This window comes from Rathayibacter sp. AC451 (assembly GCF_979253095.1).
The window spans coordinates 1,418,037-1,648,722 of sequence record NZ_CEEDBD010000001.1 but is presented as its reverse complement, the minus strand read 5'-3'; the positions used below and the strand labels follow the sequence as shown (position 1 = coordinate 1,648,722).

Sequence of the window (230,686 nt, the reverse complement as noted above, 5' to 3'; positions counted from 1 at the left end):
CGCGAGCGGAGGCAGGCCGAGCGCTCCGAGACGTCTCGCGAGCGCCTGCTCCGCACCGCTCGGAACCGGCGAGCCCGAGGGCAGGAGCGCCGGCAGCAGGTGCTCCCAGACGCGCGCCAGCAGCCCCTCGGTGTCGGTCGTCTGCCCGGTGATCGCGAGGACCGCGTCGTGCTCGGGCAGCACGAGGCCGAACTGCCCGTAGGCGCCGTCGGCCCGGTACCCGTGGCTCGAGCGCCAGAACTGGAAGCCGTAGCCCTGCCTCCAGTCGGCGTTCCCCTCGGCGGGCGTCGGCACCTGCGCCGTCGAGGCTTCCGCCACCCACGCGGGGTCGAGGAGCTGCTCCGATCCCCAGCGCCCCTCCTGCAGGTAGAGGAGGCCGAGCGCCGCGGCGGCCTCGGTCGTGGCGTGCAGCCCGCTGTAGCCGATCTCGCGGCCGGAGGCGTCGCGCGTCCAGGCGACCTCGCCGATGCCGAGCGGATCGAGCAGCCGCGGGCGGAGGAAGTCGACGAGCGACCCGCCGCTCACCCGCTGCACGATCGCGGCGGCCGCGAAGGTGCACGGCTGGTTGTAGGCGAAGACGCTACCGGGCTCCTCCTCGGGCGGCAGGAGCAGGAAGCCCCGGACCATGTCGACCGGATCGATCGCGCGCGCTCGGTCGATCGTCTCCTCGCGGTGCCCGCTGGCCATCGCGAGCACGTGACGGACGCGGATCGAGCGCGAGCGCGGATCCGTCACCTCGTCGTCGAGCTCGGAGAAGTACGAGAGCACGGTGGCGTCGAGGTCGACGAGGCCCTCGGCGACGGCCAGTGCGACGGCGGTCGCGGTGAAGCTCTTCGAGTAGGAGTAGAGGAGGTGCAGCCGCTCGGCGGTGTACGGCGCCCACCAGCCCTCGGCCACCACGCTGCCGCCGCGCACGAGGACGAAGCCGTGCGGCTCGATCTCCGGTGCCGCGTCGAGGGAGTCGATGAGGGCGAGGACGCCGGCGGCATCGACTCCGCGGGACGACGGTGAGCTTCTCGGCAGCGAGCGGTGCATCCCTCGATGCTACGGGCGCGATACGACGTCCTGCTCACCCGGACGTGCCGAGGTCGGCGGTGTGCGAGACCGGAGTGGCTGGTGCACGATCCGCAGGGGATCCGAGCCGGCACGCGGATTCCTCCGCCGGACTCACCCCCGCGGGGCCGCATCTCCTGCGGATCGCACACCGCCCTGCAGATCGCACTCGGCCCTGCATTTCGTGCGGGGCCTCCGCGGGGAGTGGGCGACCCGGCCCTACGCCTCGGGACCCGGCGCCTCCGGGAACGGCCCGAGGCCCAGGAGGAAGCGCAGCAGCACCTCGGCCGGCGCGCGGACCGCGGGGCCCAGGCCCAGCTCCCAGCCCGCGTCGGTGGCGGCGAGCGAGCGGCCCCGGATCGCCGCGCGGATCGGGAGCGGTGCACGCTGCATCCGCTCCATGGCGATCGCGCCCGAGACGCGGGGCGGCAGGTCGACGCCGGTGACGAGGCTCAGCTCGACGCGGACCACGTCGACCAGGTCGGCGATGCCACGGGATCCGGAGCCGGAGCGGCGGGCCGCGGCGAGGGCCGCGAGGGTGCCGGGGATCTCGGACGACAGGGGAGGGGTGCTCGCCTCGCGGGCGCCGACGCGGGTGGCGAAGCGCTGCCCGGTGCTGCTCGAGAGCCGGACGACGAGCTCGCCGAGCACCGCGGAGGCGGGGACGGGAGAGGCGGAGGGGGCGGAGACGGCACCGGCCGCCTCGCCCTCCAGGAAGGAGGGGAGGCGGCCAGTGCTGCCAGGCGGTCGAGCCGATCGGCGACGAGCGGGCGCCAGTCGTTGCTGACCCCCGACTCGTCGACGTCGGGCCGAGCGCTCAGCGGGAGGAACCGCGACCAGTCGGGCACGGGACTCCGATCAGCGTCCGCCGGCGCGGCGCTTGTTGTAGACGTCGAAGGCGACCGCGAGCAGGAGCACGAGGCCCTTGACCGCCTGCTGCCACTCGATGCCGATGCCCATGATCGACATGCCGTTGTTCAGGACGCCGATGATCAGACCGCCGAGGATCGCGCCGCCGATGGTGCCGACGCCGCCCTGGACCGCCGCGCCGCCGATGAAGGCGGCCGAGATGGCCTCGAGCTCGAAGCCGTCTCCGGCCTTCGGGCCCGCGAGGTTCAGGCGGGCGGTGAAGACGAGTCCGGCCAGCGCCGCGAGGACGCCCATGTTGACGAACAGCCAGAAGGTGACGTTGCGCGTCTTGATGCCCGAGAGCTCCGCGGCGTGCAGGTTGCCGCCGATGGCGTAGACGTGGCGGCCGAAGACCGAGCGGTTCATCACGACGCCGTAGACCAGCACCAGCACGGCCAGCACGATCAGGGTCACCGGGATGCCCTTGAAGGTGGAGAGCGCGAAGGCGAAGGCGCCGATGACGAGCGCGACGAGGACGAGCTTGGTGACGAACCAGGCGCCCGGCTCGACGCTCTGGTTGTACTTCTGGCGGCCGCGGCGGGTGCGCAGCGACTGCACGGCGAAGGCGATGATGGCCAGCGCGCCGACTCCGAGCGACAGCGGGTCGAGTGCGGTCTCGCCGAACAGGTCGGTGAGGAAGCCGTTGCCCAGCGCGCGGTACTCGATCGGGAACGAGCCGATGTTCGCGTTGCCGAGGACGACGAGCGCGAGACCGCGGAAGATCAGCATGCCCGCCAAGGTCACGATGAACGCGGGTATCCCCACGTACGCGATCCAGAAGCCCTGCCAGGCTCCGACCAGGGCGCCGATCGCCAGCGACAGCACGATCGAGAGCCACCACGGGAGGCCCATGGTCACGGCGAAGACTCCGGAGACGGCTCCGACGAACGCGGCGACCGAGCCGACCGAGAGGTCGATGTGGCCGGCCACGATGACCATCACCATGCCGATGGCGAGGATCAGGATGTAGCCGTTCTGGACGATCAGGTTCGAGATGTTCTGCGGGCGCAGGAGGATCCCGTTGGTCATGATCTGGAACAGCAGCACCACCACGATGAGGGCGATGAAGATGCCGTTCTTGCCGAGGTCGCCCAGCACGTGGCTGAGGCGCTTCGTGAACGCGTTCTCGGTGGGGTTCACCTGCGCACCCGCCGCAGTGGGCGGGGTGTTCTGCAGATCGGTCATCGTTGCTTCTCCTGGGTCATGAGGGTGAGGACCGCCTCGGGGGTCGCCTCGGCGATGGGCAGCTCGCCCGTGATGCGGCCTTCCGACAGCGCGTACACGCGGTCGCAGATGCCGAGGAGCTCAGGGAGCTCGGAGGAGATGACGATGATCCCCTTACCCGCGGCCGCGAGCTTGTTGATGATGGTGTAGATCTCGTACTTCGCTCCCACGTCGATGCCGCGGGTGGGCTCGTCGAGGATCAGGACGTCGGGGTCGGAGTAGATCCACTTCGACAGGACGACCTTCTGCTGGTTGCCGCCCGAGAGCTTGCCGGTCTTGGCGAGCACGGTCGGCGACTTGATGTTCATGCTGCCGCGGTACTCGTTGGCGACCTCGAACTCGCGGTTGTCGTCGACGAGTCCGCCCTTCGACACCTTCTCGAGCGAGGCCAGCGAGATGTTCCGCTTGATGTCGTCGATGAGGTTGAGGCCGTAGTGCTTGCGGTCCTCCGTGGCGTAGGCGAGCCCGTGGGCGATCGCCTCCGACACGTTGCGCATCTTGATCTCCTTGCCGGCCTTGAAGACCTGGCCCGAGATGCGGCTGCCGTAGGAGCGGCCGAAGAGGCTCATCGCGAACTCGGTGCGCCCGGCGCCCATGAGGCCGGCGATGCCGACGATCTCGCCGCGGTGCACCGTGAGGTTCACCTTGTCGACCATGACGCGCGTCGGGTCCTGCGGGTGGTGGGCCGTCCAGTCCACGACGCGGAGGATCTCCTCGCCGATGTGCGGGGTGTGGTCCGGGTACCGGTGGTCGAGGTCGCGGCCGACCATGTCCTTGATGATCCGGTCCTCGGTCACGTCGTCGTGCGCGATCGTCTCGATCGTCTTGCCGTCGCGGATGACCGTGACGGTGTCCGCGATCTTCTTGATCTCGTTCAGCTTGTGGCTGATGATCAGCGACGTGATGCCCTGCTCCTTGAGGTGCAGGATCAGGTCGAGCAGGTGGTCCGAGTCCTCGTCGTTGAGCGCCGCGGTGGGCTCGTCGAGGATGAGCAGCTTGACCCGCTTGGAGAGCGCCTTGGCGATCTCGACGAGCTGCTGCTTGCCGACTCCGATCTCCTGGATCTTCGTCGTCGGGTTCTCCTTCAGACCCACCCGGGCGAGCAGCGCGGCCGCCTCCTGGTTGGTCTTGTTCCAGTCGATCAGCCCCGCGAAGCCGCGGACCTCGTTGCCGAGGAAGATGTTCTCGGCGATCGAGAGGTAGGGGCTGAGGGCCAGCTCCTGGTGGATGATGACGATGCCCTTGGCCTCCGAGTCGCGGATGCTGCCGAACTGCATCACGTCGCCCTCGAAGACGATGTCGCCCTCGTACGTCCCGTGCGGGTAGACCCCGGACAGGACCTTCATCAGCGTCGACTTGCCGGCGCCGTTCTCGCCGCAGATCGCGTGCACCTCGCCGCGCGCGGCGTTCAGGGTCACGTCCTGCAGCGCTTTGACGCCCGGGAACGTCTTGGTGATCCCGCGCATCTCGAGAATGTTGGTGCTCACTACGCCTCACTCCTTCAGGGAGCCGGGCCCCCTCTCGGGGACCCGGCTCGGATCTCTCAGTACCGACCCGCGCCCTCGGGCGCCGATCCGGTCACGGCCCCTCGGAGGAGGCCCGGCTCGCTTCCACCCCTCTTATAAGAGGAGTGACGCGTCAGCTCCTCCCACCGAGGGGAGCTCGTCCGGTTCCTCCGTCTGGAGGGCGTCCGGTGAGCTCCTCCTCTGGAGGGCTTTCGCGGTTCTCGGTGGGGTGAGCTGCAAGGCGGAGGAGGGCGCGATACCGGAGGTATCGCAACCGACGACAACGCCGCAGATCACCCCACCGAGGTTCGCGACTTAACCGTTGATTTCGGCGTCGGTGTAGTAGCCGCCGTCGACCAGGACCGACTCGATGTCGTCCTTGGTCACGATGACCGGCTCGAGCAGGTACGACGGGACGATCTTCTCGCCGTTGTCGTAGGTCTCGGTGTCGTTGACCTCGGGCTCGGAGCCCTCGAGGACGGCCTGCGCCATGAGCACGGCCTCCTTGGCGAGCTCGCGGGTGTCCTTGTAGATCGTGGCGTACTGCTCGCCCGAGATGATCGCCTTGACGGAGTCGAGCTCGGCGTCCTGACCGGTGATGACCGGGAAGTCGGTGCCCACGGTGTAGCCGGCGTCGGTGAGGGCCGAGATGATGCCGCGGCTCAGGCCGTCGTAGGGCGAGAGGACGCCCTGGACCTTGGATCCGTCGGAGTACGTCTTGGTCAGGATGTCCTCCATGCGGCTCTGGGCGACCTCGGGGTCCCAGCGCAGCGTGGCGACGGTGTTGAACTCGGTCTCGTCGCTCGCGACGACGAGGGTTCCGTCATCGAGGAAGGGCTTGAGGGTCTCCATCGCGCCGTTGAAGAAGAACGTGGCGTTGTTGTCGTCGGGGCTTCCGGCGAACAGCTCGATGTTGAACGGGCCGGCGGGCGCGTCGGCCACGGGGGCTCCGGTCAGGTCGGTGAGGCCCAGGCCCGCGAGGAGCGAGGTGGCCTGCTGCACGCCGACCTTGAAGTTGTCGAAGGTCGCGTAGTAGTCGACGTTCTCCGAGTCGCGGATCAGGCGGTCGTAGGCGATGACCGGGATGTCGTTCGCGGCCGCCTCCTCGAGCACGCTCGTGAGGGTGGTGCCGTCGATCGAGGCGACGATCAGGGCCTTGGCGCCCTTGGTGATCATGTTCTCGAGCTGCGAGACCTGGGTGGGGATGTCGTCCTCTGCGTACTGCAGGTCGACCTCGTAGCCGGCCTCCTCGAGCTGCGACTTGACGTTGTCGCCGTCGGCGATCCAGCGCTCGGAGGACTTCGTCGGCATCGCGACGCCGACGAGTCCGCCTTCGCCACCGCCTTCGCCGCTGCCCGAGTCGCCGCCGCTGGAGCAGGCCGCGAGGGAGAGGATCATCGCTCCGCCGGCGAGGCCGGCGAGGAGGGAGCGCTTCATAGTGGTCACTGTGATTCCTTCGTCATTGAATGCAGTGGGAGTGGCCGCTCCCGGGTGCGGGGCGGGATGTGAGCGCTCATGTGAGCGATCACATGGAGTGATGCTAGACCCGCGGATCGCTTTCGTGTAACCGGGTTTGTTGCGACTCGGTAACGGCGCGCCCGGAGGGACGCTCCGCGACGGTCACTCGTCGCAGGGTGCGGGGCGGTGAGGTCGACCCGCGGACGACCAGCTGCGGGGCGATCGGAGGTGCCGACTCCGGCCGCTCGCCCTCGATCAGGCTCAGCAGCGTCGCCATGCAGCGGCGGCCGAGCTCCGCGAAGTCCTGGCGCACGCTGGTCAGCGGCGGCCAGTAGAACGCGGCCTCGGGGATGTCGTCGTAGCCGATGACGCTGACGTCCTCCGGCACGCGGATGCCGCGCTCGTGGAACGCGCTCAGCAGACCCAGCGCCATCTGGTCGTTCGCCGCGAAGACGGCCGTGAAGTCGAGGAAGCGCGAGAGCTCGAGTCCGACGCGGTGGCCGCGCTCGGCGCTCCAGTCGCCCAGCAGCGGCGGCCTCATCGCCACGTTCCGGTCGTCGAGCTCGGCGAGGAACCCGCGCATCCGCGCCTCCGCCTCGATCCAGTCCTGGGGGCCGGCGAGGTGCACGATCTCGGTGTGGCCGAGGTCGATCAGGTGCGCGGTCGCCAGGCGGGCCCCCGCCATCTGGTCGACGTAGAGCGCGTCGTCGCGCGAATCGTCCGAGGTCTGCAGGGTCACGTGCGGGATGCGCAGGGCGGCTCCGGACAGGATGTCGAAGACCCGGATCTGCGGCGCGATGACCACGAGACCCTCGACGGCCTGGTTCAGCAGGTGGCGGATCCCGGCCTGGATCGACTCGCCGTCGGTGCCGTCGACGTTGGCCGTGACGACGAGGTAGCCGGCGTCCCGGGCGGCCACCTCGATCGCCTGGATGCTCGAGGCGGGCCCGTACTGCAGGCTCTGCGAGGAGAGCACCCCGATGGTCCTGGTGCGGCTGGTGACCAGTGCCCGCGCGGCGAGGTTGGGGCGGTAGTCGAGCTCGGCCATCACCTCGAGGACGCGCCGCTTGGTCTCGGCGCGCAGGCTCGGGTGGTCGTTCAGGACGCGCGAGACGGTCTGGTGCGACACCCCGGCGGCGCGCGCGACGTCGTAGATGCTGGGAGCCCGGGGCGCGGGCTTGTCTTCCGGCATCGGGGCACCGTGGCTCTCTGTGATCGGGCGGCGCCCTCTCGCAGGGACCGTCCGAGCCCGCGTCAGCGCGGGACCCGCCCGTCCGCGGGCGCGTGTGAGCACACCTTACGTCGCTCGGGGCCCCGGAGTGCTCGCCCGCAGGACCACGGAGGTCGCCACGGGGTCGGCGGGGGCGTCGTCGTCGCCCAGCGCGACGGCCAGCGAGCGCTCGCCGAGCTCGCGCAGCGGGACGGCCACGGTGGTGAGCGCGGGATGCACGTCGCGCACCGTCGGGATGTCGTCGAACCCGGCGACCCCGACGTCGACTCCGGGTTCCAGGCCCGCTTCGCGCAGGGCGGAGGAGACCCCCATCGCCATCACGTCGCTGACGGCGAAGACGAGGTCGATCTCGTCGCGGTGCGCGGCGAGGAGCGCCCGCGCGCCGTCGAAGCCGCCGTCGCGCGAGAACGGCGCCTCGACGACGAGCTCGTCGGCGAGCGAGAGGCCGTGGGCCTCGAGGCCCTCGCGGAACCCCTGGACGCGGTCGTGGGAGGTGAGGATCGCGGGGCTGCCCGAGACCACTCCGAAGCGCCGGTAGCCCTGCTCGACGAGCGCCTCGGCCAGCGCTCGCGCGCCCGCGCGGTTGTCGAGCACCACGGTGGGGAAGGGCAGGCCGCCCTGGCTGATCAGCACGACGCGGCCGCCCGCGTCCTCGAAGGAGCGCAGCTCGGCGACGAGGGCCTCGCGCTCGTCCTCGCCGGCGAAGCGGCTGCCGGCCAGGATCATGACGCGAGGCCTCGCACCACGCAGCGCGCGCACGACGGCGAGCTCGCGGGCCGGGTCGCGGCCGGTGACGGCCATCGTGACGACGAGCCCGAGCTCCTCCGCCGCGCCGGCGACCCCCGAGGCGATGGTCGAGAAGTACGGGTCGGCGATGTCGCTGACGATGAGGGCGACCGTGCTGGTCGAGCCCTTCGCGACGGCCTGGGCCGAGAGGTTGGGGGAGTAGCCGAGCCGCTGCGCCGCCGCGAGGACGCGGACGCGGTACTCCTCGGCGACCTTGCGCTGACTGCCGTTGAGCGATCGGGAGGCGGTGGCGAGCGAGACGCCGGCCTCGCGCGCGACGTCGTGGAGGGTCACTCCGGAGCTGCGTCCTGATCGTGCCGGCACGGGCGCGTCCCTTCGGTCCCGGACATTCTGGCACAGGGGGTGCGCGCGGGACCGGAGCGGTGGCCGTGCGCCGAGGGAACCCCGGACCGTCGAGACCGCCCGGTGCGGCGGGCTCCCTCGACGGTCCGGGGTTCCCCGGATGCGCGGCGGGTAGCGTGGACGGATGCGCCTGATCCTCATCCGCCACGGCCAGACGCCCTCGAACGTCGCCGGGCTCCTCGACACCCGCATCCCCGGCCCCGGGCTCACGGAGCTCGGGCGCACGCAGGCCGAGCTGCTCCCCGAGACGCTCGCGGGCGAGGGGATCGGCGCGATCTACGTCTCGACGATGCGCCGCACGCACGAGACGGCGGCTCCGCTCGCGGCCGCCCTCGGGCTCGAGCCGATCGAGCGCGACGGGATCCGCGAGATCGCGGCGGCCGGTCTCGAGATGCGCGGCGACGAGGCGGCGGTGACCGAGTACATGGACACCGTGTTCCGCTGGGCGGGCGGCGAGACGGGGCTGCAGCTGGCGGGCGGCGAGACGGGCGAGGAGTTCGCGGCGCGGTACGACTCCGTCGTCGCCGAGGCCGAGGCCTCGGGCCTTCGAACGGTCGCGCTGGTCAGCCACGGCGCCGCGATCCGCGGCTGGGCCGGGCTGCGGGCGAAGGACCTCGACGCCCGGTTCATCGCCGATCATCTGCTCGACAACACGGGCGTCGTGGTGCTCGAGGGAGGCGGCTCGAACTGGGTGCTCGAGTCGTGGCAGGGCGAGCCCGTGAGCGGAGTCGGAGCGGCTGCCCCGTCCGGTCCGGCGGGGGACACGACGGCCTGATACGGAGTGACGGTCGGTTTTCCGGAGATGGTCGCGTAACGATCGTGCAACGACAGGGAATGCCTGTTGATCAGGAGTTCTCCGCGCTCGGCGTCCCTGCTGAGGGATGCCGCGACCCCCTCTCGAATAGTCGGACATTTGCCGGATCGGGGCTCCGCGGCTACCGTGGACGGCGGTCTTCGAGACCCCGATGAACCGGTCCGCGCCCGTGCCCCGTCCCCCGTGACGGCGAGCCGCGAGCGTACGGTCAGCGGGAGCGGAGGCGGCCCCGAGGCCGCCTCGGACTCACCCCGATCGCCTCCGTCCCCCGGCCGCTCCCCGCGGCGGGCAGCACGCGGAGGCCCGCGTCGGGCGGTCCCACGCGCCCCGACCCGGCACCACGAGATGACAGAGCGCGGGATCCGTCCTGCGCCCCGACGGAGCGTACGTGCAGCAGAACCAGAACGACATCAGCGAGCCCGCGGGCGGAGGGGTCCTGGAGGACCTCGCCGTTCCCGTCCTCGAAGCGAGAGGCCTCTTCAAGGTCTTCGGCAGGCGTCCCGCGGAGGTGGTCGAGCGGCTGCGGGCGGGTGCCGATCGCGGCGACCTCGCCTCCTCCGGGACCGCGGCCGTGATCGACGCCTCGTTCGCGGTGCGCCGCGGCGAGATCTTCGTCGTGATGGGCCTCTCGGGCTCGGGCAAGTCCACGCTCATCCGCATGCTGAACGGCCTCCAGGAGCCGTCGGCGGGCGAGGTCCTGATCGACGGATCGAGCATCACGGGGGTGTCCGACGCCGAGCTGCGGCGCGTCCGCCGCGCCTCCGTCTCGATGGTGTTCCAGCACTTCGCGCTGCTGCCGCACCGCACGGTGCTCGAGAACGTCGCCTACCCGCTCGAGATCCAGGGCGTGCCGGCGGCCGAGCGGCGCGAGCGCGCACTGCTCGCCGTCGAGCGCGCCGGACTCGCCGGCTGGCACGAGAAGACGCCCGGCGAGCTCTCCGGAGGCATGCGCCAGCGCGTCGGACTCGCCCGCGCCCTGGCCGCCGATACCGGCATCGTCCTGATGGACGAGGCGTTCTCGGCGCTCGACCCGCTCATCCGGCGCGAGATGCAGGAGCAGCTGATCGAGCTGCAGCAGGAGCTCGGGAAGACGATCGTCTTCATCACGCACGACCTCAACGAGGCGATGCTCCTCGGCGACCGGATCGCGGTCATGCGCGACGGCCGCATCGTGCAGATCGGCACTCCGGAGGAGATCCTCACCGATCCGGCGACCGACTACGTCGCGCAGTTCGTGCAGGACGTCGACCGCGCCCGCGTGCTGACCGCGGCCGCCGTGATGGAGCCGCCCCGCTCCGTCGTCACCCTCGCCGCCGGACCGCGTGCGGCGCTGCGCGGAATGCGCGACCTGCAGACCTCGGCGGCCTTCGTCGTCGGGACCGGCCGCCGACTCCTGGGCACCGTGCGCGACCGCGACGTGATGGAGCAGGTGCGCCGCAGCGACTCCGACCTCGCGGCCGTCGTCACCTCGGACGTGGTCACCGTGTCGCCGGACACCCCGCTCAGCGAGATCATCGAGCCCGCCGTCGAGTCGGAGCTGCCCGTCGCGGTGGTCGACGGGAGCGGACGCCTGCTCGGCGCGATCCCGCGCGTCACGCTCCTGGCCGCGCTGGGCGACGTCGACCCGCGCACCGGCGAGCAGCCGGTGATCGAGCCGCCCGCGACGATCCCGACCGAGATCGTCACGGCGACGCTGCGCGCCACGGGCGGCCCCGTCGACGACGCGGTCCTCGCGAGCGATGGAGGCGTCCGATGATCCGCCTGCCTCTGGGCGACGCCGTCGAGAGCGGCATCGACGCCCTGACGAGCACCTTCCAGCCCGTCTTCGACGTGATCAGGACCGTCTTCGGAGCACTCTACGACGGCGTGGACGTCGTGCTCGCCACTCCGCCGTTCTGGGTGATCATCGCGTTCCTCGCGGTGCTCGCCTACGCCGCGCGCGGCTGGGGCCTCGCGATCGGCACCGCGGTGGGGCTGCTGGTCGTCGTGAGCGTGGACCAGTGGGAGAACGCGATGGACTCGCTCGCGCTGGTGCTCGTCGCCTCCGTGATCGCCATCGCCCTGAGCGTGCCGCTGGGCGTGCTCGCCGCGCGCAACCGGACGGCGTCGACGATCATCCGCCCGGTCCTCGATCTGATGCAGACGATGCCGGCGTTCGTGTACCTGATCCCGGCGCTGATCTTCTTCCGCGTCGGAGTCGTGCCGGGCATCGTCGCGACCATCGTGTTCGCGATGGCGCCGGGAGTGCGCCTGACCGAGCTGGGGATCCGGGGCGTCGACCCCGAGCTCGTCGAGGCGGGCGAGGCGTTCGGCTCGTCCAAGTGGCGGATCCTGCGCCAGATCCAGCTGCCGCTGGCGCTGCCCTCGATCCTCGCCGGGCTGAACCAGGTGATCATGCTCGCGCTCTCGATGGTCGTCATCGCGGGCATCGTCGGCGCGGGCGGCCTGGGCGGCGACGTCGTCGCGAGCCTCAACCGGATCGACGTGGCGCTGGGCTTCGAGGCGGGCATCTCGGTGGTGATCCTCGCGATCGTGCTGGACCGGATGACGGGGGCGCTGGGGAAGCCCTCGCCCGCGCGAGCCGCCCGGGCCGGGAACCGCCGCGCCGTCGTGCTCACCCGCTCCGCCGTCGCCGCGGTGTCGGTCGCGGTCGTCGCCTCCCTCGGCGCGTCGGCCGTCGCCGGGCCGGCGAGCACCGCCTCCGTCGACAACGGCGACCGCACCGACGTGAGCCTGGCCGTCTTCCAGGGCTGGGACGAGGGCATCGCCGTGTCGGCGCTCTGGGGCGCGGTGCTCGAGGAGCAGGGCTACGACGTCGAGCTCTCGGACATCGACGTGGCGCCGGGCTTCGCAGGGCTCGCCGCCGGGAGCTTCGACCTGGCGCTGGACACCTGGCTGCCGACGACCCACGGCAGCTACCTCGAGCGCTACGGCGACGACCTCGTCGACCTGGGCGCGTGGAACGACGAGGCGAAGCTGACCATCGCGGTGAACGAGGACGCTCCGATCGACACGCTCGAGGAGCTCGCCGCGAATCCGGACGTCGTCGGGAACCGCCTCGTCGGCATCGAGCCGGGGTCGGGGCTGAACGCCGTCACGACCGAGGAGGTCATCCCCGGGTACGGCCTCGAGGGGATGGAGTACCTGACGTCGTCGACGCCGGCGATGCTGCAGGAGCTCGAGACCGCGACGGCGAACGGCGAGGACATCGCCGTGACGCTCTGGCGCCCGCACTGGGCGTACGACGCGTTCCCGGTGAAGGACCTCGAGGACCCGGAGGGGCTGCTCGGCGAGGCGGAGGACATCCACTCGTTCGGCTCGAGCTCGTTCGAGAGCGACTTCCCGACGCTGAGCAGCTGGATGCGCGACTTCCGGATGGACTCCGAGACGCTCTACTCGCTCGAGAACGCGCTGTTCAACGACGGCGCCGACGACCGCGACGCGGCGCTCGCGGCCTGGATGGACGAGAACCGCGGGTACGTCGATTCGATGACGAGCTGACCTCGACTGCTCCCGCGAGATGCCGCTCCGGTACGCGACACGCCGTCGAAGGCGTACCGGAACGGCATCTCGCGGACGGCGTCAGGCGCGGGCCGCCGCGTACTGCGCGCGGATCGCGGGGCGGTGGTCGGCCGCCGGCTCGGCGACCGAGGTGACCTCCCACTCCGGGCGCGAACCCGTGAGTGCCCACGCGGCCTGCGCGGCGGCGCCGTCAGCCACGTACTCGCCGGGGGTCGGCACCACGACGGGAACGTCGAACACCTGCGAGGCGGCCAGCTGCACGGCGCGGTTCTGCGCCGCTCCGCCGATCAGGAGGATGCGGTGCGCGACCACTCCGAGTCCGCGCACCGCGTCGAGGCCGTCGGCCAGTCCGCAGAGCATGCCCTCGATCGCCGCGCGGGCGAGGTTCGGCCGCGTGGTCGAGGCGATGGTCATGCCGTGCAGGCTCGCGGTCGCGTCGGGCAGGTTCGGGGTGCGCTCGCCCTCGAAGTAGGGAACGAGGACGAGTCCGTCGGCACCCGGCTCCGCCTGCAGCGCGAGGTCGGCGAACTCGTCGAAGCCGGCGCCGAGCAGGGCGGCGGTCGAGGACAGCACGCGGGCGGCGTTGAGCGTCGCGACGAGCGGCAGGAATCGGCCGCTCGCGTCGGCGAAGCCGGCGACGGTCCCGGAGGGGTCGCGCACCGGGTCCTCGGTCACCGCGAAGACGGTGCCGCTGGTGCCGATGCTGACCACGACGTCGCCGGGCCCTGCGCCGAGCCCGAGCGCGGCGCCCGCATTGTCGCCGGCGCCGGGACCGACGACGAGGCCCTGGGCCGTCCGGCCCGCCTCCTCCGACGGCCCGAGCACGCGGGGGAGTGCCGGGCGGTGGCCGAGCGCGTGCTCGAGCAGCTCGAGGTCGTAGCCGTCGGCGCCCCAGTAGGAGGTGCCGGAGGCGTCCGAGCGGTCGGTCGTCAGCGCGTCGAGATCGACTCCGCGGGGCGATCCCGGGCCGAAGCCGAGCAGGCGCCAGGTCAGCCAGTCGTGGGGGAGGGCCACTGCTGCGACGCGCGCCGCGTTCTCCGGTTCGGCCTCGCGGAGCCAGCGGAGCTTCGTGGCGGTGAAGGAGGCGACGGGCACGGTGCCGGTGCGGCGCGCCCACTCCTCGGCGCCGAGCTCGGCGACCAGCGCCTCGGCGGCACCGGCGCTGCGGGTGTCGTTCCAGAGCAGTGCGGGGCGGATCACCTCACCGTCGGCGTCGAGCACGACCATGCCGTGCTGCTGCCCGCCGATGGAGATGGCGGCGACGTCGGCGAGTCCACCGGCGTCCGTGATCGCCTCGGTCAGAGCGTCCCACCAGGCCGAGGGGTGCACCTCGGTGCCGTCGGGGTGGCTCGCGCGGCCGGTGCGGACGACCGCTCCGCTCTCGAGGTCGCGCACGACCACCTTGCAGCTCTGGGTCGACGAGTCGACTCCTGCGACCAGCGTCATCGCCGTGTCCGTTCCTCCCGCAGCAGCGGGATGCGTCTTCGTGGGGGGTACGAGGGAACGGACGAGACCCCGTGCCGCAGGGCCGGGGTCTCGTCCGTCAGGGAGTGCCGGGCGGGTCAGCGGGCGCCGAGCAGGTGCTCGGTCGCGAGCTGCTGCAGGCGCACGAAGCCGAAGCCCTTGCCGCCGAGGTAGGCGTCGGCGTCGAACGACTCGTACGACGCGGTGTCGGCGAGCAGGTCGTCGTACGACTCGCCCTCGTTCAGCGTCGGGGTCTGCAGCTCGGCGACCTTGGCGGCGGCCAGCGCCTCCTGCACCTCGGGGTCGGCGCGGAAGGCCGCGGCGCGCTCCTTCAGCAGCAGGTAGGTGCGCATGTTCGCGGCGGCCGAGTCCCAGACTCCGGTCTCGTCCTCGGTGCGCGAGGGCTTGTAGTCGAAGTGGCGCGGGCCGTCGTAGGAGGGGACTCCGCCGGGGCCGCCGTTCTCGAGGAGGTCGACGAGCGAGAACGCGTTGTGCAGGTCGCCGTGACCGAAGACGAGGTCCTGGTCGTACTTGATGCCGCGCTGGCCGTTGAGGTCGATGTGGAAGAGCTTGCCGTGGTACAGCGCCTGGGCGATGCCGGCGGTGAAGTTCAGGCCCGCCATCTGCTCGTGGCCGACCTCGGGGTTCACGCCGACGAGCTCGGGGCGCTCGAGCGAGTCGATGAACGCGATCGCGTGTCCGAGCGTCGGCAGGAGGATGTCGCCGCGGGGCTCGTTCGGCTTGGGCTCGATGGCGAAGCGGATGTCGTAGCCCTTGTCGGTGACGTAGTCGCCGAGCAGGTTGACGGCCTCGCGGTAGCGCTCGAGAGCGGCGCGGATGTCCTTCGCGGAGTCGTACTCGGCGCCCTCGCGGCCGCCCCACATGACGAAGGTCTGCGCGCCCAGCTCGGCGGCGAGGTCGATGTTGCGGAGGACCTTGCGCAGCGCGAAGCGGCGCACGTCGCGGTCGTTGGAGGTGAATCCGCCGTCCTTGAAGACCGGGGCGCTGAAGAGATTGGTGGTGACCATCGGCACGACGAGACCGGTCGACTCGAGCGCGCCCTTGAGGCGGTCGATCTGGGTCTGGCGCTCGGCGTCGGTCGAGCCGAACGCGAAGAGGTCGTCGTCGTGGAAGGTGAGGCCGTAGGCGCCCAGCTCGTCCAGCTTCTCGACGGCGTGCACCACATCGAGGGGCTCGCGGGTCGGGCCGCCGAAGGGGTCCGTGCCGTTGTAGCCGATGGTCCAGAGGCCGAACGAGAACTTGTCGGCGCGGGTGGGGGTCAGGGACATGGATCCGATCCTTTCCGGCGACGTCGCCGAATTGTTGTTGAGGCCAACATATCGGGGGCGGCGGCTGCGCGCAATGCGGATCGAGTGTCTCCGCGTCGACATCCGCCGGATATGTCGCGGGTCGCGACAAACCTGTTGCGGAAGCGCTTCGACTCTGCGTACAGTGCTCAGCAGCACAGCCCCGTCGAAGCGTTTCGAGCATCGGAGGGGTCCGACGACGAGGTCCGGCAGGAGGAACGATGGCGACCATCCACGACGTCGCCCGCGCTGCCGGGGTCTCGATCAGCACGGTGTCCTACGCCCTCTCGGGCAAGCGCTCCATCGCCGCCACGACCCGTCAGCGGGTCGACGAGGCCGTGCGCGAGCTCGGCTACCGGCCGCACGCCGGAGCCCGGATGCTGGCCGGGGCCCGCACGCACATCCTGGCCCTCTCGGCGCCGATGCGCGGCGAGCTGCACCTGCCCACCCACATGCGCTTCGTGACCGAGGTGCTCGAGCGGGCCCGCGAGTCCGACTACGACGTGCTGCTGCTCGTCACCGACGAAGCGTCCAGCGGCATCGGCCGCGTCTCCTCCTCCTCCCTCGTCGACGGCATCGTGCTCATGGGCGTCGACGACGACGACGACCGCGCCGCGCTCATCCGCGATGCCGGGGTGCCGGCGACCTTCATCGGCGTCCCCTCCGACGCCCACGACCTGGCCTGCGTCGACCTCGACTTCGCGGAGGCGGCGCGGAGGAGCGTCCGCACGCTCGCCGAGCAGGGCCACCGCTCTCTCGGGCTCATCGAGCACCCGCAGTCGTACACCGACCGCAACGCCGGCTTCGTGCGCCGCTTCGACGACGCGTTCCGAGCGGAGTGCGACGCGCTCGGCCTCGAGGTCGTCGTCGAGCGCCCGCACCTCGGCCGAGCCAGCGCCGCGTCCGCCGTCGACGCGATCCTCGGATCCCCCCTCGCCCCGACCGCGCTCGTCCTGCACTGCAACGAGCCCGTCGCGGAGGCCGCCGTCGAGCGCGTGCTCGAGCGCGGCCTCTCCGTCCCCGGGGACCTCTCGGTCCTCGCCGCCTGCGCGAGCTACGACGGGGCGGCGCTGCCGGTCCCGGTCAGCTCGTTCCCCCTGCCGTTCGACGCGATGTGCCGTGCGGCCGTCGGTCGCACTCTGCAGCAGATCGAGTCCGGACGCACCGTCGGAGTCGATCTCCTCCCGCCCCACTACGTCGACCGCGGCTCCATCGCGCTCGCGGCGATCCGCGCCCCTGCGCCGATCGCCTCCTGACGCCCCTCCCTCCACTTCCTGCTCCTGCTCCTCGTCGGCCGATCGTCGAAACGCTTCGACGCTCGTCCGATCGGAGAGCGCTCCACCACCCATCCACGCAGTCACAGCCCAGCGGCACCGTCCGAAGGAGAACACCCGCTATGTCGCCTCGTCCCCGCACCGCCTTCCACCGCCCCACCGCCGCCGCGGTCGGCTCGCTCAGCCGCCGCGGCCTGATCGCCGGAGGCGTCGGCATCGGCGCGATCTTCGCGCTCGCCGCCTGCTCCGGAGGAGGATCCGACGCCGGATCCGACGCCCTCGCCACCGAGGTCGACGGCGCCGGCCGCACCCTCACCATGTGGGACTTCGAGACCCCCGACAGCGACCGCGGCATCGCCTGGCTCGCCGCCCGCGACATCTTCACGAAGGAGACGGGAGCCCAGATCGCCTACGAGTTCAAGGCGTTCGAGCAGCTGCGCACCGGCGCCAGCCAGATCTTCAACTCCAACTCGGCCCCCGACGTCGTCGAGTACAACAAGGGCAACGCGACCAGCGGACTGCTCTCGAGCCAGGGGCTGCTCACGAACCTCGACGAGGCCGTCGAGTTCTACGGCTGGGACAAGCTCGTCCCGGGAGCCCTCCAGACGACCGCCAAGTACGACGAGGACGGCATCATGGGCTCCGGCTCCTGGTACGGCATCCCGAACTACGGCGAGTTCACCTTCGTCTACTACAACCAGGACGTCTTCGCGGCGAACGGCATCGAGGTGCCGACGACGTACGACGAGTTCATCGCGGTGCTCGACGCCTTCGTGGCCAAGGGCATCACCCCGCTCGCCGAGGCCGGGGCCGAGTACCCGCTGCAGCAGCTCTTCTACCAGCTCGCGCTGCTGAAGGCCGACCGCCAGTGGATCACCGACTACCAGACCTACACGGGCGAGGTCGACTTCTCGGACGCCGCGTGGTCCTACGCCGCCGACCAGCTCCAGGAGTACGTCGACAAGGGCTACATCTCGCCGGACGCCTCCGGGCTCAAGGCCGAGGACGCGGGCACCGCCTTCATCTCGGGCGAGTACCCGATCTTCTTCTCGGGCTCGTGGTGGTTCGGCCGCTTCAAGACCGAGATCACCGGCTTCGAGTGGAACACCTTCCTCTTCCCGGGCGCCGAGTTCACGATGGGCTCCGCCGGCAACCACTGGGTCATCCCCGAGACGGCGAAGAACAAGGACCTCGCCTACAAGTGGATCGACATCACGATGCGTCCCGAGATCCAGAACCTGATCGGGAACAACGGAGGCATCCCGCTGGTCGTCGACGAGTCGGCGATCACGGACGAGAAGAGCAAGGAGCTGCTGTCGCAGTGGAAGACGGTCGTCGACGGCGACCAGCTCTCCTTCTACCCCGACTGGCCCACCGCGACCTTCTACGACGACCTCGTGGCCGCGACGCAGGAGCTGCTCAACAAGTCGACGTCGACCGACGAGATGCTGTCGCAGCTCCAGGAGAAGTACGACGACGGCGTCGACGACATCAAGTGACGCGCAGCGTCACCTGAAGGCGGCCAGCCCCGCGCCCACAGGCGCGGAATGACCGCGGAAGCCTCGACAACGCGACGGCGACCCCTCAATGGGGTCGCATGAAGCTCCGCTGAGCTTCCGCCTCCCCTCCCGCGAGACGCCACTCCGGTACACGACACGCCGTCGGACCCGTACCGGAGTGGCATCTCGCGGCCCCCTCCCGCACGCCGCCCCGCACACCCCTCTAGGAGTACCCATGACGACGACCGCACCGCGTCGCGCGGAGAGCGCGCCACCGCCTCCGGCCGCGAAGCCCCCGCGCGAGAAGCGCTCGAGCGGCTACTGGCTCTACCTGATCCCGGGCTTCGTGCTCTTCGCGTTCATCGTGCTGATCCCGCTCGTCTGGAACGTCTACATCAGCTTCACCTCGTGGCGCGGCATCAAGCCGCCGATCTTCATCGGCCTCGAGAACTGGGTCGAGCTGATGGGCGACGACCAGTTCTGGACGTCGTTCCTCAACTCCGTCTACATGATCATCGCCATGGTGATCGTGCCCACGATCCTCGGCCTCCTGCTCGCCGCGATCCTGTTCGACCTGGTCGGCAAGAAGTTCGGCGGCAAGCTCGCGAGCTTCCTCCGCGCCACCTACTACCTCCCGCAGATCCTCCCCACGGTGATCGCGGCCATCGTCATCGGCTGGATCCTCCGCCCCGACAACGGCGCGCTCAACTCGATCCTCGAGGCCGTCGGACTCGGCTCGCTCTCGCACGACTGGCTGGGCAAGCCGGACACCGCGATGCTCTCGATCATGGTCGTGATGATCTGGGTCCAGCTGGGCTACCCGGTCGTCATCTTCATGGCGGCGCTGCAGCGCGTGGATCCCGAGCTCTACGAGGCGGCGGAGCTCGACGGCGCGAACTGGTTCCAGCGCTTCCGCTGGATCACCGTGTCGATCATCCGCCCCGAGATCTTCGTGGTCACCCTCACCTGCACGATCGCCGCGCTGAAGGTCTTCGGACCGATCTACGCGCTGACCCGCGGCGGTCCCGGCGACTCGACGATCGTGCCGAGCTACTACTCCTACACCGAGTTCTTCCAGAAGCAGCAGGTGGGCTACGGCGCCACCATCGCGACCGCGCTCACGATCGTCATCGTGATCCTGGCCGTGCTGTTCATCCGCGCCCAGGAGCGCGTCGAGCGCAGCGAAGGAGCCCGCTGATGTCGGCCATCGAGACCCTGCCCCTCACCCAGGCGGGCACCGCGGACAGCGACCTGACCACGTCGCGCCGCGCGCCCAAGCCCGCCAAGGGCACGACCAAGCGCACGATCGGCGACTGGGCGATCCTCGTGGTCGCGATCGTCATCGGCCTCGTGATCATCAGCCCGGTGCTGCTGATCCTGCTCAACTCGTTCAAGACGCCGGCCGAGTACTCCGCCGGCGGCCCGCTCGCGTTCCCGACCGGCCTCTCCTTCGACGGCCTGTCGACCTTCTGGGAGCGGGTGAACTTCCCCGAGAAGCTCGGCAACTCGATCCTCATCTCGGGATCGGTCGCGATCCTCGCAGTCGCGCTCTCGGTCCTGAACGCCTACGCGATCGGCATCGGCCGCGTGAAGGGCCGCAGCTGGATCATCGTGCTGTTCCTGCTGGCGAACATGCTGCCGCAGGAGGCCCTGCTCTACCCGCTGTACTACATGTTCAAGGCGGTCGGGATCTACGACAGCCAGCTGTCCGTGATCATCATCTTCACGGTCATCCAGTCGGCCTTCGGCACGTACCTGCTCTCGAGCGTCTACGGCACGTTCCCGAAGGAGATCCTCGAGGCCGCGGCGCTGGACGGCGCGTCGAAGTGGCAGGTGCTCACCCGGGTGATCGTGCCGATCTCGCGGCCGACCCTCTCGGTGCTGATGATCTTCTTCTTCATCTGGACCTGGAACGAGTTCCTCATCCCCCTGGTGTTCCTCGTGAGCGACGCGACGCAGACCGTCCCGATCGCGATCTCGAGCCTCCAGGGCGACAAGATCATGGACGTCACGACGACCAGTGCGAGCGCCCTGCTGGGCCTGCTCCCGACGCTGATCTTCTTCCTGATCTTCCAGCGCACGCTGACCCGCGGCATCACCGCCGGCGCGGTCAAGTAGCACCACCTCCGCGAGCGGGGGCCTCTCCGGCCCCTGCTCCGCGGCGCCCGCACTCCGCACGACGCACGACCACCAGAGAGGCACACGCATGAAGTTCACCGACGGGTTCTGGCAGACGAGGGCCGGATTCACCGCCCTGTTCGCGCAGGAGGCGTACGACATCCGCGCCACCGGCTCCGCGCTGGAGGTGATCGCGCCGACGAAGGTCATCCAGGGTCGGGGCGACGTGCTCAACCGCCCGGCCCTCACCGTCACGGTCTCCTCGCCCGCCGAGGGCGTGGCGAAGGTGCGCATCGAGCACTGGCGCGGCACCGCCACCCGTCCGGGCTTCGCGCTGGCCGAGGGATCGGTGGGCGAGGCGAGCGTCACGGAGGCGGGCGGAGTGCTCCGCACGGGCGACCTCGAGGTCCGCGTCGCGCAGGGCGCACCCTGGTCGCTGGAGTTCTGGGACACCGCGACCGGCACCCGTCTCACCGGCTCCGGCCACAAGTCCCAGGGCTATCTGACGGGGCCCGACGGCGACCCGTACGTGCACGAGCAGCTCGACCTCGGCGTCGGCGAGCTCGTCTACGGTCTCGGCGAGCGCTTCGGACCGTTCGTGAAGAACGGCCAGACCGTCGACGTCTGGAACGCCGACGGCGGCACCTCCTCGGAGCAGGCCTACAAGAACGTCCCCTTCTACCTCTCCAACCGCGGCTACGGCGTGCTCGTCAACGACCCCGGGCTCGTCTCGTTCGAGATCGGCTCGGAGTCGGTCGAGCGCGTGCAGTTCTCGGTCGGCGGCGAGGCGTTGGAGTACCTGGTGATCCAGGGCCCGACGAAGAAGGACGTGCTGCGCCGCTACACGGGGCTCGCCGGCCGCCCCTCCGTCGTGCCCGCGTGGAGCTACGGCCTCTGGCTGACCACGAGCTTCACGACGAGCTACGACGAGGACACCGTCAACTCCTTCATCGACGGCTTCGCCGAGCGCGAGCTGCCGCTGTCGGCCTTCCACTTCGACTGCTTCTGGATGCGCGAGTTCCAGTGGACCGACCTCGAGTGGGACTCCCGGACCTTCCCCGATCCCGAGGGCATGCTCGCCCGCCTGCACGACCGGGGCCTGAAGACCTGCGTCTGGATCAACCCCTACATCGCCCAGGCCTCGCCGCTCTTCGCGGAGGGCCGCGAGAAGGGCTACCTGCTGAAGACGACGTCGGGTGACGTCTGGCAGTGGGACCTCTGGGTGGCCGGCATGGCGCTGGTCGACTTCACGAACCCGGAGGCGACGCGCTGGTTCCAGGACAAGCTGCGCGTCCTCGTGCGCCAGGGCGTCGACTCCTTCAAGACCGACTTCGGCGAGCGGATCCCGGCCGAGGGCGTGGTCTGGGCCGACGGCACCGACCCGGAGGCGATGCACAACTGGTACACCCAGCTCTACAACCTCGCGGTGCACCAGGTGCTCGTCGAGGAGCTGGGGGAGGGACGCGCGACTCTCTTCGCCCGCAGCGCCACGGTCGGCGGGCAGGCCCTCCCGGTCCACTGGGGTGGCGACAACACGTCGTCCTACGTGTCGATGGCCGAGACCCTCCGCGGCGGCCTGTCGCTCGCGCTCGGCGGGTTCGGCTTCTGGGCCCACGACATCGGCGGCTTCGAGGGCACGCCCGACCCGGGCGTCTTCAAGCGCTGGTTGGCCTTCGGACTGCTCTCCTCGCACTCCCGACTGCACGGCTCGACCTCGGTGCGCGTGCCCTGGGAGTTCGGCGACGAGGCCGTCGACATCACCCGTCGCTTCACCGAGCTCAAGCTCTCGCTGATGCCGTACCTGTACGCGGCGGGGGCGGAGGCGGCCCGCGAGGGGATCCCGGTGATGCGGCCGATGACGCTCGAGTTCGAGGACGACCGGAACGCCTCTCACCTGGACACGCAGTACATGCTCGGCCACGACCTGCTGGTCGCCCCGGTGTTCACCGCCGACGGCTCGGTCGAGTTCTACCTGCCCCGCGGCCGCTGGACCAGCTGGTGGACCGGCGAGACCACCGACTCGACGGGGGAGTGGCGCCGCGAGGTGCACGGCTTCGACACCCTGCCGCTCTACGTGCGCGAGGGGGCGGTGGTGCCGGTGGGCTCCCGGACCGACGTGGCCGAGTACGACTACCTCGACGGGCTGGAGCTCCGGGTGTTCCCGGGAGGCGACGGCGTGCGCGAGGTGCGCGTCGTGGCGCACGACTCCGGCGACGAGACGGTCTTCACCGTCAGCCGCTCGGGCGCCGACGTGAGCGTCGACGGGCCAGAGGGCAGCTGGACCTGGAGCCGCGCGGGGGCGTGAGCCTGCGGACTGTCGGCTGAGAGGAGGGGATATCGCCTGACAGCGGTCATCCCCTCCTCTCAGCTGACGATGCGCGCGGCCGACGGCTGCGATGCGCGCGGCGGGGGTGCCGAGAGCCGCCGATAGGCTGATGCGAGACCAGAGGAGACCGCGGAATGCCCGATCACGCGACGCGCGGCAACACTCTCGACCGGGTCCGACGCCACAACCTGGCCGCGATCCTGCGCCTCGTGCACCGCGGCGGCCCCCGCTCGCGCTCGCAGCTGACGCGGGCCACCGGGCTCAACCGGTCCACGATCGCCGCGCTCGTGGGCGAGCTGGTGGAGCTGGGCATCGTGCGCGAGCGCGATCCCGACACGCTCAATCAAGTGGGGCGGCCGAGCCCGATCGTCGAGGCCGACCCGCGGGTGGTCGCTTTCGCCGTGAACCCAGAGATCGACGCCGTGACGGTCGCCGTGGTCGGCTTCGACGCCGAGGTGCGCCGCCGCCTCCGCCGCACCGCGATCGTGCCGACCGCCGAGGCGGCGGCCGCGCTCGCCGCGGACGCGATCGCCGAGCTGCGCGCCGAGCTGCCCGCCGACGCCCGGACGGTCGGCATCGGAGTTGCGGTTCCCGGCCTCGTCCGCGACGCCGACGGTCTCGTCCGCACCGGCCCGCACCTGGGCTGGAGCGACGAGCCGTTCTCGCGGATGCTCGCCGACGCGACCGGACTGCCCGTCCTCTCGGCCAACGACGCCAACCTCGGTGCGCTGGCCGAGAGCGTGCTCGGCGCCGGCCGCGACGTCTCGCACCTGATCTACCTCAACGGCGGCGCGAGCGGCGTCGGCGCCGGCGTGATCGTCGGAGGCGCCCCGCTGCACGGCATCGACGGCTACGCGGGCGAGATCGGCCACACCCTCGTCAACAGCGCGGGGGTCGACTGCCACTGCGGCGCCGTCGGCTGCCTCGAGACCGAGGTCGGCCGCGCCGAGCTGCTGCGCGTGCTGGGCCTGGAGGAGAGCGAGCGGCTGGAGGAGGCGCTCGCCGCCTCCGACGACCCGGCCGTCCGCGCCGAGGTCGAGCGCCAGCTCGGCCACCTCGCGGTGGCGCTGCGCAACGTCGTCAACATCTTCAACCCGCAGCTGGTCGTGCTCGGCGGGTTCCTCGGCGCCCTCGTCGGCGTGGCGCCGGGGTTCCTCGAGGAGCGCCTGACGCACGGCGGGCCGTTCCGGGTGGCGCTGGACTCCGTCCGCATCGCGCGCACCGAGCTCGGCGGCGACCTGCTGATGATCGGAGCGGCCGAGCTGGCGTTCGAGCACCTGCTCGCCAATCCGCTGGCCGCGCCGCTGCATCCGCTCGGCCCGTGACGGCCGGGGCTTGGGCAGGGTGGCGGTAAGCGTTTACCCTGCTGGAGAACCACCGGGACCGGGCACCACCGTCGGCGCCCCGGCCCGCACCACCGCTGCGGCGGTCGAAGGAGAGAGCACATGCCCGTTCGCTACGGAGGCGACTACAACCCCGAGCAGTGGCCGAAGGAGGTGTGGCCCGAGGACGTGACACTGATGAACCGCGCCGGCGTGAATCTCGCGACGGTGGGCGTCTTCTCGTGGGCGCACCTGGAGCCGCGCGACGGCGAGTTCGACTTCGCCTGGCTCGACGAGGTCCTCGACGGCCTGCACACCGGCGGCGTGCGCGTCGACCTCGCCACCGCCACCGCGTCCCCGCCGCCGTGGCTGAGCCACGAGCACCCCGAGATGCTGCCCGTCACCGCCGACGGAGTGGTCCTCGGAGTCGGCTCGCGCCAGCAGTACGCGCCGTCCTCGCCCGTCTACCGCCGCTACGCCGCGCGCCTGGTGCGCAAGCTGGCCGAGCGCTACGCCGGCCACCCCGCGCTCGAGATGTGGCACATCGGCAACGAGTACGGCTGCCACGTCTCGCACGACTACTCCGAGTCGGCGGTCCTCGCGTTCCGCGAGTGGCTGAGCGCGAAGTACGGCAGCATCGAGGCGCTCAACGAGGCCTGGGGCACCGCCTTCTGGTCGCAGCGCTACTCGAGCTTCGAGGAGGTGCGGCCTCCCGCGGCGATGCCGACGCTGCCCAACCCGACCCAGCGCCTGGACTTCGACCGCTTCTCCTCCCGCCAGCTGCTCGAGTGCTACCTGGCCGAGAAGGAGATCCTGCGCGAGTACTCGCCCGAGACTCCGATCACCACGAACTTCATGGGGCTCTTCAAGCCCGTCGACTACTGGGCCTGGGCCCCGCACGTCGACGTCGTGTCCGACGACCTCTACCCCGATCCCGCCGACCCGGAGGCGCCCTTCACCGCCGCGGTCGCGCGAGACCTCATGCGCTCGCTCGGCGAGGGCCGCCCGTGGCTGCTGATGGAGCAGGCCACCAGCGCCGTCAACTGGCGCCGCAGCAACGCGCCGAAGAAGCCCGGGCAGATGCGCGCCTGGAGCTACCAGGTGCTGGGCCGCGGAGCCGACGGCATCCTCTTCTTCCAGTGGCGGCAGTCGCGCGCCGGCGCCGAGAAGTTCCACTCGGGGCTCGTGCCGCACGGCGGCCCCGAGACCCGCGTGTTCCGCGAGGTCGAGGAGCTGGGCGCCGAGCTCGGCCGCCTCGACGAGATCCTCGGGACCGAGGTGGAGTCCCGCGTCGCGATCGTCTTCGACTGGGACAGCTGGTGGTCGATCGAGCAGGACGCGACTCCGGGAGCGATCGACTACGCCGCGCACGTCACCGCGTGGCACCGCGAGTTCACCCGCCGTCACGTCACGGTCGACTTCGTGCGCGCCTCCGGGCCGTTCGACGGCTACGACCTCGTCGTCGCGCCCGCACTCTTCGCGGCCCGGGCCGAGGATCTGGCCGGCCTCGCCGCGTACGCGGAGGGCGGCGGGCACCTCGTCACGACGTTCCAGAGCGGCATCACCGACGAGGACGCGCACATCACCGAGGGCGGCTACCTCGGCGCGCTGCAGTCGACGCTCGGCGTGCGCGTCGAGGAGTTCGCTCCGCTCGCCTCCGCCGACGCCTTCTCGGACGAGCTGCCCGACTCGACGGTCACCGGTTCGCTGGAGGGCGTCGTCACCCGCTGGCGCGAGTACCTGCACGCCGAGGGCGCCGAGGTGCTCGCGCGCTTCACCGACGACCTCGACGGCTGGCCGGCGATCACGCGGCGCGAGACGACCGGCGGCGGATCCGCCTGGTACGTCGCCACCTGGCCCGCGCCCGAGCTCCTGGGCACCGTCGTCGAGCGCGCGCTCGCCGACGCGGGCGTGGAGGGCGTCGTCGCCGAGCCGATCGAGGGAGTGGAGCTCGTGCGCCGCGGCGCGCTCGTCTTCGCGATCAACCACGGCCGCTCCGACGCCGTCGTGCCGATCGCAGGAGTCGACGTGCTGTCCGGCGAGCGCGCCGACTCCGTCACGCTGGCACCCCAGGGGGTCGCACTGCTGCGGGTCGGATGAGAGCGCTCACGGCGTCGAGCCCCGTCGATCACGTCCCCGGATGAACTGATAGTCGAATCAATTCGATCGAGGGTGAGTGCAGGAGCGCCCGCGGCGGTTAGCGTGAGGAGCGGTGCAGGGATGCGAGCATCCCGCGCCGCTCCTCGCGGCCGTTCCGGCGCCGCTCCCGCACGATTCCGCCCCGCTCCCCGCGCCTCGCGCAGGAAGGCCTCCGTGACCACCGTCGCCCCGACGCCCACCGGCTCCGTCCCCGTCCACCGCCACCCCGGCGACGCTCTGACCACCCGTCAGCGCCTCGTCTACGTCATCGTCCTGGGAGCGCTCACCGCGCTCGGGCCGTTCACGATCGACCTCTACCTCCCCGCCTTCCCGGTGCTGCAGGACGAGCTGAACGTGTCGGAGGCGGCGGTGCAGCTGACGCTGACGGGCACGACGCTCGGCTTCGCCCTCGGCCAGCTGATCGTCGGCCCGTGGAGCGACGCGGTCGGCCGGCGCCTGCCGCTGATCCTCGCCACCGCGGTGCACGTGCTCACCTGCATCGGCGCCGCGTTCGCCCCCGACATCGTCTGGCTCGGCGTGTTCCGCGTGCTGATGGGCGCGGGAGCAGCGGCCGGCGGTGTCGTGGCGATGGCGATGGTCCGCGACCTCTTCGGCGGGCGTCCGCTGGTCCTGATGCTCTCCCGCCTGGCGCTGGTCTCGGGCCTGGCGCCCGTGCTCGCCCCGGTGATCGGCTCGCAGCTGCTGCTGGTCATGGACTGGCGCGGCGTGTTCGTGTTCCTCGCCGCCTACGGCCTCGTCGTGATGATCGCCGTCGCCCTCCTCATCGTCGAGACCCGCCCCCGCACCGCCCGGGGCGACCGCGACCGCCGCTCGCTGCTGCAGCGCTACCGCTCCGTGCTCGGCGACCGCCAGTTCGTGGGAGTGGCGCTCATCGGCGGCATGACCTTCGCCGGCCTCTTCACCTACCTCTCCAGCTCGGCCTTCCTGTTCCAGGGCCTCTACGGCTTCGATCCGCAGCAGTACGGCCTGCTCTTCGCCGTCAACTCGCTCGGAGTGGTCGTGGGCGTCCAGGCGTCCTCGCGGCTCAGCCGCCGCGTCGGCCCGCAGTGGATCCTCGCGATCACCACGATCTCGCTGTTCACCACCGCCGGGCTCATCGCGCTCTTCGACGCGCTCGGCTTCGGACTCTGGGGCACGCTGGTGCCGCTGTGGCTCTTCATCGCGTCGTGCGGCTTCAGCTTCCCGTGCGTGCAGGTGCTCGGACTCGTGAACCACGGCAAGGAGGCGGGCACCGCGGCGTCGCTGCTGGGCGCCGTGAACTTCGGCATGGCGGGGATCCTCTCGCCGATCTCGGGGATCTTCGGTGCCTCCTCCGCGATCCCGATGGCGCTGGTGATGATGACGACCGCGGGGATCTCGATCCTGGCGCTCTGGCTGATCGTGCGGCCGCGCACCGTGGCGGCGCTGCAGGACTGACGCGGCGGCTCCGCGCCCCGCGCGCAAGCCCCTGCACGTGAACGTCCGGCGGGGGAGGATGTCGGGATGGTGAACCGCGAGAACCGATCGACGACCGAGCCCGCCTCCGCGAGCCCCGATGCGGTGCAGCGCGAGCGGATGGGGACGTCCGCCCCGTCCGCCGATCCCGCGGCGACCAAGGTCCTCACGCAGGAGGTCGCGCACCGCGTCTCGCGTCGCTGGCCGCTCATCTCGGCGTCGATCGCCCTGCTCCTCACGGTGATCCTGGCGATCATGATCGCCTACCGCCCGACCACCGCCTTCGGCTTCGACGTCGAGTGGATGGACGAGATCGTCGAGCACCGCTCGAACGTCTGGGACATCCCGGCCCTCGTCATGAACACGGTCGGCGCGGGCATCACCGGCACGGCGATCATCCCGCTGGCCATCGTCGCCGTCCTGCTCGTGTTCCGCAGGCGCTGGGCCGCGCTGTACTACGCCGTCGCCGCCCTGGTCAGCGTCGGCCTGACGCAGCTCGTCAAGGAGCTCGTCGGCCGCGCCCGCCCCGAGGACATGCTGGTCACGAGCGACTACGGCTCGTTCCCCTCCGGCCACACGGCGAACGCGGCGACGACCGCGATGGTGCTCGCGCTGGTCTTCCCGCTGGTCTGGGTCTGGATCGCGGGCTTCCTCTACTCCGTCGCCATGATGGCCAGCCGCACGTACCTCGGCGCGCACTGGCTGAGCGACACCATCGGCGGCCTGCTCCTGGGCGTCGGAGTCGCGCTCGTCGTCTGGGCCCCGCTCGCCGGGCGCCTGCGCAGCGAGAGCGAGCTGCCGCATCCGCCGATCTGGGTCAAGCGCTCGGACGTGCGCTAGGGCCTGTTGAACACGAGATCGCCGTCGCGAGCACGGCCTGGTCGTGCGAGCTGCAAGGAGGAAGCCGAAGGTCGATGCGGGCATCGACCGAGGGTTCCGACGCCGCAGATCGTGCGATCAGGCCGAGCGGAGCTCGCGAGATCGTGTTCAACAGGTCCTGGTCAGGAGCCGAGCGGCGCGAGCCCGTCGAGCTCGTTGAACGTGTAGACGTGCAGCCCGTGGAGCCGGTCGCCCGCGGCCTCCTCGAGTCAGGAGACGAAGGCGGTGGGATCGAACCGCCGGCCGCGCAGCAGGCCGCCCGCCACCGAGGTGCTCCGCTTCAGGAACCCCAGCGAGGAGCCCACGCCGATCCTTGCGCCCAGGCTCAGCAGCTTCGCCCGCTCGACCGGTCCCGGCACCCCGGCCCACAGCTCCGCCTCGATGCCCTCCGCCCGGAGAAGCTCGGCGTAGCGCACCACGGCGTCGACGTCGAAGCACATCTGCGTGACGATCGAGCGGAGGAAGGGCGCCCGCTCGCGCAGGTGCGTCAGGATGCTCTCGTCCGAGAGGTGCGGGTGCCCCTCCGGGTACCCGGCGATGCCGACGGCCAGGTCAGGCGTGATCTCGACGGCGTCGCGGAGGAGCTCCAGGCTCGTCGAGTAGGTCCCGCTCGCCTTCTTCGCGTCACCCGACACGACGAACACCTCGTCGATGCCGCTGTCGCCGAGCCGGCCGAGCGCCCGCTCGAGGGCCGGGCGCCCTTCGACGTTGCGCGCGGCGAGATGCGGAACCACCCGGAAGCCGAGTGCGGCGAGCTCGACGGCCGCGTCCAGCGTCCGCTCGGTGCCGTGCTGCGGGAGGCTCGTGACGGTCAGGGTGATCGCGGGCGGCTCGGCGAACGCGCGGCGGGCCCGCTCGGCGATGTCGTCGGACGGGATGATCTCGAAGCGCGTCCTGGTCACCCGTCCACCCTCCCACGACCCGGTGTCGGAGGGTCGCCCTAGCCTGGAGGCGTCCGCCGCCCGGCGGCACGGAGGGAGTCGCATGTACCTGGAGGCCGGCCGCGTGGTCACGAGCCCCACCGACCTCTCGAACTGGGCGGCCTGCGAGTGGGCGGTGCTCCGGCGCTTCGACGCGATGCTGGGCCGGTCGCCGCGGCTGGACCCCGTGGTCGACGCGATGCTCGACCGCACCGCCGTCCTCGGCGACGAGCACGAGCACCGCTTCCTGGCCGAGCTGAAGCGGACCCACGACGTCCTCGAGTTCGAGCGGCCCGAGCCCGCGGGGTACACGGCCGCGGCCGACGCCGCCGTCGAGGCGATGCGCGCCGGGGTCGACGTCCTGTTCCAGGCCACGTTCTTCGACGGCGCGTTCATCGGCTTCTCCGACTTCCTCCTCCGCACCGCCGACGGCGCGTACGAGGTCTACGACACCAAGCTCGCCCGGCACGCCAAGATCCCGGCGCTGCTTCAGCTGGCCGCCTACGCCGAGCAGATGAGCGCCCGCGGGATCCGCGTCGGCGAGCAGGTGCACCTCGTGCTCGGGGACGGCACGGTCACCAGCCACGAGCTGGCGTCCATCGCGCCGGTCCAGCGCGTGCAGCGGGCGCGCCTGCGCGCGGTGCTGGACGAGCGCCTGGCTGCCGACGAGCCGCTCGCCTGGGGCGACCCGCGCTACGCGGCCTGCGGGCGCTGCCCCGTCTGCGCTCCCGAGGTGCAGGCGCACCGCGATCCGATCCTCGTCGCCGGGATGCGGCTCGACCAGCGGGCGAAGCTGGTGGCGGCCGGGGTCTCGACCCTCGACGCGCTCGCCGAGCACGACAGCCCGGTCCCGGGGATGGGGGCCGGCACCCTCGACGCCCTCCGGGCGCAGGCGCGCCTCCAGGTGCTGTCCGAGTCCTCGCCGGTGCCCGCCGTCGAGGTCGTCGACGCCTCCGTGCTCGCCGCCCTGCCCGCTCCCGACCCGGGTGACCTCTTCTTCGACTTCGAGGGCGACCCGCTGCACACCGAGGACAACCGCGAGTGGGGCCTCGACTACCTGTTCGGCATGGTCGACGACCAGGAGGGGTTCACGGCCTTCTGGGCGCACGACCTCGGCGCCGAGCGGCGGGCGCTCGTCGACTTCCTCGCGTTCCTGCGCGAGCGCCGCTCCCGCTACCCCCGGATGCACGTCTACCACTACGCGTCCTACGAGCGCACGCACCTGCTCTCGCTCGCCCTGCGCCACGGCGTCGGCGAGGAGGAGGTCGACCAGCTGCTGCGCGACGGCGTGCTCGTCGACCTCTACCCGGTGGTGCGGCGGGGGCTCCGGGTGGGCTCGCGCAGCTACTCCATCAAGAAGCTCGAGCCTCTCTACATGGGGTCCGAGCAGCGCGACGCGTCCGGAGTGACGAACGCGGCCGACAGCATCGACGTCTACGTGAAGGCGCGCGCCGCGTTCGCCGACGACCCCGTGAAGGGTCAGCGCGAGCTCGATCTCGTCGCCGAGTACAACGCCTACGACTGCCGCTCCACCCTGCGCCTGCGCGACTGGCTGCTGTCGCTCGCGCCGCCCCGCGACGAGCCCCTGCCGCTCGTCGAGGTCGACCTCCCGGTTCCGCGCGAGCCCGATCCGACGGCCGTCGCCCTGCTCGAGCAGGTGGCGGGCGTCGAGCCGTGGGAGCGGACGGCCGACCAGACCGCCCTGGCCCTCGCGGGCGCGGCGATCGACTACCACCGCCGCGAGGCCAAGACCTTCTGGCAGGAGCACTTCGACCGCCTCCGCCAGCCCCTCGACGAATGGGCCGACGTCCGCGACGTCGTGATGATCGACCGGGTCGAGGTCGTCCGCGACTGGTCGAAGCTCCCGAAGGCGCGCACGCAGTCGCGCGAGCTGCGGATCCTCGGCCGACTCGCGCCGGGGAGCAGGCTCGGCACCGGATCCTCGCCCTACCTCGTCTACGACGCCCCGCCGCCGCCCGGAGCGCCGTCGCCCGGACCCGGGCTGCGCGGCGCGTCCGACCGGTCCGAGATCCTCGCGGTCGACGACGACGGCGAGCGCATCGTCCTCCTGCTCAAGGAGGGGCTGAGGGCGGGGGAGGACCCGCACGACGACACCCCCGTCGCGCTGGCGCCCGCGCCGCCGCCTCGGGCGGCCCCGCAGCCCGAGGCGATCGCGGAGTGGGGCCGCGAGGTGCTCGACGCGCTGCCTGAGCTCCTGCCCGATCCCGCGCTCGACGTGCTGCGTCGGAGGCCGCCCGCCGCGGTCGCCCCGGTCGACGGCGACGACGTGATCGGTGCCGTCGTCGAGACCCTGCTCGGGCTCGACCGGGCCACCCTCGCGGTGCAGGGCCCGCCCGGCACCGGCAAGACCTACGTCGGCTCGCACGTCATCGCCCACCTCGTGCGCGAGCACGGCTGGCGCGTCGGCGTCGTGGGTCAGTCCCACTCCGTCGTCGAGAACGTGCTCACGGCGGTCGTGGGCCGAGGAGTCGATCCGTCGCGCGTCGCCAAGGTGCCCAAGAACGGCACCTCGGCCGAGGCGCTCGAGGCGGTCGCCTGGGCGCCCGTGAAGAACGGAGCGGCGCTCGCCGCGGTGCTCGCCGAGGGTGGCGGCTGCGTCGTCGGCGGCACCGCGTGGACCTTCGCGAACGCGGGCACGGTGCCCCGCCGCTCCTCGACCTGCTCGTCGTCGACGAGGCGGGCCAGTTCTCGCTCGCGCCCACGATCGCGAGCGCGCTCGCGGCCGAGCGCCTCCTGCTCCTCGGCGATCCGCAGCAGCTGCCCCAGGTCAGCCAGGGCTCGCACCCGGAGCCGGTGGACGAGTCGGCGCTCGGCTGGCTGGCCGACGGCCACGACGTGCTGCCCGCCGAGTACGGCTACTTCCTCGCGCAGACCTACCGGATGCACCCCGAGCTCGCCGCCGCCGTGTCCGAGCTGTCCTACGAGGGCGCCCTGACGTCGCGGGCGCCGGAGGAGCGCCGCCTCGAGGGCGTCAGGCCGGGCCTGCACTCCGTCCCGGTCGTGCACGCCGGCGACACCACGTCCTCGCCCGACGAGGCCCGTCGCGTCGTCGAGATCGCCCGGTCGATGATCGGCCGCACCTGGGTCGACGAGCACGGCGAGCGGAGCCTCACCGCGGCCGATGTGATCGTGGTCGCGCCCTACAACGCGCAGGGCGGTCTGCTGCGCGCCGCCCTCGACGCGGCGGGGCTCGACGAGACGGCCGTGGGCACCGTCGATCTCTTCCAGGGACGCGAGGCGGTGGTCGCGATCGTCTCCCTCGCGGCGTCCTCGGGCGCCGACGTCCCGCGCGGGCTCGAGTTCCTCCTCCTGTCCAATCGGCTGAACGTGGCGATCTCCCGCGCGAAGTGGGCGGCCTACCTCGTGCACTCGCCGGCGCTCGCCGCCTCGCTGCCCACCTCGCTCGTCGGGCTCGAGCGGCTGTCGCGCTTCATCCGCCTGCTCGAGCGGGGTGCGGGGGCGCCGGAGTGACGGAATCGGTGGCCCACGGGCCGCCTCAGCGATGTTCTCAGCGGCCATCGACGTGGTGGACGACGCGATCCGTCGCTACGGTGGGGGCATGAGAATCCTCCTAGTCGGCGCCGGCGGCGTCGGCGACGCCTTCGCCCGGATCGCCGCCCGTCGCACCTTCTTCGAGCAGGTCATCGTCTGCGACTACGAGCTCGCCCGGGCCGAGCGCACCGTCGCCTGGATCGCCGAGCGCCACGGCGTCGAGGGAGTCGAGGACCGCTTCGTCGCCGCCCGCATCGACGCCTCCGACGCCGAGAGCGTCGAGACCGTGGCGCGCGCTCACGGCGCCACCCACGTGATGAACGCCGTCGAGCCCAAATTCGTGCCGACGATCTTCGCCGGAGCGCTCGCCGCCGGAGCGGACTACGTCGACATGGCCATGAGCCTGTCGCGCCCGCACCCCGACGAGCCGCACGCGCAGACGGGGGTCAAGCTCGGCGACGAGCAGTTCGAGGCGGCGGGGGAGTGGGAGTCGCGCGGGCGGCTCGCCCTCGTCGGCATGGGCGTCGAGCCCGGCCTCTCGGACGTCTTCGCCCGCTACGCCTCCGACCACCTCTTCGACGAGATCGACGAGCTGGGCGTGCGCGACGGGGCGAACCTCGTGGTGCGCGACGAGAGCGGGGCCGAGGTCTTCGCTCCCTCCTTCTCGATCTGGACGACGATCGAGGAGTGCCTGAACCCGCCGGTGGTCTACGAGGAGGGACGGGGCTGGTTCACCACGCCGCCCTTCTCCGAGCCCGAGGTGTTCGAGTTCCCCGAGGGCATCGGCCCCGTCGAGTGCGTCAACGTCGAGCACGAGGAGGTGCTCCTCATGCCGCGCTGGCTCGAGGCGAAGCGGGTCACCTTCAAGTACGGGCTCGGCGAGCAGTTCATCGGCGTCCTGCGCACTCTGCACCTGCTGGGCCTGGACGGCGTCGAGCCGATTCGGGTGCGCTCCTCGGAGGGCCCCGTGATGGTCGCTCCGCGCGACGTGGTCGCGGCCGCACTGCCCGACCCCGCGGGCATCGGCCCCCGCATGACCGGCAAGACCTGCGCGGGCCTGTGGGTCAGCGGCACGAAGGACGGCGCCCACCGCGAGGTGTACCTCTACCACGTGAGCGACAACGAGTGGACGATGGCCGAGTACGGCGCCCAGTGCGTGGTCTGGCAGACGGCGCTGAACCCCGTCGTGGCCCTCGAGATGCTCGCCACCGGCGCCTGGTCGGGCGCGGGGGTGCTCGGTCCCGAGGCGTTCGACGCGGCTCCGTTCCTCGAGCTGATGGCGCGCCCGATCGAGGAGGGCGGGTACGGCCAGGCCTGGCACGTCCGCGAGGACACGCGACCCTAGGCTGAGCGCATGACCAACGACGACGGGCTCGCCTCGGCGAGGGACGAGGCGCGAGCGGCACTCGAGGCCGCCCGCGCACTGCAGGCCGAGGCGGCTCGGGCCCTCGAGCGCGCCGAGGCGGCCGCCGCGGCTCTGGGCGCCGTCTCGGGTCCGGAGGAGGCGAGCGCGGTCGTCGACGACGTCCGGCTCGTCGAGGCGGTGCAGGGCGACGCGGCTCCCGAGGCGGCTCCGGCGGCCCCGGGCCCCCTCGCCGAATCGTCCGTCGACGCCGTCCGCGCCGGCTACGCCTTCGCCGGCCCGGTCCTCGAGCTCGGCGCCCTCGTCAACGGCGAGGCCCGTCCCGACGTCCCCGTCCGCCTGCCGCTCGGCATGCTCAACCGCCACGGTCTCGTCGTGGGCGCGACCGGCACCGGCAAGACCAAGACGCTGCAGGTCCTCGCCGAGCAGCTCTCGGCCGCCGGAGTCCCGGTGTTCGCCGCCGACATCAAGGGCGACCTCTCGGGTCTCGCGACCCCCGGCACCGCCGACGAGAAGCTCCTCGCCCGCACCCGAACCATCGGCCAGGAGTGGCGGGCGGACGCGTCTCCCGCCGAGTTCTTCGCCCTGGGCGGCATCGGCACGGGCATCCCCGTGCGCGCGACCGTCACCGGCTTCGGCCCGCTGCTGCTGTCGAAGGTCCTGGGTCTGAACGCGACCCAGGAGTCGAGCCTCGGCCTCGTCTTCCACTACGCCGAGGGCGAGGGCCTCCCGCTCGTCGACCTCTCGGACCTGCGCGCCGTGCTCACCTACCTCGTCGGCGACGAGGGCAAGGGAGCTCGCCGAGCTGGGCGGTCTGTCCAAGGCCACCGCGGGCGTCATCCTCCGCGAGCTCATCGCGTTCGCCGACCAGGGCGCCGACGTGTTCTTCGGCGAGCCCGAGATCGACACCGCCGAGTTCCTCCGCACCACCGCCGACGGCCGCGGCGTCGTGAGCCTGCTCGAGGTCCCCGGAGTCGCGGACCGGCCCGCGCTCTTCTCGACGTTCCTGATGTGGCTGCTCGCCGACCTCTTCAACGACCTGCCCGAGGTGGGCGACCTCGACCGCCCGAAGCTCGTCTTCTTCTTCGACGAGGCGCACCTGCTCTTCCGCGACGCGTCGAAGGACTTCCTCGCGGCGATCACCCAGACCGTGCGCCTCATCCGCTCGAAGGGGGTCGGCATCGTCTTCGTCACGCAGACGCCCAAGGACGTCCCGGGCGACGTCCTCGCGCAGCTCGGCTCGCGCATCCAGCACCAGCTGCGCTCCCACACCCCCGACGACGCGAAGGCGCTGAGAGCCACCGTGTCCACGTACCCGGAGTCGGACTACGACCTCGGCGAGACGCTCCAGGCCCTGCCGATCGGCGAGGCGATCGTGACGGTCATGAACGAGCGCGGAGCCCCCACCCCGGTAGCCTGGACGCGTCTGCGCGCTCCGCAGGGCTCGATGTCGCCGACCCCGGAGTCGGAGCGGGAGGCGAGCGTGCAGCGCTCCCCGCTGCTCGCGCGCTACGGCACCGCGCTCGACCGCGACTCCGCCCGCGAGATCCTCACCCGTCGGCTCGACGCCGCCGCCGACGCGGAGGAGGAGCGCCTCGCCGCCGAGGAGCGCGCCGAGGAGGAGGCCCGCCTCGCGAAGGAGCAGGCCCGCCGCGAGAAGGAGCGCGAGGCCGCCGAGCGCCGCGCCGACGCCGCTGCCGAGCGCACCCGCCGCCGCACCGCGCCGACGACCCGCAGCCGCACCTCCCGCGCCGACAAGGGCGTCGTCGAACAGGTCCTCGAGTCCTCGGTCGGCAAGACCCTGCTCCGCGAGGTCGTCCGAGGCATCTTCGGCACCGCCCGCCGCCGCCGCTGACGGGGCCGCCGCCGCCGCTGACGGGGCCGTCTGCGGCGTTGTCCTCGGTCGCGATACCGCCGGTATCGCTTCCTCGTCCGCCTTGCAGCCGACCCCGTCAGCGGCGGCGGCCCTGTGGGCGCCTCGACGAGGGCGGGCGGCGGCCCTGCGGGCGCCCCTCCAGGGGGTGGCGGCCCTGCGGGCACCACCTGCTGATCGAGGAGCGCGCGCAGCGCGCGTATCGAGATCGACCCGCGCCGGAGGACCCCGCTAACGCCCGCGTGTTAGCGTCACTCCTCGTGACCGAGAGCCTCAGCACCCGAGACCGCATCCTCCGGGCGACCGCCGAGCTGCTGGCCGAGGGGGGCCGCGACGCCGTCTCGACCCGCGCGATCAGCTCGGCGGCCGGCGTCCAGGCGCCCACCATCTACCGCACCTTCGGCGACCTCCGCGGACTGCTCGACTCCGTCGTCGCCGCGGGCGTCGCCGACGCCCTGGCCGAGTTCGAGCGCGGCGACGCCCCGGAGGATCCCGTCGACGCACTCCGCGCCGCCTGGGACCAGCACGTCGCCTTCGGACTCGCGCAGCCGCACGTCTACGCCCTGATGTTCACCGCCCGGCCGGGGGAGGAGTCGGAGGCGGCGCGCCTGTCCCGCGGTGCGCTGCTCGCGCACGTCCGCGCCGTCGCGGAGGCCGGACGGCTCACCGTCGATGTCGAGCACGCCGCCCGGCTGCTCCAGTCGGCGGCCCTCGGCTGCACTCTGACGCTCACCGCCGGCCACGACGGCGACGACGACCTGTCCTCGCGTTCCCGCGATGCGGTCCTCGCGGCCATCACGACGTCGGAGGCGGGACCGACCGATCCCGCGGCCCGCGCCCTCGTCGCCCACGCGGTCGCCCTGCGCGCGGCGCTGGGCACGGTCGACGTGCTGAGCGACGCCGAGCGGATGCTGCTCGAGGAGTGGCTCGTCCGCATCGCCCGCTGATCCGCGTCGCCCGTTGACGCGTATCGACCGCCGACGCGGTTCCGACCCTCGCCACCGGTCCCCGCGGGAAAAGGAGAACGGTGCCCGTGCTGGCGAGAGCGACGGACACCGTTCGGCGGAGGATGGGGGATTCGAACCCCCGAGGGCTTTCACCCAACACGCTTTCCAAGCGTGCGCCATAGGCCACTAGGCGAATCCTCCAGGCGCGACCGTGATCGCGACCTCATGCACACTACACGGAACCGAGGCCCGCTGCAGACCACGGGGCGCTCGTCACCTCCCGCGGATCGGGTTAGACTGTCTCCCGGCTCCCCGCGTGGCGCCATCCAGGCCAACTCCCCCAGGGCGGAAACGCAGCAAGGGTAACCGGGCTCTGGCGGGTGCGCGGGGGGTCTTCCTCCGTTAACGGGACCGCACGGCTCCTCCCCAGCCCGCCCCGCGTGCACGCTCTCCCATCCTGGAGCGACTGCCCAGTCTCGCCGCGGGCCCCGTCGGTAGGGTGGCTCCGATGGTCCAGAGCATCTACATCTCGTCCGCTGAAGGTCACTCCGGCAAGTCCACGGTCGCCCTCGGCGTCCTCGACATGCTCAGCAGCCAGGTGCAGCGGGTGGGCGTCTTCCGCCCCATCGCCCGCTCCACCTCCGAGCCCGACTACGTGCTCGAGATGCTGCTCGGCCACTCCGACTCAGGTCTCGCCTACGACGACTGCATCGGCGTCACCTACGAGGACGTGCACGCCGACGGCGAGGCCGCCCTCTCGCGCATCGTCGAGCGCTACAAGGGCGTCGAGGCGCAGTGCGACGCCGTCGTGATCCTCGGCTCCGACTACACCGACGTCGGCAGCCCCACCGAGCTGGGCTACAACGCCCGCATCGCCGCCAACCTCGGGGCCCCCGTCCTGCTGGTCCTCACCGGGCGCGACGTGTCCCGGAGCGAGCAGCTGGGCCAGGCGCCCGCGCGCACCCCGGAGGAGATGCGGCAGATCACCGAGCTCGCCGCGGTCGAACTGCGCACCGCGCACGCCACGCTCATCGGAGTCATCGCCAACCGCGCCGATCCCGCCACCGCCCCCGCCGCCGTCGAGGCGATCCGCGGGGGACTGCCCGCGGGCGTCCCCGTCTGGGCCATCCGCGAGGATCCGTTCCTCGTCGCCCCCAGCGTGTCCCGGCTCGTCGAGGCGGTCGACGGGGTCGTCGTCGCCGGCGACCCCGAGCTGCTCGGCCGCGAGGCGCTCGGCGTCGTCGTCGCCGGCATGTCGATGGTCAACGTGCTCCCGCGCCTCATGGAGGGCGGCGTCGTCATCGTCCCGGGCGACCGGCCCGAGGTCGTGCTCGCGGTGATCATGGCGCACGCCTCCGGCAACTTCCCGACCGTCTCGGCGATCATCCTCAACGGCGGCTTCGAGCTGCCCGAGCCGATCGTCCGCCTGATCGAGGGCGTCGACACCCCGCTGCCGATCATCATGACCGAGCTCGGCACGTACGACACCGCCGTGCGCGTCACGGCCGCCCGCGGGCGCCTCGCCGCCGACTCGCCGCGCAAGCGCGACACCTCCCTCGCGCTCGTCGAGGAGGCGATCGACGCGGTCGAGCTGCTGACCCTCCTCGACGTGGGCCGGTCCGACGTCGTCACGCCGCTCATGTTCGAGTACGGGCTCATCGAGCGCGCCCGCATCGCCGACCGCCACATCGTGCTGCCCGAGGGCGGCGACGACCGCATCCTGCGCGCCGCGGCCACCGTGCTCAAGCGCGGCATCGCGCGCCTGACGATCCTGGGGGAGGAGTCGGAGGTGCGCGGCCGGGCCGCGGGCCTCGGCGTCGACATCGACGGCGCACGCGTGCTCAGCGTCCTCGACCCCGAGCACCGCGCGCGGTTCGCCGAGGAGTACGCCCGCATCCGCGCGCACAAGGGCATCACCTACGACCACGCCTTCGACACCGTCACCGACGTCTCGTACTTCGGCACGATGATGGTGCAGCTCGGCCTCGCCGACGGCATGGTCTCGGGCGCCGCGCACACGACGGCGCACACCATCCGCCCCGGTTTCGAGATCATCAAGACCAGCCCCGGCGTCTCGGTGGTCTCGAGCGTGTTCCTGATGGCGCTCGCCGACCGCGTGCTCGTCTACGGCGACTGCGCGGTGAACCCCGATCCCACCGAGGCGCAGCTGGCCGACATCGCGATCTCCTCGGCCGAGACCGCGCAGCAGTTCGGCATCGATCCGCGCATCGCGATGCTCTCGTACTCCACCGGCGAGAGCGGGGCCGGGGCCGACGTCGAGAAGGTGCGCGCCGCGACGGCGCTGGTGCGCGAGCGCCGTCCCGACCTGCTGGTCGAGGGTCCGATCCAGTACGACGCGGCAGCCGACGCCGCCGTCGCCGCCTCGAAGATGCCCGGCTCGCAGGTCGCCGGCCGCGCCACCGTGTTCATCTTCCCGGACCTCAACACGGGCAACAACACCTACAAGGCGGTCCAGCGCTCGGCCGGAGCCGTCGCGATCGGCCCCGTCCTGCAGGGCCTCCGCAAGCCCGTCAACGACCTCAGCCGCGGCGCCCTCGTCCAGGACATCGTCAACACCGTCGCGATCACGGCCATCCAGGCCGCGACGCAGGCGATCGTGCCGCCCACCTCCGCCATCCCCGTCGTGCGCTGACGCCACCCGCGTCGCCGCCCCTCCGACCCCGACCCCCAGGAGTCCCCTCATGTCCGTCGTCCTCGTCGTCAACAGCGGTTCGTCGTCGTTCAAGTACCAGCTCATCGAGATGACGACGGAGGAGACGCTCGCGAGCGGCCTCGTCGAGCGGATCGGCGAGGAGACGGGTCGCACGAAGCACACCCGCGACGGCGAGAGCATCGAGATCGAGGGTCCGATCCCGGACCACACGGCCGGCTTCGACGCCATGATCCGCGCCTTCGACGAGAACGGGCCGAGCCTGTCGGAGTTCCCGCCCGTCGCGGTCGGGCACCGCGTCGTGCACGGCGGCAAGCGCTTCTACGAGGCGACGGTCGTCACCGACCTCGTCAAGATCAACATCGAGGACCTCTCCGACCTCGCCCCCCTGCACAACCCGGCGAACCTCGAGGGCATCGAGGCCGCGCAGAAGGCGTTCCCCGACGTGCCGCACGTCGCCGTCTTCGACACCGCGTTCCACCACACCCTGCCGCCCGAGGCCTCGACGTACGCGATCCCGGCCGAGCTCGCCGACAAGCACCGCATCCGCCGCTACGGCTTCCACGGCACGTCGCACAAGTTCGTGTCCGAGGCCGCCGCCGCCTACCTCGGCCGCCGCCGCTCCGATCTCAGGACGATCGTCCTCCACCTCGGGAACGGCGCGTCGGTCTGCGCGGTCGACGGCGGAGCCTCGGTCGAGACCTCCATGGGCATGACCCCGCTCGAGGGGCTCGTCATGGGCACTCGCTCCGGTGACCTCGACCCGGCGGTCGTCTTCCACCTCGCCCGCAAGGCGGGCCTCTCGATCGACGAGCTCGACGCGGTCCTCAACCGCCGCAGCGGCCTCCTGGGCCTCTCCGGCCGCGGAGACATGCGCGACGTGCAGGAGGCGTCGGAGGCCGGCGACGAGAAGGCCGCCGCCGCCCTCGAGGTCTACTACCACCGCCTCCGCCACTACATCGGCGCGTACTACGCCCAGCTCGGCCGCGTCGACGCGATCGTCTTCACCGCCGGAGTCGGCGAGAACGTCCCCGCGGTCCGCGCCGGCGCCCTCCGCGGCCTCGAGGGCCTCGGCATCGAGCTCGACCCCGAGCGCAACGCGGCCCGCGACCGCGGAGCCCGCCGCATCTCGACCGACGACTCCCGCGTCGCCGTCCTCGTCATCCCCACCAACGAGGAACTCGAGATCGCCCGGCAGTCCTTATCGGTCGTCTAGCGGGCCGCTAGACGACCCGCGGTCGGCTTCCGAAGTGGTCGCGTTCCCAGGAGCGGGGTGCGTCGGGCTGCCCTGAATCGCTGGCACGCGATTCCGGGTCGCGGCCCTCTGCGCGTGGCGGCTGGTCGGTGGGGGACGGGGCTTCGCCCGTCCGCTTCCTGATGTCGGTCGCCTCGCCCCCTCGCTGGTCGAGTAGCCCCGTGGGGCGTATCGAGACCCCCGTGTCCGAGAGTGCCGTCATCCGCGTTACCAGCTCTTGTCCGCAGGCCCGACCTCGGTTCCAGCTGCTGGTCGCGGAGCCCTGAAGGGGCGTATCGAGACCCGCCCACGCCCGGGGTGCTCCGCCCTGCTCGCGGCCCGCGTCGACGAGGGACCGCGTCCGTCCCACCTCCGCGTCAGGGCGCTCCGACCCGTTCTCCCTCGCCCCGGCCCGGCACCACGACGGCGATCTGGCGGCGGAGGTGCGCGAGGAGGGTCGGCAGCGGATCGCCGAGGTGGAGGGTCGCCGTCGTCGTCACGTGGATGACGGACGTGATCACGCGGGCGCGGATCGCCGCATCGAGCCGGTCGATCCTGCTGTCCAGGCGCAGGATGCCGCCCACCCCCTCCTCGAGCCGCTGCGACAGGGCCAGGCCTTCGCGGCGGTGCTCCTCCTCCGGGTCGCCGGACACGAGCTCGTGCAGATAGATCCGCCCGTTCTCCGGATGCTCGCGGACGCAGGCGACGACGGGCGTGATCAGGGCGAGGACCCTCTCGAGGGCGTCACTCGCCGGCGCCCGGGCGGCGGCGAGCCCGTCGTCGATGGCCGCTCCGAACTTCCGGTTCTGCACCATGACCAGCAGCTCGGCCTTCGTCGCGGCGTAGAGGTAGAGCGTGCCGATCGCCACGTCGGCGCGGTCGGCGATCTGCTGGGTGGTCACTCCGCCCACTCCCCGCTCGGCGAAGAGCGCGCGCGCCGCCTGCTCGATGCGGCGCTGCTTGTCCTCCTTCGCCCGCTCACGACGGCCCGGCGGCTTCTCCTCCGAACCCATGCGACTCCTCGTTGACAAAATTACTGAGTGTGCTCATGCTTGAGTCTACTCGGATGAGCGGGGAGGAGCACCTCCCGCCGCCGGATCGGACAGGAGACCGGATCGACATGGCAGGGTCATCGAACGCGGAGGCGGGACGGGCGTCCTTCCTCGGTGCACCGACGCGCCGACTGCGCGTGCGCGGCGAGGACGTCGTGTACCGCGACCTCGGCACCGCCCGCGACGGAGTGCCTCCGCTCGTCGCCCTCACCCGCCTCGGCGCCGATCTCGACAGCTGGGACCCGGAGGTCGTCGACCCGCTGGCCGCCGAGCGCCGGGTCCTGCTGATCGGGTACCGCGGGGTCGGCGGCTCGGGCGGCGGGGTGCGACGGTCCTTCGAGGAGGCGGCCGACGACCTCATCGCCGCGGTCGGGGCGCTGGGGCTCGAGCGGATCGACCTCTTCGGCCAGTCGATGGGCGGGATGGTCGCCCAGGCGGTCCTCGAGCGGGCACCGGCCCTCGTCGACCGCGTGGTCCTCGCGTCGACCGGCCCGGAGGGCGGGCCGGGCCTCACCCGGATGACCGGCGTGATGGTCCGCACCATCCTGCGAGGGGCGCTGACCGCCACCGACCCCACGGCTCTGCTCTTCTTCACCCGCACTCCGGTCGGCCGCCGGGCGGCGGTCGAGCACGACGCGCGGCTGAAGCGCCGTCGGGCCGACCGCGACCGTCCGGTCCCGCTCGGTGTCCTCCGCGCCCAGCTGCAGGCGGTGAAGCGCTGGGGCGGGCAGCCGGCACCCGGACGCACGTTCCCCCAGCCCGCGCTGATCCTGCACGGCGATGCCGACCGCATGGTCCCGCCCGAGAACACCGAACCGCTGCGCCGCCGCTTCGACGACGCTCTCGTGATCGTCTTCTCCGACTCCGGCCACGGAGCGGTGCCCCAGAACCGGCTCGCCGTCCTCGACGCCGTCCGGACCTTCCTCCGCCGCTGATCCGCGACCCGCACACCTCACCAGGAGACACCCCCCATGCGAGCATTCGTCCTCGACGCCTACAAGCAGCCCCTCCACGAGACCGACGTCGCCGAGCCCGTGGTCGGCCCCCGCGACGTCCTCGTGCAGGTCGCGGCCGCCGGCCTCAACCAGCTCGACGAGAAGATCCGGGCGGGGGAGTTCACGACGCTCCTCCCGTACAAGACGCCGTTCGTCCTCGGGCACGACGTCGCCGGCACGGTCCTGCGCGTGGGTGCCGAGGTGCGCCGGGTGCAGGTCGGCGACAACGTCTACGCCCGCCCCCGCGACCACCGCATCGGCACCTTCGCCGAGCGGATCGCGATCGACGAGGCCGACGTGGCCCGCGCCCCGTCCTCGATCAGCGCCGTCGACGCCGCCTCCCTGCCCCTGGTCGCGCTGACCGCCTGGCAGGCGCTCGTCGAGAGGGGGCGGGTCCAGCCCGGTCAGAAGGTGCTGATCCACGCCGGCTCCGGAGGCCTGGGCAGCATCGCGATCCAGCTCGCGAAGCACCTCGGCGCGCATGTCGCGACGACGGCCTCCGCCGCCAACGCCGACTTCGTCCGGGAGCTGGGTGCCGACGTCGTCCTCGACTACCGCTCGCAGGACTTCGAGCAGGAGCTCTCCGGGTACGACCTCGTGCTCGACAGTCTCGGCGGCGAGAATCTCGGAGAAGTCGCTCCGGGTCCTCCGGCGCGGGGGGAGGGGCCGTCGGCGTCTCCGGCCCGCCCGACCCCGCCTTCGCGAAGGCGAGCGGCATGAACCCGGTGCTGCGCCTCGCGGTCGCCGCTCTCAGCCGCAAGATCCGCGGGCAGGCGAAGAACCTGGGGGTGGGCTACGAGTTCCTCTTCATGCGCGCCAGCGGCGAGCAGCTGGACCGGATCACCGAGCTCGTCGACGCCGGGGCCCTGCGCCCGGTCGTCGGAGCGACGTTCCCCTTCCACGAGACGCCCGCCGCGATGGAGTCGCTGCACTCGTCCCGCGCCCGCGGCAAGACCGTCGTCCTCGGCCTCTGACCCCCACCCCTCCCCGCGCGACCGTTCCAGAAGGAGCACCCACCATGAGCGCCGCAGACCCCGTCATCACGTCCTACGCACTCGCCCCCGCGAAGAGCATCACCACGCACGGCAAGACCTTCGCGTACCGCGAGCTCGGCCCGGAGGAGACGGTCCCCGTCGTCTTCTTCGTGCACCTGGCCGCGACCCTCGACAACTGGGACCCGCGCATCGTCGATGCGATCGCCCAGAACCGCCGCGTGATCACCTTCGACCAGCAGGGCGTCGGCGCGTCCGGCGGCACCGTTCCGGGCACGATCGAGGAGGCGGCCGACGATGCGTACGCCTTCATCCGCGGCCTCGGCTACGACACGATCGACATCTTCTCGTTCTCGATGGGCGGCATGATCGCCCAGGACGTCGTCGTGAAGCACCCCGAGCTGGTGCGCAGGCTGGTGCTCACCGGCACCGGCCCGCGCGGCGGGAAGGACATGGACAAGGTCGTGGGAGTCACCTACTACGACCTCGTCCGCTCGGTCCTCGCCCGCTCCGACATCAAGGAGTTCCTCTTCTTCAACCGCGACGCCGCCGGCAAGAAGGCGGCGAAGGAGTTCGTCGGACGCCTGAAGGAGCGCACGGTGGATCGCGACGAGAAGATCAGCAACAAGGCCTTCACCACCCAGCTCAAGGCGATCCAGCGGTTCGGCCGCTCCGCCCCGTCGGACCTCTCGATCATCACCCAGCCGACCCTCATCGCCAACGGCGACAACGACCGCATGGTGCCGTCGGTGCTGTCCCGCGATCTGCACAGGCGCATCGCCGGGTCCGAGCTCGTCATCTACCCGAACTCCGGCCACGGCGGGATCTTCCAGTACTGGGAGACGTTCGCCCCGGTCGCCGTGAAGTTCCTGTCCGCCTGAGCCGGGAGACGTCGTACTTCGGCGCACCGTCTCCCGTGCTGGACGAGTAGCCCCGCACGACTCCTGCTGGTCGAGCAGCCCCGCAGGGGCGTATCGAGACCCCCGTCCGCCAGCAGCCCCGCGCTGAGGTCAGGTCCTCTGCTGATGGTGGATCTCGATACGCCCGCTGCGCGGCCTCCTCGATCAGCAGGCTGCAGCCACCCGTGCGGTGACTTCTCCTCAGAGACCCGCCGCCGCCGGACGGCGGTCGCCGCTCACCCCTCCCGCACCCGCTCCTCGCCCGAGTAGACGTTGAAGCCGGATCCGCGGCTGAAGCCGATCAGCGTGAGACCCGCCCGCCGCGCCAGGTCCACCGCCAGCGACGACGGCGCCCCGACCGCCGCGAGCAGCGGGATCCCCGCCATCACGGCCTTCTGCACCAGCTCGAACGACGCGCGCCCCGACACCTGCAGCAGCGTCCCGCGCAGCGGGAGCCGCCCCTCGCGCAGCCCCCAGCCCACCACCTTGTCGACCGCGTTGTGCCGACCCACGTCCTCGCGGAGGCAGAGCAGCGTGCCGTCGGCCTCGAACAGCCCCGCCGCGTGCACCCCGCCGGTCCGCTCGAAGAGGGCTTGCGCCTCGCGCAGCCGATCCGGGAGCGATGCGATCAGCTCCGACGAGGCCGCCACCCCGTCCTCGTCGACGGTCCACGCCGACTCCGTCGTCACCGCGTCCAGCGACGCGAGCCCGCAGACTCCGCACGAGCTGCTCGTGTACACCGATCGCTCCCGCTCCAGGAGCACCGCCGCGCGCCCGCCGCGCACGGTCGCATCGACGACGTTGTACGTGTTCTCGCCCGGACCCGAGCCGCTGGCGCAGTAGCGCAGCGCCGCGAGCTGGTCGGTCGCGGTGAGCACCCCCTCCGAGACCAGGAAGCCCGCGACCAGATCGAAGTCCTCGCCCGGGGTGCGCATCGTCACGCTGAACCGGCGGCCCCCCACGCGGATCTCGAGCGGCTCCTCGACCGCGAGCACGTCCTCTCGGCGGCGGTCCGGCTCCGCGAGTCGGACGGCGGTCAGTCGGGTCCTCGTGCTCGCGCGGCTCATGTCGGTCTCCTCTTCGAGCGGTGCTGTCCATCCTCGCACCGGCCGCGCGACACCGGGGCGCCCCTCCGATCCCCGGCTGCGCGACGTAGCATGCAGGGATGGTCGATGACGCCGCACCCCGAGAGACTCCGATCGACGAGCGAGGCCTCACGGTCGGCGCCCGCAAGCACCGTGCGGTCGGCATCCCCGGAGTCGCGCACGCCCTGCAGATCTCGATGAAGCAGATGGGTCCGCTGCGCAGCGCCGAGACGTTGCTCCGCGTGAACCAGAAGACCGGCTTCGACTGCCCCGGGTGCGCCTGGCCCGAGGCCGACAAGCGCCACGTCGCCGAGTTCTGCGAGAACGGGGCGAAGGCGGTGGCCGAGGAGGCGACCCTCCGCACCGTCACCCCGGCCTTCTTCGCGCAGCACTCGCTCGCCGAGCTCGAGACCTGGGACGACTTCGCCCTCGGCCAGCAGGGCCGCCTCACCGAGCCGATGCTGCTCGAGGAGGGCGCGACCCACTACCGCCCGATCGGCTGGGACCAGGCGCTCGACCTCGTCGCCGAGGAGCTGCGCGCCTGCGCGAGCCCGGACGAGGCGATCTTCTACACCTCCGGCCGCACCTCCAACGAGGCCGCTTTCGTCTACCAGCTGCTGGTGCGCGGCTTCGGCACCAACAACCTCCCCGACTGCTCGAACATGTGCCACGAGTCCAGCGGGTCCGCGCTGACCGAGACGATCGGCATCGGCAAGGGGTCGGTCAGCCTCCGCGACATCGAGCGCGCGCCGCTGATCATCGTCGCCGGGCAGAACCCGGGCACGAACCACCCGCGCATGCTCACCTCGCTCGAGCGCGCGAAGCGGGCCGGTAGCACGATCGTGGCGATCAACCCGCTGCCCGAGGCGGGACTGCTCCGCTTCGACAACCCGCAGACCGTGCGCGGCACGATCGGCGGAGGCACCGCCCTCGCCGACCACTTCCTGCAGGTCCGGCTCGGCGGTGACCAGGCCCTGTTCCAGGGCTTCGGCAAGGCGCTGCTCGACCTCGAGGAGTTGCGCGGCGGGGTGTTCGACCGCGCGTTCATCGAGCAGAGCACCGACGGGCTCGAGGCCTACCTCGACGAGCTGCGCGGCGCCGAGTGGTCCGAGATCGAGGTCGGCAGCGGGATCGACGAGGCGCGGATCCGCGCGATCGCCGAGCTGATCGCCGCGTCCGAGGGCACGATCGTCTGCTGGGCGATGGGACTCACCCAGCACCGCCACTCCGTCGCCACGCTCAAGGACGTCGTGAACGTGCTGCTGCTCACCGGCAGCATCGGCAAGCCCGGCGCGGGCGTCTGCCCCGTCCGCGGCCACTCCAACGTGCAGGGCGACCGCACGATGGGCATCTTCGAGCGGATGCCGGACGTCTTCCACGACCGGCTCGACGCGGAGTTCTCGTTCTCGTCGCCGCGGAAGCACGGCACCGACACCGTCGCGGCGATCCGCGCCATGCGCGACGGAGCGGCGCGGGTCTTCATGGGACTCGGCGGCAACTTCGCGCGCGCCACCCCCGACACCGCCGTGACCGAGGCGGCGATGCGCTCGCTCGCGCTCACCGTGCACGTGTCGACCAAGCTGAACCGCTCGCACGTCGTCACCGGGCGCCGGGCACTGATCCTGCCGACGCTCGGCCGCACCGACGCGGACGTCCGTGCCACGGGGGAGCAGCGGGTCACGGTCGAGGACTCGATGAGCGCCGTGCACGCCTCGCGCGGTCGCCTCGCTCCGCCGAGCGAGCACCTGCGCTCCGAGGTGGCGATCCTCACCGGGATCGCGGAGCGGCTGCTCGCGGGTCGCGAGAACGCCCCGGTCGTCGACTGGGCGGCACTGCGCGAGGACTACCGCCTCATCCGCGGGCACATCGCGAACGTCGTCCCCGGATTCGAGGACTTCGAAGCGCGGGTGAGCGCCCCCGGCGGCTTCGTCCTCCCGCATCCGCCGCGCGACGAGCGCCGCTTCGAGACGGCGACCGGCCGGGCGCGCTTCACCGCGAACCCGCTCGAGTACCCCCGCGTGCCCGAGGGACGGCTGCTGCTGCAGACCCTGCGCTCGCACGACCAGTTCAACACCACGATCTACGGCCGCGACGACCGCTACCGCGGCATCCACGGCGGGCGGCGCGTGGTCTTCGTGAACGCCTCGGATCTCGCCGCGCTCGGCATCGCCGACGGCGCGATGGTCGACCTCGTGTCGGAGTGGGAGGACGGCGTCGAGCGCCGCGCACCGGAGTTCCGGACCGTCGCCTACGACACCCCGCGCGGCTGCGCGGCCGCCTACTACCCCGAGACCAATGTGCTGGTGCCGCTCGACTCGACCGCCAGGATCAGCGGCACGCCCACGTCGAAGTCGGTCGTCGTCCGGCTCGAGCCCGTCGCCTGACCGCTACCAGGGCAGCGGCAGGAGGCGGACCGGGTCGCCGGCCTGCGCGCCGCCGGCCGGCACCACCGCGACGGCCTCCGAGGCCGCGAGCCCCGTGAGCATGTGCGAGCGGATGCCCGCCGCGGCCCGCCAGCCGCCCTCGCCGCGCGAGACGGGGACGAGCACCGTCGTCGACGGCCTGCCGAGCGGCTCGCCCAGTGTTCCGGTGCCGGGGACGCGCGGCGTCGCTCCGGCCGCGGCGTCGAGCGCCGGGGGCAGGAACGACAGCGCGGCGAGCAGCGCCGCGAGGGGGTTGCCCGGCAGCGCGATCACGAGCGCGCCTCCTGGCAGCACCGCGAGCATCGTCGGGTGACCGGGACGCATGTCGACGCCGTCGACCAGCACCGTGGCTCCTGCGAGGGTCAGTGCTCGCCGCACGGCGTCCGCCCGCGAGCGCCCGGTCCCGCCGGTCGTCAGACGGATCGGCGCCGTCCCCGCCGAGAGCCGCGCGGCGATCGCGTGGTCGTCGTCGCGCAGCCGGTCGACCTCGCCCACCGCTCCGCCGACGCCCTCGACGAACGAGGGGAGGAGCGGGGTGAACGCGTCGCGGACCCGCCCGGCCGCGGGCGCCCCCTCGGTGTCGATCTCGTCGCCGGTGAGGAGGAGGTCGACGAGGCACGGACGACGCACGCCGATGCGGTCGACGCCCGCGACCGCGAGCAGCGCGAGGTGGGCAGGAGTGAGGCGGGTGCCGGCTCCGACCAGCACCGTCCCGGGCGCGGCCTCGTCCCCGGCGCGGCGCACGTGGCGCCCGTGCGGCAGGACCGCCGAGCTCGAGAGCAGGCCGTCGTCGACGCGGCCCTGCTCGGTGGGCACGACCGCGTCGCACCAGTCCGGCACGACGCCGCCGGTGACGATCGGAGCGGCGACCCCGTCCTCGAGCCGCCACGGTCCCGCGCCGCGCACCGCCCAGCCGTCCATCGCCGACGAGTCGTAGTGCGGGAGCGGACGGGTCGTCGCGACGGGTCCGGCGAGCACCGCTCCGCGTGCGGCGAGGAGCGGGACCTCGACGACCGGTCCCATCGCGACCGCCTCGGCGGCGCGCCGCCGGGCGTCGTCCCAGTCGGTCGCCTCGTGCCGGTGCGCGCTCATCCCCTCATTCTGGCCGGGAGCAGGGCGGGGCCCGCATCGCGCGGACCCCGCCGATCGCTCAGCCGAGGTACCCGTTGGGGTTCAGCACGAACTTCTTCGCCGCGCCCTTGTCGAAGTCCGCGTAGCCGCGCGGAGCCTCGTCGAGCGTGATCGCGGTGGCCTGCACCGCGTCCGCGATGTGCACCCGGTCGTGCAGGATCGCCATCATCAGCTGGCGGTTGTACTTCATCACCGGGCACTGGCCCGTGGTGAACGACAGCGACTTCGCCCAGCCCAGACCCAGCCGGATCGAGAGCGAGCCCTCCTTCGCCGCGTCGTCCACTCCGCCCGGGTCGCCCGTGACGTAGAGGCCCGGGATGCCGAGGGCGCCACCCGCCGCCGTGATCGACATCAGCGAGTTCAGCACCGTCGCCGGAGCCTCCTGATGCGAATCGGGTCCGTTGCCGTGCGCTTCGAAGCCGACGGCGTCGACTCCGCAGTCGACCTCCGGCACGCCGAGGATCTGCTCGATCTGCCCGGCCGGGTCGCCCTTGGAGACGTCGACGGTCTCGCAGCCGAAGGAGCGCGCCTGGGCGAGCCGCTCCTCGTTGAGGTCCGCGACGATGACGACGGCGGCTCCCAGCAGCTGCGCGCCGACGGCCGCGGCGAGGCCCACCGGACCGGCGCCTGCGACGTAGACGGTGGAGCCGACGCCGACGCCCGCGGTGACCGCGCCGTGGAAGCCGGTCGGGAAGATGTCCGAGAGCATCGTGAGATCGAGGATCTTCTCGAGCGCCTGGTCGCGGTCCGGGAACACGAGCAGGTTCCAGTCCGCGTAGGGCACCATCACGTACTCGGCCTGCCCGCCGACCCAGCCGCCCATGTCGACGTAGCCGTAGGCGCTGCCCGGGCGGTCCGGGTTCACGTTCAGGCAGATGCCGGTCTTGCGCTCCTTGCAGTTGCGGCAGCGGCCGCAGGCGATGTTGAACGGCACCGAGACGATGTCGCCGACCTTCACGAACTCGACGTCGGGCCCGACCTCGACGACCTCGCCGGTGATCTCGTGCCCGAGCACGAGGTCGGACGGGGCGGTCGTGCGACCGCGGACCATGTGCTGGTCCGATCCGCAGATGTTGGTGGACACGGTGCGCAGGATCGCGCCGTGCGGCAGCTTCCGGCCGATGTTGGCCGGATTGACGCCCGGACCGTCCTTCAGCTCGAAGGTCGGGTAGTCGATGTCGATGACCTCGACGACTCCGGGGGACTTGTAGGCGACGGCTCTGTTGCCCGACATGGGTGCTCCTTCAGCGCAGCGACCGCGGAGCGCTCGCCCCGCGGGAGTCCCTGGCGCCGCGCGGTGGTCCGGCCGCGGCGTCGGGGCCCGATCGCACCGTACGCCCGGAGTCTGGAGCGGGATCGAGCCTCGGGGAGTACGGTGTCAGGAGTCGTGCGCGCGGTCCCGGATCGCGCCGCTCGCGGTGGCCAGCGCGGTGGCGAGCGCCTCCGCCCCGCCGCCCTGCAGGCCCGCCGCGTACCCCGCGAGGAACGTCGTCAGCGGAGCCGCCGGACGCACGATCCCGTGCGCGGCGTCGCCCGCCAGCGCGAGCAGCGCGTCGCGCCCGATCGGCACCTCGTCCAGTCCCAGCGCGGTGCACAGCTCGTCCCACCACTCGCGGAGCACGTCGTCGGTGGGCCGGTCGTCCGTCGTCTCGTTCATCCGCTCAGTCTGACGGGACGGACGGCGGCACGTCGATGCCGTGCCGCCGGGCGTCGTCCGGGCCGTCGACGTCGGCGGTGGCCTCGGCGGGGACGGCGACGAGTGCGACCGCGAGATGGCGCAGGAGCGCGCGCACCGAGGCTCCGTCCGGGGTGCCGAGCGCGTCGAGCGCCCGGACGAGCGACCGCGTCCTGTGCACGCCCAGCAGCTGCTGGGCCCGGCCCTCGGCGTCGACGGCGAGGACGGAGTCGGAGTCGGCGCTCGCGGCCTCCGCGAGCAGCCGCTGGACGGCGGCGGCGGGCGCGACCAGGTCCGCGGCGAGAACGAGCACCCACTCCGGGGCGGCGGGCCGCAGGAGCCGGGGGAGTGCGGCGGCGAGCCCCGCGACCGGCCCGCCGAACGGGGGATCCTCCTGGACCAGCAGCGCCGTCCCGGCCTCCGGAGCCAGCTGCGCCGGCCCGGCGACGACGGTCCGCTCGGCGCCCTCGACGGCCGCCAGCACCGTGGCGAGCAGGGTCGCCCCGCTGTGCACCAGGAGCGGCTTGGTCGCACCGCCGAGGCGGCGCGCGCGCCCGCCGGCGAGCACGACGGCGTCGAAGCGGGGGAGGGGCGCGGGGTCCGTCACGCTCCGAGGCTACGCGGGGCCCCGCCTCGGCCGACCCCGCTCCGGTGTCGGAGGTCGCGGCTACTCTGTACGGGTGGTAGCAGCCCTGTATCGCCGGTACCGGCCCGAGACGTTCGCCGAGATGATCGGCCAGTCGCAGGTGACCGATCCGCTCATGACGGCCCTGCGCACCAACCGCGTCAATCACGCCTATCTCTTCAGTGGTCCGCGCGGCTGCGGCAAGACCACGTCGGCCCGCATCCTCGCCCGCTGCCTGAACTGCGCGCAGGGTCCGACCGACACGCCCTGCGGCGTCTGCGACAGCTGCGTCGAGCTCAGCCGCGAGGGCCAGGGCTCGCTCGACGTCGTCGAGATCGACGCCGCGAGCCACAACGGAGTCGACGACGCGCGCGACATCCGCGAGCGCGCGGTGTTCGCCCCGGCCCGCGACCGCTTCAAGATCTTCATCCTCGACGAGGCCCACATGGTCACGCCGCAGGGCTTCAACGCGCTGCTCAAGATCGTCGAGGAGCCGCCGGAGCACGTGAAGTTCATCTTCGCGACGACCGAGCCCGACAAGGTGATCGGCACCATCCGCTCGCGCACCCACCACTACCCGTTCCGCCTCGTCCCGCCCGCGCAGATGCTCGACTACACGCAGGAGCTCTGCGAACGCGAGGGCGTCGGAGTCGCGGCGGGCGTCCTGCCCCTCGTGGTCCGCGCGGGCGGCGGCTCGGTCCGCGACACGCTGTCCCTGCTCGATCAGCTGATGGCCGGGTCCGAGGACAGCACCGTCGAGTACGAGCGCGCCGTGGCGCTGCTCGGCTACACCCACGGCGCCCTCCTCGACGAGGTGATCGACGCGCTCGCCGAGCACGACTCCGCCGAGGCGTTCGGAGCGGTCGACCGGGTCATCCAGACCGGTCAGGACCCGCGGCGCTTCGTCGACGACCTCCTCGAGCGGCTCCGAGACCTCATCGTCGTCGCCGCCACCGGAGCGGCGGCCGCCGCGGTGCTGCGCGGCGTCTCGCAGGACGAGCTCGACCGCATGGCGGGCCAGGCCCGGGCGCTCGGCCTCGCCGAGCTCTCCCGCGTCGCCGACCTCGTCAACGACGCCCTCACCGAGATGACCGGCGCCACCTCGCCGCGCCTGCACCTCGAGCTGATGATCGCGCGCGCCCTGGTGCTGGGTGGCGCCCCGTCGGCGGGCGAGCGCCCGCAGGAGGCCGCCCGCCCGCAGGAGGCCGTGCGCCCGCAGGCGCCGCGGGCCGCCGATGAGCCGCGCGACCGGGCCCCCGCCGCTCCGGCCCCGATCGCTCCCGCCCACCGCATCGAGCGTCCGGCCGCCGTCATCGCGACGGCCGTCCCGGTCGAGCCGGCGGGGCCCGTGGTGCCCGTCGAGCAGGTTCCGGCGCAGTCCGCCCCCGAGCCCGCCTCCGTTCCCACTCCGCCGGCCGACGCCGCTCCCTCCGCCCCGGTCGTGCCGGCCGCCGCCGAGGAGGGTCCGATCACCCTGCAGCGGATGAAGGACAGCTGGCCCGAGATCCTCGAGGTCGTGCAGAAGGCCAGGATGACCGCCTGGCTCGTCGCGTACACCGCCCAGGTCCGCGCGCTGAAGGACGACGTCCTCACGCTGTCCTTCCCGAGCCAGAACGACGTCGACTCCTTCAAGATGGCGGGCACCGCCGGTCAGCCCGGCGTCAGCGAGCACCTCCGGCAGGCGATCCAGCAGGTCCTGGGCCTGCGGGTGAAGTACATCGCCCGCGTCGAGCCGTCGGCGGCCGCTCCCGAGGCCGAGCGCGCCGCGTCCCGCGCGGCTCCGGCGCCCGCCGCCCCGACGGCCTCGGCGGCCCCCGCCCCGGCCCCGGCCGCGACGGACTCCGACGGCTGGGCGACCGTGGCCATCCCCGCGGACCCCGATCCGGCGCCCGCGCCCGCCGAGGCTGCTGCCGCCGCTCCCGCCCCGGCCGCCGCTCCCGCCCCCACGGCCTCAGCGGCTCCCGCCCCGCCGCGCGCGCCCGTCCCGGCTCCCGAGCCCTCCGACGAGGCGCCCCCGTTCGACGAGGAGCCGCCGGAGGAGGACATGCCGCCGGTCGAGCCGCCGATGCCCGACTCCTGGGCCACCGTCGCGCCTCCGGGGGAGCCGACCGCGGCGCCCGCGCCCGAGCCCGTCCGCGGTCCCGCCGCGGCTCCCCCTCGCCGCGAGGCGCCCGCCCGCCCGGTCACGAGGACCACCCGCTCCGCCACCGCTGACGGCCGCCAGCGCTACGGCGAGGCCGTCGTGCGCGAGATCCTCGGCGCCCAGTTCATCGAGGAGCAGCCGCACGTCCCGCGCGGTCCGCGCGTGAGCGGCGCGTGATGCTCCCGTCCCTCCACCCCGTCCGCCCCCACCGAGAGGAGGCGACCGCATGTACGAAGGCATCGTCCAGGAGCTGATCGACGAGCTCGGCCGGCTCCCCGGCATCGGACCCAAGTCCGCGCAGCGCATCGCGTTCCACATCCTGCAGACCGAGACGTTCGACGTGACCCGTCTGGCCGAGATCCTGCTCGAGCTGCGGGGCCGCGTGCACTTCTGCGACATCTGCGGCAACGTGGCCGAGGAGGCGACGTGCGGAATCTGCCGTGATCCGCGCCGCAGCCGCGCCGTCATCTGCGTCGTGGAGGAGGCGAAGGACGTCCCCGCCATCGAGCGCACCCGCGAGTTCCGCGGGCTGTACCACGTGCTCGGCGGCGCGATCAGCCCCATCGACGGCATCGGCCCGGATCAGCTGCGCATCCGCCAGCTCCTGCAGCGACTCGCCGACGGCGAGGTGCAGGAGGTCATCATCGCGACCGATCCCAACCTCGAGGGCGAGGCGACCGCCACCTACCTCTCGCGCATGCTCAGCACCCTCGGCATCCGCATCACCCGCCTCGCCTCGGGCCTGCCCGTCGGCGGCGACCTCGAGTACGCCGACGAGATCACCCTCGGCCGCGCCTTCGAGGGCCGCCGCCTCGTCGAGAACTGACCCAGGAGGAGGCGAGCGTCCCGCCCGACACATGGCCCCTCGCGCATGCGCCCGCCGGTAGACTCCCTCGTCGGGTCGCGACGGCCCCCAGCCACCGACCCGGGAGCAGCACGTGAGCCTGATCGTCCAGAAGTTCGGCGGGTCCTCCGTCGCCGACGCGGAGAGCATCAAGCGCGTCGCGAAGCGGATCGTCGCCACCAAGCAGGCCGGCAACGACGTCGTCGTCGCCGTCTCGGCCATGGGCGACACCACCGACGACCTCCTCGAGCTCGCCCACCAGGTGACCCCCATCCCGGCCCCCCGCGAGCTCGACATGCTCCTCTCCTCGGGCGAGCGCATCTCGATGGCGCTGCTCGCCATGGCCATCAAGAGCATGGGGTACGAGGCCCGCTCGTTCACCGGCAGCCAGGCCGGCATGATCACCGATGCCCAGCACGGCGCCGCGCGCATCGTCGACATCACGCCGGTGCGCCTGCGCGAGGCCCTCGACGAGAACGCGGTCGTCATCGTCGCCGGCTTCCAGGGCTTCAACCGCGACACCAAGGACATCACCACGCTCGGCCGCGGCGGCTCCGACACCACCGCCGTCGCCCTCGCCGCCGGCCTCGGCGCGGACACCTGCGAGATCTACACCGACGTCGACGGCGTCTTCACCGCCGACCCCCGCGTGGTGAAGCGCGCGCGCAAGCTCGACCGCATCTCCAGCGAGGAGATGCTCGAGCTCGCCGCCGCCGGAGCGAAGGTCCTGCACATCCGCGCCGTCGAGTTCGCGCGGAGGCACGGGGTCACGCTCCACGTGCGCTCCTCGTTCAGCCCCAACGAGGGCACCATCGTCTACAACGCCGGAGCAGCCGGCACCGAGAAGGGACAGACCGTGGAAGAGCCCATCATCGCCGGCGTCGCCGCCGACCTGAACGAGGCCAAGATCACCGTGGTCGGCGTGCCCGACATCCCGGGGAAGGCCGCTCAGATCTTCACCATCGTCGCGAAGACCGGATCGAACATCGACATGATCGTGCAGAACGTGTCGGCCGCCTCGACCGGGCTCACCGACATCTCCTTCACGCTGCCCAAGGCCGACGGGCAGACGGTCCTCATGGCGCTCAACGCCGAGAAGGACGACGTCGGCTTCCAGGCGCTCCAGTACGACGACCAGATCGCGAAGCTCGCGCTCGTGGGCGCCGGCATGCGCACCAACGCGGGAGTCTCGGCCAAGCTCTTCCGCTCGCTCTTCGAGGCGGGCATCAACATCGAGATGATCTCGACCAGCGAGATCCGCATCTCGGTCGTCACGCGCGCCGACACGGTGAACGAAGCGCTGCGCGTCGTGCACACCGCCTTCGGGCTCGACGGCGAGGACGACGCGGTCGTCTACGCCGGCACCGGCCGCTGACGGACACCGACCCCCGCGATCCCGCCGATCGCGCGGTAAACGGGCGCGGAGAGCACTCCCCGCCCGGTACCTTCTCACCGGTACCCGCTCCCGCGGAACCCGACCCTACGAGCGGCGGCTCCGCCGCCCGAACGAAAGAGCAGAGCATGAGCAGCACCCCCCTCCACGTGGGCGTCGTCGGCGCGACCGGACAGGTCGGCAAGGTGATGCGCCGCCTCCTCGAGGAGCGCGACTTCCGGATCGCCTCGATCCGCTTCTTCGCCACCGCGCGCTCAGCCGGGACGACCCTGCCGTTCCGCGGCGAGGACGTCGTCGTGGAGGACGTCGAGACGGCCGACCCGTCGGGCCTGGACATCGCGCTCTTCTCGGCCGGAGCGACCGGCTCCCGGGCGCAGGCCCCGCGCTTCGCGGCCGCCGGTGCCCTCGTGATCGACAACTCCAGCGCCTGGCGCATGGACCCCGAGGTCCCGCTCGTCGTCAGCGAGGTCAACCCGCACGCGATCGACCAGGCCGTCAAGGGCATCATCGCCAACCCCAACTGCACGACGATGGCCGCGATGCCGATCCTGAAGGTGCTCGACGCCGAGGCCGGGCTCACCCGCCTGATCGTCAGCACCTACCAGGCCGTCTCGGGCAGCGGTCTCGCCGGGGCGAACGAGCTCGCCGGCCAGGCGAAGGCGGCCGTCGCCGATGAGCGCCTCCTCGACCTGGTGCACGACGGCTCGGCCGTCGCGTTCCCGGACCCGGCCGTCTACGTCGCTCCGATCGCCTTCGACGTCATCCCCTTCGCGGGCAACCTGGTCGAGGACGGCCTGAACGAGACCGACGAGGAGAAGAAGCTCCGCAACGAGAGCCGCAAGATCCTCGAGCTGCCGGGCCTGCTCGTCTCCGGCACCTGCGTCCGCGTCCCCGTGTTCACCGGCCACTCGCTCTCGGTGAACGCCGAGTTCTCGCGCGAGCTCACTCCGGAGCGCGCCCGCGAGCTGCTCGCCGACGCTCCCGGAGTGGTGCTGCGCGAGGTGCCGACGCCCCTCGTGGCCGCCGGCACCGACCCGAGCTACGTCGGCCGGATCCGCGCCGACGAGGGCGCCCCCGAGGGTCGCGGTCTCGCGTTCTTCATCAGCAACGACAACCTGCGCAAGGGCGCCGCCCTGAACGCCGTGCAGATCGCCGAGCTGATCGCCGCGCGTCCCGCCGCCTCCTGACGGCTCGGCGGCGCCGTCCGGGCCGAGCGGACCGCTCGACTCCGCGCGGTGCCGCCGGCCTCCGCGTCGAAAAGCCGCGAATTTGATGACGGTGCGGCCCCCCGTCCGGGCTGCCGACCCTTCCGCGACGGTAAACTCGATTCTCGTGAACTCCTCGGAACCGGTCGACGTCGCCCTCATCGGAGGGGGCATCATGAGCGCCACGCTCGGAGCCCTCCTGACCACGCTCCAGCCCGACTGGACGATCGCCGCCTACGAGCGCCTCGGCGACGTCGCGCAGGAGTCCTCGAACCCCTGGAACAACGCCGGAACGGGTCACGCCGCCCTCTGCGAGCTGAACTACATGCCCGAGGCGGCCGACGGCTCCGTCGACCCCGCCAAAGCGATCCAGATCAACGAGCAGTTCCAGATCTCGCGCCAGTTCTGGGCGAGCCTCGTCGAGGCCGGCGCGATCCGCGAGCCCTCGAGCTTCATCAACGCCGCTCCGCACATGACGTTCGTGCACGGCGAGGCCAACGTCGAGTACCTCCGCAAGCGCTACGAGGCGCTGAAGGACCAGCCCCTCTTCGCAGGCATGGAGTTCACGGAGAGCATCAAGACGATCCACGAGTGGGCCCCCCTGCTGATGGAGCAGCGCCCCGCAGGCGGTGGACCCTACGCGGCGACCCGCATCCCGGCGGGCACGGACGTCGACTTCGGCGCGCTCACCCACCAGCTGTTCGATCACGTGGTCGGCAACGGAGGCACGCTCGACACCGGCCACGAGGTCACGAACATCAGCCGCCGCAAGGACGGACTCTGGCAGCTCGATCTCAAGCAGCTCGTGGGCAGCACGCCCAAGCGCGTGCTCGCCCGCTTCGTCTTCGTCGGCGCCGGCGGTGGAGCGCTGCACCTGCTGCAGAAGTCCGGGATCCCCGAGATCAAGGGCTTCGGCGGCTTCCCGATCTCGGGCCAGTTCCTCCGCACCGACAACCCCGAGATCGTCGCCCGCCACCAGGCGAAGGTCTACGGCAAGGCCGCCGTGGGCGCCCCGCCGATGTCGGTGCCGCACCTCGACACCCGCGTCGTCGACGGTGAGGCGTCGCTGCTCTTCGGGCCCTACGCCGGATTCACGCCCAAGTTCCTCAAGCGCGGCTCGTGGCTCGACCTGCCGCTCTCGATCCGCCCGCACAACATCGGGCCGATGCTCGCGGTCGCCCGCGACAACCTCGACCTGATGAAGTACCTCCTCGGCGAGGTCGTCGCCGGCCGCGGCAAGAAGATGAAGGCGCTCCGCGAGTTCCTGCCCACCGCCCGCTCCGAGGACTGGTACCTGATCACCGCCGGTCAGCGCGTCCAGGTGATGAAGAAGGACGAGAAGAAGGGCGGAGTGCTGCAGTTCGGCACCGAGGTCATCACCGGGGGCGAGGGCACCATCGCCGGCCTCCTCGGCGCCTCGCCCGGGGCGTCGACCGCCGTGCCGATCATGCTCGACGTGCTGAAGCGCTGCTTCCCGGACGAGCTGAAGGGCTGGGAGCCGCGCCTCCGCTCGCTCATCCCGAGCTACGGCTCGACCCTGAACGACGCTCCGGAGGCGGCCGAGCGCACGGTCGCGGCGACGGCCGAGACGCTGGCCCTGGGCGCCTCGGTCTGAGCTCCGCTCTCCGCGGCCGGTCGCGATCCCGCGCCGATCGGCCCGGAGAGTTCGAACATATGTTCTAATTGCTCCATGAGGTGGAGCGGGCAGTCGATGAGCGCGGCCGACGAGAGCGCCCTGCCCGGCCTCGTGCGGCTGACGGATCTCGTGCGGACGACCCGCACCCCCGAGTTCGACGGCATCACGTTCTACGAGGTGCTGGCGAAGTCGGCGCTCAACCGGGTGCACACGTCGTCCAAGATGCCGTTCGGCTGGACCATCAACCCGATGCGCGGGTGCACCCACGCCTGCACCTACTGCTTCGCCCGCCCGACCCACGAGTACCTCGAGTTCGACGGCGGCCGCGACTTCGACTCCCAGATCGTGGTGAAGGTCAACGTCGCCGAGGTGCTCACGCGCGAGCTCGCCCGGCCGAGCTGGGAGCGCCATCCGGTGGCCCTGGGCACCAACACCGATCCGTACCAGCGGGCGGAGGGGCGCTACCGTCTGATGCCGGGCATCATCGCGGCCCTCGCGGCATCCGGCACGCCGCTCTCGATCCTCACCAAGGGCACGCTCCTCCGTCGGGATCTGCCGCTGCTGAAGGAGGCGGCGGAGCACGTCCCCGTCGACCTCGGGGTCTCCATCGCCGTCTACGACGAGGACCTCCAGCGCTCCGTCGAGCCCGGTGCGCCCACCGCCGCGGCCAGACTCGCCACGGTCACCGCCGCGCGCGAGGCCGGATTCGACTGCTCGGTGTTCCTGATGCCGATCCTCCCGTTCCTCACCGACACGACGGCCCATCTGGACGCGTCGCTGCGGGCGTGCCGCGAGGCGGGGGCGACGTCGATCCTGTACTCCACGCTCTACCTCAAGCCCGGGGTGAAGGAGTGGTTCCTCCAGTGGCTGGCGCACGAGCACCCCGAGCTGCTCGACCGCTACCGCTCCCTCTATCCCGGCGGCTCGGCCTACGCCCCGAAGGAGTACCGGCGCTGGCTGGCCGATCGCATCCGCCCTCTGATGCGCGCCCACCGCCTCGAACAGGGGGAGGGAGGATCCGGCGACCGGCTCCGTGCGCTCTTCCGGTCTCGGGATGCTGAAGGTGCTCGGCGGCGACCGTCGGCCGCTCCAGCACGGCGGCCTGCTCGCCGAGGAGCTCGGAGCCGAGCGTGCGGCGATCCTGCCGGGAGTCGGTCAGCCGACCCTCTTCTGACCCCCGTCGCGCCGATAGGATCGACCCATGGTGACCCGCTCCGGCGAGCCCTCGCCCGGCTCCTCCGCTCGGAGCGCCGACGACGAGCCCCGCCGCGCCGTGCGCCTCGGGATCCTCGACGACCACGAGCTCCTCCTCGACAGCATGAGCAGCTGGATCGCGGCCAACGCGCCCGACTTCGACCTCGTCGTCAGCGCCGGCACCTGGATGGAGCTCGTCACGAGCACCGTGTTCCCGACCCAGGTCGTCATCATGGACTTCGAGCTGAGCGAGCCGATCTCGATCGAGGCGCGGATCCGGACCTGCCGCGCCGCGGGGGCGACCGTGATCGTGCTGTCCGAGCGCGAGGACGACGAGGTCCGCGACCGCTGCCTGCGCGCGGGAGCGGCCAGGCACCTCACCAAGTCCCAGCCCATGCGCGACGTGATGGAGAGTGCGCGCTCCGCGATGGAGATGCGCTCGAACGCCGGATCCGCGACGCAGTGGCGCCCGCTGCCCATCGGGGTCGCGGCGCAGCAGCGCCCGAAGCTGAGCGCGGGGGAGCTGGAGGCGCTCCGGCTGTACGTCGGCGGCTCCAGCACGCCGGAGGTCGCCGCCGCGATGAACGTGCGGTTCGAGACCGCGAAGACCTATCTGCGCCGTGTGCGCCAGAAGTACGCCAAGGTGGGCCGACCCGCGAGCCGCCGGGCGGAGCTCATCCGGCGCGCCGCCGAGGACGGATTCCTCGAGTGAGCCGCGCCCCCCGCACCAGCACCGAGGAGACCTGATGGCCAAGCTGTACTTCCGCTACGGAGCCATGAACAGCGGCAAGAGCACGTCGCTCCTGCAGGCCGCGCACAACTACGAGGAGCGCGGCCACCGCGTCCTGCTGGCCAAGCCGTCGGTCGACACGAAGGGCGAGGAGCTCATCGTGTCGCGACTCGGCGTGACCCGTCCGGTGGACATCCTCTTCCGGCCGGACGAGGACCCGGTGGCCGTCTTCACCGCCGCGCGCGCCCGCACCCTGGCCGAGTCGGCGCGCGATGTGAGCGCCCTCCTCGTCGACGAGGCGCAGTTCCTGCCCGAGTCCCACGTCGACGATCTGCTGCGGATCGCGATCCTCGAGAACGTGCCGGTCCTGGCCTACGGCATCCGCACCGACTTCCGGACCGCCGCGTTCCCGGGCAGCAGGCGCCTCCTCGAGATCGCGCACAGCCTCGAGGAGCTGAAGACGATCTGCCGGTGCGGGCGCAAAGCGATCTTCAACGGGCGCGTCGTGGACGGCCGCTTCGTCTTCGACGGCGACCAGGTCGCCATCGACGGCGCGTCCGTCACCTACGAGTCGCTCTGCGGATCCTGCTACCTGCAGGAGAGCCGCGGCCGGCTGCGCGGCTGAGTCCCCGAGGCATCCTCGCTGTCGCGTCACCCACGCGAAACGAACTAGTGGGTAGCCTTGCGGGCGTGACATCACCGGAAACGGAACTACGCCTTTCGGAGCACGAGGAGAGGTCGGGGGGATCGATGGCGGCGCAGGAGACCACTCCGAAGCGCGGAACGTCCTGGGAGCAGGAGTACCGTCGGCGACTGCTGGCGACGGACATCGTCGCGATCCTCGTCTCCGTCCTCGGCACCCAGCTCTTCTGGTTCGACCTCGACCTGGGCTCCGACGTCGGGTTCAACAACCCCGTCGAGATCCCCATCACGTACGCGTGGGTCTCCGTCATCCTGGTGCTCGGCTGGCTCATCGCCCTGCAGGTATTCGACACCCGCGACCGGCGGATCATCGGCACCGGCTACGCCGAGTACCGGCGCATCGTCGACGCCTCCATCTGGCTGTTCGGCATCGTGGCGATCATCGCCTACCTCCTGCAGATCCTCCTGGCGCGCGGCTACATCGTCACCGCCTTCCCCGCCGGGATCCTCCTCATCTGCGTCGGCCGTCTCTGCTGGCGCGCCTGGCTCACCCGGCAGCGCCGGCAGGGCCGCTTCGCCAACCAGGTCGTGCTCCTGGGCTCGCGGGCGAGCGTCCTGCACACCGCCCGCGAGCTGCGCCGCGGCACCGAGGCGGGCTACAAGCTCGTCGGCGCGGTCTCGACCTCGCCGGGGGAGCGGAAGCACTCCTCGCCGACGACGAGCTGACGGGCCTCGCGGTCCACGGCTTCACCGGGGTCGACGGCGTCCGCGCGGTCATGGATGCGACCGGCGCCGACACGGTGGTCGTCACCAGCTCGGACGAGCTCGCCCCGCAGCGCATCCGCGAGCTCAGCTGGACGCTGGAGCCCGGCCGCGAGCACCTCGTCGTGGCCCCCAGCCTCACCGACATCGGCGGCCCCCGGATCCACACCCGCCCGGTCGCGGGTCTGCCGCTCATCCACGTCGAGACGCCGCGCTTCGACGGGCGCCAGCGCTTCGCCAAGCGCCTCTTCGACATCGCCGCGTCGACGCTCCTGATCATCCTGAGCGCCCCGGTGCTCATCGTCGTCGCCGTCCTCGTCAAGACGACGAGCCCCGGACCGATCCTCTTCCGCCAGGAGCGGATCGGGCTGAACGGCGCCACCTTCGAGATGCTCAAGTTCCGCTCGATGGTGGTCGACGCCGAGGCCCGCCTCGCCTCGCTGGCCGCTCAGCAGCGCGACGAGGGCAACAGCATCCTCTTCAAGATGGCCAAGGACCCGCGCGTCACCAAGGTCGGCGCCGTGCTGCGCCGCTTCAGCCTCGACGAGCTGCCCCAGTTCCTCAACGTCTTCCGCGGCGACATGTCGCTCATCGGACCGCGCCCGCCCCTGGCGCGCGAGGTCGAGCAGTACGAGGAGCACGTGCACCGCCGCTTCCTCATGAAGCCGGGGATCACGGGCCTCTGGCAGGTCAGCGGCCGCTCCAACCTGTCGTGGGAGGACACCGTCCGCCTCGACCTCTACTACGTCGAGAACTGGTCGATGACCGGCGACCTGATCATCCTCTTCAAGACGGCGCGTGCCGTGCTCGCCCGAGACGGCGCGTATTGAGCGGCACGCACCACGCGACTCCGGAGCGGAGCATGGCCGTCTCGGTCCTCGACGTGCCGTTCCGGGTCGTGTTCGGCGGCGGCCTCTCGGACCGGGACGTCGAGCGGATCACCGCCAGCTGGGCGGATTGCCTCGCACCGGCCGGTGGTGACGGGCGGATCGTCCACGCCGATGTCCTGCCCTCCCGCCCCGGCGGTGACGACGTCAGCGTCCTCGCCGGCTCCGTCGCCCAGCTGGAGGAGTCGCTGACCTCGACCCTCACCGTGCAGGCGATCGGCGCCCGCCGTCACGAGCTCCTGATGCTGCACGCCTGCGGCGTCGCCGACGGGTCGGGCAGGGTCCTCGCCTTCGTCGCGGCGTCCGGCACCGGCAAGACCACCATGGCGCGCGCGCTCGGACGCCGGTTCGGCTACGTGACCGACGAGACCGTCGCGGTCGCGGAGGACGGCGCCGTCGTGCCCTATCCCAAGCCGCTGTCGATCAAGCCGCTGACCGGGAGCGCCCCCAAGGCGCAGCTCGCGCCCGGTGGGCTCGGACTCCTGCCCCGTCCCGCCGCGCCCCTCGTGCTCGCCGGAGTGGTCCTGCTGGACCGTCGCCCCGGGGTGGGGGAGCCCTTCCTCGAGCCGGTCGATCCGGTGGAGGCCGTGGACGGCCTCGTGCCGCAGACCTCCTACCTCTCGGCCCGTCCGCGCCCGATCCTGCACCTCGTCGAGACGCTGCGCGCGCTCGGAGGGGTCCGCCGGCTCGTGTACTCGGAGTCCGCGGCGGCGCTCGACCTCGTCGAGCAGCTCTTCTCGTCGCTCGACGTCCCCGCTCCGTCGATCTGGGACGAGGTGCTGGCGCTCCCGCTGCCGGAGCGGGCGGGCGACGAGGCCGACCTCGCGTGCGCACCGGCCGACGACGCGCTCCTCACGCCCTCCGGCGAGCTGCTCGTCTTCTGCGCGGGGACGCTCGTCCGCCTCTCCGGGATCGGCCCGTCCGTCTGGCGCCTCGTCGGCAGTGGAGCCGCCGGGGACGACCTCGTCGCCGCGGTGCTCGCGGACGTCGGCGGTGCACCCGACGGAGTGGACCCGCGGGAGGCCGTCGGCGCGGCGGTCGACGAGCTCGTCGCGCTCGGGGTGATGACGAGGAGGAGTCCCGCACGGCCCACCCCCGACGGGGTGCACACGTGATGCGCCGCGAAACAGCGCGGATACACGGCTGTGTAACAATTCCAGGGCTCACCGTCTCCGACGGTCGCGCCTCGATCCGAACCAGTGAAGGAACTTGACACTGTGGAACTTAGAGACGTCCTCCGACTTCTCCGTGATCACTGGCTGGCGATCGTCGCAGCGATCCTCCTCGGCACCCTGGTGGCCTTCGGCTGGTCCCTGACCCAGAAGCCCCGCTACGTCGCCGACTCCCAGGGCATCGTCTCGGCGAAGGTGGCCGCGGGCGGCGACGAGAGCCAGGCGATCTACTCCCGCCAGATCGCCGACACCGTCGCACGGTCGAGCCTCCAGACCTACCTGCCGCTGGCCACGTCCCGCGACGTGGCCGAGATCGCCATCACGAACCTCGGCCTCGACCTGAGCGCGTCCTCGCTCATCTCGGCGATCACGGTCACCTCCGAGACGACCGCCCCGGTCATGACCGTCCAGGCCACCGCCTCGACGCCCGAGGGTGCGCAGAAGCTCGCCGACGCCTGGGTCTCGGCCCTCGCCACCCGCATCCAGCAGGTCAACCAGGAGACCGGGGTCGGCGACACCGTCGGCCTGTCGGTCGTGCAGTCCGCGGCGCTGCCGAGCTCGCCGGACTTCCCGAACCTCCGTCTCGTCCTCGCCGTCGGCGCGCTCGTCGGCCTCGTGCTCGGGCTCGTCTACGCCTTCGTCCGCAACACGCTCGACCGCCGCATCCGCACCGCCGAGATGGTCGAGCGCCTGTTCGATCTCCCGGTCGTCGGCACGCTCCCCGTCGACAAGCGGCTCAACGAGACCAACCGCATCGTCCCGGAGGCCGACACCACGGACTACGTCGCGTCCGACGGCAAGCACGCGCTCGCCGAGGCGCTCCGCGAGCTGCGCACCAACCTCCAGTTCATGAACGTCGACAGCCCCCCGCGCATCATCGTCGTGACCAGCCCCCTGCCCTCCGACGGCAAGTCGACCGTGACCGCGAACCTCGCCGTCACCCTCGCCGCCTCCGGCCAGCGCACGGTCGTCGTCGACGGCGACCTCCGCAAGCCCACTGTCGCGAAGTCCTTCGGTCTCGTCCCGGGCGTGGGCCTGACCGACCTGCTGATCGGCAAGGCCGAGCTCCAGGACGTCCTGCAGCCGTGGGGCCCCTCCGGCAACCTCTGGATCCTCGGCGCCGGATCGATCCCGCCGAACCCGAGCGAGCTGCTCGGCTCGAACGGGATGGACATCCTGCTGCACGAGATCGCCCGCGAGGCCATCGTCATCGTCGATGCTCCTCCGCTGCTCCCCGTGACCGACGGTGCGATCCTGACGGCCCGCACCGACGGCGCGCTCGTCGTGATCTCGGCGGGGAAGACGACGACGGACGAGCTCGGCAAGGCCATCCAGAACCTCGAGCGCGTCAGCGAGCACACCCTCGGCGTGATCCTCAACCGCGTCCCGCCGCGCGGCCAGGTCGGCCGCGGCTACGGCTACTACTACACGAGCTACTACGGCTCCGAGCGGTCGGGAGCGCGCGCCGAGAACCCGACCGCTCCCGCACCGAGCGCCGTCTGATCGGCCGGGCATGACGTTCCCGGGAGACGACGGATCGCGGCGGGTCCGGCGGGGCTGGCGCCCCTCCGAGCCGGCGGCGGCCTCGGAGGCTCCGGTCTTCACGATCCTGTCCGTCTGCACCGGGAACATCTGCCGCTCGCCGATGGCGGAGCAGCTGCTGCGGCGGTCCCTCGCGGAGGCGACGTCCCCGGCGGGAGGTCCGCTGTTCTCCCTCCGCAGCGCCGGTGTGCAGACGAGGGACGGCTATCCGATGGACCCGATCTCGTCCCGGCTGAGCGCGGAGTACGGCGGCGAGCCCGTCGGCCACTCCAGCGCCAGGCTCTCCGAGGAGCTCGTCGCCGAGGCCGACGTCATGCTGACGATGACCCGCGAGCACCTCGTCGACGCGGCGAGGAGGTTCCCCTCGATCCTCCTGCGCGGCTTCACGCTGCTCGAGTTCGCCCGGGTGCTGCCGTTCGTCATCGCCGAGGTGCCGATCCCGGCCGTCGACGATCCCGCAGTGCGCCTGCGCACCGTCGTCCGGCTCGCCGCGGCCCATCGCGGTCGTGCGCCGAGGGCCGACGGAGGCGACGACATCGACGATCCGATCGGCCGCAGCGAGGCCACGCACGCGCGGGTCGCCGCCGAGATCGCGGGAGCCGTCTCCGACATCTCCCGTGATCTGAGAGCATTGGCGCGGCGGTAGAGCGCTCCTGCGCACCCCGCCGCTCCCCAGAACCTCCCTCTGCCCGCCGTCGCCGACGCGACACCCACCACGTCCACGATTCGGAGAACCCCTGTGAAGCTTTCTGTCATTGGTTGCGGCTACCTCGGTGCCGTCCACGCCGCCGCGATGGCCGAGCTCGGCCACGACGTCATCGGCATCGATGTGGACCAGGCGAAGATCGACGCCCTCGCCGCCGGCACCGCTCCCTTCTTCGAGCCGGGCCTGCCCGAACTCCTGTCCGCGGGCGTCGCCTCCGGTCGACTGCGGTTCTCGACCACCACCGCCGACGCGGCCGGTGCCGCCGTGCACTTCGTCGCGGTGGGCACCCCGCAGAAGCCGGGTGAGAACGCGGCCGACATGCGCTTCGTCGACGCCGCCTTCGAGGGCCTCCTCCCGTACCTCACCCCGGACTCGATCGTGGTCGGCAAGTCGACCGTCCCGGTCGGCACCGCCGCTCGCCTCGCCGAGATGATCGCCCCGACCGGTGCGACGCTCGTCTGGAACCCGGAGTTCCTCCGCGAGGGCTTCGCCGTCCAGGACACCATCAGCCCCGACCGCCTCGTCTACGGAGTCCCGTCCACCGACGCGGGTGCCGCCGCGAAGGCCGTGCTCGACGAGGTCTACGCCACCGCGCTGGCCGCCGACACCCCCCTCGTCGTCACCGATTACGCGACCGCCGAGCTGGTGAAGGTCTCGGCCAACGCCTTCCTCGCGACGAAGATCTCGTTCATCAACGCCATCGCCGAGATCGCCGAGGTCACCGGCGCCGACGTCACGCAGCTCGCCGACGCGATCGGCCACGACGTGCGCATCGGCCGCCGCTTCCTCAACGCCGGCATCGGCTTCGGCGGCGGATGCCTCCCGAAGGACATCCGTGCCTTCTCGGCCCGGGCCGAGGAGCTGGGCGTCGGCGAGTCCGTCGCCTTCCTCAAGGAGGTCGACGCGATCAACCTGCGCCGTCGCCAGCGAGTGGTCGACCTGGTCGCCGAGGGCCTCGGCGGCTCGGTCGAGGGCAAGCGCGTCGCCGTGCTCGGTCTCGCCTTCAAGCCGGAGTCGGACGACGTCCGCGACTCGCCCTCGCTCGACGTCGCGGCCCGCCTCCACGACCTGGGCGCGACCGTGGTCGCCACCGACCCCGAGGCGATCGAGAACGCGAAGCGCCGTTACCCCGACGTCACCTACACGACCGACATCGACGAGGCCCTGCGCGGGGCCGACGCCGTCGTCGTCGTGACCGAGTGGAAGCAGTTCCGCGCGATGGACCCGTCCGTCGTGGGCGACCTCGTGGCCAACCGCTTCGTCGTCGACGGCCGCAACTGCCTCGACCCCGCCGCGTGGCGCGCCGCCGGCTGGGAGTACCGCGGCCTGGGCCGCTGACGCGGAGCACACCACCACGACGCCGGAGGGCGGAGGAGGGCCGGCGCGAGCCGGAGCCCTCCGAGCCCTCCGGCGTCGTCGTGCGTGCGGACCCTCATCGGTCCGCACTCATGCGCGGCCGTGACCGGGCGCGGGGAGATGCGCGAAGGCGAGATCCCACTCCGCCCGTCGCCGTCGCTCCCTGCGGTGCAGGAGGGCGCGCAGGAGCACCCCGAGCAGCGTTCCGAGGGCCGCGCCCATCGTGTTCATCAGGACGTCGTCGGTCCTCGCGTAGCGCGCCTCGAGGAAGAGCAGCTGCCCGGTCTCGATGACGATGCTGGTGACTGCTCCCAGCAGGACGGCGAGCCCGGCCCAGCGGGCCCGGAGGTGCAGGGCCACCAGGAGTCCGAGAGGCACGAAGAGCGCCACGTTCGCGGCGTGCTCGATCAGGTCGTAGTCGACGAACCCGAGGCCCAGGCGGTCGAGCCGGGCGAGGAGGCGCCCGAGGCCGCCCCGCAGCGCGGAGTCGACGGGGACGGGCCAGAACGCTATCGCGGCGAGTGCGCCGAGATAGGGCACGCCGACGGCGACGGTCAGACGGGTGAGGGACCGGGTCACGGTGCTCCTCTCGGAGGGGATCGCCGTGCGGCGACCGAGGACGGACGAGGGCCGGCCCCGTCGACGGTCCTCCAGTCTGCTCCGTCCTCGCCGGGCCCGGGTGCCGAAGCGCGGATCGGCGGCGCATCCGGCGGGAGTCGGCAGTCGGGACTCGGAGCGGGGCGGTGGACCGCAGCGGGATCGGCGCCCCGGGAACGACGAAGCCCGGCCGGATCATGGATCCTGGCCGGGCTTCTCACCGGTCGGGGTAGCGGGATTCGAACCCACGACCTCCTCGTCCCGAACGAGGCGCGCTACCAAGCTGCGCCACACCCCGGTGGAGTGCTCGCACCGCTGACGCGTGCGAACCTCGTCAATGATAGCCGATATTCGCGGCCCGAAAGAACGGCCCGATCGGCGCGACGCGCGGCCGCGCCGGAACGGCTCGATCAGCGCGCGGCCTCGAGGGTGACGAGCGTCACCTCGGGGCGGCAGGCGAAGCGCACCGGCGCGTAGATCGACGTGCCGACCCCTGCCGAGACGTTGAGGTAGGAGCTGCGCAGGCCGTTGTCCCAGGTCGTGAAGCCGGCCACCTTGTCGCGGGGGATGTCGCAGTTGGTCACGAGGGCGCCGAAGCCCGGCACGCACACCTGTCCGCCGTGCGTGTGGCCCGCGAGGATCACCTCGGCGCCGCGCGCGACGAAGTCGTCGAGCACCCGCCGGTAGGGGGCGTGCGCCACTCCGATGCTGACGTCGGCGGATCCCTCCTCGGACGCGCGGAGCTCGTCGACGGCGCCGGCGACGAGATCGATCCGGTCCCGCGAGATGTGCGGGTCGTCGACGCCGAAGAACTCGATCCGGGTGCCGCGCACCTCGATGCTCGTGGCGGTGTTGTTGAGGTCGGTCCAGCCCAGATCGCTGGAGAAGAAGCGGGTCAGCGAGGCGGTGTCGAGATCGCTCTGGTGCGCCTGCGGGTTCTTCGAGGGTCCGCGGAAGTACCGCAGCGGGTTCTTCACCCGGGGGTCGAAGTAGTCGTTGGACCCGTGCACGAAGACTCCCGGGACCCCGGCGAAGGGCTCGAGAGCGCGTCGGATGCCGAGCACGCCGTCGCGGTGCCCGAGGTTGTCGCCCGTGTCGACGACGAGGTCCGGGGCGAGCGCGGCGAGGGAGCGCAGCCACTCCTGCTTCTTCGACTGCCAGGGCGCCATGTGCAGGTCCGAGAGGTGCAGGATGCGCAGCGGCACCGAGCCCTCCGGCAGGACGGGGACGGTGATGCGGCGGACGGTGAACATCGTCCGCTCGATGCCGATCCCCCAGACCGCGGCGGCGGTGCCGGCCGCGGCGACGGTCGCGAGAGCGGTGGTCAGGGGGCGTCGGCTGCGTCCGGTCATGTGTCCTTCTCTCGAGCGTCCTGTCGCGAGGCGCGACCGCGTTCATTCTGCACGACCCCGCCGGGCGCCCGATGCGAGGGGATCAGCCTCCGGGCGTGGGCGAGGGCGTCGGCCCGGCGCTCACCCGCAGCACGATCGCGGTGCCCCGAGCGACGCGGGAGCCCGCCGGGGGGTTCGTCCCGGCGACGGACCCCGCGGGTCGATCGGAGGGCACGCGGGCCGGATCGACGGTGACGGTGAAGCCGAGCTGACGCAGGCGCTCGGCCGCGGCGGCCGGGTTCTGACCCATGAGCTCGGGGACCGCCTCCTGCGGGACGTCGACGAGCGAGCGCTCGGGGGAGGGGAACGCGGTGCCGCCGTACTTCGCGTCGGCGACCCGCATGATCCTCGGCCAGATCTGATGACGGACCTGCCCGGCGTTCACGCCGTTCAGGCGCAGCCCCCGCATCGAGGTCTTGCCGACGACGTTGCCGACCCAGGTCGCCGTCGCGACCTCGGTGCTGGCGCCGACCATCCAGGTGTGCACCGCGTTGTCGGTGGTGCCGGTCTTGCCGATGTGCGGGATGCCGGTCCCGGTGGCCGAGGCGCGGCCGGTCCCGCCGGTCATGACCTGCTGCAGCGCGAAGTCGGCGGTGGCCGCGACCTTCTCGGACAGGCCCTGCGTGCACTCCGAAGTCGGCGGGGCGATGTCGGCGCCGGAGCGGTCGACGATCCGGTCGATGGCCACCGGCGTGCAGACGGTGCCCTTGTTCGCGAAGCCCGCGAACGCGGTCGCCATGGTCAGTGGAGCGATCTCGTTGGTGCCGAGGATCGTCGGGGCGAACTTCTGCAGCTCCGTGCCGTCGGCGCGGTGCACGCCCATCGCGAGCGCGGTGTTGCGGATGCCGCAGAGGTCGAGCTGCTCGGCCATCGCCGCGAAGCCCGTGTTGATCGAGCCCTTCGTGGCGTCCACGACCGAGTACACGCCTCCGTCGCCGCCCTCGTCGTTCTTGGGGTCCCACGACTCGCCGTAGTAGATCCCGTCGGGCTCGCAGCTGTCGCGGAAGTTCGTGTACGCCCGGCGCACGCCGTTCACGCTCTCGCCCAGCGAGCGCCCCTCCTGCAGCCACTCGGCGAGCGTGAACACCTTGTAGGTCGACCCGACCTGGAAGCCCGAGGATCCGCCGTAGCCGAAGTCGGTGCTGTAGTTGACGCTCGTGTAGTTGGCGCCCGCGACGTCCGGGTCGTTGGAGTAGTCCTTGTTCTGCGTCATCGCCAGGATCCTGCCGGTGCCGACCTCGACCGAGACGCTGGAGCTGCCGATGTCGACGGACGCCATCGACTTGGGCACCCAGGCGTCCGTCGCCGAGACCGCGGCCTGCTGGAGCTCCGTGTCGAGGGTCGTCCAGATCTGGTAGCCGCCGCGCTTGAAGGTCGCGTCGCGCTCGTCCTGGCTCGCTCCGAAGGCGTCGTCGTTCTTGATCACCCAGGTGACGTAATCGCAGAAGAACGCGGCGATGCCGGCGGTCTGGCAGCCGGTGCTGGGCTCGGTGATGGACGGGGCCACCGGCGTCGCGGCCGCCTCGGCGATCTGCTCCGGCGTCGCCTTCGACTCCTTGTTCATCTGCGTGAGGATGTAGTTGCGCCGGTTGAGCGTCTCGGGGTAGCCCGCGGCGGCGGGATTGGCGGGGTCGGTCGGCCGGTCGAAGCGGAACTTCTCGGGGTTGTTGACGATCGCGACGAGCGCCGCGGACTGCGCGAGGGTCAGGTCGCGCGCGCTGACGCCGAAGTAGTAGTTCGCGGCGGCCTCGATGCCGTAGACCGTTCCTCCGAACAGCGCGATGTTGAGGTACCCGAGCAGGATGTCGTTCTTGGGGTACTGCTTCTCGAGGCCGATGGCCAGCCGCATCTCGGCGACCTTGCGCTCCGGGGTCGTCTCGGTCGCCTCCCGGTAGGCGGCGTCGCGCTCGATCGGGTCCGAGAGGGCCTCCGCCTTCTGCACGAGCACGTTCTTCACGTACTGCTGGGTGATGGAGGAGCCGCCCTGCACCCGCCCGCCGACGGCGGTCGTCGCGGCGGCGCGCACGGTGCCGAGCAGGTCGATGCCGCCGTGCTCGTAGAAGCGCGGGTCCTCGGAGGCGACGACCGCGTCCTTCACGAACGGCGAGATGTCGTCCCAGCCGACCTCGACCCGGTTCTGCGCGTAGAAGGACGCGAGCAGGACGTCCTGGCCGGCGGCGTCCTTCGCGTAGATGTTGCTCTTCTCAGCGAGGGTGCCGATCTCGAGGTACCCGGGGAGGTTGTCGAACATCTGCACGCCGTTGTTCGCGGCCATGCCGCCGAGCGCGATCGCCGGGGTGATCGACGCGGCCACCAGGACCCCCGCGATGACGCTCATCGCCACCACTCCGATCAGGCCGCCCACGGCGCCTCCGATCGACTTGACGACCCTGGTCCCGCCTGCCCCCGACATAGAATCAGCGTAGTCGCCGCGACCGCACCGGACGCGGCCGACGTCCGCCCGCACCGCCTCGCGGCGGCGCGCCCTTCACTCGAGGAGAGCCATGTCCGTTCCGCGCTGGGAGTACGTCACCACCCCGCTGATGATCCACAACACCACGGCGATCCTGAACACCTGGGGCTCCGAGGGCTGGGAGCTGGTGCAGATCGTGACCGGTCCCGAGGGCGGGCTCGTCGCCTACCTCAAGCGCCCCGTCGTCGAGGCCGGCGCGTGAGCGGGCCCTCCGTCGCGGAGCGCCTCGCCGAGCTCGGGATCGAGCTGCCCGCCGTCGCCGCCCCCGCCGGCGCGTACGTCCCCGCGGTGGTGCACGAGCATCTCGTCTTCACCGCCGGGCAGATCCCCTTCGTCGACGGCGCTCTGCCCGCGACCGGCAAGGTCGGCTCGGGAGACGGTCTCGTCGATCCCGAGGAGGCGAAGGCGCTCGCCCGCGTCTGCGCGCTCAACGCCCTCGCCGCGGTCGCCGACGCGATCGGCTCGCTCGACCGCGTCACGCGCATCGTCAAGCTCACCGGCTTCGTCGCCTCCGCCTCCGGGTTCACCGGCCAGCCCGGAGTGATCAACGGCGCGTCAGAGCTGCTCGGGGACGTCTTCGGCGAGGCCGGCCGCCACGCGCGCTCGGCCGTCGGAGTCGCGGAGCTGCCGCTCGGCGCTCCCGTCGAGGTCGAGCTGGTCGTCGCCTTCGCCTGATCCCGGCGGCGGGGCCCGGAAGGACCCGGGCCCCGCCGTCAGTCCGCGGCGACCGCGGACGAGATGACGTTCATGACCTGCGTGTCCGCGAGCGTCGTCGTGTCGCCCACGGCACGTCCCTCCGCGACGTCGCGCAGCAGTCGGCGCATGATCTTGCCCGAGCGCGTCTTGGGGAGCTCCTGCACGATCAGGATCCGCTTCGGCCGGGCGATCGCCCCGATGTGCTCGGCGACGTGCGCCTTGAGCGTCGCGACCAGCTCGTCGTGACCGCCCGCCAGGGTCTCGGCCTGGCTGGCCTTCGCGATGACGAACGCGACGACGGCCTGGCCGGTGGCCTCGTCGGCCGCGCCCACGACCGCCGCCTCGGCGACCACCGGGTGCGAGACGAGGGCCGACTCGATCTCGGCCGTCGAGAGCCGGTGACCGGAGACGTTCATCACGTCGTCCACGCGGCCCAGCAGCCAGAGATCGCCGTCGCGGTCCACTCGCGCGCCGTCGCCGGCGAAGTAGCGGTCGCCGAACTTCGACCAGTAGGTCTCGACGTAGCGCTCCGGATCGCCCCAGATGCCGCGGAGCATCGCGGGCCAGGGCTCCGTGATCACGAGCAGGCCGCCGGAGTCCTGACCGACGGAGCGCCCGGCCTCGTCGACGACGTCGATCGAGATCCCGGGGAGCGGCACCTGCGCGGAGCCCGGCTTCAGCGTCGTCACCCCGGGCAGCGGGGAAACCATCATCGCGCCGGTCTCGGTCTGCCACCACGTGTCCACGATCGGCGTGCGCCCGCCTCCGATGACGTCGCGGTACCAGACCCACGCCTCCGGATTGATCGGCTCGCCGACCGACCCGAGCAGCCGCAGGCTCGAGAGGTCGAAGCGATGGGGGATCTGCCGACCCAGCTTCATGAACGAGCGGATGGCGGTGGGCGCCGCGTACAGGATCGTCACCCCGTACTTCTCGACGATCTCCCACCAGCGGCCCGTGTGGGGCGTGTCGGGAGTGCCCTCGTACATCACCTGGGTCGCTCCGTTGGCGAGCGGGCCGTAGACGACGTAGCTGTGGCCGGTGATCCAGCCGACGTCCGCGGTCGACCAGTAGACGTCGGTCTCGGGATGCAGGTCGAACACCGCGCGGTGCGTGTAGGCGACCTGGGTGAGGTAGCCGCCGCTGGTGTGCAGGATCCCCTTGGGCTTACCGGTGGTTCCGCTCGTGTAGAGGATGAAGAGGGGCTGCTCGGCGGGGAACGCGCGCGCCGTGTGGTCGGCGTCGACCGCGACGATCTCCTCGTGCCACCAGAGGTCGCGACCCTCCCGCCAGTCGACGGAGTTGCCGCCGCGCTGCACGACGAGCACGTGCTCGACTGTGGAGGGCGAGTCCTCGCCGCCGATCGCGAGCGCCGCGTCGACCGCGGGCTTGAGCGGGAAGACCGAGCCCTTGCGCCAGCCGCCGTCGGCGGTGATGACCAGCTTCGCCTCGGCGTCGTCGATCCGCGCGCGGAGGCTCTCGGCGCTGAAGCCGCCGAAGACGACCGAGTGGACGGCTCCGATGCGGGCGACGGCGAGCATGGCGATCACCGCCTCCGGGACCATCGGGAGGTAGATCGCGACGCGGTCGCCCGCGTGGACGCCGAGGCTCGTGAGGAGGTTGGCGGCGCGCTTCACCTCGGCGGTGAGCTGCGCGTAGGTGAGGGTGCGCGTGTCGCCGGGCTCGCCCTCCCAGTGGATCGCGACGCGGTCGCCGTGGCCGGCGAGCACGTGCCGGTCGAGGCAGTTGTAGGCGACGTTGAGCTCGCCGTCGTCGAACCACTTCGCGAAGGGCGCCTCGCTCCAATCGAGGGTGCGCGTGAAGGGACGGTGCCAGTGCAGCAGCTCGCGGCTGCGGTCGGCCCAGAAGCCGAGGCGGTCGGCGGCGGCCTCGTCGTAGAGGTGCGCGGTCGCGACGGCCTGCGCGGCGAAGTCGGCGGGGGGCGGGAACCGGCGCGTCTCGTGGAGGAGGTTGTCGATGGTCTCGGAGGCCGGGGCTGCGAGTTCGTCCGGGGGAGTGGTCATCTGCGATTCGCTCCTTCGCGAGTGCACCGGCACGGCCGCTGCCGGCCGATCTCGCTCCACCGTAGCGCGCAGCGGAGACCGCGGCGGCGACTCCGATCCACGCGGCACTCGTCGGTTATCGCTGAGAGGCGCTCGAATGCGGGATCCGAGCTTGGTGATCAGGGCGTCGTGCCGTACTGTTGCATACGGCCGAATGAACTTCGGTCTCAGCGGCGCAAGTGATTCCCCCAATCCCGCGCCGCCGAGGCGGCACCTGTTCCCCCCAATGGGTGCCGCCCCTTCTCTTAACGCCCCGTGCAGCAGCTGCACTGCGAGGCGGGATCGCCGCTGGAGCGCTGAGCTCGCGGAACCGCGATCGCACGAGGCCGGCGTCGCGGGGCGCTCGGTCGTCCTCCCCAGCCTCGTCCGACCGGCGTGCCTCCACCGATCCGGGCCGGCCCGATCGTCCGAGCCGATCCCCGCTCTACCGTGCCGAGATGATCGCCGATTTCGTCCCGCTCGTCCCCGCTGCGTACCGGAGCGAGGCCCCGCCCGCGCCGGCGCCGCCTGCTCCGCCGCCCGTCGTCCGCCCCGGTGCCGCCGCCCTCGGGCTGCTCGCCCCCTTCGCCGCGGATCCCGCCGTGACGGACCTCTTCGTCAACGGCGGCGCCGGTCTCTGGGTCGACCGCGGGAGCGGCGCCGTGCGGGAGCCCGAGTGGACGTTCGACGCGGCGGCGGTGCGCCGCCTGGCCGTGTCCCTCGTCGCGGCGGGAGGTCGGCACGTCGACGAGGCGAGCCCCTGCGTCGATGTGCGGCTCCGGCACGGTGTCCGCGTGCACGTCGTGCTCCCGCCCGTGGCGACGGCCGGAGCGCTCATCTCGGTGCGCGTGCCGCAGTCCGCGGCCTGGAGCCTCGACGACCTGTGCTCGGCGGGGATGGTGGACGAGGGGCAGGACTCGCTGCTGCGCCGCGCGGTGGCCTCGCGGTGGAACCTGCTCGTCTCGGGGGCGGGAGGGTCCGGCAAGACCACACTGCTCCAGGCGCTGCTGGGCTGCGCACCCCGCACGAGCGCATCGTCGCGATCGAGGACGTGGGGGAGCTCCGACCCGCGCATCCGCACGTCGTCTCGCTCGAGTCCCGCCAGCCGAACCTCGAAGGGGCGGGGGGCGTGGGCCTGGACCGGCTGGTCCGCGAGGCGCTGCGCATGCGCCCCGACCGCCTGGTGCTCGGCGAGTGCCGCGGAGCGGAGCTCCGAGAGCTGCTCTCGGCGCTGAACACCGGTCACGACGGCGGAGCCGGCACGATCCACGCCAACTCCCTCGCCGACGTGCCGGCGCGGCTGGAGGCGCTCGGCGCCCTCGCGGGGCTCGGACCGGAGGCGGTCGCCCGGCAGGCGGTGAGCGCTCTGGATCTCGTGCTGCATCTCGAGCGGGGCGACGGGCGGCGGCGGCTGTCGTCCTGGGGGTGCTTCGCGCTGGATGCGGAGGGGCGCCTGAGGATCGACGAGGGAGTGCTGCCCGCGCGCGCCCGGTCCCGGCGGTGAGGCGCTCGGCGGACGGCCTGGACGAGGTCGCCGCGGTCGTGCACCGGCTCTCGGTGCTGCTGGCCGCAGGGGTGGCGCCGGCGTCCGCTCTCGGGCACCTCGCCTCGGCGGGGGAGGCGGGAGCGGCCGGGGCCGCTCGTCGCAGGAGGCTGCTCCGCGCGGTCGCGCTCGAGGCGGCGCGGGGCGGGGACGTGACGGAGGCGCTCCTGCGGGGCGTGCCCGCCTCCCGTCGCTCGGGCGAGCGGCGCCGCTCCCGGCGCGACGACGGCGAGGAGGCCGCGTGGGCGGCGCTCGCCGCGTCGTGGCGGGTGGCCGCCGACTCCGGAGCACCGGTCGCGGCGGCTCTGGCCGAACTGGCCGAGTCGATGCGCGAGTCGGGTCGGGCCCGTCGCGACATCGACGTGGCGCTGGCCGGTCCCGCGGCCACCGGCCGGGTCGTCGGGGTGCTCCCGCTCGTGGGCCTCGGCTTCGGCTCCGTGCTCGGCTTCGACGTGGTCGGCGTGCTCCTGGGCACGGCTCCGGGGCTGGTCTGCCTGGGAGCCGGGGCGGGCCTGATGGTCCTCGCGCAGCTCTGGACGCGCAGGCTCGTCCGCGGGGCCGATCCCGGCGGCGCGGCTCCGGGGCTCGCGCTGGACCTGCTCGCGGTCGCCCTCGCAGGCGGCGGCGCGATCGACCGGGCGCGAGCGCAGGTGCTCGCGGCGCTCGCCGAGTGCGGTCTCGCGTCCGACGCCCGGGCTCTCGAGGGGGCCGACGCGATCCTCGCGCTCTCCAGCGGTGCGGGGGTGCCGGCGGGTCGTCTGCTGCGCAGCGAGGCGACGCTCGTGCGCCTGCGCACGGCGGGTCTCGCCCGCGAGCGGGCGGCGCGGCTCGGAGTGATGCTGATGCTGCCGTTGGGGGTCTGCGTGCTGCCCGCGTTCCTCCTCCTGGGCGTGGCTCCGATGATCGTGTCGGTGCTGCTGTCGACCTTCGCGGCCACGTCGTGACGGCGCTCCTCCCCAACCGCGGTCCGGGCGACCTCTGCACGGATCGCGACGGGCTCGTCCGCGGTGCCGGAGCGGCTCCGCGATGCTCGTCCCGGGGCACGGCACAGGGGGCGGGACGGAGCAGCGGAGATGAACGGGTTCGACGGACGAGGCCTGCGGGGCGGCGCGACGGCGGGGTGGAGCGGCTGGGGAGCGCGACTGGCCGACGAGGAGGGATCGGCGACCGCGGAGTACGCGATCGCGACGATGGCCGCGGTCGGCTTCGCGGGGCTGCTGGTCGTGATCCTCAAGGGCGACGAGGTCAGGGGCATCCTGACCGACCTGGTCACCCGCGCTCTGACGTCGGGCGGGTGAGCGGCTGGACGCGGCGCCTCGTGCGGTGCGCCGCGCAGGAGGAGGGGTCCGCGAGCGCGGAGCTCGCCGTCGTCCTGCCCGCGGTGGTCGTGGTGCTCGCGCTCTGCCTGGGCTCGGTCGCCGCATCCGCCCAGTACGTGCGGCTGGTGGACGCGGCGGCCGACAGCGCCCGGTCCTCGGCCCGGGGCGACGACCCGGCCCCTCCGGTGGGTCGCGTCGATCCGCAGGCCGAGGTGGGGGTCTCGACGGAGGGCGGTCTGGTCTGCGTCGAGGTGGCGGCCCGGCTCCGGCCCTGCCCGTTCTCGAGGTGCCGGTCGCGATCCGCTCGTGCGCTCTCGGGAGCGGAGGGTGACCGGTCGCTGGGGAGGCCCGGTGCGGGTGCGCGCAGGGGAGGACGGCTCGGCCGCCACGGCGGCGATCGGAGTGGTGGCGGGCGCGATCCTCGTGACCGCGGCGGTCCTCGCCGGGTGCGGCGGTCTGGTCGGGCATCAGCGCGCGGTCGCGGCGGCCGACGGCGCGGCGCTCGCCGCGGCCGACGTCGCGTCGGGACTCCTGCCGGGGGAGCCGTGCGGCGCGGCCGACCGGGTGGCCCGGGCGGGTGCGGCGCGGATCTCGGAGTGCGCGGTGGACGAAGGAGTCGCGACCGTCGAGGTCGTGGTGTCCGTCGGGCCGGTCGTGCTGCCGGCGCGCTCCCGGGCAGGGCCGCCGCCGTGACGCGGCGGCCCCGGCGGCGGATCAGTCGGAGCTGAGCCGCTGGTACCGGTAGGCGGCGGCGGTCGGCAGGGAGCCGGCGCCCTCGTCGTGCTCGAGGAACCCGGCGAGCAGGTAGATCCAGCGGGAGCCGTTCCGGCCGGTGGGGATCTCGAGGCGAGCGGCCGGGGCCTGCTCGTCGCCGTACGGCCGTCGGAGGGTCTTGCCTTCGAGCGGTCCGTCGGTGAGCTTCGCGGTGTACGCGGAGAGGGCGGGAGAAAAAGGAGTCAGCGTCGTTGCCATGCACCACATCATGCGCCGATCCGGGCGCCGCGTCACCAGGAGAGGGCCTTCCGGTCGGGCGGCGTTCGGCGCGCTCAGGGTTCGCTCTCAGCCTCATCCGGCCCCCGACCGGGCCTCCGTCCCCGGACTCGGTGTGTATGGTGTGCCTGTCGGGCGCCTGCAGCCCACGTGAACGGATGACCGTTCCCCGTGCGGTCGCCGCGCACCGCCTCCCCCTGGACGGGGACCCGTCGGACACCCTGTTCGTCCGACCCGACAGCATCAACCGAGGAGAACTGTGTCCGGCACGAAGAAGCTGGTGATCGTCGAGTCGCCGGCGAAGGCCAAGACCATCGCCCAGTACCTGGGCGACGGGTACGAGGTGCTCGCCTCCGTCGGCCACATCCGCGACCTCATCGAGCCCAAGAACCTCCCGCCCGAGCTCAAGAAGGGCCCGCTGGGCAAGTTCTCGGTCGACGTCGACAACGGCTTCGAGCCCTACTACGTCGTGTCGGACCAGAAGAAGAAGACCGTCGCCGATCTCAAGCGCGCGCTGAAGAACGCCGACGAGCTCTTCCTCGCTACGGATGAGGACCGCGAGGGCGAGGCCATCGCGTGGCACCTCCTCGAGGAGCTCAAGCCCAAGGTCCCCGTGCACCGCATGGTCTTCCACGAGATCACCAAGGACGCGATCCAGAAGGCCAGCCAGAACACCCGCGACATCGACACCTCCCTCGTCGACGCGCAGGAGACCCGCCGGATCCTCGACCGCCTCTACGGCTACGAGATCTCGCCCGTGCTCTGGCGCAAGGTCGGACCCGGGCTCTCGGCCGGACGCGTGCAGTCCGCCGCCACCCGCCTCGTCGTCGACCGCGAGCGCGAGCGTCTCGCCTTCGTCTCGGCCAGCTACTGGGACCTGGCGACGGTGCTCGCTCCCGAGGCCGACGCCTCGGCGGGCTTCGACGCCCGACTGGCGCGCCTGGACGGCAAGCGCATCGGAAGCGGCCGCGACTTCGACGACCGCGGAGAGCTCAAGAGCGACGTCACCGTGCTCGACGAGACCAGCGCCACCGCCCTGGCCACGGCGCTGCGCGATCCGGCGACGCTCGTGCGCGTCACGAACCTCGAGTCCAAGCCCTACTCGCGCCGGCCCGCCGCTCCGTTCACCACGTCGACGCTCCAGCAGGAGGCGGCGCGCAAGCTCCGCTTCTCGGCTCGCCAGACCATGAGCGTGGCGCAGTCGCTGTACGAGAACGGCTTCATCACCTACATGAGGACCGACTCGCCCAACCTGTCGCAGCAGGCGATCACCGCGGCGCGCTCGCAGGCGACCGCGCTCTACGGCGCCGAGACCGTGCCCGACAAGCCGCGCCTCTACTCCGGCAAGAACAAGAACGCGCAGGAGGCGCACGAGGCGATCCGGCCCGCCGGCGAGACCTTCCGCACCCCCGACCAGCTCGCGGGCACCCTCCGCGGCAACGACCACCGCCTCTACGACCTGATCTGGAAGCGCACCGTCGCCTCGCAGATGGCCGACGCCAAGGGCTCGACCGCCACCGTCACTCTCGAGGCCAACCCGGCCGGCGACACGGCCCGCAGCGCGGAGTTCACCGCGTCCGGCACGGTCATCACCTTCCGCGGCTTCCTGCTCGCCTACGAGGAGGGCCGCGACGAGGAGCGCCACGGCGCCCGCGACGAGAAGGACGCCAAGCTGCCCGTGCTCGAGGTCGGCCAGTCCCTAGTGGTCGCCGAGGTCGAGGCGAAGGGCCACGAGACCTCGCCGCCCCCGCGCTACACGGAGGCGAGCCTCGTCGAGTCGCTCGAAGAGCTGGGGATCGAGCGCCCCTCGACGTACGCGTCGATCATCTCGACCATCGTCGACCGCGGCTACGTCACTCCGCGCGGCACGGCCCTCGTGCCGAACTGGATCGCGTTCTCGGTGGTCCGCCTGCTCGAGGACTTCTTCTCGGACCTCGTCGAGTACGACTTCACCGCCGAGATGGAGGGCGACCTCGACCGCATCGCCGGCGGCGAGGAGGACCGGGTCGACTGGCTGAACCGCTTCTACTTCGGCGGCGGTGCGCACCCCGGACTCCGCAACGTCGTCGACAACCTCGGCGAGATCGACGCGAAGAGCATCAACTCCATCCGCATCACCGATGACATCACGCTGCGGATCGGCAAGTACGGCCCGTACCTCGAGGTCGCCGAGGAGGAGGGGCAGGAGACGCCGCGCCGGGTCAACCTGCCGCTCGAGCTCGCCCCCGACGAGCTGACGCCGGCCAAGGCGCAGGAGCTCATCGACGCCCCGGTCCAGACCGACCGGGTGCTCGGCAGCAACCCCGACAGCGGCAAGACCGTCGTCGTGAAGGACGGGCGCTTCGGCCCGTACGTCACCGAGGTCGACCCCGAGCCCGAGACGACCGCGGACCCGGCGACGGGCGAGGTCGTCGAGCCCGCGCCGGCCAAGCGGGGAGCGAAGAAGCCCGCGGTCGTGAAGCCGCGCACCTCCTCCCTCTTCAAGTCGATGGACGTCGCGTCGATCGACCTGGCGACCGCGCTCCGGCTGCTCGACCTCCCGCGCACAGTGGGCGAGGACCCCGAGACGGGCGAGCCGATCACGGCTCAGAACGGCCGCTACGGCCCCTACCTCAAGAAGGGCACCGACAGCCGGTCGCTCACGAGCGAGGACCAGATCTTCGAGGTCGATCTGCCGACCGCGCTGGAGGTGTTCGCGCAGCCCAAGTACGGAGCGAAGCGGGCGTCGAGCGCTCTGAAGGAATTCGAGGCGGACCCGGTCAGCGGCAAGCCGATCCGGATCCGCGACGGCCGCTTCGGCGCCTACGTCACCGACGGCGAGACGAACGTCACGATCCCCAAGGGCCAGACGATCGAGGAGATCGACTTCGAGCAGGCCGTGCAGATGCTCGCCGACAAGCGCGCCAAGGGACCGGTCAAGAAGGCCCCGGCGAAGCGCGCTCCGGCCAAGAAGCCGGCGGCGAAGACGACCGCGGCGAAGACCACTGCGGCGAAGACGACGGCTGCCACGAAGACGGCTGCGAAGACGACGGCTGCCAAGACGACCGCCGCGAAGACCACTGCGGCCAAGTCCACCACCGCGCGCAAGCCGGCCGCGAAGAAGCCCGCGGCCGCGTCGGAGGCGACGGGCGCGACGGAGTGACCGGGCTGTTCGTCACCCTCGAGGGCGGGGACGGCGCCGGCAAGACCACGCAGGCCCGGCTGCTCGAGGAGTGGCTGGTCTCGCGGGGCGAGACCGTCGTGCGCACGCGCGAGCCGGGCGGCACCGAGGTGGGGGTGCAGATCCGCGAGATCGTCCTGCACCATCGCGGCGAGATCGACCCGCGCGCCGAGGCCCTGCTCTACGCGGCCGACCGCGCCCAGCACATCGGCACCCTGGTGCGACCGGCCATCGAGCGCGGCGAGGTGGTGGTCCAGGACCGCTACATCGACTCCTCCGTCGCCTACCAGGGCGCCGGGCGCGTGCTCGACGCGGGCGAGGTGAGACGCCTCTCGGAGTGGGCGACGCACGACTTCCGCCCCGATCTGACCGTGCTGCTCGATCTCGATCCAGCGGCGGCCCGTTCGCGGCTCGACGCCGCTCGCACCAGGTTCGACCGGCTCGAGGCGGAGAAGGCCGAGTTCCACGAGCGCGTGCGGAGCGGCTTCCTCGCGATCGCTGACTCCGACCCCGAGCGCTTCCTCGTGCTCGACGCGACCCTGCCCGTCGAAGAGCTCGCGGCAGCGGTGCGCTCCCGCGTCGAGGAGCTCCTCGAGCGCCGGCGCTCCGAGGGCGGCGGCCCTGTCGGTGCTCGCGGGTAGCGTGGTCCCGTGAACGTCTGGAGCCAGCTCGTCGGTCAGGAGCACGCCATCGGCGCCCTCCGCGACGCCTCGACGCCGCGCACCGCCTCGGGCGACGAGTCGGCGTCCATGACGCACTCGTGGCTGATCACCGGGCCCCCGGCTCCGGCCGGTCGAACCTCGCCTACGCGTTCGCCTCCGCGCTGCTGTGCCGGAACGGGGGCTGCGGCGAGTGCCCCGACTGCCGCCAGGTGGCCGCGCGCTCGCACCCCGACCTGTCGGTGCTCGCGACCGAGCGCGTGATCATCTCGATCGAGGAGGTGCGCAAGCTCGTCTCGAGCTCGCAGTACTCGCCGTCCGTCTCGCGGTACCGCGTGATGGTGATCGAGGACGCCGACCGGATGAGCGAGCGCACGTCCAACGTGCTCCTGAAGGCGCTCGAAGAGCCGCCGGAACGCACCGTCTGGATCCTCTGCGCGCCCAGCGAGGCCGATCTCCTGCCCACCATCCGCTCCCGTGTGCGCTCCGTCCGCCTGCGCGTGCCGAGCGTGGAGGACGTCGCCGGGCTGCTCGAGCGGCGCGACGGAGTCGACGCGCAGACCGCGGAGCGCGCCGCGCGCCAGGCGCAGAGCCACATCGGCATGGCGCACCGCCTCGCCACCGACGCGAACGCGCGCGAGCGGCGCGAGGAGACCCTCCGCATCGCTCTGCGCCTGCGCGGGGTCTCCGACGCCGTCCTCGGGGCGGCCCGCCTCATCGAGGTCGCCACGGAGGACGCGAAGGCGATCACGCTCGAGCGCGACGAGGTCGAGCGCGCGCAGGCGCTCCGCTCGCTCGGGGTGGAGCCGGGGGGCACGATCCCGCCGCAGCTGCGGTCGCAGCTGCGCGCTCTCGAGGAGGACCAGAAGCGCCGCGCCACCCGCAGCCTGCGCGACGGGCTCGACCGGATCCTCGTCGACCTGCTCTCGCTCTACCGCGACGTCGTCCGGCTCCAGCTCGGCGCTCCCGGCGGCGTCATCAACGAGGAGGTCCGCGCCGAGATGACCGCGCTCGCCGAGTCCACCCGTCCCGAGCGCACACTCGCCGTGCTCGAGGCCGTCTCGACCGCGCGCCAGCGGATCGACGCCAACGTGTCGCCCGTCCTCGCCCTCGAGGCGATGCTCGTCGTCGCCGCACGCCGCCCGGTGGCCGCGTGACGCGCGCCCGCCGCGCCCTCGGCGTCTCCGCGGTGCTCGCGACGACCGCGCTGCTCGCCGGCTGCTTCGCGCCGGGCCCCGCGGAGACGACGTCCACTCCCGCTCCGCAGTCGGTCGACGCCGGTCTCGAGCCGTACTACGGGCAGGTCCTCGTCTGGGACGACTGCGGCGACGACGCGCAGTGCACCGAGGCGACCGTGCCGCTCGACTGGGACGACCCGACGGGGGAGACCGCGTCGATCGCGCTGGTCCGCCACCCCGCCGAGCAGCAGCCGGCGCTCGGCTCGCTGCTGGTGAATCCCGGCGGCCCGGGCGCCTCGGGCGTCGACTTCATCCGCGACAGCGTCGACTACGCGGTCGACGACGAGCTCGCCGCCCGGTACGACGTCGTGGGCTTCGATCCGCGCGGCGTCGGCGCCTCCACCGCCGTCTCGTGCCTCGACGACGCCGGCCTCGACTCCTACCTGTACGACATCACGCCGGGGGAGCGCGGCAGCGACGAGTGGATCGCGGCGCAGCGGACCGCCGCCGCGGCGTTCGCCGACGCCTGCGCCCAGCGCAGCGGCGCGCTCCTCGGCGAGGTCGGCACGCCGAACGCCGCGCGCGACCTCGATGTGCTCCGCGCCGCTCTCGGCGACGAGTCGCTGAACTACCTGGGCTACTCCTACGGGACGTTCCTCGGAGCGACGTACGCGGGACTCTTCCCCGACCGCGTGGGGCGTCTCGTGCTCGACGGGGCGATCGATCCGGCCGCGTCGTCGCTCGACGTCGTGCGCGAGCAGGCGAAGGGCTTCGAGAGCGCCCTGCGCGCCTACCTCGCCGACTGCCTCGGCACCGCGGCCTGCCCGTTCACGGGCTCGGTCGAGGACGGGATGGCGCAGGTCCGGGCGATGCTGGAGCGCGTCGACGCGTCGCCCATCCGCGCGGCCGACGGGCGCGTCCTCGGCTCCAGCACCCTCTTCACCGCGATCGTCTACCCGCTCTACGACGCGGGGGCGTGGGGCGCACTGAGCGAGATGCTGGCGGAGGTGCGGAAGGGCGCGGCGGAGACCGCGTTCCAGTACGCGGACGCCTACAACGGACGCGACGCCGACGGCGGCTACCGGGACAACGCGACCGAGGCGTTCCTCGCGATCAACTGCGTCGACTACTCCTACACGGGTGACACCGCCGTGATGCGGGCCGACGCCGCCGCCCTCGAGGAGGCGGCTCCCACGATCGGGCGCTACATGGCCTACGGCGACATCCTCTGCAGCGAGTGGCCGGCGGCCTTCGAGGGCTCCCGCGCGCCCATCGCGGCGGAGGGCTCCGCGCCGATCCTGGTCGTCGGCACCACCAACGATCCCGCCACGCCCTACGTCTGGGCCGAGGCACTTGCCGGGCAGTTGGCCGAGGGCCGGCTCCTCACCTACACCGGCGAGGGGCACACCGCCTACAACAAGTCGAACGCGTGCGTGAACGACACGGTGGACGCCTACCTGCTCGAGGGCGTCGTGCCGGAGGAGGATCCGCAGTGCTGAACGAGACCGGCGCCCCGGGCGCCCGCCCCGGCCTCCGCGAGCGCAAGCGGCTCGCCACCCGACGGGCCATCGAGATGGCGGTGCTCCGCCTGGCCACCGAGCGCGGCCCCGACCGCGTGACGATCGAGGACGTCTCGCGGCAGGCCGATGTCTCGACCCGGACCTTCTTCAACTACTTCGCCTCGAAGGAGGACGCCCTCGTCGGCGGTCTCCCCGTGATCACCGACGACACCGCCGCCGACTTCCTCCGGGGAGACGGCCCGGTGCTCGAGGCGCTGCAGAGCGTCTTCGTCGCCGCCGTGGAGGAGCCGATGGAGGACGACCGCGAGCTGCACCTGCTCCGGCGCGAGCTGTTCCGCGAGCACCCGCAGCTCGTCGGTCTCAAGATCGCGGGGATGCGCGACTTCGAGATCGCGGTGGAGGAGCTCGTGGCCGACCGCCTCTCGCGCACCGAGCCCGATGTCGAACGCGCGCGCAGCCGCGCCCGTATGCTCACCCTCGTCGGACTCGCCGCGATGCGGCACGCCTGGGCGGGTTGGGCGGACCAGGACGGACGCGAGGCCCTCGCCGGCCGTGTGGCCGCGTCCTTCGAGGAGCTCCGCGCCGCCCTCGCGTGAGGGGGTGGGCCGTGCCGGCCGTCGTGTTCACGACCGGGCTCGGCAGCGGGTATGCTGTGTACTCGTGTCCGGGGCTCAGGCCCCTGTTCACGCCGCCTTAGCTCAGTCGGCAGAGCGTCTCACTCGTAATGAGAAGGTCGTGGGTTCGATTCCCACAGGCGGCTCCACATTGCTCCTGCACGTGCAGCCAGGAGTGCAGCCGGTCGCACGATCCCGCTGATCCGGCTTCCAGGAGCCGCTCGCGAGCCGCGACTACCATGTCGTGGATGACCGAGCCGAGACCGACCGACGCCGCCCGCCGACGGCCGTGGCTGCTCGCCGTGTCCGGTGCCGTCGTCGCCGTGCTGCTGGGGACGGGCGCGGTCGCCGTCGGAGCGGCGATCGGCGGTGACGCGCCCCGGGTGGCCGCCACCTCGACCCCGTCATCGACCGCGACCGCCGCCCCGACCGCCACTCCCACTCCCTCCGCCCGGCCGACCGCCGCGGAGATCACGTCCGCCCTGCGCACCTGCTCCGTCGCCGACGCGGCGGCCGACCCGCGGCTCGGGTCGATGCAGGCGCGCGTCGTCGACGCGGCGACCGGCCAGGTGCTGTTCGACCGCGGAGGACTCACTCCCTCGCGCACCGCGAGCGCCCTCAAGATCCTGACCGCCGCCTCCGCTCTGGCGGTGCTCGGACCCGACACGCGCATCGCCACGACCGTGGTGCGCGGGGAGGCGCCCGGTTCCGTCGTGCTCGTCGGCGGCGGCGACCTCACCCTCAGCCGGCTGCCGAGCGGGCAGGAGTCGTTCTACCCGGGAGCGGCGCACCTCGACGACCTCGCAGCGCAGGTCGGGAGCGCATGGGCGGCCGACCCCGCGACGGCCGGCGCTCCGATCACCTCGCTGGTCCTGGACTCCTCCCTCTTCACCGGCGACACCTGGCAGCCGTCGTGGAACCGCAAGGAGCAGACGCAGGGCTACATGCCCGAGATCACGGCGCTGCAGGTCGACGGAGACCGCGCCGATCCGACCGCGTCCACCTCGGTCCGCGGCACGGACCCGATCGGGCGGGCGGGTTCCGCGTTCGCCGGCGAGCTGCCCGGATCGCCGACCGTCAGCACGAGGACGGCGCCGGCGGGAGCCGCGGTCCTCGGCACGGTCGAGTCCGCTCCGGTCCGGGATCTGGTGCAGCAGATGCTGCTCGTCTCGGACAACGCGATCGCCGAGATGCTCGCCCGGCTCGTCGCGATCCGCACCGGAGCCGGCAGCACGTTCGCGGCAGAGCAGGCGGGGGTGCTGCAGGGCCTCTCGGGCTACGGCGTCGACACCACCGGCATCGTCGTCGCGGACGGCTCGGGGCTGAGCGACGACAACTCCGTCGCACCCGCGTACTTCACTGAGCTCTTGCGGAAGGTCCAGGCTCGCGAGGGCGATCTGGGCATCGTGCTGGACGGGCTGCCCGTGTCGGGACGCACGGGCTCGCTCTCGTACGCCGACCGGTTCGCGGGCGACAACGCCGTGGCCGACGGCGCGGTGCTCGCGAAGACCGGCTGGATCGACACCGGCTACACGCTCGCGGGCGTCGTCACCGCGGCCGACGGCACCGTGCTGACCTTCGCGGTCTACGCCCTCGGCGACGTCGCCGACTCCGCCAAGTCCGCGATCGACACGCTCGTCACCGGCTTCTACCGCTGCGGCGCCTCGCTCTCCGACTCCCTGATCCCCGACTCCTGCCCCCGACTCCCCGACTCCTGCCCCCGACTCCCCGCCACCCGTCCCGGAAGGACCCACCATGACCACCGCGCTCCTGATCGTCGACGTGCAGAACGACTTCACCGAGGGCGGTGCCCTGGCCGTCGCCGGGGGCGCCCGGGTCGCCGAGGACGTCTCCACCTACCTCACCGCCCACCCCGAGCGGTACCGGACGGTCCTCGCCTCGCGCGACTGGCACGACGGCGGCACCGACAACGGCGGCCACTTCTCCTCCGCACCCGACTTCGTCGACAGCTGGCCCGTGCACTGCGTGGCGGGGACCCCGGGGGCCGAGTACCACCCGGCGCTGCGGACGGACACCGTCGACGTGCACGTCTGGAAGGGTCAGGGCCGTCCCTCGTACTCGGCGTTCGAGGGCACGACGTCCGACGGCGACGCTCTGCCCGAGGTCCTCGCGCGCTTGGGCGTCACCGAGCTCGACATCGTCGGTCTCGCGACGGATCACTGCGTCCGCGCCTCGGCGCTCGACGCGCGGGCGGCGGGGCTCGAGGTGCGGGTCCTCGACGATCTCGTCGCCGGGGTGTCGGACGAGGGCGAGCGCGGCGGCGCTGCGCGAGCTCGCCGCCGCAGGGGTCCGCATCGAGCCGTCGGCCTGATCGGGATCCGCCGCTCCGCCCCCGAGCGGCCGCGGCACGGCGAGTACCATCGGAGAGGTGATCCTCTCCCGCGAGCGCCCTCCGCGCCGTGATCCGCAGAGAAAGAGCGATACTGTGACTGATTCCGTCGACACCCGCGCCGCCTCCGAGACGGCCCTCCTCGCGCGCACTCCGGCGCAGCTGTACATCGGAGGCGAGTGGATCGATGCCTCGGGCGGCGGGACCCTCGACGTGGAGGACCCGGCGACCGGCGAGGTCCTGCGGACGATCGCCGACGCGACTCCGGAGGACGGGCTGCGCGCCCTCGACGCCGCTGCCGACGCCGCGGACGCGTGGGCGGCGACGGCGCCCCGTCGGCGCGGGGAGATCCTCCGTCGCGCCTTCGACCTGCTCCAGGAGCGCAAGGACGAGTTCGCGCTGCTGATGACGCTCGAGATGGGCAAGCCGATCGCCGAGGCGCTCGGCGAGGTGGCCTACGGTGGCGAGTTCCTCCGCTGGTTCAGCGAGGAGGCCGTGCGCATCTCGGGTCGCTACGGGGTCAACCCCGAGGGGACGGGGCGGATGATCGTCTCGCAGCACCCCGTCGGGCCGTGCTACCTGATCACCCCGTGGAACTTCCCGCTCGCCATGGCGACCCGCAAGATCGCGCCCGCCTTGGCGGCGGGCTGCACCGTCGTCGTGAAGCCGGCGGAGCTCACTCCGCTGACCACGCTCGCGTTCGCGGCGCTGCTCGCCGAGGCGGGGGTCCCCGCGGGTGTCGTCAACGTGGTCACCACCTCGAGCGCCGGGGCGGTGTCGGAGCCGATCCTCGCCGATCCCCGACTGCGCAAGGTCTCGTTCACGGGATCCACCCCCGTGGGGCAGACGCTGCTGAAGCAGGCGGCGTCGAACGTCCTCCGCACCTCGATGGAGCTCGGCGGCAACGCGCCCTTCGTCGTCTTCGAGGACGCCGACCTCGACCGGGCGGTCGAGGGTGCGATGGCCGCGAAGTTCCGCAACATCGGCCAGGCGTGCACCGCGGCCAACCGCTTCTTCGTGCACGAGTCGATCGCGGAGGAGTTCGCGGCCCGCGTGACGGAGAGGGTCCGCGCGCTGCGGGTCGGACGCGGCACCGAGCCCGGCGTCGGGATCGGCCCGCTCATCGACGACCGGGCGGTCGCGAAGACCGGCTCGCTCGTGGACGACGCCGTCTCGCGCGGCGCCCGGGTGCGGGTCGGCGGGCACGGGATCGAGGGTGCGGGGCACTTCTACGAGCCGACGGTGCTCTCGGGGGTCGCGGAGGGCAGCGAGCTGCTGCGCACGGAGATCTTCGGGCCGGTGCTGGCGATCATGCCGTTCCGCGACGAGGAGGAGGCCGTGCGCCTCGCGAACGACACCGAGTTCGGGCTGGTCGGGTACGTCTTCACGCGCGACCTCGCGAGGGGCCAGCGCATGATCGAGCGCCTGCAGACGGGGATGATGGGGCTCAACGTCGGAGTCGTCTCCAATGCGGCGGCGCCGTTCGGTGGAGTGAAGCACTCCGGTCTCGGCCGCGAGGGCGGTCTCGAGGGCATCGGCGAGTACCTCAGCACGAAGTACACGCTCACCCCCGACCCGTTCGCCTGATCCGTGGAGCTCGTCGAGGTCTCCTCTCTCGAGGATCCGCGCCTGCGCGACTACGCGCACGCCACGGACGTGGCGCTGAAGAACGCGCGCGGGGCGCAGGGCCTCTACATCGCGGAATCGGCGCTGGTGCTCGAGCGCGCCCTGCGTGCGGGGCACCGCCCCCGCTCCGTCCTCGCTCTGGGCTCCTCGGCGGCGGAGGCCGAGCGCCTCGTGGGCGACCACGACGTGCCGGTGTTCACCGGTCCGGGGGAGCTCCTCGCCGAGCTGACCGGCTACGTGCTCCATCGGGGGCTGATCGCGGCGATGGACCGCCCCGTCCTCCCCGATCCCGCCGAGCTGATCTCGGGTGCGCGCCGGATCGTGGTGCTCGAGGACGTCGTCGATCCGACCAACGTCGGCGCGATCTTCCGCTCGGTCGGGGCGATCGGCGCGGACGCCGTTCTCGTCACGCCGCGGTGCTCCGACCCGTTCTACCGCCGGGCGATCCGCGTCAGCATGGGCACCGTGCTGCAGGTGCCGTGGACGCGGGTGGGCGACTGGAGCGCGACGGCGTCGCTCCTGCACGCAGCGGGCTTCACGATCGCGGCGATGGCGCTGACGCCCGGCGCGGTGCCGCTGCGGACGTTCGCCGCTCAGGCCCCGGACCGTGTGGCCCTGGTGCTGGGGACGGAGGGGGCCGGTCTGAGCGACGAGGCGCTCGCCGCCGCCGATGTCGCGGTGCAGATCCCGATGCGGCACGGCATCGACTCGCTCAATGTCGCGGCGGCCAGCGCGGTCGCGATGTGGGCGCTCGCGGATCCGGACTGAGCGGCCCGCCCGTCCTCTCTGCGGATCGTGCGGCACGCATCCGCCGATGCGCGCCGCGCTCCCGCGGGCGGCCGTCGCTGGGGTACCGTGACAGCCGTCCCGTCCCGCCGCGTCCGAACGAGGTCGACATGCCCCAGCCCCGTGTCGCCGACCGCGGCGCCCCGCGTCCGCTCGGCCGCCTGCTCGCGCTGCCGGCCCTCGCGGCCCTCGTGCTCGCTCTCGTGAGCGGGTGCGGCAGCCCCCTCGCCGAGGTGCCCGACGATGCGGAGCCGCGACCGAGCACGAGCTCACCCTCCTCCCCGGACGAGTCCTCCGACGACGCTCCCTCCGTCGACCCGGCCCTCGACGACACCGCGTCCGTCACCCGCCGCATCACCGATTGCCTCGCCCGCTGGGGGCTGGGCGAGCGCCCGCCGGCGCCCGCGGCGACCGCCGACGAGGAGGAGCGGAACGAGGCGATCCGGCTCGCGCAGCAGTACGACGAGACGCTGACCACCTGCTCGGCCGAGGCGCTGTCCACGGCCGCACCGGTGCCGGGGTCCTGAGCATGCGACTCGACGGGATGCCCGTGCTCGTCGCGGGCGGTGCGTCCGGCCTGGGAGCGGCGACGGCGGTCGCCCTGCACGAGGCGGGGGCGCGGGTCCACGTCCTGGATCTGCCCGCCGCACTCGATCGGGCGGACCTGCCGGAGGGCGTCCGGGCGACGCCGGGCGACGTGCTCGACTCGCAGGCCGTCGCCCGCGCCGTCTCCGCCGCGGGGGAGCTGCGCATCGCGGTGTCGTGCGCCGGGATCGCCACCCCGGGCCGCCTGCTCGGCCGCGACGGCCCCCTCGCCCTCGAGGACTTCGAGCGGGTGCTCCGGGTCAACACGGTCGGCACCCTGAACGTGCTCCGTCTCGCCGCGGCGTCGATCGCCGAGCGCGAGCCGATCGAGGGGGAGCGCGGCGTGCTCGTCACGACGTCGTCCGTCGCCGCGTTCGAGGGCCAGATCGGCCAGGCCGCCTATGCCGCGTCGAAGGGCGCCGTCGCGGCGCTCACGCTGCCGCTGGCCCGTGAGCTCGCGGCGGTGCTGATCCGCGTGGTCTCGATCGCTCCCGGCACCTTCGACACGCCCCTGCTGGCCGCCCTGCCCGAGGCGGCCAGGGAGTCGCTCGGCGGGGCGACCCCGCACCCGGCGCGGCTGGGCCGTCCGTCCGAGTTCGCCGCGCTCGTGCGCCACATCGTCGAGAACCCGATGCTGAACGGCGAGGTCGTCCGTCTCGACGGGGCGCTGCGGCTGCCGCCGCGCTGAGCCCGGCCTTGGGCTGCCGCGCTGAGCCCGCGTCAGCGCGGGGACCGGCAGCGTCAGACCAGGAGCTGGTGCTTCGCCAGGTCCCGGTAGAGCGGAGTCGACTCGACCAGCTCGGAGTGCGTGCCGACGCCCACGACCTCGCCCTTCTGGAGCACGACGATGCGGTCGGAGTCGACGACGGTCGACAGGCGGTGCGCGATGACCAGGAGAGTGCGGTTCTCGGCGACCGCGTCGATCGCGAGGCGCAGGCGCTGCTCGTTCAGCCCGTCCAGACTCGAGGTGGACTCGTCCAGGAGCAGGATGGGCGGCGCGGCCAGCAGCGCGCGGCCGATGGCGAGGCGCTGGCGCTCGCCTCCCGAGAGCATCACGCCGCTCTCGCCCACAGGGGCGTCGAGGCCCAGCGGGTTGCGCTCGAGCACGTCGGTGAGGTTCACGGCCTCGAGCACGCGGAGGCAGTCGGCGTCGTCCGCGTCGGGGCGCCCGAGCACGAGGTTCTCGCGGATCGTGCCGGCGAGGACCGGCGCGTCCTGCTCGACGTAGCCGATCTGGGCGCGGAGCGCGTCGCGGTCGACCGCGGTGATGTCGACGCCACCGAGTCGGACGACTCCCGCCTCGGGGTCGTAGAAGCGCTCGATGAGCGCGAGGATCGTGCTCTTGCCGGCGCCGGACGGGCCGACGAGCGCCGTCCGCTTGCCGCGGGGGACGGTGAAGGACACGCCGCGCAGGACGGTGCGGTCGCGCTCCTCCGCCACCGGCTCGGCTCCGTCGACGGACGCCGTCTGCTCGTACGAGAACACGACGTCCTCGAACGCGATGGCGTCCTCGCCCACTCCGACGCCGAGGCCGCTCACCGTTCCGGCGCGGTCGCCGTCGCCCTCGACGGGGAGGTCGATGATCTCCTGGATGCGTCCGAGCGCCCCGAGTGCCGAGTTGACCGAGGTGATCGCGCCGATGAAGTTGCCCAGCGGCATCACCATCATGAAGAGGAACAGGATGAACGAGACCAGCTGCGCGATGTCGATCGAGCCGGAGGCGACCCGATAGCCGCCGACGCCGAGGACGGCGAGGAAAGCGACCTGCAGGGCGATGCCGGCGACGGGGACCACGAGGGCCGAGATGTGGGCGACGCGGATGCCGAGGCGGTACGCCTCCGTCGCGTGGGTGTCGACCACCGCGATCTCGCGGTCGGTGGCGCCGGCCGCACGGATGGTGCGCACCGCGCTGATGGCGCGCTCGACCGCGGCGGCGAGGTCGCCGACCTTCTCCTGCGCTTTGCGGCTCGCGACGCGGATGCCGCGCCCGAGCGTCAGCGCGAGGCCGAGAGCGGCGGCGACCACCACGACGATGATGATCAGCAGCACCCAGTCGATGATCGCCATCGCGATGATCGCACCGACGAAGACGAGCGAGCCGGCGATGGAGTCGACGAGGCCCTGGGTGAGCACGGCGCGCAGCAGCGTGGAGTCGGAGCCGACGCGCGAGACGAGGTCACCGGTGCGGCGCGCGTCGAACTCGCGGATCGGCAGGCGCAGGAGGCGCGCGACCAGGCGGCGCCGACTCGAGAGGACGATGCCCTCGCCGGTGCGCTGGAGGAGGTAGTGGGCGAAGCCCGAGATGAGGCCGGAGGCGACGACGAGGGCGACGAGCGCCCAGACGAGCGGACCGAGGTCGAGACCCTCCTGCACGCGGGTGATGACCTGGCCGACGACCAGCGGCTGCGCGAGGCTCGCCGCGGCTCCGAAGAGGCTCAGCACGACGACGACGCCGAGGATGCCGCGGTGCTCGAGGAGGTAGGGGGCGAGCTGCGAGAAGGAGGCGCGGGGCCCGTCGTCGGCACCGCGTCCGCCGCGCCGTCCGCCTCGTGCGCTTCGAGTGCTGGTGCTCATCGACCGTCCGTTCCCGCTCATGCCCTGCCGTACTTCTTGTGGACCGCCTGGCGGCTCACCTCCAGGCACAGCGCGATCAGCTGCCACGACGCACCCGCGTTGCGCGCCCGCCTGACGGCGATCGCCTCGGTGCGGTCGAGTTCGCCGCGGAGGCGGTGGATCGCCCGGAGTGCTGTGAGCGGATCGTCCGCGGCCGCGTCACCCGCGAGAGTCGCGATCGTGCCGTCGTCCATTCTGCCTCCTCGTCGCTGCGAGCCCGCCGTCCGTGCGGCCGGAGAGGTCAACCTAGATTGACGACCCTAGACGTTCGCGAGCCCCCTCGTCAACAGTGGTTGACGCTCCGGAGACGCGTTCGGCCCGCCGGAGGACCGGCGGGCCGAACGAGAGGGTGCCGAGCGATCGGCGGTCGTGCCGACGACTACGAGACGTTGTCGGTGTACGAGAGGTCCTTCGTCTCCTTCGAGAGGATCAGCGCGATGAGCGTCAGGACGCCCGCGGCGCTGAGGTAGAGGCCCACGAGCACCGGGCTGCCGCCCGCTGCCTGCCACAGCGCGACCGCGATGATCGGCGCCACGGCCGCTCCGAGGATCGACGCGAGGTTGTAGGACATCGCCGAGCCGGTGTAGCGGACGTTGGTCGGGAAGAGCTCGGGCAGGACCGCGCCCATCGGGCCGAAGGTCAGGCCCATCAGGGTGAAGCCGAGGATCAGCACGGCCATCACTCCGACGAAGCCGCCGCCGAAGAGCGGCACGAAGAGCAGGCCGAACACGATGATCGCCGAGGTGACCGTGATGAGGAGCTTCCGACGCCCGAACTTCTCGGCCAGCGGGCCGGAGACGAGCGTGAAGATGCCGAAGAACACGACGCCGACGATCAGCATGATCAGGAAGTCGTTGCGGGTGTAGCCGAGGCCGGCGACCGGGCCGTCGGTGGGCGCGGTGCCGTAGGTCAGCGTGTACGTGGTCATCAGGTAGAAGAGCACGTAGGTCGCGAGCATGATGAACGTGCCCAGGATCAGCGGACGCCAGCTCGAGACGAAGACGCGCGCGAGGGGGAGCTTCGCGACCTCGCCCTTCTCGACGACCTTCTGGAACGCGGGGGTCTCGACCAGCTTGAATCGGACGTAGAGGCCGATGATCACGAGGACGGCGCTCGCGAGGAACGGCACGCGCCAGCCCCACGCGGCGAAGGTCTCGTCGTCCATCGAGCTCGCGAGGACCAGGAACAGGACGTTGGCGACGATGAAGCCGATCGGCGCGCCGAGCTGCGGGAAGGTGCCGTAGATCGCGCGCTTGTTCGCGGGGGCGTTCTCGGTGGCGAGCAGGGCCGCTCCGGACCACTCGCCGCCGAGGCCCAGGCCCTGGCAGAAGCGCATCACGACGAGCAGGAAGGGCGCGAGGAACTCCCAGCCGGGCGTGAGCGCCGTGGGGAGGCAGCCGATGAGGAAGGTCGCGATGCCCATGGTGAGCAGGGAGGCGACGAGGGTGCCCTTGCGGCCGACGCGGTCGCCGAAGTGACCGAAGACGATCGAGCCGATCGGCCGCGCGATGAACGCGACTCCGAAGACGGCGAAGGAGGCGAGCAGCGCGGTCGCGGGGTCCTGGTTCACGAAGAAGAGGGCCGGGAAGACCAGGACGGCGGCGGTCGCGTAGGCGTAGAAGTCGTAGAACTCGATCGAGGTCCCGATGAGGCTCGCGAGGATGACGCGGCCGCGGGAGTTCTGCGGGGCGGAGGGAGCGTCGGCGGTGGCGGGTGCGTGAGACATGGGAGGGAAGTTGCTCCGGTAGACAGGGGGTCCCCGTGCCGGCGGGCGAGGCGTCGATCGGGCGTCGCGGACCGGATGGCGGTGGGGAGGAGGAGGTCGGGCCGCTCGTGACGGCCCGACCACTTTACTCCGTGTTCACCCAGCTTCGTGCTGTAGCGGCCCGCGGAAGGGGGCCGGACGCTCGCGTGCGGGTCAGCCGCGCAGCTCGCGCAGCAGCAGCGCGGTCGCGACCGCCGCCTCCGCCGCCTCACGGCCCTTGTCCTCCTTCGACCCGGGCAGGCCGGCGCGGTCGATGCCCTGCTGCTCGGTGTCGAGGGTGAGCACCCCGAAGCCCACGGGCTTGCCGGTCTGGATGCTGACGGTCGTCAGGCCGGAGGTGGCCGCGTCCGACACGTACTCGAAGTGCGGGGTGCCGCCGCGGATGATCACGCCGAGCGCGACGACGGCGTCGGCTCCCGCGTCGAGAGCGACCTTCGCCGCGACGGGCAGCTCGAACGAGCCGGGGACGCGCACGAGCGACCACGAGGCGCCGGACTCGTCGAGGGCGGCGCGAGCACCGGCGATCAGACCGTCGGAGATCTGCGTGTGCCAGGTCCCGGCGACGACGACGACGCGCAGTCCCGATCCGTCGAGGGGGGAGGTGGTGGGGGCGCCGGAACCGGCCATGCTGTCACTCCTTCGTCGTCGCGCCGGCGATCCCGGCGTCGAGGTGTCCGAGCCCGGCAAGATCGCCGAGGTTCTCGATGTCGTGGCCCATGCGGTCGCGCTTGGTCTCGAGGTAGCCCTCGTTGAACGCGCCGACGCCGACCACGAGCGGCACGCGCTCGGAGACGGTGATGCCGCGGTCGGTCAGCTGGCGGACCTTCTCGGGGTTGTTGGTGAGCAGGCGCACGTCGCGGATGCCGAGGTCCTCGAGGATCCCGACCGCGGCTCCGTAGTCGCGCGCGTCGGCGGGCAGGCCCAGCGCGAGGTTCGCGTCGAGCGTGTCGAGGCCGTCCTCTTGCAGGCGGTAGGCGCGCAGCTTGTTGATCAGGCCGATGCCGCGGCCCTCGTGCCCGCGCAGGTAGACGACGACTCCGCCGTCGCGCTGGATCGTGTCGAGAGCGGCGTCGAGCTGCGGACCGCACTCGCATTTGAGCGAGCCGAAGGCCTCGCCGGTCAGGCACTCGGAGTGGACCCGCACCAGCGGCGGACGAGTGCCGCCGAGGCCTCCCGCGACGACTGCGACGTGGTCGGCACCGGTCTGGCGGTCGCGGTAGGCGCGCACCTGGAACGGGCCGTGGGTGGTCGGCACGGTGGTCTCGACCTCGAAGCTCACGCGCGAGGACTCGGGCACGGGGACCGTGAGGGGCACCTCCGTGTCGCAGTGGAACTCCTGCAGGTACTCGATCAGGGCCGCGACCGTGGTGACCGGGACGCCCTCGCGCTCGCCGAGCGCGATCAGGCCGGGGAGCCGCATCATCTCGCCGTCCTCGGCGACGATCTCGGAGATCGCGCCGACGGGGTAGAGCCCGGCGAGCTTCATCAGGTCGACCGCGGCCTCGGTGTGGCCGTCGCGCTCGCGCACGCCGCCCTCGACCGCGCGCAGCGGCAGGATGTGGCCCGGCCGGTGCAGCCGCGACGGCGTCGCCTCCGGATCGGCGAGGACCCGCAGGGTGTGCGCCCGGTCGGACGCGCTGATGCCGGTCGAGAGGCGGTCGGCGGCGTCGACCGAGAGCGTGTAGGCCGTGCCGCGCGGATCCTCGTTGTCGACGACCATCAGCGGCAGCTCGAGCCGATCGGCGATCTCGTTGGTCATCGGCGCGCAGATGAAGCCGGAGGAGTTGCGCACCATCCAGGCGATCGTCTCCTGGCTGGCGAGCTGCGCCGAGACGATGACGTCGCCCTCGTTCTCACGGCCCTCGTCGTCGGCGACGATGATCGGACGGCCCTCGCGCAGTGCGGCGACGGCCTCGGGGATGCTGGAGAGGCTCATGCCCCACCTCCGGGAAGGGTGACGGGAAGGGCGTGCGCGGGGATCGCGACGGCCTGCAGTGCGAGCATCCGCTCGACGTGGCGGGCGAGGATGTCGGTCTCGATGTTGACCCGGCCGCCGACGGCGAGGACGCCCAGGGTGGTGGCGGCGAGGGTCTCGGGGATGAGCGAGACCTCGAACCACTGCTCGGGCTCTGCCGCGGGGCTGATCGCCGAGACGGTGAGCGAGACGCCGTCGACGGCGATCGACCCCTTGTCGGTGACCAGCGGAGCCGCCGCGGCGGGGAGGGAGAAGCGCAGCACGCGCCACGCGTCGCCCGGGGTGATCGCGAGCAGCGTCGCCGTGCCGTCGATGTGGCCCTGCACGATGTGGCCGCCGAGCCGGTCGCCGACCCGGGCGGCCCGCTCGAGGTTCACCGAGTCGCCGGCGGCGACGCCGTCGAGGGTCGACATGCGGAGCGTCTGCGCCATCACGTCGGCGGTGAAGCCCTCGTCCGACTGGTCGACGACCGTCAGGCACACGCCGGAGACCGCGATGGAGTCGCCGTGCCGGGCGCCCTCGACGGCGAGCGGTCCGCGGACGGTGAGCCGGATCGCGTCCGCCCCCGGATCGACCGCCGTGACGACGCCGATCTCCTCGATGATTCCGGTGAACATCAGTGCGTCTCCATCTGCAGGGCGTGGGGGAGGCGGGCCGGTTCGCCGGCGCCGCCCGCGGGGTGCGCGACGGGGCGCGCGGTCACGAGGAGGTCGTCGCCGAGGACCTCGACCGAGTGGATGCGGAGACGGCGGGCGTCCGCGATGCCCGTGACTCCGATGTCGCCGAGCGCCAGGCGGGGTCCGCCGAGCAGCGCCGGAGCGAGGTAGACGAGGTACTCGTCGACCAGCCCCGCGGCGACCAGCGCGGAGGCGAGGGTGGGCCCGCCCTCCACGTAGACGTGGCGGACCTCGGACTCGTAGAGGCGGTCGAGGACCGCCTCGAGGTCGTGATGGCGTTCGAGGCGGGCCGGATGCGGGTGGTGGAGCACGTGAGCGTCCTCGGGGATCGCGCGGGTGCCGACGACCACGGGGACCGGCTGGTGGGCGAGGAGCTCCCCTCCGTCGCCGCGGGCCGTGAGACTCGGGTCGTCCGCGAGGACGGTGCCGGTGCCGACGAGGATCGCGTCGCTCGCGGCGCGCTGCTCGTGGACGCGCTGCCGGGCGGAGGCGCCGGTGATCCAGCGGCTGCTGCCGTCGGCGGCGGCGGTGCGGCCGTCGAGGGTCGACGCCCACTTGAGGGTGACGAAGGGGCGGTGCCGGCGGGCGGCGGTGAGCCAGACGTGCAGGAACTCCTCGCCCTCCTCGGCGAGGACGCCCTCGATCACCTCGATGCCGGCGGCGCGGAGGGTGTCGCCGCCGCCACCGGAGCGCGAGCCGGGGTCGTTCACCGCGTAGACCACGCGCGCGACGCCGGCCTCGATGAGGGCTCGGCTGCAGGGACCGGTGCGGCCGGTGTGATCGCAGGGCTCGAGGCTGACGATCGCGGTCGCGCCCGCGGCGACGCCCGGCGCGAGCTTCGAGAGCGCATCGACCTCGGCGTGCGCGGTGCCCGCCCCGTGGTGCCAGCCCTCGGAGAGGACGGTGCCGTCGGGCGCCAGAAGGATGCAGCCCACGCGCGGATTCACTCCGCGGGCGGGACCGTGCTCGGCGATCGCGAGCGCTCTGCGCATCGCGTGCTCGAAATCGATCGTCATTCCCGGTCTTCCGTTCGTCGCCGAACTCCGGGGTCTCGATCGTCGGTGCGCGGGCACCGTCGTTCGACGCCGCGCTTGCGCGCGACGCTCGTGCTGCCTCCCATCCGGACTTTAACCGTCGGTCCCGGAATTCCACCGGATCAACAGCTCCCCACCGAAGTGGTCGGCCGCTCGCGGACTGTCACCGCCGGTTCGGACTCTCACCGACCCCGGAGCACGTGCTTTCTCGTTCAGCCTAGGTCAACGCGGGTGGGGGTGCGGTATTCCCACGTCACACTCGGAGGTGCGGGGCCACCGATGACCGGATCCGGGGGCGGGTCGTCGATGCGCGCGCAACTCCGCGTGCCGGGCGGTGCACCCGGCTCCCTCGGCCTCGTGAGGTGGTGTCGTCCGGCGGGACTGGTCCGGTCGAGGACTCCGCCCCGTCACGTCAGGCGGCGGTGGAACGCGACAGGAGCAGTCCAGAGGCGGGGCTGCTGGTGGACGTGGATCTCGATACGCCCGCTGCGCGGGCTACTCGATCAGCAGGGAGGCAGGGGACTTTCGTCTTCCTGCTGGTCGAGTAGCCCCGGACGGGCGTATCGAGACCCACGTCCCCAGAAGGGCGGTCTCCGTGTCGCCCGCGGTCGAGTCGGCCCGGATCAGGGGAGCGCGGACGGCTGGTGGAGGTGGATCTCGATACGCCCGCTGCGCGGGCTACTCGATCAACGAGGGAGACGCGGCTGCGCGGGCTGCTCGATCAGCAGGTGGAGGGGCTGCCCGATCTGCCGGGACGGGTGCGGCGCAGCGGGGCGCGCGCGTGCGGCGGCTACCCTCGGTCGGATGGACGACAGGTACGGGCAGGACGTGCTCGCCGGGGACTGGCGGGCGAAGCACAAGGTCGAGGTGGCGGTCGTCGAGGCCGTGCGCGACCTCGTGGTCGAGGAGGTCGCCTCCGGATTCGTGGGTGCCGTGCTCGGCGTCGAGATGCGGATGGTGCGGTTGGAGGACCGGTTCGGCAAGGTCCGCGTGTTCCCGATCGGTCCCGGGTTCCTGATCGACGGCAAGCCGGTCTCGCTCAAGGCGCCGGGCCTCAAGCGCGACGCGAACCTCGGACGGGCGCGGTCCGCCTCCGGGTCGTTCCACGTCGCCGACGCCAAGGCCCGTGTCGCGCTGCCCAGCCGCATCTACGTCGAGGGCCGGCACGACGCCGAGCTCGTCGAGAAGGTGTGGGGTCACGACCTGCGCGTCGAGGGCGTCGTCGTCGAGTACATCGAGGGTGTGGACCACCTCGACGAGCTGGTCCGAGCGTTCCGCCCCGGCCCCGGCCGCCGCATCGGAGTGCTCGTCGACCACCTCGTCCGGGGGTCGAAGGAGTCGCGCATCGCCGACACCGTCGCCGCCGGCCCGCACGGCGAGCACGTCCTGGTCGTCGGCCATCCCTACATCGACATCTGGCAGGCGGTGAAGCCCGACCGCGTCGGACTCGAGCGCTGGCCCGAGATCCCGCGCTCGATCGAGTGGAAGCACGGCATCTGCGCGGCGCTCGGTTGGCCGCACGAGGAGCAGGCCGACATCGCGCGCGCCTGGCAGCGGATCCTGTCGAAGGTCACCACGTTCCGCGACCTGGAGCCCGCGCTGCTGGGACGGGTGGAGCAGCTGATCGACTTCGTGACGGAACCGGCGTGAGAGTCGCGGTCGCCCTCGCGCTCGACGTCCTCCTCGTCGCGGTGTTCGTCCTGATCGGCCGTCGCAGCCACGAGGAGGGCGCGGAGCTGCTGGGCTTCCTGACCACCTTCTGGCCGTTCCTCGCGGGACTGCTCGCGGGCTGGGCGCTCGCGCGCTCGTGGCGCGCTCCCGACCGGATCGTGCCCACCGGGCTGATCGTCTGGGCGGGCGCGGTCGTCGTCGGACTCCTGCTGCGCATCGTCTCGCAGCAGGGCGTGCAGTGGAGCTTCGTGATCGTCACCGCGCTGGTGCTCGGTGCGTTCCTCCTCGGGCGGCGGGCTCTCACGAGGCTCGTCAGGAGCCGCTGACCCTCAGCCCAGCACCTGCACGCCGAAGTGCTGGGCGAACAGCGGCAGCATCAGGCTCAGCTGCAGCTCGGTCAGCGCCGCTCCGCGCAGGCCGTCGAGCCCGCCGAGCACGTGCAGCTCGGCGCCGCGCAGATCGAGGTGCTCGAGGCGGGCTCCGCCGAGCTCGAGGGAGCGGACGTCGCAGTCGACGAGGCGGACCCGGGCACCGGTCGCCCCTCCCAGGTCGAGCTCGTCGATCGTGCAGCGCTCGAGCAGGACGTCGCGGAGCGCGGCTCCGCGCAGGTTGACGTAGCCGAGCTTGCAGTCGGCGATCCGCACCTGCTCGAGGGTGCTCTCGTAGAGCTCGGCCGAGCCGAGCCTCGAGCCGAGCAGCTCGACCGAGCGCCACCGGCTGCGGGCCGCGGAGAGGCCGGGCACGTCGATCCGCTCGACGCGCGACTCGACGACGGAGGCCGCGCGCAGCTGAGCTCCTGAGAGAACGGCGGCGGAGAGCACGCATTCGCTGATCGAGACGGCGGTGAGGTCGGCGCCCGTGAGGTCGACCCCGTCGAAGCGCAGGCCCTCGGCGTGCTCGCGGGCGCCGAGATCACCGGCGAACCCCTCGGCGAGGGCGTCGAGGCGGAGGGGATCGAGTCGGGGAGCGGGGATCGCGGCGCGCATCCGGGGAGCCTAGCCCGCACCGCCGACGCGCATCCCGCATCCACCCGGGGCGACGGTGCGGCCTGGGAGGATGGACGGATGAACCCGACGCTTCTCGAACGGATGCCGACGCCCGACGCCGACGGGCGCGTGGACGACGACGCCGTCTACCTGGCGTTCACGGAGTGGGCCGAGGCGCGGGGGCTGCCGCTCTACCCCGCGCAGGACGAGTCGATGCTCGAGATCGCCTCCGGAGCGAACCTGATCCTGTCGACCCCGACCGGCACCGGCAAGTCGCTGGTCGCGATCGGCGCGCACGCCGCGGCGCTCGCCGCCGGGAAGCGCAGCTACTACACGGCGCCGATCAAGGCGCTCGTGTCCGAGAAGTTCTTCGCCCTCGTCGACGTCTTCGGGGCCGCGAACGTCGGCATGGTCACGGGCGACTCCTCCGTCAACTCCGACGCCCCGATCATCTGCTGCACGGCCGAGATCCTCGCCAACCTCGCGCTGCGCCACGGGCCCGAGACCGACGTCGACCAGGTCGTGATGGACGAGTTCCACTTCTACGCCGACCCCTCGCGCGGCTGGGCCTGGCAGGTCCCGCTCCTCACGCTTCCCCATGTGCAGTTCGTGCTGATGTCGGCGACGCTGGGCGACGTGACGGCGCTCGCCGCGGACCTCACCCGGCGGACGGGACGCGAGACGGCGCGGGTGACCGGCGTCGAGCGTCCGGTGCCGCTGCACTACTTCTACGAGATCGCGCCGATCCACGATTCGATCGAGGAGCTGCTCGCGACGAACCAGTCGCCGGTCTACGTCGTGCACTTCTCGCAGGCCGCCGCCCTCGAGCGCGCGCAGGCGCTCACCAGCGCGAACATCGCCAGCCGCGAGCACCGCGACCGCATCGCCGAGGTGATCGGCGGCTTCCGCTTCACCACCGCGTTCGGCAAGACGCTCTCGCGGCTGCTGCGGCTGGGCATCGGCGTGCACCACGCCGGCATGCTGCCCAAGTACCGCCGCCTCGTCGAGCAGCTCGCCCAGCAGGGCATGCTCAGGGTGATCTGCGGCACCGACACCCTCGGCGTCGGGATCAACGTCCCGATCCGCACGGTCCTGCTGACCGCGCTGACCAAGTACGACGGCACCCGGATGCGCCAGCTCTCGGCGCGCGAGTTCCACCAGATCGCGGGCCGAGCCGGCCGCGCCGGCTACGACACCGCGGGCACCGTGGTCGTCCAGGCGCCCGAGCACGAGTCCGAGAACCGCAAGGCGCTCGACAAGATGGGCGACGACCCCAAGAAGCGCAGGAAGTGGGTCGCGAAGCGGGCGCCGCAGGGCTTCGTGAGCTGGGGCGAGCCCAGCTTCCGCAAGCTCGTCGACGCGGAGCCCGAGACGCTCACCTCGCACATGACGATCACCTCGGCGATGCTGCTGAACGTGATCGCCCGTGGCGGCGACGCCTTCGCGAACGTGCACGCGCTGATCTTCGACAACCACGAGCCGTGGAAGCGGCAGCTCCAGCTGGCCCGGCGCGCGCTGGGCATCTACCGGACGCTGCGCGAGGCGGGCGTGGTCGAGCAGAGCGTCGGTGCGGACGGCGTGGTGCGCATCCGGCTGACCGTCGATCTGCAGCCCAACTTCGCGCTCAATCAGCCGCTCTCGCCGTTCGCCCTGGCGGTGTTCGACGTGCTCGACCCCGAGTCGCCCACCTTCGCACTCGACGTGATCTCGGTGCTCGAGTCGACGCTCGACGATCCGCGGCAGATCCTCGGTGCCCAGCAGTTCCAGGCGCGCGGCGACGCGGTGGCCGCGATGAAGGCGGAGGGGATCGAGTACGAGGAGCGGATGGAGCTGCTCGAGTCGGTCACCCACCCCAAGCCGCTCGAGGAGCTGCTCGACGCGACGTTCGCGACCTACACGGCGGCGCAGCCCTGGGTGCGCGACTTCGAGCTGTCGCCGAAGTCGGTCGTGCGCGACATGTACGAGCGGGCGATGTCGTTCGGCGAGTACACCGCGTTCTACAAGCTCTCGCGATCGGAGGGTCTCGTCCTGCGCTACCTGTCGGACGCGTTCCGCGCGGCCCGCCAGACGATCCCGGACGAGATCAAGAACGAGGAGCTGCACGACCTGATCGAGTGGCTGGGCGAGCTGGTCCGCCAGGTCGACTCCTCGCTCGTCGACGAGTGGGAGGAGCTGGTGAACCCCGCTCTGCACGATGCCGACCAGGCGATCGTGCCGCCTGCGCCGCGCCGCCTCACGGCGAACCAGCGCGCCTTCCGCGTGCTCGTGCGCAACGAGATGTTCCGCCGGGTCACCCTCGCGGCGCTCGACGACCACGAGGCGCTCGGCGAGCTCGACGCGGCGGCCGGGTTCGACTCCGACGCCTGGGGCGAGGCCCTGGACGACTACTACGACGAGCACGACACGATCGGCGCGGGGCCCGACGCCCGCGGACCGGCGATGCTGCTCGTCGAGCAGACGCCGACCGAGTGGCGGGTCCGCCAGATCCTGGACGACCCCGCGGGCGATCACGACTGGGGGATCTCGGCGAGGGTCGACCTCGCCGAGTCGGACGAGGCCGGCGCCGCGGTCGTGCGGGTCACGGCCGTAGGACGCCTGGACGGGGGACAGTAACCTGAGCCCGTCGATGCCTGCTCAGCGGCCCGACTCCCCGCATACTCGGGAGGGTGACAGGGGGACGGGAGCGAGCGCGACCGCCCGCGAGCGGCTCGCATGGGTCGACACGACGCGCGGGCTCGGCGTCCTCGCGGTGGTCCTCTTCCACGTCCTGATCTGGAACCACGACCTGCTGGTCGACGGCCGCTCCGCGGTGAGCGGGCTCTGGGACCAGGTCGGCGGGTCGCTCGGCCGGATCCGCATGCCGATCCTGTTCGCGCTGTCGGGGCTGCTCGCCTCCCGCGGGCTCCTGCGAGGCTGGCGCGGCGGCACGGCACGGCTGCGCCTGGTCTCGAACGGCTACCTCTACGTCGTCTGGGTGGTGCTCTACGGCGTCTTCTTCGCGGTGCTGGCCCGCCCCGGCTTCCCCCACTCGATCGACACCCTGCAGCAGTTCGCGCTGCAGGCGGTGCTGCCGACGACCACGCTCTGGTTCCTCTACGCGCTGGCGGTCTACCCCGTGGTGTTCGTGCTGCTGCGGGCGCTGCGCGTGCCGTGGTGGGGGATCCTGCTGCTGGGCGCCGCGGCGTGGTTCGTGGCGGCGGATCTGCGCGTGATCCTCTTCGGCGACGCCCTGCTGGCGAACTTCGTCTTCTTCGCGCTCGGCGTGCTGGGAGCGGAGCGGCTGCGCTGGTTCTCCCAGCCGCGCCCGATCGCCCTGCTCGCACCGCTGGGCGTCTTCGCCGTCGCGGTCGTCGGAGGACGCGTGGTCCAGGGGCGCGCCGAGGACGTCCTCGGCTTCGTCGCGAGCGCGAGCGCGATCCCGCTGGCGATCGCGTGCGCAGCGCTCCTGTGCCGCTGGGAGCCGGCCGCGGCTCGGATCGGCGATCGGACGGCGCACGCTGCCGATCTACCTCCTGCAGGTTCCGCTGCTCGGACTGCTGTCCCTGGTCGCGGAGCCCGCGAGCACCGGGCTCGTGGAGCTCCTCCGGAACCCGCTGGCCGAGCTCGCCTACCCGCTCGCCGTCACGGCGGCGATCGTCGCGCTCTCGCTCGCGATCAGGTCGCTGCTCGCCTCGGATCCCGACGGACCCGCTCTTCAGCGTGCCCGCGGCGCTCGTCGCGCTCGCCCGGCCCGCGCGCCGCGGCCGGCACGCGGGCTGAGTCACTCGGCGCTCACGCCTGGACGCGGCGCTCGGACGAGCGCTCAGGCCCAGATCTGCGCGAGGTACTCGGCGGTGACCTGAGGGCTGCGCTCGTGCACGTCGTCGGCGGTCCACTCGGAGGATCGAGGGATCGATGGTCCACTCGCCCTCCTCGGGAGCGGCGCCGGTGGTCTCGTAGCCGGCGACCGAGTTCGTCACCGACGCCCAGGTCGCGGCGCCCATCGGCCCGATGAACGTGCTGTCGACCGCGGAGCAGCCGAACTCGGTGCCCGGGCCGTTCGAGGCGCCGAAGCCGCCCTCGGTGTCGGCCGCGTCGGGCAGCGGGAAGACGCGCTTGACCACGTCGGCGCCCACGACGAGGCAGTGCTCGTAGCGCACGCCCGAGGCGGAGCCGATCTGGAAGGCGGTGTTGCTCGAGGCGAAGTCGATGCAGTCGATGCTCGTGATCTCGCCGTAGTAGTTGCCGCCCTGACCCGAGAACTGCACGGTGTCGGTGTGCGCGTTCGAGCCCTTCTCCTTGTAGGCGGGAGCGGTCCAGCAGCCGATGCGGTAGATGAAGCGCAGGCCGCCGGCGCCCTGGGTCGGCGTGCGCATGCTCGAGACGTCCTCGTCGCGCAGCTGCGCGTCCGGGACCACGACCTCGACGAGCTCGACGTTCTCGGTGAACTCGACCCCGTCGACCCCGTAGACGTTGTAGGCGTTCGTCGTGATGCGAGCGAAGGCGGAGCCGCTGCAGCCGCTCGCGAGGAACGCGCCGTTCGTGACGATGCCGCCGAGGGCCACTCCGTTCACGCGCAGCAGCCGCCACGAGTTCGCGGTGGTGACCGTGCCGAAGCCGTCGCGCGGGTAGACCAGGATGCGGTTCTCGCGCTCCAGCGACCCCACGTCCTGCATCATCGGCGAGGAGCTCGAGCCGGCGCCGCCTCCCGGCAGCTCGCCCGGCGCGACGAGGATCCGCACCGTGTCGGACGGGCCGACCTCGGACACGGCGCTCGTGATGGCCTCGCTGATCGCGGCCCACGAGCACCTCGACCTCGACCTCGAGGTCGACGTCGCCCGTGATCCACGGGGTGAGCGAGGGCCAGTGCGTGCCGTTGGGGCCGAAGGAGGCGACGGGCTCGGGCACGCCGGCGAGCAGGTCGAGCTCGCGGGCCTCGGCGTCCGGGTCGCCCGGGACGCGCACGGTGTCGGGCGCGAAGGCGCGGAATGCGGCGTAGCCGGCACCGCCGAGCGCGGCGATGCCGAGGCCGGTGCCGACGGCGCCGAGGATCACGGCGCGGCGGCTGGGCCTGCGCGGAGGGAGCTCGTGGAAGCTCCCGTCGAACGGGGTCGCGTCGGCCGAGTGGTCGGCGTCGTCGGGCGGGAGGCGAGTGGAGTCGGCCAAGGGTGTCCAAACCGTCAGTGGGCGGTGCCGGAGGCGGCACGCCGCAGGTCCGGCGCGCAACGCTGTGCCGTGAGCGCCGCCGTCGGGCTGTCGGAGCGCTCGGTCTGCACCCTAGCAGCCGCTCCCGGAGGGACGCCCAGGCTGTCCGGCGATCGTCGGTCAGCGGCCGCGGAGTTCCCGCTTGCGCATCTCGGCGGCGATGTCGTCCTCGGTGATCTCCTTCTTCATCGGCCCCCAGATCGCGGCGGCCTGCGCCACGACTCCGATCCCGATGCCCAGCATCGGCCAGATCGGCCAGAAGTAGCCGTCGGCGCCGCCTGCGATCCAGACGGTCGTGGTGATGGCCGAGACGCTCGCCCAGCCGCCCACCGTGCCGGCGAAGTCGCGTCGGCGCTTGATCTCGCGCACAGCCAGCGCCCGGTCGGCGTCCTCGACCCGCGCCGCCTCGGGGACGGCGGCGGCCGATCCCGAGGCCGGTTCGACGGCGGCCCCCGTCGCGTCCCGTCGTGCTGCAGGATCCGGGGATCCCCACTCGTCGCTCATCCGGCCCCCTCCGTCGTGTCCAGACTACGCACGAGCACGGAGTGCCGCATCAGGCCCTAGGACCTGGTGAACACGATCTCGCGTGCTCCGCTCGGCCTGATCGCACGATCTGCGGCGTCGGAATCCTCGGTCGATGCCCGCATCGACCTTCGGCTTCCTCCTTGCAGCTCGCACGACCAGGCCGTGCTCGCGACGGCGATCTCTTGTCCACCAGGCCCTAGACGTGGGTGCGCTCCATGATGGCCGTCGTCAGCGCCTCCACCGGTTCGCGCGCGGCGGACGCGCTCTCCAGGAGCCGGAACTCGATGTCCTCGAGCTCGGGCAGGCCGAACCGGTCGCTGACGGTCACCAGATCGCCGGGGATCAGCGAGCGCGGGAAGACGGCGATGCCGATGCCGGCGCGGACCGCCGCGAGTACGCCGTTCACCTCCCGCGTGTTGCAGGTGATGCGCCAGGTGCGGCCCGCGGCCTCGAGCGCGTCGATCGCGATCTGCCGCGACACGCTCGGACCCCGGTAGGCGATGAGCGGCACCGTCTCGTCGTGCTCGAGGACGGTGTTCTCGTGCGCGACCCAGACCATGGCGTCCCGGCGGACGAGGCGGCCGTCCGTGGATCCCGGTGCGGTCTTCACGAACACGAGGTCGAGGTGCCCCGCGTCGAGTCGGCGGCGCAGCGGCCCGCTCTGGTCGACGGTCAGCTCGAGCTTCACCTGCGGGTGGAGCTGGCGGAAGTGGCGGAGGATCCGGGGCAGCTGCGTGATCGCGAGGTCGTCCGCCGATCCGAAGCGCAGCCGGCCCTGCATGGCGGTGCCGCTGAAGTAGTTCTCGGCCGCGGCGTGCGCGGCGAGGATCGTCCGTGCGAAGCCGGCCATGGCCACTCCGTTGTCGGTCAGCTCGACCTCGCGGGTGTCGCGCAGCACGAGGATGCGGTCCGCCGCCTCCTCGAGTCGGCGCACGTGCTGGCTCACCGTCGGCTGGCTGATCCCGAGCTGCGCCGCGGCGCGGGTGAACCCGCGCGTCTCGGCCACCGCGAGGAAGGTCCGGAGGAGAGCGGGGTCGTACACGGTTCCTCCTCGACGAGTCGCCTGTCATTGCGCAGGGCGATGCTCCGCAGCGCCCGATTCCTCGAGCTTATGCCGCGCTCCGAGGAGTCGGGTAGGCCCCGTCCCGTGAGCCGCCGGGTCGGGACGCCTCCGGCTGGCAGTGCGGGCACCACCAGGTGCGGCGCCGCTCCGGATCGTCGCGGACCTCGGCGCGCACGAGCACGGTGGTGCCGCAGCGCAGGCACGGCCGGCCCGCGCGGCCCACCACCCAGTGCCGCTCTCCCTGCCGGGTGTCGCCGGTCGTGGTCTGGAACATGCCGGGGATCGTGACGGAGGCCCGCAGGGCTCGAGCCGACGTCGCGACGAGGGCGCGCACGTCGAGGGAGCCGATCGGGCGCCAGGGCCAGAGGCCGCGGAGGAAGCAGACCTCGTTCACCCAGAGGTTGCCCAGGCCCGCGAGGTTCCGCTGATCCAGCAGCGCGGCGACGACGGGGCGGTCGGGATCGCGCGAGAGACGGGCGACCGCCTCCTGGGCGTCCCAGTCGTCGCGGAGCGGATCGGGACCGAGGTGCCCGATCGCCGTCGCGAGGTCGCGATCGGGCAGCAGCTCGACCACCGGCAGCTCGAGTCCCCAGAGTGTCGTGCCGTCGTCGAGGCGGAGGCGGACGCGCACGTCGGGCTGCACCCGCCGGGGGATCGCGCGGCCGGGAGCGGTGACGGTCCAGGAGCCCTGCATCCGCAGATGGGTGTGCAGGGTCCAGCCCTCGTCGAGGCGGGTCAGCAGGTGCTTGCCGTGGGTCTCGTGGCGGAGGATCCGCAGGCCGGCGAGGGCGGTTCCGGCGGCGTCTCCCGATCGGAGCTCCCCGTCCTCCACCAGGCGGCCGTCCGCCGCCCGACGGAGCCGGGCGGCGAGACGGTGGACGCTGTCTCCCTCGGGCACGAGCCGCACTCTAGGCGGTGCGGCTCCTGCCCTTCTCAGGGAGGCCCACTCAGGAAGCGGGGTACGCCTCCTCGTAGCTGCGCGTGGACCCGTCGCGCGAGGTGACGTCGATGGTCGCGACTCCCGCGTCGATCGAGCGCTCGTGCGTGTTGAAGGTGACGCTGAACTCGCGACCGGGCTTCAACTTCTTGGTGGACTTCGTGCCGTAGTCGGTCGAGACGACGACGGCGACCTCCTCCGGACCGTTGTTCACCGCGGTGACGGTGACCGTCGCGAAGGGCCCACGGGCACCCGTCTCGGCGCTGGTCGCGACGTCGATGCTCGTGGTCGGGGCCTCGGGGAGGTCGAGACCGACGATCACCGGGTCGTGGTCGCTCGAGCGGAAGGCCGACGTGTCGTAGAAAATCGTCGCGTTGTAGTCGTAGCGGCTGTACTCCAGCGCCACGGACTCGCCGCTGTTGATGTTCCAGGTGTCGACGCCGGTGACGATCGCGTCGGCTGCCGGCGAGGCGAAGACGTGGTCGAGCGAGCCGACCGCGCCGTCGAAGGAGTAGGAGTACTCCCCGCCGTCCTTCGCACCCTGGTCGAGGTAGCCCGCGTCGGTGATGACCCGGATCGGGTCCTCCTGCGAGTAGGCGTTGAAGTCGCCGAGCAGGTAGACGAGCTCGGTGGCCTTCTCGGCCTGCAGACGGTCGGCGAACGCGACGAGCGCGGTGGCCTGAGCGACGCGGGAGGCGTTCGAAGCGCCCTGGCCGTCGCCCTGGTCGGCGTCGGCGCCCGAGCCGGAGCCCTTGGACTTGAAGTGGTTCACGATCGCCACGAACTCGCTCTCGGCGACGCCGATCAGGCGGAACTCCTGGGCGAGCGGCTTGCGCGCGTTCGAGAACGCGGTGGTGTCGTTCAGGATGACCGACTCGCCGACGGGCTCGATCACGGCCTTCTTGTAGATGAAGGCGGTGCGGATGACGTCCTCGTCCGCCAGCGCGGGCAGCGCGGCGGGCGAGGCGACGTAGGCCCAGACCTCCGAGCCTGCGGCCGCGTTGAGGGCCGCGGTCAGCGTGGCGAGGGCCTCGTCGCGCGGCTTGCCGAACTTGGCGGAGTTCTCGATCTCCTCGAGCGAGACGACGCCGGCGCCGAGCGAGTTGATCGCCGTGACGATCTTGGCCTGCTGCCGCTTGAGGTCGTCGGCGTTCGCGGCACCGCGGGCGTCGCAGCCGCTGTTCACCGTGACGGGGTCGCCGTCGCGGTCGGTGTAGAAGGTGCAGCCCGCGACGGAGTCGCCGGTGGTCGAGAAGTAGTTCAGCACGTTGAAGGAGGCGATCGCGACGTCGCCGCCCACGTTCTCCGGCGCGGCGGTGCGCGTGTCGGCGAACTCGGCCGGCTGCACCGTCGCGGCGTTCTCGACGGTCAGCTGCGTGGTCGGCTGGAAGGACCAGCCGTTGTTGCGGTAGTCGAGCACGACCGGACCGGTGAAGGTCGCGGGGGCTCCGACGCGGATCGGCTCGGCGGGGGTCAGGTAGGGCAGCGGGATCGCCTTGTTGGCGGCCGAGCCGAGGAAGTTGATCGAGGCTCCGTCGTCGAGCACGATCGCGCGGGCCGCGTTGTCGGCGACGACCGCCGCGAGCTCGGGGGAGCCCGGACGCGCGACCTCGGTCGGGGTGAGCAGCGGCGAGGTGCCGGCGGCGAGGCCGATCGAGCCGAAGCTGTTCAGATCGAAGGTGTCGGTCACGGTGAACGGACCCTGCGGGGCGATCAGCATGCTCTCGAGCACCTCGCGCTCCGCCGCCGTGCGCGGCAGCTCGACGGCGGCCGGGACGACCGGCGCAGCCGGTGCCGCGAGGCGCACGACGGTCGCGGCGGAGGTGGGGGTGAGCTCGGTGAGGCCGTTGAACTCGCTCACGGCGCCGGTGATCTCGAGGTGGTCGCCGATCGCGACGGAGCCGACCGAGGCGGAGGAGTAGACGAAGACCGCGTCGGAGGCGGTGCGGCCCGTCGTGCTCCCGCCCGTGCCCGGGGTCTGGATGACGTAGCCGTTGTAGCCGCCGGAGGGGTAGCGGGCGGTGACGACACCCGTGGTCACGACGGTGCGGCCGACGAGCGGCGACGCGGCTCCGGTGCCCTGGATCTCGGCGATGGTCGCCCTCTCGGCGGGAGCGGGCGGGGTCGTCGGCGGGGTCGTGGGAGCGGTCGTCGGGCCGGGGGTCGGCGCGGTGCCGCCGCCGCTCGAGCGCGGGGTGGCCGCTCCGACGGTGAAGTCGGCGCTGTTGACATCGGTGTCGCCGGCGGTGCCGTCGGCGCGCGAGAGCGACTCGGTGAGCGTCGGCACCGGTGCCGCCGCCGTCTCGAAGGTGTTGGACGTGCCGTATCCGAGGAGGTCGAGGACGGCCTCGGGCTGCGGCGACGCCCCGGTGGGCGGAGCGACGAGCGGGGCGGTGCCCTCGACGAGGAAGACGGTGCCGCCCGCAGCGGCCAGGTTGAGGCCGCCCGCGATCTGGTCGGGGGCGGGCAGTGCGGCGCCGTTGGTCCCGTTGCTCGCGCCCTGCACCAGGAAGTGGCCGCCGGCCGGCACCGTGCCCTGCAGCGCGATGGTGGTGGTGGGGTTCGCGGTGCCCGTGGCCGAGCGGTACTGCAGGCTCGTGCCGCCGAGGGCGATGTCGGACCCGGTGGGGTTGTGCAACTCGACGAAGCGGTTGCTGTAGATCGCGCCGGCGGAGCCTCCGCGTGCGAAGACCTCGCTGATCACGAGCTCGTCACCGGACGGCGCGGCCGAGGCGGGCGCCGCGACGAGCGGAGCGGCGACGAGGGCGAGACCGCCGATCGCGGCGGCGGAGCGGGCGGCGACGGCGAGGGAGCGCCTCCGTCGGCGGAAAGGGGTGGCGGTGTCGAGCACCGGATCGTCGTTCATGGCTGTCCTCTCGGTCGCCGTCCGGGGAGGGACGGCCGGTCGCGCCTGCGTCGGCGCGGTGTGCGTGCCCCTGAAAGGGGCACGAACAGCCACGCTATGCAGCTCAGATGCCCGGTCCGTGAACCAGGTGTTTCATGAGTGTGAACTCAGCCACCGACACACGGTCGTGCCGGACCCGACGGTCCGCGCCACTACGGTCGAGCCATGACCGATCCCCACGATCTGCGCGGCCGCCTGGTCCGCGCGCACGGCGACTCCCGGGATCGGGCGGGCGATTCCGCGTCCTCCGACGTCACGGGCTGGTGGCGCGATCCGGTCCTGCTGGCCGCTCTGGGTCCGGGGCTCGGCGATCTGTTCGCCGAGGAGGAGATCACCGCCGTCCTGGGCCCCCAGACGCGCGGCACACCACTCGCCGCCCTCACCGCCCTGCACCGCGGCGTCGGGCTCGTCGAGGCGCGCAAGGCGTCGGCCCCGGTCGAGGACTCGGCCGACTGGTGGGAGTCGGCGATCGCCCTCGACTACCGCGACGATCCGCTCCTGTTCCGCGTGCGGCGCGCGCTGCTCGGACCCGGCGACCGCGTGCTGCTCGTCGACGACTGGATCGAGACCGGCACCCAGGCGGCCGCGTGCCGTCGTCTCGTCGAGCTCGCCGGAGCGGAGTGGGTCGGCGCGGCCGTCGTCGTCGACGGCCTGGAGGACGACGCGCGGCGCGCCGACCTGCGGGTGCGCTCGCTCGTGCTCGACGCGGAGCTGTGAGCGCGCGATCGGGACGACCTCGGCCCGCTCGCGGCTGATGTCCGGGAACGGCGGCCATGATCGGGGCATGATCACCTTCGAGCTGGCCCGGGCGCTGCGCACCGCGGGCGTGCGCTGGTCCCCGGTCACCGGCGACCGCTTCCGCATCGAGCGGGAGGGGTTCGACGGCGACGTCTTCACCGTGAGCGACATGACCATCGAGGCGCACGAGTACCCCAGCGGCACCGTGCTCGGCTTCAACGGCACCACCGAGTGGGCGCTCGACTCGGTCTCGCTCGACGACTCGCTCTGGCTGCCGCGGGAGGACCAGCTCCGCGAGCTCCTGCGCGGCACGTTCCGCTCGCTCCGCCGACTCGCAGGGGAGCCCGTGCGCTACGCGGTCGAGATCGAGCTGGCCGGAGCGACGCGCGTCTTCGAGGACGAGGTCGCCGAGAACGCCTACGCCGAGGCGCTCCTCGCGCTGGTCAGCTCGCTGTCGGTCGATCTCGACGACGTCGACGAGCTCGTCTGAGCCGTCCGACCGTCAGGACGCGGCCTTCTCGGCCGGTGCGTCCTCGGCCTTCGAGCGCTTCGCCGCAGGTTTCTCCGCGGCGGTCTTCGTCGCGGGAGCCTTCTTCTGCGCGGCCGTCTTCTTCTTCGCGGCGGGCTTCTCCGCCTCCGGCTCGGCCTCCTCGGCGACGCTCTTCTTCGCCGATGCCTTCTTCGCGGCGGGCTTCCGCTTCGGAGCCTCGTCGTCCTTCGGCGCCGCCCCCTTCGCCCCGCGGCTGCGCTCGACGGAGCGCTTGAGCGCCTCCATCAGGTCGAGCACCTCGCCGCCGCCCTCCGCCTCGGGCTTCTCGCCGAAGGTGGCCGCCGTGTCGAGGGCGTCGCCCTGCTCGATCTTCGCGTCGATGAGGGTCCGCAGCTCCTCCTGGTACGCGTCGGTGAACTTGGACGCGTCGAAGTCCTCGGAGTAGGAGTCGACCAGGTGCGAGGACATCTCGAGCTCGCGGGCGGCGATGCGGGTGGTGCCCTCGAGGGAGGGGAACTCGACCTCGCGCACCTCGTCGGCCCAGAGCAGCGTCTGCAGCATCAGCAGCTTGCCGCGCACGCGCAGTGCGGCGAGCCGCGTCTTCTGGCGCAGGGCGAACTCGACGATCGCCGTGCGGTCGGTCTGCTCGAGCGTCCGGCGCAGCAGCACGTACGCCTTGGGGGAGGAGGAGTCGGGCTCGAGGATGTAGGCGCGGTCGAACATGATGGGGTCGACCTGCTCGCTCGGCACGAACTGCACCACGTCGATCTCGCGGTCGCGCTCCTCGGGCAGCGCCTTCAGCTCGTCCTTGGTAAGCACCACCGTGTGCTCGCCGTCGTCGTAGGCCTTGTCGATGTGGTCGAAGGAGACCACCTCGCCGCACACCTCGCACTTGCGCTGGTACCGGATCCGCCCGCCGTCGCGGTCGTGCACCTGGTGCAGCGCGATGTCGTGGTCCTCGGTGGCGCTGTAGATCTTCACCGGCACGTTGACGAGGCCGAAGGTGATCGCGCCTTTCCAGATCGCTCGCATGGGCACCAGTGAACACCGACGGCCGCATCGCGGAAGCCCTTGCGGGCTCCCGGTGCCGCTCGCGCTCTCGCCGTCCTCCCGGCGGCGTGGTGTGTGATGGCCGCATGAGCGACCTGACACAGCCGGCCGACAGGCTCCGCGCGGCGCTGCACGCTTCGGACGCCTCCTCGAGGCTGCGGTCCGCGATGAGCGCGGGCACCCGCCCGGCCGACGAGTACATCCCCGTCCTGATCGAGCGCTGCCGCGTCGAACCCGACTTCGGCGTGCGCGAGATGCTCACCTGGGCGCTGATCCGCCACGACCCGTCGCGCACGGTCGATCTGCTCCTGCCCGAGCTGGTGTCGGAGGTGCCGCAGGCGCGCAGCCAGGCGCTGCACACGCTCTCGAAGGTGGGCGATGCGAGGGCGTGGCCCGCCATCACTCCCGCGCTGCTGCACGACGAGCACCTCGAGGTGGCGCTGGCCGCGTGGCGGACCGCCGCCCGCCTCGCTCCCGAGCACGAGCGGCCCGCGCTCGCCCGGCAGCTCGCCGAGCACCTGGGCGACGGCGACCGGCCGGTGCAGAAGAGCCTCACCCGCGCCCTGCTGATGCTCGGCGAGTCCGCGGCCGCCCCCTTGAGGCGGCCGCGCTGTCCGCCGAGGAGCCGCGGCGGATCCACGCCCTGGCCACCCTCCGCCTCCTCGCCGATCCGGAGGAGGACGTCGAGGAGGCGTTCGACCGCGCCCGCCGCGCCCGCCGCGCCTGACGCGGCACCCCCTTCACGCGAGGACCCCCCCTCCACGCGAGGGAACCCCGGTCCGTCGAGGGAGCCCGCAGCAGCGGGGGTCTCGACGTCCCTGGGTTCCCTGGACGAGACGGTCGTGCGCTAGAGCGCGGCTCCCGTCAGCAGTCCGCGGTCGTCGAGGTACTCGCGCACCAGGCGCTCCGCGGTGGCGCGGCTGATGCCGACCTCGTCGAGGACGGCGTCGAGGTACTGCTCGGCGTTGTCGCCGGTGACTCCGAGCTCAGCGGCGATCTCGCGGTACGACAGACCGGAGGTCAGCAGTCGCAGCACCTCGGCCCGCGTCGGGAGCGTGATCGGCGTCGGGGTCGGCGACGGCGGGGTCGGGTTCTTCTCCTCGTCGATCGCCGAGGTGTCCTCGGCGAAGGAGGCGGTCACGTACGCGATCGCCTTCGAGGTGATGCCGAGCGCCTCCTGGTTGATGTTCGCCAGGTCGTCGCCCTCCGAGTGGTAGTTCGGGTCGTGCGGGATGCCGACGGTGCCGCCGAAGAGCGCGGCCTCCTCCTCCGTCTTGATGTCGTCGGCGCCGGTGAAGACACCCGAGGAGGGGATGCCGACCGAGATGAAGCCGTCGTAGTCGCTGCGTCCGTCGAACGCGGTGTCGATCCACGGCTGGCCGATGGAGTCGAAGTAGTCCGTGAACGCCTTCTCCGTGGCGATGGAGCCGGCGGGCACCTCGACGAGGGCCTCGTAGGTCGACTCGTTCGCGTCGTAGACCGAGATGACGTAGTTCGGCGAGGCGACCATGTCGAAGTTCATGTAGGTCGCGATCTTGTCGGCCTCCTCCTGGGTCAGGGAGTCGACGTACTCGTAGGAGCCGACCAGGCCGACCTCCTCGGCGCCCCACCAGGCGAAGCGCACGGCGTTGGTGGTCTCGCCGGCCTCGGCGAGGCTCGACGGCGGTCTCGAGGAGCGTCGCCGATCCGGAGCCGTTGTCGTTGATGCCGGGACCCTCCGGCACACCGTCGAGGTGCGCGCCGAGCATGACCACGTTGTCGTGGTCGCCGCCCTCGGTCTCGGTGATGATGTTGAAGGTCTCGGTGTCGGTGGTCGTCTGCTCGAGGACCAGCGTCGCCGTCGTCGGCAGCGCCGCGATGAGCGCCTGCCCCTCCTCGAGGGTGATGCCGACCGACGGGATGTAGCTGTCGTCCGGAGCGCCGAGCGTTCCGTTCAGGGCCTCACCGGGAACGTTGTTGTAGATCAGGATCGCCGAGGCGCCCGCGGCGCCGGCCGCCGCGCTCTTCTCCGAGAAGGAGCAGGTGCCGCGGCTGACGAGGGCGACCTTGCCGGTCGCGTCGAGTCCGGCCCAGGCGTCCGCCGTGCAGCCGAGCGGGTCGGCGGGCTGGATGAGCTCGCCGGTCACCCCGCCCTCGGGTGTGGAGGGCGTGAACGACATCGGGATGCCCTCGACCGCGGGGGTCGTGGTGAGCGAGAACTCGTCGATGGTCTGGGTGGTGGTCGTGAAGTCCTGGCGCTCGGTCTCGTAGCCGGCGGCCTTCAGGACCGCCTCGACGTACTGGCCGCTGAGCTCGTAGCCTTCGGTGCCGATGGCGCGGTTGCCGCCGTTCGCGTCGGCGATCGCCTGGAACGCCTCGAGGTGCTCCATGATGCCGTCGACCGTGACGGCATCGGCGAAGTCGGAGGCTTCGACGGCGCTGGCCGTCGGTGCGAATGCGAAGCCGGCGACGAGCGCGCCTGCTCCGATCATCGCGCTGGTGCCGAGGAGTGAGCGGCGGCGCCGTGCGCCTGGTGCTCCTGAGGTGCTGTTCGCCACAGGGGTGTCCCTTCGTCGATGACAGAGGCCGCCGGGAACGGCGACCGGCGCTCCCGAACTCCTGTGAACGGGCGGCGCTTCTGGCGAGGCTATTCTCAGGAGACGCGGAAGGACACCCTTCCGGGGCCGATTTCACAACTGCGAAACACGGAGCGGCGGCTGCCACGGCCGCGCCTCAGGGGTGCCCGCCGAGAGCCTGTTGAACAGGAGATCGCCGTCGCGAGCACGCGAGATCGTGTTCACCAGGTCCTAGGCCGTCGCGTCGCTCTCGGCCCACTCGCGCAGCATGGCGAGGGTCTCGTCCGGCCGATCCCGGTGCGGGCTGTGGCCGGCTCCGGACACCACCGCGTAGCGCACGAGCGGGTTCGCCCGCAGCGCGGCGGCGGCGTGCCGGGGCGGGAACAGCGTGACGACTCCGGGATCGCCGGCCAGCACCAGCACCCGGGCGCTCAGCCGCGGCACGTCCTCGAGCACATCCCACGGGTCGTTCGCGTCGATCGTCGCGGCGACGGCCTGCGGATCCGCGGCGCGTGCCGCGTGCAGCTTCTCCCGCCGGTCCCGCTCCGACCAGTGCGGGGTCCCCGCGGCCAGCTCCTCGGCCGAGGTCTCCAGATCGGCCAGCTCCCCGGCGCGGATCCCGGTCCGCTGCCCGTCCTCGAGGCGCAGGACCGGATCCAGCAGTGCCAGCCGCGTCGCCCAGCCGCCGTCGCGGGCGGCGGCGCGCACGGCGATCGCCCCGCCGAGCGAGTGCCCGACGACGAGGTCCCACGCGCCGGAGTCGGGGCGCAGAGCCAGTGCGTCGTCGGCGTAGTCGTCGTGACCGGACGCTCCGCCGCGCGTTCCTGCGCCGTGCCCCCGCAGATCCGGGACGGTGACGCTCCATCCCGCACTGCCCAGCGCCTCGGCGACGCGCCACCAGGTGCCGGAGGAGCCGCCGAGGCCGTGCAGGAGGAGAGCGGTGCGCGTCGTCATGCGGCCAGGGTAGGGCCTGTCGAGCACGCGAGATCGTGTTCGTCAGGCCCTCGGGCGGGTCAGTCCAGGCGGGGGTCGCGACCCGTGCGCTCGCCGGTCGCGAGAGCGCGGATTCCTGCCAGATCCTCGTCGTCGAGCACGAAGCCGAAGACGTCGATGTTCTCCCGGATCCGCTCGGGGGTGACCGACTTGGGGATCACGACGACCCCGTTCTGCACGTGCCAGCGGAGGACGACCTGCGCGGCGGAGACGCCGTGCCGCGCGGCGATCCGCTCGAGCACCGGCTCCTGCAGCAGACGGCCGCGCGCGAGCGGCGACCAGGCCTCGGTGACGATGCCGTGGGCGTCGCCGAACGCGCGCAGCTCCTCCTGCGGCAGGCGCGGGTGCAGCTCGACCTGGTTCACCGCGGGCACCACTGCGGTCTCGGCCGAGAGGCGCTCGAGGTGCTCGACGGCGAAGTTCGACACGCCGATCGACCGCGCCCTGCCCTCCTGCTGCAGCCTCTCGAGGGCGCGGTAGGTCTCGACGTAGCGGTCGCGGGAGGGGATCGGCCAGTGCACGAGGTAGAGGTCGACGTAGTCGGTCCCGAGCAGGTCGAGGCTGCGGTCGAACGCCTCGAGCGTCTCGTCGAAGCCGTGGTCGTCGTTCCAGACCTTGGTGGTCACGAACACCTGCTCGCGGGGGATCCCGCTGGCACGGATCCCCTCGCCGACGCCGCGCTCGTTGGCGTAGAGCGTGGCGGTGTCGACGTGGCGGTAGCCCGCCTCGAGGCCGTCGCGACGGTGCGCGCGGCCTCGTCGTCGTCGACCTTGTAGACCCCGAGCCCGATCTGCGGGATCGCGCGGCCGTCGTTCAGGGGGATCAGGGGGACGCTCATGCCCTCCATGCTGGCATGCGGTCCTGGGGGCACCGTCCCGAGGGTCCCTGCGGAGGGTCCGCTCAGACGGTCCACTCGAGCTCGCCCTGCGGACCGATCGCGACGGCGTCCTCGATCAGCGCGGCGAGCCCCGCGACTCCGAACAGCAGGCGCCGCTCGGCGGCCTGCTCCTCGTCGGCGTCGGGGAAGCGGCGGACGGCGAAGTAGTGGTCGTGACCCGGCTGGAGACCCTCGACGCTCTCGGAGTCGGCGAGCGCGAGGAGGCCGCGGTGCGGCCGTCGACCGGGTCCGAGGCCGAGCCACAGCGATCCCGTCTCGAGGACGACGGCCGTGCTCGACGCGAGAGCGCCCTCGTGCATCCGCCGCGCCGTGATCTGCCAGCCGAAGCCGAGGTGGTTCAGGCGCACCGGATGCGGTCCGCGCCAGGCGTGCGACAGGTCCTCGGCCCGGTAGTACACGGGACTCGGCCGGTACGAGCCCTGCCACAGCGCCGCGGTGAGCTCCCCGCACCACTCCGGCGTCTCGGGATCCGACCAGGGGTCCGTCCGCTCGGCCCGCTCGGCGGCACGCCGGTGGGCTCGGACGAGCTCCTCGGCGTCCTCGCGCAGTCCCATGGTCGCCTCGCTCCCGGTCGGGTGCGGCCCACCCTACGGCTGCGGCGCTGGATGCCCGCTCGACGGCGGCTGGGAAGGATCAGGTGGGCAGCTGCACCGGCTCGGTGTCCGGCAGCGGGCTCGCGTCGCGGCCGCGGAGGTCGGGGTGGTAGCGGCGGCCGAGCGCGGGGACCACGAAGCCGACGAAGGAGAACACCGCGGCGACCACGACGGCGGCGGTCGGGCCGTTGCCGTCGATCTGGACGCCCGCGATCGCCGAGCCCAGCGCCGCTCCGATCAGCTGGCCGGTGCCGACCCAGCCGTAGGCCTCGGCGGTGTCCGAGAACTTGACGCTGGCGGCGGTGATCGTGAAGAGCGCCGCGAGCGCCGGAGCGATACCCACGCCGGCCAGGAACAGCGTGATCGAGAGCCACCAGAAGTCGGTCGAGAAGGCGGCCAGCGCCATGCCGACGGTCACGATCAGCATGCGGCGGGCGGTCGCCCAGCGGCTGATCGGGATGTGCCCGAGGGTCAGACCGCCGACGAGGGAGCCGGCCGCGAAGATCGCGAGCACGACGCCCGACTCCACTCCGCCCTCGCCGAACACCGCCACGACGCCGGCCTCGAGTGCGGCGCACGCGCCCACCAGCAGGAAGCCGACCACGGTCGCCAGCAGTACCGGCGGCTTCGTCAGCACGACGCCGAGCCTGCGCCGGGAGCGCGGGATGCGGACGCGACCGACCTCGGGCGAGGCGATGAACCAGATGCCGCCGCCGATGAGGAACACCGCGGCGGTCAGGATGCCGGCCACCGTCGAGATCTGGATCGACACGAACGTCGTGAGCACGGGTCCCAGCACCCAGATGATCTCCTGCGCGGAGGCGTCGAGCGAGAAGAGCGGGGTGAGCTGCGAGCTCGGCACCATCTTGGGGTAGATGGTGCGGACCGCCGGCTGCACCGGCGGCATGCTGAGGCCCGCGAGGAAGGCGACGGCGACGAACTGCCAGATCTCGAGGGGGAGCACCGCCATCGCGATGATCGCGACGGCGCAGACGATCAGGGTGAGCGTGAGCACGCGGCGCATGCCCAGCCGGCCCATCAGGCGGCTGGTCAGCGGCCCGGCGATCGCCTGCCCGATCGACATCGAGCCGAGCACGAGCCCTGCGGCCGCGTAGGAGTCGTGCACGTGCTCGACGTGGAGCAGGAAGGCCAGCGACAGCATCCCGAACGGGAAGCGCGCGGTGAGCTGCGCGGCGATGATGCGCCCCACCCCGGGGGTTCTGAGGAGTTCGGTGTAGCTGCCCACCGGACGACACTAGCGCCCCGCGAGGGAACCCCGGACGGTCCGGGGAACCCGCTTCCGCAGGCTCCCTCGACGGGTCGGGGTTCCCTCGGCGCAGGACGGGCGTCAGCCCGCGAGCACCTTGCGGATGCGCTGGAGGGAGACGCTCTCGGCGGTGCCGAGCGACTGCGCGAAGAAGCTCACGCGCAGCTCCTCGATCATCCACCGGGCCCGCTGCAGGTTCTCGGGGAGTGCGGCGGCAGCGGCAGGACGCCGCCCGCCGAGCGGTAGAGCTCGAGCGCCGCCTGCACCTCGTTCAGCCAGACGCGGTCGCGCCCCACGTTCTCGGCGATCTTGCCGAAGCGCTCGGTGATCGCGGCGAGGTAGCGCGGCAGGTGCCGCAGCCGCTCGAGCCCCGTCGCCGAGACGAAGCCCGGATGCACGAGGGCCGACAGCTGCTCGCGCGCGTCGGTCAGCGCCGGCAGCAGCGCCATGCTGGTCGAGTTCTTCAGCGCCTTCTCGGCCGCCCGAGCGGTCGTGAGCACCGTGGTCACGGTCTTGACCGTCTCGAACATCGAGTCCATGACGCTCGCCGACACCCGGTCGCGCACGGCGTCGAACTCGGCGCGGAGGAACAGCATGCCGTCGGGCTTCATCCGCCAGAGCACCGCGTCGACGCAGGCCAGCAGGCAGTCCGTGAAGAGGGCCGTCGTGTTCTGGTACGGGCTCTGCGCGAGCACGAGCTTCTCGTTCGAGCTGAGGTGCTGCTGCACGTAGGCGACCGGGCTCGGCGTCGCGAGCAGCAGGAGCCGCCGGACGCCGCGAGGGTGCTCGCGGGCCTGGTCCTCGGGTGTCGCCATCAGGCGGATCGAGACCGAGTCGCCGTCGTCGATCAGCGCGGGGTACGCGCGGATGGTGTTGCCGCCCTGACGGGTGTCGGTGGTGCGCGGCAGCTCGGGCATGTCCCAGGTCTTCAGGCCCCGGCGCTCCAGCGCGTCCGGCACGCGGGCCTCGACCACGCGGGCGACCTCGTCGCGCACCCGTCCGCGCAGGCGCTCGGCCAGCGGGGCCAGCTCCTTGCCGGCGGCGATCGTGCGGCCGCGCTCGTCGGCGATGGCGAAGGTGACCCGGAGATGCGCCGGGATCCGCTCGAGGTCGAAGTCGGAGGCGTCGATCACCACGCCCGCCTCGCGGCGGATCGCACCGGCGAGCGTCGCCGCGAACGACTCCGTCGGCGGGTTCGGCACGTCCTGCGGCAGCGAGGCGGTGAGCCGCTTCGCCCAGTCGTTCGCGGGGACGACGTTCCGGCGCAGGTGCTTGGGCAGCGCCTTGATCATCGCGGTCACGAGCTCGGCACGCAGGCCGGGCACCAGCCAGTCGAAGCCCAGCGGAGTGACGCGCGGCAGGAGCGCGAGCGGCACGTGCACGGTCACGCCGTCCTCCTCCGTGCCCGGCTCGAACCGGTACGAGAGGCGGAAGCGCTGGTCGCCCTGGCGCCACTGCGTGGGGAACGCGGTCTCGTCGATCTCCTCCGCGTCCTCGGGCAGGAGCGTCTGCTGCGTCATGGTCAGCAGGTCGGGCTCGTCGTGCTGCTTCGTCTTCCACCAGGAGTCGAAGGAGCGGACCGAGGTGACGTCGCGCGGGATGCGCCGGTCGTAGAAGTCGAACACGGCCTCGTCGTCGACGAGGAGGTCGCGGCGGCGGGTGCGCTCCTCGAGGCGCTCGAGCTCGGCGCGCAGGGCCCGGTTCTTGCGGTCGAACGCGTGCCGCGACTCCCAGTCGCCCTCGACGAGAGCGTGGCGGAGGAAGAGCTCGCGGGCGTAGGACGGATCGATCCGCGAGAACTGCACACGGCGACGGGCGACGAGCGGGACCCCGTAGAGGGTGACGCGCTCGTAGGCGACGGCCGCGCCCTGCGCCTTCTCCCAGTGCGGCTCGCTGAACTGCCGCTTCACGAGGTCGCCTGCGATCGCCTCGGCCCACGCCGGGTCGATGGCGGCGTTCGAGCGCGCGAACAGGCGGCTCGTCTCGACGAGCTCGGCGCTCATCACCGCATCCGGCAGCTTCTTCGCGAGCGCGCTGCCGGGGAAGATCGAGAACTTGGCGTTGCGGGCCCCGACGTACTGCACGTTCTGGCGCTCGCGGCTCTTGGCGGCTCGTTGCGCCTGCTGGGAGGTCGTGTCCTTCACGCCGATGTGCGAGAGCAGCCCGGCCAGGATCGAGCGGTGGATCCCGTCGGGGTCCACGCGCGGCTCGCCGAGCTCCAGGCGCAGCGGCTTCGCGAGCTGGCGGAGCTGGCGGAACACGTCCTGCCACTCCCGCACCCGCAGGTAGTTGAGGTACTCGGCCTTGCACAGCCGGCGGAAGGCGCTGGAGGAGAGCTCCTGCTGCTTCTCCTCCACGTAGTTCCAGAGGTTGAGCAGCGTGAGGAAGTCGCTGGTCGGGTCGACGAAGCGCGCGTGCTGCTGGTCGGCCTGTGCGCGGCGCTCGAGCGGGCGCTCGCGGACGTCCTGGATCGTGAGGCCGGCGACGATCGCCATGACCTCGCGGCTCGTGTGGTGCGTCCGCGACTCGATCACCATGCGGGCGAACCGCGGATCGATGGGCAGGCGGGCGAGGTCGCGGCCGATGCGGGTGAGCTGCGGGCCCTGCTCCTTCCGCGGGATGCCACTCCGGCTCGCCTTCTGCCGAGTGTTGCGGACCGGAGTGGCATCTCGCGAGGGGGCGCCCGAGGAGGCGGCATCGGAGGAGGGCGCGCCGGGCGTGCGGATCGCGCCGAGCTCGGTCAGCAGGTCGAGGCCGTCCTTGATCCCGCGCGAGTCGGGCGGAGTGAGGAAGGGGAACTCGGCGATGTCGCCGAGGCCCAGCGAGATCATCTGCAGGATGACCGCCGCGAGACCCGTGCGCAGGATCTCGGGGTCGGTGAACTCCGGACGGCGGAGGTAGTCCTCCTCCGAGTAGAGGCGGATCGCGATGCCGTCGCTGGTGCGGCCCGAGCGGCCGGAGCGCTGGTTCGCCGACGCCTGCGACACCGCCTCGATCGGCAGCCGCTGCACCTTCGAGCGCGCGCTGTAGCGCGAGATGCGCGCCGTTCCTCCGTCGATGACGTAGCGGATGCCCGGCACCGTCAGGCTCGTCTCGGCGACGTTGGTCGCGAGCACGACGCGGCGGCGGACGCCCGGGGTGCGCGAGCGCTCGAAGACGCGGTGCTGATCGGCGGCCGACAGCCGCCCGTAGAGCGGCAGCACCTCGGTGCCCGGCAGGGCGAGCCCGCGGATCGCGTCCTCGGCGTCGCGGATCTCGTTCTCGCCCGAGAGGAACACCAGCACGTCGCCCGGATCCTCGCGGGCGAGCTCGGCGAGCGCGTCGGCGATGCCGGTCATCAGGTCGCGGCTGCCCGCGGTGGCGTCCGGGGTGTCGGTGTCGTCGTCCTCCTCCGGCTCCTCGGCCACGAGGGGGCGGTAGCGGACCTCGACCGGGAAGGTGCGCCCCGAGACCTCGATGATCGGAGCCGGCTTCCCCTCGGCGTCGGCGAAGTGAGCGGCGAAGCTGAGCGGGTCGATGGTCGCGGAGGTGATGATCACCTTGAGGTCCGGCCGCTGCGGCAGCAGACGGTGCAGGTAGCCGAGCAGGAAGTCGATGTTGAGGCTGCGCTCGTGCGCCTCGTCGATGATGATCGTGTCGTACCGGCCGAGCAGCCGGTCGTGGTTCATCTCGTTGAGCAGGATGCCGTCGGTCATCAGCTTGATCCGCGTCGACGCGCTCGCCTTGTCGGTGAAGCGGACCTGGTAGCCGACGAGGCCGCCGACCTCGTCGTCGAGCTCCTCCGCGATGCGCTCGGCGATCGTGCGCGCGGCGATCCGCCGCGGCTGCGTGTGCGCGATGCTCTCGCGTCCCAGCTCCAGGCAGATCTTGGGGAGCTGGGTGGTCTTGCCCGACCCGGTCGCTCCGGCGACGATGACGACCTGGTGATCGCGGATCGCGGCGGCGATGTCGTCGCGCCGTCCCGAAACGGGGAGTTCGGGCGGGTAGTGGATGCTGAGGACGTCTGACATGAGCCCTCCATCCTACGGCGCCGTGGCACAATGCCCAGGTCCCCCCGCGAGATCCGCCGGAGGGTGCAGACCCCGAGCGGAGAGCACGGCCGTGAATCCGCAGTCCCTGCTCGTGGTCGTGAACATCGTGCTGCTGCTGTTCGCGATCCAGGGCGTGCTGGCGAACCCGCGCCTCGGCCGGGTCGGCAAGGTGGGCTGGGTCGCCTTCATCGTGATCGCGCCGTTCGTCGGGAGCATCGCGTACCTGGTCCTCGGCCGCCGGGGCGGGCGGATCGGAGGCGGTGCCTCACCGAGCGGGCCGCAGCGACCGAGCGGCTGGTTCTTCGAGCGCTGACGCGGAGCGACTCCCGCCTCGCCGCACCTGGTCGCACCGGTAGCCTCCTGGGCACCGTCCCGCCCGTGATCCCTGGAGCACCGTGCCCCGCACTCCCCGCCCCTGGCTGATGCTCGCGATCGGAGTGGCCGCGCAGGCCGCGACGACCGTGTTCGTGTCCGTGCCGCCGTTCCTGATCCCCCTCCTGCACACGCAGTACGGCTACTCGCTCGCCGAGGCGGGACTGCTCGCCGCGGCGCCGAACGTGGGGCTCGTGCTCACCCTCGTCGCGTGGGGCGCTCTCGCCGATCGGTACGGCGAGCGGATCGTCCTCGCCACCGGTGTCGCCGCGACGGCGCTCGCGGGCGTCGGGGCGATGCTCACGGGCGATCTCGTGCTCCTCGGGGTCTTCCTGCTCCTCGGAGGCATGGCGTCCGGCAGCGTCAACGCGGCGAGCGGCCGCGTCGTGATCGGCTGGTTCCCCCGGAATCGCCGCGGGCTCGCCATGGGCATCCGGCAGATGAGCCAGCCGCTCGGAGTCGCGGTCGCCTCGCTCACGGTGCCGCCGCTCGCGAGTGCCGCGGGGGTGCCCGCCGCCCTGGCCCTGCCCGTCGTCCTGCTCGCCGTGCTCGCCGTCGCCTGCGCGATCGGCATCGTCGATCCGCCCCGTCCGCCCCGGACCGGGGCCTCGGCTCCGGTGCAGAACCCCTACCGCTCGGGTGCCGCGCTCTGGCGGATCCACGGCGTCTCAGCCCTGCTGGTCGTGCCGCAGTTCACCCTCTCGACCTTCGGCCTGGTCTGGCTGATCGCCGACCAGGGCTGGGAACCGTGGGCGGCCGGCGTCCTGGTGGCCGTCGCGCAGTTCGCCGGCGCGTTCGGCCGCATCGGAGTCGGGGTGCTGAGCGACCGCGTCGGGTCGCGGCTGCGTCCACTGCGCTGGGTCGCGGTGGCCGGAGTCGCGGCGCTGCTCCTCCTGGCCGCCACGAGCGCGGTCGACGGGGCGGTGGCCGTCGCCGCGGTCCTGTTCGTCGCGGCGACGACGATCTCGGTCGCCGACAACGGGCTCGCCTTCACCTCCGTCGCCGAGATCGCCGGGCCCTTCTGGTCGGGCCGCGCGCTCGGGGCGCAGAACACCGGGCAGTTCGCGGCGGCGGCGATCGCGGCGCCGGCTGTCGGCGCGCTGATCGGCCTGGTCGGCTATCCGCTCGCCTTCGCTATCGTGGCGCTGACGCCCGCCCTGGCGCTGCCGCTCGTGCCGTCGCGGGCGGTGGAGGAGCAGAACCCGAGCTGAGAGGGCGCGCCGGCGACGATCGTGGCCGAGCGCGCCTCCCGGCGGAGCTTCTGCAACCCCGTGACCGTGCCGGGGCTCGCGTCTAGCGTGGAGCCATGGCCGAACGACTGCGCTCGAGTGTCAGCCCCTACCTCCGCTCCCACGCGGACAATCCCGTCGACTGGTTCCCCTGGGGTGAGGAGGCGTTCGCCGAGGCCGAGCGGCGGGACGTGCCGGTGCTCGTGTCGATCGGCTACGCGACCTGCCACTGGTGCCACGTCATGGCCCGCGAGTCGTTCTCGGACCCCGTGCTCGCCGAGCGCCTGAACGGCGGATTCGTCGCCGTGAAGGTCGACCGCGAGGAGCACCCGGACGTCGACACGGCCTACCTCACCGCGGCGAGTGCGTTCACGCGGAACCTCGGCTGGCCGCTCACGGTCTTCACGACTCCGGCCGGCGAGCCGTTCTACGCCGGTACTTACTTCCCGCCCCGTGCGGTCGGCGGGGTCCCCGCGTTCTCGGACGTCCTCGACGCGGTCGGCGAGGCCTGGCGGCTGCGGCGCGACGAGGTGCACGCCACGGCGGGCTCGCTGGCGAACGCGCTGCGCGAGGCGACCGCCGCGCTGCCCACCGCGAGCGCGCTGCCGGACGACGGCGCGCTCGATGCCGCCGTCGCACGCCTCGCCGCCGAGGAGGACCGCGAGCACGGCGGCTTCGGCGGGGCGCCGAAGTTCCCGGTGGCCCCCGTCCTCGGCTTCCTCGCCTCGCGGGCGAGCGGTGCGGAGCTCGCCGAGCGCACTCTCCTGACCGTCGCCGCCTCGCCGCTGCGCGATCGCGACGGCGGCTTCTTCCGCTACGCGACCCGAGGAGACTGGAGCGAGCCGCACTACGAGCGGATGCTCTACGACAACGCGCAGCTGCTCGACGTCGCCGCCCTGCTGCTCGGCCGCTCCGACGTCCGGGACCGGGACGCCCTGGCGGGCGTCGCGGACGGCATCGCCTCCTTCCTGATCACCACCCTGCAGCGCCCCGGCGGCGGCTTCGCGAGCGCGCAGGACTCCGAGAGCATCGTCGACGGCCGGCGCTCCGAGGGCGGCTACTACCTCGCCGAGGACCGCTCGGGCCTCGAGCCGCCCGCGCTCGACGAGAAGGTCGTCACCGGATGGAACGGCCTCGCGATCCAGGCGCTCGCGCGCGCCGGTCGTGTCCTCGGACGGCCGGAGTGGCTCGACGCCGCCCGCCGCGCCGCCGACTTCCTGCTCTCCCGCCATGTCGTCGACGGGGTCCTCGTCGTCCGCGCCTCGCTCGACGACCGCGTCTCGACCGCCCGCCCGGCGCTCGAGGACCTCGGCATGCTCGCCGGCGGACTCCTGCAGCTGGCACTCGCCGGCGGCACGCCCCGCTACGCGCAGGCCGCCCGGTCGCTCCTCGACGGCGCGCTCGACGCCGCCTCGGGATGGCCGCCCTTCGCGCTCCCCGGCGGCGGCGACCCGGCGCTCGCCGCGCGCGGACTGCTGCTCGCGGCGGATCCGTCCGAGGGTGCGTACCCCTCCGGCCTCTCGGCGACGGCGCGCGCCGCGCACGAGCTCTTCCTGCTGACGGGGGAGCGGCGCTACCGCGAGGCGGCCGAGGCGGTGGTCGCCGCGGTGGCTCCGGGCGCCCTCGGGCAGCCGATGGGCTTCGGCGCCGTGCTCGCGCTGGCCTCGGCGCTCGCCGCGCCCGTTCTGCAGCTCGTCGTGGTCGCCCCGGACGACGCCTCGCTCGACGGCCTCGCGACGGGTTCCCGCGCGACCGACGTGGGGGTGCTGGCGCTGGTCACCGATCGGGAGGCGGCCGCCTGGGCGGGCGCCGGCTTCGAGCTCTTCGAGGGCAGGACGTCGCGCGACGGACTCCCGACCGCCTACGCCTGCGAGGCGTTCGTCTGCGCGCTGCCGACGACGCGCCTCCCGGAGCAGCTCGTCAGGCGGCCGTGACCACGAGGGGCGCGTCCGGATCGGCGGCCCACTCGTTCAGCGATCCGTCGTAGATCGCGACGTCGCGCACGCCGAGGAGCGTGAGGGCGAGGGCGTCGGCCGCGGCGGCGATGCCTCCTCCGCAGTACAGGACCACGCGCTCGGCGTCGACCGCGTCGCCGAAGAGGGTGCGGAGCCGGTCGAGGGGCAGGAGTGTGTTGGTCTCGCGGTCGACCAGTCGCGCCGCCGGCACGCTGCGGGAGCCCGGGATGTGGCCGCGGCGCGGACGCTGGCCGGCCTCGCCGGTGAACTCCTTCGGCGGCACGGCGCAGACGAGCGCGCCGGGGGCCTCGCCGCGGACGATCCGCTCGACGTCGGCCTTGTCGACCCAGAGCGGCCGCTCCTCGCGGACCGTGAGCCCGTCGCGCGGGACGGGCGCGACGCGCCCGTCTCGAGCGGGCGCGCCTCCTGACGCCACGCGGTGAGACCGCCGTCGAGGACGGCGACCGAGTCGAGCCCCGCGGTGCGCAGCAGCCACCACAGCCTCGACGCCCACTGGCCGACGGCGGAGTCGTAGACGACGACCACGGAGTCGTCGTCGATGCCGAGTGCCCCGACCGCGGCGGCGAACCGCTCGGCGGCGAGCCTCGTGAACGGATGCGGCGCCTCGGCGTCCGAGAGGTGCTCGAGCAGGTCGGCGAACACCGCTCCGGGCACGTGCCCCTCGACGAGGTACTGGTCCTCGCCCGTGAGGTAGCGGTAGCGCCCGTCGAAGGCGGGCACGAAGAGCACACTGGCGTCGATCACGACGAGTCCGTCGCGGCCGAGCTGATCGGCCAGCCACTGCGTCGAGACGATCGGCCGGGCCAGGTAGGGGGAGCTGCTCACCCGCCCCACGCTAGGCGCCGGTCGTCCCGGCCGCACCCCGGCGCGTAACCCGGCTTCACCTGGGCCCGTCGAACAGGGGATCGCCGTCGCGAGCACGCGGGATCGTGCTCGACAGGCGCGCGCCTCAGCACTCGATGACGTTGACCGCGAGACCGCCCTCGCTGGTCTCCTTGTACTTCGAGGACATGTCGATGCCGGTCTGCCGCATCGTCTCGATCACCGTGTCGAGCGAGACGCGATGGGTGCCGTCGCCGTGCAGCGCCAGCCGCGCCGCGCTGACGGCCGTCGAGGCGGCGATCGCGTTGCGCTCGATGCACGGGATCTGCACGAGCCCGCCGACCGGGTCGCAGGTCAGCCCGAGGTGGTGCTCCATCGCGATCTCGGCAGCGTTCTCGACCTGGCGGGGCGTCCCGCCGAGCACGGCGCAGAGCGCTCCGGCGGCCATGGCGCACGCCGAGCCCACCTCGCCCTGACAGCCCGCCTCCGCCCCCGAGATCGACGCGTTCGTCTTGCAGAGCGAGCCGATGGCCGTGGCCGTCAGCAGGAAGTCCCGCAGGCCGGCCCGGTCCGCCCCCGGCACGAAGCGGAGGTAGTAGTGGCCGACCGCGGGGAGGATGCCCGCCGCTCCGTTCGTCGGCGCGGTGACCACGCGCCCGCCGGCGGCGTTCTCCTCGTTCACCGCCAGCGCGAAGGCGTGCAGCCACTCGACCGCCGTCACCCGGGCGGCATCGAGCGGATCGTGCTCGAGCGCCTCGAGCCGCTCCCGCATCAGCGAGGCCCGGCGGCGCACGGCGAGCCCGCCCGGCAGGACGCCGTCGGTCGTGAGTCCGCGGTCGACGCACGCCGCCATGGCGTCCCAGATCGCGTCGAGCCGGGCGTCGACGTCGACGCCGGGATGCAGCGCCTCCTCGTTCGCCGCCGCGACGCCGGCGATGCTCGCGCCGGTGCGGTCGCAGGTGGCCAGCAGGTCGGCGCCCGACGCGAAGGGGTGCGGATGCTCCGCCAGCGCCGCGAGAGGCGCCCGCTCACCTGCGCGTCGGATGAATCCCCCGCCGATCGAGTAGTAGGTCTCCTCCCACGCGGGCAGGGCGTCCTCGCCCAGCCAGACGCTGAAGGTGAGCGCGTTGGGGTGCTCGGGCAGGCGGGTGCGCGGCTCGAAGCCGACGTCGTCCGGCGTCATCGGCACGGGCTGCTCGCCCGCCAGGAGGATCGACCCCTCGTCGTCGAGCCGCCGCCACGCCCCGCGCACCTGCTCGGGGTCGCACGTCTCGGGAGCCAGCCCCGACAGCCCGGCGACGACCGCGTCGGGAGTGCCGTGGCCGATCCCGGTGGAGCCGAGGGACCCGTAGAGGGTGCAGCCGACGCGGCTCACCCGCGGCAGGAGTCCGGCCGCGCGCAGGCGCCCGGCGAGGTCGAGAGCGGCGCGCATCGGGCCCACCGTGTGGGAGCTGGACGGGCCGATCCCCACGCTGAACAGGTCGAGGACGGAGACGTAGGCGCTCATGACGCGAGACTACGCCCGGCTCGCTCGGAAGGGGCGGGCGCTCGAATACGTCCGGCCTGTCGAGCTCCGCGCAACCCTCCCGCGCGGCGTTCCGGTGCTCTCCTAGGCTCGCGCCGAACAGATCTCCACCCCGGCGCGGCCGGGCCTCTCGGGAGGAAGGACCATGCAGAGGATCGCAGACCGGCTCGTCTCCTGGGCGAGCATCCTCGACGAGGGCGCACTCGCCCAGGCGCTCACCGCCTCCGCGATGCCGTTCGTCTTCCCTCACCTGGCGCTCATGCCCGACGCCCACCTGGGTCGCGGCGCGACAGTGGGGTCCGTCATCCCGACCCTCGGCGCGATCATCCCCGCAGCGGTCGGAGTGGACATCGGCTGCGGGATGATCGCCGTGCGCACGGGGTTCGTCCGCGACGACCTGGTCGGCCGCGACCTCGCCGCCCTGCGCTAGCGGATCGAGCGCGCCGTGCCGCTGTCGGCGGGAGCCGCCAACCGGAGGATCGCCGAGACCGCCGCACCGCGGATCGCCGAGCTCAGGGCGCTCGCCGCCGCGGCGGGCTTCGACCCGGCGCGGTACGCGACGCGGTGGGCGGTGCAGCTGGGCTCGCTCGGCAGCGGCAACCACTTCATCGAGGTGAGCCGCGACGAGAGCGGTGTGGCTGTTCCTGCACTCGGGCTCGAGAGGAGTCGGCAACCGGATCGCGAGCGAGCACATCCGGATCGCCCGCGAATCCTGCGCGCGACGGCGGATCGCCCTGCCCGACCCGGACCTCGCACACCTCGAGGAGGGCACGGAGGAGTTCGCCCGGTACATCGCCGAGCTCCGCTGGGCGCAGACCTACGCGCTGCTGAACCGCGAGGAGATGATGGACCGGGTCGTCCGGCAGCTCTCGGAGTGGATCGGCTCCGAGGTCGACGAGCTCGAGCGGATCAACTGCCACCACAACTTCACCGAGCGGGAGCACCACTTCGGCCTCGACGTCTGGGTGAGCCGTAAGGGCGCGATCCAGGCCGACGCGGGGCGCCCCGGCCTCATCCCCGGCTCCATGGGCACGGCGTCGTACGTGGTCGTCGGACGCGGCGACGCGATGTCGCTGAACTCGTCGCCGCACGGGGCCGGCCGCGAGTACTCGCGCTCGGCGGCACGCCGGACCTTCACGCGCGAGCAGCTGCGCGAGGCGATGGCCGGCATCGAGTACCGCGACACGGAGGCGTTCCTCGACGAGATCCCGGCGGCCTACAAGCCGATCGACCGCGTGATGGCCGACGCCGCCGACCTGGTCGAGGTGAGGCACACGCTGCGCCAGCTGGTGAACGTGAAGGGCGACTGAGCGGAGCGGGCCGGCCGGGGAGTCCCGGCCGGCCCGTCGTGTCAGCGGATCGTCTTGCGCGCCGTGATCTGCCCGGTGTCGAAGCCCAGCAGGTGCAGGCCGCCGTGGAAGCGGGCGTGCTCGACCTTGATGCAGCGGTCCATGACCACCGTCAGGCCCTTCGACTCGCCGTACTCGGCCGCCTCCTGGTTCCAGATGCCCAGCTGCACCCAGACGGTCGGCGCGCCGATCGCGACCACGTCGTCGATCACGGAGGGGATGTCGCTCGCCTTGCGGAAGACGTCGACGATGTCGGGCACCACGGGCAGGTCGGCCAGGCTCTTGTAGACCGGCTGCCCGAGGATCTCGGTGGCGTTCGGGTTCACGAAGAACAGCTCGTAGTCGCTCGACTGCTTCAGGTACGTCGAGACGAAGTACGACGAGCGCGCCGGGTTCGGCGAGGCGCCCACGATCGCGACGGTCTTCGCGCGGCGGAGGATGTCGAGGCGCTGCTTCGCGTCGGGCCCCACCCAGGTGCGCTGCGAGCGCAGCATCTTCGCCAGCGGCGAGTTGGCCGGGACGGAGCAGCTCAGTCCGTTCGACAGCTGGACGACGGTGTCGTCGGTCGTGCTCATGGGATCAGACCTCCACGGTGGGGGAGAGGAGGGTGGCCGAGGCGTCCTCCGGGAGCTCGCTCGGCGCGTCCGGCGTGCCGTGCTTCTCGACGGCCGTGGTGAGCGCCTGGTCGAGGTCGTAGATGATGTCGTCGGCGTCCTCGATGCCGACCGACAGGCGGACGAGGCCGGGCAGGACGCCCGCGTCGAGCAGCTGCTGCTCGGTGAGCTGCGCGTGCGTCGTCGACGCCGGGTGGATGACGAGGGTCTTCGCATCGCCGATGTTGGCGAGGTGACTGGCCAGGTCGACCGACTCGATGAAGGTCTGGCCGACCGCGCGGCCGCCCTTCACGACGAAGCTGAAGACCGAGCCCGGCCCCTTCGGCAGGTACTTCTGCGCGCGCTCGTGGTGCGGGTGCTCGGGCAGGCCGGCCCAGTAGACCGCCTCGATGCGCGGGTCGGCGTCGAGCCACTCGGCGACGCGGCGCGCGTTGTCGACGTGGGCCTGGATCCGGTACGGCAGCGTCTCGACGCCCTGGGCGAGGAGGAACGCCGAGTGCGGGGCGAGCACCGGCCCGATGTCGCGCAGCTGCTCGGCGCGCAGCCGGGTGAGGAACCCGTACTCGCCGAAGTTGCCGTCCCACGAGAGGTCGCCGTACGAGGCGACGGAGTCGTGCAGCAGCGGGAACTTCTCGTGCGAGTAGTGGAAGCGCCCCGACTCGACGACGACGCCGCCGAGCGTGGTGCCGTGTCCGCCGAGGAACTTGGTCGCCGAGTGGATGACGATGTCGGCACCCCACTCGATCGGGCGCACCAGGTAGGGCGTGGCGACGGTCGAGTCGATGACGAGCGGGATGCCGGCGGCGTGCGCGACGGCGGCGAGGCCCTCGATGTCGGCGATCTCGCCGGACGGGTTCGCGATGGTCTCGGCGTAGAGGACCTTGGTCTTCTCGGTGATCGCCGCCGCGTAGTCGGCCGGATCGCTCGACTGCACGAAGGTCGTCTCGACGCCGAAGCGGCGCAGGGTGACGTCGAGCTGCGTGATGGACCCGCCGTAGAGGTTGGCGGAGGAGACGACGTGGTCGCCCGAGCCGACCAGCGCCGCGAAGACGATGAACTGCGCCGAGAGGCCGGACGCCGTCGCGACGGCGCCGAGGCCGCCCTCGAGGCTCGCGACGCGCTCCTCGAACGAGGCGACGGTGGGGTTGGAGAGGCGCGAGTAGACGTTGCCGTACTTCTGCAGCGCGAAGCGCGCCGCGGCGTCCGCCGTGTCGTCGAAGACGAACGCGCTGGTCTGGTAGATCGGCAGCGCGCGCGCACCGGTCACCGGGTCGGGGATGTTGCCCGCGTGGATTGCACGCGTCTTGAAGCCGTACTCGCGATCTGCCATGCGATCGACGTTACCCGCGTCCTCCGACACCACGGCGCGCAGGGTGTCGCAGTCCGTAACAGTCGGTGCGTCAGGTGGTCGCGTGCACGGCGGCCAGCGCCATCGCGGCGATCGCGAACCAGGAGCCGAGCGCCACGACGAGGGCGCGCCAGCCGGTCGTCACGAGGGCCCGGAGCCGCACACCGGTTCCCAGCGCGAAGAGCGCCGCGGCGAGCAGCCAGGTCTGCGCGACGGCCGCGGCCTCGAGCAGGCCCTCCGGCAGGGGCGCCCAGGTGCGCAGGAGCATCGCCGCGAGGAACCCGACCACGAACAGCGGCACGATCGCGGGGCGCGGTCCGGTGCCCGATCCGCTCCTGCGCGTGACGGCCGCGGCGACCGCGACCATCGGGGCGAGCAGCACGACGCGGGTCAGCTTGACGACCACCGCGATCGCGAGGGCGGAGGCGCCCGCGATCTGGGCCGTCGCGACGACCTGGCCGACGTCGTGCACCGACGCGCCGACCCAGTGCCCGAACTGATCGGCCGAGAGGCCCAGCGGGTGCTGCAGTGCCGGCAGCACGGCGATCGCGAGCGTGCCGCAGAGGGTCACCAGCGCGACCGGCACGGCCTGCTCCGACTCCTTCGCCCGGGTCGCCCCGGCCATCGCGCCGATCGCGGAGGCGCCGCAGATCGAGAAGCCCGCGGCGAGCAGGAGCGGCTCCCGCCCCGGCAGGCCCACCGCGCGGCCCAGGGCCCAGGTCAGCGCGAAGGTCGCGAGCACGATGCCCACGACCACGAGGATCGCCGCCCAGCCCAGCGCTGCGATGTCGACGAGCGAGAGCGTCAGCCCCAGCAGCACGATGCCCGTGCGCATCAGCGAGCGGGACGAGAACTTCAGACCCGGCGAGAGCGCACCGCTGAGGGTCGGACGCGCGGCAGGCACCTGCGCCACGAGGATCCCGAGCGCGACGGCGGCCGTCAGCATCGGCACCGCCGGCACCAGAGCGTGCACGAGTGCGGCGAGGACCGCCGCGGCCGCGCAGACCGCGACTCCGGGACCCAGGCGCCCGATCAGACCCACGACGGGAGCCACATGTGCGCCTGCCAGAAGGCGAACGAGGTCTGCTGCCCGGTCCAGAGAGGGTAGAAGAAGGCGGTGAGCGCTGCGGCGAGCGCGACGAACACCAGCACGATCACGAGGCCGCGGGTCCGCTTCGGCCGTGCGTCCTGCGGCGAGCCCATCACGATCCCCGCCGTCATCGCGAGCGCGAGCATCATGTAGGGCTGGAAGACGACGCAGTAGAACTGGAAGACCGTGCGGTCCAGGTAGAGCATCCACGGCAGGTAGCCCGCGACGATCCCCATCAGCACGAAGCCCGCGCGCCACTCCCGGTACCGCGCGAGGCGGTAGAGCAGGTACAGCAGCGCGGCCACCCCGGCGTACCAGATCAGCGGATTGGCGACCGAGGTGATCGCCTCGTCGCAGCGGATCGCCGTGCAGCCGTCGACGCCCTGGGCCTGGTCGACGAAGTACATGCTGGTCGGCCTCGTCATCAGCAGCCAGGTCAGCGGGTTCGCCTCGTAGGGGTGCGTGGCGCGCAGATTGATCGAGTAGTCGTACATCTGCACGTGGTAGTGCCAGAGGCTCTGCGCCCAGTCGGGGACCCAGGCCAGAGCACCCGTCCAGGCGTTGCCGGGGGCCTCCGTCGCCCACTGCCTGGCCCAGCCGCCGGAGGTGCGGAGCCAGCCGGTCCAGGTGAGGAGGTAGGCGGCGAGCGCGATCGGCACGACGAGGAGGAACGTCACCGGTCCTTGCTTGAGCACCGCCCCGCTGCCCCAGAACGGCACGCCCGCGCGGCGGCGCATCAGCGCGTCGACCACGACGAGGTACACGCCGTAGGCGGCGAGGAAGTAGATCCCGGTCCACTTCACGCCCGCGGCGAGGCCGAAGACGACGCCCGCGACCAGGAGCCACGGCCGCCACCAGAGCACGGGGCCCCAGCTGGGGAGGGCCCCCGCGGCGACCTTCTCGGCGAGCCGCAGCTCCGCCCAGCGGCGGTCCAGCAGCACGGCCGCCACTCCGCAGAGCGCGACGAACATCAGGATCCCATCGAGCAGCGACACGCGGGACATCACGATCGCGTGGCCGTCGAGGGCGAGGAGGAGGCCCGCGAGGGAGGCGATCAGCGTCGAGCGGAAGAGCATCCTCCCGATCGCTATGACGAGCGCCACCGCGAGGATCCCGACGACCGCGGTCGCGACGCGCCAGCCGACGCTGTCGTCGGCTCCGAACGCGCCCATGCCGAGCCCGATGATCCACTTGCCCAGCGGCGGGTGCACCACGAAGGAGGGGGCGCCGGTGAAGGTGTCGACGTCGCCCGCCGCGAAGCCCGGGTCGGGGTCCTCGGGCCAGGCGCCCTCGAAGCCGAGGTTCCAGAGGGTCCAGGCGTCCTTGACGTAGAAGGTCTCGTCGAACACGAGCGAGCGGGGGTGGCCGAGGTTCCACAGCCGCAGCACGGAGGCGAGCACGACCACGGCGATCGGCAGCCCGAGATCCCACAGCCGTCGCCGGAGCGGGGTGAGGGTCAGTCGGGTGAAGACGTCGTCGAACCAGGAGCCGCGCGGCACGTCGGGCTGCGGCTCGCGCACCCGGGGTGCGGCGGCGACGTCCTCCGCGGGCTCGACGGGCACCGACCGGGTCGCTCCGGCGGAGTCGAGGAGCAGGTCGTCGAAGTCGCGCTGCGGTCGGTCCGTCACCCGGCCATGCTAACGGGGCCTCACGGCACCACGACCGCCCGTCCGCGCACCTTCCCGTCGTGCAGTCGGCGGTACGCCTCCGGTGCCTCGTCGAGGGAGTAGCGCTCGGTGTGCACGCGCACGAGTCCGGCGCGCGCCAGGTCCAGCACCTCCATCAGCTCGGTCCGCGATCCCCAGTAGGGCGCGCGCACCGAGGCCCCGTACGGAGTGGAGAAGAAGCCGGTCGGGAGCACGCCGCCGCCGATGCCCACGATCTGCACCGCTCCGTCGGCCGCGACCACCTGGCGGGCGATCTCGAGCGTCGGCTCCGCGCCCACGAAGTCGAGGACCACCTCGGCTCCCTCCCCGTCGGTCAGCTCGCGGATCCGGGCGACGACGCCCTCGTCGTCCGAGCGCAGCGTCTCGTCGGCGCCCACCTCGCGGGCGAGGGCCAGCTTCTCGTCCGAGAGGTCGAGCACGATCACGCGGACCGGCGAGATCGCCTTGAGGATCTGGATCCCGATGTGGCCGAGTCCGCCGCTCCCGATCACGACCGCGGACGCTCCCGGCACGAGCTTCGAGGCGACCGAGCGGATCGCGTGGTACGGAGTCAGGCCCGCGTCGGTCAGCGAGACCGAGTCGACCGGGTCGAGGTCGCCCAGCGGCACCAGGTGCCGGACGTCGTCGATCACGACGTACTCCGCCATGGCGCCGGGCGAGCCCAGACCGGGAGGCGTGATCCCGAGCTCCGCCGCGTGCGGGCAGTAGTTCTCCCGTCCGGAGGCGCAGGTGCGGCAGACACCGCAGCCCCAGGGCCCGTAGACCGCGACAGCGTCGCCCACCTCGACGCCCGTCACGCCCTCGCCAAGCTCGTCGACGACTCCGGCGCCCTCGTGACCGAGGGTCAGCGGGAGCCCGTAGGTGTACTGGTCCTCGGGGAGGCCCATCAGGAACGAGTCGGAGTGGCAGAGCCCCGCCGCGGTCACCCGGAGCAGGACCTGGCCCGGTCCGGGCACGGGCTTGTCCACCTCGACGACCTCGGGCTCGCTGCCGATCTCGCGGTACTGCACTGCCTTCACGGTTCTCCTTCTCCCTCCCGGGCGCGATCGCCCCGGGACCTCCACCCTCCGCTCTGCTCCTGGAACCCCGCAGGGGGCTTGCGCTGGATCGGGGCTGGGAGACTGGCCGCATGATCATCCTCGCGGGCACGCCCATCGGAAACCTCGGCGACGCCTCCCGGCGGCTCGTGGAGGCGCTCTCGACCGCGCAGCACGTCGCCGCCGAGGACACCCGCGTCACGATCCAGCTGCTGCGGGCGCTCGGCATCGAGAACCGGCCGACCCTCTACGCGCTGCACGACCACAACGAGCGCCAGCGGGCGGCCGAGCTGGTCGAACTCGCCCGGGAGGAGGACCTGCTCGTGCTCAGCGACGCCGGCATGCCCACGGTGTCCGATCCGGGGTACCACCTCGTCGAGACCGCGGTGGCCGCCGGAGTCGCGGTCACGGCGCTCCCCGGACCCTCGGCCGTGCTGATGGCGCTCGCCGTCTCGGGCCTGCCGACCGACCGGTTCAGCTTCGAGGGCTTCCTGCCGCGCAAGCACGGCGAGCGGGTGTCGACCTTCCGCTCGCTGGTGGACGAGCGCCGCACCATGGTGTTCTTCGAGTCCCCGCACCGCATCGGCGACGCGCTCGCCGACCTCGTCGAGGCGATGGGCCCCGAGCGCCGGGTCGTCGTCTGCCGCGAGCTGACGAAGATGTTCGAGGAGGTGCGCCGGGGCACCGCGGCCGAGCTCGCCGACTGGGCCGCCGGGGGGCTCCGCGGCGAGATCTGCCTGGTGGTGCAGGGCGCTCCGGAGCGGGAGGCCTCGCAGGATGATGCGCTCGCCGACGTGCTCGCGCGGGTCGCCGCCGGAGCTCGGCTCAAGGAGGCGTCCGCGGAGGTCGCCGAGCGCACAGGCCTTTCCCGGCGCGAGCTGTACGAGGCGGCCCTCGCCTCCCGCCGCGGCTGAGCGCGTCGTCACACAGAAGGAGCAGCACCGCACGGTGAATAGGATGGTCGCCATGTCCGACGGCGCCTCCTTCTATCTCACGACCCCGATCTTCTACGTCAACGACGTCCCCCACATCGGGCACGCGTACACGGAGGTCGCGGCGGACGTGCTGACCCGCTGGCACCGTCAGGCGGGCGACGACACCTGGCTGCTCACCGGCACGGACGAGCACGGACAGAAGATCCTGCGCACCGCGACCGCCAACGGGACGACTCCCAAGGCGTGGGCCGACCGCCTCGTCGAGACCGCGTGGCAGCCGCTGCTCAGCACGATCGACATCGCCAACGACGACTTCATCCGCACCACGGACGAGCGGCACGAGGTCAACGTGCAGAAGTTCCTGCAGAGGCTCTACGACGCCGGCGCGATCTACACCGGCGAGTACGAGGGCTACTACTGCGTGGGCTGCGAGGAGTACAAGCAGCTCTCGGACCTCGACGAGGGCACCGGCGACTACGAGGGCCAGTACGTCTGCAAGATCCACTCCAAGCCGGTGGAGCTGCTGAGCGAGAAGAACTACTTCTTCAGGATGAGCGAGTACACCGAGCGCCTGCTCGCGCTCTACGAGGAGCGGCCCGACTTCGTGCAGCCGGAGTCGGCCCGCAACGAGGTCGTCAGCTTCGTGCGCCAGGGACTCGCCGACCTCTCGATCTCGCGCTCGAGCTTCGACTGGGGCGTGAAGGTGCCGTGGGACGACTCGCACGTCGTCTACGTCTGGTTCGACGCGCTGCTCAACTACGTCACCGCCGTCGGCTACGGCCAGGACGACGAGGAGTTCGCCCGCCGCTGGCCGGCGACCCACATCGTCGGCAAGGACATCCTCCGCTTCCACGCGGTGATCTGGCCCGCCATGCTCATGGCCGCCGGGCTCGACGTGCCCAAGCAGGTCTTCGGCCACGGCTGGCTGCTGGTCGGCGGCGAGAAGATGTCGAAGTCGAAGCTCACCGGCATCGCTCCCGAGCAGATCACCGACACCTTCGGCTCCGACGCGTTCCGCTACTACTTCATGCGGGCGATCACGTTCGGCCAGGACGGCTCGTTCTCGTGGGAGGACCTCTCGGCGCGCTACCAGGCCGAGCTCGCGAACGGGTTCGGCAACCTCGCCTCGCGCGTGATCGCCATGCTCAACCGCTACTACGACGGCGTCGTGCCGGCACCCGCCGAGGCGACCCCCGCGGAGGAGCGCGTCCGGCGCACCGTCGCCGAGGCGGCGTCCACCGCCGACGCGGCGATCGACTCCCTCGCGATCCACGACGCGATCACCGCGGTGTGGACGATCGTCGACGAACTGAACGGCTACATCACCGAGCAGGAGCCGTGGGCCCTGGCCAAGAACGACGCCGACCGCGAGCGGCTCGGCACCGTCCTCTACACGGCGACGGAGGGCCTGCGCGCCCTGGCCGTGCTGCTCTCGCCGGTCGTGCCCCGCGCGACCGCGAAGCTCTGGACGGCGCTCGGCGTCGAGGAGTCGCTCGGCGCGCTGGCCGCGCAGCGGATCCGCGAGGCCGGGGAGTGGGGCCGCCTGCCCGTCGGCACGACCGTCGGCGCCCTCGAGGCCCTCTTCCCGCGCATCGAGGCCCCCGCGAGCTGACGCCGCGGGCCTGCTGATCGAGCCCGCGCGGCGGACGCCCTCCTCTGCTGATCACGTGGTCCGCTCCGCGGGCGTATCGGGATCCCCGATGTCCGGAGTCGGTCGGTCTCGATACGCCCCTGCGGGGCTACTCGACCAGCAGGCTCGGGTGCAGAACCTCGGCCGAGAGCGCTCCTCAGTCGCGATGGTGGCTGACCGGTGCTCCTGGCCGAGGTTCTGCTGCGGCCGTCCTCCTGTGAGAGCCGCGCCCTTCGGCCGGGGTGCGCAGCGCCTCTCGCTGCTGATCGAGTAGCGCTCGAAGCGCGCGTATCGAGATCCACGCCGTCTCGGAGTCGGCGGGGCTCGATGCGCCCCTGCGGGGCTGCTCGAGCAGCAGAGGGGGCGCGAGATCCCCTCCGCCCCGGACGCGGGCCGTCCGGAGCCCTCCCGGTAGCCTGGAGCGCATGAGCGACAGCCAGCACGTCCGTGCCCGCGAGAACACCTCCGGCCGCGACCTGACGTACCCTCCGCTGCCCGAGGCCCTCGTGGTCCCCGTCTACGACAACCACACGCACCTCGAGATCGCCGACGGCCTCGAGCCGCTCGACTACCGCGAGCAGCTCGACCGGGCCTCCACGGTCGGCGTCCGCGGAGTCGTCCAGGTCGGGACCGACGTGGCGACGAGCCGCTGGTCGGCCGAGATGGCCGCTGCCGAGCCGCGCATGCTGGCCGCGGTCGCGATCCACCCCAACGAGGCGCCCGAGCTCGAGGCCCGCGGGGAGCTCGACGACGCCCTCGCGGTGATCGCCGAGCTCGCGACGCAGCCGCGCGTGCGCGCCGTCGGCGAGACCGGGCTCGACTTCTTCCGCACCGGCGAGAGCGGCCGCGGCGCCCAGTTCCGCTCGTTCGAGGAGCACATCCGCATCGCCAAGGAGAACGGGATCGCGCTGCAGATCCACGACCGCGACGCGCACCGCGAGGTGATGGACACGCTCCGCCGTGTCGGCGCCCCCGAGCGCACCGTCTTCCACTGCTTCTCGGGCGACGCCGAGATGGCCAGGATGTGCGCCGAGGAGGGGTGGTACCTGTCCTTCGCGGGCAACGTCACCTTCAAGAACGCGGAGTCGCTGCGCGAGGCGCTGTCGGTCACTCCGCGGCACCTGATCCTCGTCGAGACCGACGCCCCGTTCCTCACTCCGAGCCCGCTGCGCGGCCGCCCGAACGCTCCGTACCTGCTCCCGCACACGCTGCGCGCGATGGCGCTGCACCTCGAGACCGACGTGGGGCACCTGGCCGCGACCATCGCCTCCAACACCGAGCAGGTCTACGGCGAGTGGGGCGGCGAGGTCGGCTCGGAGCCGACGGAGCCCGTGGGGCAGCTGGCATGAGCGGCCGCCACGCGGCGGACGCCGAGGCGCCCGCCGTTCCGCGGCTGCTCGGCCCCGCCGAGATCCGCGACCTCGCGCAGCTGCTGGACGTGACGCCGACCAAGAAGCTCGGTCAGAACTTCGTGCACGACGCCAACACCGTGCGCCGCATCGTCAAGCTCGCGCGCGTGCAGGCGGGCGAGACCGTGGTCGAGATCGGACCCGGCCTCGGCTCGCTGACGCTGGGCCTGCTCGAGGCCGGCGCGCAGGTCGTGGCCGTCGAGATCGACGGGCGGCTCGCCGAGCAGCTCCCGCGCACGGTCGAGCTGATGGCGCCCGGGGCCGACCTGCACGTGGTGCACGCCGACGCGATGCGCGTGCTCGAGCTGCCGGGCGATCCCGTCCGTCTCGTGGCGAACCTCCCGTACAACATCTCGGTGCCGGTGCTGCTGCACTTCCTCGAGCACTTCCCGAGCATCCGCTCCGGAGTGGTCATGGTGCAGTCCGAGGTCGGCCTCCGGCTCGCCGCGGGCCCGGGCTCCAAGGTCTACGGCGGCCCCAGCGTGAAGGCCGCCTGGTTCGGCTCGTTCTCGACCGGCGGCACCGTCTCGCGGCAGATCTTCTGGCCCGTCCCCAACGTCGACAGCGTGCTCGTGGCGTTCGAGCGCGGCGAGGAGCCGGGCGACGAGACCCTGCGCCGGGCCGTCTTCGCGGTCGTCGACGCGGCCTTCGCCCAGCGGAGGAAGATGCTGCGCCAGTCGCTCGCCCCGCTCTTCGGCGACAGCGCCTCGGCGATCGCCGCCCTCGAATCGGCGGGCGTCCCGCAGACTGCTCGCGGCGAGGAGCTGACCGTCGACTCCTTCGTCGCGCTGGGCCGCACGCTCGATCCCGCTCGCGTGCCGACCCGCGGCGGCACCGTGCCGGACCCGGTCGAGGAGGACCCCGGGACGGACCCGTCCGACGGGCACGAGGGCCCCTCCGCCACCCTGTAGCTTGGAGGCATGGCTGCTCGCGCGACGTCGACCGTGGTCCACGCGCGGGCACCGGGCAAGATCAACGTCTTCCTCAAGGTGGGGGCCGTTCGCGAGGACGGCTACCACGAGCTCGCGACCGCGTTCCAGTCGCTCTCGCTCTACGAGGACGTGCGCGCCAGCGCCGCCGACGACTTCTCGGTCGCCTTCTCGGGCTCGATCGACACGAGCGGCCTCGCGGTCGACGGCAGCAACCTCGCCGTCAAGGCCGCGAGAGCGCTCGCACGAGCGACGGGCCACCGCGGAGGCGTGCACCTCGAGATCGAGAAGAACGTCCCGATCGCGGGCGGCATGGGCGGCGGATCGGCCGACGCGGCCGCGACGCTCCTCGCCTGCGACGCGCTGTGGGGCACGGCCTGCACGCGGGAGCAGCTCCTCGGCATCGCCGCGAGCCTCGGCGCCGACGTGCCCTTCGCCTTCACAGGCGGCACGGCGATCGGAGTGGGCCGCGGCGACGAGCTGAGCCCCGCGCTCGCGAAGGGCCGCTTCGAGTGGGTGCTCGTGCTCTCGGAGCAGGGGCTCTCGACTCCGGAGGTCTACAGCGAGCTCGACCGCCACCGCGAGCGGCACCTGCACGACTTCCGCCCCATCTCGGCCTCGCCGAGCGTCGACCCCAATGTGCTGCAGGCGCTGAGGGCGGGCGACGCGGCGATGCTCGCCGACGCGATGCACAACGACCTCCAGGCTCCGGCGCTGCACCTGCAGCCGGGTCTGGCGCGGATCCTGGAGCGCGGCGAGGAGAGCGGCGCCCTCGGCGGGCTCGTCTCGGGCTCGGGACCCACCGTCGCCTTCCTCGCGGCGGACGCGGATGCGGCTCTCGAGCTCCAGCTGGAGCTGACGACCGCGCGCTACAAGGCCCTCCGCGTGACCGGCCCCGTGCACGGAGCGAGACTCCTCTCGATCTGAGCGGGCCCCAGCCCGCACCCCGCGCAGTGGCTTAGAGTGCGGCTCATGCCCCCCAGAAGAGCCGCACTGCTCGCGATCCTCACGGGGATCGTCTCCGCCGTCGTCGCCCTCGCGAGCGCCGAGCTCGTGGCCGTGTTCACGGGCGCCGGAGGCGGTCCGCTCGTCGCGGTCGGGGGTTTCGTCATCGACATCGTGCCGCCCGGCGTGAAGGACACGGTGATCGCGCTGTTCGGCACGGGCGACAAGATCGTGCTGCTCGCCTCGCTCGCGTTCGCGGTCGCGCTGCTCGCGGTCGCGGCGGGTCTGCTGGAGTTCCGCCGCCCGCCGCTGGGCGCGCTGCTCCTCGTGGTCGTCGCCGGTCTCGGCGCCCTCGCCGCGGTCACACGGGAGGGTGCGACCGGACTTTCGGCCGCTCCGAGCATCGCGGGCATGGTCGCCGGCGCGCTGGTGCTTTGGACCGCCTCGGCCCGGCTGCGCGCCTGGGACGACGAGCCCGCGCGGGGTGGGACCGACCGGCGGTCCTTCCTCCGCCTCGTGGGCATCGCCGGAGCCGCCGCCGTCGTGGTGGGCGTCGGCGCCCGCCTGGCCACCGCCGCCTCCGCGGCCGTCACCGCCGTCCGCGAGGCCGTGGTGCTGCCGAGGGCCGCGGCCGCCGCCCCGCCCGTCCCGGCCGCCGCCGTCCTCGACGACGTCGAGGGCATCAGCTCGTTCGTCACCCCGAACGCCGAGTTCTACCGCATCGACACGGCCCTGTCGGTCCCCTCCGTCGACCCCGCCGACTGGTCGCTCCGGATCCACGGCATGGTCGAGGAGGAGATCGTGCTCACCTGGGACGAGCTGCTCGCCCTGCCGCTCGAGGAGCACCTGGTGACCCTGTCGTGCGTCTCGAACGAGGTGGGCGGCGATCTGATCGGCACCGCGCTGTGGCTCGGCTACCCGATCCGCGAGCTGCTCGCCCGCGCACGGCCGACCGCCGGCGCCGACATGGTCCTCTCGCGCAGCATCGACGGCTTCACCGCCTCGAGCCCGCTCGAGGTGCTGGCCGACGAGAACCGGGCGAGCATCCTCGCCGTCGGGATGAACGGCGAGCCCCTGCCCGTCGAGCACGGCTTCCCGGTGCGGATGGTCGTGCCCGGGCTCTACGGCTACGTCTCCGCGACCAAGTGGGTCACCGAGCTGAAGGTGACGACGTTCGCCGACGACGTGGCCTACTGGTCGACGCGCGGCTGGACGGAGCGCGGCCCGATCAAGGTCGAGTCGCGGATCGACGTGCCGCGCCAGGGTCAGGCGGTCGCCGCGGGCACGGTCGCGGTCGCCGGAGTCGCGTGGGCTCCGCACACCGGCATCTCGAAGGTCGAGGTGCAGGTCGACGGGGGAGTGTGGCAGAGCGCTCGCCTGGCCGAGGCGGTCACCGCCGACACGTGGATCCAGTGGGTCTACGAGTGGGAGGCCCTGCCCGGCGATCACGTCCTGCTCGTGCGGGCCACCGACTCCGAGGGGCTCACCCAGACCTCGGACGAGGCGCCGCCGGCTCCCGACGGAGCCACCGGCTGGCACCTCAGGACGATCACCGTCGCCTAGCGGTCGGCCGGGCCGCTCCGGAGCCCCGTAAAATCGATCCCTATGGCACATCTCCTGGGCGCTGAGGCGCTGCGACTCGAGTACCCCACGCGGGTCATCTTCGACGACGTCTCGCTCGGCATCGAGGAGGGCGACCGCATCGGCATCGTCGGCCGCAACGGCGACGGCAAGTCGACCCTCCTGCGCCTGCTCGCGCAGCGCATCGAACCGGACGCGGGGCGCGTCACGCACCGCCGCGGCGTCACGCTCGGCATGCTCGACCAGGCCGACACGGTCGACGAGGAGCTCACGGTCGCCCAGGCGGTCGTCGGCGGGCTCGAGGAGCACGAGTGGGCGGGCGACGCGCGCACCCGCGACGTGATCGCCGGTCTCCTGCGCGACGTTCCGTGGGACGGAGTCGTCGGCTCGCTCTCGGGAGGCCAGCGCCGCCGGGTCGCCCTCGCGAAGCTCCTCGTCGGCGACTGGGACGTGGTCTTCCTCGACGAGCCCACCAACCACCTCGACGTCGAGGGCATCGCCTGGCTCGCCGAGCACCTCAAGCGCCGCTGGGCCACGGCCTCCGGCGGCCTCGCCGTCGTGACCCACGACCGCTGGTTCCTCGACGAGATCTGCACCGCCACGTGGGAGGTGCACGACCGCATCGTCGAGCCCTTCGAGGGTGGCTACGCGGCCTACATCCTGCAGCGCGTCGAGCGCGACCGCATGGCCTCCACCATGGAGGCCAAGCGCCAGAACCTGATGAAGAAGGAGCTCGCGTGGCTGCGCCGCGGAGCCCCCGCCCGCACCGCGAAGCCCAAGTTCCGCATCGACGCGGCCAACCAGCTGATCGAGGACGAGCCGCCCGTGCGCGACTCCGTCTCGCTGTCGCAGCTCGCGGTCTCGCGACTGGGCAAGGACGTCGTCGACCTGCTGGACGTGACCGTGCGCTACGGCGAGCGGACGGTGCTCAACCGCATCGAGTGGCGGATCGCGCCCGGCGAGCGCACCGGCATCCTCGGCGTCAACGGCGCGGGCAAGTCGACCCTCCTGGGCCTGGTGGCCGGCAGCGTCGAGCCCACGAGCGGGAAGGTGAAGCGCGGCACCACGGTGCGCGTCGCGATCCTCGACCAGCAGCTGCGCGAGCTCACGGAGGTGCAGGACCAGCCCGTCCGCGAGATCATCGCGCAGCAGCGCACCAGCTACTCCATCGGCGGCAAGGACATGACGCCGGGGCAGCTGCTCGAGCGCCTCGGCTTCTCGAGCGCGCAGCTGTCGACGCCGGTGAAGGACCTCTCGGGAGGTCAGCGCCGGCGCCTCCAGCTCCTGCTGATCCTGCTGAGCGAGCCGAACGTGCTGATCCTCGACGAGCCGACCAACGATCTCGACACCGACATGCTCGCGGCGATCGAGGACCTGCTCGACTCCTGGCCGGGCACGCTGCTCGTCGTCTCGCACGACCGGTACCTGCTCGAGCGGGTCACCGATCAGCAGTACGCGGTGCTCGAGGGGGCGTTCCGGCACCTGCCGGGAGGCGTGGAGCAGTACCTGGAGCTGCGCCGCGCGCTCGAGAAGGCGGGGCCGGCGGCGCTGACCTCGTCCCCCTCCGCAGCACCCTCGGGGCTCGGTGGCGCCGAGCGGCGCACCGCCGAGAAGGAGGTGTCGGCGATCGACCGGCGCCTGCACAAGCTGACCCAGCTGGCGAAGACGGTGCACGAGAAGATGGCGACCCACGACCAGGACGACTACGACGGCATCCTGGCGCTCAACGCGACGCTCCGGGGCTACGAGGACGAGACCGCCGAACTCGAGCTGCGCTGGCTGGAGCTCTCGGAGCAGCTGGAGGGCTGAGCCGGGGCGGGCCCGTCCTCAGCCGAAGTCGAGCGAGAGCTTGCGGAGCAGCTGCGCCAGCCGCTCCTGCTGCGCGTGCGTCAGCGCGCCCAGCAGCTCCTGCTCGGCGTCGACCAGCCGGGTGATCGCGGCGTCCACGCGCGCGAGCCCGGACGGCGTCATCTGGACGAGGACGCCGCGTCCGTCGTTGGGGTCGTCGAGGCGCTCGACCAGCTCGCGCTCGACGAGGCGGTCGATGCGGTTGGTCATGGTGCCGCTGGTGACCATGGTCGCCTGCAGCAGCTGCTTGGGGGAGAGGCGGTAGGGGGCGCCGGCGCGGCGCAGCGCCGACAGCACGTCGAACTCCCACGTCTCGAGCTCCGAGCGGCCGAAGGCGATCCCGCGGGCGCGCTCGAGCTGCTTGGCCAGCCGCCGCATGCGGGAGAAGACCTGCAGCGGCGTGAAGTCCAGATCGGGTCGTTCCCTCACCCAGGCGTCGACGATGCCGTCGACCTCGTCGTTCGCGCTCACCCCTCCATTGTGGCGGGTGCGGGCTGCGAGGGTCCGCCCCGGGAGTCGTGAACGGGCGGCTCCGGAGTTCTGTGGGGGTCCCGGCCGGATGGCAGGATGGACGACGCGCGCGAGCGCGGTCCGCCATGGTGTAACGGCAGCACGGCAGCCTTTGGAGCTGTCCGGTCCAGGTTCGAATCCTGGTGGCGGAGCGGGGAAGACGAGGGTGCACCGGTCCCGGTGCGCCCGCCGAAGAGGAGACGCGATCATCGACAGCACGCTCGCGGTCGTGATCCTGGCCGCAGGCCAGGGCACCCGCATGAAGTCCCGCACACCCAAGGTGCTGCACCGCCTGGCCGGACGGCCGCTGCTCGGCCACGTCCTCGACACCGCGGCCTCGCTCGAGGCCGGGCACGTCGTCACCGTCGTGCGCCACGAGCGCGAGCGCGTCGCGGAGGCGGTGCTCGAGCACACGCCCGCGGCGCTCGTCGTCGACCAGGACGAGGTGCCGGGCACGGGACGCGCCGTCGAGCTCGGTCTCGCCGCTCTGCCCGCCGACTTCGCCGGGACCGTCGTGGTCCTCAGCGCCGACGTGCCGCTCCTGGACGCGCCGACCCTGCGCCGCCTGGTCGACGCGCACCTCGGCGCGGCGAACGCCCTGACGATGCTCTCGTGCGTGTTCGAGGACCCGACCGGCTTCGGCCGGATCGTCCGCGGCGAGGACGGCGGCTTCGCCTCCATCGTCGAGCAGAAGGACGCCGACGCCGACCAGCTCGCCATCGCCGAGATCAACGCCGGCGTCTACGCCTTCGACGCCGCGGCCCTCCGAGCCGTCATCGGCGGCATCGGCACGGACAACGCGCAGCGGGAGATGTACCTCACCGACGCCGCGGCCGCGCTCAAGGCCGCCGGCCGCGCGATCGAGGCCGTGCCCGTGCAGGACCGGTGGCTCGTCGCCGGCATCAACGACCGCGCGCAGCTCTCGGACGCGGCCGTCGAGCTGAACGCCCGCATCGTCCGCCGCTGGCAGCTCGAGGGCGTCACGATCCAGGACCCGGCGACGACCTGGATCGACGTGGACGCGGTCCTCGCGCCCGACGTCGAGATCCTGCCCGGCACGCAGATCAAGGGACCGACCGTCATCGCGACGGGCGCGATCATCGGCCCCGACACGACCCTCGACTCCTGCGAGATCGGCGAGGACGCCGTCGTGAAGCGCTCGGACGCCACCCTCGCCGTGATCGGCGCGGGTGCCCAGGTCGGGCCGTTCTCCTTCCTCCGCCCCGGCACCGTGCTGGGCGCGAAGGGCAAGATCGGCACGTACGTCGAGACGAAGAACGCCGTCATCGGAGCCGGATCGAAGGTGCCGCACCTCTCGTACGTCGGCGACGCGACCATCGGCGAGGAGTCGAACATCGGCGCGGGCTCGATCTTCGCCAACTACGACGGAGTGACCAAGGCGTCGTCCGTGGTCGGGTCGCACGTGCGCGCCGGGTCGCACAACGTCTTCGTCGCCCCCGTTAGAATCGGGGACGGAGCGTACACGGGTGCTGGAACGGTCGTCCGCAAGGACATCCCGGCCGGAGCCCTCGGCATCACCGTCGCTCCGCAGCGCAACATGGCCGGTTGGGTGCAGACCCACCGACCCGGGACCGCGGCGGCGACCGCCGCCGAGGCCGCCCGGGTGCTCGAGCCCGAGGGCTCGGACCAGCCGACCGGAGGAAGCGGAGAACAGTGACGGGCATCACCGCCAGCAACAAGAAGAGCCTGGTCCTCGTCTCGGGGAGGGCGCATCCGGCACTGGCGGAAGCGGTCGCCGACGAGCTGGGCACCGAGCTCGTGACCACCGAGGGGCGCACCTTCGCCAACGGCGAGCTGTACGTGCGCTACGGCGAATCCGTGCGCGGAGGCGACGTGTTCGTGCTCCAGTCGCACACCTCGCCGATCAACGAGTGGCTCATGGAGCAGCTCATCATGGTCGACGCGCTCAAGCGCGCCTCGGCGAAGCGGATCACGGTCGTCGCGCCGTTCTACCCCTACGCCCGCCAGGACAAAAAGGGCCGCGGCCGCGAGCCGATCTCGGCCCGCCTCGTCGCCGACCTGTTCAAGGCCGCCGGAGCCGACCGCATCATGTCGGTCGACCTGCACGCCGCGCAGATCCAGGGCTTCTTCGACGGCCCCGTCGACCACCTCTTCGCCATGCCTGTGCTGCTCGAGCACTTCCGCGAGAAGCTCGACCCCTCGACCCTCACGGTCGTCTCGCCCGACATGGGCCGCGTCCGCGTCGCCGACATCTGGAGCGACAAGCTCGGCGTGCCGCTCGCGATCATCCACAAGCGCCGCGACCCCAAGGTCGCCAACCAGGTCTCCGTGCACGAGATCGTCGGCGAGGTGGAGGGCCGCGTCTGCCTCCTCGTCGACGACCTCATCGACACCGGCCGCACCATCGCGAAGGCCGCCGAGGCGCTGAAGAACGCCGGAGCGATCGGCGTCGTCGTCGCCGCGACCCACGCGGTGTTCTCGGACCCGGCGCGCGAGCTCCTCAGCTCCGAGTTCATCGACTCCGTCGTCGTCACCGACACCCTCCCGCTGCCGGAGGAGAAGAAGTGGGACCGCCTGACGATCCTCCCGATCGCGCCGCTGCTGGCGCGCGCGATCCACGAGGTCTTCGACGATGGTTCCGTCACCTCCATGTTCGACGGCGACGCCTAGCCCGGCACGGCTCGGAGGCGCCGTCCGCGGCGTTGTCCTCGGGCGCGATACCGCCGGTATCGCTTCTTCCTCCGCCTTGCAGACGACACCTCCGAGCCGCGCCGGCACGCCCCGGAGGCGCCGTCTGCGGCGTTGTCGTCGGGCGCGATACCGCCGGTATCGCTTCCTCCTCCGCCTTGCAGCCGACGCCTCCGGGCCGCGCCGACGGTCGAGTTGGGCGTGCGCCTCCGAGCCGTGCCGGTGGTCGGGTGAGGCGTGCCGTCCTCGGGCGTGCGACCGCCAGTGTGGCGTGCACGTTCGCCCTGCGGACGAGGTCTTCGAGCCGCTCCGCGGGCGCGGTCCGGGCGACACGCGAATCGGTGTCCACCGGGAGAACCCCCGCACGAGGGGTGCTGGCCTAGGGTGAGCGGGTGCCCGAGCGACGCGAGACCGGTGAGCGGCATGCGCTGCGTCCCGCGGAGCCCGTCGGCGCGATCGCGCTCGCGGGAGTGTTCCTCGTCCTCTCGCCCGCGGCGCTCGAGGCCGGCTGGTGGCTGCTGCTCGGGATCGGCATCGCGGCCGCGCTGACCGTGATCGGGGCGATCGCCGACTCCGGTCGCGAGGTGCACGACGGCCCCACGGGGGAGTGGCTCGCGCTCGCGGGCCGAGCGCTCGGTGCCTCCGCCCTCGCCCTCACGGCGGCTGACCACGTCCTCGGGGCCGCCGCGCGTCCCGCGGCGGTGCTCCTCCTGGTCGCGGTCACGGTCTTCGTCCTGCGCGGCGGCGTGGTGCGGCCGGCGCTCGCGCGGGTGCTCGGACTGCTGGTCCTCCTCCTGCTGACCGCGGCGGCCGTGACGGTGCTCGTCACCCCGCCCGTGGTCCCTCCGGCCGACACGGTGATCGGCGGTGCGGAGGGGGCGACCACCGCCGCGGCGTACGCCCTGTTCCTCGTCGCACCGGCTCCCTCCGGCGTGCGCGTGCGCCTCCGGTCGGCACTCGTGACGACGGGCGCCGTCGCTCTCGCCGCGAGCGCCCTCGGTGCGGGGCTCCTGCTGCTCGTCGGCCCCGCGGCCCTCGCCGCGACGCCCACCCCTCTGCTGGCGGCCGCGGCGGGGACCGCGGCCCAGCCGCTCGTGGCGATCGCCGCCGTGCTCGCGTGCGTCCTCGCGCTCGTCGTGCTGCTCCGGCGCGACGCGAGCGCCCTCGTGCGACTGGTGCGCGCCGGCGAGATCCCCGGTCCTCTCGCGGGCATCAGCGCCAGGACGGGCGCGCCGGTCGCTCCCCAGCTGCTCGTCTGCCTGGTCTCGGTGCTCTCGGTCGTGATCCTCGACGCGGATGCGCTGCTCGCGTTCGCGGTCGGCGCCGGCCTCCTGGTGCTCCTCCTGCGCCGGATCGACCAGGCCGAGCTGCGCAGCTGGTCGGCGGTGGTGTCGGCGGTCGGCGCGCTGGTGCTGCTGCTCGCGCTGCCGACCGCGACGGCGGCGGCGGTGGCGGTGCTGCTCGCGGTGCTGCTGATCGTGCGGGCGTTCCGGCGCTGAAGTCCCGTCGGCGCCCCGAGCTCAGAGCGGTGCGGCCGCGGTGTCGATCGAGGCGGCAGCCAGGCGGAGGGCGAGCGGATCCGCGCGGACGCGGTCCAGACCCGCTCGGACGGCGCCGAGCGCGACGGCGCGGTCGCCCAGTGTCGAGGGGACGATCCGGGGCGCGGGGGCGTGGACGAGGGGCGCGATGCGCTCCGAGACGTCTGCCAGCAGTGGGCCGGCCGACTCGGCGAGAGCCCCGCCGACCACGAGGAGCGAGACGTCCAGCAGGTTGGCGAGGGTCGCGGCGACGCTCGTCAGGCGGACGGCGAGCCGATCGACGATCTCGAGGGCGAGGGCGTCCCCGGCGGCCGCGGCGGCCAGCACCTGCTCGGCGCCCGGGAGCGGCGCCGCATCCAGGAGCGAGGGCGCGCGGTCCTCGGTAGCGAGGGCCTCCTGCGCCCAGGTCCGGGCGAGCGCGGCGACGCCCTCTGCCGAGCCGACCCCCTCGACCAGGTCGAGGTAGCGCATCTCGCCGGTGAGGCCCCGGGCGCCGCGGAGCAGCGTGCCGCCGAGGACGACACCGCCGCCCAGGCGCTCGCCCGAGAGCAGGGTCAGATAGTCGGAGCATCCGACGGCCGCACCCCGCCAGCCCTCGGCGAGGGCCGCGAGGTTGGCATCGTTGTCGACCACCGGGCGCCAGCCCCGATCGGCGAAGCGGTCGGCGAGACCGGGGTTCATCGCGCTCCAGAAGCCGTTGTCGTCGGCGGGGGAGCGGCCGTCGGCGTCGACCGGTGCCGGGACGCCGAAGGTGATCGCCAGCACCCCGGCATCGGCCACTCCCGCCTGCTGGAGTGTGCGGTCGAGGATCCGCTCGATGTCGGCGAGGCGCCGCTCGTGCGGGAGCTCCTCGACGGGCTCGTGCTCGACCGGCTCGACGCGGTGCGCGATCGAGTCGCCGAGGAGGTCCGCGACGTCGACGCCGACGCTGTGCTGACCGGCGTCGACCCCCACGATCACGCCCGCCTCGCGCCGCAGCGCGTAGCGGCGGGCGGGGCGGCCCTTGACGTAGTCGCCCGCAGCGCGCTGGTTCTCGAGCTCCTCGAGCCAGCCGAGCTCGATGAGGTCGTCGCAGACCGCGATCACGGTCGACCGCGTGAGCCCGGTGCGCTCGATCAGATCGGACGCCGTCATCGGCTCGCCGCTCCACGCGCCCTGCAGGATCTCGAGGGCGTTGCGCCGGCGCTGGAACGAGAACACGTTCTCGGACATCGGTTCCGCCTCCCTCTTGACCCGAGCGGGATCGGCTGCAACAGTACATCGCGTACTAGATTTTCTTCCTAGAGTTAGTCGACGAAGCAACTTATCCCCGCCAGATCCACCTGCCAGACCGGGAGACGACGACGTGCCCCTCACCACCCCACCCAGCGGCGGCCTGCGCCGACGGACCCTCCTCACCGCCGCAGGAGCGGGCGCCGCGGCGCTCGGTCTCGCCGCGTGCGCGTCCCCCTCGGGCGCCCGAGGTGCGACCGAGATCGTGTTCCACCAGTCCAAGCCCGAGGTCATCGGCTACTTCGACGAGGTGATCGAGAAGTTCCACGCCGCGCAGTCGCGCGTGCGGGTCGTCCACGACTTCTCCTCCAACCTCTCGGCAGGCTTCGTGCGGACCAACCCGCCGGACCTCGGCTGCCTCAACTACAACTTCGAGGTCGCGCGCTTCGTCGAGCGGGGGGCGTTCAGCGATCTGTCGGACATGCCGGAGGCGGAGCGCATCAACCCGGCGCTGCAGCCGCTGATCGAGCAGACCGCGTCGTACCCGGACCGGACCAGCGTGCTGCCGTACTCGCTGATGATGTCGGCCGTGCTCTACAACCGCGACATCTTCGCCCAGCAGGGGCTCGAGGTGCCGACGACCTGGACGGAGTTCCTCGCGGTCTGCGACGCGCTGCAGGCCGCGGGCATCACTCCGCTCTACAGCACCTACAAGGACCCGTGGACGGTCTCGCAGGGCCTCTTCGACTACTCCGTCGGCGGCACCGTCGACCTCGAGTCGTTCTTCTCGCAGCTGAAGGAGCAGGGCCCGGACGTCGGACCCGGGTCGCCGGTCTCGTTCCAGAAGGACCTCGCCGCGCCGATGGAGCAGATGCTGCAGATCGCCGCGTACTCGAACCCCGATGCGGCCAGCCGTGCCTACGGAGACGGGAACCTCGCGTTCTCGAACGGCGAGGCCGCGATGTACTTCCAGGGGCCGTGGGCGCTGAGCGAGATCGCGAAGACGGCCCCCGACCTCTCGGTCGGAGCCTTCCCGCTGCCGATGACGGACGACCCCGAGGACCGCCGCGTGCGCGTCAACGTCGACCTCGCCCTCTGGATCCCGGAGGCCTCCACCAAGAAGGAGGCGGCGCGCGAGTTCCTCGCGTTCCTGATGCGGCCCGAGATCATCGACGCCTACAACGCCGACAACAACGCGTTCGGAGTGACGACCGACGCCCCGGCCGTGACCCAGCCCACCCTCGTCGAGCTGCAGGAGTTCTACGACCGCGCCGCGTTCAGCCTCGGCGCCTCGCAGCTGGTGCCGCAGAACATCCCGTTGCAGAACTACGTGCAGGGCATGGTGCTCGGCTCCGACCCGCAGTCGACGCTGCGCACCATCGACGCCGACTGGGCGCGCATCGCGTTCCGCTCCTGATCCCCCTCCTCCCGCCGACCACTCTCAGAGACGAGACACCATGGCCACCACCCTCCCCGCACGGACGGAGGAGCGGCGCCCCGTCGCTGCCCACGCCGTCGCGCGCACCACGCCGAAGCGGCGCCGGGACCTCACGTTCCCGCTCTTCCTGCTCCCCGCGCTGATCCTCTTCACGCTCGCGATCACCCTGCCCGCGCTGATGGGCATCTTCTTCAGCTTCACCGACTCCATCGGCTTCGGGGAGTGGACCTTCATCGGCTTCACGAACTACGTGGCGCTGTTCTCGGATCCGGCGATCGCGGCGTCCTACGGATTCACGGTCGCTCTGGCGCTGATGACGGTGCTCCTGGTCAACGTGATCGCGTTCCTGCTCGCCATCGCCCTCACCACGCAGATCCGGGGCAAGGTCGCCCTCCGCGCCGTCTTCGTGCTGCCGATGGTCGTCTCGGGCATCATCATCGCGTTCGTCTTCAACTTCCTCTTCTCGAACTCGCTGCCGGGCTTCGCCGCGTCGATCGGATTCACGCCGCTCGCGAGCAGCATGCTCGCCGACCCGAACCTCGCGTGGCTCGCGATCGTGATCGTCACCGCCTGGCAGTCGGTCCCTTCCGCCCTGCTGATCTACATCGCGGGCGTCCTCTCGATCCCCGGCGACGTCTACGAGGCCGCGTCGCTCGACGGGGCCTCGACGTGGGGGCAGTTGCGCTCCATCACGCTGCCGCTCGTCGCCGGCTACGTGGTCATCAACCTCGTCATCGGCTTCAAGAACTTCCTCAACTCGTACGACATCATCGTCGGCCTCACCAACGGCGGACCGGGCACCTCGACCCGCAGCGTCGCGATGACGATCTTCTCGGGCTTCACCAGCGGCGACTACGCCTACCAGATGGCCAACGCCACGATCTTCTTCCTCATCGCGCTCGTGATCGCGCTCGTGCAACTGCGCATCTCGCGCGGAAAGGCGGCCTTCTGATGACCAGCCAGGTCCCCCTCTCGCCGGCGCTGCCCGGCACCCGCCCCGCCGCCGACGCGGACGCCCGACGCGGTGGCCGCCGGAGCCGCTCGAACCTCCTGCTCACGATCGTCCTGGCGATCTGCGCGTTGACGGTCGTCGCTCCGCTCTGGGTCACCGTGACCATGGCGTTCAAGACCACCGCTCAGGCCGTGGACGGCAACGCCTTCTCGATCCCCGCCCCGATCTCGATCGACGGCTTCGTGCAGGCGTGGACCCTCACCGACTTCCCCCGCGGTTTCGCGATCTCGCTGCTCGTCACCGCGATCACCGTCGGCGGCACCATCGTGCTCAGCGCCCTCGCCGCCTACGCGATCTCGCGCAACTGGAGCAGGAGGTTCTACCGCTTCTCGTTCTTCTACCTGCTCGCCGCGATGTTCCTGCCGTTCCCCGTCCTCGCGCTCTCGCAGGTCTCGCTGACCGGACTCGTCGGCCTCGACAACCCGATCGGCGTCGCGATCCTGCACATCATGTTCCAGCTCTCGTTCAGCGTCATGCTGTTCACCGCGTTCCTCCGCTCGCTGCCCGAGGAGCTCGAGGAGAGCGCACGGCTCGACGGAGCGACCACGAACCAGGTCTTCTGGCGACTGGTGTTCCCGCTGCTCGCCCCCATGAGCGCCACGGTCGGCATCTTCGCCTTCCTCGCCTCCTGGAACGACTTCATGATGCCCTCGCTCATCACGTCCGACCCCTCGCTGCAGACGCTGCCGGTGCTCCAGAGCATCTTCCAGACGCAGTTCAGCAACGACTACAACGTCGCCTTCGCCTCCTACCTGATGGCCATGGCGCCGGCGATCATCGTCTACCTCTTCACCCAGCGCTGGGTCATGTCCGGCGTGACTCAGGGGGCGATCAAGTAGATATCGCGGGCCTCGGAGCGGCGATCTGCGGCGTTGTCGTCGGTCGTCGTAGCTCCGCTACGCCTTCCCTCCTCCGCCTTGCAGCTCACCACCCCGAGACCCGCGACCTCTGCTGGAGGCGCGGAGAGGGCCGTGCTGCGCACGAGCCGAGGGGGGAGGGGGCCGTGCTGCGCACGAGCCGAGGGGGGAGGGGCCGTGCTGCGCACGAGCAGCTGCTCAGGAGCGGGGGGCCCACCTCTGCTGATCGAGTAGCCCGCGGAGCGGGCGTATCGAGATCCACGTCCGCCAGACGGCGGGCGCAACCGACACGACACAACGAACGGAAGGAACGGCATGACGGAGACCTTGCTCACCAGGAGCGGCACGGCGCAGGACGCGCAGTGGTGGCGGCAGGCGGCGGTGTACCAGGTGTACCCGCGGAGCTTCGCGGACGCGGACGGGGACGGGATCGGCGACCTGAAGGGGATCATCGCGCGCATCCCCTACCTCCGCGAGCTCGGGATCGACGCGGTGTGGCTGAGCCCCTTCTACCCGTCGGCGCTGGCCGACGGCGGGTACGACGTGGCGGACTACCGCGACGTCGATCCGCGGATCGGGACCCTCGCCGAGTTCGACGAGATGACGCGGCGGCTGCACGAGTCGGGCATCCGCGTGATCGTCGACATCGTGCCGAATCACTCCTCCGATCTGCACCCCTGGTTCCAGGAGGCGCTCGCGGCACCGAAGGGCTCGCCCGAGCGCGAGCGCTACGTCTTCCGCGACGGCCGCGGCACCGACGGCTCCCTCCCGCCCAGCGACTGGGAGTCGGTGTTCGGCGGGTCGGCCTGGGAGCCGGTGGGCGACGGCCAGTGGTACCTGCACCTCTTCGCGAAGGAGCAGCCCGACTGGAACTGGGCGAACCGCGAGATCCGCGACGACTTCCTCGACACCCTCCGCTTCTGGTCCGACCGCGGGGTCGACGGCTTCCGGATCGACGTGGCGCACTCGCTCGTGAAGGACCTCAGCGAGCCGCTCCCCGCGGCCGCCGAGATCCAGGAGCAGCGCCTCGACGGCTCGCACCCGTTCTGGGACCGCGACGAGGTCCACGAGGTCTACGCCGAGTGGCGCGCGCTGTTCGACTCCTACGACCCGCCGCGCACCGCCGTCGCCGAGGCCTGGGTCGACGCGTCGCGCCGCGCCCGGTACGCGAGCCCGGAGGGCCTGGGCCAGGCGTTCAACTTCGACCTGCTGGAGGCCGACTTCGATGCGGAGGAGTTCCGCCGGCTGATCTCGTTCAACCTCGCGCTCGCCGCCGAGTCGGGCTCCTCGACGACCTGGGTGCTCTCGAACCACGACGTGGTGCGTCACGCGACGCGCTACGGGCTGCCGGCCCGCGGGGACGCTCCGACCGCCCCCGCGAAGCAGTGGCTGCTCAGCGGGGAGTGGAGCCCCAGCTGGACGCCGAGCGGGGTCTGCGCCGAGCCCGCGCCGCGACGCTCCTGCTGCTCGCGCTGCCCGGGTCCGCCTACCTCTACCAGGGCGAGGAACTGGGTCTGCACGAGGTGCCCGCGATCCCGGATGCGCAGCGCCAGGACCCCACGTTCTTCCGCAGCGGCGGCACCGACGTCGGCCGCGACGGCTGCCGCGTGCCCCTGCCCTGGGCGGAGACGGGCGAGTCGCTGGGCTTCGGTTCCGGCGGCGCGCACCTGCCGCAGCCGGAGTGGTTCGCGGACTCCTCCGTCCAGGCGCAGGAGCGCGATGAGGAGTCGACGCTCGCGCTCTACCGCCGGGCGCTCGCGCTGCGGCACGAGCTGCAGTCCGGCGAGCAGCTCGAGTGGCTCGACTCCGGAGCCGATGTGCTGCACTTCGCACGCCCGAACGGCTGGCGCTCGGCGACGAACCTGGGCGCGGTCCCGGTCGACCTCCCCGCCGGAGAGGTGCTGCTGGCGAGCGGACCTCTGACGGACGGCGTCCTGCCTCCTGAGACCACGGTCTGGCTGCGCTGAACCGCTGAACGACGAGAGCGCCCCCGCGCCGATCCGAGGATCGAGGTGCGGGGGCGCTCCGGCGTGTCAGGGGGTCAGTGCGTCGACGGGTCCTGCTCGACCTCGGAGCGGTCGCCCGACCACAGCGTGTGGAAGGTGCCCTGCTTGTCGACGCGCTGGTAGGTGTGCGCGCCGAAGAAGTCGCGCTGGCCCTGGACGAGGGCGGCGGGGAGGCGCTTCGAGGCGAGCGAGTCGTAGTAGGACAGCGCGGCGCCGAAGCCGGGGATCGGCACGCCCGAGAGCGCGGCGGTCGAGACGATGCGGCGCCAGGCGGCCTCGCCGTTCGCGACGGCCTCGGCGAAGTACGGGTCCTCGAGGAGCGTCGTGATGCCCGCGTTCTCGGCGTAGGCGTCGACGATGCGGTTGAGGAACTGCGCGCGGATGATGCAGCCCGCGCGCCAGATCTTCGCGACGGCGCCCTTGTCGATCTCCCAGCCGTACTTCTCGGCACCGGCGATGATCGCGTCGAAGCCCTGCGAGTAGGCGACGACCTTCGAGGCGTAGAGGGCGGCGCGGACGTCGTCCTCGAAGCCGTCGTAGAGCGCGACCGGGGTCGGACGCGACGTGACGCGGTTCTGCACCGCGGCGCGCTGCTCCGGCTTCGACGAGACCGCGCGGGCGAAGACGGCCTCGGCGATGCCGCCGACGGGCACGCCCAGGTCCAGCGCGTTCTGCACGGTCCAGACGCCGGTGCCCTTGGAGCCGGCCTGGTCGAGGACGACGTCGATGAACGGCGAGCCGGTCTCGGCGTCGACCTGGCGGAGCACCTCGGCGGTGATCTCGATCAGGTACGACTCGAGGTCGCCCTTGTTCCACGCGTCGAAGACCTCGGCGATGGCGGCGGGCTCGTGGCCGCCGACCGTGCGGAGGAGGTCGTAGGCCTCGGCGATGAGCTGCATGTCGGCGTACTCGATGCCGTTGTGGATCATCTTGACGAAGTGGCCGGCGCCGTCGGTGCCGATGTGGGTGACGCAGGGCTCGCCCTCGGCGACCGCCGCGATCGAGGAGAGGATCGGTCCGAGCGTCTTGTACGACTCGACCGAGCCGCCGGGCATGATCGACGGGCCCTTGAGCGCGCCCTCCTCGCCGCCCGAGATGCCGGTGCCGACGAAGTGGATGCCGGTCTCGCGGACCGCCTTCTCGCGGCGGATGGTGTCGGTGAAGAGCGCGTTGCCGCCGTCGACGATGATGTCGCCGGGCTCGAAGACCTTCGTCAGCTGGTCGATGACGGCGTCGGTGCCGCGGCCGGCCTGGACCATGATGATCGCGGTCCGCGGAGTGGCGAGCGAGGCGGCGAAGTCCTCGATCGTCTCCGAGGCGACGAAGCCGGCCTCGGGGTGCTCGGTGATCAGCGTCTCGGTGCGACCGTAGGAGCGGTTGAAGACGGCCACGGTGTTGCCCTCGCGGCTGGCGAGGTTGCGGGCCAGGTTCGAGCCCATCACCGCCAGACCGACGACTCCGATGTTGGCTGTGGCGGTGGGCTTGTCAGACACGGTTCTCCTCGACGTACGCGTTCAGGGACGCGCCCAGGGTACCGAAGCACCCCTCCGGGAGCCCGGGTCCGCGACTGCACATCGGTCGCGGCCCGGATTCACGGCCGTGCGCGGCCGCTCAGACGGTGTGGTCGGTCGGCACGCGCTCCGCGGGGATCGGCGGCGGCGGCGGGGTGCCGTCGCCGAACGGGCGGCCGCCCAGCTCGTCGCGGTGCGAGGGGACGCGCCAGCCCGACAGATCGGGGCCCTTCGGGACCACTCCGGTCGGATTGATGTCGCGCTGCACCTCGTAGTAGTGCGACTTGATGTGGGTGAAGTCGATGGTGTCCCCGAAGCCCGGAGTCGCGAACAGATCGCGCGCGTAGGCCCAGAGCGCGGGCATCGCCGAGAGCAGGTTCCGGTTCGCCTTGAAGTGGCTGTAGTAGACGGCGTCGAAGCGGGCCAGCGTCGTGAACAGGCGCACATCCGCCTCGGTGATGGTGTCGCCGACCAGGTAGCGCTGCGTGGCGAGGCGCTCCTCGAGCCAGTCGAGGCGAGCCCAGAGCGCGTCGTAGGCGCGCTCGTACGACTTCTGCGACCCCGCGAACCCGCACTTGTAGACGCCGTTGTTGACGTCCTGGAAGACCAGCTCGGCCACCTCGTCGATCTCGTCGCGGAGGTGGTCCGGGTAGAGCTCCGGCGCTCCGTCGCGGTGGAACGCGGTCCACTCGGTCGAGAAGTCGAGGGTCATCCGCGGGTAGTCGTTGGTGACGACCTCGCCGGAGGGGATGTCGACGATCGCCGGCACGGTGATGCCGCGCGGGTAGTCGGGGAAGCGCTTCAGGAACGCGTCCTGCAGGCGCGGGATGCCCAGCACCGGATCGACGCCGCCGGGATCGATGTCGAACGTCCAGCTGCGCTTGTCGTGGGTCGGACCGCAGATGCCCATCGAGAGGGCGTCCTCGAGTCCGAGCAGGCGCCGGACGATCACGGCGCGGTTCGCCCACGGGCAGGCCCGCGAGACCACGAGCCGGTAGCGGCCCGCCTCGACGGGGAAGCCGTCGCTGCCGTCGGCGGTGATCCGAGTGGGGATGTAGTTCGTGTCGCGGTGGAACCCGTTCTTCTCCACGTAGGAGCCGAAGTCGTCGTCAGTCATGGCCCGAACGCTAACGAGTGCTCCTGACCGCCTCCCGTGCTCCTGACCGCTTCTTGGCAGGGCTCCGCGGGTGGCGGAGGAGGGGATCGGCCGGTAGGGTGGGCAGCTGAACTTCGGCGAGGGATGCACCACGCATCCGTGATCGACGCGGTGGAAGCAGGCGAGGCCCCGAGAGGGGCGCCGCGGACTTTTCCTCACGCTGACATGCGTTCGAGTCGAAACCCCGTCCGTGGCCTCGGCCACGACCCCGATCCGGTGGCGTGCGCGCCGCCCAAGGAGAACATCATGGCTGAACTCACCAACAAGGTCGTCGCGGAGCTCCGCACCTCGTTCGGCAAGGGAGCGGCGCGCAAGATCCGCGCCCAGGACAAGATCCCCGCGGTCCTCTACGGCCACGGCACCGAGCCCCAGCACGTCACGCTGCCGGGCCACCAGGTCCTGCTGCTGACCCGCAAGGCGAACGCGATCCTCGAGCTCGACATCGACGGCACCCCCCAGACCACCCTGGTCAAGGACATCCAGCGCGACCCGGTGCGCCAGATCATCGAGCACATCGACCTCGTGGTCATCAAGCTCGGCGAGAAGGTCTCGGTCGACATCCCCGTGCACGTCGAGGGCGAGGCCGCTCCCGGCACCCTCGTGTCGATCGACGCCAACACGCTCTCGCTCGAGGTCGACGCGACCAAGATCCCGCAGAACATCGTCATCTCGGTCGAGGGCCTCGAGGCCGGCACCCAGATCGCCGCCGGCGACGTCGTGCTGCCCGACGGCGCGACCCTCGTCACCGAGGCCGACGTGCTGGTCGTCAACGTCACCGCCGAGGTCGAGCAGGACCTGGGCGACGAGGACGAGACGCCGGCGTCGGGCGACGTCGTCGCCGAGACCGCCGAGTAGTCTCCCCACCCGCACCACCGGACGGGCCCGCCGCGAGAGCGAGCGGGCCCGTTCCGCATCCGGGGCACACCCGGGCTTCCCCCGCATCGGCACGAGAAGAGGACCACCATGGGCGACACCTGGCTCGTCGTCGGGCTCGGCAACCCGGGCGCGCAGTACGCGCGGAACCGCCACAACGTGGGCCAGATGGTGCTCGACGAGCTCGCCTCCCGGATCAGCGGCTCCTTCCGCCGGCACACGCGGGCGAACGCGACGGTGGCCGAGGGGTTCCTCCGCCCCGGCGGGCCGAAGCTCGTCCTCGGCAAGCCGAACAGCTTCATGAACCTCTCGGGCGGCCCCACCTCGCAGCTGCTCGACTTCTACTCGCTGGCTCCCGGGCGCCTGATCGTGGTGCACGACGAGCTCGACATCCCCTTCGACACCCTGCGCTTGAAGCAGGGCGGCGGTCACGGGGGCCACAACGGGATCCGCGACATCCTCGCCGCGACCGACGGCGCCGAGTTCCTCCGGGTGCGGGTCGGCATCGGACGCCCGCCCGGACGCCAGCCCGCGGCCGACTTCGTCCTGAAGGACTTCGCCGGCCCCGAGCGCGAGACGCTGCCGATCCTGATCCAGGACGCGGCCGACGCCGTCGAGCTGATCGCCGACTCCGGCCTCGCCGCCGCCCAGCTCAAGTTCCACACGAGCGCCTGAGCCTGCCTCACCGAGGGAACCCCGGACCGTCGGGGGAACCCGGAGCAACGGGCTCCCTCGACCGTCCGGGGTTCCCTCACGGACGGACCGGCCGCCGCCGAGCACGGCTCCGTGTCGGGGGTCCGCAGTAAACTCGGACAGTGCCCCTCAACGAGATCATCTCGGCGCTTTCGCGCGCCTCCACGTTCGACGACGCACTGGCGTACGCGGTGCGCGATGCCGACTTCTCCCTGACCGACGGACTCCGCGTGCCCCTGCTCGCGGGCCTGCTCGAGCGTCGTGCCGAGGCGGGCCGCCCCCAGGCCGCCCTCGTCGTCACCGCCACCGGCCGCGACTCCGAGAACGTCCGCGCCTCGCTCAGCTGCATGCTGCCCGGCGCCGACGTCGTCGAGTTCCCCGCATGGGAGACGCTGCCGCACGAGCGGCTGAGCCCGAGCGCCGAGATCGTGGGGCGCCGCCTCGACGCCCTGCGCCGCATGAAGACGTGGAGCGCCGAGAAGCCGCTGGTCGTCGTCGCGTCCGTGCGCGCCGCCCTTCAGCCCGTCGCCGACAACCTCGCCGACATCGCGCCGATCCGCCTCGAGAAGGGCGGGCGCGGCTACGACCTCGGCCGCATCGCCGCCGAGCTGGTCGACCTCGCCTACGCGCGCGTGGACATGGTCACCCGCCGCGGCGAGTTCGCGGTCCGCGGCGGCATCCTCGACGTCTTCCCTGCCGTCGCCGAGCACCCCAGCCGCGTCGACTTCTTCGGCGACGAAGTGGACTCGATCCGCGCGTTCTCGGTCGCCGACCAGCGCTCGCTCCCCGGAGAGTCCGACTCGGTCGTCATGCCGCCCAGCCGCGAGCTGCTGCTGGTCCCGGCCGTCCGCCAGCGTGCCCGCGAGATGCTGCACGAGTTCCCGAGCCTGTCGGGGATGCTCGCGAAGATCGCCGAGGGCATCCCGGTCGAGGGCATGGAGTCGCTGGCGCCGGCGCTGCTCGAGCGCCTCGTGCCGATCTCGCACTACCTCCCCGCGGGAGCGGCGGTCGCCGTCCTCGCCCCCGAGCGGGTCGCCACCCGCGCGATCAGCCTCGCCGAGACCAACCGCGAGTTCCTGCAGGCCGCGTGGAGCGCCGCCACGGCCGGGGCGGAGGCGCCGATCGACCTCGCGTCGGGCGAGTTCATCTCCCTCGGCGCGTTGCGCGACTCCGTGAAGTTCAGCGCCCCCGGTGCCGCCGCTCCCGACCACCCGTGGTGGACCATGAGCACCTTCCGCCAGGGCCCGGCCGCGGGCGAGGCGGAGGTGCTCCCCGAGGACCTCGGGATCGACGAGATCCTCGCCGTGCGCGTCGAGGGCGAGCCCGTCCCCGGCTTCGGGGCGAACGTCGAGGGCGCGCTCGCGCACGTCCGCTCGCGCCTCGCCGACGGCTGGACCGTCGTCCTCACCGCGCCCGGCACCGGCACCGTCGAGCGCACCGATCAGGTCCTCGCCGAGCACGAGCTCGCCGCGCGGATCGTGCCCGACCTGCCCGAGAGCGTCGAGCCCGGCCTCGCCTACGTGCTGCAGGCGTCCGTCGACCACGGCTTCGAGGTGCCGGAGGCGAAGCTCGCGCTGCTCACGGACACCGAGTTCTACGGGCGCACCGTCGGCTACGACTCCCGCGCCGTGAAGAAGCTCGCGTCGCGCCGCAAGAACGTCGTCGATCCGCTGCAGCTCACTCCGGGCGATCACGTCGTGCACGCCACGCACGGCATCGGCCGGTTCGTCGAGCTCTCGCAGCGCGAGGTCTCCAGCGGCGGGCGCAACGCGGTGAAGACCAAGCGCGAGTACCTCGTGCTCGAGTACGCGCCCAGCAAGCGCGGCTTCCCGGGCGACAAGCTCCTGGTGCCCACCGACCAGCTCGACCTCCTCTCGCGCTACGTCGGAGGAGAGGCGCCTGCGCTGAGCAAGATGGGCGGCAGCGACTGGGCGCAGGCCAAGAGCAAGGCGCGCCGAGCGGTCCGCGACATCGCGGTGGAGCTCGTGAAGCTCTACTCCGCCCGCATGGCGTCGCCCGGGCACGCCTTCCCGCCGGACACCCCCTGGCAGCGCGAGCTCGAGGAGGCGTTCCCCTTCGCCGAGACGCCCGATCAGCTGACCGTCATCGACGAGGTGAAGGCCGACATGGAGCGGCCGATCCCGATGGACCGCCTGCTCTCGGGCGACGTCGGCTTCGGCAAGACCGAGGTCGCCGTGCGCGCCGCGTTCAAGGCGATCCAGGACGGCAAGCAGGTCGCGATGCTCGTCCCGACGACGCTGCTCGTGCGCCAGCACCTCGAGACCTTCCAGGAGCGCTTCGCCGGGTTCCCCGTGCACCTGCGCGCCCTGAGCCGCTTCCAGAGCGCGAAGGAGTCGAAGGAGACGATCGACGGCCTCGCCGACGGCACGGTCGACATGGTCATCGCGACCCACCGGCTCCTCTCGGACAACATCGCCTTCAAGGACCTCGGCCTCCTCGTGATCGACGAGGAGCAGCGCTTCGGCGTCGAGCACAAGGAGAAGCTGAAGGCGCTGAAGAAGAACGTCGACATCCTCTCGATGAGCGCGACCCCCATCCCGCGCACGCTCGAGATGGCGGTCACCGGCATCCGCGAGATGTCGACCCTGGCGACCCCGCCCGAGGAGCGGCACCCCATCCTCACCTTCGTCGGGCCGTACTCCGAGAAGCAGGTCGGCGCCGCGATCCGTCGCGAGCTGCTGCGCGAGGGCCAGGTGTTCTTCGTGCACAACCGCGTCTCCACGATCAACCGCGTCGCCTCGCAGCTCGCCGAGCTGGTGCCGGAGGCGCGGATCGCCGTCGCCCACGGCAAGCTGAGCGAGGCGCAGCTCGAGCGCATCATCGTCGACTTCTGGGAGCGCAAGTTCGACGTCCTCGTCTCGACGACCATCGTCGAGACCGGCCTCGACATCCCCAATGCCAACACCCTCATCGTCGACCGCGCCGACAAGTACGGGCTCTCGCAGCTCCACCAGCTGCGCGGACGCGTGGGCCGCGGACGCGAGCGCGCCTACGCCTACCTGCTCTACGACGAGACCACGCCGCTCAGCGAGACGGCGCACGACCGGCTGCAGACGCTCGCGGCCAACACCGACCTCGGCGGCGGCATGCAGATCGCGCTGAAGGACCTCGAGATCCGCGGGGCCGGCAACCTGCTCGGCGGCGAGCAGTCCGGTCACATCCAGGGCGTCGGCTTCGACCTCTACCTGCGGATGATCGGCGAGGCCGTCGACACGTTCCGCGGAGACGTCGCCGAGGGCCAGACCGAGCTGCGGCTCGAGCTGCCCGTCGACGCCCGCATCCCGGAGGAGTACGTCGACAGCGAGCGGCTGCGCCTGGAGGCGTACCAGAAGCTGTCGGCCGCGTCCTCGCCCACCGCGAAGCAGGGCAGCGTCGAGCTGGTCGTCGAGGAGCTCACCGACCGCTACGGCGAACTGCCCGAGGCGGTCGAGAACCTCATCCTGGTCTCGCGGCTGCGGATGCGCGCTCAGAAGGCCGGGCTCAGCGACGTCGTCGCCATGGGCTCGAACGTCCGCGTCGCGCCGGCGCACCTCGCCGACTCGATCCAGGTCCGGCTGCGTCGCATGTACCCGAGCGCCAAGTACCTCCAGCAGGCGAACGCGGTCGTCGTCCCGATGCCCGTCGTCGACGGCGTGCCGCTGAACGATCGCGCCCTCATCGACTGGGTCGCGAACCTGCTCGAGGCGCTCTTCCCCGAGCCGGTCGCGGTCGCGAGCTGACCGTCCGCCACCCGACCCAGAACGAAGGATCACCGTGACCGCACCCGACCAGCACTCCGTCCCGCCCCGCGTCCCCGCGCCCGACGAGTCCAGCATCCCCGAGCTCGAGGACGACGAGACCGTCGCCCCGCGCCCCGAGGAGGAGGCGGCCGACGTCGCCCGTGCCGAGCCCGACGTCGCAGACCACTCCTAGCCCGGCGAGCCTCCGCGAGATGCCACTCCGGCACGATGGCATGTCGCGTGCCGGAGTGGCCTCTCGCGGCGGTCGTCAGTGCCCGAAGTGCGCCCGGACCTCGGCCTTCCAGCGGTCGCGGTCCTCGGCCGAGATGAACGCGGCGTCGAACGAGTTCAGCGCGAGCTGCTCGAGCTGCGCGTCGTCCATGCCGAGCTCCTCGACGAGCGCCCGGTAGTTCGCATCGACGTAGCCGCCGAAGTAGGGCGGGTCGTCGCTCGAGACCGTCGCGACGAGGCCCTGCCGGAGCATCTCGGGCAGCGGGTGGTCCTTCATCGTGTCGACCGCCCGCAGAGCGACGTTCGACAGGGGGCAGACGGTCACCGGCACCTTCTGCACTCGGAGCATCGCCACGACCGCCGGGTCCTCCATCGCGCGGATGCCGTGGTCGATCCGCTCCACCTTCAGCAGCTCGAGTGTCGCCGCCACCGTCTCCGGGCCGCCCTCCTCGCCGGCGTGCGCGACGAGCCGCAACCCCTCGGCCGCCGCGCGTGCGTAGACGTCGACGAAGAGCTCCGGTCCGAAGCCGACCTCGTTCGAGTCGAGCCCGACCCCGATGATGTGCTCGCGGTAGGGGAGGATCGCCGTCAGCATCTCGTCGGCCGCCTCCGCGCCGAGGTCGCGCAGGAAGCACATGATCAGGTCCGTCGAGATGCCGTGCGTCTCGACGCTGGGCCCGAGAGCCCGCGTGAGACCGGCCATGACGGTCTCGAGCGCGACCCCGTTGCCGAGGTGCGTCTGCGGGTCGAAGAAGATCTCGGCGCGGCGCACGTTGGCGAGCTTCGCGCGGTCGAGGTAGCCGGTGGCGAGCTCGAAGAAGTCGCGCTCGGTCTTCAGCACCGTGAGATTCGAGTAGTGCAGGTCGAGGAACGAGCCGAGGTCGGTGAACGCGTACCGGGCGCGCAGGGCGTCGATGTCCTCGGTCGGCAGGGCGACTCCGTTGCGGCGCGCCATCTCGACGATGTGCTCGGGCTCGATCGTGCCCTCGATGTGGATGTGCAGCTCGGCGCTCGGCGGGGCGCCTCGGTCGAGGGGAGTGGTGTCGGGCACGGTGATCCTGTTCCGGGTCGCCGGGTGCGCCCCGCGGCGACGATAGCCGCGTCGTGTTACGGCCCGATGACCGACGGATGTGGACTCCGCTGACCGGCGGATGCGGAGGCCGCGGGGCGCCGACAGGATGAAGGCATGCCGCTGCTCGCCCGTCGTCGCCGCTCCGCCCCCTCGGCAGCCGGCGTTCCGCTCGTCCGGCTCCGCGACGTCGCCGTGCGGACGGCCGAGGCCGAGCTGCTGGCGCCGCTCTCGCTGGAGGTCGAGGCGGGGGCGGTCGTCGCGGTCACCGGTCCCAACGGCAGCGGCAAGACCACCCTGCTCCGCGTGATCGCCGGGCTCACCCCTCCTACCGCCGGCACCGTCGAGGTCGCGGGCGCTCCGGTGGACGAGCGCTCCCGTGAGCACCGCCGCCGCGTCGCAGCCCTCCTCGGCACACCGCCTGTCGAGCGGGACCTCACCCTCGAGGAGCACCTGGCGATGGTCGCTCTTTCGTGGGGCGCATCGCTGGACGACGCCCGCGCCGAAGCGTCCCGGGGCCTCGACGCCCTCGGACTCTCTCCGCTCGCCCTCCGCTTCCCCCACGAGCTCTCCTCGGGTCAGACCCAGCTCTTCTCGCTCGCCCTCGTCCTCGCGCGCCCGAGCGAGGTGCTGCTGCTCGACGAGCCGGAGCAGCGGCTCGACGTCGACCGCGTGCCGCTCGCCGTGGAGGTGCTCCGCGAGGCCGCGCGCGGGCGTGCTGTGCTCCTCGCGACGCACAGCTCGGTCATGACCGAGGGGCTGGCGACGCGGGTGATCGAGCTGGGCGCCCGATGAGCGCGTCCCGGATCCGCGCCGTCCGCGCGCTGCACCGCTCCCGCTCAGCAGCGGATCACGGCGGCGGCGCCTACGCCGGCTACCTCGCAGCTCTGACCCTCCTCGTCGTGGTGCTGCCGGTGCTGCGGGCCCTCGTGCTGCTGCTCGGCGACCCCGGACCGGCCCTCGCCTCCCTGGATCCGTCCCTGGTCGTCGGAGTCGCGGCGGCGCTCCTCCTGCCCGCCGCGGTCCTCCTGGGCCGGGTCCGCGGCCCCGCGGTGGGGGAGCCGCACACCACGGCCGTGCTGCTCGCGACCGATCTGCCCCGACGCCTCGTCCTCCGCCGGCCCGTGGCCGTCTCGGGTGCCGTCGTCGTCCTGGCGGGCGTCGCCGCCGCGCTCCTCGGAGCGATCGCCTCCGACTCTCCCTGGCCGATCGCCGCGACGGCCGGAGCCGCGCTCGGCGTCCTCGCCTCTGTCGCCTGGCTCGCCGGGCAGTGCCTGCCGCCGCGGTCCTCCGCCGTGCTCGCCGCCGTCCTCGTCGTCGTGGCGGCGGCCGCGGGCGCACTGGCCGCCGGCGCGGTCACCGAGACCGGGCCGCTGCAGCTGCGGACCCTCGCCGCGCTGCTCGCCCTGGCCGCTCTCGCCCTGGCCGCCGTTCCTCCCCTGCTCGACACCGTCCGCGGCCCCGTCGTGGTGGCCCAGTCGCGCCAGTGGCGTGCGGCCCTGGGCAGGGGAGCGATCGGGGAGCTCGCCGACGCGCTCGAGGGCTACCGGCCGAGGCCCGCTCGCCTCCGCCGCGTCACCGCGGTGCGCCTCGCTCCGTTCGCCCTCGCGGTGCCGATCCGGGACGCCGTCGGATCCCTCCGCACTCCGGGGCGCTCCGCAGCGGGAGCCGCCGCCCTCGCGGGCGCCGGCGTCGCGCTGGCCGTCGCGACCGTCGTGCCCCCGTCGCTCCTGGCGGTCCCCGCGGTGATCGCCGGGCTCCTCGCCTACAGCGGAGCAGGGGTGTGGAGCGACGGCTTCCGGCACGCCGCCGCGACGGCCGGACAGCCCGCGCTGCTCGCACCCGCTCCGTTCGATCTGCTCCTGCTGCACGGGATCCTGCCGCTGGTCCTCGCCACGGCGCTCGTCCTCGGCGGCGCGGTCCTCGTCACCGGACCCGCCGCCCCGGCGATCGCCGCGGCAGTGGTCGCAGTCGCCGCCCGAGCGATGGACGCCACGCGCGGGCCACTGCCCCCGTCGCTCCTGAACCCGGTCCCTCTGCCGATCGGCGACGGTGCGGGAGTGATGGTGCTGCTCTGGAACCTGGCCGGCGTGCTCGTGGCGGGCGCCGCGGCCGTCGGAGTCGCAGCCGCGCCCGGTCTCGTCGCCGCGGTCCCGCTCGTGGTCGCCGCATGCCTGCTCGTGGCACGGCACCGCCTCGCCCGCGCGTGAGGGGCGGCAACGATCGCGGATGCGAGGATGGCCGGGTGACCGCGCATCCCCGGCTCGACGAGCTCATCCGCACCGTCCACGTCCTCCGCGCTCCGGGCGGCTGCCCGTGGGACGCCGAGCAGACCCACGAGTCGCTCGTGCGCTACCTCATCGAGGAGTCGCACGAGCTCGTCGACGCGATCGAGGCGGGCGACCGCGCCGATCTGATCGAGGAGCTCGGCGACGTGCTCTACCAGGTGCTCTTCCACGCCGATCTCGCCGCCGACGGCTCCGAGCCGTTCACCATCGAGGACGTCGCCGCGCACATGAACGCCAAGATGATCGGCCGCCACCCGCACGTCTTCGGCGACGCCACGGCCGAGACGGCCGACGACGTCATCGCGGTCTGGGACGAGCTGAAGAGGACCGAGAAGCCGCACCGCACGAGCGTCCTCGACGGCATACCCCAGGGCATGCCCGCGCTGGCCCTCGCCGACAAGGTGATCGGCAAGGCGACGACCCTCGGCATCGTCGACGCGGGGGAGGGGCCGCTGCCGATCGAGTCCGAGGACGACCTCGGGCCCCTGCTGCTCGCGATCGTCGCCTCCGCTCGGGCGCAGGGCCTGGACGCCGAGCGCGCCCTCCGCACCGCGACCCGCGACCTGCAGGACGAGATCCGGGCCGTCGAGCGCGAGCGCGCCGCCGACTAGCCGCGGTCAGGCGACGCGGCGCCCCTTCGGCAGCCGTGCGGCCGGCGTCGCCGTGCGCCGGATCGCTCCGAGCACCAGTCCGACCGCGAGCACCAGTTGCAGAGCGAGGCCGACGAACCACGACGGCACCGTCTCGGCGAACGTCTCCGCGGGCCCGCGGTACTCCTGCTCCGACGTCCCGGTGCAGTCGATCTCGACCTCCAGCTCCGGCGGGATCTGCGCCTGGCGGACCCCGAGCGCGATGCTCCCGAACAGGTCCGAGGGCTGCCCGTAGTCATCGAGTCGCGGAGGCACCGCGTCGGCGAGGACGACGAACGGGTTGAGCGCCAGCAGCCCCCAGTAGTAGTCGTAGCGCGGAGCGACGCTGTCGTACCCCGAGCCGCACGCGGGATCGGGGTTCCCCTCGCCGTCGACGAAGACGGTCCGCGTCTCGGACGTCGTCACCGTCGTGAGGAGGCCGAACGCGATCAGCGATCCGACGCTCAGCGCCGCGACCACGAGGTAGGTGGTGACCACCGACATGAGCGGCCGATCGAGGATCCCGCTGAGCCCCACTCCGATCGCCGCGACCACTCCGAGCTGCACGGCGAGCACGAGCACCGAGACGAGCGCCGAGACCGCCGAGACGCCCCCCACCAGCACCGCCACGAGCAGGAACGGCAGCGTGCTGACCAGGAACGCGAGGGCGACCAGCCAGGCGGAGGCGAGCTTGCCGAGCACGAGCTGCGGAGTGGTCAGGAGCGTCACCTGCATCGTCGCAAGCGTTCCCGCGTCGCGTTCTCCGTTGATCGCGGCGCCGGACAGCGCGGGCGTGACCAGGCTGCCCAGCAGCAGCACGAAGTAGACGAGGACGGAGTAGATCCAGCCGCCGACCTGGGCGCCGCTGCCCGACAGGACGCCGCTCGCGACGACGAGGAGCCCTGTGACGGCTCCCACGAGCAGGAAGAACAGTCCGAGCAGCACGAAGGACGAGACGCCGCGGACGCGCTGAGCGAGCTCGAGCCGGACGACGAGTCCCACACCCCGGAGGAACGGAAGGGCGCGGACGGGCTCGGGAAGGGTCGTCGTGGTCATCGTGCGGATTCCTCCGTCGTCGCCGTGCCCGTTCGCCGAAGGTCGGCGAAGGTGTGCTCGAGCTGTCCGACGGCCGGGGCGAAGCGGCTGACCGCGACCCCCGCGCCGACCAGTGCCGCGAGGAGTGCCGCGGCGGCCGCGTCATCGGCGACGGGCACGAGCACCGCGTCGCGATCCTCCTGGGCGACGGCGCCGGTCACCCGCGCGACGAGGCCGGCCAGCTCGCGCCCGCCGATCGACACCGCCTCGATGCGCCAGGTGCGGAGCGATCCGGCCGCGTGCGAGACCGCCTCCTGCGACGCCGTGGTGCCGGCGTCGAGAAACACGGCCGCGTCGGCCATCTCGTCGAGCTCGGCGAGCACATGGCTGGAGACGAGCACCGTCCGTCCCTCGCCCGCGAGCCGCAGGACGAGGTCGCGCAGGGCGATCCGCGCCCCGGGATCCAGGCCCGAGGCGGGCTCGTCGAGCACGAGGACGGCGGGGTCGTGCACGAGCGCCCGCGCGAGGCTCAGGCGCTGCTTCTGCCCGCGCGAGAGCACGCGGGTGGGCCGGTCGGCGAGCTCGACGAGGTCGACCAGGCCGAGCAGCTCGTCGGCGCGCGCCTCGGCGTCGGCGCGGGGCAGTCCGTAGAGCATGCCGGTGGTGCGCAGCGTCGCCCGCGAGGTCAGTGCCGCCCAGGAGCCGAGCACGTCGGGCATCCAGCCGAGCGACGCCCGCACGGCGGCCGGCTCGGCGACCGGGTCGTGCCCGGCCACGAGCAGTCGGCCCGCGTCGGGCCGGAGGAGCGTGGCGAGCAGGAGCATGAGCGTGGTCTTGCCCGCTCCGTTGGGGCCGACCAGCGCTGTCACCTCGCCGGGGCGCGCCTCGAACGTCGCGTCCCGCACGGCGTGCACGGACCCGAAGGAGCGCGAGACGCCCTCGGCGACGATGCCGCCGATCCCGGATCCGGAGCGGAAGCCGCGGGGCACCGCGTCGGGCACGTCGTCGTAGCGGGCGAACCCGTCCTGGTCGAACCCGTCCTGGTCGAAGTCGTGCTGGTCCGCGTGCATCCGGTCCCCGTCCGTCGCCGCCCGGGGGTCCCCTCGACCGTCCGGGCGCGGCGAGCCTAGCCGACGCCCGTGTCGGACGGCTCGGCGGCGCCGGACGCGTGGTCGGGGGTCTGGGACAATCGAGCCCATGGCCTCCTCGATCACCCCGCCCCGCGGCATGCGCGACTTCCTCCCGGCCGACAAGGCGAAGCGCGAGCACGCGCTCGCCGTCATCCGCCGCGTCTACGCGTCGCACGGCTTCGACGAGATCGAGACCCCCGTCGTCGAGGACTTCGAGCGACTGCACTCGGGCCTCGGCGGCGACAACGAGAAGCTCGCCTTCAGCGTGCTGCGCCGCGGCCTCTCCCACGACGACCTCGCCGCGGCCGCCGAGTCCGACGACCCGTCGGCGCTCGCCGATCTGGGGCTCCGCTTCGACCTCACCGTCCCGCTCGCCCGTTTCTACGCCACGCACCGGGCCGAGCTCCCCACCGTCTTCCGCTCGGTGCAGATCGCTCCGGTCTGGCGCGCCGAGCGCCCGCAGAAGGGCCGCTACCGCCAGTTCGTGCAGTGCGACATCGACATCATCGGCGAGCCCGGCCAGTTGGCCGAGGTCGAGCTGATCACCGCGACCGCATCGGCGCTCGACACCCTGGGGCTGCGCGACTGCACGATCCGGATCAACGACCGACGGCTCCTGCTGGGCATCCTCGAGCACTGCGGATTCGCGCCCGAGCGCTTCGGGCCGGCCCTGATCTCGATCGACAAGCTCGACAAGATCGGCGCCGCGGGCGTCGTCGCCGAGCTCGAGGCCGACGGAGCGGACGCCGCGGCGGTCCTCGGCGGCTACCTCGCGCGCATCGAGGAGGCGGTCAGCGGCGGGGGTGTGCCGATGGAGGAGTCCGCGATCCTCCAGATCCTGCCCGAGGGCGTCGACCCCGAGGCGGTGCTCGCGCTCGAGACCCTGGCCCGCGCGCTGCGCTCCCTGCCGGCCGGCGTCTCGCTCCGCTTCGACCCCACCCTCGTGCGCGGCATGGGCTACTACACCGGGACCATCTTCGAGATCGCGCACCCCTCCTCCGGCTCCTCGGTCGGCGGAGGAGGACGGTACGACGGCATGATCGGCCGGTTCCTCGGCCAGGACGTGCCCGCGTGCGGCTTCTCGATCGGCTTCGAGCGCATCGTCGAGCTGATCGACGTGCCCGTCGACGACCGCCCGGATGCGGTCGTGCTCGTGCACGAGCGCGACGCGGCACCCGAGACGCTGCTCGCGCTCAAGCAGGAGCTGATCGCGCGCGGCTCCCGGGTGCGGCTGGAGCGCCGCAGCAAGAACCTCACTCCGCTCCTGGACCGGGCCGCTGCGGCGGGCTTCACCCGCTTCGCCCTCGTTCCGCGCGACGGCGCGGACGTCGACTCCCTGACGTTCAAGCCGCTGGGCTGATCGAGCGGACTCGGGAGGGGCTCCACCCGATCCGCCGGACGGGTTCGCCTGAGTGGCGCATTCGTTGGCGGATCCGTGAGAGCCTTAATACCCGCGAAATCTGCGGACACACCCGAGAAATCTCCCGAGGATAGCGTCGAGGCACCCGATCGGCGCGACTTGGCGCGCCTGGACGGGCACCCGTCGCCACCCGCGCACCACAGCAGCAGCATCACCGCGGCCGCTCCCAGCAGCCCCGACGATCTCGACCCGAGGAGTCCCCCTTGACCCTGTCGCCCTTCCGCACCCCGGCCTTCGACCGCCGCAGCCTCCTCCGCATGGCGGGCGTGGCCGGCCTCGCCCTCGGGGGCGCCTCCGTCCTCGCCTCCTGCTCCTCCGACGCCTCCGGCTCGACCGGCGGCGGCGGCGAGGGCGGCGACCTCGGCACCCTGAAGGTCCAGCTCTCGTGGATCAAGAACGAGGAGTTCTCGGGCGAGTTCTTCGCCGACTCGAAGGGGTACTACACCGAGGCCGGCCTCTCGGGCGTCACCCTCACCGCGGGCCCGTCGACCGGCACCGCGGAACTGCTCTCGGGTTCCGCCGACGTCGCGCTCAGCGACGCCGTCTCGGTCGGCACCGTGATCGCCCAGCAGGAGGCTCCGCTGAAGATCATCGGCGCGACCTACCAGAAGAACCCCTTCACGGTCCTCTCGATCGCGACCGCGGGCAACATCGCCACCCCGGCCGACATGGCCGGCAAGAAGATCGGCGTCCAGGCGTCGAACACCTCGCTGTTCCAGGCGCTCCTCGCCGCGAACGGCCTCTCCGAGTCCGACCTCACCGTCGTGCCGGTCGAGTACGACCCCTCCGTCCTCATCAACGGCACCGTCGACGGCTTCATCGCCTACCTGACCAACGAGTCGATCACCGTCGCGAACGAGGGCTACGAGGTCGTCAACCTGCCCTTCGCCGACAACGGACTGCCGTTCGTCGCCGAGACCTTCACGGTCACCGAGCAGGCCATCGCCGAGAAGCGCGACGCGCTGAAGGCGTTCCTGGTCGCCGAGATCAAGGGCTGGACCGACGCCGTGCAGGACCCGGAGGCGGGCGCGATGCTCGCCGTCGAGGAGTACGGCAAGGACCTGGGTCTGGACGAGGCCTCCTCGAAGGAGGGCGCGACGATCCAGGCCGAGCAGCTCGTGGTCTCGGACGACACCGCGTCGAACGGCCTCTTCACGATCTCGGACGAGCTGCAGAGCGAGACCATCGCCTCGCTCGCCGGCGCCGGCATCGACATCGCCGCCGACGACCTCTTCGACATGAGCCTCCTCGCCGAGGTCTACGAGGAGAACCCCGAGCTCGTCGACTACGCCGCCTGATCCCGGCGCCGATCCACCTCCACGAAGGGCACCACCCGTGACCGACACGACCGACGCCGGCCTCCTGCGCGAGCAGGACGCCGGCGGCACCGGCATCCAGATCCACGGCCTGTCGAAGACGTTCCGGATGGGCTCCCGCAGCGTCACGGCGCTGCAGGACACGGATCTGCACACCGATCAGGGCAGCTTCCTCGCGCTGCTTGGCCCCTCGGGGTGCGGCAAGTCGACGATCCTCCGCATCCTCGCGGGGCTGGAGGAGCCCACGTCCGGCTCCATCCGGGTCGACGGCCGCACCCCGAAGGAGCTGCGCCGCGACAACAAGCTCGGCATCGCCTTCCAGGACCACGCGCTCCTGCCGTGGCGCAGCGTCATGTCGAACATCCGCCTCCCGTTCGAGATCGCGGGCAAGAAGGTCGACCAGTCCTACATCGACGAGCTCATCGACCTGGTGGGCCTGCGCGGCTTCGAGAAGGCCAAGCCCGCTCAGCTCTCGGGCGGCATGCGCCAGCGCGTCTCGATCGCGCGGTGCCTCATCCTCAAGCCCGAGGTGCTCCTGCTCGACGAGCCGTTCGGCGCGCTCGACGACATGACGCGGCAGAAGCTCAACCTCGAGCTGCTGCGCATCTGGACCGAGAAGCCCGCCACCACGCTGCTCGTCACGCACGGCATCTCGGAGGCGATCTTCCTGTCGGACCGCGTGGCCGTGATGAGCCCGCGCCCAGGCCGGGTCAAGGAGATCATCGACATCGACCTGCCCCGTCCGCGCACGCCCGAGATGCAGCGCACCCCCGAGTTCCACGCGTACGTCGACCAGGCCTCCGAGCTGCTGTTCGGCGACGGCGGCGCGGCCGCCGACGAGCACTAGGACGCGCACCGTGGCCACGGCTTCCCCCTCTCCGGCGCTCGAGCGGCGCTCCTTCTCCCTCCCGCCCTGGGCGTCCGGACTCCTCGGGGTCGTCGGCATCGTGGCCGTCTGGTGGGCCATCGCGCTCGTCAGCGCACCCACCGGCTCCTCGACCTACGCCGTCGTACCCACGCCCGTGCAGGTCGTGCAGGTCGCGATCGACGACGGCTTCGGCTTCTACTGGCGCAACTTCTCCGTCACGATCGGCGAGGCGGCCGTGGGCTACTTCTGGGGCAATCTCATCGCCCTGGTGCTCTCGGCCCTCGTCCTCGTCGTGCCGTGGCTGGAGGGGATCGTCTCGCAGCTCGCGGTCGTCACGTACTGCGTCCCGATCGTTGCGATCGGCACCCTCGTCCTCCTGATCATGGGCGGCGCCGAGGCTCCCGGCCTCCCGAGCGCCACCGCGGTGTTCCTCGCCGGCCTCTCGGTCTTCTTCACCACTGTCGTGGGCAGCCTCCTCGGGCTCAAGGCGGCCGACAAGGCCTCGCTCGACGTGGTCACGGTCTACGGAGGCACGAGGCTCACGCAGCTGCGCAAGGTGCGCATCATCGCGGCCCTGCCCAACATCCTCTCGGCGCTGCAGATCGCGGTCCCCGCGGCCTTCCTCGGCGCGATCCTGGGGGAGTACTTCGGCAAGATCGAGACCGGAGTCGGCCCGATCCTGGTCGCCGCGCAGGTCTCGCTCAACTCGCCGCGCGTCTGGGCGCTCTTCCTGCTCTGCGCGGGAGTCGCGCTCCTGGGCTACGGCATCGTCGGACTGATCGGCCGCCTCGTCGCGCCCTGGTCCTCCGGAAAGCAGGCGCGCTCATGACCCTCACCCGCGACAGGACCGAGCAGTCGACCGACACGTCGATCCTCGCGGTCGACGAGCTCCGCCGTCAGCTGCGCTCGGCGGCGCTGGGCGCGACGCTCAAGAGCCTGCGCAAGAGCGCCCTGATCGCGCTCTCGACGATCGTGATCGTGCTCGCGATCTGGATCGGCGTCATCCTCTTCAGCGGCGTCTCGCCCTACGTGATCAAGGGCCCGTGGGACGTCTGGGACCACCTGGTCACCGGCGAGAGCGCCGCCGAGCACCGCGCCGAGCTGGGCGCGCTCTTCGCAGTCACCCTGTGGGACTCCTTCATCGGCTTCGCCGCCGGTCTCGCGGTCGCGATCCTCGTGGCGATCCTGTTCCGGCTCTCGAAGGGCGTCGAGCACGCCCTGATGCCCTTCGCGCTCCTGCTCCGCTCGGTGCCGCTCATCGCGATGGCGCCGCTGATCATCCTGGTGTTCGGCCAGGGCACGATCGCGTCCGTCGCGGTGGTCGGCGGCATCGTGGTGCTCTTCCCCGCCCTGGTCACGATCGCGTTCGGACTGAACAACGCCTCGCCGCAGATGCTCGACGTCGTCTCGGTCTACGGAGGGTCGACCCTCACCGCCATCCGCAAGGTCGCGATCCCCGGCGCGCTGCCGTCGCTGTTCGCGGCGATCCGCGTGTCGGTGCCGGGAGCCATCACGGGCGCCCTGCTGGCCGAGTGGCTCTCGACCGGCAACGGCATCGGCGGCTCGATCTCCGGCTGGTCGGCGCAGGCGCGCTTCGACGACGTCTGGTCGGCGGTCGTGCTCGTCACGGGCGTCTCGCTCGTGCTCTACACGGTCGTGCAGGTCATCGAGACCTTCGTGCTCTCGCGGATGTCGCTCTCGCTCAACTGAGCGCGCGTCGGCCCCGGGGCGACGCGCCCGGGCGCCGACGCCTCAGACGGTGACGAGCGCGTCGACGCGGCTGCCGGCGAGCAGCTCGCGGCCGCCGAGACCGTCGAGCTCCATGACGACGGCGATGCCCTCGGGCTCCAGCCGGCCCGCTCGATCAGCCGGCGGCTCGCGTGGAGCGTTCCGCCGGTGGCGAGCACGTCGTCGACGAGCAGGAGCCGCGCGCCCTTCGGCACCGCGTCTTCGTGCACCTCGAGGGTCGTCGTGCCGTACTCGAGCGTCGCGTCCTCCCGCAGGACGGCGCGGGGGAGCTTGCCGGGCTTGCGGATGGTGACGACGCCGAGCCCCGCCGAGTAGGCGGCGGCCGCCGCGAGCAGGAAGCCGCGTGCCTCCACTCCGGCGATCGCGTCGATCCGGCCGCGGTAGGGCTCCAGCAGCGCGTCGGCCACCGCCCGCAGCGCCTCGCCGTCGCCGAAGACGGGGGTGAGGTCGCGGAACAGGATCCCGGGCTCGGGGAAGTCGGGGACGACCTCGGTGAGGCGCTCGACGAGGGCGGCGGCGGTCGTGGTCACGGGATCCTCCGGATCGGCTCGCGCGCGGGCGCGCTGCTGTGTTCAGGGCCCTGGAAGTCTACGCACGCCCTGCGTTCCCCTGCCGTTCGGGGGCGGTCAGTAGACTCCTTCCCGACCGCTCCCACCCTCCGGGGGCGCACCCGTCAAGAGGAGATAGTTGTGGCCCTTATCGAGGCAGTCGTCGCCCGAGAAATTCTGGACTCCCGTGGCAACCCCACGGTCGAGGTCGAGGTCCTGCTCGAGGACGGCGCGTCCTCGCGAGCGGCCGTGCCCTCCGGCGCGTCCACCGGTGCCTTCGAGGCGTACGAGCTGCGCGACGGCGACTCCGAGCGCTACCTCGGCAAGGGCGTGCAGAAGGCGGTCGACGCCGTCATCGACGAGATCGGCCCGGCCATCGAGGGCTTCGACGCCACCGACCAGCGCCTCGTCGACGCCGAGCTGATCGAGCTCGACGGCACCGAGAACAAGTCGCGCCTGGGCGCCAACGCGATCCTCGGCGTCAGCCTCGCGGTCGCGAAGGCCGCCGCGCAGTCGGCCGACCTCGACCTCTTCCGCTACGTCGGCGGCCCGAACGCCCACACGCTGCCCGTCCCGCTGATGAACATCATCAACGGCGGCGCGCACGCCGACACCGGCGTCGACATCCAGGAGTTCATGGCGGTCCCGCTGGGCGCCGAGTCCTTCTCGGAGGGCCTGCGCTGGGGCGTCGAGATCTACCACGCGCTCAAGGCGCAGCTGAAGAAGGCCGGCTTCGCCACGGGCCTGGGCGACGAGGGCGGCTTCGCCCCCGACCTGCCCACCAACCGCGAGGCGCTCGACTTCATCCTCAAGGCCGTCGAGGCCGCCGGCTTCACCCCCGGCAAGGACATCGGACTGGCGCTCGACGTGGCCTCCTCCGAGTTCTACAACGACGGCGCCTACACGTTCGAGGGCAAGAAGCTGACCGCGGAGGAGCTCTCCGCCTACTACGCCGACCTCGTCGCCAACTACCCGCTGGTCTCGATCGAGGACCCGCTGGACGAGGACGACTGGGCCGGCTGGACCCACCTCACCGCCGAGATCGGCGACAAGGTGCAGCTCGTCGGAGACGACCTCTACGTCACCAACCCGGTGCGCCTGGCGCGCGGCATCGCCGAGAAGGCCGGCAACTCGATCCTGGTCAAGGTGAACCAGATCGGCACGCTCACCGAGACGCTCGACGCGGTGGCCCTCGCCCAGCGCAGCGGCATGACCGCGATCCTCTCGCACCGCTCCGGCGAGACCGAGGACACCACCATCGCCGACCTCGCGGTCGCGGTGGACGGTGGCCAGATCAAGACGGGCGCCCCCGCCCGCTCGGACCGCGTCGCGAAGTACAACCAGCTGCTGCGCATCGAGGAGATCCTGGGAGGTGCGGCCACCTACGCGGGTCGCTCCGCCTTCCCGCGCTTCTCGGCGTAGCCTCGCCCAGCGGCCCCGGTCGTCCCGCACCTCGGTGCGGGCACCGGGGCCGCTCCCGTTCCCCCAGCACCGCCGAGGAGGCCTCCGCCATGGCTCGACCGCCCCGCCGTCCCTCCGCTCCCGGCAGCGCCCCGCGTCGGCAGGAGCCGGAGGCTCCGATCGCGTCCTCGGGTGCCGCGGAGCCCGGTGCGGCGTCGTCGGCCGGTGCGGCGAAGAAGCCCGGTGCGGCGAAGAGGCCGGGCGCGGCGTCGAAGCCCGCCTCGGGGACGAGGAGCGCAGCGGCGTCCGGCTCGACGCGCAGCCGCCCCGCCGGTGCGGCGTCCCGGTCCGGGGCGTCCCGCCCCGCCCGCCCGAAGCAGCCGCCCGCCGCGCCGTCGTCCGCGTGGATCGCCGGCGTCCGCGGCTCCGGCTTCACCCTCCTCGTGATGGGGATCATGATCATGGCCGTCGTGGTGCTCGCCCCGAGCGTGAAGACCTTCGTCGAGCAGCGCGCCGAGATCGCCGAGCTCCAGCGCACGGTCGACGCCGCCAAGACCCAGGCGCAGAACCTCGACGAGGAGCGCACGCGCTGGTCGGACCCCGCGTTCATCCGCGCGCAGGCCCGCGAGCGCCTCTACTTCGTCATGCCGGGCGAGGTCAGCTACCTGGTGCTCGACGACATCGCCGTGGCGCAGCAGGCGGAGCAGCCCGCGAGCGACTCCGTGCAGGAGACGCCGGTCGACTGGGCGGGCTCGCTGCTGTCCTCGATCGCGGTGGCCGGCCTCGGGGAGCCGACGACCGAGGAGCTCGCGCCCGCCGAGCCGGCTCCGCCCGCCCCGTGAGCGCCCCGGCGTAGACTGGATCGTTCCGTCCGGTCGACGTCCCCTGGAGCCCTCGTGACCACGCCCCCCTTCGATCCGCCCAGCGAGCGCGACGTCGCCGTCGTCTCCGCCCAGCTGGGCCGCCCCGCCCGCGACGTGGTCGGCATCAGCGCCCGCTGCGTCTGCGGCAACCCCACCGTGGTCTCGACGAGCCCCCGCCTGGCGGACGGCACGCCGTTCCCCACCTTCTACTACCTCACGCACCCCGCCGCGACGGCCGCGATCTCGCAGCTCGAGGCCACCCAGGTGATGGCGGAGTACAACGACCTCCTCGCCGAGGACGAGCAGCTGCGGGAGGCGTACGCCGCCGCGCACCGCGCGTTCCTCGCGGACCGCGAGAGCGTCGGCTCCGTCCCCGAGATCGCGGGCATCTCCTCCGGGGGCATGCCCTCGCGGGTGAAGTGCCTGCACGCGTTAGCCGCCCACTCGCTCGCCGCGGGTCCGGGAGTGAACCCGATCGGCGACCTCGCCCTCGCGCGCGCCGACTGGTCTCCCGAGCGCTGCGCCTGCCGTCCGTTCGACGACTCCGCCGCCTCCTAGGCGGGAGGGCGGTCCGCCTCGATCGGCCCGCACTTCGCTAGACTTCGGATTCGTCGGGGTCAGTGCTGCCACCCGCCGTCGAGAGCGGGCACTTCGCGAGTAGTAGGGTGTTCGCACAGTCCATCCCTCTGGAGAGTTCACCGTGCCCAAAATCCTCATCGTCGGTGGCGGCTACGCCGGTTTCTACACCGCGTGGAAGCTCGAGAAGTACCTGCGCCCCGGCGAGGCCGAGGTGACGATCGCCGACCCGCTGCCGTACATGGCGTACCTGCCCTTCCTTCCGGAGGTGGCCGCCGGCTCGATCGAGCCCCGCCACGCCATCGTGTCGCTCCGCCGCCACCTGAAGAAGACCGCGATCCTCGCCGCGAAGGTCACGAAGATCGACCACGCCGCGAAGACCGCCGTGATCACCCCCACGGTCGGCGAGCCCTACGAGTTCGAGTACGACCAGATCGTCGTCACGGCCGGCTCCGTCTCGCGCACCTTCCCGATCCCGGGCGTCGCCGACAACGCGATCGGCCTCAAGACGATCGAGGAGGCGACCGCGATCCGCGACCGCATCCTCACCAACTTCGACAAGGCGGCCACGCTGCCCGCCGGTCCCGAGCGCTCGCGCCTGCTGACCGTCACCGTCGTCGGCGGAGGCTTCGCCGGCATCGAGGTCTTCGCCGAGCTCCGCTCCTTCGCGAGCGCGCTGCTCAAGCGCTACCCCGAGATCGACTTCGAGGAGACGCAGTTCCACCTCGTCGAGGCCATGGGGCGCATCATGCCCGAGGTCGCGCTCGAGACCAGCCACTGGGTGCTGAAGAACCTCGACCAGCGCGGAGCGACGGTCCACCTCGACACGCAGCTGAAGTCGGCCCAGGACGGCGTCATCGAGCTGTCGACCGGTCAGACCTTCGAGTCGGACCTCATCATCTGGACCGCGGGCGTCATGGCGAACCCGTCGATCAAGAACTCCGACCTCCCCATCGAGGAGCGCGGACGTCTGCGCGTGCGCCCCGACCTGCGCGTCGGCCACGACGACGTCCTCGTCGAGGGCGCTTGGGGTGCCGGCGACGCGACCGCCGTCCCCGACCTCACCGGCGGCGGAGTGGGCGGCTACTGCGTCCCGAACGCCCAGCACGCGGTGCGCCAGGGCAAGCTCATGGCGAAGAACATCGTCGCGGTGCTCCGCGGCGAGAAGCCGAAGGACTACTTCCACAAGAACATCGGAGCCGTCGCCGGTCTCGGCATCGGCATCGGCGTCTTCCAGTCCGGCAAGATCGCGATCAAGGGCTTCCCCGCCTGGGTGATGCACCGCGGCTACCACGGCCTGGCCATGCCCTCGTGGGAGCGCAAGTTCCGCGTGGTGTGGGGCTGGTGGAACAACCTCTGGCTCGGCCGCGACATCGTGTCGATCGAGGCGCGCGAGTACCCGCGCGGCTCCTTCGAGACCTACGCGTCCCGACCGAAGGCCGCTCCGGCCGCCGCTCCTGCCGCTCCCGCGGCGGGTACTCCCGGCCCCGCCGGTGCGCCCGTGACCGTCGGCGGAGAGCCCGCCAAGTCCTGACCCCGCTCCCGCGGGGCGCGAGTGATCGCGCCCCGCGGAAGCCGCCCCCATAGCCCAATCGGCAGAGGCAGACGACTTAAAATCGTCTCAGTCTGGGTTCGAGTCCCAGTGGGGGCACTCCGCAGCGATCGTCGCCCGAGCGGGTGGAGGTCGCATCCGTCCTGACGCTTAGCCATCCGACTCCGCGGCGGCGGACGTTCCGGCGCACGTCCGATCGCACCCCGGGCCGCGACCTCACGTCGGGCCCCGATCCTTGTCGTCTCGGGGACGGCGCGTAGACCGAAGGGGCTCGGAACGGGCTGCGACCTCACGACGGGCCTCGATCCGTGACGTCTCGAAGACGTCCCGTTGCCCGAAGCGACTCGGGGCGGGCCCTGACCGGACGTCGTACCCCCGTCCGTGTCGCCTCAGGAGTGCTCCGAAGACCGAAGGGACTCGGAACGGGCCTCGACCGGATGTCCGGCCCCGGTTCACGTCGTCTCGGCGGGGGCGAGCACCGGTCCACCCGAAGGTCGACCTACCGCAGGTGCCCGGGCGGCCGGGAGCCCGCACCGATGCGCGCTCAGGCGGCTCGCGCGTGCTCGCTCCGCAGTCCGGGTGACCCGGCCAGGAGCGCCGCCGCGAGCACCTCGGTGATCTCGCCGGGGGCGCAGTCGGCGCAGAGGACCACCAGGTCCTCGGGGGAGGACTCGTCCGCTCCGGAGCGGTCGAGGACGACGGCATCGGTTCCACAGCTCGTGCATTCGATCATGCGGGTACCGTACGTCCGACCACCGACATCGCCGGGGCGCCGCTCGGCGGGTCCGGGGATCCGGGGCCGGCGTGCAGATGCGGCTACCCGTCAGGACGCCGCCCGTCAACACCGGATCCGCCCCGTGCCTCTCGAATAGAGTCGTGGCCGGGCGGTTCCACGCCCGTGATCGCGCGTGCGCACTCACTCGGGGAGCCGGGATCGCCCGTATCATCGGAGGGCGAGGCCGTACGGCTCCGTCCTCTTCTCGTGCCGCAGGGCACCGTACCGCACCGCCCGGAGACGGGCGGCAGGAGACCTCCATGGGGAAGCTGCTCTACGGCGCCTCGGGCGTCGAGATCGAATTCGACGACCGCACGCTCACGCACGTCCAGATCGTCATCGCCAACAAGCTGCGCCGCCGCGAGAGCTTCTTCTTCTCGTGGCGCGACGACCCGGCGGTCGGCGACGGGCGCTCGAGCATCTGGCTCGATCCCTCCGTGCCGCTCTACTTCAAGTACTTCGGCGGCCGGGTGCCCTCGATCAACCGCACGTGGATCGATCTGCTGACGGTCTCGGCGAACTCCTCCGGCGGACTCCAGCTCGTGCAGGAGCCCGACGCGGCTCCGACCCCGCCCCCCAAGGGCGAGCAGAGCCCCTAGGCCCCGGCCTCGCTCGAGAGACCTGCACCGTCCTGCACCGTCCACTCCATCAGCCGGGAAGAGCGACCATGAAGCGCGACGTCACCGCCCACCTCACCCTCGACGTGGCGCGACCCGCGTCGCTCGTCCTCTCGATCGCGGTGGCCGACGCCTACGCGGCCGAGGAGTCGCTCACCGTCTCGCTCGACGGTCGGCCCCTGCGCCCCCGCGAGGTGCTCGACCAGCACGGCACCCGGCTGCACGTGCTCGAACCCGGGGTCGGCGAGCTCGTCATCGACTACTCCGCCCGCATCCTCGGCCGCCTCGAGCCGATCGCGGGCGAGGAGGTGGACCGCCTGCGCTACCTCCGCCCGAGCCGCTACGCCGAGTCGGACGTGCTGTGGGCGACCGCACGGGCCGAGTTCGCCGGCCTCGCCGGGGCCGACCTCCTCGCCGCGGTGAGCTCCTGGGTCGGCACGCGCCTGGCGTACGTCACCGGGTCGAGCCTGCCCACCGACGGCGCCGAGCGGACGCTGCTCGCGCGTCGCGGGGTCTGCCGCGACTTCGCGCACCTCGTGGTCGCGCTCCTCCGGGCCCTGGACGTGCCCGCGCGCCTCGTCTCGGTCTACGCCCCCGGGCTGTCCCCGATGGACTTCCACGCGGTCGCCGAAGCCTGGATCGAGGGGGAGTGGCGGGTGGTCGACGCGACGACGCTGGCTCCCCGGCAGAGCCTCGTGCGCATCGCGACCGGACGCGACGCCGCGGACACCGCGTTCCTCAGTGTGTACGACGGCATCGCGACGCTCGGGGAGTTCACGGTCGGCGCGGTGGTCGACGAGCTGCCGGACGACGACGTGCGCGAGCCCGTCTCGATCGGCTGAGCGCGGCTACTGCTCCGGCTCGACGAAGCGGCGCCAGGCCCAGACCGACGTGCACACCACGGTGAACGCGACGACGGCGAAGACGACCGGACCGCCTCCGCCCTCGGTCGCCCACACGGCGATCGTGGGGGTGAGCAGGAGGAAGAGCACGGTCGTCGAGAGCAGGGTGAGACCCAGCCAGAGGACCGGCGACCACCGCAGGACGCTCTGTCCGGCCGGACGCCCGACCGGGAACAGCAGCACGACGCTCGACCCGACGGCGATCAGGGTCGTCGCGCTGAGCACCTCGGCGGTCAGCACGCCGCCGACGGAGCCGCCGGTCGGGACGACCGCGGAGGCTCCCCACGCGAGCCCCGCGAGACCCAGGAGCGAGACGACGCGCACCGTGGCGAGCTTGGCGCGGTCGACGGGCGAGGCGCCCTCCGGCAGGAGGAGCCCGATCACCACGCCGAACAGGAAGGCGGGGTCGAGTCCGGCGAAGCGCGAGAGCAGCGCCGCGGCGGCCACCAGGAGCAGCGCCCGCGGTGAGGCGACGATCCGGACGCCGGGCAGGCCCAGGCGCCGGCCGACGAGGGCGGGCACTCCGGCTGCGACGGCGTTGACGAGCGCCGTCGCGAGGATGACGGCGATCAGGAGCCTGAGGTAGGCGGGCTGGCTGTCGACGCGTCCGGAGAGCAGGCTGAGCCCGGCGGCGCAGCCGATCATGCCGACGACCATGGTGCGGGTCGAGGCGGGAGCGCGCTCGGGCTTGTCGTCGAACTCGACGCGCGCCCGGTTGCGGCCGGTCAGCTGCCAGGTGCGGGCCTCGCGGGGGTGCGCGGCCCGCCACGGCCAGTCTCGCGGGGACGACCACCAGCGCGAGCGACGCGACGGCCAGGGCCAGGGAGCGCATCCAGTCGGCCATCGTGCCCAGCGGTGCGCCGGAGGAGAGCGCGGTCGTCATGCCGGTCGCGGCGCTCCAGTCGCCGGGGGTGCCGCGGTCGTCGTCCCGCGGGGCGGGAGCGGGCGCGGAGTCGGGGGCGGACGGCTCGGCGCCGGGTGCGGGGGCTGCGGTGGCGCCCTCCGTCGGCTCGGGCCGCGCCGACGCCGTCGCGCTGCTGCCGGGACGAGCGGGGGTCGCCGTCGGGCGCGGTGCGGTCGATCCCGGAGTCGGCACGGCGGAGCCCGGGGTGCCGGAGGGGGATGCGCCGGTCGTCGTGCCGGGAGTGGCGGCGCCGGGTGCGGGGCTCCCGGCGGGGGCCGTCGCGGTCGGTCCGGGTGTCGCGGCGGCGAAGACGGCGTCGATCCAGGGGCTCGGCGAGCTGTAGTTGCCCGCCGAGTCGCCGAGGATCGCCGAGACGCGGTGCGGCCCGGCGGTGACGGTGCCGCCGGTGCACGTCCACGCGCCTGCACTGACGGGCGCCTCGCACGTGTTCACGCGGTCGACGTAGACGTAGGCGCGCGTCCCCTCGACGCCGGTGCCGGAGTACACGGCGCCCACGAGGGGGAGGGAGGCGCCGGCACCCGGGGAGGTCACGGTGGGCGCGGGTGGGGCGGCGGTGTCGACGACCAGCGTGACGGCGGCGCTCGGCCGCGAGACGGCGCCGCCGGCGAACGAGGCCGTCTGGGTCGCGGTCACGCGGTAGCTCCCCGGAGCCGGCGTCGGAGCGAGCTGGCAGAACCAGGCGCCGGAGCCGTCGGCCCGGGCGACGCACGAGGCACCGCCGTCGGTCGTCACCGCCACGCTCGCGCCCGGGTAGGCGGTCCCGCGGACCGAGCCCGCGGAGGTGGCCGAGCCGTCGACGGAGCCGATCACCGGCGGGCTCAGCACGGCGAGCTGCGCGGTCGTGGTCGTCGTTCCTCCTGCGGCGAGCAGCTCGACGGCCGTGAGCACCGCGGGTCCGTCGGCGAGCGTCGCGGTGCAGCTCCAGGTGTCGTCGGCCGCGACCGTCGTGATGCAGAGGGGATCGCCTCCGCCGCGGACGCCGACCTGGATCTGGTTCCCGGCCGTGCCGGTCCCGCTGACCGCGGTCGGGCCACCGGGGATCACGGATCCCGATGCGGGCGAGGAGACGGCCAGCGGCGCGGCCGCCGCGGCCGGGGCGAGTGCTCCGACGACCACCGCGACGAGGGCGGCGAGGAGCGCGGGGCGCCGAGCGCGCCGCATCCGGGATCGACGGACACGGCTCATCGGAGACCCCGATGAACCCCCCGGTCCTGCTGTGTCGACACGTCCTGGCACTGTGCGTCCATTGCACGGTCGCGCGCGGGCACTGTCAAGCGGGCGCGCCCGTCGTCACCGGATGGACACCTGCGGGCGGACGGCGACTCCGCCGGTCGGCGGAGTGGTCGGCGGACGGGAGAGCGCTTCCGCGAGAATACAACCCTCGACCCTTCGGAGGAACCATGAGCGAGGACGCGGCACGCGGACGCGATCGGCGGCAGGTGCGCGCCGAGGCCGCGCGCTTCGACGACCCCCGCGAGCTCGGGCGGCTGCTGCCGTCCGAACTGCGCATCGGGCTCGCCCAGAGCGCTTTCCAGACCGAGGGGTCGCTCGAGACCGGCGGGCGCGGCCGCTCGGTCTGGGACGACTTCGCGCTGCGGCGCGGCACGATCGCCGAGGAGGCGACGCCCGAGATCGCGACGGACTTCCTCCTGCGCTGGCGCGAGGATCTAGCCCTGCTCGTCGACCTGGGGGCCGAGGAGCTGCGGCTCTCGCTCTCGTGGCCCAGGGTGCAGCCCGACGGCCGCGGGCCGCTCGACCGCGGCGGACTGGGCTTCTACGACCGGCTCCTCGACGCGCTCGCCGAAGCGGGGATCCGCACCGTGCTGACGCTGCACCACCGCGACACCCCCTCCGCGCTGACGGGCGGGTGGATGAACCGCGACACGGCGTTCCGCTTCGGCGATCTGGCTTTCGACGTCGGAGCGAAGCTGGGGGACCGGGTCGCCGACTGGGTGACGGTGGACGAGCCGTCGACCGTGATGCTCGAGGGCTACGCGCTCACCAGGCAGGCGCCCGCGGCCGGCCGCCTCCTGAACGCGCTGCCGGCGCTGCACCACCAGCTCCTCGGGCACGGCATCGCCGTCGAGGCGCTGCGCTCGGCCGAGGTGAGCGGACGGATCGGCCTCGTCGACGCCCTCGCGCCCCTCGAGCCCGCGACGGATTCCGAGGCGGACGTCGCGTGGGCCGGTCTCGCCGACGTCCTCCGCAACCGGCTCGTCGCCGACGCGGTGCTCACCGGTGCGTACCCGCAGGGCCCGGAGGAGCTGCCGCCCTTCCTCGAGCGCCTCGCCCGCGTGGATCCCCGCGACCTCGAGCGCATCGCCGCGCCCCTCGACTTCTACGCCGTCGCCCCGCTGCCGCCGCAGCGCATCGCGGCGGGCCGGGATCCGTCGGCCCCGACCGGCGTCGGGGCGCCCCCGCTCCTCCCGTTCCACGAGCGGCCGTGGCCCGAGCTCGACCGCACCGGCGACGGCTCGCCGTCGGCCCCCTGGGCGCCGGTGTCGGTCCTCCGGCGGCTGGTGGAGCGGTACGGCGAGGCGCTGCCCCCGCTGGTCGTCACCTCGCTGGGGGCGAGCTTCCCCGACGTGCTCGACGAGGACGGCGCGATCGTCGACACCGAGCGGATCCGCTGGCTCGGCTCGCACCTCGGCGCTCTCGCCGAGGCCGTGCACGAGGGCCTGCCCGTCGAGTCCGTCCAGCTCTGGACCCTCGTCGACGCGTTCGAGTGGCAGCACGGCTACACCCGGCCGCACGGGCTCGTCGCCCTCGACGCACGAGGCGGCGACCGGGTGCCGAAGGCGTCCTTCGACTGGCTGAGGCGGGTGCTCGACGCGCGCTCCTGAGCGGCCGTGGCGGGAGGCGTGGCAGACTTCCGCGGTGCGCAGCCTCCTCGCCCTGGCCTCGATCCTCCACGCCGGCACCGCTCCCGTGCTCGCCGCGCTGGCCGATGTGCTCGCCGACGACGGCGCCTACATCCGCACCGCGGACGGGTTCGAGCGACGGCTCCCTCTCGCGGGTGTCGAGCAGTGGCGAGTGCTGGCCGACGAGGGGGGAGCGCGCGTCGAGTGCGAGCTTGTCGCCTCGTCCGCGTCGTCGGCTCTCGCCGGGGTCCTGGCCCGTCGGCGGATCCGGGAGGCGCCCGAGCGCTTCCGAGCGGTGGTCACGGCGGTCGCCGACCGCGTCGAACCGCGCTGAGTCACCGCATCCGCCCTGGTCGTGCCGCCGAACGGGGAATGCCCGAGTGCTGCTCGGCGTTGTGTAGGGATGACGGGGTGGGGCCTGGAGCCCCATCCGACCGGACCGCTCGGAGGAGCACGACGCAGATGGCAGGAACAGCAGTGAACAAGGGACGTGGGACGCGCGGCGGCGACGAGGAGATCGTCTACCGTCGCCATGCGAACGGACGCGGCATGGTCGCTCCCGGCTCGCGCGTCTCGGCGTCCGCCTACGTGGAGACGGGCGCCTACGTGGAGCCCGGCGCGACGGTCGGGGAGCGGGCGTGGATCGGCGCCGGCAGCTGGATCGACCGTGACGCGATGATCGGGCACAGCGCCTTCATCGGCGCGAACGTGCACGTCGGGCCGGAGGCGATCATCGGCCCGGGTGCCCGCATCGGCAGCTACACGCGCATCGGCGGCTCGGCCGTCGTCGCGACCGGAGCGCGGGTCGACCGCGACACGGTCGTGCCGGCCGGTGGCCGACACGGCGCCGAGGAGAGCACCCGCGAGGTCGGCAGGCGCGCCGCCTGACCCTCGCACCCCGGACGACCCTGTTCCCCGCGGCTCTCGAGCGCGGCGGAATAGGGTCGTTCCCATGTTCGAACTCCACCACCTCAGCGCCCAGGAGCAGTGGGACCAGCTGCAGCGCGGAGAGGTCTCGCCTCTCGAGCTCGTCGACCACTACCTCGCGCGCATCGACCGGTGGAACGGGGAGCTCGGAGCGTTCACGACGGTGACACCCGAGGCCGCCCGGCAGCGGGCCGCGGCTCTCACCTCCGGGGCCCTGCCGCGCACCGCGGCCCTGTGGGGGCTCGCGAGCGGCGACAAGGACCTGTGGCGGCGCAGGGGGGTGCGGACCACGTCCGGCTCGCGACTGCGCGAGGACTTCGTGCCGGACGTCTCGGACGAGATCGTCGACGTGCTCGACGCGGCCGGGGCGATCAGCCTCGGCAAGACGGCGTCCCCCGAGTTCGGCATGCCGTCCTACACCGAGAGCCGCGTGGGACCGCCGGCTGTCACGCCGTGGGACACCCGACTCGGCGCCGGGGGCTCGAGCGGAGGAGCGGCGGTGGCGGTGGCCGCCGGACTGCTGCCCTTCGCGCCGGCGTCGGACGGCGGCGGGTCCATCCGCATCCCGGCCGCCGCCTGCGGGCTCGTCGGGCTGAAGCCCTCGCGCGGCCGCGTGCCGGCGACGTCCGGCGTCGGCGGGGTCGGCGGTCTGGTCGTCGCCGGGCCGATCGCCCGCTCGGTCGCCGACGCGGGCCTCCTGCTCGAGGGGATGCTCGAGCGCCGCAACGGCGTGATCCCGCATCCCTATTCGGTGGCGGCTCCGGAGGATCGGGAGGGCTCGTTCCTCGGTGCCGCGGTCCGAGGCGAGGGCCGGTTCCAGATCGGCGTGCTCACCGCGTCCCCCTGGGACGACGTGCAGGACATCCGGCTGGAGCCCGAGGCGCAGGCCGCCTTCGACGAGGGAGTCGCCGCCCTCGCCGCCCTCGGGCACGGCCTCGAGGAGGCGTCGCTGCCGCCCAGCGCGGCGTACCCGGCCGCCTTCCGCACGCTCTGGCAGAGCGGAGCCTCGACGCTGCCGGTCGAGACCGCGGAGGATCTCGCGCTCCTCGAACCGCTCACCCGCTGGCTCGTCCTCGAGGGCAGGAGTCTCAGCGCGCGCGACATCGTCGAGGCGGCCTCGGTCCTCACCGCCTACGAGCGCGCCGTGATCGCCTCGTTCTCGACGTTCGACGCCGTGCTGGCACCCGCGATGACGATGACCCCGCGACCCGTCGGCTGGTACGACGCGGAGGATCCGGAGCGCAACTTCGCCCAGCAGGTGCAGTACACGCCGTTCACGTCCTTCGTGAACGTCAGCGGCCTGCCCGCGATCACGCTGCCGCTCTCGATGACCGAGGGCGGTCTGCCCATGGGGATCCAGCTGATCGGGCGGCCCGGCGGCGAGGCGGTGCTGCTCTCGATCGGAGCGCAGCTCGAGCGCCGTGCGCGCTGGCAGCGGCGGCATCCTCCGCAGTGGTGAGACCCCGGCGGATCATCAGGTCGGATCGCTTGGCGCTTAGGTAAGGCATGCCTATACTTGCTCTCGATGTGCATGTTCGAGGGACGCGACGGCCTGGAGCCGACGGGCGTCAAGCAGTTCCTGATCGCGGGCGACGAGACCGTCGTGCCGTGGATCCAGAGCATGCTCGACTCCCTCCCCGCCAACGCGCGCGGCCAGGTGTTCGTCGAGGTCGACGACGCCCGCGGGCTGCCGCCCCTGTCGGCGCCGGGTCGCGTCACGGTGACGTGGCTGGGGCGCTCCACCCGGTCCGGCGCCCCCGGCACCGGCGGTCTCTGCCGTCGGGGCATGGCGCTCGAGCGCGCCGTGCGCGCCTGGGTCGGCGAGATGTCCGTCGTCGACGGCGACTACCCGTGGGCAGACGAGCGCCACGACTTCTGCGCCTGGATCGGTGGAGCGGGCCCGCTGATCGCGGAGCTCGCCGCCGACGTCGAGGCTCGCCTGCGCGTCTCGGCCGAGCACGCCGCCCGCTGACCCGCGCTCCCGTTCCGTTCTCGGAGTTAGGTGAGGCTCACCTCACTATGCGATACTGAGGCGATGCCTCCGACGACCGCCGCCCCCGCCCGCCCGGCCTACCGGCCGTACCTCGCGACCGTCGCACGGGCGACCAGGATCGCGCCGCACTTCATCCGCGTGACCCTCACGGGCGACGACCTCGACTCCGTCGGCTGCACCGGCCCCGACCAGCGCATCAAGCTGGTGGTGCCGACCCCGACCTCCGACGCTCGCGCCTTCCTGTCCTCCGTCGCCGACCTCGACGCCCCCGACGGCGTCGCGGCCGACTGGTACGGACGCTGGCGCACGCTGCCGGACGAGCAGCGCAACCCGCTGCGCACCTACACGATCCGGGCCGTGCGCCCCGAGCTGTCCGAGGTCGACATCGACTTCGTCGCGCACGGCGACTCCGGCCCGGCCTCCGCCTGGGTCGGCACCGCCGCCCCGGGCGCCGAGGTCGTGATCATCGCCCCCGACTCCCGCTCCGAGCTCCCCGGCGGCGGTGTCGAGTGGCACCCGGGAGCCGCCACCTCGCTCCTGCTCGCCGGTGACGAGACGGCCGTGCCCGCGATCGGCGCGATCCTCGAGAGCCTGCCGGCAGACGCCTCCGGAGCCGCGTTCCTCGAGGTGCCCACCGCCGATGACCGCCTCGAGCTGCGCCACCCCGCGGGCGTGCACGTCACCTGGATCGTCCGGGAGAGCGGAGCGGACTGCGGAGCGGCGCTGGACGCCTCCGTCCGCACCTGGGCGACCCGGTTCCTCACGGCCCACCACCGCGGAGTCGAGGTGTCCGACGTCGACGTCGACAGCGAGATCCTGTGGGAGGTGCCCGAGGAGACGAAGGACCCCGGCCTCTACGCCTGGATCGCCGGCGAGGCCGGCGCCGTGAAGCGCATCCGCCGCTGCCTCGTCACCGAGCTCGGCGTCGACCGGAAGCGCGTGGCGTTCATGGGATATTGGCGCCTCGGCCGCTCCGAAGCCAACTGACCGAGCGGGCCGCAGGGACGCCGTCTGCGGCGTTGTCCTCGTACCGCATGGTTCCACCATGCGGAGCTCGTCCGCCTTGCAGACGACGCCCCTGCGACCCGCTCGGGGTCCGGTGGAGGGGACGCCGTCTGCGGCGTTGTCCTCGCACCGCATGGTTCCACCGTGCGGAGCTCGTCCGCCTTGCAGGCGACGCCCCTGCGACCCGCTCGGGGTCCGGTGGAGGGGGACGCCGTCTGCGGCGTTGTCCTCGCACTGCATGGTTCCACCGTGCGGAGCTCGTCCGCCTTGCAGACGACGCCCCTGCGACCCGCTGGGGGACTGAAGAGGGGCGCCGTCTGCGGCGTTGTCCTCGCACTGCAGGGTTCCACCGTGCGGAGCTCGTCCGCCTTGCAGACGACGCCTCTGCGACCCGCTGCATCCCTTGCGCGACGTCAGGTGAGGAGGGGGGCTCGCGGCTGTCAGCCGTCGGGCCCCCTCCGCAGCTGAGGTTCTGCGAGGCATACGCCTGCAGGAGGGGTGCGGGAGGAGCTCAGAGGGTCGGGGGCACGCCGACCAGGCTGCTCGAGAGGTCCCAGAGGTCGGTGCCGAGGCGGCGGTCGCGGGCCTGGGGTGCGACGGCGCCTCCGGGCTTCAGGCCGTCGAAGTAGGTGCCGCTCGCGGCTCCGACGTCGGGCTCGGAGCAGAGCGTGATCAGCGGCACCGCCCCCGCTTCGGCGGTGATGCCGTAGGAGCCCGAGGTCAGGGTCTGCAGCGTCTTCATCAGACGGGAGTCGGCGCCGAAGCCGGTGGCCACGAATCCGGGGTGGAACGAGTAGGCGTCCACGGCTGTCGGCAGCAGGCGCTCGGCCAGCTCGCGGATGAACAGGATCGTCGCGAGCTTGGAGGTGCCGTAGGCGCGCCATCCGCCCAGCCACGGCCCCTTCTTCCGGTCGAGGTCCTCGAGATCCAGGCGCCCGAACCGGTTGGCGACGCTCGCGGTCGAGACGACGCGCGCCCCGGGGCGGGAGGCGCCCGTTTCGATGAGGCGCGGCAGCAACAGGCGGGTCAGCAGGAACGGCGCGAGGTGATTGCTCTGGATCGTCCGCTCGAACCCGTCGGCCGACACCCCCCGCTCCGACACGAGACCGCCGGCGTTGTTCGCCAGCACATCGATCCCGTCGAATCGCTCGAGGAGTGCACCCGCGAGCGCGCGCACGTCGTCGAGCCGGTCGAAGTCGGCCACGAAGGGCACTCCTCCGACATCGGCGGCGACCGAGCGGGTGCGCTCGGCGTTGCGGCCGACGACCGCGACGGTCGCCCCCGCACGCGACAGCTCGCCCGCGGCGATCCTCCCGATCCCGGAGCTCGCCCCGGTGAGCACGACGACGCGCCCCTTCATGTCAGCGACCACGGAGGTATCCGCCCTTCTCGAGACCGGCTTCGATCTCGAATCGATTGCGCAGCGGATCGCGACCCGCCACGAGGTAGGCGAACGGGAACCACATCCCGTAGCGCTTCCACTGCTGCTTGTGCACGGCCTCGTGCTCGAGGACGCGGTCGGAGGCGTTGGTGCCGGTGAAGTAGCTCGTGCCGACGCACGAGCCGCCTCGGCCGTAGGACCAGTCCGGCATGCCGCGGAAGACCACGAGGCCGTTCCGGCGCTCGATCCGGCCGGTGCTCCACACGGCGCCCCACGCGAGCCCCACCGCGCACCCGAAGAGGTACCCGGGGCGGGTGATCGCGGGATGGAGGGCGACGGCCGAGACCGCCCTGCGGAGCGTGCTCACGCGCTCTCGCGACCGTAGGTCTCGAGCAGGCGCAGCCACACCTCGCTGATCGTGGGGTAGGAGGGGACGGCGTGCCAGAGCCGCGACAGCGGCACCTCGCCGACGACCGCGATCGTGGCCGAGTGGAGGAGCTCGCCGACCTCCTTGCCCACGAACGTGACGCCCAGCACGACGCGGCGGTCCTCGTCGACGACCATGCGCGCGGTGCCCGTGTAGCCGACCGCGGCCAGCGAGGCTCCGGCGACGGAGCCGATCTCGTAGTCGACGACGCGGGTGCGGTAGCCGGCCTTCTCGGCGGCCGCCGCGGTGAGGCCGACCGAGGCGACCTCCGGATCGGTGAAGACGACCTGGGGCACCGCCTCGTGGTCGGCCGTCGCGACGTGCGCGCCCCACGGGGAGTCGTGCACCTCGGCTCCGGTGGCGCGGGCCACGATGACGTCGCCCGCCGCGCGGGCCTGGTACTTGCCCTGGTGGGTGAGGAGGGCGCGGTGGTTCACATCGCCCACTCCGTAGAGCCACGGCGTGGATCCGCCGATCGGCGCACCGTCGGCGTCCAGCACGAGCATCGTGTCGTCGACGGTGAGGGACGAGCCCGGCTCGAGGCCGACCGTCTCGAGTCCGACGTCGCGGGTGTGCGGGGCCCGGCCGGTGGCCGCGAGGATCTCGTCGGCCTCGACGGTGCCGCCGTCCTCGAGGACGACCGAGACGGTGCCGTCGGCGCGGCGCTCGACCGAGGCGGGCGAGGCTCCGAGGCGGACGTCGACGCCGAGCCCGCGGAGCGAGTCGCCGACCAGCGTCCCGGCGAAGGGCTCGAAGGGGGCGAGCAGTCCGCTGCGCGCGAGCAGGGTGACGGAGGAGCCCATCCCCGCGTACGCGGTGGCCATCTCGAGTGCGACCACTCCGCCGCCGATGACGACGAGCCGGGGCGGCACGGTCTCGGCGCTGGTCGCCTCGCGGCTCGTCCAGGGAGCGGCGTCGCGGAGTCCGGGGATATCGGGGACGACGGCGGTCGTGCCGGTCGCGACGGCGACGGCCGACCGGGCGCGGAGGACGCGTTCGGTGCCGTCCGGGGTGGTCACGGTGACCTCCCGCTCGCCGCTCAGGCGACCGTGCCCGCGCACCAGCTCGATGCCCGCTCCCTCGAGCCACTGCACCTGGCCGTGGTCGTCGAAGCCGCTCGTGACGGAGTCGCGGTGCGCGAGGAGCGCGGCGACGTCGACGCCGCCGGTCACGGCCTGCGCGGCGCCGGGAAGGTCGCGCGCGGCCCGCAGCGCCATGGGGGCCCTGAGCAGCGCCTTGGAGGGCATGCAGGCCCAGTACGAGCACTCGCCGCCCACGAGCTCGCTCTCGACGACCGCCGCGGTGAGGCCGCCCTGGACGGCCCGGTCGGCGATGTTCTCGCCCACGGGTCCCGCTCCGATGACGATGAGGTCGAACTCGTCGGCGGGGGTCTTCTCGGTGCTCATGGTGTCCGGATCCTTCTCGGGCGTCCGCCCGTGACTGCTGGCCGGGGCGCTCCGTCCCGGCGGGGGTGCCGGCGCGGCCGGCGGGAGGTCAGTGGGCGGGCACGATCTCGGCTCGCCAGCCGTCGTAGCGGCCGCCCTCGCTCTCGACGGCGTCGATGACCTGGCGGAGGAACGCCGTGGTGGCCTCCTCGTGGACCGCGGCGTGGTGGCTCGCGACGAGGACGTGCCGAAGCCGCAGCCGGGAGATCGCGATCTCGTAGCCGGAGGCGACGAGCGCACGCCCGGCCCGTCGGGCTCGGCTCGCGCGGGAGAAGACGGCGAAGTGGTCGACCTCCCGCAGCTCCCACACCTGGTCGCCGTAGCGCAGGCGCACCTCGAGCTGGCGGGCGGCGCGCTCCTGCTGCGACTCGAGCGAGGAGGCCTGCTCGGCGGAGTGGGAGGCCGTGGCGGGTCGGGTGGCGGCCGCGGGGGCGAGGATCTCGTCGCTCATCGTCCGGTGAACTCCGCGGTCGTCCGTGAGAGGAAGGCGCGCAGTCCGATGCCGGCGTCCTCGGAGGCGGCGAGTCGGGCGAGCTCGGCGGGCAGAGCGCGCGCCGCCTGGTCGTCGGAGGAGGACAGGGCGAGCCGGGCGTTCGCGAGGGCCGCCTGCACCGCGAGCGGCGCCTGGGCGGCGATCCGCTCGGCGATCGCTCGCGCGGCGCCGGCGGCCGCTCCGTCGCTGACGACCTCCTGCACGAGTCCGATGCGGTGCGCCTCGGCGGCGTCGAAGGAGTCGCCCGTCAGGATCCACCGCATGGCGTCGCCCCAGCCGGTGGCCCTCGGGAAGCGCAGCGTGGCGCCGCCGAACGGCAGGATGCCGCGGGCGACCTCGATCTGGCCGAAGCTCGTCGACTCCTCCGCGACCACCACGTCGCTCGCGAGAGCGAGCTCGATGCCGAGCGTCAGGCACGTGCCCTGCAGCCCGATGACCACGGGCTTGGACACGGGTTGGGTCCGCAGTCCCCACGGGTCGAGGCCGCCCTCGGGAACGAAGTCCAGTCCGCCGGAGGCGACCCGCGGGCCGATGTCGGCGAGGTCGAGCCCGGCGGTGAAGTGCTCGCCCGCGGCGAGGACGACGCCGACGCGCAGCTCGGGGTCGCGGTCGAGCTCGCCGTACGCCCCGGCCAGGGCGGTGAGCATCGCGAGATCGGCGGCGTTGCGCTTCTCGGGGCGGTCGAGGACGATCTCGAGCACGTGCCCGCGCCGTTCCGTGCGCACGCGCGGTCGCTCGCCGCTCGCGCCCCGCTCGCTCTCGCGGGGCTCGCTCACTGGGGGCTCACTCTCGCGGGGTTCGCTCACGCTGGGCTCTCGCACGTCGGTCCTCCGCTCGGTCGCGTCCGACCATCCTGCCCGGTGCCGCCGACATCGCGCCGTCCGACGGTCCGCATTCCGAGTGGTCGCTCAGGCCCCGCGGGCCAGCGCGCCGAGCAGGCGGAGGATCGTGGGCAGGTCGTCGACCGCGGCCGCGGGGGAGACGGGGGCGAAGGACGTGACTCCGGCGCCGGCGAGCGGGAAGCGGGCGCGCAGCGCCTCGAGGCTCGCGACGAGCCGGGCCGCGGGGACGCCGAAGGGCACCGGGTCGAACAGCCCGGCGATCTCGGCCGGGTCCAGGACGTCGAGGTCGATGTGCACGTAGACGGAGCGCGCGCCGGTGGCCTCGACGGCCGCGACGAGCGACTCGGGATCGAGCTCGTCGGCGGAGAGGCTCTGCGCACCGCGCTCGAGGAGTCCCTCGATCTCGCCCGGGTCGATCGAGCGCACGGCGCCGAGGACGACGCTCGAGTCCTCGACGCGCTCCCCGGCGCCCGCGCTGAGCAGGCCGACGCCGCGGCCGAGGACGGCCGAGAGGACCATGCCCGAGAAGGCGCCGCTGGGAGACGTGGCGGGGGTGTTCGCATCCGGATGCGCGTCGAGCCAGACGAGTGCGACCGGCCCCTCGGCGGTGCGGACGGCGTGGCCGATCGCGGCGAACTCGACGCCGCAGTCGCCCCCGATCGTGATCACGGGGCCGGGCCGGCCGGCGAGCGCCTCGCGGATCCGCTCGGCGGTCGTCGCGACGGAGGCGTAGCGGCGGATCCCGGTGTCCTGCGCGTCGCCCGCCTCGGCGGGGATCTCGACGGCGACGGTGGCGGAGGAGGGCAGATCGCCGCGGATCGCCTCGGCGCCGTCGACCAGGCGCATCGCGCGGGTCGACGCCGAACCCTGCCACTGCGGGACAACGAGGAAGGACGCCATGCCCCTCACTATGGCACGCGGCACGCGGGACCCTCAGACCGTCGGGAGCGCGCCCAGTGAGGCGTCGGCGCCCGGGGTGGCGGGCACGGCCGCCGGCGGGCCGTCGAGATCGACGAGCGCCTCGTCCAGAGCCGAGCGCGAGCGGTCGGCCGCCCCCCGGGCCTGCTCGAGAGCCGCAGCCGGATCCCCGGCGGCGAGTCGCGCCGCCGCGGCCAGCTGCTCGCCGGTCTCCTCCGCGAGGATCCGGGGCGCCGCGGTGATCCTGTCGCCGTGGACGAGCGCGAGGAGGGCCACGGCGTCGGCGCCGAGCCTGGCCGCGGTCCGCGCCGCCTCGAAGAGCATGAGCTGGCGCTCGGCCTGCGCGTGCGGATCGCGGTATCCGGCGACGACCGCGTCCAGCGCGGCGTCGGCCTCGAGCAGCAGCGCGAGGACCGCCGCCGGATCGTGGCGCGCCCCTGCCGCGCGGGCCTCGTCCGCGTCGAGCAGGAGCGCCCGCGCGGCGGCGCCCGCGACGGCGACGTCGGCGGCCGACGAGACCTGGGCGGCGGTCCGGACGTCGGAGAGCGTGTCGGCCCGGGCGAGATCGTCCCGCACCGAGCGCTCCAGTCCGCTCAGCTGCGCCTCCGCGCGGGCGAGGAGCGCCGTCAGGGACTCGATCGCCGAGAGCAGGGCGTCGGAGTCGGCCTCCGGGTCCGCAGCCACGCGGTCCGCGGCCTCGCGCAACGGGCGGACCTGCCGCTCCGAGGTGAGGCCGGCGAGGACCGAGACGTCGGCACGGACGCGCTGCAGCCGCTCCGGCGGGGGCGGGGGAGCGGAGGTCACTCCGTGATCGTACGGCCCCCGTGTTACGGAGCGTGTCGCCCCGACTCGACCGCGATCCGCGCCCCGCGCAGGATGGAGCGCATGACCCGCTCGCTCGCCATCGTGGAGGTCGCCCGGACCCGCCCCGGCCGCGACGACTACCACGCCTACGTGCAGATCCTCAACGGCCGGCTGCTGACGCTCGCCCGCGAGCTCGGCTGGGAGGCGCAGCGCTACGCCGCCGAGGACCTGGGCGCCGCCCGCCTCCTCGCCGAGACCGACGGCGCCGACGCGATCGTGCTGGCCGGCGGCGAGGACATCGCCCCCGAGCGCTACGGAGCGGACCGGGGCTATCCCGGCGAGGGCCCGCACGCGGAACGGGCCGACGAGGCGCAGATCGCCCTCGTGCACCGCGCTCTCGCCCGGCGCACGCCGCTCCTGGGCATCTGCCGCGGCCTCCAGATCGTCAACGTCGCCCTCGGCGGCACGCTCGTCCCCGATCTCGGGCCGGGTGCCGCGCACGTCAACGCGGCCGCTCCCGCCCACGAGCGGATGCACGGCCACGCGGTCGAGATCGCTCCCGCCTCGACGCTCGCCGGACTCTTCGGCGCCGAGGTCCTGGCGGTCCAGAGCGCGCACCACCAGGCCGTCGACGTGCTCGCCCCGGGCCTCTCGGTGGTGGCGCGCGCCGAGGACGGCGTCGTCGAGGCGATCGAGCACCTCAGCGCGCCGATCGTCGGCGTGCAGTGGCACCCGGAGGACCCGAAGGCGCCGGCCGGTCAGCTCGCGGCGCTCCTCGAGGGTCTCGCCGCGGCACGAGCAGTCCCGCAGGCGCTCGCCGCCTGACGGGCTCGTCGAACCGCCCGACCCGACGATCGGGGGCCGGACTCAGCCCGCCAGCCGCGCCATCCACGCCTCGATCTCGTCGGCGGAGCGCGGGATGCCGACCGAGAGGTTCTCGGCGCCGTCCTCGGTGACCAGCACGTCGTCCTCGATGCGGACGCCGATGCCGCGCAGCTCCTCCGGCACGGTGAGATCGTCGGGCTGGAAGTAGAGGCCGGGCTCGATGGTGAAGACCATGCCGGCCCCGACGACTCCGTCGAGGTACATCTCGCGGCGGGCCTTCGCGCAGTCGTGCACGTCGAGACCCAGGTGGTGGCTCGTGCCGTGCACCATGTAGCGGCGGTGCTGCTGGTTGTCGGCCTCGAGCGCCTCCTCGGCGCTGACCGGCAGCAGACCCCACTCGGCGGTCCGGCGGGCGATCACGGCCATCGCCGCCGCGTGCACGTCGCGGAAGCGGATGCCCGGGCGGACGATCGCGAAGGCCGCGTCCGCCGCCTCCCGCACCGTCTCGTGCACCCGGCGCTGCGCGTCGGTGTAGACGCCGTCGACCGGGAAGGTGCGGGTGATGTCGGCGGTGTAGTAGCTCTCCTGCTCCACTCCGGCATCCAGCAGCACGAGCTCGCCGGGGCGCACCGGTCCGTCGTTGCGGGTCCAGTGCAGGATGCACGCGTGCGGTCCGGCCGCCGCGATCGTGTCGTAGCCCACTGCGTTGCCGTCGGCGCGAGCGCGTCCGTTGAAGACGCCCTCGATCAGGCGCTCGCCGCGCTCGTGGGCGATGATGCGCGGCAGATCCGAGAGCACGTCCTCGAAGCCGCGGCCCGTGGCGTCGACCGCGGCGCGCAGCTCGGCGATCTCGTAGGAGTCCTTGACGAGCCGCAGCTCGCTGAGGTCCCGCTCGAGGGCGGCGTCCGAGTCGGCGGAGGTGCGCCCGGCCAGGCGCTCCGCCACCAGAGGGTCGGCCTCGCGGAGGACGGCCACGGCCACGTCGTCCGCGGAGTCCAGCACGGCGTCGAGCTCGTCGATGCCGCGGGCCTCGAGGCCGAGGTCGGCCGACACCTGCGCGAGCGAGGGACGGGGGCCGATCCAGAACTCGCCGATCTCGGGGTTCGCGTAGAACTCGTCGGAGTCGCGTCCGGCGCGCTCGCGGAAGTAGAGCACCGCCGAGTGGCCCGACTCGCCCGGCTCGAGCACCAGGACGGCGCCCGGCTCGGAGTCGGCGCCCCAGCCGGTCAGCCAGGCGAAGGCGGAGTGCGCGCGGAACGGGTAGTCGGTGTCGTTGGCGCGCTGCTTGAGCCGCCCGGCGGGGACGACCACGCGCTCGCCGAGGTGCAGCGCCGAGAGCCGGTCGCGTCGGGAGGCGGCGAAGGAGGCCTGCTCGCGGGGCTCCGGCAGCGGCTCCTCGCGGTCGGCCCAGCCCGCGGCGATGAAGTCGCGGAAGCGGTCCGAGGCGGGGGTCGTCGAGCGGTTCGCGGTCGCGCGGGGGGTGGGTGCTGCGGCGGGGTCGGGCGTCGGGGTGGTCTGCTCGTCCGTGTTCGTCATGACCCCATTCTCCTCCTCGGCGGGCGGAGGAGGGGGTCAGGAGGAGTCCTTGACCATGCCCCGCACGGACAGCTGCACGAGCACGGGGCGGTGGTCGCTCCCGGCGTCGTCGCGGTCGTCGACGACGACGTAGCCCGAGACCTCGCGGCGTCCCGAGAAGAGCACGTGGTCGATCGGGGCGCCGAGCGCGGCGGGGACGGAGGCGGGCCAGGTGCCGGTGCCGCCGCCGCCCGCGAGCGCGGCCGCGTCGCTGCAGCCGCCGAGGTCGGCCGTACCCGGGAGCCCGGACCAGTGGTCGAGGGTGGAGTTGAGGTCGCCGACCACGACCACGTCCTCCTCGGTGCTGCAGAGCGCGGCGAGGCGCGAGAGGTCGCTGCGCCAGTCGGCCATCAGGGCGGGGATCGGCGGTGCGGCGTGAACGGCGGCGATCACCGGGCGCTCGGGGGTGTCCGGCCGGACGACGAGCGAGGGCAGGGTGCCGGTCGGCGTGCTGCCGGGATCGACCGCATAGGCGCCCAGCGACGGGGCGAGCAGGAGCGCCGTGCCGGCGATCCCTCCTCCGCCCGCGGCGTAGTGCAGGGTCATCGGGCGGCCGGCGGCGGCGAGCGCGGCGGCGATCTCCTGAGCCGGTGCCTCCGAGACCTCGACGAGGGCGAGGGCGTCGACGGCGCTCTCGTCCGCGAGCGCGACGACGTCCGCGACGGCGACCGAGTCCAGCGTGTTCCAGGTGAGGATGCGCAGATCGGCGAGGCGGTGCGCGCGAGGGGCGCTGTCCTCGTAGCCCCGCACGCCCTGCAGCCCCGCGAGGACCACGGCGAAGACGACTCCGAGGGCCGCCAGCGCGAGGGCGAGGCGGCGCACGGGCGGCACGAGGACCGCCACGACGACGACCACCAGGGCCACGACGACGGCGCCGAGGGCCGTCCCGAGGCGGAACGACACGAGCTGCGCGAACGGGGCCTCGCGGGCGAGTCCGAAGAAGCCGGGAGCGGTCGCCACGAGCAGGACGATCGCCACTGCAGCGGCCACCGCGAACTTCACCAGTCTCGTCCCCATCCCGGCTCAGGGTAGGGCATCCTCCCGGCCGCAGGCGCAGGACGCGCGTCTACGATGGGCGGCATGCATGTCGCGGGAGGCGGGTTCGACCTCCACACCCACTCCCTCGTGTCCGACGGCACCGAGCCGCCCGAGGTGCTCGTGCGCGCGGCCGCCGACGCGGGTCTCGCGGGCGTCGCCCTGACCGACCACGACTCGACCGGCGGATGGGCGGCCGCTCGCGCCGCCGCCGACGCGGCGGGGATCGAGCTGCTCCCCGGCATGGAGCTCTCGTCGCGGGTCGGCTGGGCGAGCGTGCACGTGCTCGCGTACCTCGTCGATCCGGAGGATCCGGGCCTGGTCGCCGAGACCGCGCGGATCCGCTCCGAGCGGATGCACCGCGCCGAGGCGATCGTCACCGCGATCGCCGTCGACTACGACCTCACCTGGGACGACGTCCTGGCGCAGACGTCCCCCGGCTCCACGATCGGGCGCCCGCACATCGCCGACGCTCTCGTGGCCCGCGGTCTCGCGACCGATCGCTCGGCCGCGTTCGCGGGGATCCTCGACTGGCGGGGCGGGTACTACCGGCCGCACTACGCACCCGATCCGGTCGACGCGGTCCGCCTGGTGCGCGCGGCGGGAGGCGTCCCCGTGATCGCGCACCCGGCCACCAGCACCCGCGGCATCGTGGTGGAGTCGATGCTCCCGGACCTCGTCGACGCGGGGCTGTTCGGCCTCGAGGTCGAGCACCGCGAGAACACCGCCGACGGCAAGCGCAGGCTGCGCGAGCTCGCGCAGCGGTACGGCCTGGTCACGACCGGGTCGAGCGACTACCACGGCACGGGCAAGCCCAACCGGATCGGCGAGAACACGACGCCGCGCGCGACGGTGGACGCGATCCGCGCCGCCGCCCGGAACTGAGCGGGCCCGCCCCTCCGGAGACGACGAACCCCCTCGCGCGATCGCTCGCGGAGGGGGTCGAGGGGGTCTGCGGGTCAGACCTGGGCGTCGGGACGCGGGCCCCGGCGGCGCTGGCGGGTGCGACGGCGCGGCTCGCTGTTGCCGTCGTGGTGCTCCTTGCTCTCGCTCGAGGGGGCCTGGCCCGCATCGGACGCGGCGGCCTCGGTCTGCTCGGACGAGCCGCGGCTGCGACGACGGGGCTCGCGGCCCTCGCGGCCCTCGCGGGGCTCGCGCGGCTCGCGCTGCCGCGTGCTGCGCTCGGGCTGGGCGTCGGCCTTCGCCTCCGCGGGGATCGGCGTCGGCTTGAGCCGGCCCTTCGTGCCCACGGGGATGTCGAGGTCGGTGTAGAGGTGCGGCGACGACGAGTAGGTCTCGACCGGGTCGGGCTGACCGAACTCGAGCGCCCGGTTGATGAGGGCCCACTTGTGCAGGTCCTCCCAGTCGACGAACGTGACCGCGATGCCGGTCTTGCCCGCGCGGCCGGTGCGGCCGACGCGGTGCAGGTAGGTCTGGTCGTCGTCCGGGATCGTGTGGTTGATGACGTGGGTGACATCGTTCACGTCGATGCCGCGGGCGGCGACGTCGGTGGCGATCAGGATGTCCTTCTTGCCGGCCTTGAACGCGGCCATCGCCCGCTCGCGCTGCTCCTGGTTCAGGTCGCCGTGGACGGCGGCGGCGTTGAAGCCGCGGTCGTTCAGCTCCTCGACGATGCGGGCCGCGGCGCGCTTGGTGCGGGTGAAGATGACGGTCTTGCCGCGGCCCTCCGACTGCAGGATGCGCGCGATGACCTCGTCCTTGTCGAGCGAGTGCGCCCGGTAGACGATGTGCTTGATGTTCGCCTGCGTGATGCCCTCGTCGGGGTCGGTCGCGCGGATGTGGATCGGCTTGTTCATGAAGCGGCGGGCGAGCGCGACGATCGCGCCGGGCATCGTCGCCGAGAAGAGCATGGTGTGGCGGGTCTGCGGCGTCTGCGCGAACAGTTTCTCGATGTCCGAGAGGAAGCCGAGGTCGAGCATCTTGTCGGCCTCGTCGAGCACCATGACCTGGACGTTCGCGAGCGACAGCAGGCGCTGACCGGCGAGGTCGAGGAGGCGCCCCGGGGTGCCGACGACGATCTGCGCGCCCGCCTTCAGCTGCTCGATCTGGCCCTCGTACGCCTTGCCGCCGTAGATCGAGACGATCTTGGTGGGGCGGTTCGAGGCCGCGAGCTCGATGTCCTCGGTCACCTGGACGGCGAGCTCGCGGGTCGGGACCACGATGAGCGCCTTCACACCCGGCTCCGGGTCGGTGCCCAGCGCCTGGATGAGGGGGAGGCCGAAGCCGAAGGTCTTGCCGGTGCCGGTCTTGGCCTGGCCGATGATGTCCTGCTTCTGCAGGGCCAGGGGGATCGTCTGCTCCTGGATGGGGAACGGCTCGAGGATGCCCTTGGCGGCGAGTGCGGCGACGATGTCGTCGTCGATGTTGAGATCGGAGAAAGTCACGGGAGTGAAGCGCCTGTCGTGTCGAACGGTCTACGCCCCTGTACGACTCCGGGCGCAGGGTCACCGATCCAGCGCCGGTGACATCCCGGCGAGTCTACCGGCACCCGCCTCTCGCGCCCCGGAGGGCGTCGGCGGGGCGGAGCGCCCTCGCTCTAAGCTGGGCCCATGGCAGCCTGGTTCCGACGCCGACGTCCCTCCGGCGACACCCCGCGCCTGACCCCGAGGGGCGAGTCCGCCAAGCGCGACCGCGTCGACCTGGCCGACCTCACTCCCGAGGTCCTGCCCTACCTCGGGCAGGTGGCCTACCTCCAGCTCGCTATCTTCGAGGCCCTCGCCCGCGCGGTGGCGGGCACCGACGACCTCGCCGACAAGGAGGCGATCTCGGCCGCCGCCGGCACCGCCCTGTCGAAGCACCATGCGGTCGTCGCCGAACTGCGCCGACGCGACGTGGAGCCGTGGGAGGCCATGGCTCCGTTCCGTCCCGCGATCGACACGTTCGAGCACTTGACGCGGGGCGCGGACCTGCACGAGACGCTGCTCTCGGCCTACATCACGGCGGGGCTGCTCGACGACTTCTTCATCCGCCTCACGGGAGGACTGCCGAGCGACGTCGGACCGCGCATCGCGCAGACCCTCGGCGCCGACACCGGGATCGACGGGCTCATCACGATCCTCCGCCGCGAGATCGCCGCCGACGACCGTCTCGGCTCGCGGCTGGCCGTCTGGGGTCGCCGGCTCGTCGGCGACACCCTCCTGGTCGCGCGCTCGGCGCTGATGGGCTCGGGCAACCACGACTCGGACGAGTCGCGCATCGAACCCGTGTTCACCGAGCTGATCGCCTCGCACACCCGGCGGATGGACGCCCTCGGCCTGACCGCCTAGGGCGCGGCGACCGGCGGAGCGACGCGGGATCCCGTCCGCCGGGCCCTGCGCGTCACTCCGCCCAGAAGCCGGGAACGTCGGCGAGGGTCGCGATCGTCCGCTGCCGCCCCCACTCGACGTGGGCGTGCGCGACGGAGGAGGCGAGGCGGGCGTCCCCCGCGGCGACCGCCTGGGCGAGCCGCACGTGCTCGTCGTGGCGCACCCCCGGCTCCGCCTGGATGTTGGCGATGTTGAGGCGGTTGCTGCGCTCGTCGAGCGGACCCATGGTCGAGATCAGGAGCCGGTTGCCGGCGATCGCCTCGATCGCACCGTGGATCCTGCCGCTCTCGGAGTGGAAGCGCGCGAGATCGCCGTCGGCGAGGGCCGCTCCGGCGTCGGTCACCACCGCCACGAGGGCCGAGGCGTCCGCCCCTCTGGCGACCGCCTCGGCCGCCGTCCGCGCGATGAGGGGCTCGAGTGCCGAGCGGATGTCGTAGAGCTCGTCGACGTCGCGCCGGGTCACGACGGTCACCACGGCGCTGCTGCGCGGGCGCACCGTGACCAGCCCCGCCAGCTCGAGCCAGGGGAGCGCCTCGCGGATCGGCACGCGCGAGACCGCGAGCTCGGCGGCGAGATCGCGCTCCCGGATCGGCTCGCCGGCGGGCAGGCGCCCGTCGAGGATCCGGCGCCGCAGCTCCTCGTAGACGGACTGCGACATCGTCTTGACGGGGGTCTTCTCGGGCATCGCTGCTCCTCGGTCTACCGGAGGGGGGACGGGGACAGGGTAGCGGGCGTTCGGGCGAGGCGCGGCGGCAGCCGTAACAGCGATTTCACGCGGGCGAAACATGGAGGAGGGTGAGCGACCGTAGCGTGGCGGTCGTGCTTCGGTATACCAAGCACCTCATCTCTCGGAAGGACTCGCTCATGAGCACCGTCACGGACCCGCCGCCCTCGACGACGACGACGGGAGACCGCATCGAAGCCGCGTACTCGCGCATCGGGATCACCGGCGCCCACGTCGGCATCGTGGCGATGATCCTCTTCGGGGTGTTCTTCGACGCGATCGAGCAGAACACGGTGGGAGTCGCGGGCCCGGTGCTCGCAGCGGACTGGGGCCTCGCGGGAGCCGAGCTCGGGCTGCTCAACACCGCCACGTTCACCGCCGTCGCCCTCGGGCGCGTGCTGGCGGGAGTGGTCATGGACCGCGTCGGGCGCCGCACGCTGCTCGGCGCGAACCTCCTGGTCTTCGCCGTCGGCAGCCTGCTCTGCGCGCTCGCACCGAGCTACGAGATCCTCGTCGCCGCCCGCTTCCTCGTGGGTCTGGGTCTCGGCGGCGAGATCGCGACCGCGGTGATCATGCTGGCCGAGTTCTTCTCGGCGAAGCACCGCGGCACCGCCGTCGGCCTCATCAATGTCGCCGCCGCCGGACTGGGCAACATGCTGGCGCCGCTGTTCGGCGTGATCGTCTTCTCGGTCTTCACCGGGGACGACCGCTGGCGCTGGCTCTTCGGTCTGCTCGTGGTGCCCGCGCTGGCCGTCGTCCTCTACCGCCGCGCCCTGCCCGAGACGCCCCGCTACCTCGCCGCCCGCGGCAGGACCGCCGAGGCCAACACGGTGATCAACCGGCTCGCTCAGGGCAGGCTGCACCGGCCGCTCCAGGAGGAGGTCGACTACCTCGGGACCGCTGGAGCCGCTGCCGTCACGGTCCCCGCGACTCCCCGGTGGACCGAGCTCTTCGGACGCCGGCACCGCCGCACCACGATCGCCCTCGGTGTCGCCGTCTGCATGTCCTACGCGGCCCAGATCTCGATGCTGACCCTGATCCCGCTGATCCTGACCTCCCGCGGCTTCGACATCACCAGCGCCCTCTGGTATACCCTCGTGATGCAGTCGGGCTCCCTCGTCGGAGCGCTCGTGGCGGCTCTCGCGGCCCAGCGCCTGCCCCGCAAGCTCACGCTCACCGTCGCCGCGATCCTGGGCGTCGGCGCGGGTCTCGGCTTCGGCTTCCTCGGCACGACGATCGCGCTGGTGCTGGCGTTCGGCTTCCTCTTCAACTTCTCGGTGATCGTGCTCAACACCACCATCTGGCTCTTCGCTCCTGAGCAGTACCCGACGCGGATCCGCGGGCTCGGCACCTCCGTGATCCTGGCGCTCGGCTCCCTGTCGGGCGGCCTCTTCCCGCTCCTCGCGGGAGCAGTGCTGGACGCGTCGGGCGTCGGGGGCATGTTCGCCCTGCTGGCCGGGCTCTTCGCGATCTGCGCGATCGCCGTGCAGTTCCCGCGCGAGACGGTCGGCCGGCCGATGGCGGAGGACTGACGATGAGCCGCACCCTCGTCGTCCTGAACCCGAACACCTCGGCCGAGACCACGCGGCTGCTCGTGGCGATCGCCCGGGACGCCGTGCGCGGTGAGGAGGTGCACGTCGTGGGGGAGACGGCGGAGCGGGGGCCGTCGATCATCACCGATCCGGCGGCACTGGCGGCATCGGCCGGCGAGGTGGTCGCTTCCGCCCGGCGCTCGGTGCTGCTGCACGACCCTGCGGCCCTCGTGGTCGCGGCGTTCGGCGATCCGGGAGCGGCGGAGGCGGCGGAGGCCACCGGACTGCCGGTGGTCGGCATCGGTGCGGCCGCCGTGCGCGCGGCCGGTGCGACCGGGCGGCGCTTCGCGATCGCGACGACCACGTCCCGGCTCGAGGGGACGCTGCGGGCGCTGGTCGCGTCGGCCGGGGACCCCCGGGACTACGCAGGATGCTTCCTCACCGCCTCGGACGCGGAGCAGTTGCGCGATCCGGTCCGGCTGCACGCCGAGCTGCGCGAGGCGGTGCTGCGGGCGGAGGCGGCCGGGGCCGAGGCGGTGATCATCGGCGGCGGGCCTCTGAGCGCGGCGGCCGAGCTGCTCGCGGCGGAGTTCGCGGGGCGCCTGCCGATAGTGGAGCCGATCCGGGCGGCGATGGCCGAGGCGCTGGTGGCCACCTCGCCGATGGCGCCGTCACCGGCCTGAAGCGGGCCCGGCACGACGAACGGCGCGGGAGTCGAGGACTCCCGCGCCGTTCGTGGTGGTGCGTTCTTACTGCGCGGCGACCCGCCCCGCGAGCATCGCCTCGAGGGAGGCGTCGTCGCGGCGGGCGCGGGCCCGGCCGAGGGCCAGGTCGGCGACCACCACGGCGATCGCGGTGAGTGCCAGTGCGAGGACCCAGATCAGCCCGCCGTCCCAAGGGAGGCCCGCCCAGGTCAGCGCCACCCAGAGCACGGCGGCGACGACGCCGCCGAGGGCCGGGACGAGCACGGCGCCGTGCAGGTGCCGGTGCGGGAGCGAGTACCGCGCGGCCAGACCGAGCAGCACTCCTCCGATCGTGACGAAGAGGAGCTCCACGACGTTCCCGGAGGGGCTAGGCGACGAAGCCGACTCGGCGCGACTCCTCGGAGCCGAGCTCGACGAAGGCGATGGTGTCGGTGGGGACGATGTAGATCTTGCCCTTCTCGTCGCGCAGGCGCAGGACCTTCGCACCGGCCTCGAGAGCGGTGGTGACCGTCTTCTCGACCTCGGTCGCGGACATCGAGGACTCGAAGTTGAGCTCTCGCGGGGTGTTGACGATTCCGATACGGATTTCCACCAGCAGTTGCCTTTCGGGAGGAGGGACGTGGCTGTCACGATACGGCACCGTGCGAGAGCGCCGACGCGGGTTTCGCGCTGAGCGGATCGGGGCTCCGGGTGCCGTCCGCCCGGTCGTCGGGGAGTGTCGGCGGTGGTGGCTAGCGTGGTGGGGTGCCCGTCACCGCCTCGTCCTCCGCCTCCCCGTCCTCCGTCCAGGAGCGGGAGTCCGGCGGTGCGCGCGTGCGGCTCGACGCCTCGCAGCAGGCGGTCCTCTCCCTGCCGGACGGGCGGAGCGCGGCCGTGCTCGGAGCCCCGGGGTCCGGCAAGACCACGACGCTCGTCGAGCTCGTCGCCGACCGGATCCTCGAGCGGCGGTACGCGCCGGAGTCGGTCGCGGTGCTGGCGGCCAGTCGCACGGCCGCCACCGCACTGCGCGACGTCCTGGCGCTCCGGATCGGCGTGCCGACGCGGGGGCCGCTGGCGCGCACGGCGACGTCGCTGGCGTTCGAGGCGGTCACCGCCTCCGCGAAGGAGCTCGGCGTCGAGCGGCCGACCCTGCTCACCGGCGGCGAGCAGGACGTCCTGCTCTCGGAGCTGATCGAGGGCCACCTCGAGGAGGGCACGGGCCCGCGCTGGCCGGACGAGTTCGGCCCGGAGGTCCTCCGGCTCCGCACCTTCCGCACCGAGCTGCGCGAGTTCGGCATGCGCGCGACCGAGCACGGCCTCGACACCGCCGCCGTACGCGCGCTCGCCGTCGACGCCGAGCGGGGCGAGTGGGCCGCGGCCGCCGAGGTGCTCGAGGAGTTCCGGGAGGTCGTCGACTGGATGTCCCCCGACGCGGGCACCAAGCTCGACGCCGCCGAGTTCGCGGCCTTCGCCGCCGAGACGATCCGCGCGGGTGGCGGGGGCGAGCGGATCACCGCGCTCCGGCTCGTGATCGTCGACGACCTGCAGGAGGCGAGCGAGTCCACCGTCGTGCTGCTGCGGGCCCTCGCCGCGCGCGGGGTGACGATCATCGCCTTCGGCGACCCGGACGTGGCGACCAGCGCCTACCGCGGCGCCTCCTCCGACACGCTCGGCCGCTTCTCGTCGAGCATCGGGGTCGAGGGCGCCGAGACGCTCGTCCTCGAGCGGGTCCACCGTCACGGCGCCGAGCTGCGGGCGCTCGTCACGCGCGCCGTGCAGAGGATCGGCACGGCCGCCGCCGGCCGGCAGCGCACCGCCGTCGCCGAGGACGAGGCGGGGGGCGCCCCGGAGCCGATCCTCGTCCTCCAGGCGCCTACCCCCGCGCGCGAGGCGGCGACACTCGCGCGGCTCCTGCGCGAGCGCCGGCTGCGCGACGGGGTCCCGTGGCACCGGATGGCCGTCGTCGTGCGCTCCGGGGCGGCGGTGCAGCCGCTCGTGAAGGCGCTCGCCGTGGCCGAGGTGCCCACGCGGTCCGTCCTGGCCGGCCGGGCCCTGCGGGACGACCACGCCGCGCGCGCCCTGCTCGTGCTCGTCGGCGTCGCGATCGGCGAGAGGCCCCTCGATGCGGCGCTCGCGTCCGAGCTCCTGCTCGGGCCCTTCGGCGGCGTCGACCGGCTCGGGCTCCGCCGCCTCCGGCTCGCCCTGCGCGCCGAGGAGCTCGCCGGCGACGGCATCCGCCCCAGCGACGCGCTGCTGGTCGAGGCACTCTCGGCCACCGGGCGCTTCGCCACCATCGACTCCGCCCCCGCCCGCCAGGCCGAGCGCCTCGCCGTCACCATCGACCGTGTGCGGCGCCTCCACGCCGAGCACGGCTCGATCGAGGAGCTCCTCTGGTCGGCGTGGGAGTCGAGCCGCGTCGCCTCGTCGTGGCGCGAGCTCGCCCTGGGCACCGGGCTCACCGCCGCCGAGGCGAACCGCAACCTCGACGGCGTCGTCGCCCTCTTCAGCGCCGCGCGGCGCTTCGTCGAGCGGGCCGCCGGATCCTCCGCGATCGGCTTCGTCACCGAGATCCTCGAGGCGGAGGTCCCGGAGGACACCCTGGCGCCGCGCTCGGTCGACGACGCGGTGCTCATCGGCACGCCCTCCTCCGTCGTCGGACTCGAGTTCGACGTGGTCGTCATCGCCCGGCTGCAGGACGGCGTGTGGCCCAACCTCCGGCAGCGCGGCTCCCTGCTCGACCCCGACGGCCTCGTCCGCGCCGCCCGCGGCGAGGGCGGCCTGCCGCTGGACGGGCGCAAGGCCACCCTCGACGACGAGCTGCGGATGTTCGCACTGGCCGCCTCGCGCGCCCGCCGGCAGCTCGTGCTCAGCGCGGTCGCCGGCGAGGACGAGACCCCGTCCCTCTTCTTCCGGCTCACGCCTCCCGATGCACCGCACCTCGACGCCGCCTCCGCGGTGCCCCTCACCCTGCGCGGAGCGGTCGCGGCGCTGCGGCGCACGGCGACCACTCCGGACTCGCCCGACGCACCCGCGGCGATCCGCGGACTGCGGGCCCTGGCGCTCGCCGAGGTGCCCGGTGCCGATCCCTCCTCCTGGTACGGCGTCCTCGAGCCCTCGACGAGCGAGCCGCTGTTCGAGCTGGACGACCCGGAGCGGCCGGTCTCGGTCTCGCCGAGCCGTCTGGAGGCGTTCGAGAGCTCGCCGCTCAACTGGTTCGTCGATGCCGTGTCGGGTTCGACCACGAGCACGGCCATGGGCGTCGGCACCCTGGTGCACTGGGTGCTCGAGAACGCCGCCGAGCCCGACACCGAGACGCTGTGGACTCAGCTCGAGTCGCGCTGGCCAGAGCTGGTGTTCGAATCGCCCTGGCTGGGCGAGCGGCAGAAGCGGCTGACCCGGCGCCTGGTCGAAGGGCTCGCCGAGTACCTGGTCGACTTCCGCGAGGCGGAGGAGAGGTGCTCGGGCGCGAGCAGCAGTTCGAGATCGGAGTACCTCCGGCGCGCGTGCGGGGCTCGATCGACCGCGTCGAGCGCGCGGCCGACGGCTCCGTGACGATCGTGGATCTCAAGACCGGCCGCAGCATCCCCCCGAAGTCCGCGGTCGCCGAGCACGCGCAGCTGGGCAGCTATCAGCTCGCCGTCGCGAGCGGCGCCATCGAGGCGGCGGGGCAGGCGGCGCGCGGCGGCGCCAAGCTGCTGTTCGTCTCGGGCGGGGTGGGCGGCAAGCGCTACCGCGAGGTGGTGCAGCCGCGCTTCGGCGAGGAGGAGCTCGAGCGCCTGCGCGAGCGGGTGCGTGCCGCCGCGACCGGGATGGCCGCTCCCGCCTTCTCGGGCCTGCTCGACGCCGTGCCGTTCTCGCCGGGCGACTCCCTCCGGTACCGCCTGCACGCCGTGCCCGAGGTCTCGGGCGACGGCACTCTGGCGCTCGACGAGGTCGAGCCCGAGGAGGATCAGGACGACGCCGTCGACGAGAGGGAGCCGAGCGCGTGATCGACGCCCTGACCATCGCCGAGAAGCTCGATCTGCGCCCGCCGACGGCCGAGCAGCGCGCCGTGATCGAGGCGCCGCTCTCGCCGGCGCTCGTCGTCGCGGGTGCGGGCAGCGGCAAGACCGAGACCATGGCGAACCGCGTGCTCTGGCTGCTGGCGAACGGCATGGCCGCTCCCTCCGAGGTGCTCGGACTCACCTTCACGCGGAAGGCGGCCGCCGAGCTCGGCGAGCGCATCGGCCGCCGCATCGACCAGCTCGGTGCCGCCGGGCTGCTCCCGCTCGCCGACGGGCGGACGGAGCCCGATCCGTTCGACGCCCCGACCGTCTCGACCTACAACGCCTTCGCGAACACGATCTTCCGCGACAACGCGGCGCTGATCGGCCGCGAGGGCGATGCGACCGTGCTGTCGGAGGCGTCGGCGTGGCACCTGGCGCGCGGAGTGGTCGCCGACACTGCCGATCCGCGGATCCTCGAGGTCGAGGCGAGCGTCGACCGCCTCACCGACCTCGTCGTGTCCCTCGCGCACGACCTCGCCGACAACCTGGCCGACCCCGCGGAGGTCGCCGCCTTCGCCGAGGACTTCGTGCGCATCGGCGGACTGCCCCGGGGCTCCAAGGGCAGCGGCGCCTACCGCGACGTCGAGAAGGCGGTCCAGGCCGTCGGCGCGCTGCCCGTCCTCACCGCGCTCGCCGGGCGGTTCCAGGAGGCGAAGGCCGAGCGCGGCTTCGTGGAGTTCTCGGACCAGGTCGCCCTCGCCCTGCGGATCACCGAGAGGGTGCCGAAGCTCATCGACGAGCACCGGGCGCGGTACCGGGTGGTGCTGCTCGACGAGTACCAGGACACCTCGGTGCTGCAGACGCGACTGCTCTCGCGCCTCTTCGCCGAGCAGGGCGTGATGGCGGTCGGCGACCCGCACCAATCGATCTACGGCTGGCGCGGGGCGAGCGCCGAGGGGCTCGGCCGCTTCGGCGTCGACTTCGGCTCGGCGGCGCGCTTCTCGCTCTCGACGAGCTGGCGGAACGGGCACGGCGTCCTGGCGGCGGCGAACGCGGTGGTCGAGCCGCTCGCGGCGGGCAGCGCGGTCCCCGTCGACCGTCTCGCCGCCGGTCCCGCGGCGAGCGGGCACCCGGTCGAGCTGACCTTCCCCGAGACGATCGAGGAGGAGGCCGACGATGTCGCGCGTTGGTTCGCGGGCCGCCTCGCCGAGAGCCCGGAGCCGCCCTCGGCCGCGGCGCTCTTCCGCGTCCGCGCGCACATGGACCGCTTCGCCGCCGCGCTGGCGAAGCACGGGGTCAGGTACCACATCCTCGGGATCGGCGGGCTCCTCCGCCAGCCCGAGATCGCCGACCTGGTCGCGGCCCTCACCGTCGTGGAGGATCCGGCCGCGGGCAGCGAGCTCGTGCGCCTGCTCGCCGGAGCGCGCTGGCGGATCGGAGTGCGCGACCTGCGCGCCCTCCGCGATCTCGCCTCCTGGCTCGCGTCGCGCGATCACGCGCACCGCCTGCTCCCCGAGGAGGTGCGCGAGCGGATGCGCGCGTCCGTCACCGAGGGGGAGGGCGGCTCGATCATCGAGGCGCTCGACTTCATCGCGTCGCGTCGACCGGGGGAGGACGGCCGGATCGACCACTCCGCACTGTCGGCCTTCAGCGAGGCGGGGCTCTCGGCGGCTGCACGACGCCGGCACCCTGTTCGCGCGGCTCCGGGCCCGTGCGGGCCTGGACCTCCTCGACTTCACCACCCTCGTCGAGCAGGAGCTCGGACTCGACATCGAGGTGGAGGCCAACGAGTCGCGCAGCGAGGGCCGGGCCAATCTCGAGGCCTTCCGCGACGCCGTCTCCGGCTATCTGCAGACCGACGACCGGGGTGCCGGCACCGGCTCGTCCCTCCGCGGCTTCCTCCGCTGGCTCGTCCTCGCCGACAAGCGCGACGGCCTGGCGCCCCGCCCGGAGGATCCCGAGCCCGGCACCGTGCAGCTGCTCACCATCCACGGCTCGAAGGGTCTGGAGTGGGACCTCGTCGCGGTGCCGCGCATGGTCGACGGCGAGCTCCCCGGCACTCCCGTCGAGGGGTTCCGCGGCTGGGTGCGCCTGGGCGCGATGCCGTACGCCTTTCGCGGCGACGCCGCCGAGCTGCCGGACCTCGACTGGCGCGGCTGCGAGACCCAGAAGGACGTGGTCGACGCGATCGGCGACTTCGGCGCCGTCCTGCGCGAGCGCAACGAGGCGGAGGAGCGCCGGCTGGCCTACGTCGCCGTCACCCGCGCCCGTCACCACCTCCTGCTGAGCGGATCGTGGTGGGCGGGTCAGTCCAAGCCCCGCGGTCCGGGGGTCTTCCTCCGCGACCTCGCCGAGGCCGGCACCCTCCCGGAGCTCCCCATCGAGCCCGCGAACCTCGAGAACCCGCTCGAGCGGGCCCCGCGGACCTTCCGCTGGCCCCACGATCCGCTGGGCTCGCGCGGTGAGCGGGTCCGCGCCGCAGCCGGGCGGGTCCGCCTGGCCGAGCCGGCCCTCCTCGGTGCGCGCGGCGAGGACGTCCGGCTGCTGCTCGCCGAGCGGGCCGTCCGCCTCGCCGGCGGCGAGCGCGTCGCGCTGCCCGTCCGCATCCCGGCCTCGCGGTTCAAGGACGTGGTGAGCGCTCCCGAGGAGGTCGCCGCGCAGCTGCGCCGGCCGATGCCGGAGCGGCCGTACCGGCAGACCCGGCTCGGCACGACCTTCCACTCGTGGGTCGAGAACCGCTTCGGCATCCAGGGCGAGGCGGAGGCGGTCGACACCTTCCCCGACGAGCTCGACGATCCGGGCGCGACGACGGTGGAGCAGGAGCGGCTCGCGGCCCTCGTCGAGACCTTCGAGCGGTCGGAGTGGGCGGACCGCCGCCCGGAGGCCGTCGAGATCGAGATCCACCTGCAGCTCGCCGAGCACGTCGTGGTCTGCAAGATCGACGCGGTGTACCCCGACGGCGACGGCTTCCAGATCGTCGACTGGAAGACCGGGCGTGCGCCGGAGGACGCCGCCGACCTCGAGCTCAAGCAGTTCCAGCTCGCGCTCTACCGGCTCGCCTTCGCGAAGTGGAAGGGCGTGCCGCTGGAGAGCATCGACGCCGTGTTCTACTTCGTCGCCGACGACCTGGTGCTCCGGCCCGAGCGCTTCTACTCGGAGCGCGAGCTGTCGGAGTCGCTCTCCTCGGCCCTGGGGGCGAGGCCGCGTCCGTGAGAGCCCGTCCGGGCGCCGGGAGTGCGGTTCAGCAGCTCCTCGACCTCCGAGACCTCGAGCACCGGCCCGGTGTCGGTCGAGAGCGGAGCCGACAGGTCGCCCAGCACGCTGTCGACGAGGGTGTCGAGCATCGCGACCGCGTCGTCGACGATCGCCGAGTCGTCGGTCTCGGTGCCGTGCAGCAGCCAGCGCGCGAGCTCGAGCTCGGCGTAGAGCTGCGCCCGCTGGCGGAGGGTCCGGTCGACCGCTCCCGCGCGCATCCGCGAGTAGGCGGCGAAGGCGGTCCCGGCGCCGGGGGCGCTGAGGAGCCAGTGCAGATCGCGGGCGGGATCGCCCACGCGCAGGGCGGCCCAGCCGAGCACCGCGGTCACGACGTCGCCGGAGCGCAGGAACGAGTCGGAGGTCATCGAGCCGTTGACGACCGTCGGATCGAACCGCCAGAGGGCCTCGTCCGACGAGGCGGTCTCCCACCGGGCGACGAGCGCGGCGGGCACGTGCCCCGTGTCGGCGGCGCGCTCGATCACGGCGACGGTCTCGTTCAGGCTGTCGCGGGCGGTGGCGACGGGCAGTCCCGCCTCCTGCACGAACGACGCGGGCAGCGAGTGGATCGCGCCGATCGCGCGGCCGACCGAGTCGGCGAGTCCGCTCGAGGGGGCGACGTCGTCGATGAGCACGCGGTCGCCGTCGAGGAACTCGTAGACGACGGCGCGCGTGCCGTCGTAGGGGGCCTGACCGACGCTCGTGTGCAGGTCGAAGGGCAGTCGGCTGCGGATCCCCGCGGTCAGCGCCCGCAGCGCCACGAGGTCGCCGAGCTGCTCCTGCTCGGCCAGAGCGGAGGTCGGCACCCGCACGAGCAGGCGGGCGCCGTCGCGGCTGGTGACGAGCGCCGAGTCGAAGTCGCCGTGGGTCGAGTGGGTGAACGCTCGCGCGGTCCGGACGTCGAGGCCCTCGACGGCCGAAGTGGCCAGCGCGGCTAGAGTGAGATGGGATCTGGCCATGGGTTCTAGGTTAGGTCGCTCCGCGCCCGACCGGCCCGACCGCCACGCGCTCTCCCGCCGATGCCGTGCTCGGGATCCGGCCCCGGCACCGCCGGACGCCGACCCGCTGCGGACCGACCCGCGGGCGTCTCCCGTCCCGCGGCACCGCCTCCTGGAAAGAGCCCCCGAATGACCACGCCCTTCACCGATCGCCTCCCGCTCGCTCGCCAGGCCGTCGACCGCGACTACCTCTCCCGAGCCCGTCCCGACCTCTACGACGAGCTTCTCGCCGACCCGGCGACGCGCGTCCTGGCCCTGCGGAAGGACCGCGCCCTGGTCGACGGCGACCGCCTCGCGCTGCAGAGGGCCGACTCCGTCACCTCAGGCACGCTCCGCGTCTACCTCGGTCGGACCACGGTCGACGCCGACGGCGAGCCCGCGGGCACGCCGGTCGTCGCCACCGTGCTGACCGAGGCGGCCGCCCTCGAGCTCGAGCCCGACGAGTCGCGCTGGAGCCAGCTGCGCCCGATCGCCGAGCGCCTCAGCCGCCGCGACGCGGGCCTCTTCACCGAGGCGCTCGCGATGGCTAACTGGCACGCCGTGCACGCCTACTCCCCGCGCAACGGCGACCCGACCGTCGTCGAGCAGGGCGGCTGGGTCCGCCGCTCGCCGACCGACGGCAGCCAGGTCTTCCCGCGGACCGACCCCGCGATCATCGTCTGCGTCCTCGACGCCGACGACCGCCTGCTCCTGGGCTCGAACGCCATGTGGGGGAGCGACCGCTTCTCGCTGCTCGCCGGCTTCGTCGAGCCGGGCGAGTCGCTCGAGGCGGCCGTCGTGCGCGAGATCTTCGAGGAGTCGGGCATGCGCGTCGTCGACCCCGCCTATCTCGGCTCGCAGCCGTGGCCGTTCCCCGCGTCGCTGATGGTCGGCTTCACCGCCCGCCTCGCGCCCGATCAGGAGCCCGCGGCGCTGCGACCGGACGGCGAGGAGATCGTCGACCTGCGCTGGTTCACCCGCGACCAGCTGCGCGACTCGCTCGAGTCGGTGCTTTTGCCCGGCCGCTCCTCCATCGCCCGCGCCATGATCGAGGACTGGTACGGGGGCGAGCTCGAGAACGGGCCCATCGCGTGAGCCTGCTCGACGGGCTCGACGAGGGGCAGCGGGAGGCGGCGGAGGCGCTGCTCGGGCCGGTCTGTGTGCTCGCGGGAGCGGGCACCGGAAAGACCCGCACCATCACGCACCGCATCGCGCACGGCGTGGCCACGGGCGTCTACACCCCGGGCCGCGTGATGGCGCTGACCTTCACGAGCCGCTCGGCCGCGGAGCTGCGCTCGCGCCTGCGCGTCCTCGGTGCAGGAGGGGTGCAGGCGCGCACGTTCCACGCCGCCGCGCTCTCGCAGCTCGGCTACTTCTGGCCGCAGCTGGTCGGCGGCACGATGCCCCAGCTGCTGGACGGCAAGGCCCGCCTGCTGGGCCACGCGGCCGAGCGGCTCCGTCTCAAGCTCGACACCGCGACGCTGCGCGACCTCTCGGCCGAGATCGAGTGGCGGAAGGTCTCGGCGCTGTCGCTCGAGCAGTACGCCGTCGCCGCGCGCACGCGGACCCTGCCCGGTCGGCTCACGCTCGATCAGACCGTCGCCCTGGTCGACGAGTACGAGGGGCTGAAGGACCAGCGCCGGCAGATCGACTTCGAGGACGTGCTCCTCGTCACCGCCGGCATGCTCGAGTCCGAGCCCGCGATGGCCATGCAGGTGCGCGAGCAGTACCGCTTCTTCGTCGTCGACGAGTACCAGGACGTGAACCCGTTGCAGCAGCGGCTGCTCGAGCTCTGGCTGGGCGACCGGAGCGACCTCTGCGTCGTGGGCGACGCGAGCCAGACCATCTACTCCTTCGCCGGCGCGCGGGCGGACTACCTCCTCGACTTCCCCGCGCACTGGCCCGCCGCCACCGTGGTGCGCCTCGAGGAGAACTACCGGTCCGCGACCCCGATCGTGCAGACCGCGAACCGGCTCATGCGCGGGCGCCCGGGTGCGCTCGTGCTGCACGCGGTCGAGAAGGGCGAGGCGCCGGAGCCGTCGATCGACGCGTACCCCGACGACATCGCGGAGGCGCGCGGAGTGGCCGCCCGCGTCGCCGCCGACATCGAGGCGGGAGTGCGGCCCTCCGACATCGCGATCCTGTTCCGCACCAACTCGCAGTCGGCGGTGCTCGAGCACGCCCTCACCGAGCGCGGTGTCAGCGCGTACATGCGCGGCGGCAAGCGGTTCTTCGACCTGCCGGAGGTGAAGCAGGCGGTGATGCAGCTGCGCGCCGCCTCCGTCTCGATCGCGGGGGAGCCGCTCTTCAAGTCGGTCAGCGACGTCCTCCGCTCGCTCGGCTGGAGCGCGGAGCCGCCGTCGGCCCCCGGTGCCGTGCGCGATCGGTGGGAGTCGCTCGACACCCTCGCCCGCCTCGTCGACGAGGCTCCCGCCGACTGGACGTTCCGGCAGTTCACCGACGACCTCCTCGCCCGGCAGCAGGTGCACCACGAGCCGGACCGCGCGGCGGTCACCCTCGCGACCATCCACTCGGCCAAGGGCCTCGAGTGGGACTCGGTCCACCTGATGGGCCTCTCGGAGGGACTGCTCCCCATCTCCTACGCGAGCGGATCTCGAGGGCATCGACGAGGAGCGCCGCCTGCTCTACGTCGGCATCACCCGCGCGCGGCGGCGCCTGCGCCTCTCGTGGTCGCGCTCGACGGTGGGCCGGGTGACGCGGAGGGAGCCGTCCCGCTTCCTGGAAGAGCTCGGCACGCGCACTCGCGGTGCGGCTCCAGCCGCCGCTCGCTGAAGCCGCCCGAGGCGTCGGAGTAGATCCGCTCCCGGTCGCTCAGCGCCGTCCCGCCCGCGAGGACGCGGCGCAGCACGGCGTCGGCCGCCACGACGGCGATCGCGGCGCTCGCGAGCGCGGTCCGGGTCGGCGCGCGTCGGCCGAGCACCTGGATGACGAGCCGCGGCCACTCGGGATCGAGGTCGATCCGGTCGCGCTCGGCGCAGTGCAGGCACGGGCCCGCGCCCGGTTCGACCAGCGGCCCGACCCGCACCGCCTCGTCGCCGAAGACGACCGCCAGGTGGGGCACGTCGGCGGCCAGCCAGTGCGCGGCCCGGACCGGAGCGACCGCGAAGTCGGCCAGCAGCACGGCGACGTCGGGCACCGCGTCCTCCCCGACCAGCTCGCAGCCCTCGCCACGCAGCAGGCTCCGCAGGGCGTCCGCCGCGGTGCCGTCGCCCTCGACGACCACGCGCGGTGCGGGGAGGGCCGGGTGAGACGTTGCGCGACAGCACCGGGCGCAGCGCTTCGAGCAGCTCGTCGATCCGCTCGTCGGACGCGCCCGCCCGCCGCGCGATCAGCCGCGCGGTTCCGGCGCTGGTGCCCACCCGCAGCGCGTGCAGCAGCAGCTCCTCCGCGTAGCCGACGCCGTCGAGGACCACGTGCGGGCGGTCGAGCCCGACCTGCATCGCGGTCGCTGAGCGCCAGAGGAGCGGGAACCGGGGATCGAGTCGGAGGACCATGCCGAGAGCATGGCCGAGTCGGCGGCGGGGCCGGGGGAGTTCTCCACAGGTCCCGCCGCCGGAGGCGATCAGACCGGGCGGTCGCCCGTCGGGCCGGCCGCGTCGTCCGGGCCGTCGCCCGCTCCGTCGGCCGGGGAGCGTCGGGGGTGCCGCCGTTGAGCAGCTCCTCGAGCGCGCGGTCCATCTCGTCGGGCTCCGGGGTCTCGCCGCGGGCCTCCGCGCTCAGGCGGGCCACGAGGCGGCTCGGGTCGTCGAGATCCTCGGAACCCGGCAGCAGATCGGGGTGCGACCACAGGCTGTCGCGCGCCTCCGGTCCGACGGCGTCGGTCACCGCCTGCCACATGGCGGCGGCGTCGCGGAGCCGGCGCGGGCGCAGCTCCAGGCCGACGAGCGTCGCGAACGCGGACTCGGCCGGGCCGCCCGAGGCGCGGCGGCGGCGGACGGTCTCGGCGATCGCCCCGGCGCTGGGCAGGCGGGTGGTCGCGGCCGCGGTCACGACGTCGACCCAGCCCTCGATCAGCGCGAGGACCGTCTCGAGGCGGCCGTGCGCCGCGAGCTGCTCCTCGGTCTTGGGCGGGATCAGCGCGCCGGAGGTCATCGCGTCGCGCAGCTCCTCGGGGTTCGACGGGTCGAAGTTCCCGGCGAGCTCCTCGAGGCGGGTGGTGTCGATGCTGATGCCGCGCGCGAAGTCGGTGATCTGCGAGATGAGGGCCAGTCGGAGCCACTTGCCGTGGCGGAAGAGGCGGGCGTGAGCGAGCTCGCGCACGGCCAGGTAGATCTGCACCTGGTCGATCGGGATGTCGAGTCCCTCGCCGAACGCGGCCACGTTCTGCGGCAGGATCGCGGCGTCGTTCTCCTCGAGCAGGGGGATCCCGATGTCGCCTCCCGAGACGACCTCCGCGGCGAGCTGCCCGACGACCTGGCCGAGCTGGAGGGCGAAGAGCGTTCCGCCGATGCCGCGCATCATGCCCTCGGCTCCGGCGATCATCTCGCGCATCTCCTCCGGCGCCTGCTCGCGCATCACGCGGGTCAGCGCGTCCGAGATGCTCAGGGCGACGGGCTCGGCGAGCTGCGTCCACACCGGCATCGTGAGCGAGATCCACTCGAGGCGGCTGATCGTGCGCGGCGGGCGGGAGAGCTCCGAGACGTAGGCGACCTCGTCCAGCCAGAGGGCCGCGACGCCGAAGGCCGCGTCGAAGGGGGCCCGCACTGAGTCCGTGACCGGCGCGGAGTCGGCGCGGGCGAGCTGCTTGGCCTGCTCGCTCGCGAGCGTCCAGTTGATGCCGTCGCCGTTCTGCTGCATCGCGCGCTGCAGCTGCGAGAGCAGGTTCTGCAGGGCGACCGGGTCGTTCGGGAGTCCGGCGGCGCCCGCGAGCTGCGACGGATCGATCGGACCGTCACCCGAGAGGAACCGGCTCAGCATCTCGCGGAACTCGTCCTCCGACCCCTCGCCGGGTCGGTCAGCACTGTCGCCTGCGGCCATTCGGATCAGCCCTCCGTCGTTCGGGTGAACGCCCGTGACGGGCGCGGGATCGTGACTCGACTCCCAGTCGTGCAAGCTACGTTAGCCCGAGTGCCCGGGCGATCGGCCTGAAGACGACCGCAACCGCAGGGCCCGCTTCCGCCCGCCGCGAACACTCCGGCGGAGCTTCCCCGCACGCCCTGAGGAAGGCCCCCGTGACGCTGTTCTCCGACGATCCCCGGCACTCGCCCTCACGCGGGAAGCGGGCGTGGGTGGGACCTGACCGTGCTGTTCTCGGGCGTCGCCCTGGTGGTCGCGCTGGGCATCGCGCCCGCCCCTTACGTCATCGAGCAGCCGGGTCCCGTCTTCGACACCCTCGGCACCAGCGAGGCCGACGGCGAGGACGTCCCGCTCATCTCCATCCCCGACGAGCCCACCTACCCCACGACCGGCACGCTCGACATGCTGACCGTCTCGGTCGTCGGGAATCCCGAGAGCCTGCCCAACTGGGTCGAGATCGTCGGCGCCTGGTTCGACCGCAGCAAGGCCGTCGTCCCGGTGGAGTCGATCTTCCCGAGATCGGTCACGGTGCAGGAGCGCGACGAGGCCAACCAGGCCGAGATGACCGACTCGCAGCAGGAGGCGATCGCCGTGGCGCTGACCGAGCTCGGCTATCCGGTCGCCCAGCAGGTGTCGGTCGTGCAGATCCCGGAGGACTCGCCCTCCGTCGACGTGCTCGAGCCGGGCGACGCGGTCGTCGCGGTCGAGGGCGCCCCCGTGTCCGACGTCGCCGCTCTCCGCGACGCCGTGCAGGCGTCCGGTGCCGGTGTCCCGGTCGACCTCACGATCGAGCGCGACGGCGCGCGCCAGGACGTCGAGGTGGTGCCCGTCGACAGCGACGGCGCCGCGGTGATCGGCATCGTCGCCGGCCTGGCCTTCGACTTCCCCTTCGAGGTCGACATCCAGCTGAACGACGTCGGCGGCCCGAGCGCGGGCATGATGTTCGCCCTCGGCATCATCGACAAGCTCACCGAGGGCTCGCTCAACGGCGGCGAGGAGGTGGCGGGCACCGGCACCATCGACGCGGACGGGCAGGTCGGGCCCATCGGCGGCATCCGGCAGAAGATGTTCGGCGCGGTGGCGGCGGGCGCCGACTGGTTCCTCGCTCCCGCGCAGAACTGCGGCGAGGTCGTCGGGCACGTGCCGGACGGCATCGACGTGCTCAGCGTGGCGACGCTCGACGAGGCGCTCGCCGCACTCGACGGCATCGCCTCCGGCGACGTCTCGGGACTGCCCACCTGCGACGGGGCGACTCCGATCGGCTGACGCGCGCCTCCTGCTGTCGAGGCCGACGCTCAGGTGGGGCCCGCACCCGTCGCATAGCATGGGTGGCCTCCCCTCACATCTCGACAGCAAGAGGCCTATCCGTGAGTTCCACAGCAACCGAAACCCCGCAGCGGAAGAGACGGAGCGTCCTCGCCGTCACTGTCGTGGTGGTGGCCGTTCTGGTGGTGGCGTTCTTCGTCTTCGCCGGTCTCTACACCGACATCCTCTGGTACGACCAGCTCGGCTTCCTCTCCGTCCTCACGACGCAGTGGGCGGCGGCCGGCGGGCTCTTCGTCATCGGCTTCGCCGCCATGGCGATCCCGGTCTTCATCAGCCTCACGCTGGCCTACCGCCTGCGCCCGGTCTACGCGAAGCTCAACTCGCAGATCGACCGCTACCAGCAGGTCGTGGAGCCGCTGCGCCGTCTGGCGACCTTCGGCATCCCCGCGGTCCTGGGACTGTTCGCGGGCGTCTCGTCGGCGTCGCGCTGGCAGACCAGCCTGACCTTCTGGAACCGCACCCCCTCGGGCGACATCGACCCGCAGTTCGGGCTGGACACGTCCTTCTACCTGTTCGAGCTGCCCTTCTACCAGAGCCTCGTCGGCTTCGCCTCGGCGGTCCTCATCATCTCGGCGCTCGCCACTCTGGCCACGGGCTACCTCTACGGCGCGATCCGCGTGAACGGCCGCGAGGTCCGGATCTCGAAGTCCTCGCGCATCCAGCTCGCGATCATCGCGGCGCTCTACCTCCTCGTGCAGGCCGTCAGCCTCTGGCTCGACCAGTACGCGACCCTCACCGACCAGGGCGCCCGCATCACCGGAGCGACCTACTCGTCGGTCAACGCGACCATCCCGGGCCTGCAGATCCTCGCCGGCGTCGCCGTGCTCGTCGCGGTCCTCTTCGTCGTCACCGCGTTCATCGGACGCTGGCGCCTCCCCGTCATCGGCACCGCGCTCCTGATCGTCTCGAGCCTGCTCGTCGGCTCCCTCTACCCGTGGGTCGTGCAGAAGTTCCAGGTCGAGCCCAACGAGCGCACGCTCGAGGAGCCCTACATCCAGCGCAACATCGAGATGACCCGCCAGGCGTACGGCGTGGACGACGTCCAGGTCATCCCGTACGACGCGACCACCGACGCCGAGCCGGGCGCGCTGCGCTCCGACGCCGAGACCACCGCGAACATCCGCATCCTCGACCCCGCCGTCGTGACGGACGCGTTCTCGCAGCTCCAGCAGTTCCGTCAGTACTACGCGTTCGGCGATGAGCAGAACGCCCTCGACGTCGACCGCTACAGCATCGACGGCGCGACCCAGGACGCGGTCGTCGGCGTCCGCGAGCTGAACCTCAACGGTCTGGGCAACAACCAGACCTGGTACAACCAGACCCTCGTCTACACCCACGGCTACGGACTGGTCGCCGCGTACGGCAACCAGCGCTCCGCCGACGGCGAGCCCGTCTTCATCGAGTCGGGCGTGCCGACCACCGGTGATCTCGGCGACTACCAGCCGCGCATCTACTTCGGCGAGAACTCCCCGGCGTACTCGATCGTCGGCGGGAACGGCGACCGCAACATCGAGCTCGACTACCCGTCGGGCACCGAGGGCGAGCAGCAGACCTACACGACCTTCGACGGCGAGGGCGGACCCGCGCTCGACAACGTGTTCAAGAAGCTCGTGTACGCGATCAAGTTCCAGTCCGAGCAGATCTTCCTGTCGGACGGGGTCAACACCGAGTCGCAGATCCTCTACGACCGCAATCCGGTCGACCGCGTGCAGAAGGTGGCCCCCTACCTGACGCTCGACTCCGACGCCTACCCGACCGTCGTGGACGGCCGAGTGGTCTGGGTGGTCGACGGCTACACCACCTCCGCCGAGTACCCGTACTCGGAGGTGCAGAGCCTCTCGCAGGCGATCGCCGACACGAACACGCAGCAGCAGTTCCCGACCGACGACGTCAACTACATCCGCAACTCGGTGAAGGCGACCGTCGACGCGTACGACGGCAGCGTCACGCTCTACGCGTGGGACACCGAGGACCCGATCCTGCAGACCTGGCAGAAGATCTTCCCGAGCACGGTCGAGCCGATCAGCGAGATGTCGGCCGACCTGCTCAGCCACGTCCGCTACCCCGAGGACCTCTTCAAGGTCCAGCGCGCGGTCCTGGGCACCTACCACGTCACGGACGCGGGCTCCTTCTACTCGCGCGAGGCGGCCTGGTCGACTCCGAACGACCCGACCAGCGGCACCTCGACCGCCGCGGCGGTCGGCGGGGACTCGCTGCAGCCCCCGTACTACCTGACGCTCCAGACGCCCGACGTCGAGGTGCCGTCGTACTCGCTCTACTCGACGTACATCCCGGCCAGCACGCCCGGAAGCCAGGCGAGCCGCAACGTGCTCACCGGGTACCTCGTGGCCGATTCCGACGCGGGCGCGACCGAGGGGAGCGTCGCCGACGGCTACGGGACCCTGCGGCTGCTCGAGCTCCCGAGCGACGACACGGTGCCCGGCCCCGGTCAGGTGCAGAACGCGTTCAACACCGACCCGACGGTCGCCAACCAGCTCGCCCTGCTCTCGCGCGGCGACACGACGGTGACCCGGGGCAACCTGCTCACCCTCCCGGTGGGCGGCGGACTGCTCTACGTGCAGCCGATCTACGTGAGCTCCAACGGCGACACGAGCTTCCCGCTCCTGCAGAAGGTGCTCGTCGCGTTCGGTGACGACATCGCCTTCGAGGACACCCTCGACGCGGCTCTCGACAGCCTCTTCGGCGGGGACTCGGGCGCGGACGCGGGCGACACCGGCACCCCGGTCACACCCGACACCGGCACCGGGACCGATCCCGGTACCGACACCGGTGCGGACCCGGGGACGGACACCGAGACCGGCGGCACCGACACCGACACCGGCACGGGCGACCAGACGCCGCTGCAGCAGGCCCTCGCCGACGCCAGCACGGCGCTCGCAGCCCGCGAGGCGGCGCTGCGCGACGGCGACCTCACCGCCTTCGCCGCAGCCGACGAGCAGCTGACCGAGGCCCTCACCCGGGCGCTCGAGGCGGAGGGGCAGCAGTAGCACGATGGTCCAGGTGGACCGGGGCGAGCACCTGCGCTCGGGGGAGTGGCTCGATCTGAACCGCGCCCTCTGGGACGAGCGCGTCGCCGCGCACGCCGGCAGCGCGTTCTACGACCTGTCGGCGCTGCGGGGCGGCGCGGGCCGGCTCTTCCCGGTCGAGGAGGAGTCGCTCGCCCGCGTCGCCCCCGGCGGCTGGGAGGGCAAGCGGGTCCTGCACCTGCAGTGCCACTTCGGAGCCGACACCCTCGCGCTCGCCCAGCGCGGCGCAGAGGTCATCGGCGTCGACTTCTCGATGGCGGCGGTCCGCGAGGCGCGTCGTCTCGCGACCGAGCTCGGACTCGCCGGCCGCGCCCGTTTCGTCTGCTCCAACCTCTACGAGCTGCGGCACATGCTGCCGGAGCCCGACTCCTTCGACGTCGTCGTGACGACCTGGGGCACCGTCGTGTGGCTCCCGGACCTCGTCGAGTGGGCGCGGATCGTCGAGTGGTTCCTCGCGCCCGGCGGCTCGTTCGTGTTCGTCGACACGCATCCGGCCGCGGCCGTGCTCACCGGCTCGCCCGAGGGGCCGGAGCCGCGCTTCCAGCAGCCGTACGACGGCGGCGGTGAGCCGCGCGTCGTCGAGGGTGCCGGCGACTACGCAGGCACGGACGTCGCCTTCGAGAACGATCGCGCCCACGAGTGGAGCCACTCGCTCGGGTCGATCGCCTCCGCCCTGCTCGGTGCGGGCCTCTCGATCACCGAGCTGCGCGAGGAGCCGATCGCACCCTGGCGCGTAGCGCCCCAGCTGGTGCAGCGCGAGGACGGCGCCTGGGCCTGGCCCGAGCAGGAGTGGCTGCCGCTCGCGCTCGCGATCACGGCCTCGAAGCGCTCCTGATCGGGCGGCGCCCCGATCTGCTCCGTCCTCGATTTGCGCTCCTCCCGATCCGCGTGTAGTGTTTCTTCTTGTGCCGCGGGGTGGAGCAGTTCGGTAGCTCGCTGGGCTCATAACCCAGAGGTCGTAGGTTCAAATCCTGCCCCCGCAACAAGAAAGCGAAACCCGGTCTCGTCAGAGGCCGGGTTTCGTCGTCAACGGGCGGCTCCCGAGCGTGTGCCGCGCGGCGCTCAGCCCGCGTCGATCACGCTGAGCACGTTGCCCGCCGGGTCGCGGAACCAGGCGATGTCCGGGCCGTGGCCGCGCATCACTCCGGTCGCGTCCGTCGGCAGCTCGTCGTCGTCGTAGATCTTCGTGGTCACTCCCACGGCGTTCAGCCCGGCGACCGCGTCGTCCACCGAGTCGACTGCGAGGTTGAGGATCGTGAAGGTCGCGGGGACGTGGTCCTGCTTCGGGTAGGCGATCGCGTGCCCGCCGCCGGGCAGGTCGATCCCGAGGATCCCCATCGCGTTCACCGACACGTCGAACCCGAGCGCGCCGCCGTAGAAGGCCCGCGCGGCCTCGATGTCGTCGACGCTGAAACCGCTGAACACGCGCTCGCTCGTGACCACGGCGCACTCCTTCCGCCCGCGGGCGGCTCCGTTGCCGCTCCGTCTCCTCGGACGCTACTCTGATCGGCTGCCCGCGTCACCACCGCCGGCGGCTCCGGACGACGAGGAGGAGGAACCCGCATGGCCGTCGCGCTGCCTCGCGCCCTCCGGCCCTTCCGCACCCGCCGCTACCGGTTCCTCGCCGGCGCGCTCGCGCTGTCCCTCGTCGCCAGCGGTGTCTGGATCGTCGCGCTGGTCTGGCAGGTCATCGCCCTGGGCGGCGGGCCGAGCGACGTCTCGCTGGTCGCGGCCGCCAGCGCCTCGGGCCTCGTGCTCGCCGTGCTGCTCGGGGGAGTGGCCGCCGACCGCGTGCCCCAGCGCCGGCTGCTGATCGCGGTGGAGGCCGCCCGGGTCATGGTGGTGCTCGGAGCGGTCGGCCTGGCGGCGGGCGGCGTGCTCACCGTCGCTCACCTGACGGCGATCGCGTTCGTGCTCGGCGTGGGCGAGGCGTTCTTCTTCCCCGCGTACTCCGCGATCCTGCCCCGACTGCTGCCGCCCGATCAGCTGCTCGCCGCGAACGGCGTCGAGGGAGCGCTGCGCCCCATCGCGCAGAGCGCGGCCGGACCGGCGATCGCGGGGGCGGTCATCGCGGTGGCCGCTCCCTCGGCCGCCTTCGCCGTCGCGGCGCTGGGGTACGCGCTCGGACTCGCGGCCCTGCTCCTGATGGGACCCGTGCCCGTCGAGCGCGCGCCGGCCGCCGGAGGATCACCGCTGCGCTCCGCACTCCGCGACCTGCGCGAGGGGTTCGGCTACATGGTGCGGACGCGCTGGCTCCTGGCGACGCTGCTGTTCGCCGTCGTCCTCGTGTTCCTCGTGGTCGGTCCGATCGAGGTGCTCGTGCCCTTCGCGGTGCGCGATCAGACCGGTGCGGGAGCCGGAGGCTACGCCCTCGCCCTCACCGCGTACGGAGCGGGAGGCGTCGTGGGCTCCCTCGTCGTCTCCTCGCGCCCGGTGCCGCGGCGCTACCTGACGACGATGATCCTGCTGTGGGGCCTGGGCACGCTGCCGTTCGCGCTCCTCGGCCTCGTCGACCGGCTCTGGATGATCGCGGCGATCCTGTTCCTCGACGGGGTGACCGGGTCGGCCGCGCAGGTGCTGTGGGGCACGCTGCTGCAGCAGCGGGTGCCGCCGGCTCTGCTGGGCCGGGTCTCGAGCCTGGACTTCTTCGTCTCGCTGGCGCTGATGCCGGTCTCGATGGCCGTCGCGGGCCCGGTGGGCGAGTCGGTCGGCATCGGTCGGACGTTCGCCGTGGTGGGAGTCCTCGCGGCACTCTCCGCGGTCGTCACGCTCCTGCTCGCCCGCCTCGGACCGGACGAGCTGGCGCACCCGCTGCGCACGTCGTGAGGGCGCGCCGGACGGTGCGACGACGGTGCCCCCCGGGGTATCCTCGTCCGGGATGAAAAGGGTGACGGAGTGACGGACGACCAGGTGGACGAGAGCCCGACGACCGGAGACGGGACGGGCGCGATCGACCACCCCACCCGGCGCAGCCGCCGGGAGGCCGAGTCCTCCTCCGCATCGGGAACTCAGCAGCCCCGCTCGGACTCGTCCGAGGGCGACGCCGCCCACCGCGGCGACCGACCGGCGCGCCCCGCCGCCGGCCGCCGCTCCGCCACGACCGGTGCCGTGC

184 protein-coding genes, 6 tRNA genes, 1 other RNA gene, 16 pseudogenes and 1 riboswitch (2 of these 208 only partly in view) are annotated in these 230,686 nt (G+C 72.6%); of the genes and pseudogenes, 130 read left to right on the top strand and 77 right to left on the bottom strand.

Annotation, left to right across the window (positions count from 1 at the left end; translation table 11 throughout):
- From AC0CID_RS07860 to AC0CID_RS07830, 7 genes are all read right to left on the bottom strand, one after another.
- Positions 1–1,035: the 5' portion of a serine hydrolase domain-containing protein gene (locus AC0CID_RS07860; protein ID WP_465226353.1), read on the bottom strand. 351 nt of this gene lie to the left of the window's left edge; the window shows 1,035 of its 1,386 coding nt (coding positions 1–1,035); its start codon is at positions 1,033–1,035; its stop codon lies beyond the left edge, outside the window.
- Positions 1,036–1,272: 237 nt separating this feature from the next.
- Complete coding sequence (locus tag AC0CID_RS07855; RefSeq protein WP_465226352.1) at positions 1,273–1,704, bottom strand: hypothetical protein; 432 nt, start codon at positions 1,702–1,704, stop codon at positions 1,273–1,275.
- A 207-nt stretch (positions 1,705–1,911) separates the two neighbouring features.
- Positions 1,912–3,147, bottom strand: coding sequence for a multiple monosaccharide ABC transporter permease (gene mmsB, locus AC0CID_RS07850; protein WP_251944931.1), 1,236 nt, complete (start codon positions 3,145–3,147; stop codon positions 1,912–1,914).
- Positions 3,144–4,673, bottom strand: a complete 1,530-nt coding sequence (mmsA, locus tag AC0CID_RS07845; RefSeq protein WP_055791163.1) for a multiple monosaccharide ABC transporter ATP-binding protein — start codon at positions 4,671–4,673, stop codon at positions 3,144–3,146. Before mmsA ends, mmsB begins: the two co-directional genes overlap by 4 nt.
- A gap of 333 nt (positions 4,674–5,006) precedes the next feature.
- A complete protein-coding gene (chvE, locus tag AC0CID_RS07840) occupies positions 5,007–6,128 on the bottom strand; it encodes a multiple monosaccharide ABC transporter substrate-binding protein (protein WP_242683162.1) in 1,122 nt (373 codons plus the stop codon).
- A gap of 103 nt (positions 6,129–6,231) precedes the next feature.
- A complete protein-coding gene (locus AC0CID_RS07835) occupies positions 6,232–7,341 on the bottom strand; it encodes a LacI family DNA-binding transcriptional regulator (protein WP_465226351.1) in 1,110 nt (369 codons plus the stop codon).
- Positions 7,342–7,446: 105 nt separating this feature from the next.
- Entirely contained in the window at positions 7,447–8,460 is a 1,014-nt protein-coding gene (locus AC0CID_RS07830; protein ID WP_465226350.1) for a LacI family DNA-binding transcriptional regulator, read from the bottom strand.
- 193 nt (positions 8,461–8,653) lie between these two features.
- Here AC0CID_RS07830 and AC0CID_RS07825 point away from each other — a divergent pair, with 193 nt between their 5' ends.
- The 3 genes from AC0CID_RS07825 to AC0CID_RS07815 all read left to right on the top strand — a co-directional run bounded on the left by AC0CID_RS07825 (position 8,654) and on the right by AC0CID_RS07815 (position 12,844).
- The gene (locus AC0CID_RS07825; RefSeq protein ID WP_465226349.1) at positions 8,654–9,304 is read left to right on the top strand and encodes a histidine phosphatase family protein; all 651 of its coding nucleotides are present in this window, start codon (positions 8,654–8,656) and stop codon (positions 9,302–9,304) included.
- A gap of 427 nt (positions 9,305–9,731) precedes the next feature.
- Positions 9,732–11,099: a quaternary amine ABC transporter ATP-binding protein gene (locus AC0CID_RS07820; RefSeq protein WP_465226348.1), complete on the top strand. Its 1,368-nt coding sequence runs from the start codon at positions 9,732–9,734 to the stop codon at positions 11,097–11,099.
- The gene (locus AC0CID_RS07815) at positions 11,096–12,844 is read left to right on the top strand and encodes an ABC transporter permease/substrate binding protein (RefSeq protein WP_465226347.1); all 1,749 of its coding nucleotides are present in this window, start codon (positions 11,096–11,098) and stop codon (positions 12,842–12,844) included. Before AC0CID_RS07820 ends, AC0CID_RS07815 begins: the two co-directional genes overlap by 4 nt.
- Before the next feature lie 81 nt (positions 12,845–12,925).
- Here the strand turns inward: AC0CID_RS07815 and xylB are convergent, their stop codons facing one another.
- The gene (gene xylB, locus AC0CID_RS07810) at positions 12,926–14,311 is read right to left on the bottom strand and encodes a xylulokinase (protein ID WP_465226346.1); all 1,386 of its coding nucleotides are present in this window, start codon (positions 14,309–14,311) and stop codon (positions 12,926–12,928) included.
- Between the two features lie 116 nt (positions 14,312–14,427).
- The gene (gene xylA / locus AC0CID_RS07805; RefSeq protein ID WP_055791178.1) at positions 14,428–15,618 is read right to left on the bottom strand and encodes a xylose isomerase; all 1,191 of its coding nucleotides are present in this window, start codon (positions 15,616–15,618) and stop codon (positions 14,428–14,430) included.
- A 239-nt stretch (positions 15,619–15,857) separates the two neighbouring features.
- Here xylA and AC0CID_RS07800 point away from each other — a divergent pair, with 239 nt between their 5' ends.
- The 9 genes from AC0CID_RS07800 (at position 15,858) to AC0CID_RS07760 (ending at position 28,609) form a co-directional block, all read left to right on the top strand.
- Positions 15,858–16,892, top strand: coding sequence for a LacI family DNA-binding transcriptional regulator (locus AC0CID_RS07800; RefSeq protein ID WP_465226345.1), 1,035 nt, complete (start codon positions 15,858–15,860; stop codon positions 16,890–16,892).
- A 140-nt stretch (positions 16,893–17,032) separates the two neighbouring features.
- The gene (locus AC0CID_RS07795; RefSeq protein ID WP_465226344.1) at positions 17,033–18,409 is read left to right on the top strand and encodes an ABC transporter substrate-binding protein; all 1,377 of its coding nucleotides are present in this window, start codon (positions 17,033–17,035) and stop codon (positions 18,407–18,409) included.
- A 235-nt stretch (positions 18,410–18,644) separates the two neighbouring features.
- Positions 18,645–19,607 carry a carbohydrate ABC transporter permease gene (locus AC0CID_RS07790; protein ID WP_207405234.1) on the top strand — a complete coding sequence of 321 codons (963 nt, stop codon included), beginning with the start codon at positions 18,645–18,647 and terminating at the stop codon, positions 19,605–19,607.
- Positions 19,607–20,527, top strand: a complete 921-nt coding sequence (locus AC0CID_RS07785) for a carbohydrate ABC transporter permease (protein ID WP_465226343.1) — start codon at positions 19,607–19,609, stop codon at positions 20,525–20,527. The genes AC0CID_RS07790 and AC0CID_RS07785 overlap by 1 nt, the downstream gene beginning before the upstream one ends.
- Before the next feature lie 88 nt (positions 20,528–20,615).
- Entirely contained in the window at positions 20,616–22,832 is a 2,217-nt protein-coding gene (gene yicI / locus AC0CID_RS07780; protein ID WP_465226342.1) for an alpha-xylosidase, read from the top strand.
- Between the two features lie 155 nt (positions 22,833–22,987).
- Positions 22,988–24,178: an ROK family transcriptional regulator gene (locus tag AC0CID_RS07775; RefSeq protein WP_207405240.1), complete on the top strand. Its 1,191-nt coding sequence runs from the start codon at positions 22,988–22,990 to the stop codon at positions 24,176–24,178.
- A 120-nt stretch (positions 24,179–24,298) separates the two neighbouring features.
- Entirely contained in the window at positions 24,299–26,275 is a 1,977-nt protein-coding gene (locus AC0CID_RS07770) for a beta-galactosidase (protein WP_465226341.1), read from the top strand.
- A gap of 120 nt (positions 26,276–26,395) precedes the next feature.
- Complete coding sequence (locus tag AC0CID_RS07765; RefSeq protein ID WP_465226340.1) at positions 26,396–27,751, top strand: multidrug effflux MFS transporter; 1,356 nt, start codon at positions 26,396–26,398, stop codon at positions 27,749–27,751.
- A 66-nt stretch (positions 27,752–27,817) separates the two neighbouring features.
- Complete coding sequence (locus AC0CID_RS07760) at positions 27,818–28,609, top strand: phosphatase PAP2 family protein (RefSeq protein WP_465226339.1); 792 nt, start codon at positions 27,818–27,820, stop codon at positions 28,607–28,609.
- 248 nt (positions 28,610–28,857) lie between these two features.
- On the opposite strand, the gene AC0CID_RS07755 is transcribed toward AC0CID_RS07760, so the two are convergent.
- Positions 28,858–29,550 carry a methylenetetrahydrofolate reductase gene (locus tag AC0CID_RS07755; RefSeq protein WP_465226338.1) on the bottom strand — a complete coding sequence of 231 codons (693 nt, stop codon included), beginning with the start codon at positions 29,548–29,550 and terminating at the stop codon, positions 28,858–28,860.
- Between the two features lie 82 nt (positions 29,551–29,632).
- On the opposite strand from AC0CID_RS07755, the gene AC0CID_RS07750 reads away from it, so the two are divergent.
- The 5 genes and pseudogenes from AC0CID_RS07750 to AC0CID_RS07730 all read left to right on the top strand — a co-directional run bounded on the left by AC0CID_RS07750 (position 29,633) and on the right by AC0CID_RS07730 (position 37,264).
- Positions 29,633–32,524 carry a TM0106 family RecB-like putative nuclease gene (locus tag AC0CID_RS07750; RefSeq protein WP_465226337.1) on the top strand — a complete coding sequence of 964 codons (2,892 nt, stop codon included), beginning with the start codon at positions 29,633–29,635 and terminating at the stop codon, positions 32,522–32,524.
- Positions 32,470–33,060 (top strand): C-terminal helicase domain-containing protein, encoded by a 591-nt coding sequence (locus AC0CID_RS07745; RefSeq protein WP_465228065.1) that lies wholly within the window; start codon positions 32,470–32,472, stop codon positions 33,058–33,060. Before AC0CID_RS07750 ends, AC0CID_RS07745 begins: the two co-directional genes overlap by 55 nt.
- Before the next feature lie 88 nt (positions 33,061–33,148).
- Positions 33,149–34,426, top strand: coding sequence for a saccharopine dehydrogenase family protein (locus AC0CID_RS07740; RefSeq protein WP_465226336.1), 1,278 nt, complete (start codon positions 33,149–33,151; stop codon positions 34,424–34,426).
- A 9-nt stretch (positions 34,427–34,435) separates the two neighbouring features.
- Positions 34,436–36,299, top strand: a pseudogene (locus AC0CID_RS07735) (helicase HerA-like domain-containing protein).
- A gap of 278 nt (positions 36,300–36,577) precedes the next feature.
- Positions 36,578–37,264 carry a TetR/AcrR family transcriptional regulator gene (locus AC0CID_RS07730; RefSeq protein ID WP_465226335.1) on the top strand — a complete coding sequence of 229 codons (687 nt, stop codon included), beginning with the start codon at positions 36,578–36,580 and terminating at the stop codon, positions 37,262–37,264.
- A 116-nt stretch (positions 37,265–37,380) separates the two neighbouring features.
- Here AC0CID_RS07730 and AC0CID_RS07725 read toward each other — a convergent pair.
- Positions 37,381–37,465 (bottom strand) — tRNA-Ser (locus tag AC0CID_RS07725).
- Between the two features lie 102 nt (positions 37,466–37,567).
- Here AC0CID_RS07725 and ffs point away from each other — a divergent pair.
- From ffs to AC0CID_RS07710, 3 genes are all read left to right on the top strand, one after another.
- Positions 37,568–37,664: signal recognition particle sRNA small type (ffs, locus tag AC0CID_RS07720), an RNA gene on the top strand.
- 108 nt (positions 37,665–37,772) lie between these two features.
- Entirely contained in the window at positions 37,773–39,917 is a 2,145-nt protein-coding gene (gene pta / locus AC0CID_RS07715) for a phosphate acetyltransferase (RefSeq protein ID WP_465226334.1), read from the top strand.
- A gap of 49 nt (positions 39,918–39,966) precedes the next feature.
- The gene (locus AC0CID_RS07710) at positions 39,967–41,151 is read left to right on the top strand and encodes an acetate/propionate family kinase (protein ID WP_465226333.1); all 1,185 of its coding nucleotides are present in this window, start codon (positions 39,967–39,969) and stop codon (positions 41,149–41,151) included.
- Positions 41,152–41,546: 395 nt separating this feature from the next.
- Here the strand turns inward: AC0CID_RS07710 and AC0CID_RS07705 are convergent, their stop codons facing one another.
- A complete protein-coding gene (locus AC0CID_RS07705) occupies positions 41,547–42,182 on the bottom strand; it encodes a TetR/AcrR family transcriptional regulator (protein WP_465226332.1) in 636 nt (211 codons plus the stop codon).
- 107 nt (positions 42,183–42,289) lie between these two features.
- Here AC0CID_RS07705 and AC0CID_RS07700 point away from each other — a divergent pair, with 107 nt between their 5' ends.
- From AC0CID_RS07700 to AC0CID_RS07690, 3 genes and pseudogenes are all read left to right on the top strand, one after another.
- Entirely contained in the window at positions 42,290–43,156 is an 867-nt protein-coding gene (locus tag AC0CID_RS07700; RefSeq protein WP_465226331.1) for an alpha/beta fold hydrolase, read from the top strand.
- Positions 43,157–43,192: 36 nt separating this feature from the next.
- A pseudogene (locus tag AC0CID_RS07695) lies at positions 43,193–44,190 on the top strand (NADP-dependent oxidoreductase).
- Between the two features lie 44 nt (positions 44,191–44,234).
- Positions 44,235–45,089, top strand: a complete 855-nt coding sequence (locus AC0CID_RS07690; protein WP_465226330.1) for an alpha/beta fold hydrolase — start codon at positions 44,235–44,237, stop codon at positions 45,087–45,089.
- 254 nt (positions 45,090–45,343) lie between these two features.
- Here the strand turns inward: AC0CID_RS07690 and fdhD are convergent, their stop codons facing one another.
- Positions 45,344–46,174, bottom strand: coding sequence for a formate dehydrogenase accessory sulfurtransferase FdhD (fdhD, locus tag AC0CID_RS07685; protein ID WP_465226329.1), 831 nt, complete (start codon positions 46,172–46,174; stop codon positions 45,344–45,346).
- 98 nt (positions 46,175–46,272) lie between these two features.
- On the opposite strand from fdhD, the gene AC0CID_RS07680 reads away from it, so the two are divergent.
- A complete protein-coding gene (locus tag AC0CID_RS07680; RefSeq protein WP_465226328.1) occupies positions 46,273–48,576 on the top strand; it encodes an FdhF/YdeP family oxidoreductase in 2,304 nt (767 codons plus the stop codon).
- Between the two features lie 3 nt (positions 48,577–48,579).
- Here the strand turns inward: AC0CID_RS07680 and AC0CID_RS07675 are convergent, their stop codons facing one another.
- The 4 genes from AC0CID_RS07675 to mobA all read right to left on the bottom strand — a co-directional run bounded on the left by AC0CID_RS07675 (position 48,580) and on the right by mobA (position 52,028).
- The gene (locus tag AC0CID_RS07675) at positions 48,580–49,707 is read right to left on the bottom strand and encodes a molybdopterin molybdotransferase MoeA (protein WP_465226327.1); all 1,128 of its coding nucleotides are present in this window, start codon (positions 49,705–49,707) and stop codon (positions 48,580–48,582) included.
- A gap of 58 nt (positions 49,708–49,765) precedes the next feature.
- On the bottom strand, positions 49,766–50,980 hold the full coding sequence (gene fdhA, locus AC0CID_RS07670) for a formaldehyde dehydrogenase, glutathione-independent (RefSeq protein ID WP_055791222.1): 1,215 nt from the start codon (positions 50,978–50,980) through the stop codon (positions 49,766–49,768).
- A gap of 144 nt (positions 50,981–51,124) precedes the next feature.
- Positions 51,125–51,403, bottom strand: a complete 279-nt coding sequence (locus tag AC0CID_RS07665; RefSeq protein WP_465226326.1) for a DUF6457 domain-containing protein — start codon at positions 51,401–51,403, stop codon at positions 51,125–51,127.
- 4 nt (positions 51,404–51,407) lie between these two features.
- Positions 51,408–52,028, bottom strand: coding sequence for a molybdenum cofactor guanylyltransferase (gene mobA, locus AC0CID_RS07660; RefSeq protein ID WP_465226325.1), 621 nt, complete (start codon positions 52,026–52,028; stop codon positions 51,408–51,410).
- A gap of 73 nt (positions 52,029–52,101) precedes the next feature.
- Here mobA and AC0CID_RS07655 point away from each other — a divergent pair, with 73 nt between their 5' ends.
- The 14 genes and pseudogenes from AC0CID_RS07655 (at position 52,102) to AC0CID_RS07590 (ending at position 68,240) form a co-directional block, all read left to right on the top strand.
- Positions 52,102–54,366, top strand: a complete 2,265-nt coding sequence (locus AC0CID_RS07655) for a DNA polymerase III subunit gamma and tau (protein ID WP_465226324.1) — start codon at positions 52,102–52,104, stop codon at positions 54,364–54,366.
- Positions 54,367–54,415: 49 nt separating this feature from the next.
- Positions 54,416–55,015 (top strand): recombination mediator RecR, encoded by a 600-nt coding sequence (gene recR / locus AC0CID_RS07650; RefSeq protein WP_104222157.1) that lies wholly within the window; start codon positions 54,416–54,418, stop codon positions 55,013–55,015.
- A gap of 112 nt (positions 55,016–55,127) precedes the next feature.
- Positions 55,128–56,408: an aspartate kinase gene (locus tag AC0CID_RS07645; protein ID WP_207406796.1), complete on the top strand. Its 1,281-nt coding sequence runs from the start codon at positions 55,128–55,130 to the stop codon at positions 56,406–56,408.
- Between the two features lie 146 nt (positions 56,409–56,554).
- Positions 56,555–57,613, top strand: coding sequence for an aspartate-semialdehyde dehydrogenase (locus AC0CID_RS07640; RefSeq protein ID WP_465226323.1), 1,059 nt, complete (start codon positions 56,555–56,557; stop codon positions 57,611–57,613).
- An 85-nt stretch (positions 57,614–57,698) separates the two neighbouring features.
- A complete protein-coding gene (locus tag AC0CID_RS07635; protein ID WP_465226322.1) occupies positions 57,699–59,246 on the top strand; it encodes a malate:quinone oxidoreductase in 1,548 nt (515 codons plus the stop codon).
- A gap of 75 nt (positions 59,247–59,321) precedes the next feature.
- Positions 59,322–60,398, top strand: a pseudogene (locus AC0CID_RS07630) (Rv2578c family radical SAM protein); the annotation flags it as partial.
- 70 nt (positions 60,399–60,468) lie between these two features.
- On the top strand, positions 60,469–61,173 hold the full coding sequence (locus AC0CID_RS07625; protein ID WP_242683368.1) for a helix-turn-helix domain-containing protein: 705 nt from the start codon (positions 60,469–60,471) through the stop codon (positions 61,171–61,173).
- Between the two features lie 34 nt (positions 61,174–61,207).
- Entirely contained in the window at positions 61,208–61,816 is a 609-nt protein-coding gene (locus tag AC0CID_RS07620; RefSeq protein WP_207406805.1) for a thymidine kinase, read from the top strand.
- 125 nt (positions 61,817–61,941) lie between these two features.
- Entirely contained in the window at positions 61,942–62,559 is a 618-nt protein-coding gene (locus tag AC0CID_RS07615; RefSeq protein ID WP_465226321.1) for a hypothetical protein, read from the top strand.
- Between the two features lie 50 nt (positions 62,560–62,609).
- A complete protein-coding gene (locus AC0CID_RS07610; RefSeq protein WP_465226320.1) occupies positions 62,610–63,425 on the top strand; it encodes a sugar transferase in 816 nt (271 codons plus the stop codon).
- Between the two features lie 32 nt (positions 63,426–63,457).
- Positions 63,458–64,597 (top strand): hypothetical protein, encoded by a 1,140-nt coding sequence (locus AC0CID_RS07605; protein ID WP_465226319.1) that lies wholly within the window; start codon positions 63,458–63,460, stop codon positions 64,595–64,597.
- Positions 64,598–64,699: 102 nt separating this feature from the next.
- Entirely contained in the window at positions 64,700–66,157 is a 1,458-nt protein-coding gene (locus AC0CID_RS07600) for a tyrosine-protein kinase domain-containing protein (protein ID WP_465226318.1), read from the top strand.
- Positions 66,158–66,167: 10 nt separating this feature from the next.
- A complete protein-coding gene (locus tag AC0CID_RS07595; protein WP_207406812.1) occupies positions 66,168–66,842 on the top strand; it encodes an arsenate reductase/protein-tyrosine-phosphatase family protein in 675 nt (224 codons plus the stop codon).
- Between the two features lie 93 nt (positions 66,843–66,935).
- Entirely contained in the window at positions 66,936–68,240 is a 1,305-nt protein-coding gene (locus tag AC0CID_RS07590) for a UDP-glucose dehydrogenase family protein (protein ID WP_207406819.1), read from the top strand.
- A gap of 108 nt (positions 68,241–68,348) precedes the next feature.
- On the opposite strand, the gene AC0CID_RS07585 is transcribed toward AC0CID_RS07590, so the two are convergent.
- From AC0CID_RS07585 to AC0CID_RS07570, 4 genes are all read right to left on the bottom strand, one after another.
- The gene (locus AC0CID_RS07585; RefSeq protein WP_465226317.1) at positions 68,349–68,837 is read right to left on the bottom strand and encodes a VanZ family protein; all 489 of its coding nucleotides are present in this window, start codon (positions 68,835–68,837) and stop codon (positions 68,349–68,351) included.
- Positions 68,838–69,079: 242 nt separating this feature from the next.
- Positions 69,080–69,153, bottom strand: a tRNA-Pro gene (locus AC0CID_RS07580).
- A gap of 112 nt (positions 69,154–69,265) precedes the next feature.
- Entirely contained in the window at positions 69,266–70,207 is a 942-nt protein-coding gene (locus tag AC0CID_RS07575; RefSeq protein ID WP_465226316.1) for a metallophosphoesterase, read from the bottom strand.
- Positions 70,208–70,289: 82 nt separating this feature from the next.
- A complete protein-coding gene (locus AC0CID_RS07570) occupies positions 70,290–72,659 on the bottom strand; it encodes a penicillin-binding protein (RefSeq protein ID WP_465226315.1) in 2,370 nt (789 codons plus the stop codon).
- A 91-nt stretch (positions 72,660–72,750) separates the two neighbouring features.
- Here AC0CID_RS07570 and AC0CID_RS07565 point away from each other — a divergent pair, with 91 nt between their 5' ends.
- Both AC0CID_RS07565 and AC0CID_RS07560 read left to right on the top strand, forming a co-directional pair.
- On the top strand, positions 72,751–72,921 hold the full coding sequence (locus tag AC0CID_RS07565; RefSeq protein ID WP_194609517.1) for a DUF4177 domain-containing protein: 171 nt from the start codon (positions 72,751–72,753) through the stop codon (positions 72,919–72,921).
- Positions 72,918–73,394 (top strand): RidA family protein, encoded by a 477-nt coding sequence (locus AC0CID_RS07560; RefSeq protein WP_207406829.1) that lies wholly within the window; start codon positions 72,918–72,920, stop codon positions 73,392–73,394. The genes AC0CID_RS07565 and AC0CID_RS07560 overlap by 4 nt, the downstream gene beginning before the upstream one ends.
- Before the next feature lie 38 nt (positions 73,395–73,432).
- Here the strand turns inward: AC0CID_RS07560 and acs are convergent, their stop codons facing one another.
- Positions 73,433–75,439, bottom strand: a complete 2,007-nt coding sequence (gene acs, locus AC0CID_RS07555) for an acetate--CoA ligase (RefSeq protein WP_465226314.1) — start codon at positions 75,437–75,439, stop codon at positions 73,433–73,435.
- Between the two features lie 476 nt (positions 75,440–75,915).
- Between acs and AC0CID_RS07550 the strand changes: the two are divergent.
- The 5 genes and pseudogenes from AC0CID_RS07550 (at position 75,916) to AC0CID_RS07530 (ending at position 79,012) form a co-directional block, all read left to right on the top strand.
- A pseudogene (locus AC0CID_RS07550) lies at positions 75,916–76,961 on the top strand (TadA family conjugal transfer-associated ATPase).
- Positions 76,958–77,944: a type II secretion system F family protein gene (locus tag AC0CID_RS07545; protein ID WP_207406836.1), complete on the top strand. Its 987-nt coding sequence runs from the start codon at positions 76,958–76,960 to the stop codon at positions 77,942–77,944. Before AC0CID_RS07550 ends, AC0CID_RS07545 begins: the two are co-directional and overlap by 4 nt.
- A gap of 129 nt (positions 77,945–78,073) precedes the next feature.
- Positions 78,074–78,298: a DUF4244 domain-containing protein gene (locus tag AC0CID_RS07540; RefSeq protein ID WP_465226313.1), complete on the top strand. Its 225-nt coding sequence runs from the start codon at positions 78,074–78,076 to the stop codon at positions 78,296–78,298.
- Positions 78,295–78,576: pseudogene (locus tag AC0CID_RS07535) on the top strand (TadE family type IV pilus minor pilin); the annotation flags it as partial. The gene AC0CID_RS07540 and the pseudogene AC0CID_RS07535, both read left to right, overlap by 4 nt.
- A 70-nt stretch (positions 78,577–78,646) precedes the next feature.
- Positions 78,647–79,012, top strand: coding sequence for an Rv3654c family TadE-like protein (locus AC0CID_RS07530; protein ID WP_465228144.1), 366 nt, complete (start codon positions 78,647–78,649; stop codon positions 79,010–79,012).
- A 21-nt stretch (positions 79,013–79,033) separates the two neighbouring features.
- Here AC0CID_RS07530 and AC0CID_RS07525 read toward each other — a convergent pair whose 3' ends face one another.
- Positions 79,034–79,291: a hypothetical protein gene (locus tag AC0CID_RS07525; protein WP_465226312.1), complete on the bottom strand. Its 258-nt coding sequence runs from the start codon at positions 79,289–79,291 to the stop codon at positions 79,034–79,036.
- 277 nt (positions 79,292–79,568) lie between these two features.
- On the opposite strand from AC0CID_RS07525, the gene topA reads away from it, so the two are divergent.
- From topA to AC0CID_RS07465, 12 genes and pseudogenes are all read left to right on the top strand, one after another.
- Entirely contained in the window at positions 79,569–82,451 is a 2,883-nt protein-coding gene (gene topA / locus AC0CID_RS07520) for a type I DNA topoisomerase (RefSeq protein WP_465226311.1), read from the top strand.
- Positions 82,448–83,110 carry a dTMP kinase gene (tmk, locus tag AC0CID_RS07515; RefSeq protein ID WP_465226310.1) on the top strand — a complete coding sequence of 221 codons (663 nt, stop codon included), beginning with the start codon at positions 82,448–82,450 and terminating at the stop codon, positions 83,108–83,110. Before topA ends, tmk begins: the two co-directional genes overlap by 4 nt.
- Before the next feature lie 9 nt (positions 83,111–83,119).
- A pseudogene (locus tag AC0CID_RS07510) lies at positions 83,120–84,285 on the top strand (DNA polymerase III subunit delta').
- Positions 84,282–85,805: an alpha/beta hydrolase gene (locus AC0CID_RS07505; RefSeq protein WP_465226309.1), complete on the top strand. Its 1,524-nt coding sequence runs from the start codon at positions 84,282–84,284 to the stop codon at positions 85,803–85,805. The pseudogene AC0CID_RS07510 and the gene AC0CID_RS07505 overlap by 4 nt, the downstream one beginning before the upstream one ends.
- A complete protein-coding gene (locus AC0CID_RS07500) occupies positions 85,799–86,422 on the top strand; it encodes a TetR/AcrR family transcriptional regulator (RefSeq protein WP_465226308.1) in 624 nt (207 codons plus the stop codon). Before AC0CID_RS07505 ends, AC0CID_RS07500 begins: the two co-directional genes overlap by 7 nt.
- Positions 86,423–86,513: 91 nt before the next feature.
- A tRNA-Thr gene (locus AC0CID_RS07495) sits at positions 86,514–86,589 on the top strand.
- Positions 86,551–88,053 (top strand): annotated as a pseudogene (dacB, locus tag AC0CID_RS07490) (D-alanyl-D-alanine carboxypeptidase/D-alanyl-D-alanine endopeptidase); the annotation flags it as partial. The gene AC0CID_RS07495 and the pseudogene dacB, both read left to right, overlap by 39 nt.
- Positions 88,054–88,195: 142 nt before the next feature.
- Entirely contained in the window at positions 88,196–88,864 is a 669-nt protein-coding gene (locus AC0CID_RS07485) for an isochorismatase family protein (RefSeq protein WP_465226307.1), read from the top strand.
- Between the two features lie 22 nt (positions 88,865–88,886).
- On the top strand, positions 88,887–90,377 hold the full coding sequence (locus AC0CID_RS07480) for an NAD-dependent succinate-semialdehyde dehydrogenase (protein ID WP_465226306.1): 1,491 nt from the start codon (positions 88,887–88,889) through the stop codon (positions 90,375–90,377).
- A 3-nt stretch (positions 90,378–90,380) separates the two neighbouring features.
- On the top strand, positions 90,381–91,184 hold the full coding sequence (locus AC0CID_RS07475; RefSeq protein WP_207403516.1) for a TrmH family RNA methyltransferase: 804 nt from the start codon (positions 90,381–90,383) through the stop codon (positions 91,182–91,184).
- Between the two features lie 128 nt (positions 91,185–91,312).
- Complete coding sequence (locus tag AC0CID_RS07470; RefSeq protein WP_207403515.1) at positions 91,313–91,729, top strand: hypothetical protein; 417 nt, start codon at positions 91,313–91,315, stop codon at positions 91,727–91,729.
- 17 nt (positions 91,730–91,746) lie between these two features.
- On the top strand, positions 91,747–92,475 hold the full coding sequence (locus AC0CID_RS07465; RefSeq protein ID WP_465226305.1) for an SDR family NAD(P)-dependent oxidoreductase: 729 nt from the start codon (positions 91,747–91,749) through the stop codon (positions 92,473–92,475).
- Positions 92,476–92,528: 53 nt separating this feature from the next.
- On the opposite strand, the gene AC0CID_RS07460 is transcribed toward AC0CID_RS07465, so the two are convergent.
- The 7 genes from AC0CID_RS07460 to ribD form a co-directional block, all read right to left on the bottom strand.
- Positions 92,529–94,361, bottom strand: coding sequence for an ABC transporter ATP-binding protein (locus tag AC0CID_RS07460; RefSeq protein WP_465226304.1), 1,833 nt, complete (start codon positions 94,359–94,361; stop codon positions 92,529–92,531).
- 17 nt (positions 94,362–94,378) lie between these two features.
- A complete protein-coding gene (locus AC0CID_RS07455) occupies positions 94,379–94,594 on the bottom strand; it encodes a hypothetical protein (RefSeq protein WP_107575589.1) in 216 nt (71 codons plus the stop codon).
- Between the two features lie 185 nt (positions 94,595–94,779).
- Complete coding sequence (locus tag AC0CID_RS07450; protein ID WP_465226303.1) at positions 94,780–96,126, bottom strand: MFS transporter; 1,347 nt, start codon at positions 96,124–96,126, stop codon at positions 94,780–94,782.
- 192 nt (positions 96,127–96,318) lie between these two features.
- Complete coding sequence (ribH, locus tag AC0CID_RS07445) at positions 96,319–96,792, bottom strand: 6,7-dimethyl-8-ribityllumazine synthase (RefSeq protein WP_207403510.1); 474 nt, start codon at positions 96,790–96,792, stop codon at positions 96,319–96,321.
- Positions 96,793–96,796: 4 nt separating this feature from the next.
- Positions 96,797–98,101: a GTP cyclohydrolase II gene (gene ribA, locus AC0CID_RS07440; protein WP_465226302.1), complete on the bottom strand. Its 1,305-nt coding sequence runs from the start codon at positions 98,099–98,101 to the stop codon at positions 96,797–96,799.
- On the bottom strand, positions 98,098–98,757 hold the full coding sequence (locus AC0CID_RS07435) for a riboflavin synthase (protein ID WP_465226301.1): 660 nt from the start codon (positions 98,755–98,757) through the stop codon (positions 98,098–98,100). Before AC0CID_RS07435 ends, ribA begins: the two co-directional genes overlap by 4 nt.
- Complete coding sequence (gene ribD, locus AC0CID_RS07430; RefSeq protein ID WP_207403507.1) at positions 98,757–99,833, bottom strand: bifunctional diaminohydroxyphosphoribosylaminopyrimidine deaminase/5-amino-6-(5-phosphoribosylamino)uracil reductase RibD; 1,077 nt, start codon at positions 99,831–99,833, stop codon at positions 98,757–98,759. The genes AC0CID_RS07435 and ribD overlap by 1 nt, the downstream gene beginning before the upstream one ends.
- 87 nt (positions 99,834–99,920) lie before the next feature.
- Positions 99,921–100,054: riboswitch (FMN riboswitch) on the bottom strand.
- Positions 100,055–100,655: 601 nt separating this feature from the next.
- Here ribD and AC0CID_RS07425 point away from each other — a divergent pair.
- On the top strand, positions 100,656–101,501 hold the full coding sequence (locus tag AC0CID_RS07425) for a DUF3097 domain-containing protein (RefSeq protein WP_207403504.1): 846 nt from the start codon (positions 100,656–100,658) through the stop codon (positions 101,499–101,501).
- Positions 101,498–101,848: a DUF3054 domain-containing protein gene (locus AC0CID_RS07420; RefSeq protein WP_207403503.1), complete on the top strand. Its 351-nt coding sequence runs from the start codon at positions 101,498–101,500 to the stop codon at positions 101,846–101,848. The genes AC0CID_RS07425 and AC0CID_RS07420 overlap by 4 nt, the downstream gene beginning before the upstream one ends.
- Positions 101,849–101,851: 3 nt before the next feature.
- Here AC0CID_RS07420 and AC0CID_RS07415 read toward each other — a convergent pair whose 3' ends face one another.
- Entirely contained in the window at positions 101,852–102,508 is a 657-nt protein-coding gene (locus tag AC0CID_RS07415) for a pentapeptide repeat-containing protein (protein ID WP_465226300.1), read from the bottom strand.
- A gap of 78 nt (positions 102,509–102,586) precedes the next feature.
- Here AC0CID_RS07415 and AC0CID_RS07410 point away from each other — a divergent pair, with 78 nt between their 5' ends.
- The 4 genes from AC0CID_RS07410 (at position 102,587) to AC0CID_RS07395 (ending at position 107,119) form a co-directional block, all read left to right on the top strand.
- On the top strand, positions 102,587–105,121 hold the full coding sequence (locus tag AC0CID_RS07410) for a DEAD/DEAH box helicase (RefSeq protein ID WP_465226299.1): 2,535 nt from the start codon (positions 102,587–102,589) through the stop codon (positions 105,119–105,121).
- Between the two features lie 13 nt (positions 105,122–105,134).
- Entirely contained in the window at positions 105,135–106,502 is a 1,368-nt protein-coding gene (locus AC0CID_RS07405) for an acyltransferase family protein (RefSeq protein WP_465226298.1), read from the top strand.
- Between the two features lie 320 nt (positions 106,503–106,822).
- Positions 106,823–106,957, top strand: coding sequence for a hypothetical protein (locus tag AC0CID_RS07400; protein ID WP_465226297.1), 135 nt, complete (start codon positions 106,823–106,825; stop codon positions 106,955–106,957).
- A gap of 18 nt (positions 106,958–106,975) precedes the next feature.
- Complete coding sequence (locus AC0CID_RS07395; RefSeq protein WP_465226296.1) at positions 106,976–107,119, top strand: hypothetical protein; 144 nt, start codon at positions 106,976–106,978, stop codon at positions 107,117–107,119.
- Positions 107,120–107,812: 693 nt separating this feature from the next.
- On the opposite strand, the gene AC0CID_RS07390 is transcribed toward AC0CID_RS07395, so the two are convergent.
- From AC0CID_RS07390 to AC0CID_RS07375, 4 genes are all read right to left on the bottom strand, one after another.
- On the bottom strand, positions 107,813–108,196 hold the full coding sequence (locus AC0CID_RS07390) for a 2TM domain-containing protein (protein ID WP_207403498.1): 384 nt from the start codon (positions 108,194–108,196) through the stop codon (positions 107,813–107,815).
- Between the two features lie 217 nt (positions 108,197–108,413).
- Positions 108,414–109,259: a LysR substrate-binding domain-containing protein gene (locus AC0CID_RS07385; RefSeq protein WP_207403497.1), complete on the bottom strand. Its 846-nt coding sequence runs from the start codon at positions 109,257–109,259 to the stop codon at positions 108,414–108,416.
- 67 nt (positions 109,260–109,326) lie between these two features.
- Positions 109,327–110,178 carry an Fpg/Nei family DNA glycosylase gene (locus AC0CID_RS07380; protein ID WP_207403496.1) on the bottom strand — a complete coding sequence of 284 codons (852 nt, stop codon included), beginning with the start codon at positions 110,176–110,178 and terminating at the stop codon, positions 109,327–109,329.
- Between the two features lie 49 nt (positions 110,179–110,227).
- Positions 110,228–113,083, bottom strand: coding sequence for an ExeM/NucH family extracellular endonuclease (locus AC0CID_RS07375; protein ID WP_465226295.1), 2,856 nt, complete (start codon positions 113,081–113,083; stop codon positions 110,228–110,230).
- 204 nt (positions 113,084–113,287) lie between these two features.
- On the opposite strand from AC0CID_RS07375, the gene AC0CID_RS07370 reads away from it, so the two are divergent.
- Both AC0CID_RS07370 and AC0CID_RS07365 read left to right on the top strand, forming a co-directional pair.
- Positions 113,288–113,839, top strand: a complete 552-nt coding sequence (locus AC0CID_RS07370; protein ID WP_465226294.1) for a phosphoribosyltransferase family protein — start codon at positions 113,288–113,290, stop codon at positions 113,837–113,839.
- A 67-nt stretch (positions 113,840–113,906) separates the two neighbouring features.
- On the top strand, positions 113,907–114,350 hold the full coding sequence (locus AC0CID_RS07365; RefSeq protein ID WP_207403493.1) for a pilus assembly protein CpaE: 444 nt from the start codon (positions 113,907–113,909) through the stop codon (positions 114,348–114,350).
- 12 nt (positions 114,351–114,362) lie between these two features.
- On the opposite strand, the gene ku is transcribed toward AC0CID_RS07365, so the two are convergent.
- Positions 114,363–115,382 carry a non-homologous end joining protein Ku gene (gene ku, locus AC0CID_RS07360; RefSeq protein ID WP_465226293.1) on the bottom strand — a complete coding sequence of 340 codons (1,020 nt, stop codon included), beginning with the start codon at positions 115,380–115,382 and terminating at the stop codon, positions 114,363–114,365.
- A 104-nt stretch (positions 115,383–115,486) separates the two neighbouring features.
- On the opposite strand from ku, the gene AC0CID_RS07355 reads away from it, so the two are divergent.
- On the top strand, positions 115,487–116,251 hold the full coding sequence (locus tag AC0CID_RS07355; protein ID WP_465226292.1) for a HEAT repeat domain-containing protein: 765 nt from the start codon (positions 115,487–115,489) through the stop codon (positions 116,249–116,251).
- Here the strand turns inward: AC0CID_RS07355 and AC0CID_RS07350 are convergent.
- Positions 116,248–117,024, bottom strand: a complete 777-nt coding sequence (locus AC0CID_RS07350; RefSeq protein WP_465226291.1) for a M28 family peptidase — start codon at positions 117,022–117,024, stop codon at positions 116,248–116,250. The two genes, AC0CID_RS07355 and AC0CID_RS07350, sit on opposite strands and share 4 nt — an antisense overlap.
- A gap of 122 nt (positions 117,025–117,146) precedes the next feature.
- Between AC0CID_RS07350 and AC0CID_RS07345 the strand changes: the two genes are divergently transcribed.
- Complete coding sequence (locus AC0CID_RS07345; RefSeq protein ID WP_465226290.1) at positions 117,147–117,305, top strand: hypothetical protein; 159 nt, start codon at positions 117,147–117,149, stop codon at positions 117,303–117,305.
- A 14-nt stretch (positions 117,306–117,319) separates the two neighbouring features.
- Here AC0CID_RS07345 and AC0CID_RS07340 read toward each other — a convergent pair.
- Positions 117,320–117,559 (bottom strand): annotated as a pseudogene (locus AC0CID_RS07340) (PA domain-containing protein); the annotation flags it as partial.
- Between AC0CID_RS07340 and AC0CID_RS07335 the strand changes: the two are divergent.
- Positions 117,510–117,650, top strand: coding sequence for a hypothetical protein (locus tag AC0CID_RS07335; RefSeq protein ID WP_465226289.1), 141 nt, complete (start codon positions 117,510–117,512; stop codon positions 117,648–117,650). The pseudogene AC0CID_RS07340 and the gene AC0CID_RS07335 sit on opposite strands and share 50 nt — an antisense overlap.
- A gap of 536 nt (positions 117,651–118,186) precedes the next feature.
- On the opposite strand, the gene AC0CID_RS07330 is transcribed toward AC0CID_RS07335, so the two are convergent.
- From AC0CID_RS07330 to hrpA, 5 genes and pseudogenes are all read right to left on the bottom strand, one after another.
- Positions 118,187–118,909: an alpha/beta fold hydrolase gene (locus AC0CID_RS07330; RefSeq protein WP_465226288.1), complete on the bottom strand. Its 723-nt coding sequence runs from the start codon at positions 118,907–118,909 to the stop codon at positions 118,187–118,189.
- Positions 118,910–118,968: 59 nt separating this feature from the next.
- Positions 118,969–119,786: pseudogene (locus tag AC0CID_RS07325) on the bottom strand (aldo/keto reductase).
- Between the two features lie 62 nt (positions 119,787–119,848).
- Positions 119,849–120,400 (bottom strand): hypothetical protein, encoded by a 552-nt coding sequence (locus AC0CID_RS07320; RefSeq protein ID WP_207403488.1) that lies wholly within the window; start codon positions 120,398–120,400, stop codon positions 119,849–119,851.
- A 79-nt stretch (positions 120,401–120,479) separates the two neighbouring features.
- Positions 120,480–121,685 carry an MFS transporter gene (locus AC0CID_RS07315; RefSeq protein ID WP_251945991.1) on the bottom strand — a complete coding sequence of 402 codons (1,206 nt, stop codon included), beginning with the start codon at positions 121,683–121,685 and terminating at the stop codon, positions 120,480–120,482.
- A gap of 102 nt (positions 121,686–121,787) precedes the next feature.
- Positions 121,788–125,716 (bottom strand): annotated as a pseudogene (gene hrpA, locus AC0CID_RS07310) (ATP-dependent RNA helicase HrpA).
- A 91-nt stretch (positions 125,717–125,807) separates the two neighbouring features.
- Between hrpA and AC0CID_RS07305 the strand changes: the two are divergent.
- From AC0CID_RS07305 to AC0CID_RS07295, 3 genes are all read left to right on the top strand, one after another.
- Positions 125,808–126,050, top strand: a complete 243-nt coding sequence (locus tag AC0CID_RS07305; RefSeq protein WP_465226287.1) for a PLDc N-terminal domain-containing protein — start codon at positions 125,808–125,810, stop codon at positions 126,048–126,050.
- Positions 126,051–126,159: 109 nt separating this feature from the next.
- Entirely contained in the window at positions 126,160–127,320 is a 1,161-nt protein-coding gene (locus tag AC0CID_RS07300; protein WP_465228064.1) for an MFS transporter, read from the top strand.
- A 95-nt stretch (positions 127,321–127,415) separates the two neighbouring features.
- Positions 127,416–129,272 carry a thioredoxin domain-containing protein gene (locus AC0CID_RS07295; RefSeq protein WP_465226286.1) on the top strand — a complete coding sequence of 619 codons (1,857 nt, stop codon included), beginning with the start codon at positions 127,416–127,418 and terminating at the stop codon, positions 129,270–129,272.
- Here the strand turns inward: AC0CID_RS07295 and AC0CID_RS07290 are convergent.
- The 3 genes and pseudogenes from AC0CID_RS07290 to AC0CID_RS07280 all read right to left on the bottom strand — a co-directional run bounded on the left by AC0CID_RS07290 (position 129,259) and on the right by AC0CID_RS07280 (position 131,643).
- The gene (locus AC0CID_RS07290; RefSeq protein WP_465226285.1) at positions 129,259–129,729 is read right to left on the bottom strand and encodes a sulfurtransferase; all 471 of its coding nucleotides are present in this window, start codon (positions 129,727–129,729) and stop codon (positions 129,259–129,261) included. The genes AC0CID_RS07295 and AC0CID_RS07290 overlap by 14 nt on opposite strands.
- A gap of 233 nt (positions 129,730–129,962) precedes the next feature.
- Positions 129,963–130,139, bottom strand: a pseudogene (locus tag AC0CID_RS07285) (hypothetical protein); the annotation flags it as partial.
- Positions 130,140–130,263: 124 nt separating this feature from the next.
- On the bottom strand, positions 130,264–131,643 hold the full coding sequence (locus AC0CID_RS07280; RefSeq protein ID WP_465226284.1) for an L-serine ammonia-lyase: 1,380 nt from the start codon (positions 131,641–131,643) through the stop codon (positions 130,264–130,266).
- Positions 131,644–131,806: 163 nt separating this feature from the next.
- Here AC0CID_RS07280 and AC0CID_RS07275 point away from each other — a divergent pair.
- Positions 131,807–132,971 (top strand): annotated as a pseudogene (locus AC0CID_RS07275) (RtcB family protein).
- Between the two features lie 41 nt (positions 132,972–133,012).
- Here the strand turns inward: AC0CID_RS07275 and AC0CID_RS07270 are convergent.
- The 5 genes from AC0CID_RS07270 to AC0CID_RS07250 form a co-directional block, all read right to left on the bottom strand.
- On the bottom strand, positions 133,013–133,585 hold the full coding sequence (locus AC0CID_RS07270; protein WP_251946003.1) for a CoA-binding protein: 573 nt from the start codon (positions 133,583–133,585) through the stop codon (positions 133,013–133,015).
- A 4-nt stretch (positions 133,586–133,589) separates the two neighbouring features.
- Positions 133,590–134,954, bottom strand: a complete 1,365-nt coding sequence (locus tag AC0CID_RS07265) for an O-acetylhomoserine aminocarboxypropyltransferase/cysteine synthase family protein (protein WP_465226283.1) — start codon at positions 134,952–134,954, stop codon at positions 133,590–133,592.
- 70 nt (positions 134,955–135,024) lie between these two features.
- The gene (locus tag AC0CID_RS07260; protein ID WP_465226282.1) at positions 135,025–136,026 is read right to left on the bottom strand and encodes a YeiH family protein; all 1,002 of its coding nucleotides are present in this window, start codon (positions 136,024–136,026) and stop codon (positions 135,025–135,027) included.
- A complete protein-coding gene (locus AC0CID_RS07255; protein WP_465226280.1) occupies positions 136,005–137,690 on the bottom strand; it encodes a dolichyl-phosphate-mannose--protein mannosyltransferase in 1,686 nt (561 codons plus the stop codon). The genes AC0CID_RS07260 and AC0CID_RS07255 overlap by 22 nt, the downstream gene beginning before the upstream one ends.
- Before the next feature lie 20 nt (positions 137,691–137,710).
- A complete protein-coding gene (locus AC0CID_RS07250; RefSeq protein ID WP_207403477.1) occupies positions 137,711–138,748 on the bottom strand; it encodes an NAD(P)-dependent alcohol dehydrogenase in 1,038 nt (345 codons plus the stop codon).
- 110 nt (positions 138,749–138,858) lie between these two features.
- Here AC0CID_RS07250 and rsmI point away from each other — a divergent pair, with 110 nt between their 5' ends.
- The 7 genes from rsmI to AC0CID_RS07215 all read left to right on the top strand — a co-directional run bounded on the left by rsmI (position 138,859) and on the right by AC0CID_RS07215 (position 148,004).
- Positions 138,859–139,680: a 16S rRNA (cytidine(1402)-2'-O)-methyltransferase gene (gene rsmI, locus AC0CID_RS07245; RefSeq protein ID WP_465226279.1), complete on the top strand. Its 822-nt coding sequence runs from the start codon at positions 138,859–138,861 to the stop codon at positions 139,678–139,680.
- Between the two features lie 52 nt (positions 139,681–139,732).
- Positions 139,733–141,313 (top strand): methionine--tRNA ligase, encoded by a 1,581-nt coding sequence (gene metG / locus AC0CID_RS07240; protein ID WP_465226278.1) that lies wholly within the window; start codon positions 139,733–139,735, stop codon positions 141,311–141,313.
- Positions 141,314–141,756: 443 nt separating this feature from the next.
- Positions 141,757–142,680 (top strand): TatD family hydrolase, encoded by a 924-nt coding sequence (locus AC0CID_RS07235; protein WP_207403474.1) that lies wholly within the window; start codon positions 141,757–141,759, stop codon positions 142,678–142,680.
- Positions 142,677–143,651, top strand: coding sequence for a 16S rRNA (adenine(1518)-N(6)/adenine(1519)-N(6))-dimethyltransferase RsmA (gene rsmA, locus AC0CID_RS07230; RefSeq protein ID WP_465226277.1), 975 nt, complete (start codon positions 142,677–142,679; stop codon positions 143,649–143,651). Before AC0CID_RS07235 ends, rsmA begins: the two co-directional genes overlap by 4 nt.
- A gap of 9 nt (positions 143,652–143,660) precedes the next feature.
- The gene (locus AC0CID_RS07225; protein WP_207403472.1) at positions 143,661–144,596 is read left to right on the top strand and encodes a 4-(cytidine 5'-diphospho)-2-C-methyl-D-erythritol kinase; all 936 of its coding nucleotides are present in this window, start codon (positions 143,661–143,663) and stop codon (positions 144,594–144,596) included.
- Positions 144,597–144,641: 45 nt separating this feature from the next.
- Entirely contained in the window at positions 144,642–146,177 is a 1,536-nt protein-coding gene (locus AC0CID_RS07220; RefSeq protein WP_465226276.1) for a molybdopterin-dependent oxidoreductase, read from the top strand.
- A 42-nt stretch (positions 146,178–146,219) separates the two neighbouring features.
- Positions 146,220–148,004: an ABC-F family ATP-binding cassette domain-containing protein gene (locus tag AC0CID_RS07215; protein ID WP_465226275.1), complete on the top strand. Its 1,785-nt coding sequence runs from the start codon at positions 146,220–146,222 to the stop codon at positions 148,002–148,004.
- 18 nt (positions 148,005–148,022) lie between these two features.
- Here AC0CID_RS07215 and AC0CID_RS07210 read toward each other — a convergent pair whose 3' ends face one another.
- Entirely contained in the window at positions 148,023–148,514 is a 492-nt protein-coding gene (locus AC0CID_RS07210; RefSeq protein ID WP_251945203.1) for a MarR family winged helix-turn-helix transcriptional regulator, read from the bottom strand.
- 119 nt (positions 148,515–148,633) lie between these two features.
- Here AC0CID_RS07210 and AC0CID_RS07205 point away from each other — a divergent pair.
- The 4 genes from AC0CID_RS07205 (at position 148,634) to AC0CID_RS07190 (ending at position 152,722) form a co-directional block, all read left to right on the top strand.
- Positions 148,634–148,705 (top strand) — tRNA-Gln (locus AC0CID_RS07205).
- Positions 148,706–148,758: 53 nt separating this feature from the next.
- On the top strand, positions 148,759–150,231 hold the full coding sequence (glmU, locus tag AC0CID_RS07200; protein WP_465228063.1) for a bifunctional UDP-N-acetylglucosamine diphosphorylase/glucosamine-1-phosphate N-acetyltransferase GlmU: 1,473 nt from the start codon (positions 148,759–148,761) through the stop codon (positions 150,229–150,231).
- Positions 150,228–151,205, top strand: coding sequence for a ribose-phosphate diphosphokinase (locus AC0CID_RS07195; protein ID WP_207403469.1), 978 nt, complete (start codon positions 150,228–150,230; stop codon positions 151,203–151,205). Before glmU ends, AC0CID_RS07195 begins: the two co-directional genes overlap by 4 nt.
- A 410-nt stretch (positions 151,206–151,615) precedes the next feature.
- On the top strand, positions 151,616–152,722 hold the full coding sequence (locus AC0CID_RS07190; protein ID WP_465226274.1) for a hypothetical protein: 1,107 nt from the start codon (positions 151,616–151,618) through the stop codon (positions 152,720–152,722).
- A gap of 21 nt (positions 152,723–152,743) precedes the next feature.
- Here the strand turns inward: AC0CID_RS07190 and AC0CID_RS07185 are convergent, their stop codons facing one another.
- Positions 152,744–153,973 carry an ROK family transcriptional regulator gene (locus AC0CID_RS07185; RefSeq protein ID WP_242682993.1) on the bottom strand — a complete coding sequence of 410 codons (1,230 nt, stop codon included), beginning with the start codon at positions 153,971–153,973 and terminating at the stop codon, positions 152,744–152,746.
- A gap of 133 nt (positions 153,974–154,106) precedes the next feature.
- Between AC0CID_RS07185 and AC0CID_RS07180 the strand changes: the two genes are divergently transcribed.
- From AC0CID_RS07180 to AC0CID_RS07165, 4 genes and pseudogenes are all read left to right on the top strand, one after another.
- Complete coding sequence (locus AC0CID_RS07180; protein WP_465226273.1) at positions 154,107–155,390, top strand: ABC transporter substrate-binding protein; 1,284 nt, start codon at positions 154,107–154,109, stop codon at positions 155,388–155,390.
- Positions 155,391–155,430: 40 nt separating this feature from the next.
- Positions 155,431–156,363, top strand: a complete 933-nt coding sequence (locus AC0CID_RS07175) for a carbohydrate ABC transporter permease (protein WP_465226272.1) — start codon at positions 155,431–155,433, stop codon at positions 156,361–156,363.
- Entirely contained in the window at positions 156,363–157,262 is a 900-nt protein-coding gene (locus AC0CID_RS07170; RefSeq protein WP_465226271.1) for a carbohydrate ABC transporter permease, read from the top strand. The genes AC0CID_RS07175 and AC0CID_RS07170 overlap by 1 nt, the downstream gene beginning before the upstream one ends.
- A 333-nt stretch (positions 157,263–157,595) precedes the next feature.
- A pseudogene (locus tag AC0CID_RS07165) lies at positions 157,596–159,247 on the top strand (glycoside hydrolase family 13 protein).
- Between the two features lie 74 nt (positions 159,248–159,321).
- Here the strand turns inward: AC0CID_RS07165 and gndA are convergent.
- Entirely contained in the window at positions 159,322–160,725 is a 1,404-nt protein-coding gene (gene gndA / locus AC0CID_RS07160; RefSeq protein WP_242683003.1) for an NADP-dependent phosphogluconate dehydrogenase, read from the bottom strand.
- 172 nt (positions 160,726–160,897) lie between these two features.
- Entirely contained in the window at positions 160,898–161,914 is a 1,017-nt protein-coding gene (locus AC0CID_RS07155) for a glutathione S-transferase family protein (protein WP_465226270.1), read from the bottom strand.
- A gap of 285 nt (positions 161,915–162,199) precedes the next feature.
- On the opposite strand from AC0CID_RS07155, the gene AC0CID_RS07150 reads away from it, so the two are divergent.
- From AC0CID_RS07150 to AC0CID_RS07135, 4 genes are all read left to right on the top strand, one after another.
- Positions 162,200–162,808, top strand: a complete 609-nt coding sequence (locus AC0CID_RS07150) for a 50S ribosomal protein L25/general stress protein Ctc (protein WP_465226269.1) — start codon at positions 162,200–162,202, stop codon at positions 162,806–162,808.
- A 108-nt stretch (positions 162,809–162,916) separates the two neighbouring features.
- Positions 162,917–163,501: an aminoacyl-tRNA hydrolase gene (gene pth / locus AC0CID_RS07145; protein ID WP_465226268.1), complete on the top strand. Its 585-nt coding sequence runs from the start codon at positions 162,917–162,919 to the stop codon at positions 163,499–163,501.
- Positions 163,502–163,641: 140 nt separating this feature from the next.
- Complete coding sequence (mfd, locus tag AC0CID_RS07140) at positions 163,642–167,259, top strand: transcription-repair coupling factor (protein WP_207403459.1); 3,618 nt, start codon at positions 163,642–163,644, stop codon at positions 167,257–167,259.
- Positions 167,260–167,293: 34 nt separating this feature from the next.
- Entirely contained in the window at positions 167,294–167,452 is a 159-nt protein-coding gene (locus tag AC0CID_RS07135) for a hypothetical protein (RefSeq protein ID WP_465226267.1), read from the top strand.
- A 75-nt stretch (positions 167,453–167,527) separates the two neighbouring features.
- On the opposite strand, the gene AC0CID_RS07130 is transcribed toward AC0CID_RS07135, so the two are convergent.
- On the bottom strand, positions 167,528–168,541 hold the full coding sequence (locus AC0CID_RS07130) for an adenosine deaminase (protein WP_465226266.1): 1,014 nt from the start codon (positions 168,539–168,541) through the stop codon (positions 167,528–167,530).
- Positions 168,542–168,676: 135 nt separating this feature from the next.
- On the opposite strand from AC0CID_RS07130, the gene AC0CID_RS07125 reads away from it, so the two are divergent.
- From AC0CID_RS07125 to AC0CID_RS07115, 3 genes are read left to right on the top strand one after another with little or no spacing between them, the layout of a single operon-like run.
- Positions 168,677–169,354, top strand: a complete 678-nt coding sequence (locus AC0CID_RS07125; RefSeq protein ID WP_465226265.1) for an ABC transporter ATP-binding protein — start codon at positions 168,677–168,679, stop codon at positions 169,352–169,354.
- Positions 169,351–170,769, top strand: a complete 1,419-nt coding sequence (locus AC0CID_RS07120; RefSeq protein ID WP_465226264.1) for a hypothetical protein — start codon at positions 169,351–169,353, stop codon at positions 170,767–170,769. The genes AC0CID_RS07125 and AC0CID_RS07120 overlap by 4 nt, the downstream gene beginning before the upstream one ends.
- 35 nt (positions 170,770–170,804) lie before the next feature.
- The gene (locus AC0CID_RS07115; RefSeq protein ID WP_307786082.1) at positions 170,805–171,458 is read left to right on the top strand and encodes a nucleoside triphosphate pyrophosphohydrolase; all 654 of its coding nucleotides are present in this window, start codon (positions 170,805–170,807) and stop codon (positions 171,456–171,458) included.
- Between the two features lie 6 nt (positions 171,459–171,464).
- On the opposite strand, the gene AC0CID_RS07110 is transcribed toward AC0CID_RS07115, so the two are convergent.
- Together AC0CID_RS07110 and AC0CID_RS07105 are read right to left on the bottom strand one after the other, a co-directional pair.
- The gene (locus AC0CID_RS07110) at positions 171,465–172,532 is read right to left on the bottom strand and encodes an ABC transporter permease (RefSeq protein ID WP_465226263.1); all 1,068 of its coding nucleotides are present in this window, start codon (positions 172,530–172,532) and stop codon (positions 171,465–171,467) included.
- Positions 172,529–173,581 carry an ABC transporter ATP-binding protein gene (locus AC0CID_RS07105; protein ID WP_465226262.1) on the bottom strand — a complete coding sequence of 351 codons (1,053 nt, stop codon included), beginning with the start codon at positions 173,579–173,581 and terminating at the stop codon, positions 172,529–172,531. Before AC0CID_RS07105 ends, AC0CID_RS07110 begins: the two co-directional genes overlap by 4 nt.
- Positions 173,582–173,708: 127 nt before the next feature.
- Between AC0CID_RS07105 and hisS the strand changes: the two genes are divergently transcribed.
- From hisS to AC0CID_RS07080, 5 genes are all read left to right on the top strand, one after another.
- Positions 173,709–175,001 (top strand): histidine--tRNA ligase, encoded by a 1,293-nt coding sequence (gene hisS, locus AC0CID_RS07100; RefSeq protein ID WP_465226261.1) that lies wholly within the window; start codon positions 173,709–173,711, stop codon positions 174,999–175,001.
- A gap of 263 nt (positions 175,002–175,264) precedes the next feature.
- Positions 175,265–176,359 (top strand): ABC transporter substrate-binding protein, encoded by a 1,095-nt coding sequence (locus AC0CID_RS07095; protein WP_465226260.1) that lies wholly within the window; start codon positions 175,265–175,267, stop codon positions 176,357–176,359.
- Positions 176,360–176,486: 127 nt separating this feature from the next.
- Positions 176,487–177,224 (top strand): ABC transporter ATP-binding protein, encoded by a 738-nt coding sequence (locus AC0CID_RS07090; RefSeq protein ID WP_465228062.1) that lies wholly within the window; start codon positions 176,487–176,489, stop codon positions 177,222–177,224.
- Between the two features lie 10 nt (positions 177,225–177,234).
- Entirely contained in the window at positions 177,235–178,074 is an 840-nt protein-coding gene (locus AC0CID_RS07085; protein ID WP_207403451.1) for an ABC transporter permease, read from the top strand.
- A complete protein-coding gene (locus AC0CID_RS07080; RefSeq protein ID WP_465226259.1) occupies positions 178,071–178,955 on the top strand; it encodes an ABC transporter permease in 885 nt (294 codons plus the stop codon). The genes AC0CID_RS07085 and AC0CID_RS07080 overlap by 4 nt, the downstream gene beginning before the upstream one ends.
- On the opposite strand, the gene AC0CID_RS07075 is transcribed toward AC0CID_RS07080, so the two are convergent.
- A complete protein-coding gene (locus AC0CID_RS07075) occupies positions 178,892–179,524 on the bottom strand; it encodes an adenine phosphoribosyltransferase (RefSeq protein WP_465226258.1) in 633 nt (210 codons plus the stop codon). The two genes, AC0CID_RS07080 and AC0CID_RS07075, sit on opposite strands and share 64 nt — an antisense overlap.
- Before the next feature lie 159 nt (positions 179,525–179,683).
- Between AC0CID_RS07075 and eno the strand changes: the two genes are divergently transcribed.
- The 5 genes from eno to AC0CID_RS07050 all read left to right on the top strand — a co-directional run bounded on the left by eno (position 179,684) and on the right by AC0CID_RS07050 (position 184,033).
- A complete protein-coding gene (gene eno, locus AC0CID_RS07070; RefSeq protein WP_055793720.1) occupies positions 179,684–180,964 on the top strand; it encodes a phosphopyruvate hydratase in 1,281 nt (426 codons plus the stop codon).
- A gap of 89 nt (positions 180,965–181,053) precedes the next feature.
- Positions 181,054–181,785, top strand: a complete 732-nt coding sequence (locus AC0CID_RS07065) for an FtsB family cell division protein (RefSeq protein WP_465226257.1) — start codon at positions 181,054–181,056, stop codon at positions 181,783–181,785.
- A 54-nt stretch (positions 181,786–181,839) separates the two neighbouring features.
- Entirely contained in the window at positions 181,840–182,364 is a 525-nt protein-coding gene (locus AC0CID_RS07060; RefSeq protein ID WP_465226256.1) for a DUF501 domain-containing protein, read from the top strand.
- A 142-nt stretch (positions 182,365–182,506) separates the two neighbouring features.
- The gene (locus AC0CID_RS07055; RefSeq protein WP_465226255.1) at positions 182,507–183,916 is read left to right on the top strand and encodes an NAD(P)/FAD-dependent oxidoreductase; all 1,410 of its coding nucleotides are present in this window, start codon (positions 182,507–182,509) and stop codon (positions 183,914–183,916) included.
- A 43-nt stretch (positions 183,917–183,959) separates the two neighbouring features.
- Positions 183,960–184,033: transfer RNA gene (locus AC0CID_RS07050), tRNA-Leu, on the top strand.
- A 445-nt stretch (positions 184,034–184,478) separates the two neighbouring features.
- Here AC0CID_RS07050 and AC0CID_RS07045 read toward each other — a convergent pair.
- Positions 184,479–184,667 carry a hypothetical protein gene (locus AC0CID_RS07045; protein ID WP_207403446.1) on the bottom strand — a complete coding sequence of 63 codons (189 nt, stop codon included), beginning with the start codon at positions 184,665–184,667 and terminating at the stop codon, positions 184,479–184,481.
- A 302-nt stretch (positions 184,668–184,969) separates the two neighbouring features.
- Here AC0CID_RS07045 and AC0CID_RS07040 point away from each other — a divergent pair, with 302 nt between their 5' ends.
- Together AC0CID_RS07040 and AC0CID_RS07035 are read left to right on the top strand one after the other, a co-directional pair.
- On the top strand, positions 184,970–185,308 hold the full coding sequence (locus AC0CID_RS07040) for a DUF7882 family protein (protein WP_207403445.1): 339 nt from the start codon (positions 184,970–184,972) through the stop codon (positions 185,306–185,308).
- Between the two features lie 68 nt (positions 185,309–185,376).
- Positions 185,377–186,168 (top strand): transglutaminase-like domain-containing protein, encoded by a 792-nt coding sequence (locus AC0CID_RS07035; RefSeq protein ID WP_465226254.1) that lies wholly within the window; start codon positions 185,377–185,379, stop codon positions 186,166–186,168.
- A 6-nt stretch (positions 186,169–186,174) separates the two neighbouring features.
- On the opposite strand, the gene AC0CID_RS07030 is transcribed toward AC0CID_RS07035, so the two are convergent.
- Positions 186,175–186,873, bottom strand: a complete 699-nt coding sequence (locus AC0CID_RS07030; protein WP_465226253.1) for a hypothetical protein — start codon at positions 186,871–186,873, stop codon at positions 186,175–186,177.
- 200 nt (positions 186,874–187,073) lie between these two features.
- Here AC0CID_RS07030 and AC0CID_RS07025 point away from each other — a divergent pair, with 200 nt between their 5' ends.
- The 7 genes from AC0CID_RS07025 (at position 187,074) to AC0CID_RS06995 (ending at position 193,921) form a co-directional block, all read left to right on the top strand.
- Positions 187,074–187,475, top strand: a complete 402-nt coding sequence (locus AC0CID_RS07025) for a hypothetical protein (protein ID WP_465226252.1) — start codon at positions 187,074–187,076, stop codon at positions 187,473–187,475.
- A gap of 1,078 nt (positions 187,476–188,553) precedes the next feature.
- The gene (locus AC0CID_RS07020) at positions 188,554–189,996 is read left to right on the top strand and encodes a glycoside hydrolase family 1 protein (protein WP_465226251.1); all 1,443 of its coding nucleotides are present in this window, start codon (positions 188,554–188,556) and stop codon (positions 189,994–189,996) included.
- 34 nt (positions 189,997–190,030) lie between these two features.
- Complete coding sequence (locus AC0CID_RS07015; RefSeq protein WP_465226250.1) at positions 190,031–190,348, top strand: hypothetical protein; 318 nt, start codon at positions 190,031–190,033, stop codon at positions 190,346–190,348.
- A gap of 128 nt (positions 190,349–190,476) precedes the next feature.
- Positions 190,477–190,902, top strand: coding sequence for a transferase (locus AC0CID_RS07010; protein ID WP_465226249.1), 426 nt, complete (start codon positions 190,477–190,479; stop codon positions 190,900–190,902).
- 64 nt (positions 190,903–190,966) lie between these two features.
- Positions 190,967–192,400 carry an amidase gene (locus tag AC0CID_RS07005; protein WP_465226248.1) on the top strand — a complete coding sequence of 478 codons (1,434 nt, stop codon included), beginning with the start codon at positions 190,967–190,969 and terminating at the stop codon, positions 192,398–192,400.
- Between the two features lie 72 nt (positions 192,401–192,472).
- A complete protein-coding gene (locus AC0CID_RS07000) occupies positions 192,473–192,913 on the top strand; it encodes an SIP domain-containing protein (protein WP_465226247.1) in 441 nt (146 codons plus the stop codon).
- A 63-nt stretch (positions 192,914–192,976) separates the two neighbouring features.
- Entirely contained in the window at positions 192,977–193,921 is a 945-nt protein-coding gene (locus AC0CID_RS06995) for a siderophore-interacting protein (protein ID WP_465226246.1), read from the top strand.
- A 529-nt stretch (positions 193,922–194,450) separates the two neighbouring features.
- Here the strand turns inward: AC0CID_RS06995 and AC0CID_RS06990 are convergent.
- From AC0CID_RS06990 to AC0CID_RS06960, 7 genes are all read right to left on the bottom strand, one after another.
- The gene (locus AC0CID_RS06990; RefSeq protein WP_465226245.1) at positions 194,451–195,311 is read right to left on the bottom strand and encodes an SDR family NAD(P)-dependent oxidoreductase; all 861 of its coding nucleotides are present in this window, start codon (positions 195,309–195,311) and stop codon (positions 194,451–194,453) included.
- On the bottom strand, positions 195,301–195,687 hold the full coding sequence (locus tag AC0CID_RS06985) for a Fe-S oxidoreductase (RefSeq protein ID WP_307786101.1): 387 nt from the start codon (positions 195,685–195,687) through the stop codon (positions 195,301–195,303). The genes AC0CID_RS06990 and AC0CID_RS06985 overlap by 11 nt, the downstream gene beginning before the upstream one ends.
- The gene (locus AC0CID_RS06980; protein WP_465226244.1) at positions 195,684–197,153 is read right to left on the bottom strand and encodes a dihydrolipoyl dehydrogenase family protein; all 1,470 of its coding nucleotides are present in this window, start codon (positions 197,151–197,153) and stop codon (positions 195,684–195,686) included. Before AC0CID_RS06980 ends, AC0CID_RS06985 begins: the two co-directional genes overlap by 4 nt.
- 88 nt (positions 197,154–197,241) lie before the next feature.
- On the bottom strand, positions 197,242–197,643 hold the full coding sequence (locus AC0CID_RS06975) for a ribonuclease E inhibitor RraB (RefSeq protein ID WP_465226243.1): 402 nt from the start codon (positions 197,641–197,643) through the stop codon (positions 197,242–197,244).
- On the bottom strand, positions 197,640–198,410 hold the full coding sequence (locus AC0CID_RS06970; protein WP_465226242.1) for a crotonase/enoyl-CoA hydratase family protein: 771 nt from the start codon (positions 198,408–198,410) through the stop codon (positions 197,640–197,642). The genes AC0CID_RS06975 and AC0CID_RS06970 overlap by 4 nt, the downstream gene beginning before the upstream one ends.
- 183 nt (positions 198,411–198,593) lie before the next feature.
- Positions 198,594–199,427 carry an arginase family protein gene (locus AC0CID_RS06965; protein WP_465226241.1) on the bottom strand — a complete coding sequence of 278 codons (834 nt, stop codon included), beginning with the start codon at positions 199,425–199,427 and terminating at the stop codon, positions 198,594–198,596.
- Between the two features lie 33 nt (positions 199,428–199,460).
- Positions 199,461–200,249: a hypothetical protein gene (locus tag AC0CID_RS06960; protein WP_465226240.1), complete on the bottom strand. Its 789-nt coding sequence runs from the start codon at positions 200,247–200,249 to the stop codon at positions 199,461–199,463.
- 81 nt (positions 200,250–200,330) lie between these two features.
- Here AC0CID_RS06960 and AC0CID_RS06955 point away from each other — a divergent pair, with 81 nt between their 5' ends.
- Positions 200,331–201,074, top strand: coding sequence for a gamma-glutamyl-gamma-aminobutyrate hydrolase family protein (locus tag AC0CID_RS06955; protein ID WP_465226239.1), 744 nt, complete (start codon positions 200,331–200,333; stop codon positions 201,072–201,074).
- 42 nt (positions 201,075–201,116) lie between these two features.
- Here AC0CID_RS06955 and AC0CID_RS06950 read toward each other — a convergent pair whose 3' ends face one another.
- Both AC0CID_RS06950 and AC0CID_RS06945 read right to left on the bottom strand, forming a co-directional pair.
- Positions 201,117–202,610: an aminopeptidase P family protein gene (locus AC0CID_RS06950; RefSeq protein ID WP_465226238.1), complete on the bottom strand. Its 1,494-nt coding sequence runs from the start codon at positions 202,608–202,610 to the stop codon at positions 201,117–201,119.
- Between the two features lie 36 nt (positions 202,611–202,646).
- Positions 202,647–203,666 carry an endonuclease/exonuclease/phosphatase family protein gene (locus tag AC0CID_RS06945; RefSeq protein WP_465226237.1) on the bottom strand — a complete coding sequence of 340 codons (1,020 nt, stop codon included), beginning with the start codon at positions 203,664–203,666 and terminating at the stop codon, positions 202,647–202,649.
- 63 nt (positions 203,667–203,729) lie between these two features.
- Between AC0CID_RS06945 and AC0CID_RS06940 the strand changes: the two genes are divergently transcribed.
- On the top strand, positions 203,730–204,569 hold the full coding sequence (locus tag AC0CID_RS06940) for a PHP domain-containing protein (protein WP_465226236.1): 840 nt from the start codon (positions 203,730–203,732) through the stop codon (positions 204,567–204,569).
- Between the two features lie 74 nt (positions 204,570–204,643).
- Here the strand turns inward: AC0CID_RS06940 and AC0CID_RS06935 are convergent, their stop codons facing one another.
- Complete coding sequence (locus AC0CID_RS06935; protein WP_465226235.1) at positions 204,644–206,089, bottom strand: DEAD/DEAH box helicase; 1,446 nt, start codon at positions 206,087–206,089, stop codon at positions 204,644–204,646.
- Positions 206,090–206,254: 165 nt separating this feature from the next.
- Here AC0CID_RS06935 and AC0CID_RS06930 point away from each other — a divergent pair, with 165 nt between their 5' ends.
- Positions 206,255–206,971, top strand: a complete 717-nt coding sequence (locus AC0CID_RS06930) for a ferritin-like fold-containing protein (protein WP_207403982.1) — start codon at positions 206,255–206,257, stop codon at positions 206,969–206,971.
- Between the two features lie 52 nt (positions 206,972–207,023).
- On the opposite strand, the gene AC0CID_RS06925 is transcribed toward AC0CID_RS06930, so the two are convergent.
- The gene (locus tag AC0CID_RS06925; RefSeq protein ID WP_465226234.1) at positions 207,024–207,695 is read right to left on the bottom strand and encodes a GntR family transcriptional regulator; all 672 of its coding nucleotides are present in this window, start codon (positions 207,693–207,695) and stop codon (positions 207,024–207,026) included.
- Positions 207,696–207,874: 179 nt separating this feature from the next.
- On the opposite strand from AC0CID_RS06925, the gene AC0CID_RS06920 reads away from it, so the two are divergent.
- Complete coding sequence (locus AC0CID_RS06920; RefSeq protein WP_465226233.1) at positions 207,875–209,266, top strand: MFS transporter; 1,392 nt, start codon at positions 207,875–207,877, stop codon at positions 209,264–209,266.
- A gap of 2 nt (positions 209,267–209,268) precedes the next feature.
- The gene (locus AC0CID_RS06915; protein ID WP_465226232.1) at positions 209,269–209,949 is read left to right on the top strand and encodes an aspartate/glutamate racemase family protein; all 681 of its coding nucleotides are present in this window, start codon (positions 209,269–209,271) and stop codon (positions 209,947–209,949) included.
- 66 nt (positions 209,950–210,015) lie between these two features.
- On the opposite strand, the gene AC0CID_RS06910 is transcribed toward AC0CID_RS06915, so the two are convergent.
- Both AC0CID_RS06910 and AC0CID_RS06905 read right to left on the bottom strand, forming a co-directional pair.
- On the bottom strand, positions 210,016–210,321 hold the full coding sequence (locus AC0CID_RS06910) for a hypothetical protein (RefSeq protein ID WP_465226231.1): 306 nt from the start codon (positions 210,319–210,321) through the stop codon (positions 210,016–210,018).
- Positions 210,322–210,337: 16 nt separating this feature from the next.
- Positions 210,338–210,562, bottom strand: a complete 225-nt coding sequence (locus tag AC0CID_RS06905) for a DUF3107 domain-containing protein (RefSeq protein WP_055793661.1) — start codon at positions 210,560–210,562, stop codon at positions 210,338–210,340.
- A gap of 152 nt (positions 210,563–210,714) precedes the next feature.
- On the opposite strand from AC0CID_RS06905, the gene AC0CID_RS06900 reads away from it, so the two are divergent.
- The 4 genes and pseudogenes from AC0CID_RS06900 (at position 210,715) to AC0CID_RS06885 (ending at position 217,148) form a co-directional block, all read left to right on the top strand.
- On the top strand, positions 210,715–213,501 hold the full coding sequence (locus AC0CID_RS06900; RefSeq protein WP_465226230.1) for a UvrD-helicase domain-containing protein: 2,787 nt from the start codon (positions 210,715–210,717) through the stop codon (positions 213,499–213,501).
- A complete protein-coding gene (locus AC0CID_RS06895) occupies positions 213,405–213,938 on the top strand; it encodes a RecB family exonuclease (RefSeq protein WP_465226229.1) in 534 nt (177 codons plus the stop codon). Before AC0CID_RS06900 ends, AC0CID_RS06895 begins: the two co-directional genes overlap by 97 nt.
- Positions 213,935–214,855 (top strand): annotated as a pseudogene (locus AC0CID_RS06890) (UvrD-helicase domain-containing protein); the annotation flags it as partial. The gene AC0CID_RS06895 and the pseudogene AC0CID_RS06890, both read left to right, overlap by 4 nt.
- A gap of 856 nt (positions 214,856–215,711) precedes the next feature.
- Positions 215,712–217,148 (top strand): PD-(D/E)XK nuclease family protein, encoded by a 1,437-nt coding sequence (locus tag AC0CID_RS06885; protein WP_465226228.1) that lies wholly within the window; start codon positions 215,712–215,714, stop codon positions 217,146–217,148.
- Here the strand turns inward: AC0CID_RS06885 and AC0CID_RS06880 are convergent.
- Positions 217,085–218,146, bottom strand: a complete 1,062-nt coding sequence (locus AC0CID_RS06880; protein WP_251945621.1) for a phosphotransferase — start codon at positions 218,144–218,146, stop codon at positions 217,085–217,087. The two genes, AC0CID_RS06885 and AC0CID_RS06880, sit on opposite strands and share 64 nt — an antisense overlap.
- A 168-nt stretch (positions 218,147–218,314) precedes the next feature.
- On the opposite strand from AC0CID_RS06880, the gene nudC reads away from it, so the two are divergent.
- Positions 218,315–219,259, top strand: a complete 945-nt coding sequence (gene nudC, locus AC0CID_RS06875; RefSeq protein WP_465226227.1) for an NAD(+) diphosphatase — start codon at positions 218,315–218,317, stop codon at positions 219,257–219,259.
- Positions 219,256–220,957 (top strand): annotated as a pseudogene (locus AC0CID_RS06870) (ATP-dependent helicase). Before nudC ends, AC0CID_RS06870 begins: the two are co-directional and overlap by 4 nt.
- Before the next feature lie 790 nt (positions 220,958–221,747).
- On the opposite strand, the pseudogene AC0CID_RS06865 reads toward AC0CID_RS06870, so the two are convergent.
- A pseudogene (locus AC0CID_RS06865) lies at positions 221,748–223,162 on the bottom strand (zinc-dependent metalloprotease).
- Positions 223,163–223,426: 264 nt separating this feature from the next.
- On the opposite strand from AC0CID_RS06865, the gene AC0CID_RS06860 reads away from it, so the two are divergent.
- The 4 genes from AC0CID_RS06860 to AC0CID_RS06845 all read left to right on the top strand — a co-directional run bounded on the left by AC0CID_RS06860 (position 223,427) and on the right by AC0CID_RS06845 (position 228,557).
- Positions 223,427–224,467, top strand: a complete 1,041-nt coding sequence (locus tag AC0CID_RS06860; protein ID WP_465226226.1) for a YlbL family protein — start codon at positions 223,427–223,429, stop codon at positions 224,465–224,467.
- A gap of 101 nt (positions 224,468–224,568) precedes the next feature.
- Positions 224,569–227,535 carry a UPF0182 family membrane protein gene (locus tag AC0CID_RS06855; protein ID WP_465226225.1) on the top strand — a complete coding sequence of 989 codons (2,967 nt, stop codon included), beginning with the start codon at positions 224,569–224,571 and terminating at the stop codon, positions 227,533–227,535.
- Positions 227,536–227,539: 4 nt separating this feature from the next.
- A complete protein-coding gene (locus AC0CID_RS06850) occupies positions 227,540–228,409 on the top strand; it encodes a class I SAM-dependent methyltransferase (RefSeq protein ID WP_465226224.1) in 870 nt (289 codons plus the stop codon).
- Between the two features lie 74 nt (positions 228,410–228,483).
- Positions 228,484–228,557 (top strand) — tRNA-Met (locus AC0CID_RS06845).
- A gap of 79 nt (positions 228,558–228,636) precedes the next feature.
- Here the strand turns inward: AC0CID_RS06845 and AC0CID_RS06840 are convergent.
- Positions 228,637–229,017, bottom strand: coding sequence for a VOC family protein (locus AC0CID_RS06840; protein WP_465226223.1), 381 nt, complete (start codon positions 229,015–229,017; stop codon positions 228,637–228,639).
- A gap of 120 nt (positions 229,018–229,137) precedes the next feature.
- Here AC0CID_RS06840 and AC0CID_RS06835 point away from each other — a divergent pair, with 120 nt between their 5' ends.
- Together AC0CID_RS06835 and AC0CID_RS06830 are read left to right on the top strand one after the other, a co-directional pair.
- On the top strand, positions 229,138–230,400 hold the full coding sequence (locus AC0CID_RS06835) for an MFS transporter (RefSeq protein ID WP_465226222.1): 1,263 nt from the start codon (positions 229,138–229,140) through the stop codon (positions 230,398–230,400).
- A 69-nt stretch (positions 230,401–230,469) separates the two neighbouring features.
- Positions 230,470–230,686, top strand: the 5' end (the start) of a protein-coding gene (locus tag AC0CID_RS06830) for a CHAP domain-containing protein (RefSeq protein WP_465226221.1). 938 nt of this gene lie beyond the right edge of the window; the window shows 217 of its 1,155 coding nt (coding positions 1–217); it begins with the start codon at positions 230,470–230,472; the stop codon falls past the right edge of the window.

Bases quoted from the DNA above. Each gene is read 5' to 3' on its own strand.
- mmsB (WP_251944931.1), bottom strand. From the start codon at position 3,147: ATGACCGATCTGCAGAACACCCCGCCCACTGCGGCGGGTGCGCAGGTG.
- chvE (WP_242683162.1), bottom strand. From the start codon at position 6,128: ATGAAGCGCTCCCTCCTCGCCGGCCTCGCCGGCGGAGCGATGATCCTC.
- AC0CID_RS07835 (WP_465226351.1), bottom strand. From the start codon at position 7,341: ATGCCGGAAGACAAGCCCGCGCCCCGGGCTCCCAGCATCTACGACGTC.
- AC0CID_RS07825 (WP_465226349.1), top strand. From the start codon at position 8,654: ATGCGCCTGATCCTCATCCGCCACGGCCAGACGCCCTCGAACGTCGCC.
- AC0CID_RS07815 (WP_465226347.1), top strand. From the start codon at position 11,096: ATGATCCGCCTGCCTCTGGGCGACGCCGTCGAGAGCGGCATCGACGCC.
- xylB (WP_465226346.1), bottom strand. From the start codon at position 14,311: ATGACGCTGGTCGCAGGAGTCGACTCGTCGACCCAGAGCTGCAAGGTG.
- xylA (WP_055791178.1), bottom strand. From the start codon at position 15,618: ATGTCCCTGACCCCCACCCGCGCCGACAAGTTCTCGTTCGGCCTCTGG.
- AC0CID_RS07800 (WP_465226345.1), top strand. From the start codon at position 15,858: ATGGCGACCATCCACGACGTCGCCCGCGCTGCCGGGGTCTCGATCAGC.
- AC0CID_RS07795 (WP_465226344.1), top strand. From the start codon at position 17,033: ATGTCGCCTCGTCCCCGCACCGCCTTCCACCGCCCCACCGCCGCCGCG.
- AC0CID_RS07790 (WP_207405234.1), top strand. From the start codon at position 18,645: ATGACGACGACCGCACCGCGTCGCGCGGAGAGCGCGCCACCGCCTCCG.
- AC0CID_RS07785 (WP_465226343.1), top strand. From the start codon at position 19,607: ATGTCGGCCATCGAGACCCTGCCCCTCACCCAGGCGGGCACCGCGGAC.
- yicI (WP_465226342.1), top strand. From the start codon at position 20,616: ATGAAGTTCACCGACGGGTTCTGGCAGACGAGGGCCGGATTCACCGCC.
- AC0CID_RS07775 (WP_207405240.1), top strand. From the start codon at position 22,988: ATGCCCGATCACGCGACGCGCGGCAACACTCTCGACCGGGTCCGACGC.
- AC0CID_RS07770 (WP_465226341.1), top strand. From the start codon at position 24,299: ATGCCCGTTCGCTACGGAGGCGACTACAACCCCGAGCAGTGGCCGAAG.
- AC0CID_RS07765 (WP_465226340.1), top strand. From the start codon at position 26,396: ATGCGAGCATCCCGCGCCGCTCCTCGCGGCCGTTCCGGCGCCGCTCCC.
- AC0CID_RS07760 (WP_465226339.1), top strand. From the start codon at position 27,818: ATGGTGAACCGCGAGAACCGATCGACGACCGAGCCCGCCTCCGCGAGC.
- AC0CID_RS07750 (WP_465226337.1), top strand. From the start codon at position 29,633: ATGTACCTGGAGGCCGGCCGCGTGGTCACGAGCCCCACCGACCTCTCG.
- AC0CID_RS07745 (WP_465228065.1), top strand. From the start codon at position 32,470: ATGCACCCCGAGCTCGCCGCCGCCGTGTCCGAGCTGTCCTACGAGGGC.
- AC0CID_RS07740 (WP_465226336.1), top strand. From the start codon at position 33,149: ATGAGAATCCTCCTAGTCGGCGCCGGCGGCGTCGGCGACGCCTTCGCC.
- pta (WP_465226334.1), top strand. From the start codon at position 37,773: ATGGTCCAGAGCATCTACATCTCGTCCGCTGAAGGTCACTCCGGCAAG.
- AC0CID_RS07710 (WP_465226333.1), top strand. From the start codon at position 39,967: ATGTCCGTCGTCCTCGTCGTCAACAGCGGTTCGTCGTCGTTCAAGTAC.
- AC0CID_RS07705 (WP_465226332.1), bottom strand. From the start codon at position 42,182: ATGGGTTCGGAGGAGAAGCCGCCGGGCCGTCGTGAGCGGGCGAAGGAG.
- AC0CID_RS07700 (WP_465226331.1), top strand. From the start codon at position 42,290: ATGGCAGGGTCATCGAACGCGGAGGCGGGACGGGCGTCCTTCCTCGGT.
- AC0CID_RS07690 (WP_465226330.1), top strand. From the start codon at position 44,235: ATGAGCGCCGCAGACCCCGTCATCACGTCCTACGCACTCGCCCCCGCG.
- fdhD (WP_465226329.1), bottom strand. From the start codon at position 46,174: ATGAGCCGCGCGAGCACGAGGACCCGACTGACCGCCGTCCGACTCGCG.
- AC0CID_RS07680 (WP_465226328.1), top strand. From the start codon at position 46,273: ATGGTCGATGACGCCGCACCCCGAGAGACTCCGATCGACGAGCGAGGC.
- AC0CID_RS07675 (WP_465226327.1), bottom strand. From the start codon at position 49,707: ATGAGCGCGCACCGGCACGAGGCGACCGACTGGGACGACGCCCGGCGG.
- fdhA (WP_055791222.1), bottom strand. From the start codon at position 50,980: ATGTCGGGCAACAGAGCCGTCGCCTACAAGTCCCCCGGAGTCGTCGAG.
- AC0CID_RS07665 (WP_465226326.1), bottom strand. From the start codon at position 51,403: ATGAACGAGACGACGGACGACCGGCCCACCGACGACGTGCTCCGCGAG.
- recR (WP_104222157.1), top strand. From the start codon at position 54,416: ATGTACGAAGGCATCGTCCAGGAGCTGATCGACGAGCTCGGCCGGCTC.
- AC0CID_RS07640 (WP_465226323.1), top strand. From the start codon at position 56,555: ATGAGCAGCACCCCCCTCCACGTGGGCGTCGTCGGCGCGACCGGACAG.
- AC0CID_RS07635 (WP_465226322.1), top strand. From the start codon at position 57,699: ATGACGGTGCGGCCCCCCGTCCGGGCTGCCGACCCTTCCGCGACGGTA.
- AC0CID_RS07625 (WP_242683368.1), top strand. From the start codon at position 60,469: ATGGTGACCCGCTCCGGCGAGCCCTCGCCCGGCTCCTCCGCTCGGAGC.
- AC0CID_RS07620 (WP_207406805.1), top strand. From the start codon at position 61,208: ATGGCCAAGCTGTACTTCCGCTACGGAGCCATGAACAGCGGCAAGAGC.
- AC0CID_RS07615 (WP_465226321.1), top strand. From the start codon at position 61,942: ATGGCGGCGCAGGAGACCACTCCGAAGCGCGGAACGTCCTGGGAGCAG.
- AC0CID_RS07610 (WP_465226320.1), top strand. From the start codon at position 62,610: ATGGATGCGACCGGCGCCGACACGGTGGTCGTCACCAGCTCGGACGAG.
- AC0CID_RS07605 (WP_465226319.1), top strand. From the start codon at position 63,458: ATGGCCGTCTCGGTCCTCGACGTGCCGTTCCGGGTCGTGTTCGGCGGC.
- AC0CID_RS07595 (WP_207406812.1), top strand. From the start codon at position 66,168: ATGACGTTCCCGGGAGACGACGGATCGCGGCGGGTCCGGCGGGGCTGG.
- AC0CID_RS07575 (WP_465226316.1), bottom strand. From the start codon at position 70,207: ATGACCGGACGCAGCCGACGCCCCCTGACCACCGCTCTCGCGACCGTC.
- AC0CID_RS07570 (WP_465226315.1), bottom strand. From the start codon at position 72,659: ATGTCGGGGGCAGGCGGGACCAGGGTCGTCAAGTCGATCGGAGGCGCC.
- AC0CID_RS07565 (WP_194609517.1), top strand. From the start codon at position 72,751: ATGTCCGTTCCGCGCTGGGAGTACGTCACCACCCCGCTGATGATCCAC.
- acs (WP_465226314.1), bottom strand. From the start codon at position 75,439: ATGACCACTCCCCCGGACGAACTCGCAGCCCCGGCCTCCGAGACCATC.
- AC0CID_RS07540 (WP_465226313.1), top strand. From the start codon at position 78,074: ATGAACGGGTTCGACGGACGAGGCCTGCGGGGCGGCGCGACGGCGGGG.
- AC0CID_RS07525 (WP_465226312.1), bottom strand. From the start codon at position 79,291: ATGGCAACGACGCTGACTCCTTTTTCTCCCGCCCTCTCCGCGTACACC.
- AC0CID_RS07485 (WP_465226307.1), top strand. From the start codon at position 88,196: ATGACCACCGCGCTCCTGATCGTCGACGTGCAGAACGACTTCACCGAG.
- AC0CID_RS07470 (WP_207403515.1), top strand. From the start codon at position 91,313: ATGCCCCAGCCCCGTGTCGCCGACCGCGGCGCCCCGCGTCCGCTCGGC.
- AC0CID_RS07465 (WP_465226305.1), top strand. From the start codon at position 91,747: ATGCCCGTGCTCGTCGCGGGCGGTGCGTCCGGCCTGGGAGCGGCGACG.
- AC0CID_RS07460 (WP_465226304.1), bottom strand. From the start codon at position 94,361: ATGAGCACCAGCACTCGAAGCGCACGAGGCGGACGGCGCGGCGGACGC.
- AC0CID_RS07455 (WP_107575589.1), bottom strand. From the start codon at position 94,594: ATGGACGACGGCACGATCGCGACTCTCGCGGGTGACGCGGCCGCGGAC.
- AC0CID_RS07450 (WP_465226303.1), bottom strand. From the start codon at position 96,126: ATGTCTCACGCACCCGCCACCGCCGACGCTCCCTCCGCCCCGCAGAAC.
- ribH (WP_207403510.1), bottom strand. From the start codon at position 96,792: ATGGCCGGTTCCGGCGCCCCCACCACCTCCCCCCTCGACGGATCGGGA.
- ribA (WP_465226302.1), bottom strand. From the start codon at position 98,101: ATGAGCCTCTCCAGCATCCCCGAGGCCGTCGCCGCACTGCGCGAGGGC.
- AC0CID_RS07435 (WP_465226301.1), bottom strand. From the start codon at position 98,757: ATGTTCACCGGAATCATCGAGGAGATCGGCGTCGTCACGGCGGTCGAT.
- ribD (WP_207403507.1), bottom strand. From the start codon at position 99,833: ATGACGATCGATTTCGAGCACGCGATGCGCAGAGCGCTCGCGATCGCC.
- AC0CID_RS07425 (WP_207403504.1), top strand. From the start codon at position 100,656: ATGGACGACAGGTACGGGCAGGACGTGCTCGCCGGGGACTGGCGGGCG.
- AC0CID_RS07415 (WP_465226300.1), bottom strand. From the start codon at position 102,508: ATGCGCGCCGCGATCCCCGCTCCCCGACTCGATCCCCTCCGCCTCGAC.
- AC0CID_RS07410 (WP_465226299.1), top strand. From the start codon at position 102,587: ATGAACCCGACGCTTCTCGAACGGATGCCGACGCCCGACGCCGACGGG.
- AC0CID_RS07405 (WP_465226298.1), top strand. From the start codon at position 105,135: ATGCCTGCTCAGCGGCCCGACTCCCCGCATACTCGGGAGGGTGACAGG.
- AC0CID_RS07400 (WP_465226297.1), top strand. From the start codon at position 106,823: ATGAAGCGCAGGCCGCCGGCGCCCTGGGTCGGCGTGCGCATGCTCGAG.
- AC0CID_RS07390 (WP_207403498.1), bottom strand. From the start codon at position 108,196: ATGAGCGACGAGTGGGGATCCCCGGATCCTGCAGCACGACGGGACGCG.
- AC0CID_RS07375 (WP_465226295.1), bottom strand. From the start codon at position 113,083: ATGAACGACGATCCGGTGCTCGACACCGCCACCCCTTTCCGCCGACGG.
- AC0CID_RS07370 (WP_465226294.1), top strand. From the start codon at position 113,288: ATGACCGATCCCCACGATCTGCGCGGCCGCCTGGTCCGCGCGCACGGC.
- AC0CID_RS07365 (WP_207403493.1), top strand. From the start codon at position 113,907: ATGATCACCTTCGAGCTGGCCCGGGCGCTGCGCACCGCGGGCGTGCGC.
- ku (WP_465226293.1), bottom strand. From the start codon at position 115,382: ATGCGAGCGATCTGGAAAGGCGCGATCACCTTCGGCCTCGTCAACGTG.
- AC0CID_RS07355 (WP_465226292.1), top strand. From the start codon at position 115,487: ATGAGCGACCTGACACAGCCGGCCGACAGGCTCCGCGCGGCGCTGCAC.
- AC0CID_RS07345 (WP_465226290.1), top strand. From the start codon at position 117,147: ATGACCACGTTGTCGTGGTCGCCGCCCTCGGTCTCGGTGATGATGTTG.
- AC0CID_RS07335 (WP_465226289.1), top strand. From the start codon at position 117,510: ATGAGCTCGCCGGTCACCCCGCCCTCGGGTGTGGAGGGCGTGAACGAC.
- AC0CID_RS07330 (WP_465226288.1), bottom strand. From the start codon at position 118,909: ATGACGACGCGCACCGCTCTCCTCCTGCACGGCCTCGGCGGCTCCTCC.
- AC0CID_RS07320 (WP_207403488.1), bottom strand. From the start codon at position 120,400: ATGGGACTGCGCGAGGACGCCGAGGAGCTCGTCCGAGCCCACCGGCGT.
- AC0CID_RS07300 (WP_465228064.1), top strand. From the start codon at position 126,160: ATGCTCGCGATCGGAGTGGCCGCGCAGGCCGCGACGACCGTGTTCGTG.
- AC0CID_RS07295 (WP_465226286.1), top strand. From the start codon at position 127,416: ATGGCCGAACGACTGCGCTCGAGTGTCAGCCCCTACCTCCGCTCCCAC.
- AC0CID_RS07280 (WP_465226284.1), bottom strand. From the start codon at position 131,643: ATGAGCGCCTACGTCTCCGTCCTCGACCTGTTCAGCGTGGGGATCGGC.
- AC0CID_RS07270 (WP_251946003.1), bottom strand. From the start codon at position 133,585: ATGAGCACGACCGACGACACCGTCGTCCAGCTGTCGAACGGACTGAGC.
- AC0CID_RS07265 (WP_465226283.1), bottom strand. From the start codon at position 134,954: ATGGCAGATCGCGAGTACGGCTTCAAGACGCGTGCAATCCACGCGGGC.
- rsmI (WP_465226279.1), top strand. From the start codon at position 138,859: ATGATCATCCTCGCGGGCACGCCCATCGGAAACCTCGGCGACGCCTCC.
- metG (WP_465226278.1), top strand. From the start codon at position 139,733: ATGTCCGACGGCGCCTCCTTCTATCTCACGACCCCGATCTTCTACGTC.
- AC0CID_RS07235 (WP_207403474.1), top strand. From the start codon at position 141,757: ATGAGCGACAGCCAGCACGTCCGTGCCCGCGAGAACACCTCCGGCCGC.
- rsmA (WP_465226277.1), top strand. From the start codon at position 142,677: ATGAGCGGCCGCCACGCGGCGGACGCCGAGGCGCCCGCCGTTCCGCGG.
- AC0CID_RS07225 (WP_207403472.1), top strand. From the start codon at position 143,661: ATGGCTGCTCGCGCGACGTCGACCGTGGTCCACGCGCGGGCACCGGGC.
- AC0CID_RS07220 (WP_465226276.1), top strand. From the start codon at position 144,642: ATGCCCCCCAGAAGAGCCGCACTGCTCGCGATCCTCACGGGGATCGTC.
- AC0CID_RS07215 (WP_465226275.1), top strand. From the start codon at position 146,220: ATGGCACATCTCCTGGGCGCTGAGGCGCTGCGACTCGAGTACCCCACG.
- AC0CID_RS07185 (WP_242682993.1), bottom strand. From the start codon at position 153,973: ATGTCCGAGAACGTGTTCTCGTTCCAGCGCCGGCGCAACGCCCTCGAG.
- AC0CID_RS07175 (WP_465226272.1), top strand. From the start codon at position 155,431: ATGGCCACCACCCTCCCCGCACGGACGGAGGAGCGGCGCCCCGTCGCT.
- AC0CID_RS07170 (WP_465226271.1), top strand. From the start codon at position 156,363: ATGACCAGCCAGGTCCCCCTCTCGCCGGCGCTGCCCGGCACCCGCCCC.
- gndA (WP_242683003.1), bottom strand. From the start codon at position 160,725: ATGGGCTCGAACCTGGCCCGCAACCTCGCCAGCCGCGAGGGCAACACC.
- AC0CID_RS07155 (WP_465226270.1), bottom strand. From the start codon at position 161,914: ATGACTGACGACGACTTCGGCTCCTACGTGGAGAAGAACGGGTTCCAC.
- AC0CID_RS07150 (WP_465226269.1), top strand. From the start codon at position 162,200: ATGGCTGAACTCACCAACAAGGTCGTCGCGGAGCTCCGCACCTCGTTC.
- pth (WP_465226268.1), top strand. From the start codon at position 162,917: ATGGGCGACACCTGGCTCGTCGTCGGGCTCGGCAACCCGGGCGCGCAG.
- AC0CID_RS07125 (WP_465226265.1), top strand. From the start codon at position 168,677: ATGCCGCTGCTCGCCCGTCGTCGCCGCTCCGCCCCCTCGGCAGCCGGC.
- AC0CID_RS07120 (WP_465226264.1), top strand. From the start codon at position 169,351: ATGAGCGCGTCCCGGATCCGCGCCGTCCGCGCGCTGCACCGCTCCCGC.
- AC0CID_RS07110 (WP_465226263.1), bottom strand. From the start codon at position 172,532: ATGACCACGACGACCCTTCCCGAGCCCGTCCGCGCCCTTCCGTTCCTC.
- AC0CID_RS07105 (WP_465226262.1), bottom strand. From the start codon at position 173,581: ATGCACGCGGACCAGCACGACTTCGACCAGGACGGGTTCGACCAGGAC.
- hisS (WP_465226261.1), top strand. From the start codon at position 173,709: ATGGCCTCCTCGATCACCCCGCCCCGCGGCATGCGCGACTTCCTCCCG.
- AC0CID_RS07090 (WP_465228062.1), top strand. From the start codon at position 176,487: ATGGGCTCCCGCAGCGTCACGGCGCTGCAGGACACGGATCTGCACACC.
- AC0CID_RS07080 (WP_465226259.1), top strand. From the start codon at position 178,071: ATGACCCTCACCCGCGACAGGACCGAGCAGTCGACCGACACGTCGATC.
- AC0CID_RS07065 (WP_465226257.1), top strand. From the start codon at position 181,054: ATGGCTCGACCGCCCCGCCGTCCCTCCGCTCCCGGCAGCGCCCCGCGT.
- AC0CID_RS07045 (WP_207403446.1), bottom strand. From the start codon at position 184,667: ATGATCGAATGCACGAGCTGTGGAACCGATGCCGTCGTCCTCGACCGC.
- AC0CID_RS07040 (WP_207403445.1), top strand. From the start codon at position 184,970: ATGGGGAAGCTGCTCTACGGCGCCTCGGGCGTCGAGATCGAATTCGAC.
- AC0CID_RS07035 (WP_465226254.1), top strand. From the start codon at position 185,377: ATGAAGCGCGACGTCACCGCCCACCTCACCCTCGACGTGGCGCGACCC.
- AC0CID_RS07030 (WP_465226253.1), bottom strand. From the start codon at position 186,873: ATGATCGGCTGCGCCGCCGGGCTCAGCCTGCTCTCCGGACGCGTCGAC.
- AC0CID_RS07020 (WP_465226251.1), top strand. From the start codon at position 188,554: ATGAGCGAGGACGCGGCACGCGGACGCGATCGGCGGCAGGTGCGCGCC.
- AC0CID_RS07010 (WP_465226249.1), top strand. From the start codon at position 190,477: ATGGCAGGAACAGCAGTGAACAAGGGACGTGGGACGCGCGGCGGCGAC.
- AC0CID_RS07005 (WP_465226248.1), top strand. From the start codon at position 190,967: ATGTTCGAACTCCACCACCTCAGCGCCCAGGAGCAGTGGGACCAGCTG.
- AC0CID_RS07000 (WP_465226247.1), top strand. From the start codon at position 192,473: ATGTTCGAGGGACGCGACGGCCTGGAGCCGACGGGCGTCAAGCAGTTC.
- AC0CID_RS06995 (WP_465226246.1), top strand. From the start codon at position 192,977: ATGCCTCCGACGACCGCCGCCCCCGCCCGCCCGGCCTACCGGCCGTAC.
- AC0CID_RS06980 (WP_465226244.1), bottom strand. From the start codon at position 197,153: ATGAGCACCGAGAAGACCCCCGCCGACGAGTTCGACCTCATCGTCATC.
- AC0CID_RS06975 (WP_465226243.1), bottom strand. From the start codon at position 197,643: ATGAGCGACGAGATCCTCGCCCCCGCGGCCGCCACCCGACCCGCCACG.
- AC0CID_RS06965 (WP_465226241.1), bottom strand. From the start codon at position 199,427: ATGGCGTCCTTCCTCGTTGTCCCGCAGTGGCAGGGTTCGGCGTCGACC.
- AC0CID_RS06955 (WP_465226239.1), top strand. From the start codon at position 200,331: ATGACCCGCTCGCTCGCCATCGTGGAGGTCGCCCGGACCCGCCCCGGC.
- AC0CID_RS06950 (WP_465226238.1), bottom strand. From the start codon at position 202,610: ATGACGAACACGGACGAGCAGACCACCCCGACGCCCGACCCCGCCGCA.
- AC0CID_RS06945 (WP_465226237.1), bottom strand. From the start codon at position 203,666: ATGGGGACGAGACTGGTGAAGTTCGCGGTGGCCGCTGCAGTGGCGATC.
- AC0CID_RS06940 (WP_465226236.1), top strand. From the start codon at position 203,730: ATGCATGTCGCGGGAGGCGGGTTCGACCTCCACACCCACTCCCTCGTG.
- AC0CID_RS06930 (WP_207403982.1), top strand. From the start codon at position 206,255: ATGGCAGCCTGGTTCCGACGCCGACGTCCCTCCGGCGACACCCCGCGC.
- AC0CID_RS06925 (WP_465226234.1), bottom strand. From the start codon at position 207,695: ATGCCCGAGAAGACCCCCGTCAAGACGATGTCGCAGTCCGTCTACGAG.
- AC0CID_RS06920 (WP_465226233.1), top strand. From the start codon at position 207,875: ATGAGCACCGTCACGGACCCGCCGCCCTCGACGACGACGACGGGAGAC.
- AC0CID_RS06915 (WP_465226232.1), top strand. From the start codon at position 209,269: ATGAGCCGCACCCTCGTCGTCCTGAACCCGAACACCTCGGCCGAGACC.
- AC0CID_RS06880 (WP_251945621.1), bottom strand. From the start codon at position 218,146: ATGGCCAGATCCCATCTCACTCTAGCCGCGCTGGCCACTTCGGCCGTC.
- nudC (WP_465226227.1), top strand. From the start codon at position 218,315: ATGACCACGCCCTTCACCGATCGCCTCCCGCTCGCTCGCCAGGCCGTC.
- AC0CID_RS06850 (WP_465226224.1), top strand. From the start codon at position 227,540: ATGGTCCAGGTGGACCGGGGCGAGCACCTGCGCTCGGGGGAGTGGCTC.
- AC0CID_RS06835 (WP_465226222.1), top strand. From the start codon at position 229,138: ATGGCCGTCGCGCTGCCTCGCGCCCTCCGGCCCTTCCGCACCCGCCGC.